General features: G+C 67.4%; 213 protein-coding genes, 2 tRNA genes and 2 pseudogenes. 89 read left to right on the top strand and 128 right to left on the bottom strand.

Translation table 11 applies throughout. From position 1 onward, the window contains the following. Positions 1-31 precede the first annotated feature (31 nt). The 4 genes from FEI13_RS02375 to FEI13_RS02360 form a co-directional block, all read right to left on the bottom strand. Positions 32-1,228, bottom strand: coding sequence for an acyl-CoA dehydrogenase family protein (locus FEI13_RS02375; protein ID WP_138179162.1), 1,197 nt, complete (start codon positions 1,226-1,228; stop codon positions 32-34). Then, positions 1,225-2,664, bottom strand: a complete 1,440-nt coding sequence (locus FEI13_RS02370; protein WP_138179161.1) for an enoyl-CoA hydratase/isomerase family protein — start codon at positions 2,662-2,664, stop codon at positions 1,225-1,227. Before FEI13_RS02370 ends, FEI13_RS02375 begins: the two co-directional genes overlap by 4 nt. A 170-nt stretch (positions 2,665-2,834) precedes the next feature. Continuing rightward, positions 2,835-4,847: a TRAP transporter permease gene (locus FEI13_RS02365; RefSeq protein ID WP_138179159.1), complete on the bottom strand. Its 2,013-nt coding sequence runs from the start codon at positions 4,845-4,847 to the stop codon at positions 2,835-2,837. A gap of 58 nt (positions 4,848-4,905) precedes the next feature. Further along, positions 4,906-6,069 carry a TAXI family TRAP transporter solute-binding subunit gene (locus tag FEI13_RS02360; protein ID WP_138179157.1) on the bottom strand — a complete coding sequence of 388 codons (1,164 nt, stop codon included), beginning with the start codon at positions 6,067-6,069 and terminating at the stop codon, positions 4,906-4,908. A 332-nt stretch (positions 6,070-6,401) separates the two neighbouring features. Here FEI13_RS02360 and FEI13_RS02355 point away from each other — a divergent pair. Next, a pseudogene (locus FEI13_RS02355) lies at positions 6,402-6,647 on the top strand (fasciclin domain-containing protein); the annotation flags it as partial. A 142-nt stretch (positions 6,648-6,789) separates the two neighbouring features. Here the strand turns inward: FEI13_RS02355 and FEI13_RS02350 are convergent. After that, positions 6,790-8,511 carry a SulP family inorganic anion transporter gene (locus FEI13_RS02350; protein WP_138179153.1) on the bottom strand — a complete coding sequence of 574 codons (1,722 nt, stop codon included), beginning with the start codon at positions 8,509-8,511 and terminating at the stop codon, positions 6,790-6,792. Between the two features lie 160 nt (positions 8,512-8,671). Here FEI13_RS02350 and FEI13_RS02345 point away from each other — a divergent pair, with 160 nt between their 5' ends. Further along, on the top strand, positions 8,672-9,946 hold the full coding sequence (locus FEI13_RS02345; protein ID WP_138179151.1) for an O-acetylhomoserine aminocarboxypropyltransferase/cysteine synthase family protein: 1,275 nt from the start codon (positions 8,672-8,674) through the stop codon (positions 9,944-9,946). Positions 9,947-10,029: 83 nt separating this feature from the next. On the opposite strand, the gene FEI13_RS02340 is transcribed toward FEI13_RS02345, so the two are convergent. From FEI13_RS02340 to rarD, 3 genes are all read right to left on the bottom strand, one after another. Further along, positions 10,030-10,281 (bottom strand): hypothetical protein, encoded by a 252-nt coding sequence (locus FEI13_RS02340; RefSeq protein WP_138179149.1) that lies wholly within the window; start codon positions 10,279-10,281, stop codon positions 10,030-10,032. 121 nt (positions 10,282-10,402) lie between these two features. Further along, entirely contained in the window at positions 10,403-11,551 is a 1,149-nt protein-coding gene (locus tag FEI13_RS02335) for an NAD(P)/FAD-dependent oxidoreductase (protein ID WP_138179147.1), read from the bottom strand. Between the two features lie 69 nt (positions 11,552-11,620). Continuing rightward, entirely contained in the window at positions 11,621-12,559 is a 939-nt protein-coding gene (gene rarD, locus FEI13_RS02330) for an EamA family transporter RarD (RefSeq protein WP_138179145.1), read from the bottom strand. 130 nt (positions 12,560-12,689) lie between these two features. Between rarD and FEI13_RS02325 the strand changes: the two genes are divergently transcribed. Next, on the top strand, positions 12,690-13,505 hold the full coding sequence (locus FEI13_RS02325; RefSeq protein ID WP_138179143.1) for an amidohydrolase: 816 nt from the start codon (positions 12,690-12,692) through the stop codon (positions 13,503-13,505). Next, positions 13,505-14,203, top strand: a complete 699-nt coding sequence (locus FEI13_RS02320; protein WP_138179141.1) for a pseudouridine synthase — start codon at positions 13,505-13,507, stop codon at positions 14,201-14,203. The genes FEI13_RS02325 and FEI13_RS02320 overlap by 1 nt, the downstream gene beginning before the upstream one ends. Before the next feature lie 81 nt (positions 14,204-14,284). Here FEI13_RS02320 and FEI13_RS02315 read toward each other — a convergent pair whose 3' ends face one another. The 7 genes from FEI13_RS02315 to gloB all read right to left on the bottom strand — a co-directional run bounded on the left by FEI13_RS02315 (position 14,285) and on the right by gloB (position 24,228). Continuing rightward, positions 14,285-16,018 (bottom strand): sensor domain-containing diguanylate cyclase, encoded by a 1,734-nt coding sequence (locus tag FEI13_RS02315; protein WP_138179139.1) that lies wholly within the window; start codon positions 16,016-16,018, stop codon positions 14,285-14,287. Positions 16,019-16,250: 232 nt separating this feature from the next. Then, complete coding sequence (locus FEI13_RS02310; protein ID WP_138179137.1) at positions 16,251-17,837, bottom strand: ABC transporter ATP-binding protein; 1,587 nt, start codon at positions 17,835-17,837, stop codon at positions 16,251-16,253. Further along, entirely contained in the window at positions 17,830-18,930 is a 1,101-nt protein-coding gene (locus FEI13_RS02305; RefSeq protein ID WP_138179135.1) for an ABC transporter permease, read from the bottom strand. The genes FEI13_RS02310 and FEI13_RS02305 overlap by 8 nt, the downstream gene beginning before the upstream one ends. A 3-nt stretch (positions 18,931-18,933) precedes the next feature. After that, entirely contained in the window at positions 18,934-20,007 is a 1,074-nt protein-coding gene (locus FEI13_RS02300; RefSeq protein WP_138179133.1) for a microcin C ABC transporter permease YejB, read from the bottom strand. 324 nt (positions 20,008-20,331) lie between these two features. Next, positions 20,332-22,161 (bottom strand): extracellular solute-binding protein, encoded by a 1,830-nt coding sequence (locus tag FEI13_RS02295; protein WP_138179131.1) that lies wholly within the window; start codon positions 22,159-22,161, stop codon positions 20,332-20,334. A gap of 43 nt (positions 22,162-22,204) precedes the next feature. After that, positions 22,205-23,386, bottom strand: coding sequence for a transglycosylase SLT domain-containing protein (locus tag FEI13_RS02290; protein WP_138179129.1), 1,182 nt, complete (start codon positions 23,384-23,386; stop codon positions 22,205-22,207). Between the two features lie 74 nt (positions 23,387-23,460). Further along, the gene (gene gloB, locus FEI13_RS02285; RefSeq protein ID WP_138179127.1) at positions 23,461-24,228 is read right to left on the bottom strand and encodes a hydroxyacylglutathione hydrolase; all 768 of its coding nucleotides are present in this window, start codon (positions 24,226-24,228) and stop codon (positions 23,461-23,463) included. A 95-nt stretch (positions 24,229-24,323) separates the two neighbouring features. Between gloB and FEI13_RS02280 the strand changes: the two genes are divergently transcribed. The 3 genes from FEI13_RS02280 to nudC all read left to right on the top strand — a co-directional run bounded on the left by FEI13_RS02280 (position 24,324) and on the right by nudC (position 26,740). Beyond that, positions 24,324-25,106, top strand: a complete 783-nt coding sequence (locus FEI13_RS02280) for a methyltransferase domain-containing protein (RefSeq protein WP_138179125.1) — start codon at positions 24,324-24,326, stop codon at positions 25,104-25,106. A gap of 99 nt (positions 25,107-25,205) precedes the next feature. Further along, positions 25,206-25,967 carry a DNA polymerase III subunit epsilon gene (dnaQ, locus tag FEI13_RS02275; RefSeq protein ID WP_138179123.1) on the top strand — a complete coding sequence of 254 codons (762 nt, stop codon included), beginning with the start codon at positions 25,206-25,208 and terminating at the stop codon, positions 25,965-25,967. After that, positions 25,967-26,740 (top strand): NAD(+) diphosphatase, encoded by a 774-nt coding sequence (gene nudC, locus FEI13_RS02270; protein WP_138179121.1) that lies wholly within the window; start codon positions 25,967-25,969, stop codon positions 26,738-26,740. Before dnaQ ends, nudC begins: the two co-directional genes overlap by 1 nt. A gap of 12 nt (positions 26,741-26,752) precedes the next feature. Here the strand turns inward: nudC and FEI13_RS02265 are convergent, their stop codons facing one another. Continuing rightward, positions 26,753-27,064, bottom strand: a complete 312-nt coding sequence (locus FEI13_RS02265; RefSeq protein WP_138179119.1) for an SCP2 sterol-binding domain-containing protein — start codon at positions 27,062-27,064, stop codon at positions 26,753-26,755. Positions 27,065-27,215: 151 nt separating this feature from the next. Here FEI13_RS02265 and sohB point away from each other — a divergent pair, with 151 nt between their 5' ends. After that, positions 27,216-28,250 carry a protease SohB gene (gene sohB, locus FEI13_RS02260; protein WP_138179117.1) on the top strand — a complete coding sequence of 345 codons (1,035 nt, stop codon included), beginning with the start codon at positions 27,216-27,218 and terminating at the stop codon, positions 28,248-28,250. Between the two features lie 4 nt (positions 28,251-28,254). Here sohB and FEI13_RS02255 read toward each other — a convergent pair whose 3' ends face one another. Next, positions 28,255-28,587: an ArsR/SmtB family transcription factor gene (locus tag FEI13_RS02255; protein ID WP_138179115.1), complete on the bottom strand. Its 333-nt coding sequence runs from the start codon at positions 28,585-28,587 to the stop codon at positions 28,255-28,257. Between the two features lie 328 nt (positions 28,588-28,915). Between FEI13_RS02255 and FEI13_RS02250 the strand changes: the two genes are divergently transcribed. The 3 genes from FEI13_RS02250 to FEI13_RS02240 all read left to right on the top strand — a co-directional run bounded on the left by FEI13_RS02250 (position 28,916) and on the right by FEI13_RS02240 (position 32,639). Further along, positions 28,916-30,835 carry a propionyl-CoA synthetase gene (locus tag FEI13_RS02250; protein ID WP_138179113.1) on the top strand — a complete coding sequence of 640 codons (1,920 nt, stop codon included), beginning with the start codon at positions 28,916-28,918 and terminating at the stop codon, positions 30,833-30,835. 287 nt (positions 30,836-31,122) lie between these two features. Then, positions 31,123-31,806 carry a 7-cyano-7-deazaguanine/7-aminomethyl-7-deazaguanine transporter gene (locus FEI13_RS02245; protein WP_138179112.1) on the top strand — a complete coding sequence of 228 codons (684 nt, stop codon included), beginning with the start codon at positions 31,123-31,125 and terminating at the stop codon, positions 31,804-31,806. A 53-nt stretch (positions 31,807-31,859) separates the two neighbouring features. Next, positions 31,860-32,639, top strand: a complete 780-nt coding sequence (locus FEI13_RS02240; protein ID WP_138179110.1) for an alpha/beta fold hydrolase — start codon at positions 31,860-31,862, stop codon at positions 32,637-32,639. A 20-nt stretch (positions 32,640-32,659) separates the two neighbouring features. Here the strand turns inward: FEI13_RS02240 and FEI13_RS02235 are convergent, their stop codons facing one another. Then, on the bottom strand, positions 32,660-33,859 hold the full coding sequence (locus FEI13_RS02235) for an ABC transporter substrate-binding protein (RefSeq protein WP_138179108.1): 1,200 nt from the start codon (positions 33,857-33,859) through the stop codon (positions 32,660-32,662). Positions 33,860-34,014: 155 nt separating this feature from the next. On the opposite strand from FEI13_RS02235, the gene FEI13_RS02230 reads away from it, so the two are divergent. Continuing rightward, complete coding sequence (locus FEI13_RS02230; RefSeq protein WP_138179106.1) at positions 34,015-35,721, top strand: potassium/proton antiporter; 1,707 nt, start codon at positions 34,015-34,017, stop codon at positions 35,719-35,721. Between the two features lie 103 nt (positions 35,722-35,824). Here FEI13_RS02230 and FEI13_RS02225 read toward each other — a convergent pair whose 3' ends face one another. Next, a complete protein-coding gene (locus FEI13_RS02225; protein WP_138179104.1) occupies positions 35,825-36,379 on the bottom strand; it encodes a YaeQ family protein in 555 nt (184 codons plus the stop codon). Positions 36,380-37,065: 686 nt separating this feature from the next. Here FEI13_RS02225 and FEI13_RS02220 point away from each other — a divergent pair. Together FEI13_RS02220 and FEI13_RS02215 are read left to right on the top strand one after the other, a co-directional pair. After that, positions 37,066-38,040 carry a hypothetical protein gene (locus FEI13_RS02220; protein ID WP_138179102.1) on the top strand — a complete coding sequence of 325 codons (975 nt, stop codon included), beginning with the start codon at positions 37,066-37,068 and terminating at the stop codon, positions 38,038-38,040. Between the two features lie 97 nt (positions 38,041-38,137). Beyond that, on the top strand, positions 38,138-38,521 hold the full coding sequence (locus FEI13_RS02215; protein WP_138179101.1) for a cupredoxin domain-containing protein: 384 nt from the start codon (positions 38,138-38,140) through the stop codon (positions 38,519-38,521). Positions 38,522-38,657: 136 nt separating this feature from the next. Here FEI13_RS02215 and FEI13_RS02210 read toward each other — a convergent pair whose 3' ends face one another. The 6 genes from FEI13_RS02210 to merF all read right to left on the bottom strand — a co-directional run bounded on the left by FEI13_RS02210 (position 38,658) and on the right by merF (position 45,408). Then, complete coding sequence (locus FEI13_RS02210; RefSeq protein ID WP_138179099.1) at positions 38,658-41,096, bottom strand: heavy metal translocating P-type ATPase; 2,439 nt, start codon at positions 41,094-41,096, stop codon at positions 38,658-38,660. Positions 41,097-41,227: 131 nt separating this feature from the next. Then, positions 41,228-41,866, bottom strand: a complete 639-nt coding sequence (locus FEI13_RS02205) for a cytochrome c biogenesis protein CcdA (protein WP_204758332.1) — start codon at positions 41,864-41,866, stop codon at positions 41,228-41,230. 22 nt (positions 41,867-41,888) lie between these two features. Further along, entirely contained in the window at positions 41,889-42,557 is a 669-nt protein-coding gene (locus FEI13_RS02200; RefSeq protein WP_138179096.1) for a MerR family transcriptional regulator, read from the bottom strand. A gap of 271 nt (positions 42,558-42,828) precedes the next feature. Beyond that, positions 42,829-43,659, bottom strand: a complete 831-nt coding sequence (locus tag FEI13_RS02195) for a CmcJ/NvfI family oxidoreductase (protein WP_204758331.1) — start codon at positions 43,657-43,659, stop codon at positions 42,829-42,831. Between the two features lie 92 nt (positions 43,660-43,751). Next, on the bottom strand, positions 43,752-45,158 hold the full coding sequence (gene merA / locus FEI13_RS02190) for a mercury(II) reductase (RefSeq protein WP_138179094.1): 1,407 nt from the start codon (positions 45,156-45,158) through the stop codon (positions 43,752-43,754). Beyond that, complete coding sequence (merF, locus tag FEI13_RS02185; RefSeq protein ID WP_138179092.1) at positions 45,151-45,408, bottom strand: mercury resistance system transport protein MerF; 258 nt, start codon at positions 45,406-45,408, stop codon at positions 45,151-45,153. The genes merA and merF overlap by 8 nt, the downstream gene beginning before the upstream one ends. A 131-nt stretch (positions 45,409-45,539) precedes the next feature. Between merF and merR the strand changes: the two genes are divergently transcribed. Together merR and FEI13_RS02175 are read left to right on the top strand one after the other, a co-directional pair. Further along, entirely contained in the window at positions 45,540-45,974 is a 435-nt protein-coding gene (gene merR / locus FEI13_RS02180; RefSeq protein WP_138179091.1) for an Hg(II)-responsive transcriptional regulator, read from the top strand. A 39-nt stretch (positions 45,975-46,013) separates the two neighbouring features. Further along, the gene (locus FEI13_RS02175; protein WP_138179090.1) at positions 46,014-46,679 is read left to right on the top strand and encodes a metallophosphoesterase; all 666 of its coding nucleotides are present in this window, start codon (positions 46,014-46,016) and stop codon (positions 46,677-46,679) included. Positions 46,680-46,839: 160 nt separating this feature from the next. Here the strand turns inward: FEI13_RS02175 and FEI13_RS02170 are convergent. After that, a tRNA-Ser gene (locus FEI13_RS02170) sits at positions 46,840-46,929 on the bottom strand. Positions 46,930-47,051: 122 nt separating this feature from the next. On the opposite strand from FEI13_RS02170, the gene FEI13_RS02165 reads away from it, so the two are divergent. The 7 genes from FEI13_RS02165 (at position 47,052) to FEI13_RS02135 (ending at position 50,383) form a co-directional block, all read left to right on the top strand. Then, positions 47,052-47,522 carry an NUDIX hydrolase gene (locus FEI13_RS02165; protein ID WP_138179089.1) on the top strand — a complete coding sequence of 157 codons (471 nt, stop codon included), beginning with the start codon at positions 47,052-47,054 and terminating at the stop codon, positions 47,520-47,522. 79 nt (positions 47,523-47,601) lie between these two features. Further along, complete coding sequence (locus FEI13_RS02160) at positions 47,602-48,276, top strand: Bax inhibitor-1/YccA family protein (RefSeq protein WP_138179088.1); 675 nt, start codon at positions 47,602-47,604, stop codon at positions 48,274-48,276. Positions 48,277-48,346: 70 nt separating this feature from the next. Beyond that, positions 48,347-48,739, top strand: coding sequence for a sulfurtransferase complex subunit TusD (gene tusD / locus FEI13_RS02155; RefSeq protein WP_138179086.1), 393 nt, complete (start codon positions 48,347-48,349; stop codon positions 48,737-48,739). 22 nt (positions 48,740-48,761) lie between these two features. After that, a complete protein-coding gene (gene tusC, locus FEI13_RS02150) occupies positions 48,762-49,142 on the top strand; it encodes a sulfurtransferase complex subunit TusC (RefSeq protein ID WP_420841555.1) in 381 nt (126 codons plus the stop codon). Positions 49,143-49,165: 23 nt separating this feature from the next. Next, positions 49,166-49,456, top strand: a complete 291-nt coding sequence (gene tusB, locus FEI13_RS02145) for a sulfurtransferase complex subunit TusB (protein ID WP_138179082.1) — start codon at positions 49,166-49,168, stop codon at positions 49,454-49,456. After that, positions 49,456-49,809 carry a TusE/DsrC/DsvC family sulfur relay protein gene (locus FEI13_RS02140; RefSeq protein ID WP_138179080.1) on the top strand — a complete coding sequence of 118 codons (354 nt, stop codon included), beginning with the start codon at positions 49,456-49,458 and terminating at the stop codon, positions 49,807-49,809. Before tusB ends, FEI13_RS02140 begins: the two co-directional genes overlap by 1 nt. A gap of 10 nt (positions 49,810-49,819) precedes the next feature. After that, positions 49,820-50,383 (top strand): acyl carrier protein phosphodiesterase, encoded by a 564-nt coding sequence (locus tag FEI13_RS02135; protein WP_138179079.1) that lies wholly within the window; start codon positions 49,820-49,822, stop codon positions 50,381-50,383. 61 nt (positions 50,384-50,444) lie between these two features. On the opposite strand, the gene FEI13_RS02130 is transcribed toward FEI13_RS02135, so the two are convergent. The 11 genes from FEI13_RS02130 to FEI13_RS02080 form a co-directional block, all read right to left on the bottom strand. Next, positions 50,445-51,653, bottom strand: coding sequence for a molybdopterin molybdotransferase MoeA (locus FEI13_RS02130; RefSeq protein WP_138179077.1), 1,209 nt, complete (start codon positions 51,651-51,653; stop codon positions 50,445-50,447). After that, the gene (gene moaB, locus FEI13_RS02125) at positions 51,646-52,167 is read right to left on the bottom strand and encodes a molybdenum cofactor biosynthesis protein B (RefSeq protein WP_138179075.1); all 522 of its coding nucleotides are present in this window, start codon (positions 52,165-52,167) and stop codon (positions 51,646-51,648) included. The genes FEI13_RS02130 and moaB overlap by 8 nt, the downstream gene beginning before the upstream one ends. Beyond that, on the bottom strand, positions 52,164-52,487 hold the full coding sequence (locus tag FEI13_RS02120) for a DUF1244 domain-containing protein (protein ID WP_138179073.1): 324 nt from the start codon (positions 52,485-52,487) through the stop codon (positions 52,164-52,166). Before FEI13_RS02120 ends, moaB begins: the two co-directional genes overlap by 4 nt. A 94-nt stretch (positions 52,488-52,581) precedes the next feature. Then, positions 52,582-53,643 carry a formate dehydrogenase subunit gamma gene (locus FEI13_RS02115; RefSeq protein WP_240036393.1) on the bottom strand — a complete coding sequence of 354 codons (1,062 nt, stop codon included), beginning with the start codon at positions 53,641-53,643 and terminating at the stop codon, positions 52,582-52,584. 10 nt (positions 53,644-53,653) lie between these two features. Beyond that, positions 53,654-54,304 carry a formate dehydrogenase FDH3 subunit beta gene (fdh3B, locus tag FEI13_RS02110; protein ID WP_138179070.1) on the bottom strand — a complete coding sequence of 217 codons (651 nt, stop codon included), beginning with the start codon at positions 54,302-54,304 and terminating at the stop codon, positions 53,654-53,656. Between the two features lie 10 nt (positions 54,305-54,314). Next, positions 54,315-57,170, bottom strand: coding sequence for a formate dehydrogenase subunit alpha (locus tag FEI13_RS02105; RefSeq protein ID WP_138179069.1), 2,856 nt, complete (start codon positions 57,168-57,170; stop codon positions 54,315-54,317). A 26-nt stretch (positions 57,171-57,196) separates the two neighbouring features. Further along, entirely contained in the window at positions 57,197-57,400 is a 204-nt protein-coding gene (locus FEI13_RS02100) for a twin-arginine translocation signal domain-containing protein (protein ID WP_138179068.1), read from the bottom strand. A gap of 78 nt (positions 57,401-57,478) precedes the next feature. Next, positions 57,479-58,081 (bottom strand): TorD/DmsD family molecular chaperone, encoded by a 603-nt coding sequence (locus FEI13_RS02095; RefSeq protein WP_138179066.1) that lies wholly within the window; start codon positions 58,079-58,081, stop codon positions 57,479-57,481. Positions 58,082-58,085: 4 nt separating this feature from the next. Next, the gene (locus FEI13_RS02090) at positions 58,086-59,813 is read right to left on the bottom strand and encodes a 4Fe-4S dicluster domain-containing protein (RefSeq protein ID WP_138179064.1); all 1,728 of its coding nucleotides are present in this window, start codon (positions 59,811-59,813) and stop codon (positions 58,086-58,088) included. Between the two features lie 248 nt (positions 59,814-60,061). After that, a complete protein-coding gene (locus FEI13_RS02085; RefSeq protein WP_240036392.1) occupies positions 60,062-60,634 on the bottom strand; it encodes a DUF3306 domain-containing protein in 573 nt (190 codons plus the stop codon). Further along, entirely contained in the window at positions 60,631-61,062 is a 432-nt protein-coding gene (locus FEI13_RS02080; RefSeq protein ID WP_138179062.1) for a DUF3305 domain-containing protein, read from the bottom strand. The genes FEI13_RS02085 and FEI13_RS02080 overlap by 4 nt, the downstream gene beginning before the upstream one ends. Positions 61,063-61,156: 94 nt before the next feature. Here FEI13_RS02080 and FEI13_RS02075 point away from each other — a divergent pair, with 94 nt between their 5' ends. Further along, positions 61,157-62,002: a formate dehydrogenase accessory sulfurtransferase FdhD gene (locus tag FEI13_RS02075; RefSeq protein WP_138179061.1), complete on the top strand. Its 846-nt coding sequence runs from the start codon at positions 61,157-61,159 to the stop codon at positions 62,000-62,002. Positions 62,003-62,139: 137 nt separating this feature from the next. On the opposite strand, the gene FEI13_RS02070 is transcribed toward FEI13_RS02075, so the two are convergent. Together FEI13_RS02070 and FEI13_RS02065 are read right to left on the bottom strand one after the other, a co-directional pair. Continuing rightward, positions 62,140-62,763 carry a helix-turn-helix domain-containing protein gene (locus tag FEI13_RS02070; RefSeq protein WP_138179059.1) on the bottom strand — a complete coding sequence of 208 codons (624 nt, stop codon included), beginning with the start codon at positions 62,761-62,763 and terminating at the stop codon, positions 62,140-62,142. Positions 62,764-62,913: 150 nt separating this feature from the next. Continuing rightward, entirely contained in the window at positions 62,914-63,849 is a 936-nt protein-coding gene (locus FEI13_RS02065; RefSeq protein ID WP_138179057.1) for a histone deacetylase family protein, read from the bottom strand. A 111-nt stretch (positions 63,850-63,960) separates the two neighbouring features. On the opposite strand from FEI13_RS02065, the gene FEI13_RS02060 reads away from it, so the two are divergent. Then, positions 63,961-66,708: a bifunctional acetate--CoA ligase family protein/GNAT family N-acetyltransferase gene (locus tag FEI13_RS02060; RefSeq protein ID WP_138179055.1), complete on the top strand. Its 2,748-nt coding sequence runs from the start codon at positions 63,961-63,963 to the stop codon at positions 66,706-66,708. Between the two features lie 111 nt (positions 66,709-66,819). Here the strand turns inward: FEI13_RS02060 and pdxH are convergent, their stop codons facing one another. From pdxH to FEI13_RS02020, 8 genes are all read right to left on the bottom strand, one after another. After that, positions 66,820-67,461 (bottom strand): pyridoxamine 5'-phosphate oxidase, encoded by a 642-nt coding sequence (gene pdxH / locus FEI13_RS02055; RefSeq protein WP_138179052.1) that lies wholly within the window; start codon positions 67,459-67,461, stop codon positions 66,820-66,822. A 93-nt stretch (positions 67,462-67,554) separates the two neighbouring features. Beyond that, the gene (locus FEI13_RS02050) at positions 67,555-67,902 is read right to left on the bottom strand and encodes a branched-chain amino acid transporter permease (RefSeq protein WP_138179050.1); all 348 of its coding nucleotides are present in this window, start codon (positions 67,900-67,902) and stop codon (positions 67,555-67,557) included. Further along, a complete protein-coding gene (locus FEI13_RS02045; RefSeq protein ID WP_240036391.1) occupies positions 67,899-68,600 on the bottom strand; it encodes an AzlC family ABC transporter permease in 702 nt (233 codons plus the stop codon). Before FEI13_RS02045 ends, FEI13_RS02050 begins: the two co-directional genes overlap by 4 nt. Positions 68,601-68,645: 45 nt before the next feature. Next, a complete protein-coding gene (locus FEI13_RS02040) occupies positions 68,646-69,038 on the bottom strand; it encodes a DUF2069 domain-containing protein (protein ID WP_138179048.1) in 393 nt (130 codons plus the stop codon). Beyond that, positions 69,035-69,658, bottom strand: a complete 624-nt coding sequence (gene wrbA / locus FEI13_RS02035; protein ID WP_138179046.1) for an NAD(P)H:quinone oxidoreductase — start codon at positions 69,656-69,658, stop codon at positions 69,035-69,037. The genes FEI13_RS02040 and wrbA overlap by 4 nt, the downstream gene beginning before the upstream one ends. Before the next feature lie 40 nt (positions 69,659-69,698). Continuing rightward, positions 69,699-70,040, bottom strand: a complete 342-nt coding sequence (locus FEI13_RS02030) for an arsenate reductase family protein (RefSeq protein WP_138179044.1) — start codon at positions 70,038-70,040, stop codon at positions 69,699-69,701. A 75-nt stretch (positions 70,041-70,115) separates the two neighbouring features. Further along, positions 70,116-70,577: an MgtC/SapB family protein gene (locus tag FEI13_RS02025; protein ID WP_138179042.1), complete on the bottom strand. Its 462-nt coding sequence runs from the start codon at positions 70,575-70,577 to the stop codon at positions 70,116-70,118. Between the two features lie 103 nt (positions 70,578-70,680). Next, entirely contained in the window at positions 70,681-71,097 is a 417-nt protein-coding gene (locus FEI13_RS02020) for a gamma-glutamylcyclotransferase family protein (protein ID WP_138179040.1), read from the bottom strand. A gap of 156 nt (positions 71,098-71,253) precedes the next feature. Between FEI13_RS02020 and smrA the strand changes: the two genes are divergently transcribed. After that, positions 71,254-71,847: a DNA endonuclease SmrA gene (gene smrA, locus FEI13_RS02015; protein ID WP_138179038.1), complete on the top strand. Its 594-nt coding sequence runs from the start codon at positions 71,254-71,256 to the stop codon at positions 71,845-71,847. A 93-nt stretch (positions 71,848-71,940) separates the two neighbouring features. On the opposite strand, the gene FEI13_RS02010 is transcribed toward smrA, so the two are convergent. From FEI13_RS02010 to metH, 4 genes are all read right to left on the bottom strand, one after another. After that, positions 71,941-72,471: a DUF934 domain-containing protein gene (locus tag FEI13_RS02010; protein ID WP_138179036.1), complete on the bottom strand. Its 531-nt coding sequence runs from the start codon at positions 72,469-72,471 to the stop codon at positions 71,941-71,943. Next, on the bottom strand, positions 72,464-74,116 hold the full coding sequence (locus tag FEI13_RS02005) for a nitrite/sulfite reductase (RefSeq protein ID WP_138179034.1): 1,653 nt from the start codon (positions 74,114-74,116) through the stop codon (positions 72,464-72,466). The genes FEI13_RS02010 and FEI13_RS02005 overlap by 8 nt, the downstream gene beginning before the upstream one ends. Before the next feature lie 120 nt (positions 74,117-74,236). Beyond that, positions 74,237-75,565, bottom strand: coding sequence for an MATE family efflux transporter (locus FEI13_RS02000; RefSeq protein WP_138179032.1), 1,329 nt, complete (start codon positions 75,563-75,565; stop codon positions 74,237-74,239). 63 nt (positions 75,566-75,628) lie between these two features. Continuing rightward, a complete protein-coding gene (metH, locus tag FEI13_RS01995; RefSeq protein ID WP_138179030.1) occupies positions 75,629-79,348 on the bottom strand; it encodes a methionine synthase in 3,720 nt (1,239 codons plus the stop codon). A gap of 306 nt (positions 79,349-79,654) precedes the next feature. Between metH and nfuA the strand changes: the two genes are divergently transcribed. Then, positions 79,655-80,245: a Fe-S biogenesis protein NfuA gene (gene nfuA / locus FEI13_RS01990; RefSeq protein WP_138179028.1), complete on the top strand. Its 591-nt coding sequence runs from the start codon at positions 79,655-79,657 to the stop codon at positions 80,243-80,245. Positions 80,246-80,299: 54 nt separating this feature from the next. Here nfuA and FEI13_RS01985 read toward each other — a convergent pair whose 3' ends face one another. Continuing rightward, the gene (locus FEI13_RS01985; protein ID WP_138179026.1) at positions 80,300-81,361 is read right to left on the bottom strand and encodes a DNA-binding protein; all 1,062 of its coding nucleotides are present in this window, start codon (positions 81,359-81,361) and stop codon (positions 80,300-80,302) included. A gap of 399 nt (positions 81,362-81,760) precedes the next feature. Here FEI13_RS01985 and FEI13_RS01980 point away from each other — a divergent pair, with 399 nt between their 5' ends. From FEI13_RS01980 to FEI13_RS01970, 3 genes are all read left to right on the top strand, one after another. Beyond that, positions 81,761-82,918, top strand: a complete 1,158-nt coding sequence (locus FEI13_RS01980) for a tyrosine-type recombinase/integrase (protein ID WP_138179024.1) — start codon at positions 81,761-81,763, stop codon at positions 82,916-82,918. 24 nt (positions 82,919-82,942) lie between these two features. After that, positions 82,943-83,368, top strand: coding sequence for a SufE family protein (locus tag FEI13_RS01975; RefSeq protein ID WP_138179022.1), 426 nt, complete (start codon positions 82,943-82,945; stop codon positions 83,366-83,368). A gap of 198 nt (positions 83,369-83,566) precedes the next feature. Beyond that, positions 83,567-84,457 (top strand): LysR substrate-binding domain-containing protein, encoded by an 891-nt coding sequence (locus tag FEI13_RS01970; protein ID WP_240036390.1) that lies wholly within the window; start codon positions 83,567-83,569, stop codon positions 84,455-84,457. 80 nt (positions 84,458-84,537) lie between these two features. On the opposite strand, the gene FEI13_RS01965 is transcribed toward FEI13_RS01970, so the two are convergent. Continuing rightward, positions 84,538-86,235, bottom strand: a complete 1,698-nt coding sequence (locus FEI13_RS01965) for a BCCT family transporter (RefSeq protein WP_240036389.1) — start codon at positions 86,233-86,235, stop codon at positions 84,538-84,540. Positions 86,236-86,592: 357 nt separating this feature from the next. Here FEI13_RS01965 and FEI13_RS01960 point away from each other — a divergent pair, with 357 nt between their 5' ends. The 6 genes and pseudogenes from FEI13_RS01960 (at position 86,593) to FEI13_RS01940 (ending at position 92,656) form a co-directional block, all read left to right on the top strand. Continuing rightward, positions 86,593-87,783, top strand: a complete 1,191-nt coding sequence (locus tag FEI13_RS01960) for an aromatic ring-hydroxylating oxygenase subunit alpha (protein WP_138179018.1) — start codon at positions 86,593-86,595, stop codon at positions 87,781-87,783. Positions 87,784-87,826: 43 nt separating this feature from the next. Next, a complete protein-coding gene (locus tag FEI13_RS01955; protein ID WP_138179016.1) occupies positions 87,827-89,269 on the top strand; it encodes an aldehyde dehydrogenase family protein in 1,443 nt (480 codons plus the stop codon). A gap of 11 nt (positions 89,270-89,280) precedes the next feature. Next, positions 89,281-89,442 (top strand): annotated as a pseudogene (locus FEI13_RS19350) (rubredoxin); the annotation flags it as partial. Further along, positions 89,431-90,696, top strand: a complete 1,266-nt coding sequence (locus FEI13_RS01950) for an NAD(P)/FAD-dependent oxidoreductase (RefSeq protein WP_338035068.1) — start codon at positions 89,431-89,433, stop codon at positions 90,694-90,696. The pseudogene FEI13_RS19350 and the gene FEI13_RS01950, both read left to right, overlap by 12 nt. A 129-nt stretch (positions 90,697-90,825) precedes the next feature. After that, entirely contained in the window at positions 90,826-92,145 is a 1,320-nt protein-coding gene (locus FEI13_RS01945; protein ID WP_138179012.1) for an NAD(P)/FAD-dependent oxidoreductase, read from the top strand. Positions 92,146-92,305: 160 nt separating this feature from the next. After that, the gene (locus FEI13_RS01940; RefSeq protein WP_204758330.1) at positions 92,306-92,656 is read left to right on the top strand and encodes a cupin domain-containing protein; all 351 of its coding nucleotides are present in this window, start codon (positions 92,306-92,308) and stop codon (positions 92,654-92,656) included. Between the two features lie 31 nt (positions 92,657-92,687). Here FEI13_RS01940 and yidD read toward each other — a convergent pair whose 3' ends face one another. The 6 genes from yidD to FEI13_RS01910 form a co-directional block, all read right to left on the bottom strand. Next, complete coding sequence (gene yidD / locus FEI13_RS01935; RefSeq protein ID WP_138179008.1) at positions 92,688-93,020, bottom strand: membrane protein insertion efficiency factor YidD; 333 nt, start codon at positions 93,018-93,020, stop codon at positions 92,688-92,690. 3 nt (positions 93,021-93,023) lie between these two features. Further along, on the bottom strand, positions 93,024-93,464 hold the full coding sequence (gene hisI / locus FEI13_RS01930) for a phosphoribosyl-AMP cyclohydrolase (RefSeq protein ID WP_138179006.1): 441 nt from the start codon (positions 93,462-93,464) through the stop codon (positions 93,024-93,026). Next, positions 93,461-93,931 (bottom strand): Fur family transcriptional regulator, encoded by a 471-nt coding sequence (locus FEI13_RS01925; RefSeq protein ID WP_138179004.1) that lies wholly within the window; start codon positions 93,929-93,931, stop codon positions 93,461-93,463. Before FEI13_RS01925 ends, hisI begins: the two co-directional genes overlap by 4 nt. Positions 93,932-94,001: 70 nt before the next feature. Further along, positions 94,002-94,964 carry an alpha-L-glutamate ligase-like protein gene (locus FEI13_RS01920; RefSeq protein WP_138179002.1) on the bottom strand — a complete coding sequence of 321 codons (963 nt, stop codon included), beginning with the start codon at positions 94,962-94,964 and terminating at the stop codon, positions 94,002-94,004. Positions 94,965-94,967: 3 nt separating this feature from the next. After that, positions 94,968-96,473 carry a UUP1 family membrane protein gene (locus tag FEI13_RS01915; protein ID WP_138179000.1) on the bottom strand — a complete coding sequence of 502 codons (1,506 nt, stop codon included), beginning with the start codon at positions 96,471-96,473 and terminating at the stop codon, positions 94,968-94,970. A gap of 52 nt (positions 96,474-96,525) precedes the next feature. Next, positions 96,526-97,377 (bottom strand): ATP-dependent zinc protease family protein, encoded by an 852-nt coding sequence (locus tag FEI13_RS01910; protein ID WP_138178998.1) that lies wholly within the window; start codon positions 97,375-97,377, stop codon positions 96,526-96,528. A gap of 172 nt (positions 97,378-97,549) precedes the next feature. Here FEI13_RS01910 and FEI13_RS01905 point away from each other — a divergent pair, with 172 nt between their 5' ends. Next, positions 97,550-97,654: a DUF3833 family protein gene (locus FEI13_RS01905; RefSeq protein ID WP_240036397.1), complete on the top strand. Its 105-nt coding sequence runs from the start codon at positions 97,550-97,552 to the stop codon at positions 97,652-97,654. Between the two features lie 101 nt (positions 97,655-97,755). Here FEI13_RS01905 and FEI13_RS01900 read toward each other — a convergent pair whose 3' ends face one another. From FEI13_RS01900 to gorA, 4 genes are all read right to left on the bottom strand, one after another. Next, positions 97,756-98,169 carry an ectoine synthase gene (locus FEI13_RS01900; protein ID WP_138178996.1) on the bottom strand — a complete coding sequence of 138 codons (414 nt, stop codon included), beginning with the start codon at positions 98,167-98,169 and terminating at the stop codon, positions 97,756-97,758. A 98-nt stretch (positions 98,170-98,267) separates the two neighbouring features. After that, entirely contained in the window at positions 98,268-99,533 is a 1,266-nt protein-coding gene (gene ectB, locus FEI13_RS01895) for a diaminobutyrate--2-oxoglutarate transaminase (protein ID WP_138178994.1), read from the bottom strand. A 126-nt stretch (positions 99,534-99,659) separates the two neighbouring features. Beyond that, positions 99,660-100,238, bottom strand: a complete 579-nt coding sequence (gene ectA, locus FEI13_RS01890) for a diaminobutyrate acetyltransferase (RefSeq protein WP_138178992.1) — start codon at positions 100,236-100,238, stop codon at positions 99,660-99,662. A 273-nt stretch (positions 100,239-100,511) separates the two neighbouring features. Beyond that, complete coding sequence (gorA, locus tag FEI13_RS01885) at positions 100,512-101,873, bottom strand: glutathione-disulfide reductase (protein WP_138178990.1); 1,362 nt, start codon at positions 101,871-101,873, stop codon at positions 100,512-100,514. A 149-nt stretch (positions 101,874-102,022) separates the two neighbouring features. On the opposite strand from gorA, the gene can reads away from it, so the two are divergent. The 10 genes from can to FEI13_RS01835 all read left to right on the top strand — a co-directional run bounded on the left by can (position 102,023) and on the right by FEI13_RS01835 (position 111,557). Next, entirely contained in the window at positions 102,023-102,676 is a 654-nt protein-coding gene (gene can, locus FEI13_RS01880; protein WP_138178989.1) for a carbonate dehydratase, read from the top strand. A gap of 147 nt (positions 102,677-102,823) precedes the next feature. Continuing rightward, positions 102,824-104,398: an ABC transporter substrate-binding protein gene (locus FEI13_RS01875; protein WP_138178987.1), complete on the top strand. Its 1,575-nt coding sequence runs from the start codon at positions 102,824-102,826 to the stop codon at positions 104,396-104,398. A 107-nt stretch (positions 104,399-104,505) separates the two neighbouring features. Beyond that, positions 104,506-105,552, top strand: coding sequence for an ABC transporter permease (locus tag FEI13_RS01870; RefSeq protein ID WP_138178985.1), 1,047 nt, complete (start codon positions 104,506-104,508; stop codon positions 105,550-105,552). Continuing rightward, on the top strand, positions 105,549-106,505 hold the full coding sequence (locus FEI13_RS01865) for an ABC transporter permease (protein WP_138178983.1): 957 nt from the start codon (positions 105,549-105,551) through the stop codon (positions 106,503-106,505). The genes FEI13_RS01870 and FEI13_RS01865 overlap by 4 nt, the downstream gene beginning before the upstream one ends. A gap of 5 nt (positions 106,506-106,510) precedes the next feature. Beyond that, complete coding sequence (locus tag FEI13_RS01860; protein WP_138178981.1) at positions 106,511-107,530, top strand: ABC transporter ATP-binding protein; 1,020 nt, start codon at positions 106,511-106,513, stop codon at positions 107,528-107,530. Continuing rightward, entirely contained in the window at positions 107,530-108,576 is a 1,047-nt protein-coding gene (locus FEI13_RS01855) for an ABC transporter ATP-binding protein (protein ID WP_138178979.1), read from the top strand. The genes FEI13_RS01860 and FEI13_RS01855 overlap by 1 nt, the downstream gene beginning before the upstream one ends. Before the next feature lie 62 nt (positions 108,577-108,638). After that, entirely contained in the window at positions 108,639-109,565 is a 927-nt protein-coding gene (locus FEI13_RS01850; RefSeq protein WP_138178977.1) for a LysR family transcriptional regulator, read from the top strand. Positions 109,566-109,635: 70 nt separating this feature from the next. Then, positions 109,636-109,887 (top strand): hypothetical protein, encoded by a 252-nt coding sequence (locus FEI13_RS01845; protein ID WP_138178975.1) that lies wholly within the window; start codon positions 109,636-109,638, stop codon positions 109,885-109,887. Between the two features lie 127 nt (positions 109,888-110,014). Next, the gene (locus FEI13_RS01840; RefSeq protein WP_138178973.1) at positions 110,015-110,605 is read left to right on the top strand and encodes a hypothetical protein; all 591 of its coding nucleotides are present in this window, start codon (positions 110,015-110,017) and stop codon (positions 110,603-110,605) included. A 208-nt stretch (positions 110,606-110,813) separates the two neighbouring features. After that, the gene (locus FEI13_RS01835; protein WP_138178972.1) at positions 110,814-111,557 is read left to right on the top strand and encodes a Crp/Fnr family transcriptional regulator; all 744 of its coding nucleotides are present in this window, start codon (positions 110,814-110,816) and stop codon (positions 111,555-111,557) included. Between the two features lie 54 nt (positions 111,558-111,611). Here the strand turns inward: FEI13_RS01835 and msrA are convergent, their stop codons facing one another. The 4 genes from msrA to FEI13_RS01815 form a co-directional block, all read right to left on the bottom strand. After that, positions 111,612-112,226, bottom strand: a complete 615-nt coding sequence (gene msrA, locus FEI13_RS01830; protein ID WP_138178970.1) for a peptide-methionine (S)-S-oxide reductase MsrA — start codon at positions 112,224-112,226, stop codon at positions 111,612-111,614. Between the two features lie 82 nt (positions 112,227-112,308). Beyond that, positions 112,309-116,352, bottom strand: a complete 4,044-nt coding sequence (gene tamB / locus FEI13_RS01825; RefSeq protein ID WP_138178968.1) for an autotransporter assembly complex protein TamB — start codon at positions 116,350-116,352, stop codon at positions 112,309-112,311. A gap of 11 nt (positions 116,353-116,363) precedes the next feature. After that, a complete protein-coding gene (tamA, locus tag FEI13_RS01820) occupies positions 116,364-118,247 on the bottom strand; it encodes an autotransporter assembly complex protein TamA (RefSeq protein ID WP_138178966.1) in 1,884 nt (627 codons plus the stop codon). Positions 118,248-118,273: 26 nt separating this feature from the next. Continuing rightward, positions 118,274-119,086, bottom strand: a complete 813-nt coding sequence (locus tag FEI13_RS01815; RefSeq protein ID WP_138178964.1) for a hypothetical protein — start codon at positions 119,084-119,086, stop codon at positions 118,274-118,276. A 246-nt stretch (positions 119,087-119,332) separates the two neighbouring features. Between FEI13_RS01815 and FEI13_RS01810 the strand changes: the two genes are divergently transcribed. Further along, a complete protein-coding gene (locus FEI13_RS01810; protein WP_138178962.1) occupies positions 119,333-119,911 on the top strand; it encodes a superoxide dismutase in 579 nt (192 codons plus the stop codon). Positions 119,912-120,046: 135 nt separating this feature from the next. On the opposite strand, the gene FEI13_RS01805 is transcribed toward FEI13_RS01810, so the two are convergent. Beyond that, positions 120,047-121,336 (bottom strand): nucleotide sugar dehydrogenase, encoded by a 1,290-nt coding sequence (locus tag FEI13_RS01805; protein ID WP_138178960.1) that lies wholly within the window; start codon positions 121,334-121,336, stop codon positions 120,047-120,049. A 4-nt stretch (positions 121,337-121,340) separates the two neighbouring features. Further along, positions 121,341-122,231 (bottom strand): UTP--glucose-1-phosphate uridylyltransferase GalU, encoded by an 891-nt coding sequence (gene galU / locus FEI13_RS01800; protein WP_138178958.1) that lies wholly within the window; start codon positions 122,229-122,231, stop codon positions 121,341-121,343. A 143-nt stretch (positions 122,232-122,374) separates the two neighbouring features. On the opposite strand from galU, the gene ubiG reads away from it, so the two are divergent. Beyond that, entirely contained in the window at positions 122,375-123,100 is a 726-nt protein-coding gene (gene ubiG / locus FEI13_RS01795) for a bifunctional 2-polyprenyl-6-hydroxyphenol methylase/3-demethylubiquinol 3-O-methyltransferase UbiG (protein WP_138178956.1), read from the top strand. Next, complete coding sequence (locus FEI13_RS01790) at positions 123,100-123,762, top strand: HAD-IA family hydrolase (RefSeq protein ID WP_138178954.1); 663 nt, start codon at positions 123,100-123,102, stop codon at positions 123,760-123,762. Before ubiG ends, FEI13_RS01790 begins: the two co-directional genes overlap by 1 nt. A 90-nt stretch (positions 123,763-123,852) precedes the next feature. Here the strand turns inward: FEI13_RS01790 and FEI13_RS01785 are convergent, their stop codons facing one another. From FEI13_RS01785 to FEI13_RS01725, 13 genes are all read right to left on the bottom strand, one after another. After that, entirely contained in the window at positions 123,853-124,620 is a 768-nt protein-coding gene (locus FEI13_RS01785) for a YciK family oxidoreductase (protein WP_138178953.1), read from the bottom strand. Positions 124,621-124,629: 9 nt separating this feature from the next. Beyond that, the gene (gene ybgF / locus FEI13_RS01780; RefSeq protein ID WP_138178952.1) at positions 124,630-125,397 is read right to left on the bottom strand and encodes a tol-pal system protein YbgF; all 768 of its coding nucleotides are present in this window, start codon (positions 125,395-125,397) and stop codon (positions 124,630-124,632) included. Between the two features lie 29 nt (positions 125,398-125,426). Then, positions 125,427-125,963, bottom strand: coding sequence for a peptidoglycan-associated lipoprotein Pal (gene pal, locus FEI13_RS01775; protein WP_138178951.1), 537 nt, complete (start codon positions 125,961-125,963; stop codon positions 125,427-125,429). A 22-nt stretch (positions 125,964-125,985) separates the two neighbouring features. Further along, positions 125,986-127,275, bottom strand: coding sequence for a Tol-Pal system beta propeller repeat protein TolB (gene tolB, locus FEI13_RS01770; protein ID WP_138178950.1), 1,290 nt, complete (start codon positions 127,273-127,275; stop codon positions 125,986-125,988). Next, positions 127,275-128,336, bottom strand: a complete 1,062-nt coding sequence (gene tolA, locus FEI13_RS01765; protein ID WP_138178949.1) for a cell envelope integrity protein TolA — start codon at positions 128,334-128,336, stop codon at positions 127,275-127,277. The genes tolB and tolA overlap by 1 nt, the downstream gene beginning before the upstream one ends. A gap of 9 nt (positions 128,337-128,345) precedes the next feature. Then, positions 128,346-128,786 (bottom strand): protein TolR, encoded by a 441-nt coding sequence (tolR, locus tag FEI13_RS01760; RefSeq protein ID WP_138178948.1) that lies wholly within the window; start codon positions 128,784-128,786, stop codon positions 128,346-128,348. A gap of 13 nt (positions 128,787-128,799) precedes the next feature. Then, complete coding sequence (gene tolQ, locus FEI13_RS01755; RefSeq protein ID WP_138178947.1) at positions 128,800-129,489, bottom strand: protein TolQ; 690 nt, start codon at positions 129,487-129,489, stop codon at positions 128,800-128,802. Between the two features lie 49 nt (positions 129,490-129,538). Continuing rightward, positions 129,539-130,561 carry a Holliday junction branch migration DNA helicase RuvB gene (gene ruvB / locus FEI13_RS01750; RefSeq protein ID WP_138178946.1) on the bottom strand — a complete coding sequence of 341 codons (1,023 nt, stop codon included), beginning with the start codon at positions 130,559-130,561 and terminating at the stop codon, positions 129,539-129,541. Between the two features lie 44 nt (positions 130,562-130,605). Beyond that, the gene (gene ruvA / locus FEI13_RS01745) at positions 130,606-131,220 is read right to left on the bottom strand and encodes a Holliday junction branch migration protein RuvA (RefSeq protein WP_138178945.1); all 615 of its coding nucleotides are present in this window, start codon (positions 131,218-131,220) and stop codon (positions 130,606-130,608) included. Positions 131,221-131,360: 140 nt separating this feature from the next. Beyond that, a complete protein-coding gene (gene ruvC / locus FEI13_RS01740; RefSeq protein WP_138178944.1) occupies positions 131,361-131,900 on the bottom strand; it encodes a crossover junction endodeoxyribonuclease RuvC in 540 nt (179 codons plus the stop codon). A gap of 59 nt (positions 131,901-131,959) precedes the next feature. Beyond that, positions 131,960-132,712, bottom strand: a complete 753-nt coding sequence (locus FEI13_RS01735) for a YebC/PmpR family DNA-binding transcriptional regulator (protein WP_138178943.1) — start codon at positions 132,710-132,712, stop codon at positions 131,960-131,962. A gap of 255 nt (positions 132,713-132,967) precedes the next feature. Further along, a complete protein-coding gene (aspS, locus tag FEI13_RS01730; protein WP_138178942.1) occupies positions 132,968-134,749 on the bottom strand; it encodes an aspartate--tRNA ligase in 1,782 nt (593 codons plus the stop codon). 50 nt (positions 134,750-134,799) lie between these two features. Further along, positions 134,800-135,060 carry an FmdB family zinc ribbon protein gene (locus tag FEI13_RS01725; protein WP_138178941.1) on the bottom strand — a complete coding sequence of 87 codons (261 nt, stop codon included), beginning with the start codon at positions 135,058-135,060 and terminating at the stop codon, positions 134,800-134,802. Between the two features lie 210 nt (positions 135,061-135,270). Between FEI13_RS01725 and FEI13_RS01720 the strand changes: the two genes are divergently transcribed. The 3 genes from FEI13_RS01720 to FEI13_RS01710 are packed head-to-tail and all read left to right on the top strand — an operon-like array spanning position 135,271 to position 138,104. Further along, entirely contained in the window at positions 135,271-136,206 is a 936-nt protein-coding gene (locus FEI13_RS01720) for a D-2-hydroxyacid dehydrogenase (protein WP_138178940.1), read from the top strand. 15 nt (positions 136,207-136,221) lie between these two features. Next, positions 136,222-137,130, top strand: coding sequence for a ribokinase (locus FEI13_RS01715; RefSeq protein WP_138178939.1), 909 nt, complete (start codon positions 136,222-136,224; stop codon positions 137,128-137,130). 32 nt (positions 137,131-137,162) lie between these two features. Beyond that, a complete protein-coding gene (locus FEI13_RS01710) occupies positions 137,163-138,104 on the top strand; it encodes a nucleoside hydrolase (RefSeq protein ID WP_138178938.1) in 942 nt (313 codons plus the stop codon). Positions 138,105-138,199: 95 nt separating this feature from the next. Here FEI13_RS01710 and FEI13_RS01705 read toward each other — a convergent pair whose 3' ends face one another. Next, positions 138,200-138,472 (bottom strand): acylphosphatase, encoded by a 273-nt coding sequence (locus FEI13_RS01705; RefSeq protein WP_138178937.1) that lies wholly within the window; start codon positions 138,470-138,472, stop codon positions 138,200-138,202. Positions 138,473-138,746: 274 nt separating this feature from the next. On the opposite strand from FEI13_RS01705, the gene FEI13_RS01700 reads away from it, so the two are divergent. Then, positions 138,747-139,793: a Glu/Leu/Phe/Val family dehydrogenase gene (locus tag FEI13_RS01700; protein WP_138178936.1), complete on the top strand. Its 1,047-nt coding sequence runs from the start codon at positions 138,747-138,749 to the stop codon at positions 139,791-139,793. A gap of 117 nt (positions 139,794-139,910) precedes the next feature. On the opposite strand, the gene FEI13_RS01695 is transcribed toward FEI13_RS01700, so the two are convergent. After that, positions 139,911-140,855 carry a YihY/virulence factor BrkB family protein gene (locus tag FEI13_RS01695; protein WP_240036388.1) on the bottom strand — a complete coding sequence of 315 codons (945 nt, stop codon included), beginning with the start codon at positions 140,853-140,855 and terminating at the stop codon, positions 139,911-139,913. Positions 140,856-140,998: 143 nt separating this feature from the next. Here FEI13_RS01695 and FEI13_RS01690 point away from each other — a divergent pair, with 143 nt between their 5' ends. Further along, positions 140,999-142,087, top strand: a complete 1,089-nt coding sequence (locus tag FEI13_RS01690; protein ID WP_138178935.1) for a bifunctional nicotinamide-nucleotide adenylyltransferase/Nudix hydroxylase — start codon at positions 140,999-141,001, stop codon at positions 142,085-142,087. A gap of 50 nt (positions 142,088-142,137) precedes the next feature. Here FEI13_RS01690 and FEI13_RS01685 read toward each other — a convergent pair whose 3' ends face one another. From FEI13_RS01685 to FEI13_RS01660, 6 genes are all read right to left on the bottom strand, one after another. Then, positions 142,138-143,055, bottom strand: coding sequence for a LysR substrate-binding domain-containing protein (locus tag FEI13_RS01685; RefSeq protein WP_138178934.1), 918 nt, complete (start codon positions 143,053-143,055; stop codon positions 142,138-142,140). 94 nt (positions 143,056-143,149) lie between these two features. Next, on the bottom strand, positions 143,150-144,592 hold the full coding sequence (gene cls, locus FEI13_RS01680) for a cardiolipin synthase (protein ID WP_138178933.1): 1,443 nt from the start codon (positions 144,590-144,592) through the stop codon (positions 143,150-143,152). A 134-nt stretch (positions 144,593-144,726) separates the two neighbouring features. Continuing rightward, positions 144,727-146,232, bottom strand: a complete 1,506-nt coding sequence (locus tag FEI13_RS01675) for a fumarate hydratase (RefSeq protein WP_138178932.1) — start codon at positions 146,230-146,232, stop codon at positions 144,727-144,729. Positions 146,233-146,539: 307 nt separating this feature from the next. After that, a complete protein-coding gene (uvrB, locus tag FEI13_RS01670; protein WP_138178931.1) occupies positions 146,540-148,567 on the bottom strand; it encodes an excinuclease ABC subunit UvrB in 2,028 nt (675 codons plus the stop codon). Positions 148,568-148,632: 65 nt separating this feature from the next. Continuing rightward, a complete protein-coding gene (locus tag FEI13_RS01665; protein ID WP_138178930.1) occupies positions 148,633-149,070 on the bottom strand; it encodes an OsmC family protein in 438 nt (145 codons plus the stop codon). A gap of 56 nt (positions 149,071-149,126) precedes the next feature. Then, complete coding sequence (locus FEI13_RS01660; RefSeq protein ID WP_138178929.1) at positions 149,127-149,324, bottom strand: hypothetical protein; 198 nt, start codon at positions 149,322-149,324, stop codon at positions 149,127-149,129. A gap of 156 nt (positions 149,325-149,480) precedes the next feature. Here FEI13_RS01660 and ygfZ point away from each other — a divergent pair, with 156 nt between their 5' ends. Further along, positions 149,481-150,515 (top strand): CAF17-like 4Fe-4S cluster assembly/insertion protein YgfZ, encoded by a 1,035-nt coding sequence (gene ygfZ / locus FEI13_RS01655; protein ID WP_138178928.1) that lies wholly within the window; start codon positions 149,481-149,483, stop codon positions 150,513-150,515. A gap of 38 nt (positions 150,516-150,553) precedes the next feature. Here ygfZ and FEI13_RS01650 read toward each other — a convergent pair whose 3' ends face one another. From FEI13_RS01650 to FEI13_RS19345, 3 genes are all read right to left on the bottom strand, one after another. After that, positions 150,554-151,318, bottom strand: coding sequence for a TatD family hydrolase (locus tag FEI13_RS01650; protein WP_138179173.1), 765 nt, complete (start codon positions 151,316-151,318; stop codon positions 150,554-150,556). 150 nt (positions 151,319-151,468) lie between these two features. Continuing rightward, on the bottom strand, positions 151,469-153,058 hold the full coding sequence (locus tag FEI13_RS01645; protein WP_138178927.1) for a peptide chain release factor 3: 1,590 nt from the start codon (positions 153,056-153,058) through the stop codon (positions 151,469-151,471). 262 nt (positions 153,059-153,320) lie between these two features. Continuing rightward, positions 153,321-153,710: a hypothetical protein gene (locus FEI13_RS19345; RefSeq protein WP_240036387.1), complete on the bottom strand. Its 390-nt coding sequence runs from the start codon at positions 153,708-153,710 to the stop codon at positions 153,321-153,323. Between the two features lie 37 nt (positions 153,711-153,747). Between FEI13_RS19345 and FEI13_RS01640 the strand changes: the two genes are divergently transcribed. Then, positions 153,748-154,632, top strand: a complete 885-nt coding sequence (locus tag FEI13_RS01640; RefSeq protein ID WP_240036386.1) for a type II toxin-antitoxin system HipA family toxin — start codon at positions 153,748-153,750, stop codon at positions 154,630-154,632. Further along, positions 154,629-154,964: a helix-turn-helix transcriptional regulator gene (locus FEI13_RS01635; RefSeq protein ID WP_138178926.1), complete on the top strand. Its 336-nt coding sequence runs from the start codon at positions 154,629-154,631 to the stop codon at positions 154,962-154,964. Before FEI13_RS01640 ends, FEI13_RS01635 begins: the two co-directional genes overlap by 4 nt. Here the strand turns inward: FEI13_RS01635 and FEI13_RS01630 are convergent. Then, positions 154,942-155,421, bottom strand: a complete 480-nt coding sequence (locus tag FEI13_RS01630) for a DUF6647 family protein (RefSeq protein ID WP_138178925.1) — start codon at positions 155,419-155,421, stop codon at positions 154,942-154,944. The two genes, FEI13_RS01635 and FEI13_RS01630, sit on opposite strands and share 23 nt — an antisense overlap. 358 nt (positions 155,422-155,779) lie before the next feature. Here FEI13_RS01630 and FEI13_RS01625 point away from each other — a divergent pair, with 358 nt between their 5' ends. Both FEI13_RS01625 and FEI13_RS01620 read left to right on the top strand, forming a co-directional pair. Further along, positions 155,780-156,283 carry a CIA30 family protein gene (locus FEI13_RS01625; RefSeq protein WP_138178924.1) on the top strand — a complete coding sequence of 168 codons (504 nt, stop codon included), beginning with the start codon at positions 155,780-155,782 and terminating at the stop codon, positions 156,281-156,283. Continuing rightward, complete coding sequence (locus tag FEI13_RS01620) at positions 156,280-156,687, top strand: DCC1-like thiol-disulfide oxidoreductase family protein (RefSeq protein WP_138178923.1); 408 nt, start codon at positions 156,280-156,282, stop codon at positions 156,685-156,687. The genes FEI13_RS01625 and FEI13_RS01620 overlap by 4 nt, the downstream gene beginning before the upstream one ends. Positions 156,688-156,712: 25 nt before the next feature. Here FEI13_RS01620 and FEI13_RS01615 read toward each other — a convergent pair whose 3' ends face one another. Continuing rightward, entirely contained in the window at positions 156,713-157,378 is a 666-nt protein-coding gene (locus tag FEI13_RS01615) for an SDR family oxidoreductase (protein WP_138178922.1), read from the bottom strand. Positions 157,379-157,596: 218 nt separating this feature from the next. Here FEI13_RS01615 and ftsH point away from each other — a divergent pair, with 218 nt between their 5' ends. The 3 genes from ftsH to FEI13_RS01600 all read left to right on the top strand — a co-directional run bounded on the left by ftsH (position 157,597) and on the right by FEI13_RS01600 (position 161,886). Continuing rightward, positions 157,597-159,429 (top strand): ATP-dependent zinc metalloprotease FtsH, encoded by a 1,833-nt coding sequence (gene ftsH, locus FEI13_RS01610; protein WP_138178921.1) that lies wholly within the window; start codon positions 157,597-157,599, stop codon positions 159,427-159,429. 298 nt (positions 159,430-159,727) lie between these two features. After that, on the top strand, positions 159,728-161,164 hold the full coding sequence (gene nhaD / locus FEI13_RS01605) for a sodium:proton antiporter NhaD (RefSeq protein WP_420841548.1): 1,437 nt from the start codon (positions 159,728-159,730) through the stop codon (positions 161,162-161,164). Between the two features lie 122 nt (positions 161,165-161,286). Then, positions 161,287-161,886, top strand: a complete 600-nt coding sequence (locus tag FEI13_RS01600; RefSeq protein ID WP_138178920.1) for a CBS domain-containing protein — start codon at positions 161,287-161,289, stop codon at positions 161,884-161,886. 13 nt (positions 161,887-161,899) lie between these two features. Here the strand turns inward: FEI13_RS01600 and FEI13_RS01595 are convergent, their stop codons facing one another. From FEI13_RS01595 to FEI13_RS01585, 3 genes are all read right to left on the bottom strand, one after another. After that, a complete protein-coding gene (locus tag FEI13_RS01595) occupies positions 161,900-163,222 on the bottom strand; it encodes an erythromycin esterase family protein (protein ID WP_138178919.1) in 1,323 nt (440 codons plus the stop codon). A gap of 72 nt (positions 163,223-163,294) precedes the next feature. Next, on the bottom strand, positions 163,295-166,426 hold the full coding sequence (locus FEI13_RS01590; RefSeq protein WP_138178918.1) for an efflux RND transporter permease subunit: 3,132 nt from the start codon (positions 166,424-166,426) through the stop codon (positions 163,295-163,297). Beyond that, positions 166,423-167,721 (bottom strand): efflux RND transporter periplasmic adaptor subunit, encoded by a 1,299-nt coding sequence (locus FEI13_RS01585; RefSeq protein WP_138178917.1) that lies wholly within the window; start codon positions 167,719-167,721, stop codon positions 166,423-166,425. Before FEI13_RS01585 ends, FEI13_RS01590 begins: the two co-directional genes overlap by 4 nt. 181 nt (positions 167,722-167,902) lie before the next feature. On the opposite strand from FEI13_RS01585, the gene FEI13_RS01580 reads away from it, so the two are divergent. Next, complete coding sequence (locus FEI13_RS01580; protein ID WP_138178916.1) at positions 167,903-169,174, top strand: ATP-binding protein; 1,272 nt, start codon at positions 167,903-167,905, stop codon at positions 169,172-169,174. 34 nt (positions 169,175-169,208) lie between these two features. Further along, the gene (locus FEI13_RS01575) at positions 169,209-169,748 is read left to right on the top strand and encodes a response regulator transcription factor (RefSeq protein ID WP_138178915.1); all 540 of its coding nucleotides are present in this window, start codon (positions 169,209-169,211) and stop codon (positions 169,746-169,748) included. Between the two features lie 125 nt (positions 169,749-169,873). Here FEI13_RS01575 and FEI13_RS01570 read toward each other — a convergent pair whose 3' ends face one another. Beyond that, positions 169,874-170,644, bottom strand: a complete 771-nt coding sequence (locus FEI13_RS01570) for a 3-hydroxybutyrate dehydrogenase (RefSeq protein WP_138178914.1) — start codon at positions 170,642-170,644, stop codon at positions 169,874-169,876. Between the two features lie 136 nt (positions 170,645-170,780). Next, a complete protein-coding gene (gene hybE / locus FEI13_RS01565; protein ID WP_138178913.1) occupies positions 170,781-171,269 on the bottom strand; it encodes a [NiFe]-hydrogenase assembly chaperone HybE in 489 nt (162 codons plus the stop codon). A 182-nt stretch (positions 171,270-171,451) separates the two neighbouring features. Between hybE and FEI13_RS01560 the strand changes: the two genes are divergently transcribed. From FEI13_RS01560 to FEI13_RS01550, 3 genes are all read left to right on the top strand, one after another. Continuing rightward, positions 171,452-172,270 carry an inositol monophosphatase family protein gene (locus FEI13_RS01560; protein ID WP_138178912.1) on the top strand — a complete coding sequence of 273 codons (819 nt, stop codon included), beginning with the start codon at positions 171,452-171,454 and terminating at the stop codon, positions 172,268-172,270. A 172-nt stretch (positions 172,271-172,442) separates the two neighbouring features. Continuing rightward, positions 172,443-172,712: a GrxA family glutaredoxin gene (locus FEI13_RS01555; protein WP_138178911.1), complete on the top strand. Its 270-nt coding sequence runs from the start codon at positions 172,443-172,445 to the stop codon at positions 172,710-172,712. A gap of 194 nt (positions 172,713-172,906) precedes the next feature. Then, positions 172,907-173,674, top strand: coding sequence for a VOC family protein (locus tag FEI13_RS01550; RefSeq protein ID WP_138178910.1), 768 nt, complete (start codon positions 172,907-172,909; stop codon positions 173,672-173,674). A 261-nt stretch (positions 173,675-173,935) separates the two neighbouring features. Here the strand turns inward: FEI13_RS01550 and FEI13_RS01545 are convergent, their stop codons facing one another. Together FEI13_RS01545 and FEI13_RS01540 are read right to left on the bottom strand one after the other, a co-directional pair. Then, positions 173,936-174,598 carry a CoA transferase subunit B gene (locus FEI13_RS01545; RefSeq protein WP_138178909.1) on the bottom strand — a complete coding sequence of 221 codons (663 nt, stop codon included), beginning with the start codon at positions 174,596-174,598 and terminating at the stop codon, positions 173,936-173,938. A gap of 75 nt (positions 174,599-174,673) precedes the next feature. Continuing rightward, positions 174,674-175,375 carry a CoA transferase subunit A gene (locus tag FEI13_RS01540; protein ID WP_138178908.1) on the bottom strand — a complete coding sequence of 234 codons (702 nt, stop codon included), beginning with the start codon at positions 175,373-175,375 and terminating at the stop codon, positions 174,674-174,676. Positions 175,376-175,536: 161 nt separating this feature from the next. Between FEI13_RS01540 and FEI13_RS01535 the strand changes: the two genes are divergently transcribed. From FEI13_RS01535 to FEI13_RS01510, 6 genes are all read left to right on the top strand, one after another. Next, positions 175,537-176,442, top strand: coding sequence for a LysR family transcriptional regulator (locus FEI13_RS01535; RefSeq protein ID WP_138178907.1), 906 nt, complete (start codon positions 175,537-175,539; stop codon positions 176,440-176,442). A gap of 72 nt (positions 176,443-176,514) precedes the next feature. Next, entirely contained in the window at positions 176,515-177,387 is an 873-nt protein-coding gene (locus tag FEI13_RS01530) for an acetyltransferase (protein WP_138178906.1), read from the top strand. Between the two features lie 5 nt (positions 177,388-177,392). Continuing rightward, positions 177,393-178,256, top strand: coding sequence for a M23 family metallopeptidase (locus tag FEI13_RS01525; protein ID WP_240036396.1), 864 nt, complete (start codon positions 177,393-177,395; stop codon positions 178,254-178,256). Positions 178,257-178,383: 127 nt separating this feature from the next. Next, on the top strand, positions 178,384-179,544 hold the full coding sequence (locus tag FEI13_RS01520; protein ID WP_138178904.1) for a glycosyltransferase family 4 protein: 1,161 nt from the start codon (positions 178,384-178,386) through the stop codon (positions 179,542-179,544). Next, entirely contained in the window at positions 179,516-180,058 is a 543-nt protein-coding gene (locus FEI13_RS01515) for a phosphatase PAP2 family protein (RefSeq protein ID WP_138178903.1), read from the top strand. Before FEI13_RS01520 ends, FEI13_RS01515 begins: the two co-directional genes overlap by 29 nt. 66 nt (positions 180,059-180,124) lie before the next feature. Further along, positions 180,125-180,763 (top strand): alpha-ketoglutarate-dependent dioxygenase AlkB family protein, encoded by a 639-nt coding sequence (locus FEI13_RS01510; protein WP_138178902.1) that lies wholly within the window; start codon positions 180,125-180,127, stop codon positions 180,761-180,763. Positions 180,764-180,863: 100 nt separating this feature from the next. On the opposite strand, the gene gcvT is transcribed toward FEI13_RS01510, so the two are convergent. Together gcvT and FEI13_RS01500 are read right to left on the bottom strand one after the other, a co-directional pair. Further along, on the bottom strand, positions 180,864-181,973 hold the full coding sequence (gene gcvT / locus FEI13_RS01505; protein ID WP_138178901.1) for a glycine cleavage system aminomethyltransferase GcvT: 1,110 nt from the start codon (positions 181,971-181,973) through the stop codon (positions 180,864-180,866). Positions 181,974-182,049: 76 nt separating this feature from the next. Continuing rightward, a complete protein-coding gene (locus FEI13_RS01500; protein ID WP_420841547.1) occupies positions 182,050-183,444 on the bottom strand; it encodes an alanine/glycine:cation symporter family protein in 1,395 nt (464 codons plus the stop codon). Positions 183,445-183,889: 445 nt separating this feature from the next. On the opposite strand from FEI13_RS01500, the gene gcvH reads away from it, so the two are divergent. Both gcvH and gcvP read left to right on the top strand, forming a co-directional pair. Further along, on the top strand, positions 183,890-184,279 hold the full coding sequence (gene gcvH, locus FEI13_RS01495) for a glycine cleavage system protein GcvH (protein WP_138178899.1): 390 nt from the start codon (positions 183,890-183,892) through the stop codon (positions 184,277-184,279). Between the two features lie 118 nt (positions 184,280-184,397). Further along, positions 184,398-187,292, top strand: coding sequence for an aminomethyl-transferring glycine dehydrogenase (gcvP, locus tag FEI13_RS01490; protein ID WP_138178898.1), 2,895 nt, complete (start codon positions 184,398-184,400; stop codon positions 187,290-187,292). A 164-nt stretch (positions 187,293-187,456) separates the two neighbouring features. Here the strand turns inward: gcvP and FEI13_RS01485 are convergent, their stop codons facing one another. After that, positions 187,457-188,365 (bottom strand): LysR family transcriptional regulator, encoded by a 909-nt coding sequence (locus FEI13_RS01485; protein ID WP_138178897.1) that lies wholly within the window; start codon positions 188,363-188,365, stop codon positions 187,457-187,459. Between the two features lie 141 nt (positions 188,366-188,506). On the opposite strand from FEI13_RS01485, the gene ppnN reads away from it, so the two are divergent. Further along, positions 188,507-189,868: a nucleotide 5'-monophosphate nucleosidase PpnN gene (gene ppnN / locus FEI13_RS01480; protein WP_138178896.1), complete on the top strand. Its 1,362-nt coding sequence runs from the start codon at positions 188,507-188,509 to the stop codon at positions 189,866-189,868. A 199-nt stretch (positions 189,869-190,067) separates the two neighbouring features. Here ppnN and FEI13_RS01475 read toward each other — a convergent pair whose 3' ends face one another. Both FEI13_RS01475 and FEI13_RS01470 read right to left on the bottom strand, forming a co-directional pair. Next, positions 190,068-190,436: a hypothetical protein gene (locus FEI13_RS01475; RefSeq protein WP_138178895.1), complete on the bottom strand. Its 369-nt coding sequence runs from the start codon at positions 190,434-190,436 to the stop codon at positions 190,068-190,070. A 1-nt stretch (position 190,437) separates the two neighbouring features. After that, positions 190,438-190,902 (bottom strand): flavodoxin, encoded by a 465-nt coding sequence (locus FEI13_RS01470; protein ID WP_138178894.1) that lies wholly within the window; start codon positions 190,900-190,902, stop codon positions 190,438-190,440. Positions 190,903-191,036: 134 nt separating this feature from the next. On the opposite strand from FEI13_RS01470, the gene FEI13_RS01465 reads away from it, so the two are divergent. Continuing rightward, the gene (locus FEI13_RS01465) at positions 191,037-191,246 is read left to right on the top strand and encodes a DUF2788 domain-containing protein (RefSeq protein ID WP_138178893.1); all 210 of its coding nucleotides are present in this window, start codon (positions 191,037-191,039) and stop codon (positions 191,244-191,246) included. Between the two features lie 103 nt (positions 191,247-191,349). Here the strand turns inward: FEI13_RS01465 and ihfA are convergent, their stop codons facing one another. From ihfA to FEI13_RS01420, 9 genes are all read right to left on the bottom strand, one after another. Further along, positions 191,350-191,652 (bottom strand): integration host factor subunit alpha, encoded by a 303-nt coding sequence (ihfA, locus tag FEI13_RS01460; RefSeq protein ID WP_108446744.1) that lies wholly within the window; start codon positions 191,650-191,652, stop codon positions 191,350-191,352. 80 nt (positions 191,653-191,732) lie between these two features. After that, positions 191,733-194,111: a phenylalanine--tRNA ligase subunit beta gene (gene pheT, locus FEI13_RS01455; protein ID WP_138178892.1), complete on the bottom strand. Its 2,379-nt coding sequence runs from the start codon at positions 194,109-194,111 to the stop codon at positions 191,733-191,735. A 34-nt stretch (positions 194,112-194,145) separates the two neighbouring features. Next, positions 194,146-195,165: a phenylalanine--tRNA ligase subunit alpha gene (gene pheS, locus FEI13_RS01450; protein ID WP_138178891.1), complete on the bottom strand. Its 1,020-nt coding sequence runs from the start codon at positions 195,163-195,165 to the stop codon at positions 194,146-194,148. A 126-nt stretch (positions 195,166-195,291) separates the two neighbouring features. Continuing rightward, the gene (gene rplT, locus FEI13_RS01445) at positions 195,292-195,645 is read right to left on the bottom strand and encodes a 50S ribosomal protein L20 (protein WP_021817421.1); all 354 of its coding nucleotides are present in this window, start codon (positions 195,643-195,645) and stop codon (positions 195,292-195,294) included. Between the two features lie 37 nt (positions 195,646-195,682). Continuing rightward, positions 195,683-195,877 carry a 50S ribosomal protein L35 gene (gene rpmI, locus FEI13_RS01440; RefSeq protein ID WP_089848836.1) on the bottom strand — a complete coding sequence of 65 codons (195 nt, stop codon included), beginning with the start codon at positions 195,875-195,877 and terminating at the stop codon, positions 195,683-195,685. 87 nt (positions 195,878-195,964) lie between these two features. Then, positions 195,965-196,504 (bottom strand): translation initiation factor IF-3, encoded by a 540-nt coding sequence (gene infC, locus FEI13_RS01435; protein WP_275668703.1) that lies wholly within the window; start codon positions 196,502-196,504, stop codon positions 195,965-195,967. 33 nt (positions 196,505-196,537) lie between these two features. Then, positions 196,538-198,436 (bottom strand): threonine--tRNA ligase, encoded by a 1,899-nt coding sequence (gene thrS / locus FEI13_RS01430; protein WP_138178889.1) that lies wholly within the window; start codon positions 198,434-198,436, stop codon positions 196,538-196,540. A gap of 216 nt (positions 198,437-198,652) precedes the next feature. Beyond that, positions 198,653-199,468: an OmpA family protein gene (locus FEI13_RS01425; protein ID WP_138178888.1), complete on the bottom strand. Its 816-nt coding sequence runs from the start codon at positions 199,466-199,468 to the stop codon at positions 198,653-198,655. A 280-nt stretch (positions 199,469-199,748) separates the two neighbouring features. After that, entirely contained in the window at positions 199,749-200,216 is a 468-nt protein-coding gene (locus FEI13_RS01420; protein ID WP_138178887.1) for a DUF2489 domain-containing protein, read from the bottom strand. A gap of 186 nt (positions 200,217-200,402) precedes the next feature. On the opposite strand from FEI13_RS01420, the gene FEI13_RS01415 reads away from it, so the two are divergent. Further along, the gene (locus FEI13_RS01415) at positions 200,403-201,860 is read left to right on the top strand and encodes an SLC13 family permease (RefSeq protein WP_138178886.1); all 1,458 of its coding nucleotides are present in this window, start codon (positions 200,403-200,405) and stop codon (positions 201,858-201,860) included. Between the two features lie 110 nt (positions 201,861-201,970). Here FEI13_RS01415 and cyoE read toward each other — a convergent pair whose 3' ends face one another. Genes cyoE through FEI13_RS01395 form a run of 4 tightly spaced genes read right to left on the bottom strand, consistent with a single transcriptional unit; the run spans position 201,971 to position 205,274 of the window. Next, positions 201,971-202,891, bottom strand: coding sequence for a heme o synthase (gene cyoE / locus FEI13_RS01410; RefSeq protein ID WP_240036384.1), 921 nt, complete (start codon positions 202,889-202,891; stop codon positions 201,971-201,973). Further along, entirely contained in the window at positions 202,884-203,966 is a 1,083-nt protein-coding gene (locus FEI13_RS01405; protein WP_138178885.1) for a COX15/CtaA family protein, read from the bottom strand. Before FEI13_RS01405 ends, cyoE begins: the two co-directional genes overlap by 8 nt. Then, positions 203,956-204,516 (bottom strand): hypothetical protein, encoded by a 561-nt coding sequence (locus FEI13_RS01400; RefSeq protein WP_138178884.1) that lies wholly within the window; start codon positions 204,514-204,516, stop codon positions 203,956-203,958. Before FEI13_RS01400 ends, FEI13_RS01405 begins: the two co-directional genes overlap by 11 nt. Beyond that, positions 204,513-205,274, bottom strand: coding sequence for an SURF1 family protein (locus FEI13_RS01395; RefSeq protein ID WP_240036383.1), 762 nt, complete (start codon positions 205,272-205,274; stop codon positions 204,513-204,515). The genes FEI13_RS01400 and FEI13_RS01395 overlap by 4 nt, the downstream gene beginning before the upstream one ends. Between FEI13_RS01395 and FEI13_RS01390 the strand changes: the two genes are divergently transcribed. Beyond that, complete coding sequence (locus tag FEI13_RS01390; protein WP_089848852.1) at positions 205,264-205,458, top strand: DUF2909 family protein; 195 nt, start codon at positions 205,264-205,266, stop codon at positions 205,456-205,458. The genes FEI13_RS01395 and FEI13_RS01390 overlap by 11 nt on opposite strands. A gap of 36 nt (positions 205,459-205,494) precedes the next feature. Here FEI13_RS01390 and FEI13_RS01385 read toward each other — a convergent pair whose 3' ends face one another. The 5 genes from FEI13_RS01385 to FEI13_RS01365 form a co-directional block, all read right to left on the bottom strand. Beyond that, positions 205,495-206,358 (bottom strand): cytochrome c oxidase subunit 3, encoded by an 864-nt coding sequence (locus FEI13_RS01385; RefSeq protein WP_138178883.1) that lies wholly within the window; start codon positions 206,356-206,358, stop codon positions 205,495-205,497. After that, complete coding sequence (locus FEI13_RS01380; RefSeq protein WP_138178882.1) at positions 206,355-206,951, bottom strand: cytochrome c oxidase assembly protein; 597 nt, start codon at positions 206,949-206,951, stop codon at positions 206,355-206,357. Before FEI13_RS01380 ends, FEI13_RS01385 begins: the two co-directional genes overlap by 4 nt. A gap of 29 nt (positions 206,952-206,980) precedes the next feature. Further along, the gene (ctaD, locus tag FEI13_RS01375; RefSeq protein WP_138178881.1) at positions 206,981-208,612 is read right to left on the bottom strand and encodes a cytochrome c oxidase subunit I; all 1,632 of its coding nucleotides are present in this window, start codon (positions 208,610-208,612) and stop codon (positions 206,981-206,983) included. Between the two features lie 47 nt (positions 208,613-208,659). Beyond that, positions 208,660-209,787: a cytochrome c oxidase subunit II gene (gene coxB / locus FEI13_RS01370; protein ID WP_138178880.1), complete on the bottom strand. Its 1,128-nt coding sequence runs from the start codon at positions 209,785-209,787 to the stop codon at positions 208,660-208,662. Between the two features lie 116 nt (positions 209,788-209,903). Then, positions 209,904-210,077, bottom strand: a complete 174-nt coding sequence (locus FEI13_RS01365) for a DUF2970 domain-containing protein (protein ID WP_138178879.1) — start codon at positions 210,075-210,077, stop codon at positions 209,904-209,906. Between the two features lie 207 nt (positions 210,078-210,284). Between FEI13_RS01365 and FEI13_RS01360 the strand changes: the two genes are divergently transcribed. After that, positions 210,285-210,641, top strand: a complete 357-nt coding sequence (locus FEI13_RS01360; protein WP_138178878.1) for a hypothetical protein — start codon at positions 210,285-210,287, stop codon at positions 210,639-210,641. 119 nt (positions 210,642-210,760) lie between these two features. Here the strand turns inward: FEI13_RS01360 and FEI13_RS01355 are convergent, their stop codons facing one another. The 3 genes from FEI13_RS01355 to FEI13_RS01345 form a co-directional block, all read right to left on the bottom strand. Beyond that, positions 210,761-211,189 carry a hypothetical protein gene (locus tag FEI13_RS01355; protein ID WP_138178877.1) on the bottom strand — a complete coding sequence of 143 codons (429 nt, stop codon included), beginning with the start codon at positions 211,187-211,189 and terminating at the stop codon, positions 210,761-210,763. Positions 211,190-211,320: 131 nt separating this feature from the next. Further along, on the bottom strand, positions 211,321-212,052 hold the full coding sequence (locus tag FEI13_RS01350; RefSeq protein ID WP_138178876.1) for an LrgB family protein: 732 nt from the start codon (positions 212,050-212,052) through the stop codon (positions 211,321-211,323). Next, entirely contained in the window at positions 212,049-212,426 is a 378-nt protein-coding gene (locus FEI13_RS01345; protein ID WP_138178875.1) for a CidA/LrgA family protein, read from the bottom strand. Before FEI13_RS01345 ends, FEI13_RS01350 begins: the two co-directional genes overlap by 4 nt. Positions 212,427-212,634: 208 nt before the next feature. Here FEI13_RS01345 and FEI13_RS01340 point away from each other — a divergent pair. From FEI13_RS01340 to FEI13_RS01305, 8 genes are all read left to right on the top strand, one after another. Further along, positions 212,635-212,711: transfer RNA gene (locus tag FEI13_RS01340), tRNA-Pro, on the top strand. 309 nt (positions 212,712-213,020) lie between these two features. Beyond that, positions 213,021-215,948, top strand: a complete 2,928-nt coding sequence (locus FEI13_RS01335; protein ID WP_204758329.1) for a DEAD/DEAH box helicase — start codon at positions 213,021-213,023, stop codon at positions 215,946-215,948. 205 nt (positions 215,949-216,153) lie between these two features. After that, the gene (locus tag FEI13_RS01330) at positions 216,154-217,179 is read left to right on the top strand and encodes an Abi family protein (protein ID WP_138178874.1); all 1,026 of its coding nucleotides are present in this window, start codon (positions 216,154-216,156) and stop codon (positions 217,177-217,179) included. Positions 217,180-217,192: 13 nt separating this feature from the next. Then, complete coding sequence (locus FEI13_RS01325) at positions 217,193-222,154, top strand: DNA methyltransferase family protein (protein WP_138178873.1); 4,962 nt, start codon at positions 217,193-217,195, stop codon at positions 222,152-222,154. Beyond that, complete coding sequence (locus FEI13_RS01320; RefSeq protein WP_138178872.1) at positions 222,151-222,762, top strand: hypothetical protein; 612 nt, start codon at positions 222,151-222,153, stop codon at positions 222,760-222,762. Before FEI13_RS01325 ends, FEI13_RS01320 begins: the two co-directional genes overlap by 4 nt. Before the next feature lie 20 nt (positions 222,763-222,782). Beyond that, complete coding sequence (locus FEI13_RS01315) at positions 222,783-223,271, top strand: hypothetical protein (RefSeq protein ID WP_138178871.1); 489 nt, start codon at positions 222,783-222,785, stop codon at positions 223,269-223,271. Positions 223,272-223,331: 60 nt separating this feature from the next. Continuing rightward, positions 223,332-223,694: a DUF2628 domain-containing protein gene (locus tag FEI13_RS01310; protein WP_138178870.1), complete on the top strand. Its 363-nt coding sequence runs from the start codon at positions 223,332-223,334 to the stop codon at positions 223,692-223,694. Then, the coding region (locus FEI13_RS01305; protein ID WP_476729734.1) for a DNA-directed RNA polymerase subunit beta' at positions 223,691-224,983 on the top strand (1,293 nt) is incomplete at its 3' end. The genes FEI13_RS01310 and FEI13_RS01305, both read left to right, overlap by 4 nt.

Genomic DNA, 224,983 nt, shown 5'->3' with positions numbered 1-224,983 from the left:
GGGCGGCTCCTTACATGCCGAGGATCGGCTATTACATGCCAAGAATTGTTTTGGCGACGATGCTCTTCTGGATCTCGTTGGCGCCGCCATAGATAGAGAGCTTGCGGCGGTTGAAGTACTGGGCGGCGCCCGCGGCGCTCTCGGCCCGGGCCGGGTCATCGAGCTCGGCGTCGCCGTGGAGGAAGTCAGGGAAGAAGGGCGGTGCGGCCGGGCCCAGGGCGCGGCGGGTCAAATCGCTGAGCTCCTGGCGAAGCTCCGAGCCGCGCACCTTGAGCAGCGAACTCTCCGCCCCCGGAACACCGCCGTCCCGGGCCGCCGCGATGACCCGCAGGTTGGTGACCTCCAGGGCCATCAGCTCGAGCTCGGCCTTCACCACCCGCTGACGGAAACTGGCCAGCTCGAGGAGTGGGCGGCCGCGGTGCTGCACCCGTGTGGCCAGTGACTTGAGATGGCGCAGCGCCTGCTTGGCGTGGCCGAGCCCGGCGATGCCGGTGCGTTCATGGGTGAGCAGGAACTTGGCACAGGTCCAGCCCTGGCCCTCCTCGCCGATGCGGTTGGCCACCGGCACGCGGACCTCGTCGAGGAAGACCTCGTTGACCTCGTGGGCGCCCTCCAGGGTAATGATCGGGCGTACCGTGATGCCGGGGCTCGTCATGTCGATCAGCAGGAAGCTGATGCCGGCCTGCTTCCTGGCGTCGGGGTCGGTACGCACCAGGCAGAACATCATGTTGGCGTGCTGCCCCAGGGTGGTCCAGGTCTTCTGCCCGGTGACGATGTAGTGGTCACCATCGCGTACCGCGCGGGTCTTGAGGCTGGCCAGGTCGGAACCGGCACCGGGCTCGGAGTAGCCCTGGCACCACCAATCGCGGTTGGCGAGGATGCGCGGCAGGTAGTGTCGCTTCTGGGCCTCGCTGCCGAAGCGCATGATCACCGGAGCCACCATGTTGATGCCGAAGGGCACGATGGTCGGGGCGTGGGCAGCGGCGCACGCCTCCTCGAAGATATGGCGTTGTACGGGGCCCCAGCCGGGGCCGCCGTGCTCCTCTGGCCAGTTGGGCGCCAGCCAGCCGCGCTGACTGAGAATATTCTGCCAGCGCAGCTGGTCGTCGGGTGAGAGTTGCCGTCCCAGCCGCACGCGCTCGCGGATGTCGTCGGGCAACTCGGTGTCCAGGAAGTCGTGTACCTGCTGGCGGAAGGCCTGCTCCTCGGCACTGTAGGTCAGGTTCATGGGGACGTCTCCGAACTGGCGGATGCGGTGAGGGTGGCCTGGCGATGGGGACCGCCGAGGTGACGTGGGTAGCCCAGGGCCTCGACGGCCAACAGGTCGATATCGCTGGTGCGGTAGCAGCGCCCCTGCTCGGCGAGGGCCAGGCTGGCCGCCTCCATGGCGGTGCACCGGTCGTCAGGCGAGGCGTCCGCCGCCCGGTACAACGCGGCGAGCAGGCTGTCGCGGCGGCTCACTACCACGGCTTGGCGCAGGGCCTTGAGGGCCGCGGCTGCGGCCTGCTGCTGCTCGGCGCTGGCGCGAATGGCGACCAGTTCCACCAGCGCGCCCTGCGGCGGCGTGACAAGGACCAGCTCCGCGTTCAGGTCATCCGGCTGGCCGTCAGCATCGGCCGGCTGCAGGGCGATACGCAGGCAAGTCGCCGGGCAAGCGGGGGCCGCGTCGTCGGAGGCGATCAGGCAGGCCTGTGTCGAGTCGTCCGGCCGGTCGGTCAGCTCGATGTCGGTGCGCCCGGCATTGTCCCTGAGGCGCTCGAAGAGCGGATGCTCGCCGAGCAGCGCGAGGCGCGACAGCGCCGGGGACTCACCGGCATCGGGCACCCGGTGGGGGGCGCGGGCGGCGAAGAAGGCGTGGATCAGCCCGGCCCGCTGGGGGGAGTCCATGCAGGCTAGGAACAGCTCGCGTTCGCGGCGCAGCCCCTCGGCCAGGCCGTCTTCGGAGCTGGCCGCGACGGCCTCGATGCAGCGGAATGGCGAGAAGAGTTCGGGTACCTCGGCCTCGAGCCGGGCCCGATGGCGGGCGATAGCCCCGGGGTCGGCGGCGGGCGCGCGCAGCTCGCCGGTCAGGCGGGCGGTGCGCTGGCCTTCCAAGATGGCGTGGGCGGCACCGAGACCGGCATCGAGCGGGGCATCGGTCGCGTCAATGGCATCGATGATGCCCAGCGAAAGTGCCTCATCGGCGGGTACGAAACGCCCGCTGGTGATCAGTTCCAGGGCGCTGTCCACACCGACCAGGCGGGGCAGCCGCTGGGTGCCGCCGGCACCGGGCAGCAGGCCGAGATTGACCTCGGGCAGGCCGACCCTGGTGCCCGGCAGGGCCACACGGTAGTGGCAGCCCAGTGCCACCTCGAGGCCGCCGCCCAGGGCGGTGCCGTGCAGGACCGCCACCAGGGGCTTGGTGCTGGCCTCGAGGCGTGCGACGACCTCCGGCAGGATTGGCTGCCGGGGAGGCTGGCCGAACTCGCGGATATCGGCGCCGGCAATGAAGGTGCGGCCGTTGGCCATCAGCACCAGGGCGCGTGCGCCGTCATCATTCAGGCCCTGGTCGAGTGCGTCGAGCAGGCCGCTGCGCACGGCATGGCCGAGGGCGTTGACGGGTGGGTTGTCGATGCGGATCACGCCGATGTCGTCATGGCGTTGATAATGGACACAGGCTGTCATGCTTATCCTCTCTCGTCCGCTATGCGATATATGTTGTTTGTATTTCGGAACATCTTCGCATGATGTCGCGATTCCCTGATGGGGTCAAGTTTTGCGAAATAAAGTTCCGCTTAGAGAAACCGTGCAAAAGAAGGCCGCCCCTGGGCGGCCGAAACACGCAACAGGCGGGGTTAGTGACCGGTGTGCACCGACCCCTTGGGGGCATGGTGCTGGCTCCATTTGGCCAGCAGCACGCCTGGCACCAGGGTGGCCAGCGAGATGCCGAGCAGTTCGAGCTGAGTCAGCGGGACCATGCCGCCTCCGGGCAGGGCCAGGGTTAGGCCCGAGAGCAGCACCAGGGCACGGATCACCGCCTCCTGGATAACACCATGACCCAATCGGCCCACGCCGATCAGGTAGCCCTGCATGGCCGAGGCGAACAGCACGATGCCCACCAGGGCCTGGACGAACACCAGCAGGATCTGCAGCGGCGCGCCCTGCATGATCAGCGCCGGATTGAGCACGAACAGGAAGGGAATGAAGTAGATCACGCTGCCTAGTCGCATGGCCTGCAGGCCGGTTGCCATCGGCCGAGCCCCGGCGACGGTGGCGGCGGCGAAGGCGCCCAGCGCCACCGGCGGGGTGATGAAGCTGAGCATCCCCCAGTAGAGAATGAACATGTGCACGGCCATGGGATCGAGGCCGCCGCCCTGGATCAGGGCCGGCGCCAGGGCCACGGCCAGGAAGATGTAGGCGGCGGTCACGGTCATGCCGATGCCCAGTACGAAGCTGGTCAGGGCGCCCATGATCAGCAGCAGCGGCACGCTGCCCCCCGCCAGATGGATGAAGTCGTTGGCGATGGTGCCGGACAGGCCGGTCATCGACAGCGAGCCCACCAGCATGCCGACCCCGGCGAGGATGGCGATCAGCTCGGCGAACAACCTGGCGGCTCCCGATAGCGTCTCGCCCACATCCGTCCACCGCCAGCGGTTGTGCTTGGAGAGCTGGTTGAGCACCAGCAGCAGGGCGGTGGCATAGAAGGGTGCGACGGCCTCGCGTTGCATGACCAGCAGCATCCACACCAGCAGGGCGAAGACGAAGATGAAGTACCAGCCCTCCTTGAGGGTGGCCTTCAGCGAGGGCAGTTCCGCGCTGGGTAGCCCCTTGATCTCGTTCCGGGCGGCATAGGCATCGATCTGGATGAACAGGCCCAGGAAGTAGAGGACCGAGGGGATCACCGCGGCCAGTGCCACGCTGGCATAGGGCACGTCGAGGAACATGGCCATGACGAAGGCGGTGGCGCCCATGACGGGGGGCATCAAGACGCCGCCGGTGGAGGCGCAGGCCTCGACGCCGCCGGCGAAGGAGCGCCCCATGCCGATGCGGCGCATGGCGGGAATCGAGAGTACCCCGGTGGTCAGCACGTTGCTGATCACGCTGCCGCTCATCGAGCCCATCAGGCCACTGGAGAAGATCGACACCTTGGCCGGACCACCCCGGACGTGACCCAGCAGGGCGAAGGCCAGGTTGATGAAGAACTTGCCGCCGCCACTCTTCTGCAGCACCACCCCGAACACCAGAAAGCCGATCACCAGGCCGGCGAAGGCCTGCAGCGGCACGCCCATGATGCTCTCGGTGCTCATGGTGTGGTACATGGCCGTCTCCTCGAGGGAAGAGGGGAAGGCCTGGATCGGCCCCGGCATGACGTCGGCGACCAGCGGATAGAGCGAGAAGGCGGTGACGATCACGGCGATGGGCCAGCCGCCGGCGCGCCTGGCGGCTTCGATGATCAGCAGCCAGTAGGCGTAGCTGGCCCAAATGGCGGTGTCCGGCGCGGCGAAGGCCCAACCGCGCTCGAGGATGGCGTCGGCGTTATAGACGAAATAGCCGCCGATGAGCAACGTTACGGCGCTGAGCAGGTAGTCGTACCAGGGAATGGTGGCCTGCCGGGCCGAGGCCCGGAACGACCAGAGCAGATAGACCAGCGGCAACAGCAGGGCCACTACCGCATAGTAGAATTGGGTTTCGAGGCCCGTGACGATGTTCAGCCAGCCGAGATTGAACAGGTAGTCCAGGGTCATCAGCAGCAGCACGACCGTGACGGCTCCTGGAATCCATGCCAGGCCGGGCGGCAGCCGTCGAGCCTGGCTGATCTGTTCCCTGGCCTGCTGCGCAGAGCTGTCTTGTGTGTTCGCTTTGGTCATATCGGGGTCCAGGGCGTTCAGGAAGGAGGGGGGCGGCCCGAGCCGCCCCGCTGGGGGATCACTCGAAGACGGGGTCGAAACCCGCGTCACGCAGGGCCTCGGCGCGTGCGGTCATCCAGGCCTCGCGGAAGGCATCCTCGTCGTCGGGGGCACCGTCGATGAAGGCGTTCCAGGTCTCGAGCAGCAAAGCCTGGCGCTCGACCAGGGATTCCTGGTGTGCCTGCATCTCCTCGGTCCAGACACCGACCTCCTCGTAGTACTCCACCACGGCGTCGTGGAAGGGAATCACCCACTCCAGGTCCTGGTACTCCAGCGCATAGCCCGCCGCGCCCGGTGCCGAGTCCTTGTAGTCGTCGTAGTTGTCCTGAAGGGCCTTGATCAACCCGTAGGCGACCTGGTCGTCGAGGTCCTGATTGGCGACCACGATGGGGTAGGGATAGCTGGCGCTCGGCAGCGGGTTGTCGGCACTGATGCCGCCGGCACCGGAGGTGACCTCATGGGGGCGGAAATAGGGCGCGATCGCCTTCATGCGCTCCCAGCCTTCGGTATTGTCCGGATCGAGTACCGGCCAGCTGATACCCCGCGGGCTGCTGGCGAGCTGCTGGGCAGGAGGGGTGACCGTGGTGGTGAAGGAGGCGTCGACGTTGCCGGCGATGATGCCGTCGAAGGAGCGGCCGTAGCCAGGGTAGTCGACCCGCTCCACGTCGTCCCAGGTCAGGCCACCGAAGGCCAGGTAGGCCTCGGTGCCCTTGTTCAGGGCGTCGTCGCCGCGAATGTAGGCAACGCGCTTGCCCTTGAGGTCGGCAGGGGTCTCGACATCCAGGTCGCCGGCCACCGCCAGGGACAGGCCGAAGGAGGCGGTGGAGGTAGTGATCACCCGCAGCGGCTGGGGGCCCCAGTCGGGGTGGGCGAACATCATCACGCCTTCGGCGCCATAGTAGCTGGAGATGCCGCAGGCACAGAGGTTGACGCGTCCCTGCTTGAGCGGGGTCATGCGCGAGACATCGTTGTCGCCGGGCAGGATGCGCACCGAGGTGTCGTAGTGTTCCTGCAGCATGCCACCGATGGCCACGGCCTGGGCATAACCGCTGGAATTGGTGCCGTAGGCGGTCCACGCCATGGTGCTGGGTAGTGCCACGTCGCCGCTCGCCTGGCTGGCGGCGACCGCGAGCATCGAGAGCGGGAGAGAGGCAATGGCGAGATGGCGGGCGAGCTGGCGCATGAAGGACTCCTGAATCATGGTGATGCTGGTTGTTTTGCTATGCGGTATTAAGTTCCGCTTTCATCTCGATACTAGGGAAGCCGGCACAAGGGTGTCAACGCCTGTTCGTTGGTGCGGCTTTACCACCCTGTCCGCTTGGCGGAATAGTTGTCGCAATGACATGAATTAAAAGTCAATTTCAACACTTCCATGCCCGCAAGCAGGGCCCTTAGAGGCTCGATGTGCGACCAATGTCTAGTGCCTGAGCCGACGATAAGACGGTGTCCTGATCAGCGGACAAGTGCGCTGCACGGGCAACTGGTCCGTATGACAGGGGGGCGCAGGAGCGTTACCAGGAGGTGCTGACCTATCACGTGGTGCCCGGCAGCATGAGTCGAGAGGCGCTGCAGGACGCGGTCATGGAGCGCGAGGGGGCGGCCAGTTTCGAGACGGTGCAGGGCGAGCGCTTGAGCGTGATGCGAAACGGCAACAACCTCAGCGTCATGGATGCCAACGGCAATTCGGCCAACATCATCCTGGTGGATGTGGCCCGGTCCAACGGGGTCATTCACGTCATCGATGGCGTGTTGATGCCCTGACACGCGATAAACAATGTTTGGCCCCGCTCCCGGCCAGGGAGCGGGGCCTTTTCGTGTGCTTGCTGCTGTCATGGCCGATGCATCGCGACCGTCAAGCCATCGACACTCGCGTCACCGGGTGATCTGTTGATACGCGCACCCTTCAGCGAGCCTCGTCCGACTGGCGCTTGAGCTCGACCCAGGCCGCATAGGTGCTGAGGAACACCCGGCCGGTCAGGTCGTCGAGGAAGTCGCTGTGCTTGAGCCGGTCCATCACCGGCCCCTTGACCTCGGCGAGGTGCAGGGTGACCGAGGAGTCCTGGAGCCGGGCGTTGATCGCCTCGAGGCTCTCCAGGGCCGAGGCGTCGATCAGGTTGACCGCCGAGCAGATCAGCACCACGTGGTCGAGCTCGGGGCGGCTCGCCACCAGGGCGTAGAGGGTGTCCTCGAGGTAGCGGGCGTTGGCGAAGTAGAGGCTCTCGTCGATGCGCAGCATGGCCAGGTGGCTGACGGTCTCGGTCTGGTGGCGATGCACGCTGCGAAAGTGCTCGGTGCCCTCGATACGCCCCACCAGCGCGCTGTGTGGGCGGCTGGTGCGGTAGAGGAAGAGCCCGATGGAGAGCGCCACCCCCGAGATGATGCCGGCCTCCACGCCCTCCACCAGGGTCAGTGCGATGGTCACCGCCATGGCCGAGAAGTCGCTGCGCGAGTAGCGCCAGGTCTGGCGCACCAGGGGGATGTCCACCAGGGTCAGGATGGAGACGGTGATGGTCGCGGCCAGCGTGGCGATGGGCAGGTGGTGGAGCAGCGGGGTCAGGGCCAGGGTGACCGCCGCGATGCCCAGCGCCGCGAAGAGCCCCGCCATGGGGGTGCGCGCCCCGGACTCGAAGTTGATCACCGTGCGTGACAGCCCCCCGGTGACCGGCATGCCGCCGGTGAAGGCGGCCGCGACGTTGGCGCCGCCCAGGCCCACCAGCTCCTGATTGGGCGAGATCCGCTCGCGGCGCTTGGCGGCGAGCATCTGGGCCATGGAGATCGACTCGACGAAGCCGACCACGCTGATCAGCAGCGCCGGGACCAGCAGGCGCTGCCACAGGGGCACCTCCAGTGGTGGCAGGGTCAACGGTGGCAGCCCGCCCGGCACGGCCCCGATCACCGCCACACCCCGCTCGGCCAGCTCCAGCTGCCAGCTGAGCAGCGTGGTCACGATCACCGCGATCACCGGGCCCGTGCGGGTCAGCAGCGCGGCGAATCCCGCCGGCAGGCCCATCGCCATGAAGGCCCGCTTGCCGAACTGGCGGATGCCCACCAGGAAGGCCAGGCAGCCAAGGCCCATCAGCAGGGTCGGCCCGTGAGTCTGGCCGAGCTCGCCGGCGAGACTCGCCACCAGGGCCAGGGCGGTGAAGCCGCTGGCCTCGATGCCGAGCAGGTGGGCCGCCTGGCTGGCGGCGATCAGCACCGCCGAGGCCGAGAGAAACCCGGCGATGACCGGGTGGCTCAGGAAGTTGGCGAAGAAGCCCAGGCGCAGCAGTCCCATGGCGGTCAGCATCAGCCCCGAGAGCAGCGACAGCACCAGCGCCGCCTGGAGATACTCGGGCGTGCCTGGCGTGGCCACGCCCGAGAGGGCCGCCCCGGTCATCAGGGCGATGATCGCCACCGGCCCCACGGCCAGGGTGCGGCTGGTGCCGAGCAGCGTATAGGCCAACAGGGGCAGGATGCTGGCATACAGGCCGACCACCGCGGGCAGCCCCGCGAGCAGGGCATAGGCCAGCGACTGGGGAATCACCATGATGCTGACGATCACGCCGGCGAGCAGATCGGCGCCGGCCAGGCGGCGGGTGTAGTGGGGTAGCCAGGTGAGGATCGGGAGGTAGCGCTTGAGCATCCTGTCACGCCGTGTCGGTGGCTTTGGCGGCGGGCGGTGGCCCGCGAGCATGCCGACCAGACTAAACGATATTGGTCTCGAGGTTCAGGCTTGGTTAGCATCGGGTAAATCAGCGATACGCAGTAACACCCCCATCGATGACAACGCCCAAGGACACGCCATGAAGCCCGAGACCCTCGCCCTGCACCACGGCTACGCCCCAGACGACCAGCACGCCGTGGCCGTGCCCATCCACCAGACCACCTCGTTCTCCTTCGACAGCGCGCAGCACGCCGCGGACCTGTTCGATCTCAAGGTCGATGGCAACATCTACTCGCGGATCATGAATCCCACCTGCGCGGTGCTCGAGCAGCGCCTGGCGGCGCTGGAGGGCGGCATCGGGGGCCTGGCCTTGGCCTCTGGCATGGCCGCCATCACCGCCTCGATCCAGACGATCGCCGAATCCGGCGATAACATCGTCTCGATCAGCGAGCTCTATGGCGGCACCTACAACCTCTTCGCGCATACCCTGCCGCGCCAGGGGATCGAGGTGCGCTTCGCCGACAAGGACGATATCGAGGGTCTCGAGGGGCTGATCGATGCGCGCACCAAGGCGGTCTTCTGCGAGAGCGTCGGCAATCCCTCGGGCAGCGTGGTGGACATGGCGGCCCTGGCCGAGGCGGCGCATCGCCACGGGGTGCCGGTGATCGTCGACAACACCGTGCCCACCCCCTTCCTGTGGCGTCCCATCGAGCACGGCGCCGACATCGTCATCCACTCGGCCACCAAGTACATCGGCGGTCATGGCACCACCGTGGGCGGGGTGATCGTCGACTCCGGCAAGTTCCCCTGGGCCGAGCATGCCGAGCGCTTCCCGTTGCTCAACGAGCCGGACGTCTCCTATCACGGTGTCTGCTACACCCGGGACCTGGGCGAGGCGGCCTTCATCGGTCGCGCTCGGGTGGTGCCGCTGCGCAACATGGGCGCCGCGCTCTCCGCCCAGGCCGCCTGGCAGCTGCTGCAGGGCCTCGAGACCCTGTCGCTGCGCATCGAGCGCATCTGCGACAACACCCAGCGCATCGCCGAGTACCTGCAGGGTCACGACGCCGTGACCTGGGTGCAGTACGCCGGCCTTGAGTCCCACAAGGATCACGCCCTGGCCCAGCAGTACATGGACGGTCGCGCCTCGGGCATCCTCAGCTTCGGCATCAACGGCGGCCTCGAGGCCGGCGCTCGCTTCTATGATGCCCTGGGCATGATCCTGCGCCTGGTCAACATCGGTGATGCCAAGACCTGCTCGTCGATCCCCGCGGCCACCACCCATCGCCAGCTCAATGAGCAGGAGCTCAAGGCGGCCGGGGTCACCCCGGACATGGTGCGCCTCTCCATCGGCATCGAGCATGTCGACGATATCATCGCCGACCTGGATCAGGCCCTGGCCGCCAGCCAGGCCTGAGGCGGCGCCGGTTCCCTGGCTTCGGCTGTCGTGTCCGGTCACGGCAGTCGGGTCAGGGGGCCGGCCGGGTCCGCAGCCGAGGCTCAGCCGCCGAGTAGCTCCTTGACGGGCGTCGACGGGCCATGGCGGTCGATCAGCTCGTCCACCTCATTGATCAGCCACTTCCTGTCCTGCTGATACATCATCTCGCCGCCATCCGAGACCATGAGGTCATCCCCCATCAACAGCTCTCGTACCTCGCGGAGGGTGGCGCGCTCGGGGTCCATGAAGTCGTGTACCAACGCTGCAAGCTCCGGCGTTGCCGTGGGTCGATCCTGTCGTGACTGTTCGCTCATCGGGCTGACTCCTGGTGACGGGGACGGTCGGTGTGGTGGCGGCTGGGCCTCTTGTCGCCACGGTCTCCTTTCACGATAGTTCAGGTCCCGTCAGAAGCGGTAGGGCGCGTGCGGTGGATGATCAGGTGGGCAACCGGTGAAGGATCTGCCGATCGAGCCGGCGCTTCCAGGCCAGCGCCAGGCGTCCGCCCCACCAGCGCCGGCCGTGGATGGCGAGGCCCTGACCACCCAGGTCGAGGATCGTGACGGCCACTCGCCTGGGCACGTAGGGCGTCAGCGATCCGCCGGTCAGGCGGGCGCTGAGGTTGTCGGCCAGCACGGCGGCCTGGTGCCGGTCATGCAGGATCAGCTTCGGCAGCACCCGCTGGATGAGGGCCGCGCAGTCGCCGACCGCGAAGACGTCGGGGGAACCCGGGCTCTGCAGGGTCTCCTCGACGGCCAGGCCGCGCTCTGGAATCAGCGGCAGGCCCAGTCGCTCGAGCCCTTCGAGCGGGGCGAGTCCCGCGGCGTGTACCACGTGGTCGGCCGCGAGCCACTGCAGGCTGTCCTCTCCCCAGGCGTGATCGGCGGCGGTGAAGGTCACGCCCCCCGGAGCATGACCGGTGACGTTCACGTCGCACCGTACCGTGACGTCCTGGCGCGCGAGGTGGCGCATCAGCCAGCGCACGGCGCCCGCCGGGGCGCCCTCCAGCAGCCGTTTGTCCCGTGTCACCAGCAGGATCGCGGCACGGGCACCGGAGCGCCTGGCCAGCTCGCGAAGCTGACAGGCGACCTCTACGCCGCTGGCGCCGCCCCCCACCACGACGATCCGCGGCGCGGACCCGTAGGCGAACTCCCGCTCCAGGCAGTGGCGCAGCGCCAGCAGGCGAGGAATCGGCTTGATCGCCCAGACTCGAGGCCCCGGCGATGAGGGGGGCGGGCAGGGGCTGGAAGAGCCGAGATTCAGGGAGAGCAGCGAGAAATCCAGCGTCCGTCCATCCTCGAGCCGCGCCTGCTTCGTCTCGGGATCCAGGCTCGCCAGGCGTCCGCGGATCGGCGTCACGTCATGGTGCGTCGCCAGCCGGGCCGGATCCAGTCGACCCTCGCTGGCATCGTGCTGCCCGCCCAGCATGCCAGCGGCGATTCCCGCGTGCCAGAAGCCGCCGGGGTCGACCAGCATCACCTCGGCTTTCCCGAAACGTCGTCGATGGCGGAGTAGCTGCAGATGGACATGGCCGGCGCCGATCAGCAGCAGGCGGGGACGGTCGACGCTTGGGGATGGGGGATTCATGCCGCGATGGTAGCCCAAAGGCGAGGCCCGGGCGATACGGGCCCGCGCAGGCGGGGCGGCTGGGCCCGATCAACGCGACGCCGTCTGGGGGGCGGCGCGTCGACTGTGGGCGTGCCAGGCCGACCAGGAATAGAGGGCCAGGCCGAGCCAGATCAGCACGAAGGTCGCCAGCTGCGTGGCCGGCAGCGGCTCATGGAAGACCAGTAGGGCGATCACGAACTGGATGGTCGGGTTGAGATACATCAGAAACCCCAGCGTGGCCAGGCGCAGGCGCCGTGCGGCGCCGGCGAAGGCCAGCAGGGGCAGGGCAGTGATCACCCCGCTGGCGATCAGCAGCAGGGTGGTGCGGCCCTCGTGGAGGAAGTGGGAGAGCTCGGCCTGGGCGAGCCAGCCCAGCGTCATCAGCGCCAGGGGCAAGAGCAGCAGGGTCTCGACGAACAGCCCCGAGAGGCCGTCGAGCCTCACCTGCTTGCGCAGCAGCCCATAGGTGCCGAAGGAGAAGGCGAGGGTGAGGCTGATCCAGGGCAGCTCGCCGAGCATCACCAGCTGGATCGCGATGGCCGCGACGGCCAGTGCCACCGCAACGCCCTGCAGGCGGGCCATGCGCTCGCGCAGCACCAGCATGCCCAGCGCCACGTTGACCAGCGGCGTCATGAAATACCCAAGGCTCGCCTGCAGCACGTGGTGGGTCTCCACCGAATAGATGTAGAGCCCCCAGTTCAAGGCGATCAGCAGCGCGCAGCCCAGCACGCGACCCAGCCGCCTCGGCTCGGCCAGGGCCAGGCGAACGGGTGACCAGCGGCCGAGCAGGGTGATCAGGCCGGCCAGGAAGGCGCAGGACCAGATCACCCGGTGGATCAGCACCTCGAAGGCGGGTACGCCCTGGAAGAGGGCGAAGAACAGCGGAAAACAGCCCCACATCATGTAGGCGGCCAGGCCGAAGGCCACGCCCTGACCGGTTTCCCGGGAGAAGCCAGCGCCTGTAGCGGAATCGAGGGAGCGCGTCATGGAGATCTCGTGTCGCAAAAACCCTCGAGATTAGCAGGCTATCGGCGCCGCCGCCATGCGGGGACGGCTGACGCGACGCCGGTGCTGCGGTAGTCTGTGGGCCAGATACATCCCCGGACGGAGTCCCCCGATGAGCGAGTTGCGAACCACCCTGGTGCAGTGCGACCTGCGCTGGGAAGATCCCGATGCCAACTGTCGGATGCTCGAGGAGACGCTGGGCGATCTCGGCGCCGACGACACGGACCTGATCGTGCTGCCGGAGATGTTCGCCACCGGCTTCACCATGAACTCCCGCGAGATGGCCGAGTCCATGGCCGAGAGCCGCACCGTGGCCTGGCTGCAGGCCCAGGCGGCCCGCCGCGGCTGCGTGGTCACCGGCAGCGTGGCCGTGGTGGAGGACGGCGACTACTTCAATCGCCTGATCTGGGCGCGGCCGGACGGCAGCCTGGTGCACTACGACAAGCGCCACCTGTTTCGCATGGCCGGCGAGCACGAGCGCTACGCCATGGGCCACGAGCGAGTGATCGTCGAGCTCAAGGGATTTCGCCTGCTGCTCAGCGTCTGCTATGACCTGCGCTTCCCCGTCTGGCTGCGCCAGCAGCCGGGGCCCGATGAGCACTTCGAATACGACGCCCTGCTCTGCGTGGCCAACTGGCCGGCTCCGCGTCGCCATCCATGGCGGGTGCTGCTGCAGGCGCGCGCCATCGAGAACCTGTGTCCGGTGATCGGCGTCAACCGGGTCGGCGAGGATGCCAAGGGACTCGCCTACGCCGGCGACTCCATGCTGATCGATGCCAAGGGCGAGGCGCTTCTCGACGAGCCCCGCGACACGCCTTTCCTGAAGACCGGCGTGCTCTCGCTGGCGGAGCTTACGGCGTTTCGCGAGAAGTTTCCGGCCTGGCGCGATGCCGACCACTTCGGCCTCGCCGACGGGGTGGGGTTCTGATGCGCCTGGACCGTTTTCTCTGCGAGACCACCGACCTGACCCGCAGCCTGGCCAAGAAGGCGCTGCACCGCGAGGAGGTGCAGGTGGATGGCGAGGTGATCAAGAACCCCGCCACCCAGGTCGACGCGAGCCGTCGGGTCACCTGGAACGGCGAGCCCCTGGCGCTGGTCGGCCTGCGCTACGTGATGCTCAACAAGCCCGCGGGAGTCGAATGCAGCGCCCGGCGGGGCCTCTATCCGCTGGTCCGCGAGCTGGTCGACCTGCCGCATGTGGAGCGTCTGCAGACGGTCGGTCGACTCGACGTCGACACCACCGGCCTGGTGCTGCTCACCGATGATGGCCAGTGGTCCCACCGGGTGACCTCGCCGAAGCGACGCTGTGGCAAGGTCTATCGCGTCACCCTGGCCGAGCCGTTGGAGGGAGAGGCCCTGGTCGCCGCCATGAGCCAGTTCGCCGAGGGACTCTGGCTGGAGGGCGAGGAGAAGTCGACGCGCCCCGCTGACCTGGCGATGCGCGAGCCGCGGGTGGCCGAGTTGACTCTCTTCGAGGGCAAGTACCACCAGGTCAAGCGCATGTTCGCGGCGATCGGCCACCATGTGGAGGCGCTGCATCGTGAATCCATCGGTCCGCTGGTGCTCGGCGGGCTGGCGCCCGGCGAATGGCGAGAGCTCACCGAGGATGAACGCGCCCAGTTCTGACACGGATGGGCCATCTCCTTGATCCCGCCCCGACTTCGCCTCCTTGCCCAGGCACGCGTCTCGCCTGAGCAGCGCGCGCGCTCACGCGTAGGTCTCGACCCGGGCTCGTCCGCGGTGCTTGGCCGAATAGAGCGCCTTGTCGGCGAGCCCGATCAGCGTCAGTGGCTCGCTGGCATGCTCGGGATAGGAGGCGATGCCGCAGGAGATCGACAGGGTGTCGAGCACGCGGTCGCGATAACGAAAGCGCGTGCGGCCGAGAATCTCCATTAGTTCGGCCAGGCGCGCCTCGACCATGGCCGCGGTCGCGCCCGGCATGACGACGACGAACTCTTCTCCGCCCATGCGGCAGACCTCGTCGCTGTCGCGGAAATGATGGGTCAGCAGACGCCCCAGGCCGATCAGTACCGTATCCCCCGCCTCATGGCCCTCGCGGTCGTTGAACTGCTTGAAATGGTCGATATCGATCATCGCCAGGGTCAAGGGTGTGCCGTTGCGCCGGGCCAGGGCGGCCTCGTGCTCGACCAGCTCATCAAAGTAGCGCCGGTTGTGCACCCCGGTCAGGGCATCCTCGTAGGAGAAGGCCTGCAGCTTCATGACTATCTGCTCGAGGGCCTGGGTGCGCTCGGTGACCTGCTGCTCCAGGGAGTGGTTCAGGCGCTGCAGTTCCCGCTGGGTCTGGCGATAGTGCCAGAGCGAGATCATCACGATGGCCAGCGCGAAGCCCAGCGCGCCGCCGTTGACCGGGACACGACGCCAGCCGAGCAGCCCATGGGCCACGGCCATGTCGATCAGCAGCACCAGGGCGAAGAGCCCGTAGCTCAGCACGATCAGCCGCTGTTCGCCGTTGAGTACCCCCAGATGCACGACGATGGTCGTGAACATCCCGATGAGGCTCACCACCAGCAGCGCATCGAAGGGAGGGAAGGTGCTGGAGAGGTCGATGATCCCGGCGACGGCCAGCCCGATGGCCCCCGCGACGTAGCCCAGGTGCAGCTGCCAGATGCGGCGCAGCAGCCGTGGGCGCTGCTCGGCGAACCAGTGTTCCAGCATCAGCCCCATGGCCACGGGCAGGGTGTAGTAGCCCGCAGCGACCAGGTAGTCCCACAGCAGGGGCATGTCGAGCAGCAGTTGGCTGGCCTGGGTCTCGGCGAGCAGCATGATGCTGGAGGCCAGCGCGAAGAGCCCGATGCCGACGAAGCTGCGTCGGTTGGCCTGGATCAGGGCGAAGACGAAGGCAAGCAGGGCCAGCAGCATCAGGAAGGCACTGACCACTAGGTCGCCTGCCGAGCGCTTCAGGATATAGGTCAGCAGGTCGGGGCGGTCCATCAGCTTGACTTCGCCCCACAGGCCGATGTCGGTGTAGTCCGAGAAGACGCGGAAATAGAGAGTTCTGCCCGCGAAGGTCTCGGGCAGGCTGATCATGTGCCAGGGCCAGCCCTCGAAGCGTCCCTCGCCTAGCGCATCGAAGCGACCGTACTGGTAGATTCGCTCGTCACCGAGCCAGACCTGGGTGATCAGGTCGACGCTGTAGATGTACAGCACCGGGTCCCGCCACTCCGCCTCCGGGAGGGTGATGCGAAACCAGGCGTGCTTGTGGCCGTCGCGACCGGGTGGGTTGGAGGGGAAGGCGATGGAATGCCAGGCGTCCTCGCTGGCGGGCTCTTCGACCCAGGCGGGGGTGCCATCGGCGCGGAAGGGGGAGTCTCCCCAGCGGTATTCCCAGCCCTCGTCGAGATCCAGCGCCGCGGCGCTGGCACTCGCCATGAGCAGCGCGGCCAGCAGGGGGGCGAGCAGCGAGGAGAAGAGGCTACGCATGGCGTCTCATCGGCATGTTGATAGAGACGTAGTGTAACTCAGCGTAACTGGCGCGTACTCACCGCCTGTCAACGCCCCGATGACGCAGGCGCCCGATGATCGTATCCCGATGCGATGACCCCTCGGGCTCGACACGGATGACGGCGCGATGCCCTGCTCGATCATTCTTATACCGTTATCTAGTATCTCGGAAGCCGATCGGCGCCTCGTCGTCGTCCTGGCGTTTTCCGACTCAGTCGACCTCGCTGAGGCCGGCGGCCGCCACCAGGGCCCGGGTATAGTCGCTGGCGGGCTGCTCGAGCACCTGTCGGCAGTCACCCTGCTCCATCACTTCGCCGTCCTTGAGCACCAGGATGCGGTGCGCCATGGCACGCACCACCGCCAGGTCGTGGCTGATGAACAGGTAGCTCAGCCGACGCCGGGCCTGCAGGTCGCGCAGCAGTTCGACGAGTTGCTTCTGCACGCTGCGGTCCAGCGCCGAGGTGGGCTCGTCGAGCACCACCAGACGCGGCTCGAGGATGATGGCGCGCGCCACCGCGATGCGTTGGCGCTGGCCGCCGGAGAACTCGTGGGGGTAGCGGGAGGCACACGCCTCGGGCAGGCCGACCTCGCGCAGGGTGTCGCGGACCCGCCGCTCGACCTCGACCAGGGAGAGCTCCGGGTGGTGGAAGCGCAGCCCCTCGCTGACGATATCGAAGACCGGCAGGCGCGGGGAGAGCGAGCCGTAGGGATCCTGGAAGACCACCTGCAGGCTACGGCGCTGGCGGCGCAGGTCGTTGCCGCTTAGCTGATCGAGGCGTGCCCCGTCGAAGTCGATCTCGCCGCGCCCCTGGCCCAGGCGCAGCAGGGCCAGGGCCAGGGTGGTCTTGCCCGAGCCGGATTCGCCGACGATGCCCAGGGTCTCGCCGGGCGCCACTGAAAGGTCCAGCGGCTTGACGGCCTCGAAGGGCGGCGGGCGACGCGAAAACAGCCGCTTCGGGCGCTGGAAACTGACCCCGATGCCGCGCGCCGCGAGTAGCGGCGCGCGTATCTCGATGGGCACCGGCCGTCCGCTCGGCTCGGCATCGAGCAGCAGGCGGGTATGGGGGCTCGTCGGACGGGTGAAGACCTCGTCCACCGCGCCGCTCTCCTGCGACTGGCCGTGGTGCATCACGCAGACCCGGTCGGCGTGGCGGCGCACCAGGTTGAGGTCGTGGGTGATGAAGAGCATGCCCATGCCGTGGCGGTCACGCAGTTCGGCCAGCAGGGCGAGGATCTCCTGCTGCACGGTGACGTCCAGCGCCGTGGTCGGCTCGTCGGCGATCAGCAGCTCCGGCTCGTTGGCAATGGCCATGGCGATCATCACCCGCTGGCGCTGGCCGCCGGAGATCTGATGCGGCCAGGCGTCCAGCAGCTCCTCGGCCCGCGGCAGCTTGACCTGCTCGAGCAGCGCCCGGGTGCGGTGTCGCGCCGCCTTCCCGGTAAGCCCCTGGTGCAGGCGCAGTGCCTCGCCGATCTGCTTGCCGATGGGGTGCAGCGGGTTCAGCGAGGTCATGGGCTCCTGGAAGACGAAGCCTACCCGGCTGCCGCGCAGTCCCCGCCAGCCTCGCGGCGAGAGGCCGGCGAGGTCGGTGTCGCCGAGGCGGCGACCGCCCTCGATTCGCGCGTTGGGGGGCAGCAGGCTCATGGCGCCGAGCGCCGAGACCGATTTCCCGGAGCCGGACTCGCCCACCAGGGCCAGGGTCTCGCCGCGTCGCACCGTGAGCGACAGCCGGTCGACCACGGTCACGTCGTCGAAGGCGATGGTCAGGTCGTCGAGTCGCAGCAGGGGCTCAGGCATCGTGGGGCGTCCTCGGGGTGGCGGCATGCTGGATATGGCGCGGGTCGAAGGCGTCGCGCAGCCCCTCGCCGATGAACACCAGCAGCGAGAGCATCACCGACAGGGTCACGAAGGCGGTGATGCCGAGCCACGGCGCCTGCAGGTTGTTCTTGCCCTGCGCGACCAGCTCGCCGAGCGAGGGCGAGCCCGGGGGGAGGCCGAAGCCGAGGAAGTCCAGGGCGGTGAGGGTGGTGATCGCCCCCGTGAACAGGAAGGGGATGAAGGTCAGGGTCGCGACCATGGCGTTGGGCAGCACGTGGCGCCACATGATCAGGTGCGAGGGCAGACCCATGGCGCGGGCGGCGCGCACGTACTCCAGGTTGCGCGCGCGCAGGAACTCGGCGCGCACCACGTCGACCAGGCCCAGCCAGGAGAACAGCAGCATGATGCCGAGCAGCCACCAGAGGTTGGGCTCCACCAGGCTCGCCAGGATGATCAGCAGAAAGAGCATCGGCAGCCCCGACCAGATCTCGGTGAAGCGCTGGCCGATCAGGTCGACCTTGCCGCCGAAGTAGCCCTGGATGCCGCCGGCCAGCACCCCGAGCACCAGCGAGCCGGCCGTGAGCACCAGTGCGAAGATCACCGAGAGCCGAAAGCCGTAGATGACCCTGGCCAGCACGTCGCGACCCTGGTCGTCGGTGCCCAGCCAGTGGCGGGTGGTGGGCGGCGAGGGAGCGGGGTGGTCGAGCGCCCGGTCCAGGGTCTCGTAGGAGAAGGGAATCGGCGGCCAGAGCATCCAGCCGTTGGCGGTGATCTCGTCCCGGGTGAAGGGGTCGCGATAGTCGGCGGGACTCGGCAGGAAACCGCCGAACGCGGTATCGGGATAGTCCACCAGCACCGGCGCATACCACTGCCCCTGGTACTGCATGACGATCGGCCGGTCGTTGGCGATCAGCTCGGCGACCAGGCTGAGCAGGAACAGCGCCGCGAAGATCCACAGCGAGAGCCTGGCGCGGCGATTGTCGCGAAACACCGCCAGGCGGCGCCGAGTGATCGGCGAGAGGCGTGACGGGCGGCGAGTGGCGATGCCGGGGGCGGTGCTGGGGGCGTTCATGACTCAGGACTCCCGTGTCTCGAAGTCGATGCGCGGGTCGACCCACACATAGGTCAGGTCCGAGACCAGCTTCAGGATCAGGCCGATCAAGGTGTAGAGATAGAGGGTGCCGAAGATCACCGGGTAGTCGCGCTGCATCACCGCTTCGAAGCCCAGCAGGCCGAGCCCATTGAGGGAGAAGATCACCTCGATGAGCAGCGAGCCGGTGAAGAAGATGCCCACCAGCGCGGCGGGCAGGCCTGCGATGATGATCAGCATGGCGTTGCGGAACACATGGCCGTACAGCACCCGCCGGTCGCTGGCGCCCTTGGCGCGGGCGGTCAGCACGTACTGCTTGTGCACCTCGTCGAGGAAGCTGTTCTTGGTCAGCATGGTGAGGGTCGCGAAGCTGCCGATCGCCGAGGCGGCCACCGGCAGGGTGATGTGCCAGAGGTAGTCCTTCACCTTGCCCCAGGGGGAGAGTTCGTCGAAGTCCGCCGAGGTGAGGCCGCGCAGCGGGAACAGGTCCCAGTAACTGCCGCCGGCGAACAGCACGATCAACAGGATCGCGAACAGGAAGCCGGGGATGGCGTAGCCGACGATCACCAGCCCCGAGCTCCAGACGTCGAAGGTGGAACCGTGGTGCAGGGCCTTGCGGATGCCCAGCGGGATCGAGACCAGGTAGACCACCAGGGTGGTCCACAGGCCCAGCGAGATCGACACCGGCAGGCGTTCGAGCATCAGGGTGGTGACCTGTTCGTCGCGAAAGAAGCTCTCGCCGAAATCGAAGGTCGCGTAGTCGGCGATCATGCCGAGGAAGCGCTCGTGGGCCGGCTCATCGAAACCGAACTGCGCCTCGAGCTTCTCGATGAAGGCGGGGGGAATGCCCCGGGCGCCGCGCGATTCGCCGCTCGCCGAGACGTCGCCGCCGCCCCCTTCCATGCGCGTGCTGGCCTGGCTGGAGAGCCCCTGGAAGCGGGCCAGTACCTGGTCGATGGGGCCGCCCGGGGCGGCCTGGACGATGATGAAGTTGAGCAGCATGATTCCCAGCAGAGTGGGGATCATTAGCAGCAGGCGGCGCAGTACGTAGGCGGCCACGGCGTATCCTTAGAGCTTCTATGAAATCTCAACGAGAGATGAGCTTTCCCGGCGCCAAGCCCCGGAGTGCCGGACCACCGCGAGGGCGCTGTGAACCCTTCCCTGGGCGCTACCGACGCCCTGCGGCGCTCTTGCATCCTGCTCCGCTTGCAGGGCCGGTGCTGGCCATCCATGGCCAGCCCGTTCGGAGCAGTGCTCCTCACCCCTGGCGTAGGACCCTCGCTGCGCCTTGTCCCCGGCGCTCATCTGCCAGCAGCATTGGTGTCACACCTCACACCTCACACCTCACACCTCACACCTCACACCTCACACCTCGCCCCTCGTTCAGCGATTGCGCTGGCGGGCCTCGATCTCGCGGCCGCGCTCGGGGTCCACCCACCAGGCGTGGAGATCCAGGCCGTACTCGGGGAAGGGCTCCTGCCAGCCGAATTTGTCCCACAGCGCGATGCGCGTCTGGCCCAGGTGCCACTGGGGTATGACGTAGAACCCCCAGCGCAGCACCCGGTCCAGCGCCCTGGCGGCGGTGTCGAGCGCCTCCCGGGAGTCGGCGGCGATCAGCGCGTCGACCAGGTCGTCGATCACCGGGTCGCTCAGCCCGATCAGGTTGCGGCTCTGGGGGACATCGGCGAACTCGCTGGTCCAGAAGTCGCGCTGCTCGTTGCCGGGGTTGGCCGACTGGGGGAAGCTGCCGACGATGATATCGAAGTCGAAGCCGCGCAGCCGATTGAGGTACTGGTTGACGTCGACGATGCGGATGTCGCCCTGGATGCCGAGCCGCTCGAGGTTCTGCAGCAGCGGCTGCACGACCCGCTCGAACTGGGTGTCGAAGAGCAGTACCTCCAGGCGCAGCGGTGCGCCGGTATCGAGGTGGGTCATGACGCCATCCTGAACCGCGTAGCCCGCCTCATTGAGCAGTTTCAGCGCCTTGGCAAGCCGTGGGCGCAGCCCCTCGGGGTGATCGATCGGTAGTGGCGACTCGAAGACCTCGTCGGGCAGCGCCTCGCGATGGGGCTCGAGCAGCGCGAGCTCGGCCTCGCTCGGCAGCCCCTCGGCGGCCATCTCGGAGTTGGCGAAGTAGCTCTCGGTGCGTTCGTAGGCGCCGTAGAAGAGGTTACGATTGAGCCACTCGAAGTCGAAGGCGAGGTTCAGCGCCTCGCGCACGCGCACGTCCTGGAAGGTCTCGCGGCGCAGGTTCATCACGTAAGCCTGCATGCCGGCGGGCTGGCCATCCGGCACCTCGAGGCGCTCGACGAAGCCCGCGTCGAGGGCCGGAAAATCGTAGGCGGTGGCCCAGTTGCGGGCGCTGGTCTCGATGCGCAGGTCGAGGTTACCGGCCTTGAAGGCCTCCAGGGCCACGGTCTGGTCGCGGTAGTAGTCGTAGATCAGCCGTTCGATGTTGTGACGGCCGCGGTTCACGGGAAGATCCTGCCCCCAGTAGTCCGCCACGCGCTCGTAGACGATGCGCCGGCCCGGCTCCACGGTGGCGATGCGGTAGGGGCCCGAGCCGAGCAGGGCGTCCCGGGTGGTCGCCTCGAAGTCCCGGCCCGCCCAGTAGTGGGCCGGGAGGATCGGCAGCTGGCCGAGTATCAGCGGCAACTCGCGGGATTCGCTGTCGGCCAGGTCGATGTGCACGGTGTCCGCATCGACGGCCCGGACCTCCACCACGTCGGCGTAGTAGGCGGCATAGAACGGCTGGCCCTGCTCGGTCAGCGTCTCGAAGCTGAAGATCACGTCCTCGGCGGTGACCGGGTGGCCGTCGTGGAAGCGTGCCTGGGGGTGGAGGTCGAACTCGATCCACTGGCGATCGGGATCCAGGCGTACGCCCTCGGCGAGCAGTCCGTACATCGAGAACGGCTCGTCGGGGTTCTGGGCCAGCAGGGTGTCGTAGATCTCGGTCAGCCCGGTGGCCGGGGTGCCGCGGATGATGAAGGGGTTGGTCGAGTCGAAGCTGCCGATGGCCGAGCGCACCAGGCTGCCCCCAATCGGGGCCTCGGGGTCGGCATGGGGCAGGTGGGCGAAGTCGGCGGGCAGGGCCGGGTCGCCGTAGAGGGCCAGACCGTGCACGGTCGGCACGTCGGCGGGCTCGGCCGCCAGGGCCGGCCCGCCGAGCATCGCACCCAGCAGCAGGCCCAGGCCAGGGGCAGCGTGTCGCATCGATCAGCATCCTTGTAGCAGGGCGGGGCCTTGGCCCCGGTCATCAACTACCGGAAAGTGTCAGCTGTTGCCCCGGTTGTAAAGTATCGGGCCGCTCGATGCCGTTCCAGCGGGCCAGCTCGGCCAGGGTCACGGAGTGGCGCGAGGCGATCGCCGAGAGGCTGTCGCCTCGGCGCACCACGTAGGTCGCGGCGCTGGGGGTGGTCGCGCGATCGGGGGTGTCGCGGCGCAGCCGGGCGACCATGCGGGTGGCGCTTTCGGCGGGCACCAGCAGGCGCGTCACGCGCCGAGGGTCGGCGCGGTTGCCGAGCAGGCCGGGATTGAGATCCTCGAGTTCGGTGCGCGAGACGCCGGCAAGCCTGGCCGCCTCGCCAAGCGCCAGCGACCGGGTCACCGGCACCTCGGCCACGGCGGGCTCGGCCTCGATCTCGGGCAGCGCGACGCCATAGCGCTCGGGGTCGGCGATGATCGTCGAGATGGCGATCAGCTTGGGCACATAGTCCATGGTCTCCCGCGGCAGGTCGAGATCCCAGTAACTGCCGGCCTTGCCCTGGGCGAGCGCGGCACTGCGGGCACGGTTCACGTTGCCGGCGCCGGCATTGTAGGCGGCCAGGGAGAGTTCGATATCGCCCTCGTACCACTGGTCGGCCTGCATCTCGATGTAGTCCAGTGCGGCGTGGGTGGAGCGCGCCACGTCGAGGCGTCCGTCGTAGCCACCGCCGCGGTGCAGGCCCAGGGCGTTGCCGGTACCGGGCATGAACTGCCAGAGGCCGCTGGCGCCACGATGGCTAAGGGCGGTGGGATCGAATGAGCTTTCGATGAACGGGATCAGGGCGATCTCGCCGGGCAGCTGGCGCTCCTCGACGCGCTCGGTGATCCAGGCGAGCCATGGACGAGCCCGTTCGGTGATCTCGGCGATATTGTGTGGGCTCTGGCGATAGTGCTCGATCCAGTGCTGGACGCGCGGATGGTCGGCGTCTGCCTGCCACTGGAAGGCCTCGCTGAGGCGCGACCAGGCGTCCTGGGGTTCCAGGGCCAGGGCGTCCCAGAAATGCAGGCTGCTGGGCAGAGGGGCGGGGCGGGCCGTCTGGCTGGCCGAATCATCCTTGAAGGCGCTCCCGGGCGTCGTTGAGGCCTGGCTGTTGCCGGCGGCCATCAGTGATCCCATGAGAGCGAGACAGCTGGTGAAGCCCAGGATCCGTCGACGTGAGGTGTAGTAGGTCATCGAGAGGTGATCTCCAGGTCATACGAAGACCCGCCCCGCGGGGGCAGGCCCGAAAACGTCTGTCATCAGAGCGTTCAGAAGTCGTCTTTCCAGGTGCGCAGCGTGGTGAAGGTCGCCAGGTCGGTGTCGGTGTCGCCATGGGCGGCGGCAGCCTGGCGCACGCCGGCCGAGTCGCAGCGCAGGAACGGGTTGATTCGGCGTTCACGGCCGAGGGTGCTCGGCAGCGTGGGGCGGTCGAGCTCGCGGGCGCGGCGGCACTCTTCCTGGGCCGTCTCGACGTCGGTGTTGTCCGGGTCGGCGGCGCGGGCGAAGGCCAGGTTGGCCTGGGTGTACTCATGAGCGGCGAAGACCAGGGTCTCCTCCGGCAGGGTCGCCAGGCGCGACAGCGACTCGTGCATCTGCGCCGGCGTGCCCTCGAAGAGCCGCCCGCAGCCGCCGCTGAAGAGCACGTCGCCACAGAACAGCAGCGGCGGGATGCCCGCCGTAAAGAAGCCGATGTGATCCAGGGTATGGCCGGGCAGGGCGAATACCTCGAACAGCCGCCCCATCACCCGCACCTCGTCACCGTCGCCGACCCGCTCGTCGATGCCGTCGATGGCGGGGTTGTCCGGCCCGATCACGCGCGGCGAATAGCGCGTGATCAGCTCGCGCAGGCCACCGGTATGATCCGGGTGGTGATGGGTGATGAGCACGGCGCCGAGCTCGAGGCCCTCGCGCTCCAGCCACTCGATCACCGGCGTTGCATCGCCCGGGTCCACCACGCAGACTGCCCGGCTCGTATCCTGGCGCAGCAGCCAGATATAGTTGTCGCTAAAGGCGGGGATCGGTGTCACGCTCAACATGGCTCAGGATCCTTGACGGAGGCGTTCCCAGACGCTGCCGCGATTCGTTGCGATATGGCTTGCAAAACCCGGCACTTTGGAGGGATAAGGGCGTTATGTCAAATTCGCGGGATCTCCATGGACTGGCGCAGCTGGTACGGGATGGCCGGCGCTACTGGGCGTCTCCGGCGGGGCAGACCCTGTGGCGGGCCGAGCGCGCCTGCCTGGGGCCGGTCTGCGAGCGTCTCTTTGGCCGGCACAGCCTGGAGCTCGGCATGGCGCCGGTGCTGAGTGACATCTGCCCGATCCGCCATGCCCTGAGCTGGGCGCCGACCCGCGAGATGGCCGCCCATGACGCGACCCTGGTCTGCCCACCCGATGGCCTGCCGCTGGCCGATGACAGCGTCAGCCTGGTGGTGATCCACCACCTGCTGGAGGTGGTGCCCGACCCTCACCACATGCTGCAGGAGGCGGCTCGCGTCACCGCAGACGACGGTCGGCTGATCATCTTCGGTTGGTATCCGCTGAGTGCCGGTGGCCTGTCACGCGCCTGGCCCGGGCGGCGCGAGCGCATGCCCGGGCGGGGGCGCTGGCGCACGCCTGGGCGCCTGGGAGACTGGCTTACGTTTGTCGACTTCGAGATCGACCGGGTAGACTACTGCGGCTTCCATCTGCCCGGCGGCCAGCCGCGCAACGCCATGCTGGAGACCCTCGGACGGCGGCACAACCTGCCGCTTGGCGACAGCTACATGATCCTCGCCCGGCGCCGGACCCAGCTGGTCCAACCGCAGCGCCCGGGGTTCGAGCTGGCCAGTCCCCTGATGGGGCCGACGCTCGGCAGCGCCACCCGGATCGGCACCCCGCGCGCGGCTCGGTGCGAGAAGGCATCGCTGGGTTGAGACACGACGTCCGCTCCGGGCAGTGACGTTCCACCGTGTGACGGCCGTGTCGCCCCTGGCTTCCCACCCCCCTGTTACCCGCGAGTCGACGAGGACCCCATGCGTCAGATCATCCTGGATACCGAGACCACCGGCATCGACCCCCGCGACGGCCATCGCCTGATCGAGATCGGGGCGGTCGAGATGGTCAACCGCCGCCTCACCGGCAATTCCTACCACCAGTTCATCAATCCCGAGCGCGACATCGAGGCCGAGGCCATCGGCATCCACGGCATCACCAACGAGCGCGTGGCCGACGAGCCGGTGTTCGCCGCGGTCGCCGACGCCTTCTGGTCCTTCATCGAGGGGGCGGAACTGGTGATCCACAACGCGCCCTTCGACGTGGGCTTCATCGATCATGAGCTTGGCCTGCTCAACGCGCGCCGCGGCGAGCCGCGCCTCGGCCCGGTCGCCGAGCACTGCCGGATCCTCGATACGCTGAAGATGGCGCGCGATCGCCATCCCGGTCAGCGCAACAACCTCGACGCGCTGTGCAAGCGCTACGACATCGAGAACGGACACCGGGTGCTGCACGGCGCCCTGCTCGACGCCGAGATCCTCGCCGACGTCTACCTGGCGATGACCGGCGGCCAGACCGCGCTGTCGCTGGACGCCTCGGCGGCCGCGGAGGGAGCCTCCAGCGAACAGCAGGGCCTCTCCATCCGCCGGCTATCGCTGACGCCGGGACAGCTACGCGTGGTGCGCCCCGACGAGGGTGAGCTGGCCGCCCATCAGGCCAAGCTGGAGCGCATTCGCGAGGCCGCCGGAGCGTGCCGCTGGGACGCCCATGCCGGGCTCATCGGAGGGGAGGTGAATCGCTGATGCTGCATCGGGAGCTGCCCAGCGAGGCGACGGCCGGGCGGGTGATTCGCCTGGCCCGCGGGCGCATCGCCCCGGGGACCGACGACGGCCCCCTCCAGGCCTTCCAGCCCTGGCATGCCCGGCTGCAGCCACTGTGCTGGTGGCAGGAGGAGCCGGTGGCGCTGTCGCTGGAGGAGCGGCCCGGCGAGGACTGGCCGCCAGCCCGCGAGTGGCTCGCTCGGCTTCCGGAGCCCTGGTACGCGCTGATCGCCACGGCGCTGCAGGTGGCGGCCTGGCTCGAGAACCATCGGTTCTGTGGGCGCTGCGGGACCCCGGCGGCGCGGCTGGACGCCGAGTTCGCCATGCACTGCGAAGCGTGTGGCCATCGCAACTATCCGCGCAACTCGCCCTGCATCATCACCCTGGTGACCCACGGCGAGTCGCTGCTGCTGGCGCGCAGCCCGCGCTTTCCCCCGGGGCGCTACTCGACCCTGGCCGGCTTCATCGAGCCCGGCGAGGCCGCCGAGGAGGCGGTGCGTCGCGAAGTCTTCGAGGAGGTGGGGCTCAGTGTGGGGCGGGTCAGCTACTACAAGAGTCAGCCCTGGCCCTTCCCCCACTCGCTGATGCTGGGGTTCTTCGCCGAGGCCGCCAGCCGGCGCATTCGCATCGACGGGGTCGAGATCGCCGATGCCGACTGGTTCAGTCCGCGGCGCCTGCCCCAGCTGCCCCCGCTCTACTCCATCTCGCGGGCGCTGATCGAGACGCACCTCAAGGAGGTCGGGGGCCGCGGCTAGGAAGAGGGCGATTCAGCGACTCGGGAAGAGGCTCGAGAGCCTGGTGGCCAGCATGATGTTGCCGGTCGCCTTGAGCTTGCCGGTCATGAAGGCGCTCATGCCATTGATCTCGCCGTTCATTACGCCCTTGAGGGTGTCGCTGCTCATGCTCAGGCTGACCGAGGGATCGTCGTGTTCGCCCTCATGCACCTCCAGCTGGCCGTCGTTCACCACCAGGTAGTGGTCGCCGACGTCGCTGAAGTGGAACTGGAAGACTTCGTGCATGCCGCTGGCGGCATCGGCATCGAAACGGCGCTGGAGCTTGTCGAGAGTAGCATCGGACATCGGGGATCCTTGTGGGGGCAGTGGAGGGTGTCTTGAGCAGGGATGGGGCGCTGCCCAGCGTATTTGAAACACTTGTTTGAATCAAGCGCCCTCGCGCCGCGGGGAAACCTCGGCCAGGCTGACGGCAGGGCGCGTCGACGCGGAGAGCATGATGAACGAGTGGCTGACGGATTTCGGCATGTTCGTGGCGCAGCTGTTGACCCTGGCCTTGGTGGTCGGCCTGGGGGCGGCGCTTTACATGAAGGCGCGAGGCGAGACGGGGGAGCGCTCTCGGCTGCGACTCGAGGAACTCAATCAGACCCGCCGCCAACGTCTGCGCCGAATGCAACTGGTGGCCAGTCAGCCCGGCGCCCGCAAGGGCCTGCTCAAGGCCTTTCATCGCGATGACAAGGCGCAGGCCCGCGGCAAGGGCGAGCAGCTGGCGCGTCCCACGGTCTGGGTGCTCGACTTCCACGGCGATCTCAAGGCGAGCGCCGCCGGCCGTCTGGCCGAGGAGGTCTCGGCGGTGCTCGAGGTGGCCGGCGCGAACGACGAGGCGGTGCTGCGCCTCGAGTCGGCCGGCGGGCTGGTCCACAGCTACGGACTCGCCGCCGCCGAGCTCGATCGGCTGCGTCAGGCGGGACTCACCACCACGATCTGCGTCGACAAGGTGGCAGCCAGCGGCGGCTACCTGATGGCGTGTGGCGCGGATCGCCTGCGTGCCGCACCCTTCGCGGTGATCGGCTCCATCGGGGTGGTCGCCCAGCTGCCCAACCTCCATCGCCTGCTCAAGCGTCACGACATCGACGTCGAGCTGCTCACGGCGGGGCGCTACAAGCGCACCCTCACGGTGTTCGGCGAGAACACCGAGGAGGGGCGCGACAAGTTCGTCGAGGATCTCGAGACCACCCACCAGCTGTTCAAGCGCCATGTGGCCGAGCGCCGCCCGGGCCTGGACATCGAAGCGGTGGCCACCGGTGAGATCTGGTTCGGCAGCGATGCCCTCGAGCGGGGCCTGGTGGACGACCTGGGCACCAGCGAGGCCTATCTGGTCGAGCGCATGCGCGAGGCCCGGGTGATCAGCGTGAAGCTGGAGCAGAAGCCGACGCTCTCCCATCGCCTGGGGCTGGGAGTCTCGAGAGGCGTGGAGCGAGGCGTCGAGCGGGGGCTGGAGATGCTTGACGCCGGTCGCTGGCAGAAGCGCTGAGGCCTTACGACCTGCCGTCGAGGTCCAGGCTACCGAGCGCCTCGATGAGCCTCCTGGCGCGCTCGCCCTGCAGCGAGTAGTAGATGGTCTGCGACTCGCGGCGAGTCGTGACGAGGCTCTCGCGACGCAGGATCGCCAGGTGCTGCGACAGCGCCGACTGACTGAGCACCAGCCGCTGATTCAGCTCGGTCACCGACAGCTCGGTGCCGTCCAGCAGGCAGAGAATCCGCAACCGGTTGTCGTTGGCCATCGCCTTGAGTAGGGAGCTGGCCTCGTTGATGACCGCCTCTCCGCCTTCGAGGAGGCGTGCTGACGCACCTCTGGTGGTAGTGCCCATGATCTGTGCCCTGCGTTGCAGGCGTCGCCCATGGTCGGCGCCTGCGCGGTGAAAAGGATCCCCTGAGTCCACGCCTGGGGGGGTGTGATCGGTCATTCGTCGACCTTCTGATTCAGCTTATTCGCAATAATAGCGCAGCCTGGACGCCAACGCCGGATCAACGCTGCCGACGCGAGGGCGCATCCGGCGGTAAGGGCGCGAGCTTTGTTGACAATGGAGGGCAGGGTTCTCGTCCTTTTGTCGAATGTTAGCCGATGGTATGAGGTTTATCGGCGAAGCATGCTCTAGAGTGTCAACAATCAAAGCCCTTTTCTCGATTGCTGACAGGATGCTGACGCGCATGTATCACGACGAGTTTCGCCGCTCCATCGATCAACCTGAGGCCTTCTGGGCCGAACAGGCCAAGCGTATCCCCTGGTTCACCCCGCCCACCACGATCCTCGAGTACGACGAGGCGAACCACGCCCGCTGGTTCGTGGACGGTGAGCTCAACATCTGCCACGCGGCCCTGGATCATCACGTCGAGCAGGGGCGGGGCGATCAGCCGGCCATCTACTGGGATTCACCGGTCACCGACAGCAAGCGCACCATCACCTTCGCCGAGATGCGCGACCAGGTGGCGCGCTTCGCCGGAGCCTTGCGGGACCTGGGAGTGGAGAAGGGCGACCGGGTGGTGATCTACATGCCCATGGTGCCCGAGGCCCTGGTTGCCATGTATGCCTGTGCCCGCCTCGGGGCCATTCATTCGGTGGTGTTCGGCGGCTTTGCGCCCCACGAACTGGCGGTACGCATCGAGGATGCCGAGCCGAAAGTCGTGATCGCCGCCTCCTGCGGCGTCGAGGGCGACCGGGTGCTGCCCTACAAGCCGATCATCGATGCCGCCATCGAACAGAGCCGCTACAAGCCCGAGGCCTGTGTGATCCTGCAGCGCGAGCAGCACGCCGCCGAGCTGGGCATGGCGATCGACCATGACTGGTCGGCGCTGGTCGAGCGGGCCGCCCCGGCGGAGTGCGTGCCGGTCAAGGGTAGCGATCCGCTCTACATCCTTTACACCTCCGGCACCACCGGCAAGCCCAAAGGCGTGGTGCGCGATACCGGCGGCTATGCCGTGGCGCTGGCCTACTCCATGGAGACCATCTATGACGTGGCGCCGGGCGAGGTCTTCTTCTCGGCTTCCGACGTGGGTTGGGTGGTCGGCCACTCCTATATTGTCTATGCGCCGCTGCTGCGCGGCGCCACCACCCTGGTCTACGAGGGCAAGCCGGTGAAGACCCCGGATGCCGGCGCCTTCTGGCGGCTGATCAGCGAGTATCGGGTCACGAGTTTCTTCACCGCGCCCACCGCCTTTCGCGCCATCAAGAAGGAGGATCCGGACGCCAAGCTGATGGCCCAGTACGACATCAGCTGTCTCAAGGCGCTGTTCCTGGCCGGCGAGCGTTTGGACCCGCCGACCTTCCACTGGCTGGACGACCTGCTGACGGTGCCGGTGATCGATCACTGGTGGCAGACCGAGACCGGCTGGCCCATCGCCGCCAACCTGCACGGCCTCGAACCGATGCCCACCAAGGCCGGCAGTGCCACGGTGCCGGTTCCCGGTTTCGACGTGCAGATCCTCGATCGGGAGGGTGAGCCGTCTGGTGCCATGGAGCAGGGCAGCGTGGTGATCAAGCAGCCGCTGCCGCCCGGCTGCCTGGCCGGGGTGTGGCGCGATCCGCAGCGCTTTCACAGCGCCTACATGGCCGCGTTCCCCGGCTACTACCTCACCGGCGACGGCGGCTACTTCGACGAGGACGGCTATCTCTTTATCATGGGGCGCACCGACGACGTCATCAATATCGCCGGCCATCGCCTCTCCACCGGTGAGATGGAGGAGGTCGTCGGCGCCCACCCCGCGGTGGCCGAGTGCGCGGTGATCGGCATCCACGATGCCCTCAAGGGGCAGCTGCCGGTGGGGCTGGTGATCCCCAAGGATGGCTTCGAGGGGGACGAGCTGACGCTGGAGAACGAGCTGATCGGCCTGGTGCGCGAGAAGATCGGCCCGATCGCCTGCTTCAAGCAGGTGCTGGTGGTCGACCGCCTGCCCAAGACTCGCTCCGGGAAGATCCTGCGCAAGTTGCTGCGCAATATCGCCGACGGCCAGGAGTTCGGCGTGCCCTCGACCATCGACGACCCGGCGAGTCTCCAGGACGTTCATGAGGCGATGAAGGAGCGCTCGGTCGGTGCCGCCGAGGAGGCCCGCCAGGTCTGACCCCCGCGCGACTCTGCCGTGAGGCCACGACGCCGCCCCGCGAGGGCGGCGTCGTCGTATGGGGCTGGCAGGGCTATCGCCGTTGGCAACATCGCGCAAGGCCTGTCCCCGGCGCCTTTCGCTTTCTCGAGGCCGAGCTAACTGCGATAGCCCTGGTGGGGCTGGCCCGTCCATGGCCAGGCACCAGGCCAGGCCGTATAATGCCGGCCCGTTCTCGCCGCGCGAGTGGTCGCGCGAGTGCCGATCCACGAGGGTTCCCTCACCCCTCCGCAAAAAAGGATGCCGTGATGTTCGTGCTGTCCGAGGCCCAGACCCGGCGTTGCCTGGCGCTGCTGGTCGCCTTCCATATCCTGGTCATCGCCGCCAGCAACTATTTGGTGCAGCTGCCGTTCACCCTGCTGGGCTTTCATACCACCTGGGGCGCGTTCAGCTTCCCCTTCATCTTCCTGGCCACCGATCTTACCGTGCGCCTGTTCGGCAAGGAGCCGGCTCGGGCGATCATCCTGCGCGTGATGCTGCCGGCGCTGGTCATCTCCTACGTCGTCTCCGTGGTCTTTCCCCGCGGCGGTTTCGCGGGCCTCGAGGCGCTGGGCGAGGGGAACCTGTTCGTTGCCCGCATCGCCCTGGCGAGCTTCATGGCCTACGTGCTGGGACAGCTGCTGGACGTGCAGGTCTTCGACCGACTGCGCGCCCTCAAGGCCTGGTGGGTGGCGCCGGCCGTTTCCACGGTGCTTGGCAACCTCGCCGATACCTTCGCGTTCTTCTCCATCGCCTTCCACCGCAGCCCCGACCCCTTCATGGCCGCCAACTGGCCCGAGATCGCCTGGGTTGACTACGTGATCAAGCTTTCCATCAGCCTGGCGTTCTTCCTGCCGCTCTATGGCGTGCTGTTGGCCTGGTTGAGCCGTCGACTGGTGGCGGTGACGGGGCGCGATGACGCGATGCCGGATGAGGCGCGCGCGCCTTCCTGATACGCCACTTATGATGCCCAGTACCCGAATCCCCTGTAGCCAAGGAGGCTTGCATGCCCACCGATCTTCACTTCCTCGATACCGGCGGCGACGAGACGCCGCTGGTGGTCATTCACGGCCTGCTGGGCAGTGCCGACAACTGGCGCTCCCACGCCAAGCAGTGGCAGCGGCGCCGTCGGGTGATCACCGTGGATCTGCGCAACCACGGGCGATCGCCGCACGTGGCGGGGATGGGTTACGACGCCATGGCCGAGGACCTGCTGGCTCTGCTCGATCGCCTCGATGTCCAGCGCGCCCATCTGCTGGGGCACTCCATGGGCGGCAAGGTGGTAATCAGCCTGGCGCGGCTGGCGCCTTCGCGAGTGGCGTCGCTGATCGTCGCCGATATCGCCCCGGTGGCCTACGGGCACGACCACGATAGCGTCTTCGCCGCCCTGCGCCGTGTCGAGGCGGGCTCACCGACCAACCGGCGCGAGGCGGATGCGCTGCTCGCCGAGCACGTCGACGAGCCCGCGGTGCGGCTGTTTCTCGCCACCAACCTCGAGCGCGATGAGGCGGGCATCCTGCGGCCGCGCATCGGCCTCGACGAGATCCAGGGCGACTACGAGACGATCATGGGCGTGCCGGCGGGCGAGGGGGCCTATCAGGGGCCGACGCTGGTGCTGCGCGGCGCGCAGTCGCGCTATGTGACCGATGAGATGCTGCCGGCGCTTCACGAGGTGCTGCCGAGGGCGGAGATCCAGACCCTGGAGGCCGGCCACTGGCTGCATGCCGAGCAGCCGGCGGCCTTCCAGGCGGCGGTCAACGGCTTCCTGGACGCGCTGGAAGCCTAGCGAGGCCGTGAGCGGGCCGTTTAGCGGGAAGGTGCCCCGGGATCGACGGCCAGTCGGGAGACCGGATGGCGTTCGTCCAGGATGCCGGCCTCGAGCAGGAACTCCTCGAAGCGACGATAGCGGCCCTGGTCTAGGGCCGCGGGGCTCAGGCTCAGCCGCGGCCGAATCTGCTGCCAGGCCTCACGGTTGACCGGGGTGTCGATGCCCGGCTCGGCGGTGGCGATCAGCGTCCACGCCGCCTCGGGATGGTTGGCGATCCAGGCCGAGGCTTCCTCCAGCGCCTCGACCAGGCGGCGGATGGCCTCGCGTTGCGCGCCCAGGTGATCGCGGTTGGCCAGTATCACCAGGCCGTCGTGCAGCGGGATGCCCAGAGCCTCGCTGGTCAGTACGCGGGTCGCGAGTCCCTCGTCGGCCAGCCGGCGCGGCAGCAGGTGGCGCATGGCGCCGATCACCCCTTCCACGCGCCCCTCGCGTAGCGCATCGCCGAGCCGGAAATGCAGTTCCTCGGTCTCGACCTCGTCATCGCGCACGCTGGCCTTGCGCAGCAGGGCCGTCAGCAGCGCGTCCCGGCTATCGGCATCGGCATGGCCGATCCGCGAGCCCGCCAGGTCGACCGCCGCGGTGATATCGCTGTCTTCGCGCACCACCAGGGCACTCAGCGGCATGGCGATCAGGGTGGCGACCCGTACCACCGGCAGCCCGCGATCCACCCCGAGATGCAGCAGCGGCTGGCGCGCCAGGGCGAGATCGATGCGCGAGGCCGCCAGCAGCTTGATGGGCACGTCTGGATCGGCGGGGGTCGAAAGGGTGACGTCCAGTCCGCGGCTGGCAAACAGGCCGCGCTCACGGGCGACGATCAGCGCGGCATGCCGCGGGCTCGGGGTCCAGTCCAACATCACGCTGAGCGGGGTGACGGGGGGCGGCTCGATGGGCTCCGCCGGGCGCAGGGCGATGGCCGGCACGCTGGGGCGAGAGGGCGTATCGACCGCCGGCCCCCGTGACGCCTCCCGGTAGCGTCGGTGGATCGCCTGCTGCTCGGCGATGCGCCGTGCCGCCTCGTCGGCCAGGGCCTCGAGATCCAGCACTATCACCTCGGTGCCCAGCGGCGGATAGCCCGCCCGCGGCTCGGCGTCGGCCGCTGCTGGTCCGGCCGGCAGCAGGCCGGCGATCGCCAGCAGGGCGATCGGCCAGCGCGGCCGACGAATAACGGGGGGGATCATAGAAAGGACTCCTGCCATGCGCGGTACCCGGTCAACGATGCCGCGCAAGCTTAACCGCTGGTGGTCCGCCACGGCCAGTCGTGGGCACCAACGAACATCGTCGCGCTCGTCGCGGCATGCGATACTTTGCGTTTTCGCAGCCAAGGCAGGCGGCCATGGATTCGATCAACAGTCTGTTTCTGCTCAGCGGCTTTCTGCTGGCCCTGAGCATCCTCGCCAGCCGGCTCTCCTCGATGGCCGGCGTGCCGCTGCTGTTGATCTTCTTGGGCCTGGGAATGCTGGCCGGCGAGGAGGGGCTGCTTGGCATCCAGTTCGACGACTACTCCCTGGCCTTCTCCATCGGCCACCTGGCGCTGGCCATGATCCTGCTCGACGGGGGGCTGCGTACCCGTCTCAAGACCTTCCGCGTCGGCTTCCGCCCGGCGCTCTCCCTGGCGACCTTCGGGGTGTTCATCACCGGCGGCGTGGTCGGGCTGTTCGCCATGTGGGTCTTCGAGCTGAGTCTGGTGCAGGGCCTGCTGGTGGGCGCCATCGTGGGCTCCACCGACGCCGCCGCGGTGTTCTCGATGCTCAGCGGGCGAGGCGTCAACCTCAACGAGCGCGTCGGCGCCACCCTGGAGATCGAGTCGGGCACCAACGATCCCATGGCGATCTTCTTGACCCTCATGCTGGTAGAGGTGCTGGTCGGCGACATCGGGGGGGTGGGCGAGACGCTGCTCTTCCTGATGCAGCAGTTCGGCCTGGGGATCCTGATCGGGCTCGGCATCGGCTGGCTGAGTGCGCGGCTGCTGAGCTGGCTGGACCTGGCGCCGGGCCTCTATTCGCTGTTGGCCCTGGGGCTCGGTTTCTGTGTCTTCGGCCTGACCGGCGCCCTGGGCGGCAGCGGGTTCCTGGCCATCTACCTGGCTGGCCTGATGATCGGCAACCGCCCCGGTCGCCACCTCGCCTTCATCCTGCCGGTGCACGACGGCCTGGCCTGGCTCTCCCAGATCGGCCTGTTCCTGGTGCTGGGCATGCTGGTCACGCCCAGCGAGATGATGGACTATGCGCTGCCGGCGTTGCTGGTGGCCCTGGCGCTGATCTTCGTCGCCAGGCCCCTGGCGGTGCTGATTGTCGTCAAGCCCTTCTTCAAGTTCCGCTGGCGGGAGATCGGCTTCATCGCCTGGGTGGGCCTGCGCGGGGCCGTGCCCATCGTGCTGGCGATCTTCCCGGTGATCGGCGGGGTGGAGAATGCCTCGCTCTACTTCAACGTCGCCTTCGCGGTGGTGCTGCTGTCGCTGCTGATCCAGGGTGGCTCGCTGCCGTGGATGGCGCGTCGCATGAAGGTCGAGCTGCCGCCCACCGTCACCCCCAATCGCCGCGGCTCGTTGGGTATCCTGCCGGAGAACGACTACGAGATGTTCGTCTATGAGGTGGAGAACGCCGACCTCGAGGACGTGCCGATCCGACTCTTGCGCTTCCCCTCGGGGGCCCTGATCTCGGCGCTTTTCCGCGAGCATGCCATGCTGCACCCCAAGGGCAGCACGCGGCTGCGGCTGGGCGACGTGATCTGCGTGATCGGCCGCACCGATGACCTGCCGGCGCTGAACCGCCTGTTCAACGGGGACGCCAAGCTCAAGCGTGAGCGGGCCTTCTTCGGCACCTTCACCTTCGACGGCACTGCCTTCATGCGCGATATCGCCGACGCCTACGGCCTCACCCTTAGCCCCGGCGAGCAGGATATGACCCTGGCCGAGTTCGTCTCGCTGCGGGTGGGTGGGCATCCGGTGGTAGGCGATGACGTGGACTGGCACGGCATCCATTGGGTCGTCAGTGCGATGGAGGGCAATCGCGTGACGCGGGTGGGGCTGCGTCTCTATTGAGAGTAGAGCCGCTTGAGAGGAGGGCCGCGCCTCACTTGAGCGCAGCCTGCTGCATGGTGGCGACGCGGTCAGGCGGGCAGGGGCGAGGAGAGGGCTTGGCCGTTCACGCCTGCCGGGTCGCCGCCTTGAGCACCTCGAGGGTGACCTCGACGGCCTGCTCGCCGTCGGCGAGCCACACCGTGTCATCCTGGAGGGTGGCGCTCAGATTCATGCCCTTCGCCGCCATGCCGGCCAGCGACTGCACCGTCTCCGGCGCGATGGCGATCACCGTGAGGTTGTCGAGGGTCCCAAGCTTGCCGGCCAGCGAATCCCACCAGAGCGCGGCGCCATGGCCGCTGTAGGTGTAGAGAACGACCTCGCCGGCGCGGCCGCAGGCGCGACGGATGCTCTTCTCGTCGGGTTGGCCGAGCTGGATCCACTGCTCGATCTCCCCGGTGAGGTCCCGGCGCCACAGATCGGGCTCGTCCTCGGTGCTTACGCCGCGCCCGAAGGCCAGGGCCTCGTCGGCGTTCAGCGCGAAGGCGAGCAGCCTGACCATCATGCGCTCGTCGGTTTCCGAGGGGTGTTGCGCCACGGTCAGGGCGTGATCGGCGTAGTAGTGCCGGTCCATGTCGGCGACCTGCAGCTGTACTCGATGAATCGTTGCCTTCAGTGCCATGGCGGGATCGGCCTTTGTTGGGTGGCGGCCTCGCGGTGCAAGGGCGCGGGTGATGCCGTCGGGCGCTGCCCGGTGGCGTCTCGGGAGTGGACAGCGGGGAAGGGGCCCATGTTTCGCGCCCGGACACGGCGGTCTCGCCGCGTGGGGAGCCTGTGCGCCGCCATGAGTGTGGTCCATGCGCTGAAACAAGAAAACCAGCCGCGCTGGGCTGGTTTTCTTTAAAAGGTGGCGGAAGGATAGGGAACGCGCTTGCCTCACCGGTAACCCTTTGTAAATCAGCGCCTTGTATATTTTTATCTTCCTATAATTTAGCGCCTTCCGGTAACAGAATCAAGCCATGCCCCGAACTCCGCGCGACAATGCTAGCGGCGATAGCCCTGCCGAACTGGCGGGCCATCTAGCCCCAGAGGGAGCGCCGAGGCAGACTCGGCCATGGCAGCCAGCGTCAGCAGCGTGCCGCTGCCATTGATGGTAGCTCCTCACTCGCGCCGACCACGTCTCCTCCTCCCAGACCCTCCTGCATCCTTCCTGTAAGCAATGCATCCACTCCACGACCCAAGGAGTGAATGCCCTGCCGACGGGCGTCATCACCGGTGTCGCCCTGGCGGGAGTGGCATGATGAGTCAGACACTTCACCATAGGCAGCAGGCAGGGCGGGAGCCAGGCCTGCCGCCGGGAGGATGACGATGCAGTTCCGGATCCCCAAGCTGACGGTACTGGCCGCCGCCCTGTTGTACGCCAGTGGCGCGGTAGCGGCCGGCGCCGACAAGAGCGGCCCCCTGATCAACAAGGCGGTGATCGAGCAGGAGGCCGGCAAGACCGTCTACTGGGTGCTGCCCGGCCCTCGCCGCCTGAGCGAAGCGGTATTCGGCACCCCGGATGATCCCAAGCGGACCCTGGCCCAGGTCTTGGAAGAGGTCGATAAGCCACCGATCCGCGCCCTGCTCGAGACACTGCCGATCCTGGTCGCGGCGCCTGAGGCGGCGCGCGGCACCAACGCGGCGGGCACCGCCTACACGGCCTTCCAGCAGCCCACGCCCTTCAGCGACAAGGCCAGGCCCCTGCCCCCGGACCAGAGCGGCTACTTCCGCACCACCCTGCTCGACCGCGTGGCCGAGGACCAGCCCGGAAAACCGGGCAACACGCCCGACGAGGTCGAGCTGGAGACCTGGTTCCACGACCCGGCGGGCAACCGTTACCGGCTGGAATTCGACCATGTGGTCCAGCCGCCGTTCCCGGGCTACGACACCCAGGGCGGGGTGTTCACCGACGGATGGCTGCACGGCACCACCGGTACCGGCTCTCCGCTGATGCCCAAGGAGTACACCCGTGGTGCCTGGTGGGGCATCGTGCATCTCTACATCAACGGTGAGCAGGTGGACACCAAGGTGGCCCACCTGATGACCACCGAGGTCGTGCGCAAGCGGGACTACTCGCTGGCCCTGGATGAAGAGATGCCTCTGTCACGCGGCGAACGCCACATCCCCGGCCAGGATCACCATACGCACCTGATCGTGCTGCCGATCAAACCCACGCCGCAGGGACCGGTCTTCGAGCCGGTGAAGACCGCCTTCGAACTCCCCAACGGCCAGACTCAACCCTTCATTCACATGATGTTCGAAGAGGACCGCATCGTGGAATGGGAGCTGGGCGGCCACTGACCCTGCCCCCCGCGTCCCCGGATGCCCTCGTGACACTCGGGGACGCGGGGTGGCCGGCTGCTCCTCTCACCCTTAGCCAACGCAGGAGAATCTTGGTATGACGATCCCACCTTTGCCTCCTCGGGGGCGCCCTCTGGACCTGATGCTGCTCATGGCGGTCACGCTCGGCGGGCTCGCCCTCCCTGCTGCCGCCCAGCAGGATCCCGTTGAAGTGCGTGTGACGGCCCAACCGGGGTTCCGGTTTGAGCCCAGCCAGATCGAGGTGCCGGCCGGCACCGAGGTGAAGCTGACCCTGGAGAATGCCGCCGTCATGGGCCATAACCTGAGCATCCCGGCGCTGGGAGTGAAGACACGGATCATCACCGGAGATGAGACCGCCACGGTGCGTTTCACGGTCGACGAGGCCGGCGTCGCCCCCTTCCGCTGCGAGGTACCGGGTCATGCCGAGGCAGGGATGGTCGGCAAGCTCGAGGCTCACTGACGCTGCTTTCGGGAAGTGGCCGCCCTTACCAAAGTGCGTGAATCGTGCGTGGCATGAAGGTATGCCCTCGTTGATGGGGGGCGTTGTTCTGCCCAACCCGCGTGAAGGGTGCTTGGGCGGGTAGGGGCACATGGCGTCACGGCGTATGAGAGCGCACGCTGGCCACAGCATCGAACAGCAATGATGGTCGCTGCCACAGGGAGTTGATGAAGATGGTGGTCACGCTGGCGGCCATGGCCACCATGGCCCAGACGGGATAGATCAGTCCGGTGGACGCCAGCGGGATGCCGATGCCGTTGAACAGGAACGCCAGCGAGACGTTCTGCAGCATCTTGCGATATCCCCAGCGGCTGATTCGCCAGGCGGTTACCACGCTGCTCACCTGGGCGTTGAGGATGATGATGTCGGCGGCGTCGATGGCGATGTCAGTACCGCTGCCCATGGCGATGCCGACGTCCGCCTGCATCAGCGCCGGGGCATCATTGATACCGTCGCCGACCATGGCCACCCGCCCTTCTTGCTGCATCTCCCGCAACACGTCGGCCTTCTGCTCCGGCAGTACGCCGGCATAGACGGTATCGATGCCCACCAGGCCGGCGATATGCTGCGCGGACCGTTCGTTGTCGCCGGTCATCAGGGCGGTACGGATGCCCAGCCCTCGCAACTGCTGCGCGGTCTCCGCCGCATCGGCCCGCAGGCCGTCGCCCAGGGCGATGGCCCCCAGCAGCCGGTCGCCACGGGCGAGGACGATAACCGTCTGGCCCTGGTGCTCGGCGCGCGCGATGCCATCGCTCACCGGTGCCAAGTCCATGCCCTGGCCGGCGAGAAAGGCCGGACTGCCGACCCGTACCGGCTCGTCGTCCACCCGGGCGGTGACGCCTCGGCCGGCATGCGCCTGGAACTCGGCCACGTCGGGAATCGCCAGGTCCCGAGACAGAGCCGCTTCGACCACGGCACGCCCCAGGGGATGTTCCGAGGCGGACTCGACGGCGGCCGCCAGCGACAACAGGGTGTCGTCGTCGCCCTCGACACTGATGACCTCGCGTACCGCGGGACGGCCCTCAGTCAGGGTGCCGGTCTTGTCGAACACCACCGTGGTGACCCGCCGTAGCGCCTGAAAGGACTCGCCGGTGCGCATCAGCACTCCCTGGTCGGCCGCTTCGCCGGCGCCCCGCACGATGGAGAGCGGCGCGGAGATGCCCACGGCGCAGGGATAGCCCATCACCAACACGGTCAGGGCGGCGAACACGGCCCGTTCCAGGTCGGACGCGGCGTCCCAGAGCAGCGGCGCACTCATCCAGAACACGAAGGCCAGCGCGGAGACGATCAGCACCGTGGGGGTATAGACCCGCAGCACCCGGTCCACCAGGTGCAGCAGGCCCGGCTTGAGTGCCCGCGCATCCTCCAGGCTGCGAACCACCTGCTGCAGGAAGCTCGATTCGCCGGTGGCGGTCACCCGCACCACCAGGGTGCCGTTGCCATTGATGGCGCCGCCGACCACCGAGTCGCCCGCTGCTTTCTCGATCGGCAGGGGCTCGCCGGTGACCAGGGACTGATCCACGGCCGAGTCGCCATCGATGACCTCGCCGTCCACCGGGATGCGCTCGCCGGGGCGGATACGCACCCACATGCCGGTTTGCACCTGTTCCACGGGCAGATCCCGCTCGCCGCCTTCGTCAAGGACATGGGCGGTCTCAGGCTGCAGATCCAGCAGGCGACGGACCGACTGGGAACTGCGGGTCTTGACGATCAGCGAGAGCCACTCGGAGAAGAGATGATAGGTCAGCACCATGACCGAGACGGCGAAGAAGGCGGCGGTGGGATAGCCATCGGGCCGCAGCACCAGGCCGATGCCACCGCCGACCACCCCCGCGGAGGCGCCGATTTCCACCAGCACATGCTGGTTAAGGATGCCGCGGCGCAGGGCCTGATAGGCCATGACCAGCATCTGCCGGGCGATACCGAACACCATTGCCACCGCCAGCACCGCCACCAGGATCGCCTCCTGGCCCGCCAGCATGCTCCCGGCGCGCAGTCCGAACAGGACTAGGCCGCCCAGGGCCAACAGCGCGCTACCGCCCAGGGCGACTCGGGTGCCCTGGCCACGCAGGACGGCATAGCCGAAGATCACCAGGCTGACATAGACCAGGGCGGAGAGCCCCAGGGTCCAGGGCGAGGTGGGATCGACGATCAGGCCCACCGCCGCCAGGCTGGTGGCCAGTGCCACCAGGAAGCGGTTACGCTCGCCGGCGAGTTCGCGCTCCTGCTTCGCGTAGGGTTCGATCTTGCGAGGGTCGCTGAGGGTGTAGCCGATGGCCTGCAGGGTGCCCATCAGCGTCTCGGCGCTATTCTCGCGCGTGTCGTATTCGACCAGGGCCTGTTCGTGGGTGAGGCTGACCGCCACGCGGCGTACGCCCGGTTTCTGCCCCAGGGCCCGCTCGATGGTGCCGGTGCACAGTGAGCAGTGCAGTCCGCCGATATGCGCCCTCACCCGCTGGATCTCCGGCTCCCCGGTGGCTTCCAGGCTCCAGGGTGTCAGGCCTTCCGCCGTTGTGGCGGTCGTTGTCGTATTCATGGCCTGTCCCCTTGAGGAAAATGAGGTCATGCATCAAGGGTAGGGGCCGTACTTTGCTACGGGGTCAAACGCCGAAGGGGAGCAAGGTGGGCAGGTACAGCGGCACAGCAGCGGTGGCGCCGGTCGAGCCCTCACGTCGAGGAGAAGGCCAACCACCAGGTCCAGGCCCCCAGCCCCACCAGTGCGGCACCCGTCCAGCGCGGCATGCGCCCGGCGAGTCGCGCGAGGGCCTCGAGCCAACGCCGGCCACGGGCAGTATAGACGGCCAGCACCAGGGGGCTGGAGAACGCCAGGCCGAACACCAGCAGCGTGGCGGCGCCGAAGATGATGCCCCCACCAGTCGCGGCCCGCGCGGCCGTATCACCGAGCAGCACCGCCAGCAGAGGGGCGGCACAGGCCGGCACATTCAAGCCGAACAGCACGCCCAGTCCCAGGCTGCCCGGTGTCCCGGAGAGGCGTGGCAGGAGGCGGTTCACGCGAGCCAGGAGCCAGGGCGCGCCGCCACCGAGGTACAGCAGTCCCACGCCCACATAGAGGCTCCCCAGCAGGGCCCAGAGACCGTGCTGAAGCCCCGTGAACGCACTGCCGATCAGTGCCGCGAGCACCCCGAGCCCGGCCATCAACGCGGCCCGAGCCAAGGCGAACAGCAGCGTCTGGACGGCCTGCCTCCGGCGAGGCAGCCGTTCGAGATGGCGGATGAACAGCAGGTGGCTGCCGACCGAACAGGGCTCGACGAAGCCCAGTAACCCGAGCCCGGCGGCCATCGGCAAGGCAGTCGCAAACTCCAAGACGCTAGTCTGCCTCTGTCACGAGGCTTGTCGAATACCCGGCGCCGCGCACCGCCTCGGCGAGCCGCTCACCGGAGGTCTGACGGGTGTCGACCGCCACCTTGGCCTCGCCGTTCTCATGGGAAACCGAGCACCCCTTGACCCCCGCCTGCTGTTCGAGAACATGGCGGACGATCTCCGCACAACCATCGCAGTGCATGCCCTCGATCGTGAGTCTTACGGTTTGCATGTCAGGCTCCTTTCGCTGGGTCGTCTCGCCGTTCGGCACCCTGTCATGCTCCAGGGCGTCGATAATGGAGCAGCACCGCAATGGGCCTTCTCCGGGACAACGGTCGAGCAGCGTCATCAGCCCTCGGCGAATATGCTGCAGCCGCTCGATCCTACGCTCCACATCCTGGAGCTTGGCGGTGGCTCGCTGCCGAACCTCTCTGGCATCGCTGTCGTGCTCGGTACGCAGCGAGAGCAGCTCGGCGATCTCGCGCAGGGAGAAGCCGAGTTCCTGGGCGCGGCGAATGAACTGCACCCGCCGCATCGTCTCATCCGAATAGATGCGATAGCCTCCCGCTGGCGGACGAGGCGGCTGTTCGATGAGCCCGCGTCGCTCATAGAAGCGAATCGTCTCGACCCCGACGCCCACGGCTTCGGCCACTTTGCCGATGGTCATGTCACTCATGGCGCCCCCGCTCGGTTTCTGGGAATAGCTTAATGGCCGTACCGTGGTACGGGGGCAAGGTGCTTACGGCGCAGGCCAGAGAGATCCGGGGGCTCTTGAAAGGTGGCGTGGCGAAGTAGCGGGCCAATCGCCAGGCCGGCGAGGCCCCGGCCCACCATGGGAAAGAGCATCAGCAGAACCGCGACCCATAGCACGGCAACTAGGGCGAGCGCAGTCTGGACAGTTTTCTTCGCCCTTCTATCGTAGGATCAGTATCGCGGAATTCTCGCGATTACGACTCAAAAAACGCCAGCGTGCGCACTTCTATGCTCTCCCGTGGCGGCTCATCGGCGTGGGTGCCCGGATCGTGGAAGGCGGTATGGGGCACGAAGCGGGCGCGCCCGTCGGTTCGCGAGTCATAGCCCTTGATCAACAGGACCTCATCGCGCTCCATGGCCGGAAAGTAGAGCCATCGCTGGGCCGGATTGAACGCCAGGTGGTATATCTCGCCGGTGCGACCAGGATAGACCATGTCGGTGGAGATCAAGTCCCCGTGATCAAGGATGGCGGCATCCAGCACCGCCAGCGGCGAGCGCCTGACCGGCCCCCGAATGGGTCGCCAGGCGTTGATCTGCACGAACGGCACGTTGCGCAGACGCTGTGCCTCTTCCTCGCCGACCAGGTCCCGCACCCGCTGGGGTGCTGACCATTCGGTATAATCGTTGTGGGCACGATCGGCAGGCGTCTTGGTGCCACTGCTGCCACCGTCGTCTCGGCGCCGGGTATGGTCAAAGATCATCACTCGGGAAGCGCCCGTGGCTTCCTTCACCAGAGCTTCGATCTCCGGATAGTAGTCCTGCTCAACGTGTGCGTCATTGTAGAGGGCTTTGACGGAGCTTGGTCGCTGATGCAGCTCTATTCCATGGCGGTCCAGCGACAGCTCCTCCATCAAGGGGCGCGCGTCGTGTATGGCCACCGCACGTCGCTGGAGCTCGGCGTGATAGCGCGGCTCGGGCTCGCCAGTAAGCGCCTCCGTGTGCACATAGGGACGCTGCCCGGTCGGGACCATGAAGGTGATTTCTCCGTTTACCGTACCAGCTGGCATTCGCATACTTTCACTCATGATGGTCATCCCGTTCTTCACTTTCGAGTGTATATAAAAGGTATGTGTATACTTCCCGATTTCAAGCTTCGCAACGGCGAGCCCGTGATTGTTTAGGCCGCGCAACAGGACAACTGTGTCACGTCCTTGGTGAAGGTCTGGGCACAGAGCTTGAGGCCTTCCACCATGGTCAGGTAGGGAAACATCTCGTCGCCGATGGCCTGCACCGTCATGCGTGCCCGTTGCGCCATCACCGCTGCCTGAATCAGCTCACCGGCTTCCCCGGCGACCACTTGCACGCCTAGGAACCGCCCCGAGTCACGTTCGGCGACCATCTTGATGAAACCATTGGTATCGAAATTCACCAGCGCACGTGGCACGTTCTCCAGATCGAGCACGCGGGTCTCCACGCTGAAGCCCTGTTTGAAGGCCTCGGCTTCGCTCAGGCCGACGGTGGCCACCTGAGGGTCGGTAAACATCACGCCCGGCATGGCACTAAGGTCCAGCCTGGCATCGCCTCCCGTCATGTTGACGGCGGCCCGACTGCCCCCGGCGGCGGCGACATAGACAAATTCCGGTTGATCGGTACAGTCACCGGCGGCATAGAGGCTCGGTACCGTGGTTTGCAGGTGCTCATCCACCAGAATCGCCCCACGCGTGGTTTCCACGCCGATGCTCGCCAGGTTCAGGGCCTCGGTATTGGGTGTCCGTCCGGCGGCCACCAGCAGTTGGTCCGCACGAAGGGTCCCGGCGTTGGTGTCCAGCACGAACTCGCCATTGGTATAGTCCACGCGGCTGGCCTGGGTCTGATTGAGCACCTCGATGCCCTCGCGGTAGAAGGCTGCCTCCACGGCCTCACCCACCGCCGGGTCTTCCTGGGAGAGCAGACGGCTGCGGGCCAGCACCGTGACCCGGCTGCCCAGCCGAGCGAAGCCTTGGGCCAGTTCCAGGGCGACAAACCCCGCGCCGATCACGATCAGCCGCTCGGGGATGCTGTCCAGTGCCAGCGCGCTGGTGGAGGTCAGGTACGGCGTCTCGGCCAGCCCCGGCAGCGGCGGCTCTGCTGGTCGAGCGCCGCTGCCGATGAAGGCGCGGTCGAAGTGGACGACCTGCTCGCCGCCTTCGTTCAGCTTGACCATCAGCCTATGGGCATCGATAAACCGGGCCTCGCCATGCAGGACCGTGATGGCCGGGTGGTCGCGGAGTATGCCTTCATACTTGGCATCGCGCAGTTCCTCGACACGTGACTGCTGTTGTTGAAGCAGCCTGGCCCGATCTACCACCGGCGCCTGGGCGCTGATACCGCCGTCGAAGGGGCTCTCCCGGCGCAGATGGGTGACATGCGCGGCGCGGATCAGGATCTTCGAGGGCACGCAGCCAGTGTTGACGCAGGTGCCGCCGAGGGTACCGCGTTCGATCAGGGTGATGCGGGCGCCGCGCTCGGCCGCCTTCAGCGCGGCTGCCATGGCCGCGCCGCCGCTGCCGATCACGACGATGTGCAGGTTCATGTCATCACTCATGAGGGGAATTCCTTGAATCTTTAGAGGTGTTGTCACCACAGGCGTCGTATTGCTTCTTGCGCCATAGCGCATAGAGGGTCAGGCCGATGAAGAAGGCCAGAGCAGGAAGCAGTACCACGTCCAGGTAGCCGGTCAGTGCCGCCAGGCCAACGGTGCCAAGCAGGATCACCAGGATGGGTGTAAAGCAGCACAGCGCCACCAGGACGGTGCCAATCACGCTTGCGCGCAGCAGGGTCTTGGGGTTCTTCATGGTCACTCCCGATCCGCTTCCGAGGGTGCCGGGGATGAGGGGTACCCGGCGTTGGCGGTATGGGTTCTCCTTCCGAATCGTTGCTCGATGCAATAACGTTACTTCCGTAGTCGACTACGGAGTCAAGCGTCATGAACGAACCACGGGAAAGCCTGACCATCGGCACCTTTGCCCAGGCGGCTGGGGTCAACGTGGAGACGATCCGCTTCTATCAGCACAAGGGATTGTTGCCGACGCCGGAGCGACCGCCTGGCGGCATCCGGCGCTATGGCCACGCCGACGTAGCGCGGGTGAAATTCGTGAAGGCGGCACAGCGGCTGGGGTTCAGCCTGGACGAAGTCGGGCAGCTACTGACGCTGGAAGATGGCGCTCATTGCAGCGAGGCGGCGGAACTGGCGTCGCACCGGTTGGACGACGTGCGCGCTAGGCTAGCTGATCTGACCCGCATCGAGGCGGCCTTGTCCCGGCTGGTCGATGAATGCCATGCGCATCAAGGCAAGGTGTCGTGTCCGCTGATCGCCGCCCTGCAACGCCACGAGTGTCGAGCTGGGCGTGCAGTGGAGTGAGTCAGCGCTGAAGGCCTACGACGAGCATAGGGAGGCCGCATGAGTCTGATCACGAAACACGAGGCGAACACGAAAGGCCGCGACTTCTTTGTCGGCGACATCCATGGGCAATATGCCTTGCTGATGGAGGCCATGGCCCGCGTCGAGTTCGACAAAACCCGCGACCGACTCTTCTCAGTGGGCGATCTGATCGATCGAGGGTCTGAATCCTTCGAGTGCCTGTCGCTTGCCTTCGAGCCGTGGTTCTACGGGGTGCGGGGTAACCACGAGATGCTGGCCTATGACGCCCTGAACGAGGGAGCCGGCCAGGCCTGGGATCTCTGGCAGATCAATGGCGGCAGCTGGGTGTATCTCCACGGCGTCCATGAGGTGCGCACCATCCTCAATGCGGCCTTGGAACACCAGCCCTATGCCCGGGAGGTCGAGGTGGAGGGCAAGCATATCGGCATGGTGCACGCGGAACCGCCACACGACTGGCACCTGCTCCAGTTGGAGGACCACTCGGCTGGACTCGAGTCCCTGGTCTGGGGCCGCAAGCGCATTAGGCAGATGGACACGACACTGGTGGCCAATATCGACGCGGTGGTGGTCGGTCATACCATCCTCGAGCAACCGGAGACCCTCGGAAACGTTCACTACATCGACACCGGGGCCTTCTGTACCGGCCGCCTGACGATGATCGACGCCAGGGAGGTGCTGTCATGAAGCGCACTGGTCCTCTGAAGCGCAGGACTCCGCTCGCCCAGGGCGAACCGCTCAAGGCGGTGCAAGGGTAATCGTTGCAGCCGTTGCACTTTTTGGGGTATTTGCGCGGCCCAGAACGAGAGGAGGGGATCAGCTAAGTTGCTGATCCCCTTGAAAAAGGTGGCGGAGGGACAGGGATTCGAACCCTGGGAAGGCTCTCACCTTCGCCGGTTTTCAAGACCGGTGCATTCAACCGCTCTGCCATCCCTCCGGCTTACGGATGCGTACTCTACCAGCTTTCATCCGCAGGTCAAGAGCCCCTTGGGATCAGGATGTTAGCCCTGGGTTCAGGGGTGGGGCACAATGGGGGAACGATGATCGCAGGAGACCCCTATGCCCGAGCGCTCGACAGTGACCCCAGTGCACCCCGTTCCCGCGGTGTCGGCCGCGGTGGTCAGGGGAGATCGTATCCTGATGGTCAGGCGGCGCAATCCCCCCAACGCGGGCAAGCTGGCCTTGCCCGGTGGCAAGGTCGAAGCGGGGGAGAGCCTCCAGCAGGCCGCGGCCCGCGAGCTGCGAGAAGAGACCGGCCTGCTGGCCGACCCGCGGCGCATCCTGACCGCCCTCGACGTCTTCGACCACGATGCGGAGGGTGCGTTGAGCATGCACTTCGTCATCGTGGTGGTCCAGCTGGAGTGGCGGGGTGGCATCGAGGCGGCCGCGGACGATGCCACGGCGCTCTGCTGGATGAACATGGCGGAGCTCGAGCACGCTGGCGCGGAGGTCTGTGACACCGCGGCGCGGGTGGCACGGCGGGTCCTGGAGGAGGCTGGTGCCGCGGAAAACGCGTTGAACCCTGACTAGCCGGGCGCTTGCGTCGGGACCATTCTGGCTGCATCCTAAGACTAGTGCCTAGACCAACCATACAGGGAGCTTCGGATCCATGGCTTATCAAGAGACGCAGACGACACGTCAGCAGACGCAGTCGCAGTCGGTCGGTACCAGCAAGGTTCTGCGCAATACCTACGGCCTGCTGGCGATGACCCTGCTGTTCTCCGCCATCACGGCGGGCGCCGCCATGAGCATGGGCGTAGAGCGCATGAACATCTTCGTGTTCTTCATCGGCGCCTACGGTCTCATGTTCCTGGTGCACAAGACCGCTAATTCCGCGATGGGGCTGCTTGCCACCTTCGCCTTCACCGGGTTCATGGGCTTCACGCTCGGGCCGGTCCTGAGCGCCTATCTCACCCTGCCCAATGGCGCTCAGCTGATCATGACCGCGCTGGGCATGACCGGCATGACCTTCGTGGGACTCTCGGCGGTAGCGCTGATCACCCGCAAGGATTTCAGCTTCCTGGCCAACTTCCTGGTGGCCGGTGCCATCGTGTTGATCCTGGCCATGCTGGCGGGCATCTTCCTGCAGATCCCGGCCCTGTCGCTGATGGTCTCCGCCGGCTTCGTGCTGTTCTCCTCGGCGGCCATCCTCTACCAGACCAGTGAGATCGTGCATCGCAGCGGCGAGACCAACTACATCCTCGCCACCATCACCCTCTACGTGTCGATCTACAACCTGTTCATCAGCCTGCTGTCGATCCTGGGCATCATGAGCCAGGACTGACCCCCAACGCTGTATCAGGATCACCTGGCCCCGCCAACCGGCGGGGCCAGGTTGTTTCAGGAGGACCTTCATGCGCTACGCCATCCTGCTGATGGGCGCCCCTTACAGTCACCAGGCCAGCCACTCGGCCCTGCGCTTTGCCCGTGCCCTGGTGGCGCGGGGCCACTGCCTCGAGGCAGTATTCTTCTATCACGACGGCGTGCACAATGCCTCCCGGCTGGCCGCCCCCCCGCAAGACGAACCGCACCTGGTGGATGCCTGGGCGGACCTGTCCCGCGAACACGGCGTCTCGCTGCAGGTCTGTATCGCCGCGGCGCTGCGCCGTGGCCTGCTCGACGAGCGCGAGGCCGCCAGGCATGGCAAGGAGGGAAACAGCGTGGCAGCACCCTTCGAGCTGACGGGGTTAGGGCAGCTGATCGATCTGGGCACGCGCTGTGACCGTCTGGTGACCTTCGGCCCCTGAATCCCTGGCCTGCGATGGAGCGATGATGCACGAACATGAGGACCCACTCCGTGACCTGCTGGTCATCCTGCGCCATGCGCCCCACGGCAGCAGCTGGCTGAAGGAAGGCCTGGACGCCGCCCTGGTCGCCGCCGCCTTCGGGCAGCGCGTTTCCCTGCTGTTCATGGGGGAGGGCGTCACGGCGCTGATGCCGGGACAAGGACCCGGAGCGCTCGAGCAGAAGGGCACGGCCGCGACGCTGGAGATGCTGGAGATGTATGATATCGAGACCCTGCTGGTGGACGCGCAAGCGCTCTCGGCGCTCGGCCTCTCGGCCGACGAGCTGATGCTCGACGTTGACCCCGTGTCGGCCGAGGCCCTCGCCGAGGCCCTCGCCGCCCACCGCCTGGTGTTGACCTTCTAGCCCGAGTCGCGAGGAGAACCTGGATGCTGTTGCATGTGGTGAACCGTTCCCCGGCGAACAGTCGGGTCTTTGAGCAGGCCCTGACCGCCATGGGGCCGGACGATGTCCTGCTGCTGATCGAGGACGGCGTTCAAGGGGCGTTGCCCCAGCTGGTGCGCTATTACGCCCAGATCGAGGGGCGACTGTTCGCCCTCAGGGAAGACCTGGGGGCCCGCGGGTTGCTGGGACGCTGCGCGGAGAGTGTGCAGGTGGTCGATGTGGATGGCTTCGTGACCCTGACCGAGGAAGCCGAACGGACAGTGAGCTGGTATTGATGGCCTCTACAGAAATATACCGTTATCTATCGGTCAACAATCATCACTATGCCCTGGATCCGGAAGACTATCTCGTCGACATGACGCAGTGGTCACCCCAGATCGCCGAGGCCCTGGCGCGCGAGGAGGGCATCGAGCTGACCGAGGAGCACTGGGAGGTACTCAGGGTACTGCGAGACTTCTATGCGCGCTATGAGATGGCTCCCGCCATGCGCCCCCTGGTCAAGGCGGTGGGGAAGGCCCTGGGGCCCAACAAGGGGCGTTCGATCCATCTGATGCGGCTCTTCCCCGGCAGTCCCGCCAAGGTGGCGGCTCGACTCGCCGGGCTGCCCAAGCCCACCCACTGTCTATGATCGGCCCGCCGTGAACTTCCTCGCCCATGGCTGGCTCGCCCGCGGCGGCGGTGACGACTTCCTGTATGGCAACCTGATCGCCGACGGGGTCAAGGGCATCGACCTCTCGGCGTGGCCGCCGGACACCGCGGCCGGCATCCGCCACCACCGTCGGGTGGACGCCTTCGTCGATGGCCACCCGGTGGTCGCCGACATCCTCGCGCGCACGCCGTGGCCGCAGCGCCGCTTCGCCGGCATCGCCCTGGATCTGCTCTGGGATCATTTCGCGGCCCGTACGCTCGAGGAAGGCACGCGACGTCGGCTGACCGCACGCTGCTATCAGCTGCTGGCGACCGCTCCCGCCCCGGGGCGGCTGGCGGGGATGGTGCCCGTGCTGGTGGAGCAGGACTGGCTCAACCGCTACGCCGACTTCACCTTCACCTGTCGTGCCATCGAAGGCATCGGGAGACGCCTTTCCGGCCCGAATCGCCTGGCCGAGCTGGTGCCCTGGCTGGCGGCGGACTATGTCCGCCTCGCTCGGGACTTCGAGCGGCTATGGCCGGCCGTCAATGCGGAGCTCGGCGTGCCGGCCTGAGGTACTCGCCTCTTCAGCAAGCTTCGATCGATCCTCGATCGGACCTCAATCCAGCCGACCCTCAATCGACCCTGAGCCACAGGCAGTCGAGGCGATCACCCGGTTCGATGCGTGTCTCGGCAGGGATCTCCGCCAGGGCATCGGCGCCGATGCACGACGACAGTACCCCCGAATTCTGGTCGCGAAACGCTCGGGCCACGATGCCGTCCTCCCCGAAGGCAAGGGTCACCCGCATGTAGTGGCGGCGCGGACCGGTGGAGGTGGAGAAGTCGGCTTGCGCCGGCAGCCGGGGCAGCTCGGCCAGGGCAGGACAGCCCTGCAGGGCGCCCATCAACGGGCGCAGGAAGAGCCAGGCGCCGACGAAGCAGGAGACCGGGTTGCCGGGCAGGCCGACGAAGCGCACGTCCTGGCCCGCCGGTCCTGGCAGGCGCCCCAGCGCCAGGGGCTTCCCCGGGCGGATCGCCAGGCGCCACAGGTCGAGCTGTCCCAGCGACTCGAGCGCCGCCTTGACGTGATCCTCCTCGCCGACGCTCACCCCTCCGGTGCTGATCACCAGATCGGCCTCCCGCGCCGCCGCGGCGAGGGTGTCGCGGGTGCCCGCGGCATCGTCCGGCACCGAGGCGAGGCGCACCAGCTCGGCGCCGAAGCGCTCCAGCAGGCGTTTGAGCATCGGCCGATTGGAGTTGTAGATCTGCCCGTCGCACAGCGGTGCGCCCGGATCGACGATCTCGTCGCCGGTGGAGAGCAACGCCACCCGTGGGCGGCGGCGCACCACCACCTCGGTGATGCCCTGGCCGGCCAGGTGGCCCAGCGCCGCGGCCTCCAGCCGCTCACCGGCGGGCAGCAGCCGCGCCCCCGACGCCACGTCGCGCCCGCGGCGGCGAACGTTGTCGCCCGCCGGGAGATCCGCCGGGAGATGGGCGACGTCGCCCTCGCGCGTCACACGCTCCTGCATCACCACGCAGTCGGCCCCCGGGGGCAGCGCACCGCCCGTGAAGATGCGCGCGCAGGTGCCCCGCGCCAGCGGCGTCGCCGGCGCGCCGGCGACGATGCGCTGGACGACGGGTAGCCGCTGGCCAGCGTCGAGGTGGTGCAGGGCGTAGCCGTCCATGGCGCTGTTATCGAAGGCGGGCACGTCGAGACGCGCCTCGATCGCCTCGGCGAGCACGCGCCCGGCCGCCGCGTCGCAGGGCACGGTCTCTGCGGGCGTGGGGGTGACGTCCTCGAGCAGTGCGGAGAGGGCCGCCTCGACGGGTTTTAGTTCATCCATGCTGGCCTCGCTCGGGGATGACGAGATTGGCGAAGTTGCACGGCTTGTGACGGCTATCGAGCTGCTCGGCGAGGATGCCGTCCCAGGCGGTGCGACAGGCACCGGTGGAGCCGGGCAGGCAGAACACCACGGTGGCGTTGGCCAGCCCGCCGAGACAGCGGCTCTGCACGGTGGAGCTGCCGATCTCCTGCCAGGAGAGGTGGCGAAAGAGTTCGCCGAAGCCCTCGATCTGCTTGTCGAGCAGCACCGAGACCGCCTCGGGCGTGGAGTCGCGGCCGGTGAAGCCGGTACCGCCGGTGGTCAGGATCACCTGCACCGCGCCGTCGGCGATCCAGCCCGCCACCACGGCGCGGATGCGATAGACGTCATCGGGCACGATGCGCTTCTCATGCAGGCGGTGGCCGGCAGTCGTCAGACGCTCGATCAGGGCCTGGCCGCTGCGATCGGTCTCTTCATTTCGCGTATCGGAGATGGTCAGCACTGCCACGGAGAGGGGGATCATCGCGTCGCTCATTCGCCTTGCGTCTCCTGCCTGGCCGCCTGGCGCGCCGCGAAGGCCGCCTGCTGCTCGGGGGTGGCCTCCTGCTGGTACTTCGCCTTCCACTCGCCGTAGGGCATGCCGTAGACGTGCTCGCGGGCGCTGTCGTAGTCCAGCTCGACTCCCCGCTCGTCCGCGGCGGCCACTAGCCACTTGGAGAGGCAGTTGCGGCAGAAGTCGGCGAGGATCATCAGGTCGATGTTCTGGACCTCCTTGTGCTCGTCCAGATGGCGCAGTAGGCGGCGAAACGCGGCCGCCTCGAGTTCGGTGCGGGTGGTGTCGTCGAGATGTGACATCGTCTCTCTCCGGTGGTCGGGGTGTCTGTCGGTCCAGCTTAACAAAAAAGACACCGCCCGCAGGCGGTGTCGGAAGATGCGGCGAGGGTGTGCCTCAGCCGGAGCGCGGTGCCGGTTCGTCGCCCTCGGATGTCGGGCGGCTCTCGGCCAGCTGCTCCTCGGGGATCGCCTGATCCTTGACCTCGTCGTACCAGAGGTTGTGATGCTCCTTGGCCCAGGTCTCGTCCACGTAGCCGGTGGTCATGCCCTCCAGCGACCCCTCGGTGCCGAGGGTGCCGATGTAGATATGGCCCAGGGCCACGGCGGTCAGCCCCAGGGCGCCCACGGCGTGGATGATATTGGCCCACTGCATGGTGTCGCGGGCCTGCCCGTAGTTAGGGAAGTCCAGCACGAACCCGCTGACGATCACGGCCAGGCCGGCGGTGGCGAGCAGCCAGTACCAGACCTTCTCGCCGCCATTGGCGAAGCCGGCGTCGGGGTGCCCCTTGCCGACCAGGCCGCCGCCCTTGGCGAACCACTGCAGGTCATGGGCCTTCGGGATGTTGTGGCTGAGCAGGCGCAGCAGCAGGATCACCAGCAGGATGCCGAACAAGGGCCCCAGGTAGTTGTGGATCAGCTTGGTGCCGGACATCATCGCCGCCCAGAAACCGTCGCCGAAGATCGGACGGAAGACGGCCTTGCCATAGGCCAGGTTGAGCCCGGTGAGGGCCAGCAGGATGAACAGCGTCGCTACCGTCCAGTGCAGCGACCGGACCACCAGCGACCAGCGCAGCAGCTTGCGACCCGTTCGCGGTTCGTCGAGCTTCTTGCTCCCCACCATCAGATAGAAGAGGGCGATCACGGCAATCATGCCCAGCACAACGATCACACCGAAGGGAGACACCCAGCGCTCGCGGATCTGTCGCCAGGTCTCGCCGCTCGCATTGACCAGGTTATAGGTGCTGTCGGCCCGGGAGTCCCGGTAGTTGGGCCCGGTCTCCCCCGCCTTGACCTGTCGCCACAGCTCGGCATCCACGGCAGGGACGGCGAAGGCCGCCTCTCGGCCGGGATCGGCCTGCTGCGCCAGCGCCAGCTGGGACAATACCAGGCCGGCCAGCAGCACCAGCAGCGTCAGGAGCCGTCGTGCGGCCCCCACGTGCAATATCGACATGCTCATGGTCGCCTCCTTACCCCTGCTGGGTGGCATCGTAGGCCAGGGAGTCGGCCGCGGAGAGGTCGTTACCCTGGCCGGCGCGTTTCTGTTCGCGACGCGGGTTTCCGGACCAGCCGCCGTCCTTGTGGCCGCGCTGGACGACGCGCTGGCGGAAGATGTCGGCGACCTCCTGGGCATCCCCGGCCAGCAGCGCCTTGGTCGAGCACATCTCGGCACACAGCGGCAGCTTGCCCTCGGCGATGCGGTTGGCGCCGTATTTCTGGTACTCCTCTTCCTTCGTCTCCGCCGGCCCGCCGGCGCAGAAGGTGCACTTGTCCATCTTGCCGCGCTCGCCGAAGGCGTTCTGCTTCGGGAACTGCGGCGCGCCGAAGGGGCAGGCATAGAGGCAGTAGCCGCAGCCGATGCACAGGTCCTTGTCGTGCAGCACGATGCCGTCATCGCGCTGGTAGAGGGTCTCGGTGGGGCAGACGGCGATGCAGGGCGCATCGTCGCAGTGCATGCAGGCCACCGAGATCGAGACCTCGCTGGGCTCGCCGTCGTTGAGGGTCACCACGCGGCGGCGCTGCACGCCCCATTCGACCTCGTTGGCGTTCTTGCAGGCGGTGACGCAGCCGTTGCACTCGATGCAGCGCTCGGCGTCGCACATGAATTTCATTGTGGCCATGGGGATCTCCTCAGCTTGCCTTCTCGATGCGACACAGGGTGCACTTGGTTTCCTGCATCTGGGTCACCGAGTCATAGCCGTAGGTGGTGGCGGTGTTGGCCGCCTCGCCGAGCACATAGGGGGCCGAGCCTTCTGGATAGCGATCGTGCAGGCTCTCGCCCTGGAACATGCCGCCGAAGTGGAAGGGCATGAAGACCACCTCGGGAGCCACCCGTGGGGTGACCAGGGCCTTGACCCTGACGCGTCCGCCCTCGGCGCCCTCGACCCACACCATGTCGCCCTCGGCGATGGCCAGGTCGTTGGCCAGTGCCGGGTTGATCTCGACGAACATCTCCTGCTGCAGCTCGGCCAGCCAGGACATGGAACGCGTCTCCTCGCCGCCGCCTTCGTACTCCACCAGACGCCCGGAGGTGAGGATGATCGGGTACTCCCCGGTGACGTCCCGATCCTGGATGGTCTTGTAGAGGGTGGGCAGACGGTAGTGGGAGGCCACGTCCGGCCAGGTCGGATAGTCAGCCACTAGGTCACGGCGGCTGGTATAGAGCGGTTCGCGGTGCTTGGGGATCGGGTCGGGGAAGGTCCAGACGTTGCAGCGCGCCTTGGCGTTGCCGAAGGGGGCGCACTCGTGGGCGATGGCCACGCGCTGGATGCCGCCGGAGAGGTCGGTCTTCCAGTTCTTGCCCTCCGCCTCGGCCTTCTCCGCGTCGGTCAGGTCGTCCCACCAGCCCAGATCCTTGAGCATGGCATCGGTGAACTCGGGGTAGCCGTCCTCGAGCTCGGAGCCTTCGCTGAACGAACCGTCGGCCAGCAGGTTCTCGCCATCGCGTTCGATGCCGAAGCGCGCGCGGAAGGTCAGGCCGCCCTCGGAGACCTTCTTGCTGGTGTCGTAGAGGATCGGCGTGCCGGGGTGCCCCATCTCGGCGGTTCCCCAGCATGGCCAGGGCAGGCCGTAGTAGTCGCCGTCGGCGGGCCCGCCCTCGGCCTTGAGGTCGCGGAAGCTGAAGGTGTGCCAGTTCTGCTGGTGAGCCTTGAGGCGCTCGGGACTCTGACCGGTGTAGCCGACGGTCCACATCCCGGCGTTGAATTCCCGGGTGATATCCTCGATTAGCGGTTCATCGCCGTTCATCTGGAAGTTCTTGACCAGTTCCTCGCCGAAGCCCAGCTTCCTGGCCAGCAGGTACATGATCTCGTGGTCGGGCTTGGACTCGAACAGCGGCTCGATCACCTTGTCGCGCCACTGTATGGAGCGGTTGGTGGCGGTGACGCTGCCGGTGGTCTCGAACTGGGTGCAGGCGGGCAGCAGGAAGACGCCGTCCTGGCGGTCGTGCATGACCCCCGCCACGGTGGGGTAGGGATCGACGATGACCATCATCTCGAGCTGCTTCATGGCCTGCTGCATCTCGGGACCGCGCGTCTGGGAGTTGACCGCGTGCCCCCAGTAGAACATCGCCTTGAGGCGCGTCCGCTGGGAGATGTCCTCCTCCTGCTCGAGCACACCGTCGATCCAGCGCGAGACGGTGATCCCGCTCGAGTACATCGGCTTGCCATCGGTGTACTCGGCCTGGTCGAAGCGACCCTTGAGCCATTCGTAGTCGAGGTCCCAGACGCGGGACCAGTGCTTCCAGGCGCCCTCGGACAGCCCATAGTAGCCGGGCAGCGAGTGGGACATCAGGCCCAGGTCGGTAGCACCCTGGACGTTGTCGTGGCCGCGGAAGATGTTCGCTCCGCCGCCGGACTTGCCGATGTTGCCCAGCGCCAACTCGAGAATGCAGTAGGCGCGGGTGTTGTTGTTGCCGGTGGTGTGCTGGGTGCCACCCATGCACCAGACGATGCAGCCTGGGCGGTTCTCGGCCAGACGCCGAGCGGTGTCGCGCATGGTCGCTTCCGGCACCCCGGTGATGTTTTCCACCACCTCGGGCGAGAAGGTCGCGACCTCGGCGCGCACCTCATCCATGGCGTAGACGCGCTGGTCGATGTACTCCCGATCTTCCCAGCCGTTTTCGAAGATGTGCCACAAAAGGCCCCAGATGAAGGCCACGTCGGACCCGGGACGAATCCGCACGTAGCTGTCGGCCTTGGCCGCCGTGCGGGTGAAGCGAGGATCGACGACGATGATTTCTGCCTGGCTCTTCTCCTTGGCCAGCAGGATGTGCTGCATGGCCACCGGGTGCGCCTCGGAGGGATTGGAGCCGATGAACATGATCGACTTGCTGTGCTGGATGTCGTTGAGCGAGTTGGTCATCGCTCCGTAACCCCAGGTGTTGGCGACCCCGGCCACGGTGGTGGAGTGACAGATGCGCGCCTGGTGATCGGTGTTGTTGGTACCGGCCAGGGCGGCGAACTTGCGCATCAGGTAGGCCTGCTCGTTGTTGAACTTGGCCGAGCCCAGCCAGTAGATGCTGTCGGGTCCGTGCTGCTCCGTCAGCGCCAGCACCTTGTTGCCGATCTCCTCGATGGCGTCCTCCCAGCTCAGGCGCTGCCACTCCCCGCCGACCAGCTTCATGGGGTACTTGAGGCGGCGGCTGGAGTGGCCGTGCTGGCGCAGCGAGGCGCCCTTGGCGCAGTGGGCGCCGCGATTGATGGGGTGGTCGAAGGCCGGTTCCTGCTTGGTCCAGACGCCTTCCTGAACCTCGGCATAGACGCCGCAGCCCACCGAGCAGTGGGAGCAGACGGTGCGCTTCGTTTCCACCGGGGCATCGGACCAGGCGGTCTTCTCGGCCGCCTCGGCGCGTTGCATCATCGGCGCGCCCATGAAGCCGGCGGCGGCCAGTCCGCCGGTGGTGGCCCCGCTGCGCTGGAGGAACTGGCGACGGGAAATGCCCAGCCCGCCGGCCCTCGGCGTATCGGTTTTAGGTGTCAAGCGCATGGCATCACTCTCCTGGCTCGGGGCCGTCAATCACGCAGGGTGGCGTAGAAGGCTCGAATATGGGGCGTTTCTCGATACTCGCGGGAAGGCTCGGCCTGCGGGGTCTCGGGCTTGGCATCGGCCTGGGCCAGGGTGACGTGGCCGACCGCGGCCGCCGCGCCGGCGGCCGCGGTGCCGGCGCCGAGGGTCTTGAGAAAACGCCGCCGCTGCGGGTTGCGTGTGCTGGGCATGGGGATCTCTCCTGTGTCTCGCTGTCTCGGGCCCTGTGACGGGCATTGTTATGGTGTTGTCACGGGTATCGGGCGGCGTCAGGGTTCGACGATCCGCACCGGATGCTGCTGTGCCTCGGCCTCGAGGCGCCGGCCCTCCTGCTCGATGAAGGCCTGGCCGAGTTGGCCCAGGCGTGCCTGGAAGGGAGTCTCGACCCGGCCGAGGTCGGCCAGGCAGTCCGCGGCCCAGGGGGCGAGATGGGCCATGAAGAAGCGCGCCTCGTCCGGCGAGCGCGCCTCGATCAGCATCGCCATCACCTCCGCCAGCGCGGCGAGGTGGTCCTCGGGGTCGCGGCTGTGCTCGGCGCGCTGGAACCCCAGCGCCTTGAGGTCGCGGCGCAGGTCCACCAGCGCCGCGTCCATCAGCTCACCATTGCGGTACCAGGAGGCATAGGGCGTGACGTCGCCCTGGACCACCCCGACCAGGTGGCGGAAGTGGGCGCGAGCCTGGGCCTCGGCGGTGGTCTCGCGCGCCGCGGCGATCAATGCCGCCCAGCGCTCGGCGAGCAGGGTGCCATCGGCTTCGACCTCGAGCCCGGCCAGCCAGTCGAGCAGGCCGGCATCGGGGGCCTCGCGCAGCAGACGGGCCAGCAGCCGGTAGACATCGGCCCGCAGCGCATCGCTCTCGTTCAGCTCGTTCATGCGGTCACACCTTCAGCTGCGATTCGGGGTTGCGGGCCATGTCCTGCCAGACATCCTTGACGCGACAGTCCTCGCACATCTCCAGGCGGGCTAGGGCGTCGCCGGCGAAGTAGGGATGGTCGGCGAGCTTGGCCTTGAGGGTCTCGACGGTGCTGACGGTGGCGAACGGCTTGCCGCAGCGAATGCACGCGAAGGCGTCCTCTTCGTGGCGCACCTGGCGCTCGTGGCGCTGGGCATCGGCCAGGAAGCCGGGGCGCAGGGTGATCGCCTGCTCCGGACAGGCTTCGGCGCAGAGCCCGCACTGCACGCAGTCGGCCTCGCGAAAGCTCAGCAGCGGGCGGTCGCCACCGGCGCCCAACGCCGGGGTCGGGCAGTTCGAGACACAGGCCATGCACAGGGTGCAGGCGTCAGGATCGACCGCGATATCGCCATAGGCGGCGCCGGACGGCAGGCGGTGGCGCTGGCCGTCCGGGGCGCCCAGTCCCGCTAGGTGCCCGAGTACGGCGTTGAGGCGGTCGCGCTTGCCATCGCCCTCGAATACCGGCGGCGTCTGCGTCAGCGGCGGCTCGAGCGGCAGGGCGTCGCGGGCCGCTGCGCCACCGGACGCGAGGCGGCCGATCCGTGCCGGCGAGTGACCGAGGGCCGTGAGCAGGGCGCGCGCCTGGGTGAGCTGATCGTCGATGAAGGCCGACAGGCGTTCGGGCATGCGTGCATGACATTGGATGCGTACCTCGGCGGCGCCGGCGGCCAGGGCCGTCAGCCACTGATCGTGACCGGCGGCACCGAGCTCCTCGAGGGGCACGTCGAGCACATGGCCCGCCGCTTCGCCCTCGGCCGCGAGGTCGCTTGCCTCGGCGAAGCGCACCACCGGCGCCGTGCCGCCGGCCTCGCGATAGGCGGCGAGCCAGCCGATCAGGGTGTCCTGTTGGCGGGCGGTCTCCGGCAGGCGGAACTGAATGGCGCCCGTGGGACAGGCGCTGCTGCAGCTGCCCACGCCGTGACAGCGGAAGGGGTCGATCTCGATCCACGCCTCGATGCGGCCCTGATGGCTTTTGACGGCATCGGCGGGGCAGACGTCCAGGCAGCGGGTGCAGCCCGTGTTGCCACTGCTGGCGTGCGCGCAGAGGTCGTTGTCGATCTGGAAGTAGCGCGGCTTGTCGAACTCGCCGACCAGTCCGGCGAGGGCCTCGAGTCGCTCGTCGCGATCCGTGTCCCGCCAGTTCAGGGCGACGTAGCCTGGCGGGGGAAGCTCGAGGGCGAGAGCCGGCGTGGCGCCGAGATCGAGGATCAGGTCGAAATGCGCGCGCCCGGCGAGCGCCCGGGCGATATCCAGTGAGCCGTCGCCGTCGGGTACGCTGACGCTGAAGTGCCCCAGGTAGCCGTCGATGGTCAGTGATCGTGCCTGGGCGCGCGACAGCATCTGGCAGGCGAGATCCGCGGACGCGGCGAGCAGCGCCTCGTGCTTTTCATCACTGGCGGCGTCGCTGCCGGCATCGTCCTGCAGGGGGTCGGTGACGACCAGGGTGGGAGGCGCGAGACCTCGCGCCACAAGGGCGAGGGCTCCGCGCCGACCATCCCGCTCGTTACCGAGTATCAGGGCATGGCCGTCACTCTGGTAGCTGACGCGGGCGGGGCTGAGATTGACGGGCCAGGAGACGCGACGTCGCGCGGCCTCCCTGGCGTGCCGGTTGCGGTCATCGTCGACCGGCATCAGTTCGATGTGCTGTTTCATGCAGTCTCACGGTTGCGTACGTGCTGTGGGCGAGTTGTTATTTTTTTGTGCTTATGTCCAAGTCTTGGTCGGATTCGTGGGGCGCGCAAACGCTGCCTTGGTCGAATGCATAGGACTGATCCATGATCCCGATAGACCGACTCATAGACCGACTCATAGACCGACTCATAGACCGACTCATAGACCGACTCATAGACCGACTCAATGGAGAGCTCGGTGACATCGAGCGGCCGTGTTGCCGCGGCACGTTATCCCGGGCGTTCATGGGAACGCGCCCCGGCTTCTTCGGCGATGTCGGTGTCCGAGGCGGTGTCGGACGCGTCCGGCGGTACCTCTCGGGCGTCGTGTTCGTCGCTGCCCATGCCCTGTGACGACGACACCTCTTCAGGCGCCTCGTCATCGCCCTCGACCCGACGACGGGTCCACTGGCGCAGCCGTTCGGCCACGTCGTCGGCCAGCGGCTTCAGCTTCTCTCGGAAATCATCGTCGTAGTCGTCGAGGCCGTCACGAACGCCATAATGGCCGGCGGCAAAGAGACGACGCAGGGCGCGCTTGCGAAGCCCCGCGCTGACGCCCGAGACCAGATAGGCCTTGATGTCGCTGCCCGGGGGCAGGGTGTCGGGATCGGGCAGGGTATGATCAAGGCTGCCCGGCTCGCGCGTCTGGGCTGAGTCGTCCTCGCCGCTGTTTTGCTGCCGGCTGTCGGCCTCGAGGTTCGAGGGCGACCGATCGTCCTCGACGGGGGTGAGCGCCGCCGGGGAGGTCGGGGAGTCCTGCGCCTCGCCCCGCTTGAGGCGCGACCAGCGTTCCAACCGGCTCACGACTCGGCCTCCCGGGCGCGCCCGGCGCCCTTGTGCTGCTTCTTGCGACTCTCCGCGGGAGCCTCGCCGTGATGGGCGAGATAGGCCTCGAGCCAGGCCTGAATGGCCAGCGGCATGTCGACCTCGAGCACCCGGTGCTCGCCGTCGAGCCACCCGGCGGCGACCTCCTGGCTCGCCGTGATGGCCTCGGGACTCGGCGCTTCGCCCGCCTCGCCGGCCCGCACGAAAAGCCGCGGCGTGTGGCTCGTCAGGTTGAAGCGGTAGGCCGCGCGCTCGGTCATGTAGAGCTGCAGGTTCAGCCGGCAGGGGCCGACGTCGCCGGGCGCGAGGTCCGCGACGCGCCAGCGAGTCGTGGCAAAGCCCTTGATGGTGAGCGGCTCGCCGACGATCTCGAAGCTCAGGGGGCGAGTGCTGCTGATCGACGCCATGGGTCAGTCTCTCCGGATTTGTCTCTCTGCAGTAAAGACACTGCCGATGGACAATGCCATTATCGACAGTCAACGATCTGTCCAGGAGCCGTGGATGCATGACATCAGCCTGAGTCGGGCGCGCCTGCCCGCCACCCTAGAGATCGAGGTGCTCGACGAGTTCGGTGAGGCGAAGCGCCAGGCGATCGCCGCGGAACGTGCCCTGACCGTCTACCTGAACAAGCGCGAGATCGTCACCCTGATGACCCTCGGGGCCGATCCGGAGGCGCTGGTGGTGGGCTACCTGCGCAACCAGGGGCTGCTGGGCGAGGCCCGGGACCTTCAGGCGGTACAGGTGGACTGGGAGGTCGAGGCGGCCGCGGTGGTGACCCGTCGCCTGCCGGAGGACCTGGAGGAGCGTCTGGGCCAGCGCACCGTGACCACCGGCTGCGGCCAGGGTACGGTCTTCGGCCGGCTGCTCGACTCGACCGCCCTGAACCCGCTGCCGGCCACGATGATGCGCCAGTCGGTGCTCTACCGGTTGCTGGACAACCTGGGCGCCTACAACGAGACCTATCGCAGCGCCGGCGCCGTGCATGGCTGTGCGCTGTGCCGCCAGGAGGCGGTGCTGGACTTCGTCGAGGACGTGGGGCGCCACAACGCCGTGGACACCCTGGCGGGGCGCCAGTGGCTCGCCGAGGCGGACAGCTATGATGCCGACATCTTCTATACCACCGGGCGGCTCACCTCGGAGATGGTGCTCAAGGTGGCGCAGATGGGCATCGGTGTGCTGGTGTCACGCTCGGGCGTCACCCAGAAAGGGGTCGAGCTGGCCGAGCGCTTCGGCGTGTTGCTGATCGCCCGGGCCAAGGGGCGACACTTCCAGGCCATTCACGGCGCAGGACGGCTCGAGCTCGACGCCGTGCCGACGCGCCGTCCGGGCGACCGGGCTCGGGCGTGAGGCTCTGGTGATCAAGGGTCGTCGAGTTCGGGGCCGACACGTCTGGGCACGCACCTTGCGACATCAGCGTCAGGGCGTGAGCGCAGGATCAGGAAGAGTGGGGAACGTGAGGTAACGACCGAGTCTCAGGGCGTGTCTTAGCCGCGGGTACAGACCGATAGCACGACGGCATCGGTGTCGCTCGTCGACACCAGGGCGTGCCCCATGGCGCTGTCGAAGTAGATGCTGTCGCCGTCGGTCAGGCTCAGCGGCTCGTAGTACTCGGTATAGAGTTGGATCTCGCCCTCGAGCACCATCAAGAACTCCTCGCCATCGTGGCGCACCCACTCGGTGAACTCGTCGAAGGCGCGGGCTCGCACGATGGTCTTGAAGGGGATCATGCGCTTCTGGGCAAGCTCGCAGCTGAGCAGCTCATGCTCATAGGTGGGGGTAGGGTGACGCTCGCCGTGACCGCGGCGCGTCAGGTCACGACGCCCCATGGTGCGGGCCTGGACCTTGGGCGGCGAGAGCAGCTGGGGCAGGTCGATGCCCAGGCCGTCGATCAGCTTCTGGACCGCGGAGAAGGTCGGCGAGATCTGATCGTTCTCGATCTTGGAGAGCGTCGAGCGGGCGAGCCCGGTGCGCTGGCTGACGTCCTCCAGGGTCCACTGGTTGGCCAGGCGAATCTCCTTCACGCGCTCGCCCAGGCGCAGCGGCTCGACGAAGGGCTTGCGGCCGGCGGCGATACGCAGGGCGGCGTCCTGATCGGTGGTGGCGGTCATGCGCTGTTCACTATTGGAAACGAGGTTTCCCCCAGCCTACCACAGTCGCTACTCGCGGCCCCACGCCCGCGACGCCGTCATGCCGAGGAGCGACGGGCGAAATGCCTGTCCGGCGGAGGCTCGTTTGTTTCCCGGCGACGAGAAACAGCCTCAATCGCCGAAGGGCAGTCCGAGCAGGGCGGTGAGGTGGGCCTCGGCGCTGCGCCCCAGGGAGTCCAGGTCGTAGCCACCCTCCAGTACCGAGACCAGGCGGCCGTCGGCGTACAGGGCGGCGATCTCCAGCGCCAGGTGGGTGACCCAGTAGAAATCCTCGTCCTCCAGGCAGAGCTCCGCCATGGGGTCCTCGCGGTGGGCGTCGAAGCCCGCCGAGACCAGCACGATATCAGGCTTGAAGGCGTGCAGGGCGGGTAGCCAGTCGTCCTCGATGGCGCGGCGGAAGGCGGCGCTGTCGGTGCCGCCCGATAGCGGCGTGTTGACCACGTTCTGCCACTCGCTGCGCAGGTAGCGCCAGGGATAGAAAGGGTACTGGAAGCTGGTGCAGACCAGTACCTCGGGGTCATCCTTGAAGATGTCGATGGTACCGTTGCACTGGTGTACGTCGAAGTCGAGGATCGCGATCCGGCGCGCCCCGTACTTCGCCCGGGCATGGGCGGCGCCCACCGCCACGTTATTGTAGAAGCAGAAGCCCATGGCGTCGGTGGCCTCGGCGTGATGCCCGGGCGGGCGCACCGCGCAGAAGACGTTGTCGGCCTGGCGGCGAAACACTTGATCGACGCCGCGCACTACCGCCCCGGCGGCCACCCTCGCCGCCGCGAGGCTGTCGGGGTTCATCATGGTGTCGCTGTCCAGGGTGACGATGCCGTGGTCCGGCACGCACTTGTCCAGGGCGCGCAGGTGGCGCAGGGGATGCACCCGAGCCAGCTGCTCCTCGGTCGCCTCCTTGGCATCCGACTGCATGGTCTGCTGCAGGATGCCCGAGCGCATCAGACGCGCGCGGATGGCATCCAGTCGCAGGGGGCTCTCGGGATGTTCGGGCCCCATGTGGTGCAACTGACAGTCTGGGTGGGTAATGTAGGCGGTGATCATGCGCTGGCTCCGGGAAGGCTAAGGCCACCTTAATCGTGACGCCCGCTTGCCGGACAGTGTCCATAAGTCGTAAACGCGAGGGGGCGAGCCCCCGCGCAGGGAGGTCCTGGCTTGAGCACGCGCTTTCTTCGCCACTTCTTCGAGCCCGGCACCATCGCGGTGATCGGGGCGTCCGAGAAGTCCCACTCCATGGGTGGCCTGGTGATCCGCAACCTTCGCGAGGGCGGCTTTCCCGGCAGCGTCTGGGCGGTCAACCCCAAGGGCTACGATGCGGTCTTCGAGGCGCCCTGCGTCACCCGGGTGTCGCACCTTCCCGAGGTGCCGGATCTCGCGGTGATCTGCTCGCCGGTCCAGACGGTGCCCCAGTTGATCGACACCCTGGGCCGCTTCGGGGTCAAGGCCGCGCTGGTGCTATCCGGCGGGGCTCACCTCGACCGCGATCATGGCGACAAGGGCTCGATTCGCGGCCGGATGCTCGGTGCGGCGCGCGCCTCGGGCATCCGCGTGCTCGGCCCCGAATGCATGGGATTGATCGTCCCCGGGCGCAAGCTCAACGCCTCCTACGCCAGCCAGCCGGTGAAGGCCGGCCGCGTGGCCTATCTCGGCCAGTCGGGCATGCTCGGCAACGCCATGATCGACTGGGCCGCGGGCCGCGGCATCGGCTTCTCCCACCTGATCACGGTGGGCGACAGCGTCGACGTGCTGCTGCCCGACCTGATGGACTACATCAACCAGTTCTCGCCGGCCCAGGCGATCCTGCTCCATCTCGAACGCATCATGGACGCCCAGCACTTCATGACCGCGCTGCGCGATGCATCGCGCAACCGCCTGGTGCTGGCCATCAAGAGCGGGCGCACCGCCGAGTCCGACATCTCCGGCCTGCCGCCGACGCCCGGCGTGGCCAATCGCGATCAGATCTTCGACGCGGCCTTCGCCCGCGCGGGGGTGGTGCGGGTCAACGACTCCGACGAGCTGTTCGATGCCCTGGAGACGCTGTCGCGCATGAAGCCGCTGAAGGGCGATCGCCTGGCCATCGTCTCCAACGGCCTGGGACCGGCGATGCTCGCCATCGACAAGCTGATCAACGCCGGAGGCCGGCTGGCGAGCTTCAGCGAGGCGACCCGCGACGCGCTGCGACGCGACGATTTCGACATGAGCAAGCCCGGCGAGAATCCGGTGGATCTGGGCGGCAATGCCACCCCGGAACGGCTCGTGGAGGCCCTGGAGATCGTGGCCGCCGACCCTGGGGCGGATGCCGTGCTGGTCGTCCATGCCCCGACCCGCCAGGCGCCGTCGAAGGCCACCGCCCAGGCGATCATCGCCGCGCGCAAGCGCTTTCGGCGCAACCTGCTGACCAGTTGGATGGGCCTCGAGGAGGCCCTCTCGGCGCGCCACGAGTGCAACCTGGCGGGCATTCCCACCTACCTCTGCCCGGAGAAGGCGGTCAAGGCCTTCATGCACATGGTGGACTATCAGCGTGTGCAGGCCCTGCTCCAGGAGATTCCGCCGAGCCTGCCCTTCGCCACGACGCCGCAGATTCGCCGGCGCTGCCGGCAACTGATCGAGGAGGCTCGCGAGGCGGGGCGCGAGACTCTCGCCCATTCCGAGACGGCGCAGGTGCTCGCGGCCTACGGGCTGCCGGTGGCGCCGAGCCGCTATCCGCAGACTCCCGATGAGGCCGCCGAGGCGGCGGCCGCCTTCGAGGGGCCCATGGCCCTCAAGGTGGTCCACGAGGGCAACTGCCGTCCCTTCCGCTACCGCCAGCACCCGCACAAGATCTCCGCCGGCCTGGTCCAGGACCTGGCGAGTCCGGCGCAGGTCGCCGAGGCCGTGGGTCGTCTGCACGACAAGGTGAAGGAGAAGTTTCCGGACTTCGCGATCCGTGAGTACTGCCTGCAGGCCATGCAGCGCGGCAAGCACTCCATGCAGCTGTGCGCCGGCATCACCCGGGATCCGATCTTCGGTCCGGTGATCGTCTTCGGCATCGGCGGCTACAAGGTCAATATCCTGGCCGACCGCCAGGTGGCGTTGCCCCCGCTCAACATGAGCCTGGCCGCGGACGTCGTGGGACGCACCCATGCCGCCCGACTGATCCGCGAACACTCCAGCCATCCCGAGCGTGACCTGGAGCGACTCGGCGAACTGCTGGTCAAGCTGTCGCAGATGGCCAGTGACCTGCCTCAGCTGCGCGGCCTGGAGCTCAACCCGCTGCTGCTCAACCGCGATGGCGTGGTGGCGGTGGACTTCGCCATGGACCTCGGCCCCCCCGCGCGCTTCGCGATCATGCCCTATCCCGAGGAACTGCGGGAGTGGGTGACGCTGAAGAACGGGTGGCAGGTCGAGGTTCGCCCGATCCGGGCCGAGGATGCGCCGCTGATCACCCGTTTCCACGAGCAACTCTCCGAGGAGAGCATCCGCTTCCGTTACTTCCACAACAAGGCCGACCTGACCCAGCGAGACCTGTCGAATCTCTCGCACATCAACTACGACCGGCAGATGGCCTTCATCGCCGAGCACCTGCGAGACGACGGCAGCAAGGAGATGCTCGGGGTGGTGCGCGTATGGAACGACCCGGACAACATCCGCACCGAGTTCTCGGTGATCATCCGCGACGACCTGCAGGGGCTCGGCATCGGCAGCCTGCTGATGAAGAAGATGATCAGCTACTGTCAGAGCGTCGGCACCCTGGAGATGATCGGCAAGGTCATGGTCGACAACCATCCGATGCGCTCGCTGATGAAGCACCTGGGCTTTCGCCTGCGCTACAACATGGAGGAGCAGGTGGTGGACGCCGTGCTGCGGCTCAACGAGCCGGAGAGCGAGTGGCAGCGCCATCGCCTGGAGAGCCAACCGGACTGATGCCGGGACTCGCGGCCCCGGGCACTGCTCCATGAACAGGACGCGGCCCCCGCCATGGCGGGGGCCGCGTCGTCGTCTTCCCTGAGTGGCGGCTCGGGCGTCGCCTCGGGATCAGGGCGCCAGGCGGAAGCGGTGCCAGCTGCCGTCGCGGCGCTCATAGCGCAGGCGGTCGTGGAGCCGGCTCGGCTGCCCCTGCCAGAACTCGATCATGTCGGGGATCACGCGGTAGCCGCCCCAGTGGATCGGGCGGGGAATCTCCTGTCCCTCGTAGGCATGCTCGAAGCGCTGCTCACGCTCCGCGAGCCAGGTGCGATCGGGGATCACCACGCTCTGGGTGGCGACCCAGGCGCCCAGCTGGCTGCCGCGGGGGCGGCTGGCGAAGTAGCTATCCGACTCCTCCGGGCTGACCTGCTCGACCCGGCCCTCGACGCGCACCTGGCGGGAGAGGCTGGGCCACCAGAACACCAGCGAAGCGTGGGGAACGTTGGCGAGCTCGCTACCCTTGTGGCTGTGGTAGTTGGTAAAGAACACCATGCCCTTTTCGTCGGTGCCCTTGAGCAGCACGATCCGGGCGTGGGGGCGTCCCTGGCTGTCGGCCGTGGCCAGGGTCATGGCGTTGCCGTCGCTGCCCTCGGTGTCGAGTGCCAGGGTCAGCCACTCGTCGAACAGCGTCATGGGCTCGTCGGGCGCGTCCGCCTCGTCCAGCTGACCGCCCTCATAGTCGCGCCGAATGTCGGCAATGTTGCGTGTCATGACCGTCTCCTTGAAGTTTGTGTCATGGTCGCCGGTCGTCGGGCCGAGCTCAATGCCCTGGATCAACGCGCCATGGGAAATTCTCTCCCAAGCTTACGGCGTCCCGCCCAGCTGCACCATGGCCATGTAGGCGCCGGTCCCCCCGGCGATCGACAGCAGGGCATGGCGCCGCCACAGATGCAGTACGACCACCGTCAGCGAGGCGAGGATCAGCGGCCAGCCGTCGGGGGCGACGTTGAGGCGGCCGTCGGTCAGGGGGCGGAAGTCGCGCAGCGCGTAGATCACCAGGATCATCATCACCGCCGGCGGCAGGTAGCGCCCCAGGTGGAGGATCAGCGGGTGTTCCGCCTGGCGTGCCAGGGCCACGAACGGCAGCACGCGGGTGGCGAAGGTCGCTGTGGCGCAGACGGCGATGAAGACCAGCAGGTCGGCGGTACTCATGGGGACAGAGCCTCGCGTTGTGTCTGACGGCGGCGGTGATCGGCCAGCAGGATCAGGGTGGTCGCGCCGATGGCGCCCAGCAGCAGGTGGCGGTCGGGCAGCAGCGCCACGGCGCCGAGGCCGGTGGCCAGCGCGATTGCGAAGGGCAGCCATTGACGCAGCCGCCGGGCCTGCTCCAGCGTCAGCACGATGAACAGCGCCGTCAGGGCGAACTCGATGCCGCGGCTGTCGAAGGTCAGGGTGGTGCCGATCAGCACGCCCGCCGCGCTGCCCAGCACCCACCAGAGCTGGTTGAGCAGGCTGAGACGAAAGGCCTGGGCGTGGTCCAGATCGCGCTCCCCGCCGTGCGTGGTCAACAGTGAGTAGGTCTCGTCGGTCAGCGCGAAGATGAGATAGGGCTTGCGCCAGCCGGCGCCCTGGAAGCGCTTGAGCAGCGAGAGGCCGTAGAAGAGATGGCGAGAGTTGAGCATCAGGGTGGCCACGGCCACTTCCATCAGGCCGGCCCCGGCGGCGAGCAGCGCCACGGCGAGAAACTGGCCGGCCCCGGCGTAGATCACCAGCGACATCAGTAGCGCCCCCCAGGCCGGGATGCCGACTTCGATGGCGAGGATGCCGAAGGCCGCCCCCAGCGGCAGGTAGCCGAACATCACCGGCAGGGTCGTGACGCTGGCCTCATGCCAGGCGTGGCGCTTGGGCAACGCGGATCTCCTTATCCTGGTGGCGAGACGATGCGCGTCTCTCGGCTAGTCGGCGCGCAGCTGGCGGCTGCGGAATCGCGCGTAGCCCATGCAACCGGTGAACAGCGCCAGGGAGACCAGCGCCTCGGCCGTGCCGCGCAGCCCCTGGCCGGGCAGGGTGGCGACCATCACGCCCTGGGTGAAGTAGAGCAGGCTGACGAAGGAGAGCCAGGCGTGGCCGCGCGGGCGACGGGTGATGATCGACGGCAGGAAGAGCACCAGCGGCAGCACGAAGGCCACCAGTGGCACCAGGGGATTGCCGTCGGTGCTGACGATCGCCCCGCGATAGACCATCAGCGCCAGCAGGATGGCGTAACTGCCGAGCACCAGCCGGCGCGAGGCGTCGGTCAGGTGGTCGAGTCCCTTGCGGGCCTCCAGGCCCTCCAGCCACTGTCTCATTTGGCCTCCTGGCGTGCCGCCGCAAGGGCCAGGGCGAGGCGCGCGACGCGCTTGCCCTGGGCGAAGGCCAGCGTGCGCTCATGCTCGTCCAGCGGCCGGTCGCTGCGCGTGCCGGCCAGGTGACTGGCGCCGTAGGGCGTGCCGCCGGCGGAGGTCTCCATCAGCTCGATCTCGCTGTAGGGCAGGCCGGCGTACACCATGCCGTGGTGCAGCAGCGGCAGCAGCATCGAGATCAGCGTGGTCTCCTGGCCGCCATGCAGGCTGGAGGTGGAGGTGAAGGCGGTGGCCGGCTTGTCGATCAGGGCGCCGCCCAGCCACAGCTCGATGGTACCGTCGATGAAGTACTTGAGCGGGGCGGCCATGTTGCCGAAGCGGGTCGGGCTGCCGATGGCCAGGCCCGCGCAGTGGCGCAGGTCGTCGAGGGTCGCATAGACGGGGCCTGCCTCGGGGATCTCGGGTTCCACCGCCTCGCAGCTGGCCGAGACGGCGGGCACCGTGCGCAGGCGCGCGTCGATGCCCGGGCACGCCTCGACGCCGGCGGCGAGGCGCTCGGCCATGGCGCGGGTGGCGCCGTGGCGAGAGTAGAAGAGGATCAGCACATACGGACGCTTTGCGGTCATGGGGATTCCTGGGTGACCTGGAAGATCGGGCGGGCGGGGCTCAGTCGAGCAGGGCGCGGATAGCCTCGGGCGGGCGACCGATGATGGCGCGGCGCCCGTCATCGGCGATGGGGCGCTGCAGGATCCGCGGGTGGGCGAGCAGGGCCTCGACAACCTGGCGCGGGTCGTCGGCATCGGCCCCTCGCGCCTTCCACTCGGGCTCGTTGCGGCGCACCAGGCTTGAGGGCTCGCCCTCCAGGCGCTGGATCAGGGCCTCGAGCTCATCGGCATCCAGCGGCTCGTCCAGATAGCGGCGGACAGTCACCTCGGTGCCGGCTTCCTCGAGCAGGGCCAGGGCCTGGCGCGACTTGGAGCAGCGCGGGTTGTGGAGGAGGGTGATCATGAACGTATCCTTTTGCCACTCAAGGTGAAAGCGGCATTGTAGGCCGTGGCTCAATCCCGCCACAACCGGACGGGGTCACTCCTCGTCTCGATGGCTGGGCAGGGTTCGCTCGATAGCACCCAGGACGGTCATGATCACCAACGCCATGAGGGTGACCATGGCGGCCAAGGCGAAGTTGTGGACCCCGGCCGCAATGCCGATGGCACCGGCCAGCCAGATCGAGGCGCCGGTGGTGATGCCGTGGACGCTGGTGCCGCTGCGAATGATGCTGCCGGCCCCCAGGAAGCCGATGCCCCCGATCACCCCTTCGACGATGCGTGTGGGGTCGATGCGCGCGGAGGGGTCCCCCTCGGCGGTGGCGAACAGGATCTCCAGCCCCACGATCAGGAAGGCCGCAGCCCCCAGCGCCACCAGCATGTGCGAGCGCAACCCCGCGGGCTTGCCGCGCAGCTCACGCTCCAGGCCCAGCACCAGCGCCAGGCCGGCGGCCACGCCCAGCCGGGAGAACATGTCAAACAGCGAGATCTCGCTTTCCATAGAACCTCCTTGAGCCGATGAGACCTCCGCGGGTCGTGGTGTGAGGCACGGCTTCGTCGACACGATATCGCCTTTCCCCACCCCCGGATAACCGAGAAATCGCCTAATCGCGTCGTCGATAGGCCCAGATGCGGCGGCCATCCGCCAGCGTCACCCGAACGCGATCGTAGCGGATACCCAGCCTCTCGTAGCGATCCAGACGGGCCAGCTCCCGGGCATCGACAGTCAGTACCAGGCCTTCCACGCGCCCTCCGGGGGCCTTCTGAAGATCGAGGCCGTCGCGTTGGTAGCCCTCCAGCAAGGCAGGCTCGGGGTTGCCGACTCGGCCGTAGACCAGCCAGCGGATCGGGGCGTGGGTGAGGGTGCCGTAGACGAAGACCCGGTGGGGGCCCTCGGCGACCGGGGCCAAGTGCTCCGGGCGCTCGTAGGTGAAGGGGCTGAGCATGGTCAGCCACAGCCAGCCGGCCAGGGCGAGGGGCGAGGCGATGGCCAGGGCGGCGAGCCCGTGTCGCATGCGCATGGCGCTTCCTTTCGCTTGTGTGGGGGGACAGGAGTGGCAGTCAGGGGGCGTTGCCCCGCGTGCAGCACCATCCTGCCACGATCGGGGCGAGCGCTTAAGCGACCCGCGAGGCTCTGCTAGGATGAACGCTCCCCCTTGACGTCCTGGAGGTGCCCCGTGAGCCAGACCCATCGTAACGACGAGGATTTCCAGGCGCTGGTGGGGGACGTCCGCCCCCTGCCGAAGCGCGCCCATCGAGCCGATCCCGGCCGTCGCCGCGGGGCCCCCAGCGAGGCCCAGCTGGCCCGGCGAGAGAGTGCGGCGGCCGAGTCGCCGGGCCGTGACCTGCTCTCGACCGATTTCATCGACCTGCTCCCGCCCTTCGACCCGCTGCTCTTCTACCGGGACGGCATCCAGGTCGGTGTGGTGGATCGCCTGCGCCACGGCGGCTATCCGGTCCAGGCCAGCCTGCATTTGCTGCGTCGGCCGCTGGAGGAGTGCCGCCAATGTCTGGCCCCCTTCATTCGCGAGGCCTACGCCCACGACCTGCGCTCGGTCATGATCATCCACGGCCGCGGCCGTGAGATCGACAGTCCGGCGAACGTGCTGCGCTCCTGCCTGGCGAAGTGGCTCGAGAGCCTCGACGAGGTCCAGGCCTTCGCCTCGGCGAGCCAGGCGGACGGCGGCCTGGGAGCCACCTGGGTGATGCTGCGCAAGAGCGAGCGGGCGAAAGCCAACAACCGGGAGCGCCAGCAGAAGCGCCGCGGCTGAGCCACGCCTGCTCTTCATCGATGACCACAGACGACGCCGCCGGCCCGAGGGCCGGCGGCGCGCGTTGAGGCAGGTGTGGTGGCGTCGTCGCCCTCAGGCCAGGGCGGGTTCCCGGAGGCGGCTGGCGAGCTCACGCAGGCGATGACGGAACAGCGGCTGTGGGTCGTCGGTGCCCGGTTGGTAGCCGCGGCTGAAGGTGGTCAGGGCGTTCAGCGCATCGGCGACGATCTGATCCTCGCGCAGCGAGAAGGCGTTGACGCCGCAGCGCGACAGGTAGAAGAGCTGGTCGACCAGCACATCGCCGACGGCGCGAATCTGGCCCGCGTAGCCGTGCCGCTCGCGCAGCAGGCGCGCGATGCTGTAGCCGCGGCCGTCGGTGAACTTCGGGAAGTCGATGCCGATCAGCGGCGCCTGGGCGAGCTCGGCGGCGAGTTCCGGCGTGAGCTCGGTGTCGCTGGGCAGCCAGGGCGCCAGGTCGGCGCGACGCCCGGCGGCCTGCCAGACCTCCAGGCGCACCAGGGCCGGGCCCTCGGCCGGGGCGGTGTCGCCGTCGTGGCGGATCCAGTCGGCCTCGACGGGACGGCCGTCGACGATCAGCGGGCGAGTGACGGTTTGCTCAGGCATAGACACGCTCCTTGAAGGGTTTGAGGCCGATGCGGCGATAGGTGTCGAGGAAGGTTTCGTCGGGCTGGCGGCTGCCGACATAGACCTGCAGCAGGGTGTCGATCACGCTCGGCACGTCCTCGCGGAAGAAGGAGGGGCCGAGGATCTTGCCGAGCGAGGCGCCGTTGCCCTGGCTGCCGCCCAGCGAGATCTGGTAGTACTCCTCGCCCTTCTTGTCGACGCCGAGGATGCCGATGTGGCCGACGTGGTGATGGCCGCAGGCGTTCATGCAGCCGGAGATATTGAGCTCCAGGGGGCCCAGGTCGTAGAGGAAGTCGAGGTCCTCGAAGCGCTCCTGGATGGCGTGGGCGACCGGGATCGACTTGGCGTTGGCCAGGCCGCAGTAGTCGCCGCCGGGGCAGCAGATCAGGTCGGCCAGGGTGCCCACGGTGGGGTTGGCCATGCCGAGGGCTTCGAGGCGCTGCCAGAGCTCCTCGAGGCGATCCACCGGCACGTCGGTGAGCACCAGGTTCTGCTCGTGGGTGACCCGCAGCTCGCCGTAGCCGAATTCGTCGGCCAGGTCCGCCACCGCGGCCATCTGCTCGGAGGTGACGTCCCCCGGGGAGTGCTCGCGGCGCTTCAGCGACAGGGTCACTGCCTTGTAGCCGGCCACCTTGTGGTCGGTGACGTTGTTGGTGACGAAGCGGGCGAAGGCGCGGTTCTCGCCGCGCAGCCGCTCATAGGCCTCGATCGCCTCGGCGGGTACGGCGCGGCGCTCCGGCTCGATGAAGTGCTCGGCCACGGCTTCCAGCGCCTCGGCGGTAAGGGTCTGAGGGCCGTCCTTGAGGTGGGCCCACTCCTCCTCGACGCGGCGACGGAACTCGTCGACGCCCAGCGCCTTGACCAGGATCTTGATGCGCGCCTTGAACTTGTTGTCGCGGCGGCCGAACTGGTTATAGACGCGAACCAGGGCCTCCAGGTAGGTGAGCAGGTGCTGCCAGGGCAGGTCCTCGCGCACCACTTCGGCGATCATCGGCGTGCGACCGAGGCCCCCGCCGGCCAGTACCTTGATCCGCACCTCGCCCTGGCGGTCGCGCCACAGGCGCAGCCCGACGTCGTGGACCTGGATGGCGGCGCGGTCCTCGGCGGCCCCGGTCACGGCAATCTTGAACTTGCGTGGCAGGAAGGCGAACTCCGGATGGAAGGTCGACCACTGGCGGATCAGCTCGCACCAGGCACGCGGATCGACCTCCTCGTCGGCGGCGATTCCCGAGAACTGGTCGGTGGTGGTGTTACGGATATCGTTGCCACTGGTCTGGATGGCGTGCATCTGCACGCTGGCGAGCTCGGCGAGGATGTCCGGCACGTCCTCGAGCTTCGGCCAGTTCAGCTGCAGGTTGGTACGGGTGGTGAAGTGGCCATAGCCGCGATCGTAGCGAGCGGCGATCTCGCCCAGCTTGCGCAGCTGGTTGGCGGCCAGCATGCCGTAGGGAATGGCGATACGCAGCATGGGGGCGTAGCGCTGGATATAGAGGCCGTTCTGCAGGCGCAGCGGCAGAAACTCCTCTTCGCCGAGCTGGCCGGCGAGATAGCGGCGCATCTGGTCGCGGAACTGGGCGACGCGTTCATCGACCAGGGTCTGGTCGTGGGAGTCGTAGCGGTACATGCAGCGCGATCCTGAATCGAGAAAAGGGGACGTTGGCGCTACCTTACCCCCTCGCATTTATTCTATAAAAGAATAAATCTTCATAGTTTATATGCGAAATGGAATGAGGCGGCGTCCCGGCTAGAGTGCCAGGGACTGCCAGCGTCGCCGCTGCCAGATCAGCATGAACCAGGCCGAGTTGAGGCAGCGGTAGCCCAGCTGCACCCACCAGATGCCGAGCAGCCCCTGCTCGAGCGCCACCCCCACCCACCAGGCCAGCGGCAGGAATACCAGCCACTGCAGGGAGAGGGTCGCGGTCATTACGGTGCGGTTCGCCCCGGCGCCCAGCAGGGCCTGGGCGAACACCAGGGCGGCGGCATCCAGCACGATCATGACCGCGGTCAGCTGCAACGGCAGCCGCCCCAGAGCGACCAGCGTCGGGTCGTGGAGGAAGAGGCGCAGCACCGTCTCGGGGAAGAGCAGCATCGGCAGGGCCAGCACCGCCAGGCCGCACCAGGCCAGGCGCACCACGTCCCATCCCCAGCGGTGGGCCTCGCCGTGAGCCTGGCGGCCCAGCGCCTGGCCGACCAGGCTCATCGCCGCCATGCCGAGGCCCACGCCGGGCAGGATCAGCAGCAGTGACAGGTTCACCAACACGTGGCCTACCGCAACGCTGGCCGTATCGATGCGGCCGAGTATCCAGAACAGCACGGCATAGCCGGCCGCGAACCATAGCTGCTGGAAGGAGTGGGGCGTGGCCAGGCGCAGGGTGGTGGCCAGCACGGCGCCGCGGGGGCGCTCGGCCAGAAAGCCGCTGCCGGTGGCGTGACGCAGGCTGAGTCCGGCCCAGGTGGCGAGCCCGACGAAGAGCGAGAGGCTGGTGCCGGCGCCGGCACCGGCCGCGCCCATGGCCGGCAGCCCGGCCAGCCCGAAGATCAGCCCCAGGCTCGCGACCACGTTGATGGCGTGCATCACCAGGATGATGCGCAGGTAGAGGCCGGTCTGCTGGATGCCGTTCCAGTAGCCACGAAAGCAGAAGATCATCGCCACCGGGATCAGCGACACCACCCGCCAGCGGAAGTACTCCACCGCCACGGCGTTGACCGCGGGATCCTGATTGATCAGCGCCAGCAGGCGCGGCGCCTGCCACAGGCAGAGAAGGGTGAGCGGGCCCGCCACGGCCAGCGCGATGGCGAGGCCAGCATTGAGCGCCAGGGCGCGTCGCCCCCAGTCCTCCTCGCCGTGGCGTCGCGCCGTCTGGGCCTGCACCCCCGAGGAGAGCCCGAAGACCATGGCGGTGATCAGGAACATGGCGTAGCCGCCGATGCCGACCCCGGCCAGGGGCACCGAGCCGAGCGAGCCGACCAGGGCGGCATCGATCAGGTTGAGCAGACTCTGGGTGAGCATGCCCGCGATGATCGGCAGGGAGAGGCGCAGGATCGTCTGGCGGCGGGTGGACTCGGGCAGCATCCGTCTTCCGGCAAGGTGGGGCAAGGTGTGCGACAAGCGGCCCGCCGCGGCGGGCCGGTGGGGTCAGGCGGGGTCGTAGGAGAGCACCGGCGCGAGCCAGCGTTCGAGCTCCTCGAGGCGCATGGCCTTGCGAGTAGCCAGCGCCTCGACCTGGTCGCGGGTGATCTTGCCGGTGGAGAAGTACTTCGAGCGGGGGTGCGAGAAGTACCAGCCGGCGACGGCGGCCGCGGGCCACATGGCGAAGTTCTCGGTGAGCTCGAGGCCGGCGTTCTCGGTGGCGTCGAGCAGGCGGAACAGGGTCGCCTTCTCGGTGTGGTCGGGGCAGGCCGGGTAACCCGGTGCCGGGCGAATGCCCTGATACTTCTCGGCGATCAGCGCATCGTTACCCAGGGTCTCGTCGGGCACATAGCCCCAGAACTCCTTGCGCACCCGCTCGTGGAGCCGCTCGGCAAAGGCCTCGGCCAGGCGGTCGGTGAGCGACTGCACCAGGATGGCATTGTAGTCATCACCGGCAGCCTTGTACTGCTCGGCGAGCGCCTCGACGCCGTGCCCGGTGGTCACCGCGAAACCGCCGATCCAGTCCGGCTGGCCGCTCTCCTCGCCGTTGGCGTCATAGCGGGGCGCCACGAAGTCGGCCAGGCTGTGGCAGACGCCATCGCGGTTCTTGGTGGTCTGCTGGCGGATGTGGTGCAGCCGCTCGATCACCTCGCGGCGCGACTCGTCGGCGTATACCTCGATGACGTCGTCGTCGACGCTGTTGGCCGGCCACAGGCCGATCACCCCGCGGGCGTGGACCAGCTTCTCGTCGATCAGCTTGCGCAGCATCGCCTGGGCGTCGGCGAAGAGATGGCGCGCGGCCTCGCCGACCACCTTGTCCTCGAGGATCTTCGGGTACTTGCCGGCCAGCTGCCAGCTCATGAAGAAGGGCGTCCAGTCGATGCGTTCGACCAGCTCCTGGATATCGTAGTCGTCGAACACCTGGAGGCCGGTGATGGCCGGGCGGGGCGGCGTGTACGCCTCCCACGCCATGTCGGGCTTGCGGCGTCGCGCCTCGTCATAGCTGAGGTTGGCGGCCTTGGGGCGGCGCTTGGCATTGCGCTCGCGCACCGTCTCGTATTCGTCGCGTATCTGTGCGACGTAGTCCGGTTTCAGGGCCGGCGAGAGCAGCTTGCCGGCCACGCCCACGGCGCGGGAGGCATCCGAGACGTAGATCACCGGCTGATCGTAGCCCGGCTCGATCTTGACCGCGGTATGAGCCTTGGAGGTGGTGGCGCCGCCGATCAGCAGCGGCAGGCTGAAGCCCTGGCGCTGCATCTCCTTGGCGACGTGGACCATCTCGTCGAGCGACGGCGTGATCAGCCCGGAGAGGCCGATGATGTCGGCGTTCTCCTTCCGGGCCGTCTGCAGGATCTTCTCCGCAGACACCATCACGCCCAGATCGATCACCTCGTAGTTATTGCACTGCAGGACGACGCCGACGATGTTCTTGCCGATGTCGTGGACGTCGCCCTTGACCGTGGCCATCACGATCTTGCCCTTGGCCTGCGTCTCGGCGCTCTTCTCGGCCTCGATGTAGGGGATCAGGTACGCCACCGCCTGCTTCATGACCCGCGCCGACTTGACCACCTGGGGCAGGAACATCTTGCCGGCGCCGAACAGGTCGCCGACGACGTTCATGCCGTCCATCAGCGGCCCCTCGATCACCTCGATGGGGCGCTCGGCACGCTGGCGGGCGAGCTCGGTGTCCTCCTCGATGTAGGCGGTGATGCCCTTGACCAGGGCGTGGGAGATGCGCTTCTCGACCTCCCAGGTGCGCCACTCGAGGTCCTCTTTCTTGGCCGGGCCGCTGCCATCGCCCTTGTACTTGTCGGCGAGCTCGAGCAGGCGCTCGGTGGAGTCGCTGCGACGGTTGAGGACCACGTCCTCCACGGCCTCGCGAAGCTCCGTCGGCAGGTCGTCGTAGACCGCCAGCTGGCCGGCATTGACGATGCCCATGGTCAGGCCGGCGCGCACGGCGTGGTAGAGGAACACCGAGTGGATCGCCTCGCGCACCGGGTTGTTGCCGCGAAACGAGAAGGAGACGTTGGAGACGCCGCCGGAGACCAGGGCGTGGGGCAGGTGCTCGCGGATCCACTGGGTCGCCTCGATGAAGTCCACGGCGTAGTTGTCGTGCTCCTCGATGCCGGTGGCGATGGCGAAGATGTTGGGGTCGAAGATGATGTCTTCCGCCGGGAAGTCCAGCTCGTCGACCAGGATCCGATAGGCGCGCTCGCAGATCTCGCTCTTGCGGGCGAAGGTGTCCGCCTGGCCCGACTCGTCGAAGGCCATCACCACCACGGCGGCGCCGAAGCGCCGGCAGGCGGTGGCCTGCTCGCGGAAGGCGTCCTCGCCCTCCTTCATGGAGATGGAGTTGACCACCGCCTTGCCCTGCACGCACTGGAGGCCCGCTTCGATGATCGTCCACTTGGAGGAGTCGATCATGATCGGCACCCGGGCGATGTCGGGCTCGCCGGCGATCAGGTTGAGGAAGCGTACCATCGCCTCCTCGGACTCGAGCATCCCCTCGTCCATGTTGATGTCGATGACCTGGGCGCCGTTCTCCACCTGCTCCAGGGCCACCTCCAGCGCCGTGGTGTAGTCCTCCTCGACGATCAGCCGCTTGAAGCGCGCCGAGCCGGTGACGTTGGTGCGCTCGCCGACGTTGACGAACAGCGAGTCGGCCTCGATGTTGAAGGGTTCGAGTCCGGAGAGGCGGCAGGCCCGGGAGCGCTCGGGCACCCGGCGCGGGGGGAGGTCCTCGATGGCGGCATGGATCGCCGCGATGTGCGCCGGCGTGGAGCCGCAGCAGCCGCCGATGACGTTGACCAGGCCGCTCTGGGCGAACTCAGCGACGATCGCCGCCATCTCCTCGGGGGTCTGGTCGTACTCGCCGAACTCGTTGGGCAGGCCGGCGTTGGGGTGGGCCGAGACGAAGGTGTCGGCCTTGGTCGAGAGTTCCTCGACGTAGGGGCGCAGCTCCTCGGCGCCCAGGGCGCAGTTGAGCCCGATGGTGAGCGGTCGGGCGTGGCGCACCGAGTTCCAGAAGGCCTCGGTGGTCTGCCCCGAGAGCGTGCGCCCGGAGGCGTCGGTGATGGTGCCGGAGATCATCACCGGCAGCCGCTCGCCGCGGGCCTCGAACAGCTCCTCAAGGGCGAAGATCGCCGCCTTGGCGTTGAGGGTGTCGAAGACCGTCTCGATCATGATCAGGTCGGCACCGCCCTCGATCAGCGACTCGGCGGCCTCACGGTAGTTCTCGCGCAGGGCGTCGAAGGTGACGTTGCGCTTGGCAGGGTCGTTGACGTCCGGCGACAACGAGGCGGTGCGTGAGGTCGGCCCCAGCACTCCCGCCACGTAGCGCGGCACGCCGCTCTCCTCGGCCACGGCGTCACACACCGCGCGGGCCAGACGCGCCGACTCGCGATTGAGCTCCGGCACCAGGTCTTCCATGCCGTAGTCCGACTGGGAGAGCCGCGTGCTGTTGAAGGTGTTGGTCTCGATGATATCGGCGCCGGCCTCGAGGTAGTCGCGATGGATGCGCGTCACCAGGTCGGGGCAGGTCAGGGCCAGCAGGTCGTTGTTACCCTTCAGATCGCTCGGCCAGTCGGCGAAGCGCTCGCCGCGGAACTCCTGTTCAGACAGCTCGGCGTTCTGCAACATGGTCCCCATGCCGCCATCGAGCATCAGGATGCGACGTGAAAGGCTGTCATGAAGCGAGGCGGTCTGGGCAGTGGGAACGGCGGCCATGGGCGGGTCAATCTCCAGCGAAGAGGCGTCAAGGTTCTGGCCGGCAGCGGTGCGCCTGTGGCGTCTTGTCTCGCTGATGCACTGCGGGCCGGGGGGCGACCTGCCGAGATGCGGCGCATCGGCGGATCGCCTGGGAAGCTAATTATCCTAGCAAAAGCCGGCGCGCCGCGGCAGGGGGCCGGCTAAAACCCAGCAAATCAGTCGGGATTGTGTCGGCCGCGCGTGTCGCTTACCATTGACGCCATCACCCTTTCTGCCTCCGTCGCGACGGTCTTCGCTGCGACGGGTCACGATAGCGAGAGCACCATGAGCGATAGCATCCAGATCACCGATAGCGCCCAGGCTTACCTCGCCGAGCTGCTCGAGAAGCAGAACGTCGAGGGCATCGCGGTGCGCATCTTCATCACCCAGCCCGGCACACCCTACGCCGAGACCTGCCTGGCCTACTGCCGTCCCGGCGAGGAGGAGCCCAGCGACGAGCTGCTGGAGCTTCCGAAACTTCGCGCCTACCTGGACAAGAACAGCCTGGCCTTCCTCGAGGAGGCCGTGGTCGACTTCAACGCCGATCGCATGGGCGGCCAGCTGACCATCAAGGCGCCCAACGCCAAGATGCCCAAGGTCAACGCCGACAGCCCCCTCGAGGATCGCGTCAACTATATCCTCTATAGCGAGATCAACCCGGGCCTGGCCTCCCACGGCGGGGAGATCAAGCTGGTCGAGCTGACCGAGGACCAGGTGGCGATCCTGGCCTTCGGCGGCGGCTGCCAGGGCTGCGCGGCGGTCGACCTGACCCTCAAGGATGGCGTCGAGAAGACCCTGCTCGAGCGCATCCCGGAGCTCGCCGGCATCCGCGATGTGACCGATCACACAGACACCACCAACGCCTACTACCGCTAGGCGCGGCAATGGGCGCGAGCGCCCCGGGAGGCCATCGGCCTCCCGGGGCCGCGCTTACTCCTCCCTGGAAGGCTCCGCATTCGCGGGGCCTTCGTCGTTTCGGGCGCCGTGTTCGGCCTCACTCTCTTCTTTCTCATGCTCGTCGCGTTGCTTCGCCACCGGCGCCTGCCATAGGCAGCGATGCAGCTGGGTCTCCAGGTCGCGCAGGCGGCGCGCCTGCTCGGCCAGTAGCTGCTGCTGCTCGTCGATGCGCCCCTGCAGCAGGACCTGCTCGTGCTGCTGGGTGCGCGTGCGTTCCTCGGCCTGCCGGCGGGCCCACTCCGTCTCCCGGTGGCGCTTCTCCTCCTCGGCCAGCGCACTTCGCGCCTCCTGCACCAGTCGTTCCGTGCGCTCGAGACGCGTCTCGAGCTGCTGGTGGCGCTGGACGTGGGCCTTGTCGGCGGTCTGGCGCTCCTGGCGCGCCTCGTCGAGCAGGGCCATCAGCCGCGACTCGCTGCTCTCGTGACGCTGCTCCTCCTGGGCCAGTCGCTCCTGGTGGCGTGACGCCTGCTCGGCCAGGGCCTGCTGATGCTCCTGGGCCCGACGCTCCTGCGTCTGCTGGAGGTCGGCGAGCTGTTGCTCTAGCCGCGCCTGGTAGCGGGACAGTTTCGCCTCACGCTCGGCCAGGGCGTCGCGTTCGGCCTCCCGGCGGGCGAGCTCCCCGCTCTGTTCTCCCAAGCGCTGCTCAATGCTCGCCAGATGGGCGGAGAGTGCCGACTCCCGTTGCTCGGCGTCCTCGGCGCGTCGTGACGCCTCGCCGGCCTCTTCGCGGGCCGTCTCCACCCGGCCGTCGGCCTCCTGGCGATAGTGGGCGAGCGCCTCGTTGGCGGCGGCCTGGGCCTTCTCCCACAGCGCCTCGGCGAGCTCCTGCAGGGCCGCGGGCATGCCGCGGGGCGGCGGCTGGTCGCGATTCTCCTTCCGCTGGATGCGCCACTCCCGCAGGTGCTCGCTGATGGTGGTGAAGCTGCCGGTACCGAGCACCTCGCGCACCTTGTGCACGCTCGGGGCTTCGCCTTTCGCGAGCAGGGCATCGATGGCCCGCTGTACATCCTCGTACCGCACACCGCTGCGCGCCATGGCCGTCTTCTCCTCGTGGTCGTCTGCCGGCCGTCTGTTGGGCCGTGTCCGGGGTCTGGGCGCCAGTCTACCCGGGGATGAGCGATTATTGAAGCTAATTACGTAATACGTAAAACGTAAATATATTTACAATAGCCAGGATAAAATCAAGATTACGCGCCTTATCTTGATTTTATGACGGCATAGGGGCGACACTGGGCCATCAGGCAGGAGGAGTGGCCCCGCGAAGTGGCGCGGAGGCCGGCCTTGGCCGTGAAGCGCCGCGACACGGCGAGAGCGACAGGAGGGCATCGATAGGCGATGAAAGGCGAGGAAAATCAGCGGCTTGGGAAGGATGGCGAGAGCCTCGATCCGGCATTGCTCCCGGATATAGCGGCTGCGTCGAAACGAGCGCCCGTCATGGATGCGCGCCGGCCGCCGGCGACGAGCGCCCATATCGAGGCCGAGAGCGACGCCGAGGCCGTGACGAGGTGGCTCGGCGAGTACCGGGCGAGCCGGCAGACCCAGCGTGCCTATCGGCGCGAGGCGGAGCGGCTGCTGCTGTGGCTGGCCGAGCAGGGCAGGGGGCTTGGCGAGCTGCGCCGCCATGATCTCGACGCCTTCGAGACCTTTCTTGCCGATCCGCGACCGACCGAGCGCTGGATCGGTCCGGTGCGTCCGCGCGAGGATCCGCGCTGGCGCCCCTTCCGCGGGCCGTTGTCGCCGGCGAGCCGCCGGCAGAGCCTGGTCATCCTGCAGGGCATGTACGCCTGGCTCGTGGAGGCGGGCTGGGTCGGCCATAACCCCTTTCGGCTGATGCGCGACAAGCGCCGCCGCCTGGATAATCGTCAGGGCGGCATCGAGCGCTATCTCGAGCGGCCCCTGTGGGACTGGTTCTGGGCCTGGCTCAACCGGCCGCTGGTGGCGGACGCCATGCCACGTCAGCGCTTCGAGCGGTCACGCCGCCGGCTGGTCTTCGGCTTCGCCTACCTGCTGGCCCCGCGCATCGGCGAGATGAGCGCGGCGCGCATGAACGACTTCGTGCGCCGCGAGGGGCGCTGGTGGTGGCGGGTGGTCGGGAAGGGCGACAAGGCGGCGCAGGTGCCGGTGCCGCCGGACATGCTGGCCCTGTTGGTGGCCTGGCGGGAGGCCCTGGGTCTGCCGCCCCATCCCGCGTCGGACGACGACGGCCCGCTGCTCAGGGCGCTGGACGGCGCGCGAGGATTGGGCGACAACCGGCTCTATCGGCTGATTCGCGACGCCTTCGGCGAGGCGGCGGACGCCCTCGAGGCCGAGCAGGGCGACGAGGCCCGCGACGCCACGGCGCGCCTGCGCCAGGCAACGCCTCATTGGCTGCGCCACACGGCGCTGACCCACCAGGCCCAGGCCGGCGTGGAGCTTCGCTACCTGGCGGGCACCGCACGCCATTCGCGACTCGATACCACGGCGCGCTACCTGCATGCCGAGGACGAGGAGTGGCATCGCCAGCAGGCGCGCCATGGCCTCGGCGTCGGATCCGACGAGGGAAGGCGGACCGCGGCGGAGGATCGAGATGGGGCGCCTGAGTCGTTATACTGAAGTTAACCGCTTTGAGGAGAGATCATGAGCACCGAGACCACCGCCGAACAGGCCCAGCAGGAGCTTCTCGACGATTTCGAGATGTTCGACAATTGGATGGATCGCTACCAGTACATCATCGACATGGGCAAGCAGCTGCCGGCCTTTCCCGAGGAGTGGAAAGTCGAGGAGCTGAAGATCCAGGGCTGCCAGTCCAACGTCTGGATGCGCCACCGCCGCGAGGGCGACACCCTGCACTTCGATGCGGTCTCCGACGCTGCCATCGTCTCCGGGCTGATCGCCGTGCTGATGCGCATCTACAACGACCGCCGGCCGGCGGACATCCACGCCACCAGCCCTCACTTCCTCAAGGACCTGGGGCTCGACAAGCACCTGTCGCCGACCCGCAGCAACGGCCTCAACGCCATGCTGGAGCGGATCTATCGGGTGGCCGAGCAGGAAGCCGCGTGACAGGCACGTCCGAGACCTGATCGACACGAAAGGGCGAGACGGGGCGGTTTAGGCCGCGCCGCCTTCATCCGGCGCCCGGTCGGAGGCGGCCTCCAGGTCGTGGCGCCGACTCATCGCGACGCGTAGACTCATCGCCCCCTACATGGTCAATGTTGCGCTGCTATGAAGATCAGCCCCTTGCCTCCCCTGAATAGCCTCGTGGCTTTTGAGTCGGCGGCCCGGCATCTTAGCTTCACCCTGGCCGCCGAGGAGCTCCATGTGACTCAGGGAGCGATCAGTCGCCAGGTTCGCAGTCTCGAGGACTATCTGGGCAAGCCGCTTTTCGAGCGGGCCAACCGCGCCGTCAAGCTGACGGCCATGGGGCATCGTTACGCCCAGGCGGTCCGCCAGTCGCTCAACGATATCGCCTCGATCACCGAGGAGGTGCGTGGCTGGCAGGGCATACATCAGATCACCGTGGCCACCACCAGCGCCATGGCCTCATTGTGGCTGCTGCCCAAGATCGCTGCCTTCCAACGCGAGCATGACGATATCGAGCTGCGGATCGTCGCCATCGAGCAGCTGCGTGACCTGGCTCGTGTGGAGTGTGATATCGCGCTGTTCTACTGCCGCACGCCGCCCCCCGCGATGCTGGCCAGGACGCTCTTCCACGAGGAAGTCTTCCCGGTATGCAGTCCGGGCTACCTGGAGCAACACGGTCCCTTCCCGGGCCCCGAGGCGCTGCTCGACTGCACTCTGCTGTCCCTGGAAGACGCCGACCAGGACTGGATGAGCTGGAAGCAGTGGTTCACCGAGGTGGGCGTTGTCTCGCGCCTGCCGAGGCGGCGTCTCAATATCAACAGCTACTCGATGCTGATCCAGGCGGCGATGATGGACCAGGGCGTGGCGCTGGGCTGGAGTCAGCTGGTCGACGACTACCTGGAGCGCGGCCAGCTGGTGCGCCCCGTGGAGACGGTGCTGCGCACCCAAGCGCGCTTCTGTCTGCTGGAACGCGGTGAGACGCCTTCCAATCGCCGCGGCGTCTGTGCCTTCCGCGAGTGGCTGATGGACACCGTGCCCAAGGAAGTGGGCGAGCTCGGGCTGATTTGAGCCCCCAACCCACGATGCACGACAAGGGGCCCGGCAATTGCCGGGCCCCTTGTCGTTGTGAGCGTTTCTGGTGCCGGGCCTCAGGCCTCGAGGATCGGCTCGGCGCGTGCCGCGGCGCCGTGCCGGGTGACTTCCTCGGCTTCGGCCTTGCCGCTGTGGTGATCGATGTCCTCGTGGGCGGGCCGCACCTGGGGCGGCAGCATGGCGGCGGCGATGGGCTCCCGGCGCAGGGTGCGGTAGAGACTCAGGGTCATCACCAGGATGAATACCGCGATGGGTAGCCCGGCGATGATCGAGGCGGTCTGGATCGTCTTCAGGCCCCCGGCGTAGAGCAGGGCGCCGGCGATGCAGCCGATCACCAGGCCCCAGATCACCCGGATCGGCTGGGGCGGTTCGGGACTGCCCACGCTGTCCAGAGTGCACAGCACCAGGGTGCCGGAGTCCGCCGAGGTGATGAAGTAGGTCGCCAGCAGCAGCACCGCCATGATCGACAGCACGCTGCCCAGCACGCCCGGATCCAGGGCCTCGAACAGGGTGAACAGCGCCAGGGTGGTGTCCTCCTGGGTGGCCTGGAGCACCGCGCCGCCGGTGAACTCGGTGTCCGCGGCGACATCGCCGCTGGCCACCGCCTGCTCATGGGCCTGTCGCGCCTGCTGCTCCTCGAACAGGGCGCTGCCGCCGAACACCGACATCCACACGAAGGTCACCAGGGTCGGCACCAGCAGGGCACCGCCGATCAGCTCGCGGATGGTGCGGCCCCGCGAGATACGGGCGATGAACATGCCGACGAAGGGCGCCCAGGTCATCCACCAGGGCCAGTAGAAGGCGGTCCACCAGTTCTGCCAGCCGCTGTCGGCGTTGGCGTCGCTCCACAGGCTCATGCCGATCAGGTTGTCGGCGTAGTCGCCGGTGCCCTGCAGCAGGGTGTTGAGGATATAGCGGGTCGGGCCGATGGCCAGCACGATGGCGACGATCGCCACCGAGAGCAGCATGTTCCACTCCGAGAGCCGGCGGATGCCGCGTCCTACACCGGACATCACCGAGGCGATGGCGAACAGGGTGATCACCGCGATCATGCCGAGCTGGACGCCGATACCGATCTCCACGCCAAAGACGTGGTTCAGTCCGCTGTTCATCTGAATCACGCCCAGGCCCAGCGACTGGGAGACACCGAAGGCGGTGATCGCCACGGTCAGGATGTCCACGGTATGGCCGATGGGGCCATAGATGCGATCGCCGATGAAGGGGTAGAGGATCGAGCGCAGGGTCAGCGGCAGCCCCTTGCGGTAGGCAAAGTACGCCAGCGCCAGGGCCACGATGATAAAGGTCGCCCAGGGGTGCAGGCCCCAGTGGAAGAAGGTCAGGCGCATGGCCATGCCGGCGGCGGCGTCGCTCATGCCTTCGCTGAAGGGGTTGTCGGCGTAGTGCCACATCGGTTCGGCCACCGACCAGAAGATCAGGCCGATGCCCATGCCCCCCGAGAACAGCATGCTCACCCAGGAGATGAAGCTGAATTCGGGGCGCTCGTCATCCTTGCCTAGGCGGATATGCCCGAAGCGGCTGACCATCAGATAGAGCAGGAAGGCCAGTACGCCGCTGACCACGGCGAGATAGAACCACTTGGCGTTGTTGAGGACGGTGGTCGAGATGTTCTGGAAGATGGCGCCGGCCTGCTCGGCCAGCACGGCGCAGAAGATCACGAAGCCGATGACCAACACCTTGGAGGCGATGGTCACCGTCGGGTTGAGGCCCTTGAAGAGCCCACTTTCTGAGCGCATGGCGTCACTCTCGGTTGTTATTGAATCAGGGGACGACGGGGAGGGGGCCCACGGTGGCCCGCTGCGAAGAGTGGGGGCTTCACGGGATGGGAGCAACGCATATTTTGTCATCTTTTTATGAGTTTTTATCACTCTTGCGGATGATGATAACGCGACAAGGGGCGCGGGAGGCAACGATGATAACTAGAGCTTCTGGGTTTCACCATTCGTCTAATAAATGACTTTATCTCATGGGTTGATGCCGATTCATCGATTGTCCGCACCTCACACCGCCCCCCAGACTCGCCTCCACCAGCCGGAACCCCGGTAGGGCTACAACAGACCAGAACCGCCCGTGACCCCGTTGAGGAGGCCAAGATGACCGACCTGACCCAATCCCTGATTCCCGCCCAGCAACTCGATGACGTCCTCGCCCCGATCGAGGAGGCCACCGGCATGCCCAACGCGGCCTACGTCAGCGAGGCCTTCTACTCCCAGGAGCGCGACCAGCTGATGGCCAGCACCTGGGCCTGCGTGGGCTTCGCCAGCGACCTGGTGAAGAACGGCTACGTCAAGCCGGTCAACTTCATGGGGCTGCCGCTTTTGATGATGCGCAACAAGGACGGCGAGACCCAGGTCTTCCACAACGTCTGCAGCCACCGCGGCATGCAGCTGGTCGCCGAGGAAGGTGAAGTGCAGGGTGTGATCCGCTGCCCCTACCACTCCTGGACCTACGACCTGAACGGCAATCTGCGCGGCACGCCACACATCGGCGGCGTCGGCCAGCACAAGGTCGACAGTTTCAAGTGCGAGAAGCACGGCCTCAAGGCCATTCGCAGCGCCGTGTGGATGGACATGGTGTTCATCAATCTCGACGGCCAGGCCCCCGACTTCGCCGAGCACGTGGCGCCCCTGGAGAACCGCTGGCGTGACTTCATCGGCGCCGACGGCTTCGACCTGCTGCGTCGCGTCAACATGGGCGGCAACCTCGAGATCACCGTCAACTGCAACTGGAAGCTGGCGGTGGAAAACTACTGCGAGAGCTACCATCTACCCTGGGTGCATCCGAGCCTGAACACCTACTCGCGCCTCGAGGACCACTACAACATCCAGTTCGGTGAGCATTTCTCCGGGCAGGGTAGCCTGGCCTATCGTCTCTCCGACGTGGCCGGTACCAGCCTGCCCAAGTTCCCGTCCTGGCCGAAGGACAAGATGGAGCACGCCGAGTACGTCTCCTTCTTCCCCAACGTGCTGCTCGGTATCCAGGCCGACCATGGCTTCGCCATGATGCTCGAGCCGGTGTCCGCCGGACAGACCGTGGAGCACCTGCGCGTCTACTACGTCGGTGACGAGGCAACCCAGGACGCCTTTGCGGCCTGCCGGACCTCCACCCTGGAGTCCTGGCGGGTGGTCTTCGGCGAGGACATCGCGGCCGTCGAGGGCATGCAGCGTGGCCGGCAGTCGCCGGGCTTCCAGGGCGGCGTCTTCTCGCCGGTGCTGGATCACCCGACCCACTTCTTCCACCAGTGGGTGGCACGTCGCGTGCGCGGCGATGCCGAGGCCGCCTGATCCCCGGGTCTTGCCCGAAACATCGCTTCTGGAGTTCTCCCTGATGAGCACGCTTGACCGCTACTATAACTACATCGACGGCGCCTGGACGGGCGCCGACACCTGGCTGGTGGTCGCCGATCCGGCCACCGACGAGGCCTATGCCGAGATCGCCGAGGCGGGCCTCGAGGATGCCGACGCAGCCATGGCCGCGGCGCGGCGCTGCGTGGACTCGGGTGCACTGAGTTCGGTACGCCCGGCCCAGCGAGTCACCTGGCTACTGGCCATCGCCGAGGAGCTCAAGGCGCTGACCGACGAGGCGGCCCTAGTGTTGTGCCGCGAGAACGGCAAGTCCCTGGAGGTGGCCCGCGGCGAGTTCGAGGAGGCCGCCCGCTACTTCGAGTACTACGCCGGCATGGCCGACAAGATCGAGGGCACCTCGATCCCGCTGGGCGACGACTACGTCGACTTCACCAGCTATGAGCCCATGGGCGTGTCGGTGCAGATCGTACCCTGGAACTTTCCGCCGTCGATCTGCGCTCGTTCCCTGGCCCCGGCCCTGGCCGCCGGCAACGCCGTGGTGATCAAGTCGCCGGAGATCTCGCCGTTGGCGATGACCTTCCTGATGACCGCCTGCGAGCGTGCCGGCCTGCCCCAGGGCGCGGTCAACCTGCTGTGCGGCAAGGGCTCGGTGGTCGGCGCCCACCTGGTCAAGCACCGCGACGCCAACCAGATCGTCTTCACCGGCTCGGTGCCCACCGGCCAGCGCATCCTGCGCGACGCCGCCGAGCGCGCCACCCCCAGCGTCATGGAACTGGGTGGCAAGTCCGCGGCCATCGTGCACGCCGATGCCGACATCGAGCAGGTCGTCGACAGCGTCAAGGCGGGCATCTTCTTCAATGCCGGCCAGGTCTGCTCCGCCATGTCCCGCCTGCTGGTGCACCGCTCGCGTTACGACGAGGTGGTCGAGCGAGTCCGTGAGCTGGCCCAGGGCCTATCCATCGGTCCCGGCGTGGACAACCCCGACCTGACGCCGCTGGTCTCGCGGGATCAGCTCGAGCAGATCGAGGCCATGTGCCGTCGCGCCATCGAGGCCGGGGCGACCTGCGTGACCGGCGGCGAGCGGGTCTCGGGCACCAGCGGCTACTTCATGCAGCCGACCCTGTTCACCGGCGTGGCCGTGGACAGCGAGATCTTCCAGGAGGAGGTCTTCGGCCCGGTACTGGTCATACATCCCTTCGATAGCGAGGACGAGGCCGTCGAGCTCGCCAACGGCACCGAGTTCGGCCTGGTGGCCGGCGTCTTCGACGGCCAGCTCGATCGGGCCCTGCGCACCGCGCGGCGTCTGCGCGGCGGCCAGGTGTTCATCAACGAGTGGTTCGCCGGCGGCGTGGAGACGCCCTTCGGTGGAGTCGGTCTCTCCGGTTTCGGTCGCGAGAAGGGCCAGGAGGCGCTCTACAGCTACGTCCAGACCCGCAATATCGCCGTACGAATCAAGGGCGCGTGAAGGAGGTCCCGATGAAGAAGTGGCTCTGCATCATCTGCGGACTGATCTACGACGAGGCCGAGGGCTGGCCGAGCGATGGCATCGCCCCCGGGACCCCTTGGGAGGACGTGCCAGAGGATTGGCTGTGCCCCGACTGCGGGGTGGGCAAGGCCGATTTCGAGATGCTCGAGATCAGCGATGACGCGCCCGTGGCGGCACCGGCGCCCCTGGCCGTCGCCGCGGCCTCCTCGGCCATGCCTCGGATCGGTACGCCGGCCGCCGGTACGCCGGCCGGCCCACTGGTGATCATCGGCAGCGGCCACGCCGGCTACGGGTTGGCCGAGGCGGTGCGTGCCCGGGATCCCCAGCGGGAGATCCACGTGGTCACCGCCGACGATGGCGGCCTCTACTCGAAGCCGGCACTGTCCAACGCCTTCGCGCTGGGCAAGGACGCCGAGGCCCTGCTCGACGAGCCGGCGCTGTCCCTCGAGAAACGCCTGAACATCCGCGTGCACGCCTTCTGCCCGGTGGAGCGCATCGAGGCCGAGGCCAAACGTCTCACGACCCGCCTCGGAGAGCTCGACTACGGCCAGCTGGTGCTGGCCACCGGCGCGAACCCGATCCGCATCCCCGTAGAGGGCGAGGCGGGCGCGCTGCTCTCGGTCAACGACCGCGGCGACTATGGCGAGATGCGCCGGCGCCTCGATGCCCTGGGTCGCCCGGCGCGGGTCGTCATCGTCGGCGATGGCCTGATCGGCTGCGAGTTCGCCAACGACCTGGCTCAGGCCGGGCACAAGGTCGAGGTAGTGGGCCTGGCCGAGCGGCCGCTGCCGAGGCTGCTGCCCGAGGCGGGCAGCGAGGTCCTGCGCGAGGCGCTATCGGCGCTGGGCGTGGGTTGGCACCTGGGTCGCTCGGTGGCCAGGGTCGCCGCCGAAGGGGAGGGCTACCGGCTGACCCTGACCGACGACAGCGAGATCGAGGCGGACCTGGTGATCAGCGCCGTAGGGCTCACGCCCAACGTCGCGCTGGCCCGCACGGCCGGCATCGACTGCGGCCGTGGCATCCGGGTCGACGAACACCTGGCCACCTCGCTGCCGGACGTCTATGCCCTGGGCGATGCCGTGGAGGTCGACGGCCAGCTGCTGCCCTACCTGGCGCCGATCAATGCCGGGCTGCGCGCCCTGGCGGCGACCCTCACGGGCACCCCGACGCCGGTCAGTTACCCGGTGATGCCGGTGATGGTCAAGACGCCGGCCGCCCCGGTCTGCGTGGCGGTGCCCCCGGCCGAGGCCGAGGTAAGCTGGCGCGCGACCGCCACCGCCGACGGCATCGAGGCCGGCTGCTATGACGCCATCGGTCGGCTGCTCGGCTTCGCCCTGGTGGGCGAGGCGGCCATGGCCCGGCGCAGCGACTGGGTGAAGGCCTGTAGCCAGGCTCAAGCGGCCTAGCGTTCCCTAGCGCGTGGCGCCTTCGGGCGTCACCCCTTTTCTCCGAAGGCGCCGGGCCGACCCCCGGCGCCACCCCCTGATAACACCGGACACACGGTGAAGACGTCGCGCCCGGCGCGGGAGTCCACGATGACACGATCCATCATTCCCCAGGATGACAAGTGCAACGGCTGGTATCAGTTATTGCCCGATCCAGCCCCGGCGAATCGCCTCAACACTACCACCACCGCCGATTGGCTGGTGATCGGCGCCGGTTTCACCGGCCTGGCCGCGGCCCGGCGTGTCGCCGAGCTGCGCCCCTTTGATCGCGTCGTGCTGGTCGAGGCCCTGCGGGTCGGCCAGGGCGCCTCTGGGCGCAACACCGGTTTCGTCATCGATCTGCCCCACAAGCGTGATCTCGAAGGCGACGACCTGGCGCACAAGAACAGGCTGCTGTCGCTCAACCGCGCGGCGATCGAAGACCTCGAGACCCTGGTCCGGCGCCACGGCATCGACTGCGGCTGGTCCCTGGCCGGCAAGTATCAGGGCGCCGTGGGGGAGCGTGGGCTCAAGTACCTCGATCACTACGAGTCCCTGCTCAAGGAGTTCGATTATCCCTACCGGCGCCTGGAGCGCGACGCCCTGGCGCCGATCCTCGGGACCCGCCACTACGCTGCGGCCATCTACACGGCCAATACCGCCCTGATGCAGCCCGCTGCCCTGGTACGCGGCCTGGGCGAGACGCTGCCGGAGAATGTCGAGCTCTACGAGCATACCCCGGTCGTGAACCTGACCCGCTCGGACGGGCAGTGGTGCGCCACCACGCCGGAGGGCGAGGTGCGGGCCACCAACCTGCTGCTGGGATCCAATATCTATGCCCAGGAGTTCGGCTTCCTCAAGCACCGGGTGTTGCCGGTGATGACCTTCGCCAGCATGACTCGGGCGCTGACCGACGAGGAGATGGCGCTGTTCTCCTCGGCGCCTCATCACTTCGGCCTGACCCCCGCCGATCATGCCGGCACCACGGTGCGCCTGACCCCGGAGCGGCAGTTGATCGTCCGCAACCAGTACCGCTTCGTGCCGCGCTACCACGATGACCTGGCCGAGCGGACTCGCATCCGGCAGGGGCATCGGGACTCCTTCGAGGCCCGCTATCCGGAACTGGCCCATGTGCCCTTCGCGGCGACCTGGGGCGGGGCCTGCGGCCTCTCTCGCAACTATACGGCCTTCTTCGGCAAGGTCGGCGACAACGCCTGGATGTCTGGCGTGCATCAGAGCGTCGGGGCGGCCCGGGGCACCATCTCCGGCAAGCTACTGGCGGAGCTGGCTACCGGCCAGGACTCCCGTCAGCTGGCCGACATGCTGGCGGTCTCCGGCATGCCGGCGCTCAACCCGCCGGAGCCCTTCCTGAGCCTCGGCGTGAAGGCGCGCATGAAGCAGGCGGCCTGGGCCAGTCGCAGCGAGCTCTAGGAGGAAACGCTGATTTATTGCTGCGCTCGATGACCCACAGGGAGGTGGGAAATGCGCAGGTTCGTTCCCGACGACCCTAGCCATCCTGGCCCCGGCGGTACTCGCGACATAAATCAGCGCATCCTCACCCTTTTGGTTGGTTATCTGATAAGGAATGACTGTGACCGATACTCCCATCCGTGCCATCAAGTTCGACCATCGCGACACCGCGTTCCGCCATCGTGGTGGACCGCCCGGCCATGCCGAGATCGGCCGCACCGTGGACACCACGCTGAGCACCACCATGGGCGCCGGGTTTGCCCGCTGGGAAGGGGCCGAGGTGGCCTGGACGGTCCTCTATGACGAGGTGATCTTCGTGATCGAGGGCGAGCTCCAGGTGACCGCCGCCGGCGAGACCCATCGCGTCACCCCCGGCCAGATGCTGTGGATTCCGGAGGGCACCGAGCTGGTCTACGCCGGCCAGGCGCTGTTCGGCTACGCCCTCTACCCGGGCAACTGGAAAGATCGCTAGCAGGGCAGGCGACAAGGCCCGGCGTCGCGCGTCAGCGGGGGGCGTGCGGCTTCTGGGGATGGCGGCAGCGAAAATGCTCGTCGAGTTCCGGATCCTCGCGGCACAGCCGCTCGCTCGGGCCGCCAGGCACCGGATCGATGCCGCCGCGGGCGCCGGGATGGCAGCGCGCGATGCGCTTCGCGCCCAGCCAGGCGCCGCGTAGCGGGCCATGCACCCGCAGGGCCTCCGCCGTATAGGCCGAGCAGCTCGGCCAGTAGCGGCAGCGCGGCCCGAGCAGCGGGCTCAGCGTCACCTGATAGAGCTTCACCAGGGCGATCAAGAGGCCGCCCAGGGCGCGTGACAGCAGGGCGGAGAGGCGCCTCACGGCTCAACCCTTGGCGTAGAGGGTATCGGGATCGATCAGCGGGTCGCTGCTGATGCGCGCCTCGTCGCCCTCTAGCGCCACATAGAAGCAGCTGCGCCGCCCGCTGTGGCAGGCCGGCCCGGTCTGGTCCACCTGCAGCAGCAGGGTGTCGCCATCGCAATCGAGGGCGGCAGCCTTGAGATGCTGCTGCTGGCCCGAGGATTCCCCCTTGCGCCACAGCTTGCCGCGGGAGCGCGACCAGTAGCAGACCCGGCCGGTGCGCAGGGTCGCGTCCAGGGCTTCGCGATTCATCCACGCCATCATCAGCACCTCACCGCTATCGTGTTGCTGGGCGATGGCGGGGATCAGGCCGTCGGCATTGAAATTGACGGCGGCGAGGACCTCCGCCAGGGGGCGGCGGCTGTCGCGGGGGGCCCGCTCGAGGGCCTTGAAGGATGTGCTCATGGGGACTCCGCGGAATCGGTGGGGGAGAGGCTCTGCCGGCAGGCGTCGCACTGGCCCAGCAGCTCGATGGTCTGGCGCTGGACCTCGAAGCCCAACTCCCTGGCGCGTCGTGTCAGGTGATCGTTGACCTCGTCCAGGTGCAACTCCTCGACGCGGCCGCAGTGGCGGCAGATCAACAGCTGGAAGCCGTGGGTGTGCTCCGGGCAGGGGCAGGCCACGTAGGCATTGAGCGACTCGATGCGGTGCACCAGCCCCTGGTCGATCAGGAACTCGAGGGCCCGGTAGACGGTGGGCGGACGCGCCGCGGCGTGCTCGGCCGCCAGGCGGTCGAGCAGCTCGTAGGCCTTCAGGCCGCCGCGGGTCGTGGCGATCAGCTCCAGCACGCGGCGGCGGATCGGCGTGAAGCGCGCGCCGCGCTGCTGGCACTGTTGCTCGGCCTGGCGAATCATGTCACGAGGGTCGGTCATGGCACCCGAAGCGGTGGCTGGAGGAAGCGCACATTCTACGCGGCCGCCCGGTGAGGAGCCAGCCGGCGCCTCAGGCCGTCTCGCGCAGCTCGCTGGAGCGGGCGAAGTGGTGCTGCGAGAAGACGACGCGCTCCTCGGCGGACACGCCGTCGGGCTGGCGTTCGATCAGGTCGAGCCGCGAGCGCAGTCCTTCGCCGTTGGCCATCTGGATCGCCAGGCCCGGGCGGGCATTGAGTTCGAGCAACATGGGGCCATGAGCGCGATCGAGCACCATGTCGGTGCCGAGATACCCCAGGCCCGTCATCTCGTAGCAGCCGGCGGCGAGCATCAGCAGGGTCTCCCAGCCGGGAATGTGCAGGCTGGCGAGCTCGTGGCCGGTATCCGGATGGTCGTGGCGGGTGCGGTCGAACTGCACGCCGCGAATCGCCGTGCCGCTGGCGATATCGATGCCCACGCCCACGGCGCCCTGGTGCAGGTTGGCCTTGCCGTCCGAAGCCGCCGTGGAGAGGCGCATCATCGCCATCACCGGGTAGCCCTTGAAGACGATGACCCGGATGTCGGGGACGCCCTCGTAGGTGTACTCGGCGAAGGAGTCGTCGAAATTGATCAGCGCCTCGACCAGTGCTACGTCCGGCGAGCCGCCCAGCGAATAGAGCCCGGAAAGGATGTTGGAGACGTGACGTTCTACGTCCTCGAGGCTCAGCCGGGCGCCGCTCGGCTTGATGTAGCGGTCGCCCTCGACCCGCTCGATGACCAGGATGCCCTTGCCGCCGCTGCCCTTGGCCGGCTTGATCACGAAGCCCGCGTGGCCGACGAGCATCTCGCGGATGTGCTTGACGCCGAACTGGGTGGTCACGGTGCCGATCAGGGCCGGGGTGGTGATACCGTATTCCTGGGCCAGCAGCTTGGTCTTGAGCTTGTCATCCACCAGCGGATAGAGCCGACGGTTGTTGTAGCGACCGATGTAGCGGATGTTGCGCCGGTTCATGCCGATGATGTTCTTGGCGCGCAGGCGCGCGGGAGTCGTCCACATGCCTCAGTCCTCCGTGACCGGCTTGAAGCGGCGCAGTTCGAGCAGCCGGTAGCCCGTGTAGTTGCCGAGCAGCAGGATCAGGCCCATCAGCATCAGCTGCACGCCGAGAAAGTTGAAGGTGATGTGGCGGATCCAGGGGTTGTTCATGGCCAGATAGGCGAGCACCGCCGTCATCAGGCTGCCGCCCCCCTGGATCAGCACCTGCTTGGGCCCTTCCTCCTCCCACAGGATCGACATCCGTTCGATGGTCCAGGAGAGGATGATCATCGGGAAGAAGGTGATGGTCAGGCCGGCATTGAGCCCGAACCGGTAGGAGAGCACCGAGAACACCGAGATGATGGCGATGACCGTGATGATCACCGCCGTCACTCGCGCCACCAGCAACAGGTTCAGATACGACAGGTAGTTGCGGATCACCAGTCCCACGGCGACCACCATCAGGAAACCGACCAGGCCGGTGATCAGCGTGGTCTGGATGAAGGCCAGCGCGATCAGCACGGGCATGAAGGTCCCCGAGGTCTTGATGCCCACCAGAACGCGCAGCAGCACCACCACCAGGGCGCCGATGGGAATCAGCAGGATGGTCTGGAACAGCGCCTGATCCTCGAGGGGCAGGCTGTGGATCGAGAAGTTGAGCAGGGTGTCGTCGGCCAGCTGGCTGCGCACGGCCGCCGCGGCCGGCTGATTGCGCGAGAGCATCGAGAAGTTGATGCGCGAGTTGGTGCCGCCCTGGACCTCGAGCACCGCCTGGCCGGCGGACTCCCAGAGCAGCAGGTCATCCGGCCGTCCCTGCTCGCCGGTGCGCGGATCGAAGAGCGCCCACTGCTGATCCTCGAAGACCTGGATCCATGACATCAGGTTCTGGCGACGCCGACCATGATCCAGCATCAGGCCGCTGACCTCATGCGCCGGCACCCCGGCCTGGTTGAGCAGGCGCACCAGTAGCGGCGTGCGGTCGAACTGGGTCAGCAGCAGCCGCGCGTTCTCGCCCTGGCGCTCGTCGGTGAAGTCGTGGATCAGCTCCCGGGCGAAGGTGAAGTGGTCGGCGCTGCGCGCCCAGGCGCGATCGATCACCTGGCTGGCCGCGGTGTCGTAGGGCGACTCCCAGAGGATGTCGCGGCGCAGGGGAGGGGGCTCGATCTGCGTGTTGCGCGCCTCGGGCGCCACCAGGGCCTGGACGCTGTAGTAGAGCTGCTGATCGCCGATGGCCTCGCGGGTGGACCACTCGGCGCGACGCCCGCCTTCTTCCTCGAGGAAGGCCAGGCCGTAGCCAGGCGAGGCGGTATGCTCGGTGAGGATACGATAGCCCTGCTGGCTCGAGGGCAACGCCATGTTGACCTTGGCCGGCCCGCCGTTGGCGGTAAAGTTGACCTGGGCCTCGATCTCCCAGACCTGGCGCAGTTCACCCGGCGTCCACGGCACCTCGAACTGCACGTGGCGATGGATGCTCATGGCGGCGCCGGACACCAGCAGGAGGGCGACGATCAGGTAGAAGGGCAGTCGTGACATGGATCTTCCTTGGGGGTAGACGGGCGGTCCGGGTCAGGCCCGGACGAAGGCGTCAGCCCTCGGGTTGTGCATCGGCATCGGAGGCTTCGTCGGCGCCGGCGTCCGCTGCCGGACGCCCACCCGGAAATTCGGGGCGCTCGTGGAGGTACTGTTCAGCCACGTCGATGATGGCGATGTCCATCAGGAAACGACGACCGAGCAGGACAGGATGGTCGAGGTGGGTGCGGTCATTGAGAGTGAACTGCACCGTCTCGCGCAGCGGCCCGAGGCTCATCAGCAGGCTGATCACCGGGCGAGAATCCTCTCCGGAGGCCTGGATGATGCGCACGCGCCGGTCGACCGGCGCCTCGATCCACTCGCCGCGCACACTCTCGACCACGCTGTCGTCATCGTTGAGTCCCAGCTTGAAACGCACCCAGTCCTCGCCGTCGCGTTCGAAGCGAGTGATCTCGGTGGCCGATAGCGATGAGGTCGTGGCGCCCGAGTCGATGCGCGCCTTGAGATAGGTGCCCACGTCGGGCAAGCCGATCCATTCGCTGCGGCCCAGGACCTCCTTGTTGTTGAGGCTGGTTCGCTCGGCGTCGGTGCACTGGCTGGCCGAGGCTTGCGGCGCGTCCGCCGGGTCGAGTCGTGCGACATCACCGCGCAGTTGTCGTAGCAGGCTGCCGACCTCGCGCACGTCGGCGGTGAGCGCCTGCTGATGACGGAACTGGCGATCCAGCCGTGCCTCCTGGCGCGCATCACAACGGGCGATCAGCGAATGCTCCAGCTGTGCGACGCGGGCCTCGAATTCTGCGCTGGTCACCGGAGGCGGTGTAGGCGTGCGTTCGGGTAGATAGGTACAGCCGCCGAACAGCAGGGAAACGAGGGCGAGGGTGCCGGCAAGCGGCAGGCGTAGGCGCATGGACAGGGCTCGAACAGCAGAGTGATGCATGATGATAAGGAGTTGCTGCCAACCTTGTCCAACGTGGACGCGCGGCGACAGTATGGTTGAACTCATCTCCGTGAGTGACATCATTTAACATAATATACATTATGCGACGTCTGATAGGTTGCCACCGGATGGCGCCGCCGTGATGTACCTGCAGCCCGACGGCCGGTTGATCAACCGCACGGCCATGAGCAAGTTCGGCGTGACGCTGGCCGAGATCACCATCGTCTTCGACCGCTCGGCGCCTTGAGGTGCCGCCAGGAGGCGCGCTCCCTGAACGACGTGGCCCCGAACTCGATGGTTCGGGGCCACGTGGCATACCTGTGTCGTCGCGCCAGGGGTGACGAACGGTCAGAGCGGGGTCTTGTCGTCCGGTTCGTTGGCTGGCGCGTAGGAGCCATCCTCGCGGTGGACTTCCTTGCCGGTCAGGCCCGGGGTGAAGACGCAAGCCAGGTGCATGGTCTTGCTGGCCCGCAGCAGGTGCTCGTCGTGCTGGTCGAGGATGTAGATGTCGCCCGGCTTGATCGGCCAGATCTTGCCGTCGGCCAGGGTCTCCACCTCGCCTTCGCCCTCGATACAGTACACCGCCTCGAAGTGATGCTTGTAGTGGATATGGGTCTCGGTGCCCTCATAGATCCGGGTGATGTGGAAGGAGCAGTTGCCACCATCGTCGGCCAGCGACAGGCGGGTGCTGTCCCAGTTGCCATTCTCGGCAGCGACCATGCGGTCGGACTTACGCGCTTCCTCGAGATTGCGAACGATCATGAATACTCTCCAGTAATGTCGATGGCGAACCGGCCGAGCCCTCGGCCGATCAAGGACCTGGCCGCCCTTCCTCGCTGGCGGGCGACCCTGTCAGCGTATCAGCTCAGCGCTTCGCGTGCGCTGGTCTCGAGGATATCGAGGCCGCGGGCCAGCTCTTCATCGGTGATGGTCAGCGGGCAGAGGCACTTGACCACCTCGCCGTCCTGGCCACTAGTCTCGATGACCAGGCCGTTCTCGAAGGCCTTGTGGGTGATCTTGTCGGCGATATCCCCGCTGCCCACATCGATGCCGCGCATCAGCCCGCGGCCGCGTTCGGTGGCCTCGAAGCCCAGCTCATTGAGCATGCCGGCGATCTTCTGGAAGCGCTTGGCGACTACCTCGCCCTTGCGCGCCACTTCCTGCTCGAAGGCGTCGTCGGCCCAGTACGTGCGCAGCGCGGCGGCGGCGGTGGTGAAGGCCAGTGCGAAGCCGCGGAAGGTGCCGTTGTACTGACCCGGCTTCCAGACGTCGAGTTCCGGGCGCATCAGCACCTGGGCGAACGGCAGGCCGAGGCCCGAGAGCGACTTGGAGTTGGCGACGATGTCCGGGGTGATGCCGGCATGCTCGAAGCTGAAGAACTTGCCGGTACGCCCGCAGCCCGCCTGGATGTCGTCGGCGATCAGCAGGATGTCGTGGTCGCGGCAGATCCGCTCGAGACGCTTGAGCCAGTCGAGGCCGGCGACGTTGATGCCGCCCTCGCCCTGCACGGTCTCGACGATCACCGCGGCCGGCACGTCCAGGCCCCCGGACTTGTCGCCGAGCAGCTTCTCGAAGTAGTCCAGGGTGTCGGTGCCCTCGCCCATGTAGCCGTCGAACGGCAGGAAGCTGCCCCCGACCGTCGGCACGCCGCCGGTGGCCTCGCGGAACTTGCGGTTACCGGTGGTGGCCAGTGCCCCCATGGTCACGCCGTGGAAGCCGTTGGTGAAGGTGACGATGTTGTGGCGACCCTTGGCATTGCGGGCCAGGCGGATGGCCGCCTCGACGGCGTTGGTGCCGGTCGGCCCGGGGAACTGAACCTTGTAGTCGAGCCCGCGGGGCTTGAGGACGATCTCCTCGAGGGCCTCGAGGTAGTCACGCTTGGCGGCGGTCCAGAAGTCCAGGCCGTGGATGATGTTGTCCTCGGCCAGGTACTCGAGCAGTGCCTGCTTGATGTGGGGGTTGTTGTGGCCGTAGTTCAGCGTGCCGGCTCCGGCCAGGAAGTCGATGTATTCGCGGCCGTCTTCATCGGTCAGGCGCGCATTCTGGGCCTTGGTGAAGACCACCGGAAAGGAGCGTGAATAGGTCCGAACGTCGGACTCCATGCGTTCGAGAATCTGGGTCTGCATGTGCGACCTCCTGTGGGTCTTGGGAAGCGTGGGGTTGAAGAAAGGATCTGGCCGCAAGGCGGCCGGTAGAGACGCAAGGGGCCCGGGCTGCGCGTCGGGCAGCCCGGGCCCTCGAGAAGCGGGTGATCAGATGCGATCGGTCTGGAAGGGGCCGATGCGCACGAGGTTTTCCGGGTCGTGCTCGCCGCCGAGCTGATCGGTGGAAAAGTATTCGCGGCTGTTGAGCGGTGCCTGCCAGCGATCGGCCAGTCGCCGGAACAGGCCCCAGGAGGCCTGGTTGTCGGGGGTGATGGTGGTCTCGAGGTGATGCACCTCGGCCATCTCCGGGCGTGACATCACGGCTTCCACCAGGCGGCGCGCCAGGCCGGTGCCGCGTGCCTTCTCGCCCACTGCGACCTGCCAGAGGAAGTAGGTGTCGAGGGCATTGCTCTTCACGTAGCCGGAGACGAAGCCGACCACCTCCCCTTCCTCGTTGGTGGCCAGCGCGCAGCTGTCGCGGAACTGGGTCGCCAGCAGCAGGTAGGCATAGGCGGAATTGACGTCCAGCGGCGGGCAGGACTTGACCAGCTCGTAGATGCCCCAGCCATCGTCGGGATTGGGCTTGCGGATGAACAACGGCGAGGCCTCGTGGCCGACCACGGCATCGGCCACAGTGGGTCTGGCCAGGTCGGCGGAGGGCGTGAAGGGTTCGGTGGTTGCGGTCATGTCGGTAGTTCGCTGTAGCGAATTTGAGCGGGATTATAACAGCGCCTTATTTGTAATTCAAAGCCATGATTATCCTGGCGCCCGTTAACCATAATAGAAAATTATGTTGAGCGGTCGAGTCTCTCCCGACGGCCCCTTCGTAGCGCCGTCGCCTCGCGCCCGCTCCTTTCAACATAGACCACAACGGCAGACCGATGCGGCGAGTTCGAGCCCGCGGCGAGGCCCCAACGCAAACGGGCCACCCTGAGGATGGCCCGTGATGACGCATCGACGTCAGCGGCGTGTCGGCGTGCGCATGGTAACGAACTCCTCGGCGCCGGTGGGATGGATGCCCACGGTGGCGTCGAAATCCGCCTTGGTGAGTCCCGCGCGCACGGCCACGGCGATCCCCTGAATCACCTCGCCGGCCTCCTCGCCCACCATGTGGGCACCGACCACCACGTCGCTCGCCTCGTCGACGATCAGCTTCATCAGGCAGCGCTCGCTGCTGCCGGAGAGGGTGTGCTTCATGGGGCGGAAGTCCGCCGTGTAGACCCGGATCTCGCCGCAGGCCTCGCGGGCCTGCGCCTCGGAGAGCCCCACGGTGCCGATATTGGGGTGGCAGAAGACCGCCGTGGCGATGTTGCGATAGTCCAGCGGGGCCGGCTCGCCTGGCTCGAAGTGGTGGCGGACCAGCTGCATGGCCTCGGCGAGCGCCACCGGCGTCAGTTCGGGGCCGCCGGTCACGTCGCCCAGCGCCAGGATCGACGGCACCGAGGTCTCGAAGCGCTCGTTGACGGCAAGGTGGCCGCTCTCGGTCCGGGCCACGTCCAGCGCCTCGAGCCCGAGCCCCGCCAGGTGCGGGCGACGGCCGGTCGCCGCCAGCACCGCGTCCACCTCGAGCTGCTCGCCGCTGGTCAGGGTGACCTTCACGCCGCCCTCGACCTTCTCGATCGCCTCGATGTTGGTCTCGAAGTGCAGGTTGACGCCCTTCTTGGCCATCTCGTCCCGGGTGAACTCGCGCACCTCCTGGTCGAAGCCGCGCAGGAAGAGCTCGCCGCGATAGACCAGGTGCGCCTCGCTGCCCAGCCCGTTGAAGATACTGGCGAATTCCACCGCGATGTAGCCGCCGCCAAGCACCAGGAAGCGCTCAGGGAAGGTCTCGAGATCGAAGACCTGGTTGGAGTTGACCGTGAGTTCCTTGCCGGGGAAGTCCGGCGTCCAGGGCCAGCCGCCGACGGCCACCAGGATCTTCTCGGCGCTGACGGCCTCGCCGCCGACCTCCACGTGATGGGCGTCCAGCACGCGGGCCCGGGCGTTGATCAGCCGCACGTCGGCGGCGTCGAGCAGCCGCCCGTAGATGCCGTTGAGCCGCTTGATCTCGCCGATCTTGTTGTCGCGCAGCGTCGACCAGTCGAAGCGCGGTGCCTCGGCCAGCTGCCAGCCGAAGCCGCCGGCGTCCTCGAAGGCCTCGTGGAAGTGGGCCGCGTAGGAGTAGAGCTTCTTGGGCACGCAGCCGACGTTGACGCAGGTGCCCCCCAGATAGCGATCCTCGGCCACGGCGACCCGGGCGCCAGTCGCCGCCGCGGTGCGGGCGGCGCGCACGCCGCCGGAACCGGCGCCGATCACGAAGAGGTCGTAGTCGTACTCGGACACAGTAGTCTCCTGATGGTCGTGTCATTCTGATCGGGCGCGATCATACCAGCCACGGCCATAACCAGGGAGGCCCGCTCCATTGACCCTGGCTATGCCGGTGATCAGAATGCGTCGCGTCCCATGGTCCGTTCTTCAGAGAATCCCGCCCCATGAAAACCGAAATGCAACAGCTGCTCGAGCGCAACCGCGACTGGGCCGAGAGCGTCCGTCGCCAGGATCCCGACTTCTTCGCTCGGCTGTCACAGCAGCAGAACCCCGACTACCTGTGGATCGGCTGCTCCGATTCCCGAGTCCCGGCCAACCAGATCATCGACCTGCCGCCCGGTGAGGTCTTCGTCCATCGCAACGTCGCCAACCTGTTGCACCACAACGACATGAACGCCCTCTCGGTGGTCCAGTTCGCCGTCGATGTGCTCAAGGTGAAACACATCATGATCGTCGGCCACTATGGCTGCGGCGGCGTCAAGGCGGCCGTGACCGGCGACGAGTGCGGCATGGTCGACTACTGGCTGCACTCGGTCCGCGAGCTCTACAGCCGCCATCGCGGCGACCTGGAGTCGCTGCCGCTCGACGCGCAGGTCGATCGTATGTGCGAGCTCAACGTCCAGGCCCAGGTCAACAACCTGTGTCGTACCAAGATCATCCAGCGGGCCTGGCAGCGCGGCCAGCCGCTCGCCGTGCACGGCTGGGTCTACGGCCTGAGCGACGGTCGCGTCACCGATCTGGAGTGCAGCGTCTCGGGGCTCGACCAGGTCGCGACCCTCTATCGCATCGGCCGTTTGACGCCCGCCAGCGAGGACTGAAGCGTCGCTCGCCCGGCGGCCCCATTCGCCGGGTGCATGGCGGCTGTCAAAATTTCGATTGGGCAGGGGCCGCCGGGCTCTCTATGTTGTTGGCTGGACCGTAGCGGTCATGACACCAATAACAAGTCACCCGGCATGGAACGACACATGACTCTCAAGAAGACCCTGCTGGCGAGCGTGATCGGCGCCGCCATGACCACCGCCGTGCTGCCCTCCGTGGCCAGCGCCGAGACCAGCCTGCGCATGGCCTACGACGCCGACCCGGTCTCGCTGGACATCCACGAGCAGCTCTCCGGCGGCATCATCCAGCTCTCCCACATGACCTTCGACCCGCTGGTGCGCTGGAACAAGGACCTCTCCTTCGAGCCGCGCCTGGCCACCGGCTGGGAGCAGGTCGACGACACCACCATGCGCATGACGCTGCGCGATGACGTCGAATTCCACAGCGGCAACACCTTCAGCGCCGAGGACGTGGTCTGGACCATCGAGCGCCTGAAGCGAAGCCCCGACTTCAAGGCGATCTTCGAGCCCATCGAGAGCGTCACCGCCATCGACGACACCACGGTGGAGATCACCACCACCAAGCCCTACCCGCTGCTGCTGAACCTGGCGACCTATGTCTTCCCGATGGACAGCGCCTTCTACAGCGGCACCGATGCGGATGGCGACCCCAAGGACGAGATCGTCAAGAACGGCAACTCCTTCGCCTCGACCCACGTCTCCGGCACAGGCCCCTACGTGGTCACCGAACGCCAGCAGGGCGTGCGCATCACCTTCGATCGCTTCGATGACTACTGGGACGAGGAATCGCCCGGCAACGTCGACGAGATCGTCATGACCCCGATCAGCGAGAACGCCACCCGCGTGGCCGCGCTGCTCTCCGGCGACGTCGACTTCATCGCCCCGGTGCCACCCAATGACCTGGACCGGGTCCGCGAGGACGAGGACGTGCAGCTGGTGACCATGTCGGGCACCCGGATCATCCTCTTCCACATGAACCAGGAGCGCGTCGAGGCCTTCCAGGACCCGAAGGTGCGCCAGGCCTTCGCCTACGCCATCAACCAGGAAGGCATCGCCGATCGCCTGATGAAGGGCTTCGCCACCCCGGCCGCCCAGTTCTCGCCGGAAGGCTATGCCGGCCACGTCGAGAGCCTCGAGCCGCGCTATGACCTGGAGAAGGCCAAGCAGCTGATGGTTGATGCCGGCTACGAGGACGGCTTCGAGATCACCATGATGGCGCCCAACAACCGCTACGTGAACGACGCCAAGATCGCCCAGGCGGTCGCCGCCATGCTGGCGCGCATCAACGTCACCGTGGACCTCAAGACGCTGCCCAAGGCCCAGTACTGGGGCGAGTTCGACGAGCGCGTCGCCGACATGATGATGATCGGCTGGCACGCCGATACCGAGGACTCGGCCAACTTCCACGAGTACCTGACCGCCTGCCCGGACGCCGACACCGGGGCCGGCCAGTACAACGCCAGCAACTACTGCAACCCGGAACTCGACAAGCTGGTCGCCGAGGCCAATCTCGAGATCGACCTCGAGAAGCGTGCCGAGATGCTCCAGCAGGTCGAGCAGACGCTCTACGACGATGCCGCCTTCGTGCCGCTGCACTGGCAGGACCTGGCCTGGGCCTCGGCCTCCAACGTCAACATCGAGCCGGTGCTCAACGTGATGAACTTCCCCTACCTCGGGGACCTGGTCATCACCGACGAGTAAGTCCGCCGCGCGCCGGCCCCTCGCGGGCCGGCCCTTCGAAACCATGACCCCTGTGACGCGCTCGATGATCGAGTGCGGCACCGCGTGTTGCACACGGGACGCCAGCCATGATCGCCTTCCTGATCAAGCGCCTCTACCATGCCCTGCTGGTGATGTTCGTCATCAGCATCATCGCCTTCGCCATCCAGGACAACCTGGGCGACCCCATCCAGCAGATGGTCGGCCAGTCGGTGCCCGAGAGCGAGCGCGAGGCCCTGCGCGAGGAGCTGGGGCTCAACGACCCCTTCCTGGTCCAGTACCTGCGTTTCGCCGGTAACGCCGTCCAGTTCGACTTCGGCTACTCCTATACTTTCAACCAGCCGACCACCGAGGTCATCATGCGCCACCTGCCGGCGACCCTCGAGCTGGTGGCGGCCAGTACCTTCCTGATCATCGCGCTGTCGGTACCGATCGGCGTGTACAGCGCCATCCGGCCCCGCGCCTGGCTGTCGCGATTCTTCATGGGGGTGTCGATCGTCGGCATCTCGATCCCGGTGTTTCTCACCGCCATCGTGCTGATCCAGATCTTCGCCATCGGGGTGAGCGTCGCGCCCTTCCCCGCCGATACCGGCTGGGGCGCCTGGCTCAATGAGGCGCTCTCCACCGACGGCGGCATGCCGGCCTACGGGCGTGGCGACCCCGTCAACGTCTTCGGCACCTGGGACAGCAATTTCGCCTCGCTCGAGGGGCTGACCTACCTGGTGCTGCCGGCGGTCTCGCTGGCCTCGATCATGCTGCCGCTGTTCATCCGGCTGATCCGCGCCGAGATGCTAGAGGTGCTGCAGTCCGAGTACGTGAAGTTCGCCCGCGCCAAGGGCATCTCGCTGCGCCGGATCTACTTCATCCATGCGCTGAAGAACACCATGCTGCCGGTGATCACCGTGGGCGGCGTGCAGATCGGCACCCTGGTGGCCTACACCATCCTCACCGAGACGGTCTTCCAGTGGCCGGGCATGGGGCTGATGTTCCTCAACGCCATCCAGCGCTCCGACGTGCCGCTGATCGTGACCTACCTGATGATCGTGGGGCTGATCTTCGTGATCACCAACACCCTGGTCGACCTCATCTACGGCCTGGTCAATCCCACCGTCAAGCTGACAGGGAAACCCGCATGACAACCACGAACTCTTCCATGGCAGCCGCGCCGGTGGCGAGCCGCTGGTCGCGTTTCCGCGGCTCCTACCTGCTCTACAGCTTCAAGCGCGATCCGGTCGCCCAGCTCAGCCTGCTGGTGTTCATCGTGCTGGTCGGCGTCGCAGTGCTGGCCCCGTGGCTGGCGCCGATGGACCCCTACGACCTGGCGCAGATCGACATCCTCGCCTCGGAGCTGCCGCCCTTCTGGATCGACGGCAGCGATCCGGCCTACGTGATGGGCACCGACGCCCAGGGCCGCGACCTGCTCTCGACCATCCTCTACGGCGCCAGGGTGTCGCTGATCATCGGCTTCGGCGCCGTGGCGCTGCAGGCCCTGCTCGGCGTCAGCTTCGGGCTGCTCGCCGGCTACCTCGGCGGGCGCGTCGACGCCTTTTTGATGCGCCTGGCCGACATCCAGCTGTCGTTCTCTACCCTGATGGTCGCCATCGTGGTCGGCGCCCTGGTCAAGGCGGCCTTCGGCGGCGCCACCTACAGTGACTACGCGGTGCCGCTGCTGGTGCTGATCATCGGCCTGGCGGAGTGGCCCCAGTACGCGCGCACGGTGCGCGCCTCGGTACTCGCCGAGCGCAGCAAGGAGTACGTCGACGCCGCCCGGGTCATGGGCTTCTCCAGCCGACGCATCATGTTCCGCCACATCCTGCCCAACACCCTGTCGCCGATCTTCGTGATCTCCACGGTGCAGGTGGCCAACGCCATCATCTCCGAGGCGGCGCTGTCGTTCCTGGGGCTCGGCATGCCGGAAACGCACCCGTCGCTGGGCTCGCTGATCAAGTCGGGCTTCGACTACATCCAGTCGGGCTCCTGGTGGATCACCCTGATCCCCGGGGCAATGCTGGTCATTCTCGTGCTGGTGATCAACCTGCTCGGCGACTGGCTGCGCGACGTCCTCAACCCGCGACTCTACAAGGGCTGATTCCCATGGCACTCCTCGACGTAACCAACCTCGACGTGCGCTTCGCCCTGCGCCGCGGTGACGTGCAGGCCCTGCGTGACGTCTGCTTCAGCCTGGAGCGCGGCGAACGCCTAGGCATCGTGGGCGAGTCCGGCGCCGGCAAGTCGGTGGCGGCCTTCAGCCTGCTCAACCTGATCGCCAAGCCCGGCTACATCGCCGGCGGCAGCATCCACTTCGACGGCCAGGAACTCACCGCCATGAGTGACCGCGGCCTGCGTCACGTGCGCGGGCACCGCATGTCGATGATCTTCCAGGATCCGATGATGACCCTGAACCCGGTGCTGACCATCGGCGAGCAGATGGTCGAGTGCCTCAAGGCGCACCGGCGCATCTCCACCAAGGAGGCCCGGGCGATCTCGCTGCGCAAGCTCGAGCAGGTGCAGATTCCCTCCCCCTCGGCGCGCCTGGATCAGTATCCCCACGAGCTCTCCGGCGGCATGCGCCAACGGGTGATCATCGCCATCGCGCTGCTGCTCGACCCCGACATCATCATCGCCGACGAGCCGACCACGGCGCTGGACGTGACCATCCAGGCCGAGATCATGGCGCTGCTGCTCGAGCTCTGCGAGAAGCACAATGTCGGCCTGATCCTGATCACCCACGACCTGGGCGTAGTCAGCCAGGTCACCCAGCGCATGCTGGTGATGTATGCCGGCCGGGTGATCGAGCAGGGCCCGACCCGGGAGATCATCAACGACCCGCAGCATCCCTATACCCAAGGGCTGATCAACGCCCTGCCGCAGATGGCCACGCCCGGCGCACGCCTCAACCAGATCCCCGGCAGCATGCCGTCGCTGGATAACCTGCCGAGCGGCTGCGCCTTCCATCCGCGCTGCGGCTTCGTGGCGCGCGCCGACGGCTCGACCCGCCACGCCTGCACCGACGAGGTGCCCGACTTCGTGACCTCCGGCAACTGCCGGGTCGCCTGCCACATGGTCGCCGAGATGCTCGATCGTGAGCGCATTCCGGCCGAGGAGATCCGCTGATGAGTTCGACTGCCCACGCCACCGCCGCCGAGCCCGCCTCTCCGCTGCTGGAGATTCGCGGCGTGGAGAAGCGCTTCTCGCTCTCCGGCGACTTCCTCGAGCAGCTCAAGTTCAAGGGAGGAAAGCTGGTCCGCGAGCAGAAGCATGTTCACGCCATCAACGGGGTCGACCTGGACATCCAGCGCGGCGAGGCGCTCTGCGTGGTCGGTGAGTCCGGCTGTGGCAAGTCCACCGTGGCGCGCACCGTGATGGGGCTGCTGCACCCGAGTGCCGGCGAGATCCGCTATGACGGCGAACGCATCGACGACCTATCCCATAAGGCGCTGATGCCCTATCGCCGCCGCATGCAAATGATCTTCCAGAACCCCTATGCGTCGCTGAACCCGCGCATGACCATCCAGCAGACCCTGGAGGAGCCGATCCGCCTGCACCATCCGGACTGGTCGACGCAACGGGTCAGGGACCAGGTCGCCGAGGTGATGGCCTCGGTGGGCATCGCCGCCGACTGGGGGGCTCGCTATGGCCACGAGTTCTCCGGTGGCCAGCGACAGCGCATCGCCATTGCCCGCGCGCTCGCCGTCGACCCGGAGTTCATCGTCGCCGACGAGCCGATCTCGGCGCTGGACGTGTCGATTCAGGCCCAGGTGCTCAACCTGCTGATGGAGGCGCAGCAGCAGCGCAACCTGACCTACCTGTTCATTACCCACGACCTGGCGGTGGTCGAGCATTTCGGCACCCGGGTGGCGGTGATGTACCTGGGCCGGGTTTGCGAGGTGGCGCCGACGGCGACGCTCTTCGCCCGGCCGCGACACCCCTATACCCAGGCGCTGATGTCGGCGATTCCGCGCCTCGAGGATGACCGGCCACAGCACATCCGCCTGCAGGGTGAGGTGCCCACGCCGGTCAACCTACCCTCGGGCTGCGTCTTCCACGGGCGCTGCCCTCACGCCAATGCACGCTGCCGCAGCGAGATTCCGCAGCTGATCGCCGCCGATGACGGCAGCCAGGTGGCCTGCCACGCCGTGGAGGAAGGGCGGATCGACTGAGGCCCCGACACAGGTGTGGCACAATGCCGGGGGTGAGCCCCGGCCCCGTCTCGAGGATCGACATGGAATTGCGATGGCTGGAAGACTTCATCGTCCTGGCGAGGACCCAGCACTTCTCGCGCGCGGCGGAGGAGCAGAACGTCACCCAGCCGACCTTCTCCCGACGCATCAAGCTGCTCGAGGAGGGCATGGGCACGACCCTGATCAACCGCCAGACCCTGCCGCTGTCGCTGACCCCGGCCGGCGAGGAGTTCCTGGCGCTGAGCCTGGAGGTCACGCGCCGGGTCGCGGCGACCCGGCAGCGGCTGGCCCACCTGGCCGAGGAGCAGGCCAGCCAGCTGCGGCTGGCGGCGCCGCAGAGCCTGCTGGCGCACTTCCTGCCGGCCTGGCTCGCCAGCTGGAGTACCCCGCCGCCGCTGACGCCCTATCTGCGGGCCACCGGCTGGCTGGCCAACGACTTCTTCGAGGCGCTCTCCCGCGACGAGTGTGACCTGGTGCTCACCTACTGGCCGCGGGACGAAGGGCCGCAGATGCCCGAGACCGAGGACCTCGAGCATCGCTGCCTCGACAGCGAACGACTGGTACCGGTGTCGCTGCCCGAGCCCGACGGGCGGCCCCGCTTCGCCCTGGAGACGGGCCTGCGTGCCAGCCTGCCGCTGATCGCCTACCACCCGCGGGGAGTGACGGACATGGCCCTGCGCCGCCATCTGGCGGGGATCCCCGGCGCGCCGGACTTCCGGGTGCTCCACGAGAGCATCCAGAGCGGCAACATCCGCGAATTGGTCGGCCTGGGCTACGGGCTGGGCTGGCTGCCCGAGCGCGTGGTGCAGGAGACCCTGGCCGCTGGCACCCTGGTGCGCGCCGGCGATGCCCGCTGGGACGTGCCGCTGGAGGTCCGCCTCTACCGCCGCCGGGGCCTGGACCAGCCCGCCATCGAGGCCCTCTGGCAGGCGCTGGCGACGGACAGCGAGTCGCGTCGTGCGCTCTGAGCCGTGGTTATCCTGATACCCTGACTCCGACGCGGCACGCCGTCGACACGGGGTCTCCCTGGGCGGCAACATGCTGCCCATGCTGATGCTGCACGCCGACGATGATCCCTTCATGCCGCCGGCGCTCTTCACGCGATTCCCCAGGCCATCGCCTGCGGTGCGGGTGGAACTCGCCCGGCACGGCGGGCATGTCGGGTTCGTGGAGTGGCACCAGGGTCGGCTCACCAGTTGGCTGGCGCGGCGATTCAGCCAACAACTGCGGGAGTGGCAATCGACGAAGTCGGCACCTCACTCTGCGCTGGGTTCGGTGCGCCACAAATAAAGCGAGGGACCTTAACCCAGGTTGGCAGACGCAGACGGCAACCTTTCCTAATCTGCTTTCCAAACAGGGAAGGTCGGCTGTCATTCGGGACAATCACAACCTCCCGCTCATCAACATGCCGCCAGAGGTGAAACCCATCGTGAACACGCCAAGCGTCACCTATCAAAACAACCACTTTCTCAGGCAGGCAGAGCGCCCGACCAGCGTCGTCACCATGGTCGAGGACCTGCTGGGGCGGGCCAGTGGGCATGAGTACAACGAATATCATCGCTATCACTGGCTATCGTTGCGCTTCCTGACCTATCACATCGGCATCAGCACGCTATTGCAGGCCCTGGCCGAAGAGAGTCGGCAGCGCGTCCGTGCCCTGAACGAGGTCGCCGCCACGCTTCCGATCGAACCGCCTCGGCTTGGCGAGCCGGCCGCGGGCCCCTGGCCCGACCTGCATGGACAGGGCCATTTCTTCATCTATGAAGATGAGATGGCCGCTCAGGAACTGAGTCGCGCCGAGCTCGAGGAGTGGCGTTCGCGCCGCTTCTACGAGCGTCTGCAGGCCTACAACGCCATCCCTGACTTGAATGCCTGGTTGAATGAGTGCATTGGCCAGGCACGGGCGCAGTTTCAGATTCTCAAGGAAGCCGAGGAACTGCTGTCGGCCCCCTGCCAGCCCCGCGAGATGACCGTCGGCCATGTCCTACCCAGCGCGGCCCGCGGATAACGCGGGCCTCGACCAAAGCACCTCGGAGCCGCCACCTCCCAGGCAGCCACCTGATGGCCTGTCCTCGACGGGACACGTCATGGCACCCGCCGGCGGGTGCTACTACACTAAACTTAAAACGCAAACTAATAGCCATATTGTCTATTAGACAAGTGGGAGCCTGCATATCCCCAGACCACCCGACCAGCCCGCTGCCAAGAGGCAAGGCATGAGCCTCTTCCAAAGCAACATGGCGCGATATGTCAACTTGAGCGAATCGGAACAAGGGCTGCTCGCCGAGTTTGAGCAACATAGTCAGCCCGCCGTGAAGAATCAGCTGCTCTGGCGACCCCGCACCAAGATCGGCGAGTTGTTCATCCTGCAGAGTGGCTGGGCCTGTAGCCATCGCAGTACCAGTGATGGCGACCAACAGGTGATCGAGTTGCTGCTGCCCGGGGATATCATCGGGATCAGGGAATTCACTTTCATGAGGCACGTGAGCGAAGCCAGCATGATCACCCGGGGCACGATTCAGCCGTTCCACCATGAAAGTATCGTCGACCTCATCGCGGCTTCCACGCCCCTGACGATCGCCCTGTTTGCCAATATCAGCCGTCAGGAAGCCCTGCTCACCGAGCGCATGCTGATCAGTCTCCATCGCGACGCGCGCTCGCGACTCCTGCATTTCGTGATCGAGACCTACCTGCGTCTCGACAAGATACAGGAGATCGACCTGGCCTCCTTCGTATTTCCCGTATCCCAACGGCTGCTGGGCAACATCCTGGGTCTGTCGCCGGTGCATATCAACCGCGTTCTCAAGTCATTGGAGCAGGATGGGGTGTTGAAGAAGTTTCACAGTCATATCGAGGTCTACAACGCGAAGCAGATGTTCGACGAGGCCGAATTTGAAAGCGATTATATGAGTGATGACATGAACGGGTTGACGGAAGGACTGGCGCGGCTTCAGCAGTAACGTCGCTGACGTGCCTTCACGACGCTGCCATCACACCAGCGAAACGCGCGAGACTCAACCGATCGGGCAGCTGACGCCGGTGCCCTTCAGGCCGCAGTAGCCATTGGGGTGCTTCGCCAGGTACTGCTGGTGGTACTCCTCGGCGTAGTAGAAGGCCTCGAGCGGCTCGATTTCGGTGGTGATGAGTCCCTGGCCACTGCGCGACAGCGCCTCGCCGTAGGCCTCGCGGCTCTGCTCGGCGAGCCGGCGTTGTTCCTCGCTGGTGGTGAGGATGATCGAGCGATACTGGCTGCCGATGTCGTTGCCCTGGCGGTTGCCCTGGGTGGGATCATGCGCCTCCCAGAACACGCGCAGCAGCGCGGCGAGGTCGACCACCTGGGGGTCGAAGACCACCCGCACCACTTCGGCATGACCGGTACGGCCACTACAGGTCTCCTCGTAGGTGGGATTCGCGGTCACGCCGCCGGCATAGCCCACGGCGGTGACGTGGATCCCGGGCAGCTCCCAGAACAGTCGCTCCGCGCCCCAGAAGCAGCCCAGGCCCAGCACGATCTCCTGCATGCCCTCGGGCCAGGGGGGGCGCATGGCATACCCGTTGACCAGATGGTGGCCGCTGATCGGCAGCGGTGTCTCGCGCCCGGGGGGCGCATGAACGGGGTGGAGTGGCATGGGATTCGCTCCTTGTCGGTGGTCGCCCGCTCCCTCGAGGCGTCGTGGGGCGGGCGCAATGGCATATGGGGCGGGTGGCCGGTCAGGGCGCCGGCGGATCACCCGGCAGGCTGAAGGTATAGATCATGTCCACCGCCTGCGCGGCGCCGGACACCGCCTCGAGGTAGAGGTTGCGCCACAGCTTGTAGCGCAGCGAGATCTCGGCGATGGGCGAGAACACCCCCACGCCGTAGCCGACGCTCAGCCGGTCGGTGAGATTGCCGGTGACCACCACCTGGCTCTGCTCGCCGGTGCCGGCGGTATCGAGGCTGAGATCCTGGATGCCGAAGGCCTCGCCGACCGCCCCCACGGCGTTTCCGGTCTTGCCGATCGTCAGGCCGATCAGCGCCGAGGTCAAGGCGCCGTCGGCCCCGCCGCTGCTGTCCGGGGCACGGCCGCGCAGCAGGTAAGAGAGTGCGCGGCTCTCATTCATGGCCGGCTCCGAGAAGATCTCCAGGCTCGGGGCCGATGCCTCGCCGGCCACCCGGAGTCCGGCGATCACGTCGTCCTCGGTGGCGTCAGGATTGCGAATCGCCTCGAAGTCGAGCCGGGGCTGCCCCGGCGGACCGCTGAAGAAGATGATTCCCTCGCGGATGATCAGGTCCTGGCCGTAGGCCCGGAAGCGGCCGTCGACCAGGCTGACATCCCCGAACAGCTGGACCGGGCCGCTCTGCTGGCGCACCTCGAGGTTGCCCTGGAGCTCCGACTCCAGGCCGTAGGCCTCCAATTGCATGTCCGGGCCCAGCGTCAGGTTAATCCGGATGTCGGTGGCCATCCCGGCCTTGGCCATGGCCTCGGCGGTGGATTCGCCGGGCTGGCGCTGCGCCCTGGCCTCCGCCTCGGCTTCGGCAGCACGGCGATCGTCTTCTTCGGTGATGATCACCTCGTCTGGGCTTGGCGCCTGCGCCGACTTGGGTACCTCGCCCACCTGGAGCCTGGCCCAGGGGATCTCGACCGTGCCGCGCACCTGGAGTCGCTCGGGGTCGGCACGCACGCGCAGGTCGGGGGCGAGGCGCAGGCGACCGAAGCTCGGCAGGACCGCCAGCAGGGGATCGTCGACGGCACTCAGGTCGATGGCCGCCTGCCATCCGCCGCCGGTCGGCCACTGGGCGTTGCCGTCGATCATGAGGCGGCCTTCCTCGGCGGCCAGGAAGCCGTCGAGGTCGGCCCGGTCGCCGGCCAGGTTGACGGTGAGCTCGCCGTCCTGCACCTCCAGGGGCAGGTCCAGCCCACCGGCCCTCAGCCCGGTCAGGGCGAGCCGGCCGTCCAGCCGCGGGGCCTCCTGGCTGCCGGCGATGCGAATATCGCCGTCCAGGCCGCCCTCGAGGGTCTCCAGGCCGGCGACCAGGGGACGGTAAGGCGCCAGGCGCAGGTCATCGACGCGCAGCTGCCCGTCCAGCGTGCTGTCGCCCAGCGGATCGATGATGCCGAGTGCCAGGCGCACTTCGCCGGTGTCCGCCAGGCCCACGATCAGCTCGAGATCCGCGCGGGCCTCGCTGGCCTCCACCGCCACGTTCAGGCTGGTGCCGGGCACCGCCCAGGGCTGGCCATAGGCGTCCTCGCCGGTCACCTCGGCGCGACTGTCGAGGTCGGCGTCGAGCTGCCAGCGCTCGCCCCCGCCCGACCAGCTGGCGGCGAGAGCGCCGGCGCTCTCGCCGCCGATGCGCCATCCGGGGGGCATCACGCTGTCGACCATGGCCATCGGCAGGCCGCGGATCTCGAGGGCGGCGCGCCCGGCCTCGGCCGAGGCCTCGAGCGGCTCGACGAGGCAGACGTCTCCGCCCTGACGGCGGCTCAGGCAGAAGGGGGCCACCCGGGCCGAGCCCTCGGGGAGATTGGCCGCGAAGGTCAGCGCCTCGGCGAGGCGGATGTCGCCGAACGCGCTGTCGATCTCCAGCGGCGCCAGGGTGCCCCGATACTGCTCGCGGGCCGTGTCCAGGCCCCCCTCGAGGGTCAGGGCCAGCCGCGAGACCGGCAGGCCCTCACCGCCGTCCATGGCCAGGCGCAGCCGATGCGCCGTCTGCTGCCCCTCGAGGTCCAGCGTCAGCGCGGTGATCTGCTGTCCGCCGGCGGCGATATCACGGGCGTCCAGCGTCACGGCGAGCTCGGGATCCGTCAGGCCGGCGACGCTCGCCTCGAGATCCAGGCGCGACAGCCGGTTGTCGTTGAAGGCAAGCTCGCGCCCGGCCAGGTCGAGATCGAGCCGAGGCGCCTCGAGGCTGCCCTGGGCGATGAACTCGCCGTCGAGGACGCCGTCGAGGCCGGGATAGAGGCTATTGAGGGACGGCAGGTCCAGCTCGCCGCGCAGGTCCAGCGATGACTGGCTGACCGTGCCCGCGGCGCTGAGCCGATTGCTGCCCTGGCGGAAATCGAGGGTCTCAAGCGACCAGCGCATCTCGCTGTTGCCGCTAAGCACCGCCTCGAGGGAGAGCGGCCGATCGTCCAGCACCCCCTGGATGTCCAGGGACGGGACCTCGACTCGCCAGCCGTCGGCGTCCTGAGCGAAGCTCACCTCGGCACCGCCGCCCAGGCGACCCTCGAGCCCCTCGACGAAATGGCCGGGATGGATGCCGTCCAGGGAGAGCACGGCCGTGGCGTCAAGGCCCTGCTCCCAGTCGATCTGGCCGCGGCTGACGATCACCCCGCCCTGCTGGTTCACGGTCAGCGGCGACCAGGCGAAATGGCTCAGGCTGCCGGTGCCGATCAGCGAGAGATCGGTGCGCGGTAGCGTCGGGCCCACGGCGGACAGGGAGAGCTCGGCCCGATAGTCGACCAGGCTGCCGGCCAAACGCAGCGAGAGCGCCTCGGCCCGCCACGGCTCCGTCGGCGGCTCACCTGGCGCGTTGCCTTCTTGCGCCTGGTCCTGCGTCTGGACCTCGGCGGACTCGTCGGTTCTCCTGGCCTGGGTGGGCAGCGGCCACTGCAGGGCCTCGCTTTCCAGCGACGCCTCGAAGGGCAGCGTCGGGTCCAGGGCGTCGAGGCGGGCCGTCAGCCGAGCCGCGACCGGCCCCGCGAGGGCCAGGTCGACCTCGAGCTTGGCGAGGCTGCCGGCGACGTCAAGCGCGATGCGCTCGCCGTCGAGGGCCGGCATGCGCTCCGGCAGATAGAGATCCGCGGCCAGGTGCGCCCGAAGGGGGTAGTCGTCACGCAGTGTCAGTCGCGCCTCGAATTCGGCGTCGGCATCGGGGCTCGCGAGCGTCAGGGTGTCGATCGCGATCTCATGGTCTCGGGCACTCATGCGCAGTCGCAGGCGCTCCACGCCAGCCTCGACGGCGCCGCCCACGCGAAAGTCCTCGACGAGCAGCTCCGGCACCTCCACCGCCAGGGGCAGGGCCACTTCGGGCAGCTCGCGGCGCGGCTGCTCCGCCAGGGGCAGGTCGGCCACGCCCTCCCGCTCGGCGGCGGCCTGGGCGGGCAGCGGTGAGTGGACGGCGGTAGCGGCGTCGATGGCCTGGGCGGTGAGCCTCGGCCCCTCGTGTTCGGCCTCATTCAGGGCGAGTCGCGTGCCCGCCGAGAGCGGCAGGGTCAGCCGCGTGCCGGCGAGGCGGGTGGGCAGCAGGGTCAGGGTGCCCTGCTCGGCGCGTAGTGCACTGGTGAACGAGGCCCAGGCGAGCCGCGTGCCGTCGGCGAGCTGCAGGTTCACATCGACCAGCGACAGCTCGCGCAGCTCGAACGGAAAAGGCAGCTGGATCTGGTCGAGCGGCTCGCCGTTCGGGGCGGGCGGTGGCGCCGCTGCCGCGGGCGCCATCTCGGCCAGGCGGATATCGGCGCCATCCAGGGCAAGGCGCTCGATGCACAGGCGCCCCCTGAGCAGGCAATCCTCGGACCAGGCGAGCTCCAGGCGCGACAGGGCGATTCGCGCCGGCCCTGCGTTCAGGCGCAGGTCCTCGAGCACCAGGCGATCGAGTGGCGCGCCCTCGACCCCGCCCAGCTCATAGAAGCCGCGCTTGGCGCCCTGCTCGAGCAGCACGCCGGTGCCCCAGGGTGACAGGGCCAAGCCCAGCAGCAGCAGCACGAGGCCTATCAGCCATACGGGCAGGAGGATCATCAGGCGGGCCAGGGCCCAGGTCACGGCGCGCTTTCTCAAGACGTTGGCTCTCAGAATTCCGGTCCGATGGAGAAGTGGATGCGAAAGGTATCCTCGATATCGAAGGGGTGCGCGACGTCGAAACGGATGGGGCCGACCGACGAGATCCAGCGCACCCCCAGGCCCGCCCCGGTCTTCAGGTCGCTCGGCCACCAGTCGTTGAACGCATCGCCGGTGTCGACGAAGGCCGCCAACCACCACTTACCGGCAACGCGCCGCTGGGCCTCGAGGCCGAGGGTCAGCAGCTGCTCGCCGCCGATCAGGTCCCCCTCCTCGTCCTCGGGGGCGATGCTCTCGTAGGCGTAGCCGCGCAGGCTGCGGTCACCGCCGGTGAAGAAGCGCAGTGACGGGGGGATGTCCGCGAAGTCATCGGTGGTGATGCTGCCGAACCCGACCCGGCCGATGAAGCGATTGTCATCGCCCAGCATGCGGATCCATTCGCTGTCACCGGTGATACGCAGGAACTCGGCCGCCGAGCCCCAGGCCTCGCTGGAGTACTCGAACGCCAGGAGCTGGCGATCCCCCCAGGTGGGGAAGGCGGGGTTGCGGGTGCGGGTGCGGGTCCAGCTGATGCCGGGATAGAGCAGCAGGACCTCGTTGGAGACGCCGGCCTGGGTGAAGTCCTCGTAGGTGCTCCGCAGGTAGAGCGACTGCTCCCAGTCTCTGGCGAAGGTCCAGTTGTTACCGGCCGTCCAGTCGCTGTCGAATTTCCAGTGGCGGGCGATCTCCACGGTGCTCTCGAAGGCGCGAGTGTCCTCGCTGTCCTTGTTGCGCAGGCCGTACTGGAGGCGATAGCTGTCGCGCAGCGGATGGGCCAGGGGCATCGTATAGAGGCCGGAAAACCGCTGCTCCGGCCCCGACAGATAGAGGTCATGGTCGAGGCCGTGACCGTAGCGATTGACCCAGGGCTGATCCCAGGAGAGGCGGATGCGGGGCCCCACGTCGGTGGCATAGCCCAGGCCGACCTCGAACTGGTGGCGGTCCGCCGGCGTCACCGTGACATCGATCGGGACCTCGGCCGAACGCTGGAGGGCGTTGGCCGCCAGCAGCGCCTCGGCCTCGATGCGTGCCGCCGGTGGTGCCGGCTCCCGGCCCTCCAGGTCGAGCGCCTGCCACCAGCCGGATGCTTCGCCCGGCAGCGCCAGTCGCTCCAGGTCGCGCTCGAGGCGCGGGCGCACGCTCATTGAGGCGAACCACTCGGTCTGGCCCAGGCGCTCGTTGAGCCTGGCCACCTGGCTTGCCAGGTAGGGATCCCCGCGTTCGAAGGTCGCAAGGTTTGCCAGCCGCTCGGTCTCGATGTGATGGCCCTGAAACGTCACCTCGCCGAAGCGGTAACGCGGGCCGCTGTCGAGTGCCAGATAGAGCCGGGCGCTCTGGGCATAGGGTCTCACTTCCATGCGCCGGTCGGTGAAAGACCAGTCGAAGTAGCCGCGCTGCAGGGCCTGGTTGGCCAGCGTGCTGCGCAGGCTGTCGAAGGGCGCGTGGCGAAGCCGGTCCCCCTGCGCCAGGGGAAAGTCATCGATGGCTTCCACGAAGAGGGGGTCATCGGCGGCGTCTCCGGTCACGGAGAGCTCGAGAACCTCGATGCGCACCGGCGCCCCGGGATCGATGACGAGTGTCACCTCCTCGGGGGCCTCGGGGTCGTCGAAACGCGTGCGGATGCTGGGCGAATAGTAGCCGAAGACCCGCAGGGCCTCGCTGCTGCGCCGCAACACCTCGCTCTTCAGGCGCTCGGGGCTGTACTGCCCGGCCTCGAGTTCGTCGAGATAGAGGCGCACGTTCTCGGCCAGCTCGTCCTCGACGCCCTCGACCGTCGCCTCGAGGGCCTGGACGCCAGGCGCCAGGCCGAGACACAGCGTGGCCGCCGTGAGGCGAGTCAACACGCGATTATCCATGGGCATCGATCCCTGACGGGGAGATGTCACTGGCGCAGGGCCTCGAGCTGGGCGCTCAGGACGAGCTGGGACTGACGCAGCTCGCGCAGCCCGGAGGCCATCTCTTGAAGCCCGCTGTCCAGCGCTTCCATTCGTTGATGGACATCATCGCGTGATCCCGCCGCGGCTTCAACTCGGCCGTCGAGTTGCGTCAGCTGTGCTTCCAGGGTCTCCATGCGCTCCTGGAGCGTCTCCACGCCGTCGGCCTGCGTCTCGCGGGCCTGCTCGAGGGTCGCCAGTCGCTCGCCCAGCGCGGCGCGGCCCTCCTCGCCGGCACGCTCCAGGGCATCCAGAGAGGTGCGGGTCGCGGCCAGGGTGGCGTCGCGGGTCGCGGCCTGCTCCACGAGCGAGGCGAGCCGGGCCTGCTGGCGCGCCAGGCGCTCTTCGAGGGGGGCCATCTGCGCTGCCCGCGCGGTCTCGAGCTCGGTCGTGAGCTCATTCTCGAGTTCAGCCAGGCGACGGTCGAGGACCGCATCGACCTCGGCTTCCAGGTTGGAAAGCTCGTCCAGGCGCGACTGCAACGCATTGAGCGCCTCTCCCCTGCCCTGCTCGGCATCGAAACGCGCATGCATGTTGGAGAGCTCGCCGCTGACCCGGGCAAGCTCGGCCTGCAGGCGAGCACGCTCCTGCCAACCGGCCCAGGCGAGCGCCGCACCGGCGGCGATCAGCAGCAGGATCAGCAGCCACAGTGGCCAGACCCGCGGGGGAGTGGGATGGTGTACTCGCGGCGCCGACAGGCTGGCATCCGGGTCCGGCACGATCGGTCGGGGGTGCCGGCGGTCATCCGGGTGCTCTGCCATGACGAACTCCTTCTCTCGGGGTGGTTGGCCGGGGTCGCCGCTCCCGGCGGGCCGCGCAATTGGCGCCCTCCTGGCCGGGTGCTATGATGCTGCGACAGCACCGACACATCGTCCTGATAGTGTAAGGTTTTTTGTCATCGGAACGCACGGTTCCCGGTCAACATCGACGAGGAGTCTTGAATCCCGGCGTCCCGATGCCCACCATGGGGTGCTGTTACGACACCGCTGACGACAAGGAGAGACTCGATGGCATTTGAACTGCCCGCACTGCCGTATGACAAGAACGCTCTGGAACCGCACATCTCGGCCGAGACCCTCGAGTATCACTACGGCAAGCATCATCAGACCTACGTGAACAAGCTCAACGAGCTGACCGACGGGACCGCCGATGCCGACAAGTCCCTGGAAGAGATCATCCAGGCCTCCTCCGGCGGCCTGTTCAACCAGGCGGCGCAGGTCTGGAACCACACCTTCTACTGGCACTGCCTCTCTCCCAACGGCGGCGGCGAGCCGACCGGTGCACTGGCCGAGGCCATCAACGCCAAGTTCGGCTCCTTCGAGAAGTTCAAGGAGACCTTCAACGCCCAGGCGGCCGGCAACTTCGGCTCCGGCTGGACGTGGCTGATCAAGACCGATGACGGCGGCGTCGACATCGTCAACACCAGCAATGCCGACACCCCCATCGCCCATGGCCAGACGCCGCTGCTGACCATCGACGTGTGGGAGCACGCCTACTACATCGACTATCGCAACGCCCGCCCGAAGTACCTCGAGAACGTCTGGAGCGTGCTCAACTGGGACTTCGTGGCTCAGAACTTCGCCTGAGGTTCTCCCGGTATGGCGTGTCAGCCAGGGCATCGGCGCCTCGGCGCTGCCCGCTGACGGACGACGGCCCCGCCAATTGGCGGGGCCGTTTCCTTGGGTATCGAGACCTCAGGTGGGACACGACGCCCGGCTCCCTCACGGGTCGGCGCGGCGGCCGATGCCCCGATAATGCAGGCCGCAGGCCGCGACATGGGTCGGATCATAGATATTGCGGCCGTCGAGCAGCAGCTTCTCACTGAGCAGGTCGGTCAGCCGCGGCCAGTCGGGGTTCCAGTAGGCCTTCCACTCGGTGACCAGCATCAGCGCATCGGCGCCCTCGCAGGCCGTCAGCGGGTCGGCGTCGAACACCTCGAGCAGCGGGTGCTCGCCGACCTCGGCGAGCACCGCGGGGATCGCGGCGGGATCGTGGAGGCGCACTGTCACCCCCTGGGCCCAGAGGGCGCGCAGCAGCGTCAGCACCGGCGCCTGATCGATGCGCGCCGTGCCCGGCTTGAAGGCTGCCCCCCAGATGGCCACGCTGCGTCCGCCCAGGCGGCCATGGAAGTGGGACCACAGCTTGCGAAACAGCGTCTCCTTCTTGTGCTCGTTGATGTCGAGCACCTGGTCGAGCAGCGCCGAGTGGCGCCCGCTCGCCGACTGGACATGGGCCAGGCGCATCAGGTCGCGGGAGAAGTTGGGGCCGCCGAAGCCGCAACCGGGATAGAGATACTCGTAGCCGATGCGCGAATCGGCGCCCATGCCCTGACGCACGTGCTCTACGTCCACGCCCAGGCTGTCGGCGAGTCCGGCGATCTCGTTCATGTAGCTGATGCGCGTCGCGAGCATGCCGTTGATGGCCAGCTTGGTGAGCTCCGCGGCGCGGCGCGGCATACGCTGGATCACCTCGCGCCGACGGTTGAAGGCGCGCAGCAGTTCGCGCACTTGCCGCGCCGCCCGGTCGTCGTCGCAGCCGAGCAGCCAGCGCGAGGGGCGAGTGAAGGTCTCCCACGCCCGCCCCTCCTCGAGCAAGTCGGCCAGCGCCACCGCCCGGCAGCCGGCCAGGCGTGCTTCCAGCTGCTCGGTCTCGCCGACCGGGAAGGTGGAGTTGTTGATCAGCACGGCCCCGGGGCAGAGGCTCGCCATCCGCTTTTCGACGCACGCGGCGGCGTCCGGACGCTGGTCGGGCGAGACGGCGAGCCACATCACATCGAAGGGCTCGTCGTCGACGTCGTGCTCGTCCTGGGGCAGTATCCGCAGGCTGCCCTGGGCCAGCCCCTCCTCGAGCCGGCCCATCAGTTCCGGCTCGCTCAAGAGCCAGCGGCTTTGCGCCAGGGTTGGCCAGTCGGCCGAGGCGTGAGGCAGCCAGGCCACGCGGTGGCCCACCCAGGAGAGCGCAGCCGCCGCGGTGGCCGCGGCCAGCTCGCTGCCGTGGATCAATACCCGCATCGCTTCACTCCCCGTCCGCGTAGCGCGTGAGCAGCTCGCGAAAGCCCTGCCCGTAGCGTGGATGGCGCCGACCGTAGGCGAGAATCGCCTCCAGATACCCCAGCTGATGGCCGCAGTCGTAGGTCTTGCCCTGCATGCGGAAGGCGTCGACCCCCTCCTCGCGGCGCAGGGTCTCGATGGCATCGGTCAGCTGGATCTCGTTGCCGGCGCCCGGCGGCGTGTCGGCGAGCAGCGGGAAGATCCGTCCGGGCAGGACGTAGCGCCCGATCACCGCGAGATCGGAGGGCGCCTCGTCCACCGGCGGCTTCTCGACCACGCCGGCGATCGGCCGCGACTCGCCGGGTCCCGGCAGCTCGCCGCCGATATCGACGATGCCGTACTTGTGGACCAGCGCATGGGGCACCTCCTCGACCATCAGCTGGCTGTGCCCGGTCGTCTCGAAGGAGCCGATCATGCCCGCCAGATCATTGCGCGCGAGGCCCTCGTCGTCGACCAGCACGTCGGGCAACAGCACCGCGAAGGGTTCGTCGTCGCCCACCACCGGGCGGGCACAGAGCACCGCGTGACCGAGGCCCAGCGGCTCGGGCTGGCGCACGCTGATGATGTTGACGTCGGCCGGCACGATGGAGCGCAGCTCCTCAAGCAGCTCGGTCTTACCCTTGGCCTCGAGGCTCGCCTCGAGCTCGAAGTGCTTGTCGAAGTGGTTCTCGATGGCGCTCTTGGTGCCGTGGGTCACCAGCACGATGTCGCGGATCCCCGCGGCCACGGCCTCCTGGACGACATACTGGATCACCGGTCGATCGACGATGGTGATCATCTCCTTGGGAATGGCCTTGGAGGCCGGGAGACAGCGCGTGCCGAACCCGGCAACGGGAAGAACGGCCTTGTTGATCATGGTGCGGTCCCTGTCACGGTGGGGGGTTGGCCCGCCGGAAAGCATGGGAATGCCCTCCGGGGAGCGGGTACAATAATCGCCATGATACCGGACCGAGCCTGGCCTGACAGCGTGTCGGGTCGGCGATACCAGGGAGAGAGCAGATGAGTGCAAGCCACCCGCAAGCGGACAACGTCGATCAGGCGGAGATCGCCAAGTTCGAGGCCCTGGCCGACCGCTGGTGGGATCCGCAGGGCGAGTTCAAGCCGCTCCACGACATCAACCCGCTGCGCCTGGATTTCATCGACGCCCGTTCGGGCCTGGCCGGACGGCGTGTGCTCGACGTCGGCTGCGGCGGCGGCATCCTCGCCGAGGCCATGGCGCATCGTGGCGCCGAGGTCACCGGCATCGACCTGGGCGAGGCGCCACTGGCCGTGGCCCGCCTGCATGCCCGGGATCAAGGCGTCGGCGTCGACTATCGCCACATCAGCGTCGAGGCGATGGCCGACGCGCATCCCGGCGAGTTCGACGTCGTCACCTGCCTGGAGATGCTCGAGCACGTGCCCGACCCGGCCTCGGTGGTGCGCGCCTGCGCGGCCCTGGTGAAGCCCGGTGGCCAGGTGTTCTTCTCGACCCTGAACCGCACGCCCAAGGCCTATGCCCTGGCGGTGTTCGGCGCCGAGTACGTGATGCGCATGCTACCCCGTGGCACCCACGACTACAGCCGCTTCATCCGCCCGTCGGAGCTGGCGAGCTGGTGCCGCGAGGCGAGCCTCGCGGTGCGCGAGCAGAACGGCCTGGTCTATCACCCGGTCACGCGCCAATTCTCGCTCTCGACCCGCGATGTCTCGGTCAATTACCTGATGCACTGCCGGCGGGAGACGACCTGATGCCGGCGTCGCGGCCCGAGGCCCTGCTCTTCGACCTAGACGGCACCCTGGTGGACACCGCGCCGGACCTGGCTCGGGCGACCAATGCCCTGCGCGACCATCATGGCCTGCCCGCGCTGCCCTATGCGCTGATCCGCGCCCAGGTCTCCAACGGTGGTAGCGCCCTGGTGACCCTGGCACTGGGCCTCGAGAAGCAGGCCCCGGGCCATGACGCGGCGCGCACCTTCCTGCTCGAGGCCTATGGCCAGTCGGTGGCCGAGGAGAGCCGCGTCTTCCCCCCGCTGGATCGGCTGCTGAACGCCTGGGCCGCGCGCGAGGGCCGCTGGGGCATCGTCACCAACAAGCCCCGCGCCTATGCCGCTCCCCTGGTCGAGGCCCTCGGTCTCGCGCCCGGGGTATTGCTCTGCGCCGACGATCTGCCGGTCAAGAAGCCCGACCCCGCCCCGCTGCATGAGGCGGCGCGCCGCCTGGCGGCCTCGCCCGCACAATGCTGGTACATCGGCGATCACCTTCGCGATATGCAGGCGGCCCGAGCGGCCGGCATGGCTGCCGTGGCGGTGGGCTATGGCTATATCGAGGAAGAGGACGACTACCGGCGCTGGCCGGCCGACCTCTGGTTCGAGACCGCCGAGGCGCTGGTCACGGCGGTGCTGGAAGGTTAGAACGCCACTCGAGTCCCAGAGGCCATGAAGCCCCCACGCCTGAACGGCGTGAAGGCTTCTTTTTTGGGCCTTGCCGTTCGGCTCGGCCCCTCAGGCTGACCCTTTGGGCGGCTGGGCATCGAACTGCTCGCCGTTGTGGCCGCGGCTCTCCGGGCCCATCAGCCACAGGTAGGTGGGCATGATGTCCTCGGGGGTGCGCAGGGACTGGGCATCCTCGCCCGGGTAGGCGGCCTTGCGCATGGCAGTGCGCGTGGCGCCGGGATTGAGGCTATTGACGCGCAGCGTACCCAGGTGCTCGACCTCGTCGGCCAGCACCTGCACGAAGCCTTCGGTGGCAAACTTAGAGACCGAGTAGGCCCCCCAGTAGGCGCGTCCGCGGCGCCCCACACTCGACGAGGTGAACACCACCGAGGCGTCCGGGGAACTCTTGAGCAGCGGCAGCAGCGCCTGCGTCATCCAGATCGGCCCGTTGATGTTGACCTGCATCACCTGCTCCCAGAGCTCAGGATTGTACTGCTCGAAGGGGGTGATACGGCCGAGCAGGCCGGCGTTGTGCAGGATGCCATCGAGGCGGCCGAACTCCTTGTCCAGGGTCTCGGCCATGTCGTGGTAGTCCTTGAGCGCGGCGCCCTCGAGGTTGAGGGGGAAGATCGCCGGCTGGGGGCCGCCGGCGGCCTCGATCTCGTCGTAGACCTTCTCCAGCTTGGCGATGGTACGCCCGAGCAGGATCACGGTGGCACCATGGCCGGCGAAGGCCAGCGCCGCGGCGCGACCGATGCCATCGCCGGCGCCGGTGACCAGGATGATGCGGCCGTCGAGCAGGTCGGTCGCGGGCTGATAGTCGATCTTGCAGGTCATCTCGGCTCCTCAGTTGCCCGTCTGGCGCAGGAAGTCGTCGGCCAGTCCGGCGGCGCTGCTGTCGGGATGCTCCTCACGCACCCGCTCGAGCAGGGCCCGGCTCTCTTCCGGCCGCCCGCGGCGCGCCTCGAGCAGGCCCAGCTTGTACAGCGCGTCCGGTACCTTGCTGCTCTGGGGGAAGTCCTCGAGCACCCGCCGGAAGGCGGTCTCGCCCTCCTCCAGGTTGGATTCGGCCGAGTGCAGCTCGCCCAGCCAGTAGTAGGCGTTGGCGGTTAGCCGGCTGTCGGGATATTGGCCGACGAAGGCCTCGAAGGCGGCAATCGCCTCGCCAAACTCGCGGGCCTGGACGTGGCCGAAGGCGGCCTGATAGGCCTGCTGGGTGTCGGCATCGTCGCCGCTCGGCGAGGGAGCCTCAGCCACCTCGCGGGCGCTCTGCTCGTCCACGGGGGGCGCGGCCTGGTCGACGCCGCTGCCCGCCGCCATCAGGCGATCCTCGATGTCCAGGTACTGCTGGCGGGTCTGGCGACGCAGCTGCTCGAGCTGATGGCGAAGCTCCTCCACCTGCCCGCGCAGCTGGCGGATCTCCTCCTGGTGCTTCTGCACCTGGTTGAAGATCACCAGACTGCCGCCGGCCTCCTCGCGGGTCGCCGTCTGGCTGTAGAAGCCCCCTCCCCGGTTGCCCTCGGTGAGGTCCTCGATCACCGGCTGCTGCGCTGCAACGGTCAGCGGGAGCACCAGGGCTCCCGCACCGCACAGTCTTTTCAGACCGTGTCTCATGGCTATCTCCCTCGTCGTGTGGGCCCGGCTCAGTAAGCGAAGACCACCCGACGGTTCTGGGCGTAGGCCTGCTCGTTCGCGCCGCGCGCGGCGGGCCGTTCCTCGCCGTAGCTGACCACCTCGACCTGGGAGGGGGAGACGCCCTGCACGTTGAGGTAGCGCTCGACAGAGCCGGCACGACGCTCGCCCAGTGCCAGGTTGTACTCGCGAGTACCGCGCTCGTCGGTGTGGCCCTGGAGGATCACGGTGGCGCTGGGGTTGGCGCGCAGGAAACGGGCGTGGGCGGTCAGCACCGGCTCGAACTCGTTGCGGATGGCGTCGCTGTCGTACTCGAAATAGATGGTGCGGGTCGCCGGGATGCGGCCGTCGGCGTCGGTCATCTGGCCGGCCCGGTCACCGCTGACGCCGCGACCATCGGCGGTGCCGGTGGAGACGCCGTCGCGGTCGCTGCCGGCGAGGCCGCCGTCCATGTCGCCGTCTTGGCTGCCACCCGTGCTGGAACAACCGGCCACGACGGCCAGGGAAAGGGCGATGGCCAGGGTTCTGGCGTGGGACTTGAGCTGCATCGTGAAACTCCTTTTGGGGACATCAGTTCAGAAACGGGGACCACGCGGGTTCGCGGACATCACCCTGTGCCGCCGGCAGCCGGAAGGAGGCGCGCCCGTCGGCGGATACCCCCCCGAGCACGCCGTTGCCGCCCTGCTGGGTGGCGAAGATTACCATGGTGCCGTTGGGTGCGACACTGGGCGATTCGGCCTGCCCCGTATCGCTCAGGGCCACCAGGCGTCCGCTCTCCAGGTCCTGGCGAGCAACCTGATAGCCGTTGCTGCCACGGTGGATCAGGAAGATCGCCTCGCCGTCGGGGGCGAAGCGCGCCCGGGCGTTGTAGTCGCCGGTGAAGGTGATGCGCTCGGCCTGGCCGCTGTCGAGCTCGAGGCGATAGATCTGCGGGCCACCGCTGCGGTCCGAGGTGAACAGCAGGCTGCGACCATCCGGCGACCAGGCGGGCTCGGTGTCGATGCTGGAGTCGTTGGTGACGCGTCGCACGTCCCGTGAACCGATCTCCATCACGTAGATCTCGGGCTGGCCATCCTTGGAGAGCGCCATCGCCAGGCGGCGGCCATCCGGTGACCAGGTCGGGGCGCTATTCAGCCCCTCGAAGGAGGTGGCACGCACGCGCCGACCAGAGGCGATGTCCTGGATATAGATCGCCGGGCGCTCGGTCTCGAAGGAGACGTAGGCCAGCTTGCCGGCATCCGGCGACCAGGCCGGCGACATGATCGGCTCGTCGGAGGCCAGGATCTGCTGGCTGTTGCGCCCGTCGGCGTCCGCGACGTGCAGGGCGTACTGGGTATCGTCCCCGACGCCGCTGGAGGTCACATAGGCGATGCGGGTCGAGAAGACGCCGCGAATGTCGGTGATCTCCTCGAAGATCTGGTCGCTGATGTAGTGCGCGGCATCGCGTAGCCCCTGGCGGCCGGCGGTCACGGTCTCGGCGATCATGCGGCTCTCGCCGCTGACGTCCATCAGCTCGTACTGGATGCGATACTGATCTCCCTCGCGGCTGATCCGCCCCGCCACCAGGTAGCGGACGTCCAGGGCGCGCCACTCGCCGTAGCTGACCTCCTCGCTTCCGGCGGGGCGCGCGAACATGGCACCCCGCTCCAGCGGCTCGAAGTAGCCGCTGCGCTCCAGGTCATCGGAGACGATCTGCGCGATGTCCTGGGGCATGTCGTCACCGTCGGCGAAAGGCACGATCGCGATGGGCGTGGCACGGTCGCTGCCACGCGTGATCTCGATGGTCAGGTCGGCGGCCTGGGCCAGGCTGGTGAACAGCATCAGCATGGCGGCCAGCCAGGTGGTCTTCAGGATGTTCATCAGCGGATATCCCCCGGTCGGAATCGCAGGTTGAATTGACGGTAGTCGCGCTGGGCCGATGCCGGCAACTGACGCAGCTCGGCGAAGGGCGCGGCGGCCTCCACGGCCTGGACCGCGGAGCGGTCGAAGGCGCTGTTGCCACTGCTCTGACCAATGGTAGCCGCGAACAGCTCCCCCGAGGGGCCCAGCCTCACCGACACCTCAGCGCTGGACCCGTCGGGCACGTTGGGCGGAATCACCCAGGCCTGCTCCACCGCCCGGCGCACCAGGTTGATGAAGCTGTTGGCCGCCTCGGTCGCCTGGCGGGCATTGGCCACGTTGTCACTCTCGCCTTCGATGGCGCGATCGAGGCCCTGGCTGGCCGCCTCGGCGGCGCGCCGGGCGGCCTCCTCGGCCTGGCGCTTTCGTTCGGCTTCCGCCTCAGCCTGACGCTTCCGTTCGGCTTCCGCCTCGGCCTGACGCTTCCGTTCGGCTTCCGCCTCGGCCTGACGCTTCCGTTCGGCTTCCGCCTCGGCCTGGCGCTTCCGTTCGGCTTCCGCCTCGGCCTGGCGCTTCCGTTCGGCTTCCGCCTCGGCCTGACGCTGTCGCTCGGCCTCCGCCTCGCGGCGACGCTCGGCCCGGGCCTCGCGTTCGCGGGCCTGCTCCTCCGCCTTGGCGGCGCGGCGTGCGGCTTCCTCCTCCGCCTCGCGACGGGCGGCCTCGCGGGCCTCTGCGTCAGCCTGGCGCTGTGCCTCGGCCTTTGCCTCGGCCTTTGCCTCGGCCTCTGCCTGACGGGCGGCCTCCTCTTCCTCGGCCTGGCGAGCCGCCTCCTGTTCGGCGCGTGTGGCTTCTTCCTGCTCGGCCTGGCGCGCCTCCGCCTGGGCCCGGGCCTCCTCGGCGCGCTGGGCCTGATCGGTGGTGGTCTCGGTGCTCACCAGGGTCGCCTGGACGATTGTGGTGCTCGGCGGCGCGACCTCCTCGTCGGGAAAGCGCAGTACGCTGGCCACCAGTATCGCCAGGTGCAGCCCGATGGCGAGCAGCAGCGGCAGGCCATAGCCCACGGGTCGGTCTTGTCTGGCCATGGGCGCTCCTCAACGGTCCCCGGGGGGCGGTTCCGAGATCAGCCCGACGTTGCTCACTCCAGCGGTCTGCAGGGTGCTCATCAGGGTGACTACCTGGCCGTAGGGCACGTTGCGATCGCCGCGCACCATCACCGGGGTGCCCGGCTGGCGGTCGAGCAGGATGATCAGCCGCTCGCTGACCTCGTCCAGGCTGACTGGCGACTCGTCGCCGCCGAGGGTGATGTAGTACTGGCCGTCCTTGTCCACCGAGACGACGATGGGGTCGCGATCCTCGGTCTCCTCGATGGGTTCGGAGGTGACCTGGGGCAGATCGACCTGCACGCCCTGGGTGAGCATCGGGGCGGTGATCATGAAGATCACCAGCAGTACCAGCATGACGTCGATGAATGGCACGACGTTGATCTCGCCCATGGGGCGGCGGCGTCCAGCACGATTGAAGGGTCCCAGCATGATGGCCTCTCCCTCAGTCGGCGCCGGCGTCGGTCCGGCCCTGCAGGTTGCGGTGCAGGATGGAGTGGAACTCCTCGGCGAAGTCCTCGTACTTGCCCAGCAGCCGGCCGGACTCGGCCGAGAGCCGGTTGTAGAAGATCACCGCGGGAATGGCGGCGAACAGGCCCATGGCGGTGGCGATCAGCGCCTCGGCGATCCAGGGCGCCACGGTGGCAAGCGTCGCCTGCTGGGCCATGGAGAGCGACTGGAAGGAGCCCATGATGCCCCAGACGGTGCCGAACAGCCCGATGTAGGGGCTCGCCGAGGCGACCGTGGCCAGGAACACCAGGTGCAGGTTCAGGCGATCCTCCTCCCGAGACCAGGCCACGCGCATGCTGCGCTGGACACCCTCGAGGATCGCCTGGGGACTGCGGGTCTTGGCCAGCAGGCGGTTGAATTCGCGAAAGCCCGAGCGGAAGACATGCTCGGCGCCCAGGGTCTCCTGCTCGGCCGGCGTCTCCCGGTAGAGCTCGTTGAGGTCGACACCGGACCAGAAGCGGTCCTCGAAGCGGCGATGCGCCTTGCGGGCACGACGCATCACGAAGGTGCGCTGGAAGATCACCACCCAGGAGAGTAGCGAGCCGATCATCAGGATCAGCATCACCGCCTGCACCACGCCGCTGGCGTTCATGATCAGGTGGGGTATGGACAGGGAGTCGTTCACGGGCATCCTCGTCGGTCTTGGTCGGTCAGGAAAGGGAAGGAAACGTGCGCTACTCAGGCGCCCGTTCATGCGGCGCCAGGTCGAAATGGGCCCAGGCCTGGCGGGTCACCACCCGCCCCCGGGCGGTGCGCATCATCAGACCCTGCTGGATCAGGTAGGGTTCGATCACGTCCTCGATGGTGTCGCGCTCCTCGCCGATGGCCGCGGCCAAGGAGTCGATGCCCACCGGGCCGCCGTCGAACTTCTCGATCATCGCCAGCAGCAGGCGGCGGTCCATGTGATCGAGCCCGTGGTGGTCGACGTGCAGCATGTTCAGCGCCCGGTCGGCGATTTCGGCATCGACCCGCCCCTCGGCGCGCACCTGGGCAAAGTCGCGCACCCGACGCAGCAGCCGGTTGGCGATGCGCGGGGTACCGCGGGAACGGCGCGCAACCTCCTGGGCGCCCTCACGATCGCTCTCGACGCCCAGCAGGTGCGAGGAGCGGGCGACGATCTCGGTCAGCTCGTCGATGCTGTAGAACTCCAGGCGCTGCACGATGCCGAAGCGGTCGCGCAGCGGCGAGGTCAGAAGGCCCGCCCGGGTGGTCGCCCCGACCAGGGTGAAGGGCGGCAGGTCGAGTTTGATCGAGCGCGCCGCCGGCCCCTCGCCGATCACGATGTCGAGCTGGAAATCCTCCATGGCGGGATAGAGGATCTCCTCGACCACCGGCGAGAGGCGGTGAATCTCGTCGATGAACAACACGTCGCCGGGCTGCAGGTTGGTGAGCATGGCGGCGAGATCCCCCGCCCGCTCGAGCACCGGCCCGGAGGTCGACTTGAGGCCGACCCCCATCTCGGCGGCGATGATGTTGGCCAGCGTCGTCTTGCCGAGCCCCGGCGGACCGAACACCAGGGTATGATCGAGGCTCTCCTCGCGGCCGCGAGCGGCGCTGATGAAGATGTCGAGCTGCTCGCGCACCCGGGGCTGGCCGATGTAGTCGGCCAGGCGCTTGGGGCGGATGGTATGGTCGACACTGCCCTCGCCTTCACCCTCCCGGGCGTCGGCGGCGATCAGGCGGTCACTCTCGAGCATGGCGGCCATCCGGTGTCAGGTGGAGAAACGGCGACGGCATCGGCTCACCCCGCCAGGCGGCGACTCAGCGCCGCCTTGATCATGGCCTCGGTGGACTCGGCCTCCTCGAGGCCGACCAGCATGCGGGTGGCCTCGGCGGGCTTGTAGCCCAGGCTGACCAGCGCCGCCTCGGCGTCGGCGACGGGGTCGGCCGCGGCGACCGGCGCGCTGCCGGGCGAGCCCTCCAGACCCACGGCCAGCTCGCCGGGCTGCTGCCAGTGGGGGAAGCGGTCGCGCATCTCGATGATCAGCCGCTCGGCGGTCTTCTTGCCGACCCCCGGCAGGCGCGTCAGCGCCTTGGCGTCGTCGTCCATCACGCAGCGGATGAACGCCTCCTCGTCCATGCCGGAGAGGATGCCGAGGGCGAGCTTGGGGCCAATGCCATTGACCTTGATCAGGGCGCGGAACAGCGCACGTTCCTGCTCGCGGGCGAAGCCGTAGAGCAGGTGGGCGTCGTCGCGGATGGTCAGGTGGGTATAGAGCGATACCGACTCGCCGGTGCCGGGCATGGCCACCAGGGTGGTCATGGAGGCTTCCAGTTCGTAGCCGACGCCGGCCACGTCCACCACCATCCAGGGTGGCTGTTTCTCGAGCAGGGTGCCTCGCAGGCGTCCGATCATGGAAATGTGCTATCCCTTGGGGTTGGAGTCCTGGGCGGCCCGGAGGCCGTCACCGGCCACTATACTGTTCGCCCGGGTGGCTTGCCAGCCCGCGAGAACAGCGTTCGACGCGGCCCGGACGTCGCTGCCTGACGACTCGCTCAGGGGCGAAAATCCCGCCAGGTGTTGGCCTTGCGGCGGCTGCGATGACCGCCGAAGCTGCCCTTGTTGAGCAGCCCCAGCCGCGCATGGGCATGGGTCAGGGCGATGGCCAGGGCATCGGCGGCGTCGGCCTGGGGGGTGGCCGAGAGCCCGAGGATGGCCGTCACCATGTGCTGCACCTGGGCCTTGTCGGCGGCGCCGCCGCCGGTGACCGCCTGCTTGATCTGCCGCGGGCCATACTCGCTGACCGGCAGGCCGTGGTTGGCGGCGCAGACGATCGCCGAACCGCGCGCCTGGCCGAGCTTCAGGGCGGAGTCGGCGTTCTTCGACATGAACACCTGCTCGATGGCGAACTCGCCCGGGGCATGCACGGCGATCAGCTCGCTGACGCCGGCGTAGACCTGGGCCAGCCGCTGCGCCAGGTCGTCGGCCTGGATGCGGATGCAGCCGCTGGCCACGTAGCGCGGCGTCGGGGTGGTGACGTCCAGCACCCCGTAGCCGGTGATCCGCGAGCCGGGGTCGATGCCCAGGATCAGCATCGACCGCCATCCGCGGCGCTCCGGCTAGCCTTCATGCAGCTCCTCCCTGGTGCCCGCTTTCAACTGTGTAATTCGTCCATGATGGCATCGTCGAAGTCCGCATTGGTGTAAACATTCTGCACATCGTCCAGGTCCTCGAGTCGATCGACCAGCTGGAGGACGCGTCGTCCGAGATCGACATCGTCGATGCGGGTGTAGGTGTCCGGGAAGAGCCCGACGTCGCTGGCCTCGGGAGCAATGCCCGCCTCGACCAGGGCGTCCTTGACCGCGCCGAAGCGCTCTGGGGTGGTCACCACCTCGAGCCGGCCGTCCTCGAGGGTCTCGATCTCCTCAGGCTCGGCGGCGAGCGTGGCCTCCATAGCGGCCTCTTCCTCGACGCCTGCCGGCAGCGTCAGGCGCCCCTGCTTGTGGAACAGGAAGGCCACCGAGCCGGAGGTGCCGAGGTTGCCACCCTGCTTGTTGAAGGCGTGTCGCACCTCGGAGACAGTCCGGTTGCGATTATCGGTCATCGCCTCGACCAGTACCGCGACCCCCTCGGGGCCGTAGCCCTCGTAGACGATTTCCTCCATCTCGTCGCCGTCGGTGTGGCCGGCGCCGCGATCCACCGCCCGCTGGACGGTGTCCTTGGGCATGTTGCTGGCCAGCGCCTTGTCGATGGCGGCGCGCAGGCGCGGGTTGTCCTCGGGCTCGCCTCCTCCCTGCCGGGCGGCGACCGTGAGCTCGCGGATCAGCTTGTTGAAGATCTTGCCCCGCTTGGCGTCCTGGGCCGCCTTGCGGTGCTTGATGTTGGCCCATTTGCTATGGCCGGCCATGGCAACCTCCCAGTCGAATAAAACAACGTTGGTGTCGCCACGTGCAGCGAGGGGAGCCGGGGGCAAGCCGAAGAGGAGGTCCTACGCCAGGGATGGCGTCGGTAGCGCCCAGGGAGGGGTTTACAGCGCCTCCTCGAAGGCTTGCCGCCGGATGAGCCCCGAGCATTGCCGCAGCAACAATCCGGTTGAAAGAGCATGATACGCCACCGGCGCCCTGGGGCGCCGGTGGGGTGGTGCTGGGCCGGGCGGCGAGGCCTACTCGCCGGCGCCCTCGGCCTTGGCCTTCTGGCGCAGGCGAATGTTGAGCTCCTTGAGCTGCTCGGCGCTCACCTCGCCCGGCGCCTCGGTCAGCAGGCAGGACGCGCTCTGGGTCTTCGGGAAGGCGATCACCTCGCGGATGGTCTTCGCCCCGCTCATCAGCATCACCAGGCGGTCGAGGCCGAAGGCCAGGCCGCCGTGGGGCGGTGCGCCGTACTGCAGGGCGTCGAGCAGGAAGCCAAATTTCTCGCGGGCCTCCTCCTGGTCGATGCCCAGCACCTCGAGGACGGTATGCTGCATCGCCTGGTCGTGGATACGGATCGAGCCGCCGCCGAGTTCGGTGCCGTTGAGCACCATGTCATAGGCGCGCGAGAGCGCCCCGACCGGGTGGGACTTGAGCGTCTCGACGTCGCAGGACGGCGCGGTGAATGGGTGGTGCAGCGCCTGCAGGCGCGCGTTGCCGTCCTCCTCGAACATCGGGAAGTCGACCACCCACAGCGGCGACCACTCGGCGGTGTAGAGGTCCAGGTCCTCGCCGAGACGGACGCGAAGCGCACCCAGGGCCTCGTTGACGATGCGTGCCTTGTCCGCGCCGAAGAAGATGATGTCGCCATCCTCGGCACCGACGCGGTCGAGCAGCGACTCGACGACGCCTTCCATGAACTTGACGATCGGCGACTGCAGGCCCTCGAGGCCCTTCGCCCGCTCGTTGACCTTGATCCAGGCCAGGCCGCGGGCACCGTAGATGCCTACGAACTTGGTGTACTCGTCGATCTCCTTGCGCGACAGCTTGGCACCGCCGGTCACCTTGAGGGCGGCCACGCGGCCGTCATCGGCGTTGGCCGGGCCGGAGAAGACCTTGAAGTCGACGTCCTTCATCAGGTCGTCGACGTCGGTGAGCTCCAGCGGGATGCGCAGGTCCGGCTTGTCGGAACCGAAGCGGCTCATGGCCTCGGCGTAGGGCATGCGCGGGAAATCGGGCAGCTCGACGTCCAGCACCTCCTTGAAGAGCTGGCGGATCATCGACTCGGTGATCCCCATGATGTCCTCCTCTTCGACGAAGGAGGCCTCGATGTCGATCTGGGTGAACTCAGGCTGGCGGTCGGCGCGCAGGTCCTCGTCGCGAAAGCACTTGGCGATCTGGTAGTAGCGATCGAAACCGGACACCATCAGCAGCTGCTTGAATAGCTGCGGCGACTGCGGCAGGGCGAAGAAGCTGCCCGGATGGGTGCGGCTCGGCACCAAGTAGTCGCGGGCGCCCTCGGGGGTGGCGCGAGTCAGGATTGGGGTCTCGATGTCGAGAAAGCCCTGCCCCTCGAGGAAGGCGCGCACGCTGTGGGAGATCCTCGAGCGCAGACGCAGCTTGTCGATCATCTCCGGGCGGCGCAGGTCGATGTAGCGGTGCTTGAGGCGTACCTCCTCGCCCACCTTGCCGTGCTCGTCGAGCTGGAACGGCGGCGTGGCGGCGGTGTTGAGGACCTCGACCTCCTTGGCCAGCACCTCGATCAGGCCGGTGGGCATGTTCGGGTTCTGGGTGCCTTCCGGGCGCAGCCGGATCCGGCCCTGGATGCGCAGCACGTACTCGCTGCGAGCGCGGTCGGCATTGGCGAAGGCCTCGGCGGTGTCGGGGTCCACCACGACCTGGGCGATGCCGTCACGATCGCGCATGTCGAGGAAGATGACGCCCCCGTGGTCACGGCGGCGATGGACCCAGCCGCACAGGGTGACCGTCTGGTCCACCAGGGTCTCGTTGAGCTGGCCGCAATAATGGCTGCGCATGTCGTATCCTGTTCCGTTGCGTGAAGTGGTGAAAAGGCAGCGCGGGCGGCTCAGGCGACCGCTCCGTCCTTGCCGGGTGCCGCGGCGGTCTGGCCGCCCTCGCTGCCGCCGGCCAGATTCTTCTTGCTGCCGGTCTTGAAATCGGTCTCGTACCAGCCGCCGCCGGCCAGGCGGAAGCCCGCCGCGGAGATCAGGCGGCTGAGCTCGGCCGCTTCGCAGGCCGGGCAGTCCGTCAGCGGCGCGGCGCTGATCTTCTGCAGCTTCTCCAGGCGGTGGCCGCAGGCCTTGCACTCGTATTCGTAGATGGGCATGGTTTGCTCACTCCCGATATCTGTCATGTCCCATGGGGCAAGCGCTGGCCGGGCATTCGCCGGGCGCGCTGGCGCGGTACGATATAGGGCCGGCCCGCGGATAATCCAAGCCTGCCTCGAAAGCCGGGTATTATAGCCTGCCGCGCCCTGCCAGGCCCAGCCCCGGCAGGACCCGACATCCGACGCGGCCGCCTCGACAAGGAACCTGCCATGAAAGCCGTCATTCTCGACGCCGCCAGCCTCGGGCCAGGCATCGACCTGACCCCGATTCGCCAGCATCTCGACGCCCTGGACGTGCATGAGTCCAGTGCCTGCGAGCAGATCGCCTCGCGCCTCGCCGGTGCCGAGGTCGCCATCGTCAACAAGGTGGTACTCGACGGTGACACTCTTGCGGCGCTGCCCGGGCTGAAGCTGATCTGCGTGTTGGCCACCGGCACCAACAACATCGACATGGCCGCCGCCGAGCGCCTGGGCATCGCCGTGCGCAACGTCACCGCCTACGGCACCGCCAGCGTGGCCCAGCACACCCTGATGCTGATGCTCGCCCTGGCGACCCGCCTGCCCCGCTATCAGCGCGACGTGGCCGAGGGCCGCTGGGGCGAGAGTCCCTTCTTCTGCCTGATGGATCACACCACCCTGCAGCTGGAGGGCAAGCGCCTGGTGATCGTCGGTCAGGGGGAGCTGGGCTCCAAGGTGGCTCGCCTCGCCCAGGCCTTCGGCATGCACGTCGACTTCGCGGCCCGTCCCGGCAACGAGGCTCACGACCGCCGTCCGGGCCTGCGTGAGCTCGCCCCCGCGGCGGACGTGATCAGCCTGCACTGCCCGCTCACCGAGGCCACCCGGCACCTGGTCGACGCCGGTCTGCTGGCGACGCTGAAGCCCGGCACCCTGCTGATCAATTGCGCGCGGGGCGGCATCATCGACGAGCAGGCCGCCCTGGCGGCCCTGCGCGAGGCGCGCCTCGGCGGGCTCGCGGTCGATGTGCTGCCAACGGAGCCGCCTCGCGACGGCCATCCGCTGCTCGATGCCCTGAACGAGCCGCTCAACCTGATCGTCACCCCCCACAATGCCTGGATCACCCCCGAGGCTCGCCAGCGCATCGTGTCCCTGACCGCCGACAACCTGCGCCACTGGCAGGCCGACTGATTGCAAGAGGACGACATGCTTCACAATTTCGGGTCCATCAACCTCGATCACTTCTATCGCGTATCCCATCTGGTGAGACCCGGCGAGACCCTGGCCAGCCGTGACTACCGTGTCGGCCTCGGCGGCAAGGGCGCCAACCAATCGCTGGCCATGGCCCGCGCCGGCGGCCGGGTCAGCCACTGGGGCCGCCTGAACCATCGGGATGCCTGGGCCAGGTCGTTGCTCGGCGAGGCCGGCGTGGAGGTCGCCGGCATCGCGCTGGTGGATGCGCCCAGTGGCCATGCCGTCATCCAGGTCGATGATCAGGGCGAGAACGCCATCATCCTGTTTCCCGGGGCCAACCATGGCTTCGACGCGGACGATCTCGCCTCGCGCCTCGACGCCACGCACGCCGGCGACTGGCTGCTGGCCCAGAACGAGACCAACGCCCTGCCCCAGGTGCTGGAGCAGGCCGCCGAGCGCGGGCTGCGGGTCGCCTTCAACCCCGCGCCCATGGGCGCCGAGGTGCTGTCGCTGCCCCTCTCGGGCTGCGGGCTGCTGTTCGTCAACCGCGGCGAGGCGGCCTGGCTGGCCGGTGTCGACGAGGACGCGGCTCCCGAGGCGCTGCTGGAGGGCCTGGCGCGTCGGCTGCCGGACACCGATACCGTGCTGACCCTGGGCGGCGACGGCGCCTGGTTCCAGGGCGGCGGGGAGCGCCACTTCCAGCCGGCGCTGCCGGTGGCGCCGCGGGACACCACCGCGGCCGGCGATACCTTCATCGGCTACTACATGACGGCCCTGCAGGAGGGCCAGGGCGTGACCGACTGCCTGAGGCTCGCCGCCACGGCCGCCGCCCTGGGTGTGCAGGTCGAGGGCGCCGCCGAGAGCATCCCCGCCCGCGACGCGGTCGAGCGCGCCCTGCGCGACGGCCCCGTGGCACGCTGATCCGTCCGTCCAAAAAGGAAAGGAGCCCCACCGTGACGCATCCGATCATCTTCGATACCGACCCGGGCGTCGACGACGCCCAGGCCATCGCCATCGCCCTGCGCCATCCCGAGATCGAGCTGCTGGGCATGACCACCACCTACGGCAACGTCGACGTGGAGACGGCCACCCACAACGCCCTGCTGCTGGCCCAGCTGGCCGGGCGGGAGATCCCCGTCGCCCAGGGGGCGGCGGGGCCGATGGTCAAGGAGCGCCATCCGCCGCCGGCCCACATCCACGGCACCAACGGCCTGGGCGACATCGCCCTGCCGCCGGTCACGGGCCGGGCCGAGGGCGTGAGCGCCGCGCAGTTCATCGTCGACACCGTGAAGGCCCGGCCCGACGAGGTCACGCTGGTCGCCGTCGGCCCGGTGGGCAACCTGGCCGCCGCCCTGCAGCTCGACCCGGGCATCATCGTCCGGGTGAAGCGCGTGGTGATCATGGGTGGCTCGATCCGCGAGGGCGGCAACGTCAGCCCGGTGGCGGAGGCCAACATGTTCAACGACCCGGACGCCGCGGCTCGGGTGCTGACCGCCGGCTGGCCGCTGACGCTGGTCGGCCTGGACGTCACCCATCGCTGCGTGCTGACCGATGCCCACATGGCGCGCATCGAGGCGGGCCAGGGGGAGCTTGGCAAGGTGCTGGCGGGAAGCTTCGCTTTCTACCGGGACTTCTACCGCGAGGCGCTGGGCATCGACGGCTGCTGCCCCCACGACAGCTGTGCCCTGGCCTGGCTGCTGTGCCCGGAGCTCTTCACCACGGCGCGTGGCCACCTGACCGTGGCGACCGACGGCGACGCCGAGGGGCAGACCATCTTCGCCCCCGAGGGGCGCGGCTTCATCGAGGCGCGCTGGTCGCGCACGCCGCGGGTGGAGGTCTGCCTGGGCGTCGACGGCGCGGCCGTCAGCGACTGGATCGCCGATACCCTGGCCTGAGCCCCGCGCCCCGGCGGCCGCCGGGGTGCGGCGTCCTGCACCACCGGGCTCGCTTTCCCCGCGAGCCCGCGTTCGTCGCCGAGGGGATGGCCGGCCTAGCCGGTGTGGAAGTCGTCCGGGGCATGCGTCTCGATCACCTCGAACTCCACGTGGGTGACCCGGGCCCCGTCGGGCCCCTTCCATAGCCACTCGGCGAGTCGCTTGACTGCCTCGCGCTCACCGCACATCAACACCTCCACCCGGCCATCCGGCAGGTTGATCGCATGGCCGGTGATCCCGGCCTTGAGGGCCTGCTCCTGGGCCGCCCCGCGGTACCAGACCCCCTGCACCTTGCCGGTCACCAGCGCCTTTGCGCAGCACGTGTCCATGGTCGTCTCCTGATGGTCGCGATGGGAATTCCCTCCTTTCTACCAGCCCGGCTGTCGTCGCGGCCAGCCCTCTGCGCGCCCCCCGCGCTCTCCTCCACCGTATCCGTCTCGCTCCCGCCTCTCTCCCGCGCCTGGCCACTTCCCGTCCCGAGGCCGATGCCCTAGGCTTAGGGGTATCCCCGGACGCCTTTCGGCCACAAGCCGACCGCGGCCGAGGATCGCCCTACCCGGGCAGCCATCACCACAACAATCATCCTCACGAGGGAGTACCGTCATGCCGGTCTTCGACCACCCCGAGTTCGATCACCACCAGCGGATCGTCTTCGGCAGCGACGAGGCGAGCGGCCTGCGCGCCATCATCGCCATCCACGACACCACCCGCGGCCCCGCCCTGGGCGGCCTGCGCATCTTCCCCTATGCAAGCGACGCCGAGGCCCTCACCGACGTGCTGCGCCTCTCCCGCGGCATGAGCTACAAGTCGGCGCTGGCCGACCTGCCGCTGGGCGGCGGCAAGGCGGTGATCATCGCCGATCCTCGCCGACACAAGACCCCCGAACTGCTGCGCGCCATGGGCCGCCTGGTGGACTCCCTGGGCGGCGCCTACATCACCGCCGAGGACTCGGGCTCCGGCGAGGACGACATGCGCCTGATCGCCGAGGCCACCGAGCACGTGGGCGGCCTGCCCCGCCACGGTCAGGCCTCCGGCGACCCCTCGCCCTTCACGGCCTGGGGCGTTTACTGCGCGCTGAGAAGCGCCGTGCGTCATCGCCTGGGGCGTGACGACCTCACCGGCCTGCGCGTCGCCGTGCAGGGCGTCGGTCACGTCGGCGCCCACCTGGCCCGCCACCTGCACGCGGCGGGGGCCCGGCTGGTGCTGACCGACGTCGATACCGCCGCTCTCGCCCATCTCGCCGAGGAGCTCGGCGCCGAGACCGTGGCGCCGGGGGCGATCGTCGATGCCGAGGTCGACGTCTTCGCCCCCTGTGCCCTGGGCGCCGCCCTCTCCGCCGAGGTGGTCGAGCGCTTGCAGGCGACGGTGGTCTGCGGCGCGGCCAACAACCAGCTGGCCACCCCCGAGATGGCCCAGCGCCTGCAGGCCCGCGGCATCCTCTACACCCCGGACTACGTGGCCAACGCCGGCGGCGTGATCGAGATCGCCTGGCAGCGGCGCGACGACTACTCGCGTGAGGCCGTGATGGCGCATATCGAGGGCATCGGCGCCACCCTCGGCGAGATCTTCGCGCGGGCCGAGCGCGAGGGGCAGAGTCCGGCCATCGTCGCCGACGACCTGGCCCGGGAGCGCTTCCGCCCCGCCGGCTGAGTCTCGAGGAGCGCATCAGGACGGGGTCAGCACGTGGCCCGACGCAGAAGGCCGGCGATTGCCGGCCTTCGTCGTTCGACTTCCTTTCGTCTGTCTCGGTGCTCTGTATCTGCGCCGTCAGGGCTCGATGAGCTCGTGTCGCTCGAGCAGCTCATGGCGCACCAGCACCGCGGAATTGCGCGGCACCACGGTCTGCCCCCGGGCCAGCAGGTGGCACTTGGTGAAGGCGGCCCCGAACAGCAGGATCAGCGAGCTGTAATAGACCCACAGCAGGATCATCACCACCGAGCCCGCCGCGCCGTAGGTGGAGGCCGTGGCCGTATAGGCCAGGTAGATGGCGATGCCCCAGCGGCCGATGGCGAACAGCACCGCGGTGACCACGGCGCCGACCAGCACGTCCTGCCAGCGCAGCACCACGTCCGGCAGCACCTTGAAGATGGTGGCGAAGAGCGCGGCGATCACCGCCAGCGACACCAGGAACTCGGCGGCGCTGGTCAGCATCCCCACATAGGGCAAGAGGTCGTCCCCCGCCTGGAGCACGGCGCGCACCACCACGCCGAGTACCAGCGAGACCAGCAGGATGAAGCCGATGGCCAGCACCACGGCCAGCGACAGCAGGCGATTCTGGATAAACTTGAGCGCGCTGTTGCTGCTGGGCCGCGCCGTGACGCCCCAGAGGGTGTTGAGCGAGAACTGCATCTGGGCGAAGACGGTGGTCGCACCGACCAGCAGCGCCCCGACCCCGAGCAGCGTCGGCAAGAGGCCGGACTCCTGAATCCTCGACTGGGCGACCGCCTGCTCGATGGCGGCGGCGGTGTCATGGCCCATGGTGCTCTGCAGCTGGGCGACGATCTGGCCTTGGGCGGCCTCCTCGCCGAGCACCACGCCGATCACCGTGACCGCGATGATCATCGTGGGGGCCAGCGAGAAGAGGGTGTAGAAGGCCAGCGACCCGGCGTAGCTGAAGGCATTGCGTTCCAGCCAGAGCCTGACGGCGTCCTGCACCACGTTCCACCAGAAGAGTATCGCTTGCCGGATCCTCGTCACGTTTGGCTTGATCACTGGGTTCCCCGCGCTTGTGTCGTTTGTTTCAGCATAACCGAATGGACACCGCCTCGCCGAGGAGCGGGGCGATTGCAGCGATACGCGGGGCTGACCATAATGGCCCCGCCGCACCCCATCCGCCCCGCCCGCCTGGAGCCTTCATGACCGCACGACCGGACGACAGCGCTGCCGACTTCGACTGTCTGGTGTTCATCGGCCGCTTCCAGCCGCCCCACCTGGGGCACCTGGCGGTGATTCGCGAGGCGCTGCGCCAGGCTCGCCAGGTCATCGTGCTGGTGGGCTCCGCCTGGCAGGCGCGCTCGCTGCGCAACCCCTGGCGCTACGAGGAGCGGCTGCGCATGCTGCGCAGCGCCTTCGAGGAGGAGGAGAATGCTCGCCTGAAGGTCGTGCCGCTGCTCGACGCCCTCTACAACAACGATGTCTGGGTGCGCGACGTGCAGCGCAAGGTGCGCGACATCGCCAGCCCCGAGCACGCGCGACTCCCGCGCATCGGCCTGATCGGCGCCAGTCGTGGCCAGTCCAGCTACTACCTGGCGCTGTTTCCGCAGTGGGAATCGGTGAGCGTGCCGCTGGTGGAGGGCATCTCGGCCAGTCGGATCCGCGACCGGCTGTTCCGCTCGGCCGCGTCGGCGGAGGACTACCTGAGTACCCACGCGGCCCACGACCTGCCCCCCGGCGTGGCGGCGCGGATCCGCACCTTCCTCGACGAGGCGACCTACGGCCAGCTGGTCGAGGAGCAACACCTGCTCGATCAGTATCGCCAGGCCTGGGCCCAGGCCCCCTACCCGCCCATCTTCGTCACCGTCAATGCCGTGGTCGTGCAGTCCGGCCATGTGCTACTGGTGCGACGCACCGCTGCGCCGGGCAAGGGCCTCTATGCGCTGCCCGGCGGCTTCATCAGCCCCCATGAGCGGCTGATGGACGCCTGCCTGAGAGAGCTTCGCGAACGCGTGCGCCTCAAGGTGCCGGAGGCGGTACTGAAGGGCTCACTGCGCGGCCAGCGCCTGTTCGACGAACCGCACCGCAGCTGGCGTGGCCGGACCCTGGCCGAGGCCTTCTATTTCGCCCTGCGCCCCGAGCAGCAGCTGCCCCAGCTCAAGCCGGTCAAGGGCGGCGACCACGCCCGCTGGGTACCGCTTGCCGACCTCGACCCGGAGAGCCTGTTCGAGGATCACTTCTTCATCATCCAGGACTTCCTGGGGCTGCCCGCCGACTTCGGAGGGCGCTGAGAGTCGTCGGCGAGCCGAGTAGCCATCTAAAAAGGTCGGGGGGTGGGCTTTCAGGCCTGAAGGAAGTCCCGCGGCAACTTCATCATCTGCCGCCACAGCTTCTCGACGCCGGGTTTGTGCACCAGCGAGCAGCGGTAGAGACGGATCTCCAGCGGCACGTCCCACTGCTCGCCACCGGCGCGCACCAGGCGGCTATCCTTGAGCTCCTGGCGAATGCAGAAGTCGGGGATCCAGGCCATGCCCATGCCCTGCATCACCATGCCCTTGAGGCCTTCGGCCATGGCGGTCTCGTAGACGGTGCGCAGGCGCATGCGTACCGGGTCGTTCTTGAGCAGCATGCGCACGCTGCGCCCCAGGAAGGCGCCCTGGGTATAGGCCAGGAAGGGAATCGATTCCTGGCCCTCGAGGGTGAAGCGCGGCTTGCCCTGTTCGTCGGGCAGGCAGACGGGCAGCATCTTCACCTGGCCGATGGAGAAGGAGGGAAAGACCTCGGCATCCAGCTGCATGCTGGCATAGGGGTCATAATAGGCCAGCATCAGGTCACAATTGCCCTCGCGCAGTACGTGGATCGCATCGCCCACGTTCATGGCGACCAGCCGCGTCGGTAGCTCACCGAGACCCTGCTGCAGGCGGGAGATCCACTGAGGGTAGAAGCTCAAGGCCAGGGAGTGAGCGGCGACGATGTCCAGCGCCTCGTTGGCCATGGCCAGGCCACGCAGGTGGCCGAGGCTCTCGTTGAGCTGCTCGACGATGTTGCGTGCGGTGACCAGGAACAGTTGGCCTTCCGGGGTCAGGTCCACCGGCGTGGTGGAGCGGTCGACCAGGGTCACGCCCACCGCCTGCTCCAGGGAGCGGATGCGTCGACTGAAGGCCGGCTGGGTGACGTGCCGCTGACGGGCCGAGCCCGAGAAGCTGCGCGTGCTGGCCAGGGCGACGAAGTCTTCCAGCCATTTGGTCTCGAGGTTCACCAGGACTCCCCAGGATATCGGAATGCCTGCCCCCCGGCGGGGAGCTTTCGAAGCACGCTAATGTACCCCAGCCGGGAGCGCGACCCAAGCCGCCTCACTGGATCGGCGAGAGCAGGTAGGCCGCCCGGGAGAGCAGCTTGCGCCACAGCGGCCGACGGGTCAGCTCCTCCAGGGAGACGCACCGGCAGTCGCTGAAGTCGCGCTCGAGCATCTGGCATACCTCGGCGGCGAAGCGCCGATCGGGCACCACGGCGGTGATCTCGAAGTTGAGGCGAAACGAGCGGTTGTCGAGGTTCACCGTGCCGACGCTGGCGGCGACGTCGTCGATCAGCATCACCTTCTGGTGCAGGAATCCTGGCTGGTAACGGTAGACCTTGACGCCGGCGCGCAGCATGTCGGGCAGGAAGGAGAACGCCGAGAGGAAGACCAGCAGGTGGTCGGGACGCTCGGGCATCATGATCCTCACGTCCACCCCGCGCATCGCCGCCAGGCGCAGGGCGTCCTGCACGCCCTGGTCGGGCACGAAGTAGGGGCTGGTCACCCAGAGCCGCTCATGAGCGCTGTGGATCGCGTGCTGCACCAGCAGGCTCGCCGTTTCCAGGTGATCCGCCGGCCCCGAGGGCACGATCACCACGCTCTGGCTCTCGGCCTCGCCGCCATCCTGGGAATCGCCCGCATAGGGCACGGGGGTCCAGGTGAGCGAGATCATCTCGCCGGTGGCCCAATGCCAGTCCTCCCAGAAGGCCTCCTGCAGGCCCAGCACGCTGGGCCCGCTGAGCTTCAGATGGGTGTCGCGCCAGTAGCCGAGGCGCGGGTGCTCGCCCAGGTATTCCGTGCCGACGTTGAAGCCGCCGATCCAGCCCTCGCGTCCGTCCACCACCAGCACCTTGCGGTGATTGCGGAAGTTGAGCTGGAAACGATGCTTCAGCCCCCGGGAGGAGCGAAAGGCGCTCACCTCGACGCCGGCCTGGCGAAGATCGCGCAGGTAGCGCTCGGGGAGGCTGTGGGAGCCGATCTCATCGAAGAGAAAGCAGACCCGCACTCCCCGCTCGGCAGCGCGCTGCAGGCGCTGCTTGAGATCCACGCCCAGGGCGTCATCGCGCACGATGAAGAACTGGATGAGAATGTACTCCTCGGCGGCCTCGAGGCCGGCAAACAGGCTCTCGAAGGTGGCCTCGCCGTCGACCAGCAGTTCTGCCCGGTTGCCCCGGGTAAGCGGCATCAGGGCGAGCTGCTCCACGGCGCGGATGTCGGCATTGCTGGCGGATGACAGGTAGGGTTCGAAGCGATCCCGATAGCGGTGCAGCTGGCGGCGCAGCACGCTGTCACGCTCGCCCCGGGCCAGCACGTAGCCATAGAAGCGTGGTCGGCCGAAGATCCAGTAGGCCGGCACCGCCAGGTAGGGCATGGTCAAAAGCGAGATGATCCAGGCGATGGCGCCTTGGGAGGTGCGTGCCGACATCAGGGCTAGCACGGCCGAAAGGATGCCCAGCACGTACACAAGGAAAATGGCCAGGCCGATCAGCCAGGAGGTCATGGTCGGATCCCCGTTCCGTGGGACGACGGCGTGGCCGTCCGAAAACACAATGTCCTGTTACCTATGCTCCCAGCATACCCCCAACGACGACGGCCCCACCAGTTGGCGGGGCCGTCGAGAGCACGCGGGGGGAATCAGGCGCGTTCGGCGATGATCTCCTTCCACTTGGCGGGGCCTGTCTGGTGCACCGAGGTGCCCTGGCTATCGACCGCCACGGTCACCGGCATGTCCTCGACCTCAAACTCGTAGATCGCCTCCATGCCGAGGTCCTCGAAGCCCACCACGCGGGCCTGCTTGATCGCCTGAGCGACCAGGTAGGCGGAGCCGCCCACGGCCATCAGGTAGACCGCCTGGTTGTCACGGATCGCCTCGATGGCCGCCTCGCCCCGCTCGGCCTTGCCGACCATGCCCAGCAGCCCGGTCTCCTCGAGCATCGTGCGGGTGAACTTGTCCATGCGCGTGGCGGTGGTCGGGCCGGCCGGTCCCACCACCTCGTCGCGCACCGGATCCACCGGGCCCACGTAGTAGATGAAGCGACCCTGCATGTCCACGGGCAGCGGCTCGCCCTTGCCGATCATGTCGACCATGCGCTTGTGGGCGGCGTCGCGGCCGGTGAGCAGCTTGCCGTTGAGCAGCAGGGTGTCGCCGGGCTGCCAGGTCTTGACCTCCTCCGGCGTCACGCGGTCCAGATCGACCCGCTTGACGTTGTCGCCCGCCTCGCGGGTGATCTCCGGCCAGTCTTCGAGCGTCGGCGCGGGCAGCGCCGCGGCGCCGGAGCCGTCGAGGGTGAAGTGCGCGTGGCGGGTGGCGGCGCAGTTGGGGATGATCGCCACCGGCTTGTTGGCGGCGTGGGTTGGGTAGTCCTTGACCTTGATGTCGAGCACCGTGGTCAGCCCACCCAGCCCCTGGGCGCCGATGCCGCTCTGGTTGACCTTGTCGAACAGCTCCAGGCGCAGCTCCTCGGCCCGATTGGCGGGGCCGCGGGCCTGCAGGTCCTGGATGTCGATGGGATCGAGCAGCGCTTCCTTGGCGATCTGCATGGCCTTCTCGGCGGTACCGCCGATGCCGATGCCCAGCATGCCCGGCGGGCACCAGCCGGCGCCCATCTTGGGCAGCTGCTCCATCACCCAGTCGACCACGTTATCGGAGGGATTGAGCATGGCGAACTTGGACTTGGCCTCGCTGCCGCCGCCCTTGGCCGCCACGTGCACCTCGACGGTGTCGCCGGGCACCAGCTTGTGGTGGATCACCGCGGGGGTGTTGTCGCGGGTGTTGGCGCGCTTGCCGTCCGGATCGGCCAGCACCGAGGCACGCAGCACGTTATCCGGTAGCTGATAGGCGCGACGCACGCCCTCGTTGATCATGTCGTCGAGGCTCATGTCGGCCTCGAAGCGTACGTTCATGCCGACATGCACGAAGACCGTGACGATGCCGGTGTCCTGACAGATCGGGCGCTTGCCGAAGGCACACATCCGTGAGTTGATCAGGATCTGGGCGATCGCGTCCTTGGCCGCCGGGTTCTCCTCCCGCTCGTAGGCCGCGGCCATGGCGTCGATGAAGTCCTTCGGATGGTAGTAGGAGATGTACTGCAGGGCATCGGCGACGCTCTGGATCAGATCGTCCTGGCGAATCACGGTCATGGGCAAGGAGCTCCTTGGCGTTGTCGGCATGCCCGCCTGCGCTCTGACAGGTGGCGCTTGGGTGGGCCTGAACGGCTTGCATTATACCCTACCCTCGGCGCTGTCGACATTCTCGCTAATAGTCGGAGGCATGGTGACTCGTTATCGAAGATAACGGTATAAAAATGAGTGCCTGTCATGGCCCTGCCAGCCAAGGTTTGCCCACCAGAACTGGCGGAAGCCACCGGGGTTCGGACGATCGCGGTGCCGCAGGTGTGAACCCGGCGAAGTCGCCCGCGACGCCAGGGGGCGATCGGTGACTGCCTTGTCAGGCGGAACCCAGCATCAGCTGACGCTCCTTGAGCGCATGAAGGCGGTCGCGCAGACGGGCGGCCTCCTCGAACTCCAGGTTCTGCGCCGCCTCGTGCATGCCGTCCTCGACCCGGGACACCTCCTTGAGCAGCTCCGAGGGCGACAGCTCGGCGGGATCGTAGAGCGCCTCGCGCTCGGCGACCTTGCGCTCGCCGCGGCGTCCCTTGCCCTTCTTGCCGGGGGCCTGGGCGGCCTCCATGATGTCGGCCACCGAGCGGGTCACGCTGGTCGGCGTGATGCCGTGGGCCTCATTGTAGGTGATCTGCTTGGCGCGACGCCGCTCCGTCTCCTCCATGGCCCGGCGCATGGAGTCGGTGACCCGGTCACCGTAGAGGATCGCCTTGCCGTGGGCGTTGCGCGCGGCACGGCCCATGGTCTGGATCAGCGAACGCTCGTTGCGCAGGAAACCCTCCTTGTCGGCATCGAGGATGGCCACCAGCGAGACCTCGGGAATATCGAGCCCCTCGCGCAACAAGTTGATCCCCACCAGGACGTCGAACTTGCCGAGACGCAGGTCGCGGATGATCTCGACCCGCTCCACGGTGTCGATGTCGGAATGCAGGTAGCGCACCCGCACGTCGTGCTCGTCTAGGTACTCGGTGAGGTCCTCGGCCATGCGCTTGGTCAGGGTGGTGACCAGCACCCGCTCCTCCACCTCGCTGCGCAAGCGGATCTCCGACAGCAGGTCGTCGACCTGGGTGGTGGCCGGGCGCACCTCGATCTCCGGATCGAGCAGCCCGGTCGGCCGCACCACCTGCTCGACCACGCGGCCGGCGTGCTCGGCTTCGTAGGGCCCGGGGGTGGCGGAGACGAAGATCGTCTGTGGACAGATGCGTTCCCACTCCTCGAACTTCATCGGGCGGTTATCGAGCGCCGAGGGCAGGCGGAAGCCGTATTCCACCAGGGTCTCCTTGCGCGAGCGGTCGCCCTTGTACATGCCCCCCACCTGGGGAACGCTGACGTGGGACTCGTCGATGAACAGCAGCGCGTCGGCCGGCAGGTAGTCGAAGAAGGTCGGCGGCGGCGCGCCGGGGTCGCGCCCGGAGAGATAGCGCGAGTAGTTCTCGATGCCGTTGCAGTACCCGAGCTCCAGCATCATCTCGATGTCGTAGAGGGTGCGCTGCTCCAGGCGCTGGGCCTCGACCAGCTTGTCCTGCTGGCGCAGCTGATCGAGGCGCGTGACCAGCTCGGCCTTGATCTCGTCGATGGCGCCGAGGATGGTCTCCCGCGGCGTCACGTAGTGCGACTTGGGGTAGATGGTCATGCGCGGCACCTTGCCCCGCACCTCGCCGGTGAGCGGGTCGAACAGGCTGATGGTGTCGATCTCGTCGTCGAAGAGCTCGACGCGCACCGCCTCATCCTCGGCATCGGCCGGGAAGATGTCGATCACGTCGCCGCGCACCCGGTAGGTGCCACGCTTGAAGTCCATGTCGTTGCGGGTGTATTGCAGCTCCGCCAGGCGGCGCAGCAGGGCGCGCTGATCGATCTGCTCGCCGCGGGTGACATGGAGGCGCATCTTCAGGTACTGGTCGGGATCACCCAGGCCGTAGATCGCCGAGACCGAGACCACGATGATCGCGTCGCGACGCTCCAGCAGCGCCTTGGTGGCGGAGAGGCGCATCTGCTCGATATGGTCGTTGATCGAGGCATCCTTCTCGATGAAGGTGTCCGACGACGGCACGTAGGCCTCGGGCTGGTAGTAGTCGTAGTACGAGACGAAGTACTCGACGGCATTGTCGGGAAAGAACGCCTTGAACTCGCCGTAGAGCTGCGCCGCCAGGGTCTTGTTGGGCGCCATCACGATGGTCGGACGCTGCAGGTGCTCGACCACGTTGGCCATGGTGAAGGTCTTGCCCGAGCCGGTCACGCCCAGCAGCGTCTGGTGGGCCAGCCCCGCGTCGAGCCCGCCGATCAGGCCCTGAATGGCCGTGGGCTGATCGCCGGCCGGCTGGAACTTGGACTGCAGGCGAAAGGGCTTGCTCATGGCGGCTCCGATGGCGAACCGAGCGCCAGCATGGCGCCCGGGAAGAAAACGACGCCGGGCGCGGGTCAGGCGTCGGCGCGGCTAGCGGTGCTCGGGTCGGCGAGGCGGGTGGAAACCTCCACGGTGGAGGTGGTCATCAGCCGGTGGATCGGGCACTTGTGGCTGATCTCCTCGAGGCGCGCCTGTTGCTCGGCGTCCTCGATGCCGTGGAAGGCCATCGCCACGTCGAGGCGATAGGTTCCATGGCGCTCCTGGCTGTCGTCGCGGTTGACCGTGACGCTCACTCCCTCGAGGGGCCACTGCTTGCGCCGGGCGTACATCATGGCGGTGATGGCCGTGCAGGCGCCCAGGGAGAGATCGAAGTAGTCGTGGGGATCCGGGCCACTGTTCTCGCCACCGTAGGCCTCGGGCACGTCGACGAAGAGATCCTCGAAACCGTCCAGCTCGACCCGCTGACGGTAGATATGGTTGCGCTCGCTGACGACTTCAATGGTCTTCTTCATGTCACCTCCGGATCATATCACCGCGAACATCGACTCAACCTCGGGCCGTCGCCCGGTCACTTTACCTCGATGCCGAGCTTGAGCGCCTTGACCGCCTTGATCAGCGCCTCGCGGCGGGCCTTGCCCTCGACTTCCGCCCCGTGACGACCGACCTCGACACTGTCGACGCCGTCGAGCATCATCAGGGCGGTGGTGATGCGGTTGACCTGGTCGGCGTTCTCGACACCCTGAAAGCTCAGTGACTGTTGGGCCATGATCGGCTCCTGAGAGGAATGAAAGGGGACTGGGAGCAGGCCACGAGTCTAGCACGCCACCCGGGCACCGAGCAGCGCTTGCAATGCCGCCCCATCGCCCGCATCTAGCTCTAGCGCATCATCATGCACGACACCGAATCACGAGGAGCCCCGCAGATGAAGGATTGGATCGCTGCCACCGGCGGCCGGCAGGAGGCCGGCGACCGAGTGACGTTCGAGACGCCCGCGGCGCCCCGGCTCGCCCTGGAGACCACGGTGATGACGCCCCTTGCCCACCTCGGGGCCCTCGACGTCGAGGGCCCCGATGCCGAGCGTTTCCTGCAGGGCCAGACCAGTGCCCAGGTGTCACTGGCCGACGGCGCCTTCGCCCCGCTGACCTGCTTCTGCACCCCCAAGGGACGCGTGCTGGCCAACGCCCAGCTGATGCGCATCGCCCCGGCGCATTTCCGCCTGGTGATGCACGCGAGCCTGGTGGCGTCGCTGGCCGAGCACCTCGGGAAGTTCGCCGCCTTCTACAAGGCCGAGCTGCGGGTTCGCGATGACCAGGCCCTGCTCGGCCTGATCGGCCGTGAGGCCCCGGCGCTTGCCGAGGTGCGCTTCGATGCCGCAGCACCCCGTGCCTGGCATCAGGCCGGCGACGAGACGGTCCAACTGCTGGCCCACCCCGGGCCACGCCCTCGCCTGCTGGTCTGCCTGCCGGCCGAGCGCGTCGAGACGGAGTGGCAGTGGCTCGAGGAGCACGCCACGCCGGTCGACAACGCCGTCTGGCGGCTGCACGACATCCAGGCCGGGCTCGCCTGGCTCGACGCCGAGCAGCGCGATACCTACCTGCCGCAGATGATCAACTGGGAGGCGCTGGGCGGCATCAGCTTCAAGAAGGGCTGCTATACCGGCCAGGAGGTGGTCGCCCGCGCCCACTTCCGCGGCCAGGTCAAGAAGCGCTTGATGCGAGCCCAGCTCGACGGCGGCCTGCTGCCGGAGCCCGGCAGCGCCATCGAGGACGCCAACGACAAGCGGCTCGGTGAGGTGTTGTGTGCCGAGCTCGACGCCTACGGCGAGGCCGAGGTGCTGGCGGTGATGAGCACCAAGGAGCCCGCGCTACCTCTGCGCTGCGCCGGCCAGAAGCTGAAGCTGCTGAAGCTGCCCTACGCGGTAGAGCGGCTGGACCCGGAGGAGCTGGCGGCGCGATAGGCCCCCGTCCCAAGGCCACACGCCGAGCGCAGGGGCGATTAGGGGGAGAGGTTGAACAGGCGTCGGGCGGTGGCGGTGCTCGCTGCCGCCACCCGCTCTTCCGACTGGTCGCGCAGCTCGGCCACCCGGCGGCACACCTCGGCGACTCGCGCCGGCTCGTTGCGCTCGCCCTGGTGACCGGCCAGCGGCATGTCGGGGCTGTCGGTCTCCAGCACATAGCCGTCGTCCGGCAGCGAGGCCACCGCCCGCTGCAGGCGCCTGGCGCGCTCGAAGGTCGTCGCCCCGCCGAGGCCCAGGGTGAAACCGAGATCGAGAAACTTATGCGCCTGTTCAGGCGAGCCGGTGAAGGCGTGAATCAGCCCGCCCGCGGGAAGCGCCAGCTGTCGAAGTCGCTTGGCGACCCGGTCGTTGGCCCGCACGCAGTGGATTACCACCGGCAGTGCCCGCGCCTTGGCCAGGCGCAGCTGGGCGTCGAAGAACGTCCACTGGGCGTCGAGGGTCTCGTCGAAACGCGCATCGATGCCGCACTCCCCGACCGCCACGACCTCCGAGTGGGCGTCGACCCACTGCGCCAGCGCCTCGATATCGTCCGGTGCGTGCTCGTCCATGAAGTAGGGATGCAGCCCCAGGCAGACGCCGACGTCCTCGCGCTTCCCCAGCGCCAGCACCCGCCCCCAGCGCGGCCGGGTCGTCCCCGGCACCACGAAACGCGTGACGCCCACGGCCCTGGCCCGCTCGAACACCGCCTCGCGGTCGGCATCGAAGTCGGGGAAATCCAGGTGGCAGTGGGCGTCGATCAACATAAGCTGGAAGCTGGAAGCTGGAAGCTGGAAGCTGGAAGCTGGAAGCTGGTCATTTAGCATGTCGCTTCCAGCGTTCGGGTCAAGGGTTTTCTTCCAGCTTCCAGCCGCGAAGCGGCGCTCTTATGGCTTCAAGCTCCCGGCGAAGCCGGGTCAGTGTTCCCGCGTCGGCTGGAAGCGGATCTCCGGCCAGCGCTCCTGGGTCATCTGCAGGTTCACGCGCGTGGGGGCGATGTAGGTCAGGTAGCCGCCCCCGTCGATAGCCAGGTTGGTGCTGGCCTTGCGCTTGAACTCCTCGAGCTTCTTGGCATCGTCGGCGTAGATCCAGCGCGCGGTGTTGACGTTTACGCCCTCGTAGACGGCCTCGACCTTGTACTCCTCCTTGAGGCGGTGGGCGACCACGTCGAACTGCAGGGTACCCACGGCGCCGAGGATCAGCTCGTTGTTGTCCATCGGCATGAAGACCTGGGTCGCGCCCTCCTCGGAGAGCTGCTGGAGCCCCTTCTGCAGCGCCTTCATCTTCAGCGGATCCTTGAGGCGCACGCGCTTGAAGAGCTCCGGAGCGAAGTGCGGAATGCCGGTGAAGCGCATGTCCTCGCCCTGGGTGAAGGTGTCGCCGATCTGGATGGTGCCGTGGTTGTGCAGGCCGATGATGTCGCCGGGCCACGCCTCTTCCACCTGGGAGCGATCCGAGGCCATGAAGGTCAGGGCGTCGGCGATCTTGACGTCCTTGCCGATGCGCACGTGACGCATCTTCATGTTCTTCTCGTACTTGCCCGAGCAGACCCGCAGGAAGGCGATACGATCGCGGTGGTTCGGGTCCATGTTCGCCTGGATCTTGAAGACGAAGCCGGTGAAGCGCCCGTCATCGGCTTCCACCACCCGGGTGTCGGTCTCCCGTGGCTGGGGCGGCGGCGCATACTCCACGAAGCCGTCGAGCATCTCACGGACCCCAAAGTTGCCCATGGCGGTACCGAAGTAGACCGGCGTCAGCTCGCCGCGCCGATACGCCTCGAGATCGAAGGCGTGGGAGGCCCCGCGCACCAGCTCGACCTCCATGCGCAGCTCTTCGGCCTGGTCCTCGCCGAGGACCTCGTCCACCTCGGGGTTGTCGAGCCCCTCGATGCGGCGATCTTCCGGGATGCGGTTGCCCTGCCCCTGCTTATAAAGGTGAATGGTGTCGTTGTAGAGGTGGTAGACGCCCCGGAAGTGGCGCCCCATGCCGATCGGCCAGGTCATGGGCGCGCACTGGATGTTGAGCACTTCCTCGACCTCATCCATCACCTCGACGGGATCGCGGATGTCCCGGTCCATCTTGTTGACGAAGGTGAGGATCGGCGTGGTCCGCAGGCGACACACCTCCATCAGCTTGATGGTGCGCGCCTCGACGCCCTTGGCGCCGTCGATCACCATCAGCGCCGAGTCCACCGCGGTCAGGGTTCGGTAGGTGTCCTCGGAGAAGTCCTCGTGGCCCGGCGTGTCGAGCAGGTTGACGATGCGCCCGCCATAGGGGAACTGCATCACCGAAGTGGTCACCGAGATGCCACGCTCCTGCTCCATCTTCATCCAGTCGGAGGTGGCGTGGCGGTCGTCGCGCTTGCTCTTGACGGAACCGGCCAGCTGGATGGCGTTGCCGAACAGCAGCATCTTCTCGGTGATGGTGGTCTTGCCGGCGTCGGGGTGCGAGATGATCGCGAAGGTGCGGCGCAGCCCGGTTTCATGGGCGAGGGTCGAGTTGGACATTGCGTCTCGTCGCTGATTGATGCACATCCGGCCGGGGTTCGGGTCCGGCCGGCGCGTGTCGGTGTCTATCGGTGTCGTGAGTGCACCGATTGTACCGTCAGGCACGGAGTCTGTCGCCGGTCGTCGACCCGGCGACCAGAGGTCCCGTCGCGGAACAGGCCATCGGGTTCGGCGCGCACCGCGGTGGCATGATTCCGACAGGCCGCCCCGAGGGCCACCTGTGCATAGTGAGTGCTATATTGCTCAATAATGACGTATCAACTCAAATATGGGTAATATACTGCGCAACAAACACCGTCTGCGCTAAACTATGCGCAATACATTGCGCAAACGCGTCACCATGCAAGGGCCCACCATGCAGTTGACCCTCCAGATCCATCACCAGGGGCAGTGGCACGATGCGGCCGCGCTGGAACTCCCGCATCCGGAACGCGGCACGGCCGGCCCCGCCCGGCTGGGCTATCTCCAGGCGCATGCCCTGGCCTGGATGTCCCGCGATGACGAGCACGCCTGCAGCCTGACCCTGCCGGTCGAGCTGATGATGCGCCACCACGGCCAGCGCTGGTTCGGCTTCCTCGAGGACATCATGCCGGCCGCCGCGTCCGCCGGGCGGCACGCTGGAGGCGCTGCGCTTCCCGCTGAGCGATGTCATCGAGCGGCATATCGACTTCCTGGAGTACGCCCAGCAGATGGGCGCCGCCAGCGGCGGGGCCACCGGCGCCGGCGGTGAGGCGCCCAAGCTGCTGGTGCGTCGCACGGCGGGCGACGAGGTCTGGATCGACACCTGGCAGGACGACCCGACGACCCTCGACCCGCACTTCCTGGTCAAGTTTCCCCGCGGCCAGCGCGGGACCGACGACTGCGACATCCTGCGCGCCGAATGCCATTACTACCGGGAACTGGCCGAGCTGGGCATCGATACCGTCTCGCTCCAGGGCCTGCAGCTGAGCGAAGGCGAGCGCTATCCCTCGCTGTGGTTGCCCCGCTTCGATGTGGAGGCGCGCGACGGCCGGCTGTGTCGCTATGGCCTGGAGTCCGTCTATGCCCTGCTCGGCGTGGCGCCTGGCACCCACCTGCGCCACCCGGCGGTCCTCGAGCGCCTGGTCGCCCTGCTCGAGCGCCAGCACCGGGTCCGGGAGCTGGGCGAGGCCTTCGACCGAGAGGCGTTCGTGATCGAATGGGTCAAGCGCGACCTGCTCAACGTGGCCTTCGGCAATTCCGACAACCACGGGCGCAACGCGGCCCTGCTCAAGCGTCCGGAGGGCATCTGGCACGCCCCGGTCTACGACTTCGCGCCCATGAAGGCCGATCCCGAGGGCGTGACGCGCACCACCCAGTGGGGCGCTCCGCTGGAACAGGGCGGCGAGTTCGACTGGCCTGCCATCGCCCGGGCGCTCGGCGCCCTGGCCGACCCGGAGCGCCTGATGGCCGAGCTGGAGGCCCTCGCCGGCCGCCTGCAGGGCCTGGACGAGCGGCTCGCGGCGCGCGGCGTGCCCGAGCGGATCCTCACCCGGCCGGCCGTGGGCCTTGGCCATCTCGATCAACGGCTGAAACGTTGGGGACTGATACCATGAAAACCGAGACCCTGACCCCGGAGGCCCGAGAAGCCGCCCTGCTGGAGCAACTGCGCCGGTTACTGCGCGGCGAGCTCAGCGAGGGCCAGGTGCTGCGCCACCTGCGCCGCGAGATACTGGGCATGTCCCAGGGCGACTACGCCCGGCTCGTCGGCATCAGCCGACGCACCCTGTCCGACATCGAACGTGACGCCGGCAACGCCTCCATGGCCAGCATGGACCGCGTCTTTCGCCCTCTGGGCCTGAGGGTCGGCCTGCTGCCTCGTCAACCCGCCCTGCTGTCGCGGCTCGTCGCGGATGACGACGCGGCTAGCGCAGCCCACGCTCGATGATGCGCAGGGTCTTGGCGTCTATGCCCAGCGCCGCCAGGGGGTCCGCCACCCCCGCCTCCTCGAGCCAGCGCAGCTGCAGGCGATAGGCCTCGCCCTCCAGGCGCCCCCGGGGCCGTGTCGCGACGTCGTCCCGATCGTGGCGCTGGGCATGATGAACCTGGAAATGATGGACCAGTTCGTGGAGCAGGTAGCTCTGGTTGACGAGGTCGTCGAGGTCGAGATCGACGTCCAGGTAGATGATGCCGTCCACGGGGTCGTAGGCCCCCTTGACCAGGATGCCCAACGGTTCGGGAAAGTCGGGGAAGCAGCGTTGCTGCAGGCTCGCCTGGCTCTCGAATTGCACCCCCGGCAGTTCGGGTTCGCGGTAGTCGGTGCGCAGCGCCAGCCAGGCGCTCTGCTCCCGGACGATCCGTGCCGGCGCCGAGGTCGTGGGGTCACCGGGCGACGTGGACGACACGGCGGGTACCGCAGGCAGCGCCAGCAGCAGTACCCACAGCCAGAGCGCGAGTAGCGCGTGCCAGCAAGACGACCGAGACCGTGAAGGCCCGCTCCTCGACGGGGCACTGGGCGTGAGCAAAGGCGACATGCCGACCTCGCAATGGTTGGGGCAAGCAAGCGCCGGTGACCGGGCGCACGGTGTTCCCGAGCCCCGACGGCCGACGCGGCGGCGACACCTCACCAGTCTAGCCGCCGGGCGTGCGCACCACCCGGGTTGCCCCGTGACGGACATGGGCAACTGGTCAGCGCCCCCGATGGGCGTCATCCTGTCGAGTGCTGAAGGATACTCAGGCTCACCGCTACCGCGAGGAGGCTCCATGCCACCACGGGTCGATTTCCGCATCGATTTTCAGGACACCGACGAGGCAGGCCGCTGGCATGCCATCAACGACGGCGTGATGGGCGGCGTCTCCCAGGGCAGAATGCAGATCGCCGCGGGCATCGGCGTCTTCACCGGGCGGCTGTCGCTCGTACACGGCGGCGGCTTCGCCTCGGTGCGCCGCGAACCCGGCGACCCGGCCTTGGGCGGCGCTCGCGGGATTCGCCTGCGTGTACGCGGCGACGGCCGCACCTACCAGCTACTGCTGCGCACCGACCGCCTCTTCGAGGGCGCGGCCTATCGCACCAAGTTCACCACCTCGGGCGAGTGGCAGAGCCTCGGCCTTGACTGGGACGACTTCGAGGCGGTCTTCCGCGGCCGGCGGCTGGAGGATGCCCCACCGCTCGCGCCACAGGACATTCGCCAGTTCGGCTTCCTGATCGCCGACCATCGCGAGGGGGCGTTTCGCCTGGAGATCGCTGCCCTCGAGGCGCTGGCATGAGTTCACAACGCACGCCTCGGCCCACCATGACAATGGTCTACGACGGCCAGTGCCCGATGTGTCGCCGGTTCGTGCGCCTGCAGCGACTGCGCCGCGATGTCGGTGAGCTGGAGCTGGTCGATGCCCGCCAGGAGAGCGCCGCCCGAAGGGAGCTCTCCGAGCGCGGCATCGACCTGGACGAGGGCTTCGCCCTGCGCATCGGCGAGCAGTGGGTCCACGGCGGCGAGGCCCTGCACCGCCTGGCGCTGATGAGCACCGGCAGCGGCCTCTTCAACCGCACGATGGCGAGGCTCTTCGCCTCGCCGCGCCGCACCGCCCGCCTCTACCCCTGGCTCTGCCGCGGCCGGTCCATCCTGCTGCGCCTGCTGGGACGCGGGCCCATCGACAACCTGCGACGCCGGTGAGCCGACGGCATGACCTAATTGGGCGTTACCAGGGCAGCGTCTCGCCGTTGCTGTGCCAGAAGCCGCCGCTGGTCGCAAGCGTCAGCGCCTCGAGGCGAGCGGCGATACCGTCGGCGGCCTCCTCCGGGCTGATCAGGCCGCCGAAGTTGACCATGCGGGTCTGCACATAGCCGGGGTGAAGCTGAGCCACGGCGATGCCGCGGGGCGCCAGGTCCACCGCCAGCGACTTGCCGAAGGCGTTCAGTGCGGCCTTGGAGGCCCGATAGCCGTAGCGCCCGCCGGAGTCGTTGTCGGCGATCGAACCCATGCGGCTGGTGATGTTGGCGATCTTGGCGCCCTCGCCCAGCCGCGGCAGCAGGGCCTCGGTGACCCGCAACGGGGCATAGGCGTTGATCTCCATCTGCGCGCGAATGGCGTCGAAATCGAGCTCGCCCAGCGACTCGTCGTGGAGCATCCCGGCGTTGTTGATCAAGAGATCCAGTGGCTGATCGGCGAGCGACTCGGCGAGGCGCGCGACGTCCGCCTCGCGAGTCACGTCGATGCCGTCGATGACCCGGCTGGCCACCTCGGCGAGTTCATCGGAGCCGGCGCGGCACGCGCCGATGACCTGCCAGCCCGCCCGGTGGTAGTGGCGCGCCAGCGCCAGGCCGACGCCACGATTGGCGCCCGTGATCAGTACGGTGGAAGCCATGGACTCTCCTTCGATGAGCCGTTCGTCCGGTTCGAGTATGTCCCCGTGGGGGACGACATCGGAAGCGACGTTCCATTCGCCGCGATCCTGGGCGACCAGTGTATCGTGCCGCTCCTGTCTAGGTGCGGGACGCCGCCGCGATTTCAAGGGGCGCGGTCTGGCCTACACTGGAGGCCATCGGCCCCGGCGGCGGCGAGGCCGCGTTGCGAGGAACCGGCATGGAACCCAATCATCGCTTCAACGTGATCTACGTGCTGATCGCCGTGATGCTCTTCCTGACCTTCCAGAACGTCTACCGCAATTGGCAGACCACCGACCCCATTCCCTACTCGGAATTCACCCGACTGCTGGAGGAGGGCCGCATCGCCGAGGTGCGGGTCGGCGACGATCGTCTCACCGGCACCTTCACCTCCCCCCAGCCCGACGGCCAGACCGCCTTCACCACCAACCGCGTCGATCCCGGCCTGGCCGAGCGGCTGGCGCAATACGACATCACCTTCGACGGCCGCCCCCAGAACCCCTTCCTGACCGTGCTGCTGTCATGGGTCATCCCGCTGATCCTGCTGTTCGTCATCTGGTCCTTCCTGATCCGCCGCATGACCGGCGGGGGCGGCCTCGGCGGGATGATGTCCATCGGCAAGTCCAAGGCCAAGGTCTACGTGGAAACGTCGACCAAGGTGACCTTCGAGGATGTCGCCGGGGTGGACGAGGCCAAGAACGAGCTCCAGGAAGTGGTGGCCTTCCTGCGCGATCCCGAGCGCTATGGACGGCTCGGCGCACATATTCCCAAGGGCATCCTGCTGGTCGGCCCGCCCGGCACCGGCAAGACCCTGCTGGCCCGGGCCGTGGCGGGCGAGGCCGGCGTGCCCTTCTTCTCGATCTCCGGCTCGGAGTTCGTCGAGATGTTCGTCGGGGTCGGCGCGGCTCGGGTGCGCGACCTCTTCGAACAGGCCGCCAAGGCCAAGCCCTGCATCATCTTCATCGACGAGCTGGATGCCCTGGGTCGCGCTCGTGGGCCGGGCGCCATGGGCGGCCAGGACGAAAAAGAGCAGACGCTCAACCAGCTGCTCTCGGAGCTGGATGGCTTCGATCCCTCTACCGGCATCGTGCTGCTCGCCGCGACCAACCGGCCGGAGATCCTCGATCCGGCCCTGCTGCGCGCGGGCCGCTTCGACCGCCAGGTGCTGGTGGATCGCCCCGAACGCAAAGGCCGGCTACAGATCCTGCGCGTGCACATCGGCAAGATCCACGCCCTGGCCCCCGACGTCGACCTCGACCACCTCGCCTCGCTGACCCCGGGCTTCACCGGCGCCGACCTCGCCAACCTGGTCAACGAGGCGGCGCTGCTGGCCACCCGCCGCGACAGCGAGACGGTGGCCATGGCGGACTTCACCAACGCCATCGAGCGCATCGTCGCCGGCCTCGAGAAGAAGAGCCGGTTGCTCAATGCCCACGAGCGCGCGGTGGTCGCCCACCATGAGATGGGCCATGCCCTGGTGGCCGCCTCCCTGCCGGGCATGGATCCGGTGCACAAGGTCTCGATCATCCCCCGCGGCGTCGGCGCGCTGGGCTATACCATCCAGCGCCCCACCGAGGACCGCTTCCTGCAGTCCGTCAGCGACCTGAAGTACCGCATGGCGGTGCTGATGGGCGGCCGCGCCGCCGAGCAGCTGATCTTCGAAGAGGTCTCCACCGGCGCCGCCGACGACCTGGCCAAGGCCAGCGAGATCGCCCGGGACATGGCGACCCGCTTCGGCATGGCCGACGAGACCGGCCAGGTGGTCTACGAGAAGGATCGTCAGGCCTTCCTCGGGGAGCAGTACGCCCTCAGCCAGCCCCGCGACTACGCCGAGGCCACCGCCCGGGAGATCGACCTCTCGGTGCGCCAGCTGGTCGACGAGGCCTACGCCCTGGCCCGGCAGACGCTGACAGAGCGGCGCGGCGACCTCGAGGCCGGCGCCGCCCTGCTGCTCGAGCGCGAGACGCTCACCGCCGCGGAATTCCCGCCGATGGCGCCGTCACCCCCTGATGCACCTTCGAGCCCGTCTTGAGCCTCCACTAGGGTGCTCTTGGCAAGCGCTTGATCGGGTTGTGAGGCGCACTTGAGAACGCCTTAAGAAATCCTTAAGACAGCGCCGCGATACTCCGCCTCCGCGCGCCAGGGCCTGGCCCGCTATCGGCCGGCATCGCGACCGCCGCGGCCCGGTCGCCGACGGTGCTCGCGCTACGCGAATCCGATTGCGAGCGTACTATTTGCACCCTATTATTCGCACCCCAGTCTCCCCGGGAACCACCACTCCGATGTCGATGCTACCCCGCCCCCACCCCAGGCCCAGGCACAGCGCCCGGATGCCTGCTCTTTTCGTGCTTGGCCTGATGACCCTACTGAGCGCCCCGCTGGCCCAGGCCGCCGCCGGGCCGCTGATGCTCACCCACTCGCTCTCCGGCTTCAGCGCCGTGACGCTGTTCCTGCTCGCCTACGCGCTGGTGATGGCCGAGGAGCAGCTGCACATGCGCAAGTCCAAGCCGGTGCTGATTGCCGCCGGCCTGATCTGGACGCTGATCGGCTGGGTCTACGTGCAGGCGGGCCTGCCCGACGCGGCCGAGGAGGCCTTCCGGGAGACGCTGCTGGAATACAGCGAACTGCTGCTCTTCCTGCTGGTGGCGATGACCTACATCAACGCCATGGAGGAGCGTCGCGTCTTCGATGCGCTGCGTTCCTGGATGGTGCGACGAGGCTTCAGCTACCGCTCACTGTTCTGGATCACCGGCGTGCTGGCCTTCGGCATCTCGGCCATCGCCAACAACCTGACCACGGCGATGCTGATGTGCGCCGTGGTGCTCAAGGTCGCCGAGGGCGACAAGCGCTTCATCGGCCTGTGCTGCGTGAATATCGTCATCGCCTCCAATGCCGGCGGCACCTTCAGCCCCTTCGGCGACATCACCACCCTGATGGTCTGGCAGGCCGGCATGGTGGAGTTCGACCAGTTCTTCGCCCTGCTGGTGCCGGCGCTGGTCAACTACCTGCTCCCGGCCGTGATCATGAGCCTGTTCATCAAGAACCGGAAGCCCGACGCCCTGGAAGAGAACGTCTGGCTCAAGCGCGGCGCACGACGCATCATCGCCCTGTTTCTATTCACCGTAGCCAACGCCGTGGCCTGTCATACGCTGCTGAACCTGCCGCCGGTGCTCGGCATGATGACCGGCCTCGGGCTGCTGCAGTTCTTCGGCTACTACCTACGGCGCAGCCTGCCGATGTCGCTGGAGCGCAAGCGCACCCGCTATACCCAGCGCGGCGACTGGAAGAAGCTCGAACAGCTCGGCAGCGTGGTGCCCTTCGACGTCTTCACCCGTATCGCCCGCTCCGAGTGGGACACCCTGCTGTTCTTCTACGGCGTGGTGATGTGCGTCGGCGGCCTCGGCTTCATGGGCTACCTGGCCCTGCTCTCCGAGACGCTCTACACCGGCTGGGACCCGATCTCGGCCAATATCGTGCTGGGCGTGGTCTCGGCGGTGGTCGACAACATCCCGGTGATGTTCGCCGTGCTCTCGATGGAGCCGGACATGTCGCTCGGCAACTGGCTGCTGATCACCCTGACCGCCGGTGTCGGCGGCAGCCTGCTCTCGGTCGGCTCCGCCGCCGGGGTGGCACTGATGGGCCAGGCGCGGGGCAACTACACCTTCGCCACCCACCTGCGCTGGGCGCCGGTCATCGGCCTGGGCTACGCGGCCAGCATCGTCGTGCACCTCTGGATGAATGCTCCGGGCTTCCGGCTCCTCGGCTGAGCCACCCGCAACAGAGGCGCAGCCTGGTGACTTAAGAAAGCCATAAGGAACTCATGAAACGGTGAGCTCAGCAGGGGCCGCACAAGGCGGCCTCTCCTGACCACCACGATACGGAGTTCCCCATGACGCCCCTCTCCCCCTCCCCGATCCAGCCGGTCGCACTCAACGTCCGCCCGACCATCGCCACGCCCGAGTCGCTGATTCTGGACGCCCAGAGTCCGGCCATGATGGTGCTCACCGACTTCGCACGCACCGCCCCCCAGACCATCCATGCCGACCGGCCCGTCGACGAGGCCCATCAGAAGATGATCAGCGGCGGCGTCCGCCTGCTGCTGGTGATCGACGACCAGGGACGCTGCAGTGGCGTGCTGCCCGCCCGGGAAGTGATCGGCGGGCGGCTGATCACGCTGGCCATGCAGCAGCACGGCATCGACCGTGGCGACGTCACCGTCGGCATGGTCCAGACCCCGCTGCACAAGACCCCGACGCTCACCCTGGAGACGCTGGCCGCGCTGACCCTCGATGATCTGGTGCAGTCGCTGAAGAGCTTCGGTGACCAGCACCTGCTGGTCACCGAAGCGACCCCGCGTCACCGGGAGCGCATCCGCGGGGTGATCTCGGCGGCCGACATCGCCCGCGTGCTTGGCTATCGCCCGGGCGGACTGGCCGAGGCGAGAAGCTTCGCCGACATCTGCAAGGTGGTGCTCGGCCGCGAGCTGTGACGCCGGGCGTAGCTCACACCCCGAACGGGTAGGTGTCAGGGATGGCCTCACGCTGCCAGTGCGGCCCCAGGGCCAGCGGCTCGACGGCCGTGGTCTCGTCCAGGTGGTAGAGAGCATCGAACTGCTCGGCCAGGCAGGCCTGGAAGTAGTGGCTGCCCCGTTCCGTCTCCGGGCGGTAGATCACTCCGATCGCCCGCTCCAGCCGGTGAGCCTTCAGGGGCGCGGCACGGTCCGGCGAAAGCGGCAGGTAGAAGCGCTCGAGCCCGCTCTGGTGGAAGAGCCGTTCGACGCTGCCCTCGAGTGACGGGCGCACCCAGCGGTGCTCGGCCGGTCCGTCCCAGTCCCGGGCGGCGGTGACATGGCCGGTGTGGGTGGTGAAGCCCACCAGCAGCACCCGCTCGGCTCCGAAGCGCCGGCGCGCCAGCTGACCGACGTTGTGCTGCGCCTGGCGCCAGCCCATCTCCGTGGCCCGGGCGTCGCCCAGGTGGGAGTTGTGGGCCCACACCACCACCTTGCCCGCGCCTCCCTGGCGACGCAGGTGGTCGTGCAGCTCGGCGAGGGTCTCGGTCATGTGGTCGTCGCGCAGGTTCCAGGTATCCACCCGGCCGGCGAACATGGCCCGATAGTAGGCCTCGGCATTCACCACCACCCGCGCATTCTGCTCGGCGAAGAACTGCGCATCGACGGCCCGACGCCCGTCCGCCGCCAGGTAGGCCGCGGCCCGCTCCATGAGCCGCACCTGCAATCCCACGGCCGCCCGCTCGCAGGAGGGGCTCAGGCCGAAGGCCACGTTGCGCCCATAATGGAAGGGGTCGCCGCGATGATCGAGGCAGGCATAGCCCCGGCGGGCGACCTCGGCCTGCTCGGGGTCGACCCCCTCCAGGTACGCGATCACCGCCTCGGCCGAGCGGTGCAGGCTATAGAGATCCATGCCGTAGAAGCCCGCCTTCTTCGCCAGCGGCTGGCGGGCGTTGTACTGGCGCAGCCAGGCGATGAAGTCGCGCACCTCGTGGTTGCACCACATCCAGTGGGGAAAGCGCTCGAACTCCTCGAAGGCCTCGGCGAGGGAGTCCTCGCCGCCACCCCGCACGTAGCGGTCCAGGCGCAGGGCATCGGGCCAGTCGGCCTCGACCAGCACCGCCTCGAAGCCCTTCTCCTCGATCAACCGCCGGGTGATCTCGGCGCGCAGGCGGTAGAACTCGGCGGTACCGTGGGAGGCCTCGCCGAGCAGCACGAAAGGCCGATCGCCGACCCGGTCGAGCAGCGCATCATGGTCGCTGGCACGGCCTTCCAGCCGCGTGGCCAGGTCACGCACACAGGCAAGCTCGGTCGTCATGACAGGCACCTCCAGGTGAACGCAGCGAAGTCCACGCTGACAGTCTAGCCCCGGTGGCGCCGAACGGCAGGCTCATGCCCGCTGCTGCCCGGTGGGCACGTCCTCGCTGCGCCCGAGTCGCTCGCGCAGCCGCTCGAGATAGCTCAGCAGCACCGGGATCACGGCCAGCACCAGCAGGGTCGAGAACGCCAGGCCGAAGGCGATGGAGACGGCCATGGGGATCAGGAACTGCGCCTGCAGCGAGGTCTCGAAGAGCAGCGGCGTGAGCCCGCCGATGGTGGTCAGCGAGGTGAGCAGCACGGCTCGCACCCGCTGCACCACCGCCTCGTTGAGCGCGGCGTCGATGGCCAGCCCCTTGTGGCGCTGGTGGCGATAGAAGGCCACCAGGATGATGGCGTTGTTGACCACGATGCCGGAGAGGCCGAAGAGCCCGAACAGCGAGAGCATGGTCAGGTTGAGTCCCAGCGCCCAGTGCCCTAGCAGGGCTCCGACCAGCGCCAGCGGGATGATCGCCATGACGATCAGCGGCAGACTCCAGGAGGCGAAGACCCAGGCCAGCACCACGTACATCAGCCCCAGGCCGATGATCAGCCCGGTACGCATGTCGGCGAAGGTCTCGCGCTGGTCGGCGGCGCGTCCCTCGAAGCTGTAGCGCAGCCGGTGGGTGCTGACGAGCGTCGGCAGCACCTCCTCGGAGACGGCATCGAGTACCTGCTCGGCGTTGGTGATCTCGCTGTCGAGCTCGGCGGTCACCTCCACCGCCAGGCGGCCATCGGCATGGCGCAGCGCCTCGAAGCCCTGACGATGGTCGAGCGCCATGACCTGGTCCAGCGGCACGAAGCGCCCCTCCGGGGTGCGCACCGTCAGCCGCGACAGGGTCGAGAGCCGCTCGCGCTGCGCGCGGGGCAGCAGCACCCGCACCTCGATCTCGTCGGCGCCGTCCTGGTAGATCTGCACCAGGCGGCCGTCGAAGGCCGCCCTGAGCTGTCGACCCAGGTCCAGGGTAGTCAGCCCCAGGGCCTCGCCATGGGCATTCACCCGATAGATGAGCTGCTCGCGCCCCCAGGGCATGTCGTCCTCGGTATCCAGCACTCCGGGCAGCTCGCGCAGCGAACGGGAGAGCGATTCCGCGGCGGCCTTGAGGTCGTCGGCCGACTCGCCGGTCAGGCGGATGTTGACGTCCTTGCCGGGCGGCCCCGCCGCGCGCTCGTTGATGGTCAGGTTCTCCAGGCCCGCCGGCTCGGCCATCCGCGCGCGCCAGGCGCGGATGAACTCGGCGTTGCGCACGTCGCGGTCGTCCGAGGGGGTGAGCTCGATCATCATCGAGCCGACGTTGTCGCCGCTGCGTCCTGGCTGGCCACTGGCGAGCGTGGCCCCGTGACGGGTCACCGCATGCTGCACAAGATCGCCACCCAAGGCCTCCTCGGTCTCGTCCAGGGCGGCCTGCATCTGGGTCAGCAGCGCGTCGACGCGGCCGCGATCGGTGCCGGCCACGAAGCTGGCGTTGGCATAGAGAATGTTGGGTTCCGGCGTGGGGAAGAAGGTGAACTCCAGGCGCCCCCCGGCCAGCAGGCCGACGGTGAAGAGCACCACCGCCAGCGCCGAGGCGAGCGTCGCGGCGCAGTGGCGCAGGGTCAGCGCCGAGAAGCGCCGGAACGGCCCCTCGCGGAAGCGCTCGAAGACCGTCTCGAAGCGCTCGCGGGGCCGCGACAGCGGGTGGCGCCGCGGCGTCTTGCCCGGCACGAAGGCGTTGCGCAGATGGGCGGGCAGCACCACGAAGCACTCCAGCAGGGAGGCAATGAGCACGCAGATCATCACCACCGGGATATCGCCGAGGATGTTGCCGATCACCCCGCCCACCAGCAGCAGCGGCATGAAGGCGGCCACCGTGGTCAGCGACGAGGCGATGACCGGCCACAGCATGCGTCTGGCGGCCCCCTCGGAGGCGTGGCGGGCGGGCTCACCGCCGCGGAAGTGGGCATCGGCGTCCTCGCCGACCACGATGGCGTCGTCGACGATCACCCCAAGCGCCATGATCAGCGCGAACAGCGAGATCATGTTGATCGACCCACCGATCACCCAGAACACCGCCATGGCGGCCAGGAAGGCGGTGGGGATGCCGATGGCGACCCACAGCGCCACCCGGGCGGGCAGGAAGAAGTAAAGCAGCAGCAGCACCAGGGCCAGGCCGCCCAGGCCATTGCTGATCAACAGCCAGATGCGCTCGGCGATCAGCTGCCAGGTCTCGTCATGCACCTCGAGCTCCACCGAGGGCGGCAGCTGGGGGCGTGTCTCGTCGAGCCAGCGATTGAGTACGTCGGCGGCGGCCAGTGAGTTGCCGTTCTCGCTTCGCTGCAGCATCAGCTCTACCGCCGGGTGACCATCGCTGCTCAGGGTCACCGAGGGCTCGCGCGCCTCCTGACGGATGACGGCGATGTCGCCCAGGCGCAGCTGGACCCGCTCGCCGCTGAGCACCGGCAGGTCGGCGAAGGCCAGGGCGTCACGGCGCTGCTCCACGGCGCGCAGCTCGCGGGTGCTGTCCTGCTGGCCGAGCAGCCCCGCCGGCAGGTCGCGAGACATCGCCTCGATGCGCTCGGCGATCTCGCCGAGGCTCAGCTGCAGCCCCTGCAGGCGCTCGGCCGGGATCTCGATGCTGATCTGCTGGTCGGGCAGGCCACTGATCTCTACCCGGTCGATGCCCGCCTGCAGCAGCTGGTCCTCGAAGCGGTTGGCCAGGTGGCGAAGCTCCTGCGGGGTGACCTCGCCGTGCACCAGCAGCCGGGCCACCGGCTCGTAGCGTGCCGTCCGGGCGACCTGGGGCTCCTCGGCCTCCGAGGGCAGGTTGGTGAACTCGTCGACCTGCTGGCGAACGTCATCCAGCGCCAGGATGGGGTCGGTGCCCTCGTTGAACTCCAGGGTGATGCTCGAGACGCCCTGGGCCGAGGTGGAGGTCATCCGCTTCAGGCCGTCGATGCTGCGCAGGCGCTGCTCGAAGGGGATGGTGATGCCCTGCTCGATGTCCTCCGCCGAGGCGCCACTCCACACCGTGCGCACGCTGACCACGTCCAGGGCGAAGGAAGGGAAGAACTGGATGTTCATGCGCGAGATACCCAGCGCCCCGCCGAGCAGCATCACCAGCATCACCAGGTTGGCGGCGACCCGGTGGTGGACGAAGAAACCGATCACCCCGCGCCGGCGACTCACGAGGCGACCTCGTCGTGGCCATCGTCTTCCTCGACGCTGCCAGCGCTGTCGTCTCCCTCGTCGCCAATGGCTGGCTCGTCGCTGGTGCTCTGTACCAGCAGCCCCTGCATGGCGTTGGGCAGGTGGGTGACGATCACCCGGTCGCCGTCGGCCAGCGCCTTGCCGCTGACCAGCGCCCAGCGCTCGCCGTCGTCGCGCACCACGTCGCCATGGTGGGTCACCGCCAGGCGCTGCATGCGGTTCGCCTCGTCCATCAGGTAGAGGGCCTCGTTGCCATAGAGCGCGCTGTAGGGCACCGCGAGGCTGCCCGGCACCTTCGGGCGCTGAAGCGACACGGCCACGAGACTGCCAGGGCGCAGCCGCTCGCCACCCTCCTCGAGGCGGAAGATCGCTTCGGTGCCGGCCGGGTCGCCCTCGCCGGCGAGCCCGGTCAGCACAAGGCGCGCGCCCTGCCCGTCCGTGGCCACCAGGCGCTCCCCCCGCGACAGGGCATCCAGCAGCTCGCCCTGGTGGCGCTGGGGGATGCGTGCGCGAAGTTCCAGGCCGCGCTCGGGATAGACGCTGAGCAGCTCGCTGCGCGCCGCGACCTGATCGCCCGGGGCGACCCTGATACGCGTGACGATGCCGTCGAAGGGTGCATCGACGCGGCTGCGCTCGGCATCTCGGCGCGCCGCAGCAAGAGAGGCCTGGGCACGGTTCAGGCCGGCTTCTAGTGCGCGCAGGCGCGCCGGGTGCTCGGCAATCGCCCGCTCTCGGGCCGCCACCGTCACCCGGGCGCGGGCCAGCTCGTTGCGCGCCGTGTCAAGATCGGACTGGGAGGCCAGGTTACGGGCCCTGAGTGACCGGGTGCGCTCCAGCTGGCGGCGGGCGTTGTCGACCAGCTCGCGTTCGCGCTCCACGGCGTCGAGGTCACTCTCGTGACGCACCCGCTCGTTCTCGACCTGGGCCTCGCGATCCGCCACCTCGGCCTCGGCCTGCTGCAGGGGGGGCATCACGTCGGCCTCGTCCAGGGCCACCAGCCGCTCGCCGCGCGCCACCCGCTGCCCCTCGCGAACCGGGCGTTCGGCGATCCGCCCGGCCAGGGGCGCGGTGACGGTGAGCATGTCGGGGGCGATGATCTCACCGTACAACGGCAGGATGGGTGCCCGGGGCTCGAGCGTCGCCGCGAGGGTCTCGACGCGCCAGCTCCGCTCCTCGGGCGTCACGCTGGGGCTCTCGGGCCGGGTCGCGCGCAGCCACAGGAAGGCCGCCACGCCGAGGGCCAGGATCAACAGGGGGAGCAGGCGTCTGAGCATCGGGCTGGGTTCCACCGGGCATATCAACAGCCCACAATATACAGCCATCGACCGGTGATTGTCGGCACAGTCATCTACCGGGACGAGGCGACACTCGACCGCAGCCGGGCACGGCGGCGGCTCGCCCCGTCCGGCCACCGGATCGGGTATCATCGGCCCCCACTCGCCTCGCGGAGTCGCCATGCAAGCCGCCCTTCCCCTGCCGCTCTCCACCCCCAACCGCAACCTGGTGCGGCTGACCATCGTGCGCGGCATCACCTGGACCGGCTTTCTCGCCGCCATCATCATCGGCATCGAGCTGCTGGGCTTCTCGCTGCAGGTGCCCGCGGTGATCGCGGTGATCGTCTCCATGGGCGTGATCAATATCGCCACCTGGTGGCGACTGGGGCGCCCCCGGGCGGTCACGCACCAGGAGTACCTCGGCCACCTGATGATCGACGTGACGGGGCTGACGCTGCTCTTCTACTTCACCGGTGGCGCCCACAACCCCTTCATCAACTACTACCTGGTCCCGGTGACCATCGCCGCGGCCACTCTCCCCTGGCGCCATGCCTGGCTGATCGCCGCGGCCTCCATGGCCGCCTACACCTTCCTGATGGTGGTCTACCAGCCGCTGCCGCAGCTTGCCCAGGGGGATGGCACGACCACCTTCGGCCTGCACACCCTGGGCATGTGGCTGAATTTCGGGCTCTCGGCGGGGCTGGTGACCTTCTTCATCTTCAAGATGGCGCATGCCCTGCGCCGCCGGGACCAGGCGCTGTCGCGCACCCGCGAGGCGGCGCTGCGCAGCGAGCAGGTGCTGGCGGTGGCCACCCAGGCCGCAGGCACCGCCCACGAGCTCGGCACCCCGCTCTCGACCATGGCGGTACTGCTCGCCGAAATGCGCGAGGATGCCAGGGACCACCCGGCGCTGACGCGGGACATCGAGCTGCTGCGCCAGCAGGTCGATACCTGCAAGTCGCGGCTGCGCCACCTGGTGCAGAGCGCCGATCGCCGGCGCATGGCCGAACCCGAGGTGTGCGATGCCCAGGCGTGGCTTGCTGGGGTGGTGCAGCGCTGGCTGGTCCTGCGTCCCGACGTCAGCCACCGTCTGGAGGTCGCCGAGCGGCGCGATCCTCCGCGGCTGGCGGTGGATGCCACCCTCGACCAGGCGCTGACCAACCTGCTCAACAACGCCGCCGATGCCAACCCGGACGACATCGTCATCCGCCTAGAGTGGAACGGCGAGGAGGTGATCATCGACATCCGCGACCACGGCCCGGGCGTGGCGATGTCCATCGCCGACCAGCTGGGCGAGACCTTCGTCTCCACCAAGAGCAAGGGGCTGGGGATCGGCCTGTTCCTGACCCACGCCACCATCAACCGCTTCGGCGGCGGCGTGAGCCTGTACAATCACCCCGACGGCGGCACCCTCACCGAAGTGACTCTGCCGCGCAGCCAGACGACGACCTGACGGCTCCGGGATTCCCCGACCCTGCGAGGACGACATGCAAGAGACCGCCGAACGCCTGCTGATCATCGACGACGACGAGATGTTCTGCCACGTGCTCGACCGGGCGCTGACGCGCCGCGGCTTCGAGGTGATGGTGGCCCACGACGCCGCCCAGGCGCTCTCCCTGGCGCGTCGTCACCAGCCCCAGCTGGCCACCCTGGACCTCAAGCTGGAGAACGAGTCAGGCCTCAAGCTGCTGCCCGAGCTGCTCGAGCTGGTGCCGGCGTGCCGGGTGATCGTGCTGACGGGCTATTCGAGCATCGCCACCGCGGTGGAGGCGATCAAGCTGGGCGCGGTGAACTACCTGTGCAAGCCGGCCGATGCCGACGAGGTGCTCGCCGCCCTGTCACGGGAGGAAGGCGATCCGGAAATGGAGCTGGCCGACAACCCGCCGTCGGTCAATCGCATCACCTGGGAGCACATCCAGAAGGTGCTCCAGGAGCACGACGGCAACATCTCCGCCACGGCGCGGGCGCTGGGCATGCACCGCCGCACCCTGCAGCGCAAGCTGCAGAAACGCCCGGTCAGGCGCTGAACTGAAGTCGTAAGCCGTAAGCCGTAAGCCGTAAGTCGTAAGCCGCAAAATGCCACCAGCGTTACTGGTGGCAAGGGTTTCTTACAGCTTCAAGCTTATGGCTTACAGCTCCCGGCGAAGCCGGGTCATTGCGCCGTCCAGCCCAGGTCGATGTTCCAGCTTGCCCCGGTGACGGCGCCGGCCTGATCGGAGGTCAGGTAGGCGACCAGCGACGCCACCTCGCTCGGCTCGATCAGCCGCTTCACGGCGGCATTCTTGAGCATGATGTTCTCGATCACCTCCTGCTCCTCCATGCCATGCATCCTCGCCTGATCGGCGATCTGGTTGTCGACCAGCGGGGTCTTCACGTAGGCCGGACAAATGGCGTTAGCGGTGATGCCCTGACCGCCGCCCTCCAGCGCCGCGGTCTTGGTCAGGCCGATCATGCCGTGCTTGGCACTGATGTAGGCGGCCTTGCCCGGCGAGGCCACCTGGGCGTGCACCGAGGCGATGTTGACGACGCGGCCCCAGCCGCTCTCGCGCATGCTCGGCCACACCGCCTGGGTGAGCAGGAAGGGCGCGGTCAGCATCAGGTCGATGATCTGGCGCCACTTCTCCTCCGGGAAGGTCTCGATGGGCGAGACGTGCTGGATCCCCGCATTGTTGACCAGGATGTCCACGCGACCGAAGCGCTTGATCGCCTCCGCCGCCGCCGCCTTGCAGGCTTCGCCATCGGTCAAGTCGGCCTGAAAGAAGGCCGCGCCGGCCTGCTCGGCGACCTCCTTGCCAGCCGGATTGAAGTCCACGGCCAGCACCTGATGACCCTGCTCGCAGAAGTGGCGGACCACGGCCTCGCCGATGCCGCTGCTGGTGCCGGTGACCAGGGCGACGCGGGGGATGGAAGGGGTGGCGGTCATGCGTGACTCCTCTTGATCGGATCGCTCCGGGGCGACGGGGCGCGCCCCGAGGGCCCGGTGATGGTGATGTTGTAGTGGTCGTCGCGCTCATGGCGTTGGCGCTGCACCACCAGCATAAGGCGAATGACGCGGTGCGTCATCCATCAGGAGGCGGGCTCGGTGGGGTCATGACGCGCTCCATCAGCTGCTGAGCCAGGCGGCTGGCCGCCTGACGAGAGTCGAGATCGGAGAGATCCTCCAGCAGCACGCAGCGCCAGCAGCCCTCGAGCTCAAGCTGGCCGTCACCGTCATCCTCACCATGACGCCCATCGCGAGTGTCGCCCAAGGGCTCCCAGGCTAAGGGGTAGCGACCCGAGGGCAGCGCCAGGGTCAGGCGCGGCTCATCGGGCGGCGGCGCGGCCTGGTCGTCGACCACCAGCGTCAGCGACAGCGAGACGGGCGTGACCAGCGCCCCGAGTAGGCCGTGGCGACCGTCGGGCAGCGGCTGGGGCTGAAAGCACAGCGCATCCACGGCGAGCCGAGGGTTGAAGTGGGGCTCGGTCTTGGCGTCCCTCAGGTAGCGGCGTGTCCAGGCCTCGGCCAGGTGCCCCAGCCGCGCGTACTGCGCGGCACTCAATGCCTGCATGGTGTCCTCCGGTTCGGCGAGGCCGCCAGTATAGTCGCCGGGCTTAGATTCACACACCGGGTTCGCGCACAGGGGGCTCGCACTCGGCCGGGGCACCCTGCCCTTCTCACCGGGCGTTCGGCAGCGACACGGCGAGCTGCTAGCATGAAGAGCGTTTGCCCCTGCCAAGGAAAGGAGCCGCCATGACACCCGCTCAGCGCCTGGAAATCGCCGTCGATATCGCCCGCGAAGCCGGTCAGATGATCATCGAGGCCCGCGAGGGTCAGACCTTCGGCCATCGCTACAAGCACGGCCATGAACTGGTCACCGATACCGACGTCGAGGTGGACACGCGGATCAGCGAGCGCCTTCAGGAGCAGTTTGCCGACGAGGCCCGCCTCAGCGAGGAGCTGGCCCCTGACCGCGAGGCGCTCTCGACCCCTCAGGCGCTGTGGGTGGTGGATCCCATCGACGGCACGGTCAACTTCGCCCACGGCCTGCATCACGTGGCGGTCTCCATCGGCTGGGCCAGCAAAGGCAGGACGCGCCTGGGGGTCGTGCATGCGCCCTTCCTGGGCGAGACCTTCACCGCCCTCGACGGCCAGGGCGCCTGGTGCAACGGCGAGCCGATCCACGCCAGTCGCACCAGCAGCCTGAGCCACTGCCTGGTGGGCACCGGCTTTCCCTACCGCCGTGACAGCCGCCCGCCGCTGATGCGCCGTCTCACCGCCGTCCTCGGCCACTGCCAGGACGTCCGGCGCAACGGCTCGGCCGCCCTGGACTTGTGCGACGTGGCCTGCGGTCGGCTCGACGCCTACTACGAGAGCGTCTCGCCCTGGGATTGCGCCGCGGGCTGGCTGATCGCCCGCGAGGCCGGCGCTCGCACCGGGCATCTCTATCCCGCCCCGGCGGCGATTCCGGAGGACCTCTACGGCGAGAACCTGCTGGTCACCGCCCCCGAGGTTCATGTGGCGCTCGGCGACCTGCTGCGCCGCGCCGATGCCGGCGAGGTCGATCTGTAGGACGATCACCGGCCGCCGCCCCCCCCCCGCGAGCGCCGATAGCACCGATAGCGCGCCGCCATCGCCGCCCAAGGCGGCGGCTATTGGCGAAAGGTCGCGCGCTCCTTCACAATACCGATCCTCTTTCCCCATCATCCATTGCCACGCACCTCGCCGTGCCAGGAGCCGCTTCATGTTCGTCGTCATCTTCGGCCGCCCCGCCTGCCCCTTCTGCGTCCGCGCCAAGTCGCTGGCCGAGAGTCTCGAGAACGCCGGCGCTATCGAGGGTCACCGCTACGTCGACATCCAGGCCGAGGGCATCACCAAGGCCGACCTGGAGAAGACCATCGGCCAGCCGGTTCACACCGTGCCGCAAATCTTCGTCGACCAGACCCACGTCGGCGGCTTCACCGAGTTCGATCAGTACGTGCGCGCCAACGCCCTGATGGGCGCCAGCGTCTAACCCCCTCGCGCCGTCCTCGACGCCGTCACCCTTCGGGTGGCGGCGTTTTCGTTGTGGGTCCCGCCCGCGCGTGACTGCGTCTTTGCCGCGTTGAATGGGCTGGCGGCCTCGCTGCCTATACTGGCGCTGCGGGCGCACATGATACGCAGAACGGGCCACACGCACGGGGCATCACGGACGGGGGAAACGGCACGATGCAACGGGAAGAGTTCGTCCAGCAGCTGTGGCTGGACTACGTCCATCACCATCCTGACGTCGGCGGCCTGCGGCTGTGGCCGGTGGAGACGCCGGCGGAATACCTGGCGATCCTGACCCTCAATCACGGCCCCTGGGCCATGGAATCGCTGATCCCGACGCTGGTGCGGTTCGGCTATCGCCCCCAGCAGCGCTACGGCATGGCCGATCGCGGTCTGCTCGCCACCCTGCTCAGCGCCCCGGCCCATGGCGGCTGGGTACTGCTTGCCGAGCTGCAACTGGGCACCCTGTCGCGCCAGCCCCGGGAGCGCCTGAAGGCGTTGGTCGCCGACGCCGACCCGAAGGAGGCGCGCAGCCAGGCACTGCTCTGCCACGGCCGTGCCTGGCCGATGCCCGACTGGGACACCTACCAGACCCTGCTGCGTGCCCACCCGCTGGCCGGGTGGCTCTCGGTGATGGGGCCGCGCATCCACCACGTCGGCTTCGACTGCCAACGGCTGGGCCACGACATCCAGACCCTCGACGGGCAGCTGCAGCAGGCCGGCCTCACCGGCAGCGACGATCGCCATCACGGCCTCTTCCCCATCTCGCCGCTGCTCGATTATCGCTTCTATGCCACCCGTTCGCAGCGCCTGGCCTTCGCCGAGGGCGATGAACACCGCATCGGCCTCGGCGGCCTGGCACTCGTACAGAAGCAGGTCAGCGCCAACCAGGAGCGCGCCGCCGAGCTGCTGCTGCCGCACCACACCCGCTGCGAACTCACCTGATTCGGATCATCCACAGAATCTGTGGATAACGCTGTGCATCACCCCGGGGAAAGCCTCGGCGGCCCGGATAACGGGGGCCCAGGCCCTAAGTGATCAGATTTTCGGCAGCGAGCGGAATGCCTCACGACACTCCCCGGCGTCGGCTTTCCTCTCTCGACACCCCTCACGATGCCCGCTTTCGATGCCCGCAACGACAACGGCCTGGACGCAGGGCCCGGGCCGTCGATTGGCATGTGCCTCACTCGAGGGCGACGTGCTGGATCACGCCTCGAAGGTCATCTCCGGCACGTGGTCGGGCACCACCAGCTTGCCCGCGGTCAGCGCCTTGATCTCCTCGACGGAGACGCCCGGCGCGCGCTCCTTGAGGTGGAAGGCGCCGTCCTTGATCTCGAGATAGGCCAGGTCGGTCAGCACGCGGTTGATGCAGCCGGCGCCGGTCAGCGGCAGGTTGCACGACTCCAGCAGCTTGGACTCGCCGTGCTTGGAGGCGTGGGTCATGGTGCAGATGATGTTCTCGGCGCCGGCGACCAGGTCCATGGCGCCGCCCATGCCCTTGATCAGCTTGCCCGGGATCATCCAGGAGGCGATGTTGCCGTTCTGGTCGATCTCGAAGGCGCCGAGCACGGTCAGGTCGACGTGGCCGCCGCGGATCATCGCGAAGGACTCGGCGGAGGAGAAGATCGCTGCGCCCGGCCGCGCGGTGACGGTCTGCTTGCCGGCATTGATCATGTCCGGGTCAACCTCCTCCTCGGTGGGGAAGCGCCCCATGCCGAGCAGGCCGTTCTCCGACTGCAGCATCACGTCGATGCCGTCGGGGATGTAGTTGGCCACCAGGGTCGGGATGCCGATGCCCAAGTTGACGTAGAAACCGTCTTCGAGTTCGCGTGCCACGCGCTGTGCCATCTGTTCGCGGGTGAGTGCCATCGTGTTGCCTCTTGTTGGTCGGTGGAGAAGCAGGAAGAGCGCCGGCGGGTCGCCGGAGGTCACAGGCGGGGCTCGTTAGCCCTCGCGCACGGTGCGCTTCTCGATGCGCTTCTCGAAGGAGCCCTGGATGATGCGGTCGACGTAGATGCCCGGGGTGTGGATCTGATCCGGCTTGAGTTCGCCCGGCTCGACGATCTCCTCGACCTCGACCACGGTGATCTTGCCCGCGGTGGCGGCCATCGGGTTGAAGTTCTGGGCGGTATCACGGTAGACGACGTTGCCATAGCGGTCGGCCTTCCAGCCCTTGATGATGGCGAAGTCGCCGACCACCGACTCCTCGAGGATGTAGTGGCGGCCGTTGAATTCGCGCACCTCCTTGCCCTCGCCGATCGGCGTGCCGTAGCCGGTGGCGGTGAAGAAGGCAGGGATGCCGGCGCCGCCGGCGCGCATCTTCTCGGCCAGGGTGCCCTGAGGCGTCAGCACCACCTCGATCTCCTCGTTGAGCATCTGCTGCTCGAACAGGGCGTTCTCGCCGACGTAGGAGGCATGGATCTTGCGAATCTGCTTGTCTTCCAGCAGCAGGCCCAGGCCGAAGCCGTCCACGCCGCAGTTGTTGGACCACACCGTCAGGTCCTTGACACCGCGGCGCTTGATCTCGCCGATCAGGTTCTCGGGGATGCCGCAGAGACCGAAACCGCCGGCGATCACGGTCATGCCGCTCTCGATGCCGTCCATTGCCTCTTCGTAGGAGTACACACGCTTGTCGAATCCGGCCATCGTGGCGCCTCGCATTGTTGTGGGATGAGTGGTGGAAGTGAACTGTGGGAGTGCATGGGCAGAGTGTCAGGCCAGTGTTACTTCTGCCAATATATTTGTTAAGTTTGTTTTATTTATTGATTAATAAAATAACCTCATAAATTCGACCTTGGTAGCACGCCATGACCGTCAAGCAGCTGCGCGCCTTCCTCGCCGTGGCGCGAACGTTGAGCTTCACCCAGGCCTGCGAGCACCTCCACCTCTCTCAGCCGGCGCTGAGCCTGGCGATCAAGGGACTGGAGGAGAGCCTGGGCGGGCGTCTGCTGATCCGCAACACCCGCAGTGTACGCCTCACCCCGGAGGGCGAATCGCTGGTGCCGCTGGCCAAGCGCCTGATCGCCGAGTGGGACAACACCGAGGAGCTGCTTCGCCAGCGCTTCACCCTGCAGCTCGGGCGCCTGGCGGTGGCCACCATGCCCTCCTTTGCCAGCACCCTGCTGCCGCCGGCGCTGCGCGCCTTCCGACAGCGACACCCCAAGGTCAATGTGACGGTCCACGATGTGATCAACGAACAGGTGATCGAGATGGTACGCGCCCGACAGGTCGAGCTGGGGCTGGCGTTCGAGCCCGAGGCCACCGGCAGCCTCTCCTTCGCGCCGCTGTTTCGCGACCGCTTCGTCGCCGTGGTGCCGGCCGAGTCGCGCCTGACCGATCGGCCGAGCCTCGACTGGGCGACGCTGATGACTCGTGATTTCATCGCGCTGCAGCGCCCCTCCATGGTACGCCGGCTGCTCGAGCAGGCGCTGGAGGGACGCGGACTCGTGCTGCCGGTGACCTTCGAGTGCCATCAGTTGGCCACCGTGGGAAGGATGGTCGCCAGTGGCCTGGGGGTCAGCGCCGTGCCGTCGCTGTGCATCGAGCAGATGCAGGAACTCGGCGCGGTCTGCGTGCCGCTCAAGGATCCGATCATCGAGCGCGACGTCGGCGTGCTGACCTGGAACCGTCACGAGCTCTCGGTCGCCGCCCTGGCCCTGCAGCGGGTGTTGGCCGAGACCATCCGCACCCCGGGGCTCCCGCCGCGTCGGTGAGCCCTTCAGCTGGGCAGCTCGCGGCCGATCCATTAGCATGAACGCCTCGTAAAACCCGTCAAGGAGACAGGCATGTCGACCCTAAAGGGGTTCGTGAGCCTCCTGCTGCTGAGCCTGACCACCCTGACCTGGGGGATTCCACTGATCCTGCTGACCCTGATCAAGCTGGGGACACCAGGGCGCCGCTGGCGTCGCCGGGTGCTGACGGGCCTCAACTGGGTCGCGCTCAACTGGATGGGCAGCAATCTGTGGTGGATGCGCCGCTGGTTGCGCCCGCCCCTGGAGCTGCAGCTGCCCGAGGGCCTGTCCCGGGACCGCTGGTGGCTGGTGCTCTCCAACCACCGCAGCTGGACGGACATCTTCCTGCTGTTCTTCGCCTTCCATCGGCGCATCCCCATGCCGCACTTCTTCGTCAAGCGCCAGCTGATCTGGATCCCCATCGTCGGACTGGCCTTCTGGGCCATGGAGTTTCCCATGCTGCGCCGCCTGAGCCGCGAGCAGCGCGAGCGCCATCCTCAACTGGCGCGTCGCGACCGCGAGGCCACCGAGCGCATGTGTCGACACGCCCGGGAGCGGCCCATCGCGATCTACAACTTCATCGAGGGCACCCGCTTCACCCCCGACAAGCAGGCGGCCCAGGGCGCCCCCTATCGACACCTGCTGAGCCCCCGTGCCGGCGGCATCGCCCAGGTGGTGGGCCTGCTCGGCGACCGGCTCGGCGGCATCCTCGATGTCACCCTGCACTACGACAATCCCGCGCCGAGCTTCTGGGACTTTCTCTGCGGCCGCGAGGGCCGCATGGTGTTGGAGGCGCGGCGTCTGGAGGTGCCCACCTGGATGATCGAGGGGGACTATCACGACAACACGGACTACAAGGAACGCTTCCAGTCATGGCTCAACGCCCTGTGGCAGGACAAGGATCGCCGACTCGACGCTCACCGTTGACCTGGCTGCTGATCGCCCTGACGGTACTGCTGGCCGGCTGTGCCGGACACAGCCGGGAGGGTGATTCCGCCCACGACATCGCCGGCGCGTGGGTCACCATCCAGCGTGGCGACACCCTGGGACAGATCGCCCGGCGAGCCGAGGTGCCCTTGGTGCGCCTGGAGCGCTTCAACCCCGGCGTCGACGCCCGGCACCTGGTGGTGGGTCAGCGCCTGATGGTGCCCGCCCGCGATGAGCGGGCGCCCTCCGGCGGCCCGTATCGCTACCGGGTGCGGCCCGGCGACACCTACAGCGCCATCGCTCGGCGCTTCGGCGCCAACGCCCAGCGCATCCGGGCGGCCAACCCCGGTATCGTGCCGACCGAGCTCAGGGTCGGCCAGCTGATTCAGGTACCGCTGGGCGCGCGCCAGGCGAGTGCCTCCGCCTCCGGCACCACCAACAAGCGACAGAGCGCCCGGCCGGGGCGCAAGCAGCTGCCGGACCCCGGCAACCTGCCCGCCTCGGCACGACGCTGGCCCTGGCCGCTGGACGACTATCGGGTGGCCCGCCCGTTCGGTACCGACCAGCGCGGTGCCCTGCAGCCAATGCTGCTGGCCACCGCGTCGGGCAGCCGCGCCAAGGCGGTGGCCGATGGCGAGGTACGCTTCGCCGACAGCATGCGCCAGCTCGGCCAGGTGGTGATCGTGCACCACGTCGATAACCTGCAGAGCGTCTATGCCCTGTGCAAGCGGCCACTGGTGGAAAGCGGCGAGCGGGTCAGCCGAGGCACCCCGGTCTGCGAGGTCGGCCGCCACGACGGCGGGCCGCGCCTGCTCTTCGACATGCGCCACGGCGGCAAGCCCGTTGACCCCGCGCAGATACTGCGGTGAACCAAGGCGCGCGGCGATTGCCGCGGCGTCACGCCATCGTCACCGTGGCGTCGTGGGCCTGTCATGAGCGATGCCCATCCTCGGCGGTGTCAGGCCCGGTCGGGCCCGCCACCGCACGAGGAGCGCCATGCGCATCTGCCTGGTCAGCGACACCTGGTCCCCTGATATCAACGGCGTCGCCCACACCCTCGGCCGGCTGAGCGCCGAGATGGAACGACGCGGGGTGGCACTGCAGCTGGTCCGCCCGCGCCCCGCCGGGCCTGTCACGCCACGCGCCGAGGGCATCGAAGCGGAACTTCGCGTTCGCGGCCTGGCCCTGCCGGGCTATCGCGAGGTGCGCATCGGCCTGCCGGCCGGGCGGGCCATCCAGCGCCTGTGGCGCCAACAGCGCCCGGCGGCGATCTACCTCGCCACCCAGGGCCCGCTGGGCTGGTCGGCGCTGCGCATCGCTCGCCGGCTGGGCATCCCGGTGATCAGTGGCTGGCACACCAACTTCGATCACTACTGTCGTGACTACGGCCTGCCCTGGCTGGCGCCGCTGGTGCTGCGCCGCCTGCGGCACTTCCATAATCGCACCGCGGCGACCCTGGTACCGACTCATGCCCAGGCCCGCGAGCTCTTCGAGCAGGGCTTCGCCAACGTGCGCGTGATGGCGCGAGGCATCGACGGCGAACGCTTCTCTCCGGCGCACCGTGACCCGGCGCTGCGCGCCGCCTGGGGCAGCGATGCCCACCGTCCGGTGGCCCTCTACGTCGGGCGCCTGGCGCCGGAGAAGAACCTGGCCCTGTTGCGCGACACCTTCTCCGCGATGCTCGCGGCGCGCCCCGACCTCAGCCTGGTGGTGGTCGGCGACGGTCCGGGACGCGCAGCCCTGGAGCGCGCCCTGCCCCAGGCCCACTTCACCGGCTTCGTCGATCGCGAGAGCCTGATCCGCCACTACGCCAGCGCCGACCTCTTCGTCTTCCCCTCGGTCTCCGAGACCTGGGGCAATGTCGTACTCGAGGCCATGGCCAGCGGCCTGGCGGTGGTGGCCTTTCGCCACGCCGCCGGCGCCGAGCTGATCGATCACGACCACAACGGCCTCAGCCTGGCGCCGGACGACCCGGCCGGCTTTCAGGCGGCGGCGGTCGCCCTGTGCCAGCAACCAGCCCGCTATGCCCGGCTGGGGCGTGCGGCACGCGAGCGCGCCTTGGCGTATCGCTGGCCGGCGATCGCCGACACCTTCCTCTCCACCCTCACCCAGCCGCTGGAGGTCGACGATGAAGCCGCTCCCCCCTGCCGTGTTTGATCGCCTGGACCTCATCGAGTGGCAGCTCTGCCGCCGCCTGGTCGGCTGCAATGTCCACCGACCCTGGCTGATGCTGCTGCGCCTGGCCAGCCGGCTGGGCGACTGGCCGCTGTGGGTCGGGCTGATCCTGGCTCAGCCGCTGCTCGACTCGGTGAACGGCGGGCGGCGGCTAGTCGAATACACCGCCACCGCCCTGGTGGCCATCGCCTGCTATCGGGTGCTGAAGACGCGCCTGTGCCGCGAGCGTCCCTTCATCACCTTCACCGGAATCATCCGCTGCGGGGAACCCGCTCGCGACCGTTACAGCTTCCCCAGCGGGCACACCATGCATGCGGTGCTCTTCTGCCTGCTGACCGCCGTGCACGCCGCCTGGCTGCTGCCGTGGCTGGTCCCCATCGCGCTGCTGATCGCCGTCTCCCGCGTGGGCCTGGGGCTGCACTACATCAGCGACGTGCTGGCCGGTGCTCTGCTCGGGACGGCCTTCGCGATGCTCAGCCTCGCGCTCTTCGGCTGAGCCTGTCGTCGGACCAGCATGCCAGCCCCGCTGGCCCAGGGCATGATGGGATGGCATCCTGAGCCGATGTCCCGATTATCGTCCTCTTCCTGTGAGACTCTGCTCGAGGCGCCGCCCCTGACGCGGTTCTCCGGTCTGCTGGGCGAACCTGCCGCCACCGGGGTGCTGACGCGGCTCGATCGTGAACTGGCCTGGCAGCGTCCGACCCTGCGCCTCTACGGTCGCGAGCATCCGATCCCACGCCACCAGGTCTGGATGGGTAGTCCCGAGGCTCGCTATCGTTACTCGGGGTGCGACTTCTGCCCGGAGGCCTGGCACCCCGCCGTCGCGGCGATCCGCGATGCCGTGGTCGAGCGCCTGGCCGCCGCGGGCCAGGCGGCACACTTCAACAGCGTGCTGCTCAACCGCTACGCCGACGGCGAGGAGCGTATGGGCTGGCACAGCGACGACGAGCCCGAGCTCGGCGCCGACCCGCTGATCGTGGCGGTCAGCCTCGGCGCCGAGCGGCCGCTGCGCTTTCGCTGGAAGCAGCGCGAAGCCGCGGCCTTCAACGCCTGGCTGCCCCATGACAGCCTGCTGCTGATGGGTCCCGGGGTGCAGCGCCGCCTGCAGCATGCGCTGCTGCCGCGTCGCATCGAGGGCCTGCGCATCAGCCTGACCTTTCGTTGGGTGCAGCCGCCGCCTGCGGACGGCCGTGCCAGCTGATCCCTGTTCCTCGACGCCCTTGCAAAACGGCCACCCCGTTCGAGATGGCCGCTATGTGTTGCTGATAACAGATAACGGTATAAAACCGCCGACGAGCGGTTCAACCGCGATGGTAACCGGGGGTGACGAAGGGCATCTTGCTGACCGTCATCGGCAGGCGCTTGCCACGCACCTCGGCATAGACGGTCGTACCGACCTCGGCCGCCTCGATGGCCACGTAGCCCATGGCCACCGGCCGACCGACGCTGGGGCCAAAGCCGCCGGAGGTCACGTGACCCAGATGGCCGCCCTCGGCATCGAAGAGTTCGGCGCCCTCGCGCACCGGCGCGCGGCCCTCGCCGAGCAGCCCCACGCGCTTGCGGCGGTGATCCTTCTTGGCCACTTGGTGCAGGATCAGGTCGGCGCCGGGGAAGCCGCCGGCCCGCTCGCCGCCGCGCCGGCGCGGCTTGCCGATGGCCCAGATCAGGCCGCCCTCGACCGGCGTGGTGCCGGTGTCGATGTCGTGGCCGTAGAGGCAGAGCCCGGCCTCGAGGCGCAGCGAGTCCCGCGCGCCCAGGCCGATCGCCTCGACCTCCTCCTCGGCCAGCAGGCGACGCGCCAGGGCCTCGGTGTCCTCGGCCGCCACCGAGATCTCGAAGCCATCCTCGCCGGTGTAGCCGCTCCGGCTGGCCCAGACGTCGATGCCATCGATGGTGAAGTGACCGTGCTGCATGAAGACCATCTCGCAGGCCTCGGGGCACAGGCGCTGCATCACGCTGACGGCCTGGGGGCCCTGCAGCGCCAGCAGGCCGCGGTCGACCACCTCCACCTGGTGATCTGGCAGGCCCCGGCGCAGATGAGCGATGTCCTGCTCGCGGCAGGCGGCGTTGACCACCAGGTAGAGGTGATCGCCGGCATTGACCACCATCAGGTCGTCGAGAATGCCCCCCTCCTCCGAGGTGAACAACGCATAGCGCTGCGTGCCCTCGGCGAGGCCGACGATATCGGCCGGCACCAGGGTCTCCAGGGCCTCGGCGGGTCGCGGGCCGCGCAGCAGGACCTGGCCCATGTGGGAGACATCGAAGAGCCCGGCGGCCTGGCGGGTATGCTCATGCTCGCGTTTTACCCCCAGCGGGTACTGCACCGGCATGTCGTAGCCGGCGAAGGGCACCATCTTGGCACCCAGTTCCCCGTGCAGGGCGTGAAGGGGGGTATGCTTGAGTTCACTCATGTCGTCGTCTCTCGTGACGAGGGGGCCAACGCAAGAGAGGTGCCCCTCGGGGCACCTCTCTTGCCTGACTCACCCCTCAGGATTTGTCGTGGTCCAGCTCCTCGCCCGGCAGGATCTCCTTACCGTCGAAGTAGTCACGGGCCAGCTTGAAGACCACCGGCGACAGCAGCGCCAGGGCAATCAGGTTGGGGATGGCCATCATGGCGTTGAAGACACTCGCCAGTACCCAGACAAGATTCAGGTTGGCCATGGCCCCGAGCGGGATCGCCAGGATGAACAGCACCCGGTAGAGCGTGATCGAGCGAGTACCGAACAGGAACTGGAAACACTTCTCGCCGTAGAAGGACCACCCCAGGATGGTGGTAAAGGCAAAAACCGCCAGGGCGAAGGTCACCACGTACTCGCCTACGCCCGGCAGCGCCAGGTCGAAGGAAACCGCAGTCAAGCGCGCACCGGTCTCACCTCCACTCCACTCGACGCTGGTAAGAATGACCAGCGCAGTGATCGAGCAGACGATGACGGTGTCGATGAAGGTGCCCAGCATGGCGATCAAGCCCTGACGGATCGGGTTCTTGGTCTGCGCCGCGGCGTGGGCGATGGGCGCACTGCCCAGCCCGGCCTCATTGGAAAAGATGCCGCGCGCTACGCCGAACTGAATCGCCATGGCCACCCCCGCGCCGGCGAAGCCGCCTGCGGCAGCAATGGGATTGAAGGCGTGATAGAAGATCATGCCGAACGCTTCACCGATCTGGTCGGCGTTGAGAATCAGCACCAATATCCCCGCCAGCACGTAGGCGATCCCCATGATCGGCACCAGCTTGCCCGCGACCTTGGCGATACGCTTGATGCCGCCGAGGATCACGGCGCCGGCCAGCACCATCAGGATCAGGCCCGTCAGCCAGTGAGGCATGCCCAGTGACTCACTCAAGCCTTCAGCTACCGAGTTGGACTGCACGGTGTTGCCGATACCGAAGGCCGCCACCGCGCCGAAGAAGGCGAAGGCGCCGCCGAGCCACAGCCACTTCTTGCCGAGACCGTTCTTGATGTAGAACATCGGACCACCGACGTGGTAGCCGGTGCTGTCCGTTTCCCGGTAGCGTACCGCCAGCACCGCCTCGGCAAACTTCGTCGCCATGCCCACCAGCGCCGTGATCCACATCCAGAACACCGCCCCCGGGCCACCCAGGAAGATGGCGGTCGCCACACCGGCGATGTTGCCGGTGCCGATGGTGGCCGACAGCGCCGTCATCAGGGCATTGAAGGGTGAGATCTCCCCCTCTTCCTCCTCGGTCTTCTTCTCCCCAGGCGCCCGCTTGCGATCACGCCCCTGCCACATCAGCTTGAAGCCTAGGCCGAGCTTGCGAATCGGCATCAGCTTCAGGCCGGCCTGCAAATAGATACCGACACCCAGCAGAAGGACCAGCATGGGAACACCCCATACGATGCCTTCCACCGAGCTCAAGAATGTCATTAGTGCTTCCACGAGAATCTCCCCAATTAACGCTTGTTGTTGTGACCCGCATGCATTCCGGCGCTCTCCCGACCTTCAGGAAGAGGAAATGACAGGGTTGGGCCAGGCTTCGACGAAAAATCGACAGGACGAACGCCTTCACAATAGCGGATCATGCCGATGCTGCACCAGCCCGGCGGCCCGAGGACTTCCCCTTTGCCCGTCGTCGGCCAGCGCCCGGTCGCCACGCACCAGGTTTCCGATCGGAAACGCGAAGAGCCTACTGTCGACTCTGCCGCGAGGCAAGGGTGCGTCGATCACTGGACGAACCCGACTCGGCCGACCACCCTGTGAGCGGGTCGAGGCGCGGATGTCCGCACGCTTCATCCCCAGGGGGACTCGCCAAATGCCGCCAATGGCGTTAGCATTCGCGGATCCGAAAACCTTTTTCGTATAGGAAATCATGATGAGCTCTATCCCCGCCAACCTGCGCTATGCCGAAAGCCATGAATGGGTCCTGGACAACGGCGATGGCAGCGTGACCATCGGCATCACCGACCATGCCCAGGAGGCGCTGGGCGACGTGGTCTTCGTCGAGCTGCCCGAGGTCGGCACGACCCTCGCCGTCGGCGACGAGTTCGGCGTCATCGAGTCGGTCAAGGCCGCCTCCGACCTCTACGCGCCGATCGCCGGCGAGATCATCGCCGTCAACGAGGCCCTGGAAGATGCCCCGGAGACCGTCAACGAGGCGCCCTACGCCGACGGCTGGATCATGAAGGTCCGCCTCGACGACGCCGCCGCGCTCGACGCGCTGATGGATGCCGACGCCTACCAGGCCGTGGCCGCCGAGGACTGAGCCTCGCCCCGGCGCCCTTTGCCTGCGGGCAGAGCGTGCCACCCCCGGTCCCGTGCGAGCGGGGCCGGCCTCTCACCGATTCCCGGGGCGCCGCCCCACCACGCCAACAGGGTGTTCCATGGCTTTCGACAACCGCCGTCTGGCCGATCTGGCCGCTCACGATGCCTTCCTCCAGCGCCATAACGGCCCCACCGCCGACGACGTGTCGGGCATGCTCGACGCCCTGGGGAGGGCGAGCCTTCCCGCGCTGATGGAAGCCACCGTGCCCGCCGACATTCGCCTGGGCCGTGAGCTGGACCTGGACCCGCCGAAGGGCGAGGCCGAGGCCCTGGACTACCTGCAGCGTCTGGCGCGCCAGAATCGCGTGGCCAAGAGCTATATCGGCCAGGGCTACTACGACACCCACCTGCCGACGGTGATCCAGCGCAACGTGCTGGAGAACCCGGGCTGGTACACCGCCTATACGCCCTACCAGCCGGAGATCTCCCAGGGGCGCCTCGAGGGCCTGCTCAACTTCCAGCAGATGGTGATGGACCTCACCGGCATGGGGCTCGCCAACGCCTCGCTGCTCGACGAGGCGACCGCCGCCGCCGAGGCCATGGCGCTGTGCAAGCGGGCCAACAAGAAGGCCAAGAGCGACACCTTCTTCGTCGCCGATGACGTCTTCCCGCAGACCCTGGACGTGGTGCGCACCCGCGCGGCCTGGTTCGGCTTCGAGCTGGTGGTCGCGCCGGCCGAGGCGCTGGCCGAGCACCACGTCTTCGGCGCCCTGCTGCAGTACCCCGGCGACGGCGGCCGGGTCCGCGACCTGGCGCCGCTGATCGAGACCGCCCGCGAGCGCGGCGTGATGACCTGCGTGGTCGCCGACATCATGGGCCTGGTGCTGCTCAAGGAGCCGGGCGCCCTGGGCGCCGACATGGTGGTGGGCAGCTCCCAGCGCTTCGGCGTGCCGATGGGCTTCGGCGGCCCCCACGCCGCCTTCTTCGCCACCACCGACAAGCTCAAGCGCGCGATCCCGGGGCGCATCATCGGCGTCTCCCAGGACAGCCGCGGTAACACGGCGCTGCGCATGGCTATGCAGACCCGCGAGCAGCACATCCGCCGCGAGAAGGCGACCTCCAACATCTGCACCGCCCAGGCGCTGCTGGCCAACCTCGCCGGCTTCTACGCCGTCTACCACGGCGCCGAGGGCCTGCGCACCATCGCCTCGCGCATCCACCGCCTGACCACCATCCTGGCGACGGGCCTGGCGGAAAAGGGCGTGACCCTGGCCCACGACAGCTGGTTCGACACCCTGCGCCTGAGCGGCGTGGATGCCGGCCGCATCCACGGCCGCGCCATGGCCCACGACGTCAACCTGCGCTACTTCGCCAATGGCGACGTCGGCCTGAGCCTCGACGAGACCACCACCGCCCACGACCTGGACGTGCTGTTCGACGTGCTGCTCGACGAGGAGCATGGGCTGGGCGTGCGTGAGCTCGACGACCGGGTGCTGGCCGAGGGGCTCACGGGCATCCCGGCCGGCTGCGCGCGCGAGTCCGACTTCCTGAGCCACCCGACCTTCCAGCGCTACCGCAGCGAGACCGAGATGCTGCGCTACCTCAAGCGCCTGGAGAACAAGGACCTGTCGCTGGCGCACGCCATGATCCCGCTGGGCTCGTGCACCATGAAGCTCAACGCCACCAGCGAGATGATCCCCATCACCTGGCCGGAGTTCGCCCGCATCCACCCCTTCGCGCCCCGCGACCAGGTGGCCGGCTACCGCCAGATGATCGATGAGCTGGCCGCCTTCCTGGTGGAGGTGACCGGCTACGACCACATCTCCATGCAGCCCAACTCCGGCGCCCAGGGCGAGTACGCCGGCCTGATCGCCATCCGCCGCTACCAGGCAGCCCAGGGCGAGGGACACCGCGACGTCTGCCTGATCCCGAGCTCCGCCCACGGCACCAACCCCGCCTCCGCCGCCATGGCGAGCATGAAGGTGGTGGTCGTGGAGTGCGACGCGGACGGCAACATCGACATCGCCGACCTGCGCGCCAAGGCCGAGCAGCACCGCGACGCCCTCTCGGCGATCATGATCACCTACCCCTCGACCCACGGGGTGTTCGAGACCAACGTCCGCGAGGTGTGCGAGGTCGTGCATGGTCACGGCGGCCAGGTGTACATCGACGGCGCCAACATGAACGCCCAGGTGGGCCTGACCCGCCCCGGCGACTTCGGCGGCGACGTCAGCCACCTCAACCTGCACAAGACGTTCTGCATCCCCCACGGCGGCGGCGGCCCAGGCATGGGCCCAATCGGCGTCAAGGCGCACCTGGCGCCCTACGTCGCCAACCACGCGGTGACCCCGATCGCGGGCGTCGAGGCGGGCTGCGGCGCGGTCTCGGCAGCGCCCTTCGGCTCGGCCTCGATCCTGCCGATCTCCTGGGCCTACATCAAGATGATGGGCGCGCGCGGCCTGCGCGAGGCCACCGAACTCGCCATCCTCAACGCCAACTACATCGCCACGCGCCTCGGCGAGCACTACCCAGTGCTCTACAAGGGCGAGAACGGCAGCGTGGCCCACGAGTGCATCATCGACATCCGCCCGCTCAAGGCCGACTCCGGCATCAGCGAGGAGGACATCGCCAAGCGCCTGATGGACTACGGCTTCCACGCGCCGACCATGTCCTTCCCGGTGCCCGGCACGCTGATGATCGAGCCCACCGAGTCGGAGTCGCGCTACGAGATCGACCGCTTCTGCGACGCCATGATCGCGATCCGCGAGGAGATCGGCGCGGTGCAGCGCGGCGACTGGCCGGCGGAGAACAACCCGCTGGTCAATGCCCCGCACACCCAGGCCGACCTGATGGACGCGCACTGGGAGCGCCCCTACTCGCGCGAACTCGGCGCCTTCCCCTCGGAGGCCGTCAAGGCGGCCAAGTACTGGCCGGCGGTCAACCGGGTCGACAACGTCTTCGGCGACCGGCAGCTGATCTGCTCCTGCCCGAGCATCGACGAATACCGTGATTGAAAGACGTGATTGAAGGACGCGGCTGGACCGTCGCGGTGGCGCCTCACCGGCGCCGCCTGATCGTCAACGCCTGATCTCCAATACAAAGGGCCCCGCTTCGGCGGGGCCCTGTTGCGTCATGGCCTCGATCATCTCATCTCTGGTCAAAGCACTCTGGCGTCGTGTCAGCTCTCGATCACCTCGCCATAGCCGAGGCGCTCGTGGCGGCGCTGCTCGCGGTAGCCCTCTAGCAGGCGCACGTAGCGCCGCGGCATGTGCGCACCGGCGCGACTCACCACGTAGAGGAACTCGTGGGACGCCTGCGCCAGGGAGAGCGCCTTGACCTGGCGCTGCCAGGGCGAGGTCTCCAGCACCACCCGCGAGACCACGGCGAAGCCGAGCCCCCGAGCCACCGCATCCAGCACCATCCCCACCTCGTTGGTGAAGCCCTGGCGCGGGAAGTGACTCATCGAGCGGAAATCGGGGAAATTGGCGCGCAACAGCGCCCCGGCATGGTCGTCGCCGCCCGGATAGCCGATCACCCCGAGCGCCATCAGATCGCCCAGCCCGCTGCCGGCGAAATCCGCCGGCACCACCAGGCAGAGCGGCTCCTGGTGCCAGGGCTCGCAGTCGAGCTCCGGATGGCGCACCGGCTCGGTGACGATGCCGAGGTCGTGGCGGCCGGAGAGCACGCCGGCGACGATCTCGTCGTTGAAGGCGAAGCTATAGCTGACCGTGAGACCCGGCTGCATCTGCTGCTGGCCGAGGATGAACGGATAGAGCATCAGCCCGACGCTGCCCGGCGAGGCGAGGCGGCACTCGCCGCTGTCCAGGCTGTCGTTGTCCAGGGAGTGGCGGAACTGCTCATGCTCGGCGAACAGCTTGAGCGCGTAGTCGTAGGCGCGCCGACCAGCCTCGGTGAGCACGAAGCGACGCCCCTGGCGATCGAGCAGCGACTTGCCGAGATACTGCTCGAGCTTGCGGACGTGCTGGCTGACGCCGGGTTGCGTCATCTCGAGACGCCGGGCGGTACGCGTGAAGCTGCCGGTCTCGACCAGCGTGATGAAGGTGCGAAAATAGCGGGCATTGAACATGGGATGTCACGTCGAGGACGGTGGCCGGGCAGCGGTGATTCTACCAGCTCGCCGCCGGGACCGCAGCGCTGCCCGCCCGATGGCCGCCGTGGTAGCATCGAGGGACGACCAATCCGGCCATGACGACAGGGAACGCCACGGATGCCCGACACCATTTCCACCACCATCTCACCGGAAGGCAGCCTCGAGATCCTCTCCCAGCAGGAGGTCGAACGGCTGCACGATACGTCCCGCAGCGGGCTGCACGACCTGCTGCGCAACTGTTCGCTGGCGGTGCTCAACTGCGGCAACCTCACCGATGACGGCCTGGCCCTGCTCGAGACCTACCGAGACTTCGATATCGAGGTGCTGCAGCAGGACCGTGGCGTACGCCTGAAGATCACCAACGCCCCCGCCGAGGCCTTTGTCGACGGTAAGATGATCCGCGGCATCCGCGAGCACCTCTCGGCGGTGCTGCGCGACATCGTCTACGTCTACAATGAGATCCAGACCCGCCATCGCTTCGACCTGCAGACCGCCGAGGGCACCACCAATGCGGTGTTCCACATCCTGAGAAAGGCCGGCACCCTCAAGCCGGGCCGGGATCCGAGCCTGGTGGTCTGCTGGGGCGGCCACTCGATCTCCCGCGAGGAGTACGACTACACCAAGTCGGTAGGCTACCACCTGGGGCTTCGCGAGCTGGACATCTGCACCGGCTGCGGGCCGGGCGCCATGAAGGGGCCCATGAAGGGCGCCAACGTGGCCCACGCCAAGCAGCGGCGCAGTCAGGGCCGCTACCTGGGGGTCTCGGAGCCGGGCATCATCGCCGCCGAGGCGCCCAATCCCATTGTCAACGAGTTGGTGGTGATGCCCGACATCGAGAAGCGCCTGGAGGCCTTCGTGCGTCTGGGCCACGGCATCCTGGTCTTCCCCGGCGGCGTGGGCACCGCCGAGGAGATCCTCTACCTGCTGGGAATCCTGCTCCACCCGGACAACACCGACATGGAGCTGCCGGTCATCCTCACCGGCCCGGCGAGCGCCGCCGACTACTTCAAGCGCATCGACGAGTTCCTGGTCTACACCCTGGGCGAGGAGGTGCGCCGGCACTACCGCATCATCGTCGACGACCCCGTCGAGGTGGCCCGGGCCATGCGCGTCGACATCGACCGGGTCGCCGAGTATCGCCGCAGCCGCCAGGACGCCTTCTACTACAACTGGCGCCTGACCGTGGCGCGCAACTTCCAGGAAACCTTCGAACCCACCCACGAGGCCATGGCGAGCCTGGCGCTCCACCGGGAGCAGCCGGTGCACGAGCTCGCCGCCAACCTGCGCCGCGCCTTCTCGGGCATCGTCGCCGGCAACGTCAAGGAGCTGGGTCTGCGCGCCATCGAGGCCCACGGCCCCTTCCGGCTGCACGCCGAGCCGGAGCTGATGGCGCGCCTGGACGAACTGCTCTCCTCCTTCGTCGATCAGGGACGCATGAAGCTCGCCGGCGACTACGTGCCCTGCTATACGCTGGGGTAGCGCCGAGCGCCGAGCGCCGAGCGCCGAGCGCCGAGCGCCGAGCGCCGAGCGCCGAGCGCCGAGCGCCGAGCGCCGAGCAGGATGATGTCACTGCCAAGGGTGACGTCAACATCGAGCCCCCTCCGGATTGACGCCGGCGGGGGCTCTCGTTATCGGCTCGGGAAGCGCTGCACGTGACCTGCTGGCTGGGCGCTGTTCGCTAGGGGCTCACCGGCCGCCACCACAGCCAGACCGCATGCAGCAGCAGGCCCAGCGTGGCGCCGTGGGAGGCGATGAGCTCCCAGCCGAAGAAGTCGCTGGTCAGGGCGTGCCAGGCCATCATGCCGACCGCCCCCGCCCCCAGGCAGAGTACCAGCCGCCGCACCAGCCCCGGCAGGCGCTGGCGTGCCTCATCTCCGAGCATCCGCCACTGCACGAGGGTCGCGAGGGCGACCACGGCGAGCGCCATCAGCATCAGCGACTGGCGCGTCTCGAGACCGGCGGCCAGATAACGCGGTAGGGTCGCCAGCATGAGCACGCCAAGCCCCAGCAGCAGGCTGACGCGCTCCGCGCTGGGTGCGGCGCCCATCTCAGGCCACCTTCAGCTGCTGGGCGTCGATCCACTCCTCGACCCAGGGCAGCGCGGCGTCGTCGGCCATGAAGGTCTCCATGGCATCGACTTCGAGGCGCTCACCGAGCCGCTGGGCGCCCTGCCCCTCGAGCAGTTCGTCGAGATAGCGCCCGGCGCCACAGAAGGTCTCGCCGTAGGAGCTGTCGCCCAGGGCGATCAGGCCGTAGCGCAGGGTGCCAAGGCCGGGACTCTGCTCCTCGAGGGCACGGGCGAACGGCACGATATTGCCGGGCAGATCGCCGCTGCCGGTAGTGGAGACGCAGAACAGCGCCAGGTCGGTGGGTGACCCGATGAGGTCGTCCAGGGTCGGCTGGTCGAAGATGGCCACCTCGTAACCGGCCTCCTCGAAGAGCGGCTTGACCTGTTCGGCGACGTCCAAGGCGCCGCCATACATGGTGCCTACGATGATCTTGAGCATGGGCATGTCATGGATTTACCTGAGAATTTCACTCGGATATTAACATGGGGGTGCGGCATGGGGCCACGCCGGGATGACTGCCCTGGATGGGGAGTCCGAGTATAATGGTCGGGCATTCACCATTCCTGCAGGGAGACATCATGCGGCACGCCTTCGAGACCTGGATCACGCCGATCATGATCGGCGGCCTGATCCTCTTCATGTGCTTCATCATCTGGGACCTGGCCAAGAAGTCCCAGGCCGGACGCTTCGGCACCCTGATGCTGTTCGTGGTGCTGGGCGCCGGGATGCTGGGCTATGTGCTGAAGGTGGTGATCACCTGGGTGCTGGAAAACGGCGGCGGCGTGTAGCCCCCCCCCCTTCGAAGCGCCAAGCGGGCTCAATGCAAAGACGCCACTCCGCGGAGTGGCGTCTTGCATGGCGACCGACCATTATCGCGGAGATCCGGGGCGCTCAGTGCACCTCGCCCTCATACCCTTCGACCTGGCTCTTGAGCTTCTGACCGGGCCGGAAGGTCACCACGCGCCGGGCGGAGATGGGAATCTCCTCGCCGGTCTTCGGATTGCGACCGGGACGCTCGCGCTTGTCGCGCAGGTCGAAATTGCCGAACCCCGACAGCTTGACCTGCTCGTTTTCGCGCAGACAGCCACGAATCTCCTCGAAGAAGGCCTCCACCATGGACTTGGCCTCGCGCTTGGACAGGCCAAGCTCGGCGTGCAGATGTTCGGCCAGTTCCGCCTTGGTCAACGCACCCATGTTGTCGTCCTCGTGGCGCTGGTCCTGCCGATCGCCGACGCACGCCTCGCTCGAGTGCGTCGCCTTGTCACGCGACGCGATCATGAACGCAGCTCGGCGCCCAGGTGCTGGTGCGATTCCGCGACGATGGCATCAACCAACTGATTGATTTCCTCGTCATTAAGCGTGCGCGATGGATGCTGCCAGGTCAAGCCCAGGGCCACGCTCTTGCGCCCCTCCGGCACGCCCTTGCCCTGATAGACATCGAACAGGTGTGAGTCCACCAGCCATTCGCCCGCCTGGCCGCGAATGGTATCCAGCAGCGACTGCACCGGCAGCTCGGCGTCGACCAGGAAGGCCAGGTCGCGACGCACCTCGGGATGGCGCGACAGCGGTGTGAAGGCCGGTACCCGGCCCTGGGTGAGCGCATCGAGGCGCACCTCGAAGAGCAGCGCATCGACCTTGAGGCCCAGCTTGGCGCGTACCGCCGGGTGCAAGGTCCCGATCCAGCCGGCCTCCTCGCCGCGGTGCAGGATGCGCGCGCACTGCCCCGGATGCAGGGCCGGATGCTCGCCCGGCTCGAAGCGCCAGGCCTCAGGTTCACCCAGAGCCAGCAGGCTTTCCAGGTCGCCCTTGAGATCGAAGAAGTCGACCGCCGCCTTGTCGCCGGACCAACCCTCGGGCTCGCGGGGCCCGCAGACCAGTGCGCCGAGCATCGGCAGCTGGTGCAGGTGGTCGAGCTCGCCGCGGAACACCAGGCCGGTCTCGAACAGCCGCACCCGGCTCTGCTGACGGTTCAGGTTATGTTGCAGGGCGCGCACCAGGCCCGGGAAGAGGCTCGCGCGCATCACCGACAGGTCGCTGGAGATGGGGTTGGCGAGCGCCGGCGAGACGGCCTCGGGATGCAGCACCTGCTGCAGCTCCGGAGCGACGAAGCTGTAGGTGACCGCCTCCTGGTAACCACGGGCGACCATCTGGCGACGCAGCAGGCCCAGCGGCGTGTGGGCCTCGTTGGCCGGGCGCAGCGCCAGGCGCAGCTGGGGACGACGCACCGGCAGGCGGTTGTAGCCGTGGATGCGCGCCACCTCCTCGATGAGGTCCTCCTCGATGGCGATGTCGAACCGCCAGCTTGGCACGGTGACCGCCCAGCCCTCGCCGGTGGTCGTGACGCCGAGCCCCAGGCGCTCGAGGATCTCGGCGACCTCGTCGCCCGGCAGTGACTTGCCGAGCGCCTGCGCAAGGCGGGCCTCGCGCAGGTTCGTCTGGCAAGCGCCGGGCAGATGCGCCTCGCTTGCCACCTCGACCAGCGGCCCTGGCTCGCCGCCGGTGATCTCAAGCAGCAGCGCGGTGGCCCGCTCGGCAGCCTCGCGGGCGAGTGCCGGGTCGACGCCACGCTCGAAGCGATGGGAGGCATCGGTGTGCAAACCATAACGACGGCCCTGGCCGGCCACGGCCAGCGGCGAGAAGAAGGCCGACTCGAGGAAGATATCGCGAGTCTCGGCCGTCACGCCGGAGTGCTCGCCGCCCATGATGCCGGCGATGGCCAGCGGACCGCGCTCATCGGCGATCACAAGAGTCTCGCCCTCCAGGGTGATCTCCTGGCCGTCGAGCAGCACTAGGCGCTCGCCCTCGCGGGCCTGGCGCACGATCACGCTGCCGTGCAGGTTGGCGCGGTCGAAGGCGTGCAGCGGCTGGCCGAGCTCGAGCATCACGTAGTTGGTGACGTCCACCACCGGATCGATGGCACGGATGCCGCTGCGGCGCAGCCGCTCGACCATCCACAGTGGGGTCTCGGCATTGACGTCGACGCCCTTGATCAAGCGACCGAGGTAGCGTGGGCAGCGCTCGGCGTCCTCGACGCGCACCGGGAAGGTCTCATCGATGGTGGGTGCCACCGCGGCAAGCTCGGGCCCCTCGACCGCCAGGCGATTGAGCACCCCGACCTCGCGGGCCAGGCCCTTGACGCTCAGGCAGTCGCCGCGATTGGGGGTGAGGTCGACCTCGATGGTGTGGTCGTCCAGCCCCATGAAGCCACGGAAGTCCTCGCCCACCGGCGCATCCGCCGGCAGCTCGAGGATGCCCTCGGAGGTCTCCTCCGCGAGGCCGAGCTCGGAGGCGGAGCAGATCATGCCGCGAGACTCGACGCCGCGCAGTTTGGCCTTCTTGATCTTGAAATCGCCGGGCAGCATGGCACCGACCCGGGCGAAGGGCACGCGTTGCCCTTCGGCCACGTTGGGGGCGCCGCAGACCACCGGTACCCGCTCGCCGCTGCCGTCATCGACCTGGCAGACGTTGAGCTTGTCGGCGTCCGGGTGCGGTGCCTTGGCCACCACCTGAGCGACCACCACGTCGCTGAACATGGCGGCCACGGGCTCCACGGCATCGACCTCGAGGCCGGCCATGGTGATCTGATCGGCGAGCGCCTGGGTAGAAAGAGCCGGCGAGACCCAGTCGCGCAGCCACTGTTCGGAAAATTTCATGACAACTCCTGTGTTCTGCGTATCCGGTGGTTGATCAGGCGAACTGGCGCAGGAAGCGCAGGTCGTTGTCGAAGAACAGCCGCAGATCGTTGACGCCGTAGCGCAGCATGGCCAGACGCTCGGCGCCCATGCCGAAGGCGAAGCCGGTATAGCGCTCGGTATCGATGCCGGAGTGGCGGAACACTTCGGGGTGCACCATGCCGCAGCCCATCACCTCCAGCCAGCCGCTGTGCGAGCAGACCCGGCAGCCCTCGCCGCCGCACATCACGCACTCGATATCGACCTCGGCCGAGGGCTCCGTGAAGGGGAAATAGGAGGGACGGAAGCGCACCGAGAGATCGTCACGCTCGAAGAAGGCGTGCAGGAAATCCTGGATGGTGCCCTTGAGGTCGGCGAAGCTGACGTCCTCGTCGACCAGCAGGCCCTCGACCTGGTGGAACATCGGGGTGTGAGTCAGATCGGAGTCGCTGCGATAGACGCGGCCCGGGCAGACGATGCGGATCGGCGGCTCGGCCTCCTTCATGGTTCGCACCTGCACCGGCGAGGTGTGGGTGCGCAGCAGCCGGGTGGCATCGAAGTAGAAGGTATCGGCCATGCCACGCGCCGGATGATGGGCGGGAATATTGAGGGCCTCGAAGTTGTGGTAGTCGTCCTCGATCTCCGGACCGACCGCCACGTCGTAGCCGATACGCGTGAACATCGCCTCGATGCGCTCCAGGGTCAGAGTCACCGGGTGCAGGCCGCCGCTGGGCTGGCCCCGTCCCGGCAGGGTCACGTCCAGACGCTCGGCGGCCAGGCGAACCTCCAGCGCCGCCTTCTCCAGCACCTGGCGGCGCTCGTCGAGTTCCTGGCCCAGCGCCTGTTTGGCCTGGTTGATCCGCTCCCCGGCGGCCGGGCGCTCCTCTGCGGGCAGCTTGCCGAGCCCCTTGAGCAGGGCGGTGATCTCGCCCTTCTTGCCGAGATAGCGTACGCGCAGCTCGTCCAGCGCGGCCAGGCTCTCGGCGGCGTGGATGGCATCGCGGGCCTCGGCAACCAGAGTGGGAAGGTGGTCCATCCGTTGAGCTCCGAAGTCTTTCAAAGAAGTCTTTCAAAAAAACAGGGGAAGAGCGGCTGCTCTTCCCCTGCGACGATCACGGACCGGCGGCGCGACACGAGCCGCTCACCGGCCAGGCTCGACCCCTTACTGGGCAGCCTTGGCCTTCTCGACGATAGCGGCAAAGGCAGCCTTCTCGTGAACGGCCAGATCGGCCAGCACCTTGCGGTCGATCTCGATACCGGCCTTCTTCAGGCCGCCGACGAAGCGGCTGTAGGACAGGCCGTGCTGGCGGGCACCGGCGTTGATACGCTGAATCCACAGGGCACGAAACTGACGCTTGCGCTGGCGACGGTCGCGGTAGGCATACTGGCCGGCCTTGATGACGGCCTGCTTGGCGACACGGAAGACGCGCGAACGGGCACCGTAGTAGCCCTTGGCCTGCTTGAGAATCTTCTTGTGACGACGACGTGCGACGACACCACGCTTGACGCGAGTCATGGCTTTCTCCTGACGTTAGAGGGGTTCACCCGGGAAGTTACAGAGTCGGCAGCATCCGCTGGATGAGCGGCTTGTCGGCGGCGTGGATCTGCTTCATCCCACGCAGCTGGCGCTTCCGCTTGGTGGACTTCTTGGTCAGGATGTGGCTACGGAATGACTGCTTGTGCTTGAAGCCGTTAGCCGTCTTCTTGAAGCGCTTGGCAGCGCCGCTGTTGCTCTTGATCTTCGGCATGAGAAAAACTCCGCTCGAGGTTTTTTCAGAAAATTCGGGGCCACCGCAAGGCAAGGATGCCTTCCGGCCGTTGGACGGGCCGTCGAATCACTTCTTCTTGGGGGCAATGATCATGATCATCTGGCGCCCTTCCATCTTCGGGAAGGACTCCACGGTACCCAGATCCTCGAGGTCGTTGGCGATCCGCTCCATCAGCTTGCGGCCGATGTCCTGGTGCGCCATTTCACGACCGCGAAAACGCAGGGTGACCTTGCCCTTGTCGCCACCTTCGAGGAATCGAATCAGGTTCTTCATCTTGACCTGATAGTCACCCTCGTCGGTGCCAGGCCGGAATTTCACTTCCTTGACCTGGATCTGCTTCGTCTTCTTCTTCTGAGCAGACTTCTGCTTCTTCTGCTCGAAGACGAACTTGCCGTAATCCATGATCTTGCAGACGATGGGATCGGCGTTGGAAATCTGTACGAGATCCATTCCGGCCGCTTCGGCTCGCTCCAGCGCCTCGCTGGTGGGCACGACGCCCAGCTGTTCGCCGTCGCTGTCGATCAGGCGAACCTGATCCTCGGTAATGCGCTCGTTCATCGGGGGGCGTTTATCCTGAACGCGCCCTCTTGGGTTGCTTCTCTTGATGGTTCCGTCTCCACTATCGCTTGGAAGATGTCGCTATTGCCGTTCGGTCTGAATCCGCTCGATGAAGGCGTCTACCGTCATCGTCCCGAGATTCTCGCCGCTGCGGGTGCGCAGGGCCACCGAGTCGGACTCGACTTCCTTATCTCCCACCACCAGGAGATAGGGGACCTTCTGCAACGTATGCTCTCGGATTTTAAAGCCGATCTTCTCGTTCCTCAAGTCCGACTTGACGCGCAGACCGACTTTCTGCAGCCGTTCGGCCAGTTCGGCGGCGTAATCACGCTGAGCATCGGTGATGGTCATGACCACCGCCTGCTGCGGCGCCAGCCATAGCGGCATGGCGCCGGCGTAGTGCTCGATCAGGATACCCAGGAAGCGTTCGAAGGAGCCGAGAATCGCGCGATGCAGCATCACCGGCGTCTTGCGCGCGCCATCTTCGTCGACGAACTGCGCCCCCAGGCGACCCGGCAGGTTGAAGTCGAGCTGCAGGGTACCACACTGCCAGACGCGGTTGAGGCAGTCGCGCAGGGAGAACTCGATCTTGGGCCCGTAGAAGGCGCCCTCCCCCGGCTGCAGCTCCCACTCGAGGCCGGTGGCGTTCAGCGCCGCCTCGAGGCCCGCCTCGGCGCGATCCCACAGGGCGGGCTCGCCCATGAACCCCTCGGGGCGCGTGGAGAGCTTGAGCTCCACGTCGTCGAAGCCGAGTTCCTTGTAGACCTGCAGGGTCAAGGCGATGAAGGCCTCGGCCTCGGCCTGGATCTGCCCCTCGGTGCAGAAGATGTGCGCGTCGTCCTGGGTGAAGCCACGCACCCGCATCAGGCCGTGCAGCGAGCCTGAGGGCTCGTTGCGATGGCAGCTACCGAACTCGGCGAGGCGCAGCGGCAGGTCGCGGTAGCTCTTCAGGCCCTGGTTGAACACCTGCACGTGACAGGGGCAGTTCATCGGCTTGACCGCGTACTCGCGCTTCTCCGACTCGGTGGTGAACATCAGCTCACTGTAGTGGCCCCAGTGACCGGAGGCCTTCCACAGTGAGAGATCGACCACCTGGGGCGTCTTGATCTCCTGATAGCCGTGCTCGATCTGCACGCGGCGCATGTACTGCTCGAGCGCCTGGTAGATCGTCCAGCCATTGGGGTGCCAGAAGACCATGCCCGGGGCCTCTTCCTGGAGGTGGAAGAGATCCATCTTCTTGGCTAGCTTGCGGTGGTCGCGCTTCTCGGCTTCCTCGAGGCGCTTGAGGTAGGCCTTGAGCTGTTTCTTGTCACCCCAGGCGGTGCCGTAGATGCGGGTCAGCATGGGGTTCTCGGCGTTGCCACGCCAGTAAGCACCGGCCAGCTTGGTCAGCTTGAACGCCTTGAGGTGCCGCGTATTGGGCACGTGAGGGCCCCGGCACATGTCGAGGTAGTCCTCATGATGGTAGAGACGAATGGTCTCCCCCTCGGGAATGCCGCGCACGAGCTCCTGCTTGTAGGGCTCGTCGCGATGCAGGAACTGCAGCATGGCGTGATCGCGGTCGACATACTCGCGCACCACGTCGTACTCGTGATCGATCAGCGCCTTCATGCGCGCTTCGATGGTCTCGAGATCCTCGGGAGTGACCGAGCGTCCGAAGTCGACGTCATAATAGAAGCCGTCCTCGATTACCGGACCGATGGCCATCTTGGCATCGGGATAGAGCTGCTTGACGGCATGGCCGATCAGGTGGGCGCAGGAGTGGCGAATGACCTCGAGGCCCTCCTCGTCACGAGCGGTGAGGATCGCCACCTCCGCATCGTGGTCGATGATATCGGCGGCATCCACCTGAACACCGTCGATCTTGCCGGCCACGCAGGCCTTGGCGAGACCGGGGCCGATGCTCTCGGCCAGCTGCATCACGCTGAGGGGTTCGTCGAAGGTTCTCTGACTGCCGTCGGGCAGGGTCACGATGGGCATGAAGGCTTCCTTGTGCGCAGTGGTGATCCATACCAGGGATCACGTGTCGCCAGACGAATGGTCGTGGTCTGAAAGCCGCCTAGCCTAGCAGAAGCGCCCCCTGTGGCGCCACGGGGGGAATGCTACCCCGACACGAGAGAAGGCGCCCGCAGGCGCCTTCTCTCGGACTTCCGTCACGCCCCGATGGCCGGGGCGGTGGCTCGGGTCAGGGCAAGATCACTCCCACTCACCCAGCTCCACGCGACGGTTCTCGGCGCGGCCAGCGTCGGTATCGTTGCTGGCCACCGGCTGGGACTCGCCATAGCCGATGGTGCGCATGCGATCCATCGAGACGCCCTGGCTCGCCAGGTAGTCGGCGACGGAGTCCGCACGACGCTGGGAGAGGTCCTGGTTGTAGCTGTCGCTACCCACGGCATCGGTGTGACCCTCGATGCGCACGCGGACGTTCTCGTTGGCGCGCAGCTTCTCGGCGACATCGTCGAGGATACCCTCGGCGCCCATGGTCAGGACGGCAGAGTCGAACTCGAAGTTGACGTCGCGCAGCACCAGGTCTTCTTCACAGCCCAGGGCATTGACCTCGGCACCGGCCGGGGTCCCCGGGCACTGGTCCTGATAGTCCGGCACGCCGTCGCCGTCGGAGTCCAGCGGGCAGCCCACGGCATCCACGGCCACGCCGGCCGGCGTGCCCGGGCACTGATCGTCGGCATCGAAGACACCGTCGCCGTCGGTATCGCGCGGCGCGGGCTCGGGCGTACGATTGGGCTCGGCACACAGCATGGCACCGATGGTCGCGCCGGCGGTAGAACCGATGGCCGCACCGGTGTCCTCATCGGACTCACCGCTGGTCGCGTAGCCAAGGCCGCCACCGATCACGCCGCCGGCGAGGCCGCAGACGAAGGGCGATTGATACCAGGCACGGTCAGAGGAAACGCCGCTGTCCATGCCGGAGGATGGTGACCCCGAGCTAGCACAGCCGGAGAGCCCGACCACCAGCGCGGAACCAAGCAACAAACCAGTCGTTGATTTTTTCATGCAAGACTCCTTCTTCTTAACTACATCCCGACACGGCAATCAGTGCCATCGCCAGGGGGTTCCGAGGAATGAACCGAGGGAAACGGCCCCCGAACCGCTTCCTGCACTCTCCAAGAAAGCACGTAAACCCTTTCTCGGCCAGTTCCAGGCGCGGCGGCTAGCGCATCCACTGCATATTAGCCGCCAATGACCAGGCGCCAGCTTGCCGCAGAGCCTGGAAGGTTGCAATCGCTGGATGATCGCGCCTCGGGGCGTCTTGCCCGTGCGACGCGACAGACAATCAGTGCAGGCTGCCCGGCCAGCCGCGACGAAATTCGATCACCGCCGCCGCGGCCTTGAGCACCGGTTCGCGCATCTCATCCTCGACCGCCAGACGTTCACGGTCCTCCTGGAACCGCGCCTTCGGCGTCAAGGCCTTGCGGGCGGTATGGGTATGCAGGTGCTGGGTACGGCGATGAACCTCGTCGAAGGCCTGGAAGTCGGGACGCTGGGTCAGGTCCTGATCGAGGATCTCCAGCAACACTTTGCAGCGCCAGGAACCCTCGGTGATATCGACCTGCTCCTGGGCCAGCGCCGAGGCCACCATCCCCAGATTCTCCAGGCAGTTCTCATGGGCACGCCGCAGCTCCTCGTCGCGGAAGGTCCGACGCCGCCGCACTTCCTTCCAGAGCGTGAAGGCATAGGCTCCGAGACCGGCGATGATCGCCAGCCCCAGGCCAAGGAGAATGAGGACCAGAGTCGAGTTCATGGGCATGTCCCGTGTCGGTTCGTGTCAGGGAGCTTCATTCTACACGCCGCCCGCCAGGGCTCGAAATCGTCCCGTTCCGACGTGGCGAGGTGGCTGGATCAACATGCCGCCAGAGACTCGGCAGGCGGCGGGCGCCTTGCGTAGAATCTCTCCCTCACCCACCGCGCATGCCACGATGGAACGACGATGCCCACACCCGACGATTCTCACGCCACGCCCTCGGGGCCAGCTCTCTCAGCGCGCATCGGCCTGTGGCTGGGCCCGCTCTGGCTACTCCTGACCCTGTTGCTGCCGGCACCCACCGGCATGTCCGACCCGGCCTGGGCCTGTGTCGGCCTGGCGCTGCTGATGGCCACCTGGTGGTCTACCGAGGCCATTCCGATCCCCGCCACCTCGCTGCTGCCGCTGGCTCTGGTGCCGGCGCTGGGCATCGGCGACATGAAGGAGACCGCGGCCAGCTACGCCAACCCGATCATCTATCTCTTCCTCGGCGGCTTCCTGCTCGGCATCGCCATGCAGCGCTGGGCCCTGCATCGGCGCATCGCCCTGCACGTCCTGCGCGTGGTCGGCCACCAGCCGCGTCGCCAGATCGGCGGCTTCATGCTGGCCACCGGCTTTCTCAGCATGTGGGTCTCCAATACCGCCACCGCCATCATGATGCTGCCCATCGGCATGTCGGTGATCAGCCTGCTGGACGACGCCGACCCGGCAGAGCTCAACCGCTACGCCACGGCCCTGCTGCTGGCGATCGCCTACTCCGCCAGCATCGGCGGCGTGGCGACCCTGATCGGCACCCCGCCCAATGCCCTGCTGGCCGGCTACCTGGCCGAGGACCGTGGCATCGATTTGGGCTTCGCCCAGTGGATGATGATCGGCCTGCCGATCAGTGCGGTGATGATGGTCAGCACCTGGTGGTGGCTGACTCGCCGCGACTTCAACCTTAAGGCCGGTGACGACAGCGCCGGCATGGTGAGAGACGAACTGGCGGAGCTCGGCCGGGTCGGGGCACCCGAGCGCCGCGTGGGCATCATCTTCCTGCTGGCGGCGGCGACCTGGATGCTGCGGCCGCTGCTCAACGATGCCGGGCTCGACTGGCTCTCCGACACGGGCATCGCCATCTTCGCCGGCATCGCCCTGTTCCTGGTTCCCGCCGGCCGCGGCGCTGGCACGCGCCTGATGGACTGGGACGCCGCCAAGGAGCTGCCCTGGGGCATCCTGCTGCTGTTCGGTGGCGGCCTGGCGCTGGCCGGCGCCATCAGCCGCTCGGGGCTGGCGGAGTGGATCGCCCAGCAACTCAGCATCTTCGGGACCTTCCCGCTGCTGGCGATGGTCGGCGTGGTGGTGCTGGTGATCATCTTCCTCACCGAGGTGACCTCCAACACCGCCACCGCAGCCGCCTTCCTGCCGCTGCTCGGCGCCCTGGCGCTGTCGCTGGACATCTCCCCGCTGCTGATCACGGTGCCCGCGGCCATCGCCGCCAGCTGCGCCTTCATGATGCCGGTGGCCACGCCGCCCAATGCCATCGTCTTCGCCACCGGCCGCATGAAGATCCAGTCGATGATCCACGCCGGCTTCATGCTCAACCTGATCAGCACGGTGGTCGTGACCCTGATGGCCTACTTCCTGATCCTCGCCCTCTGGTGAGAGCTCACCCGCTCGATCACGAGGAGAGCCCGGCCGCCAGGCCGGGCTCTTTTCATCTCGGCTCCAGCCATCCGCGCTGCTGCCGTTAAGGCAGCGGCCGGCCTCCCGACTCAGCCGGCGAGCATCCAGGCCGCGGCATAGTGATCCAGCAGCAGCACGCCGAACACGCCGAGGATATAGCGAATGGAGAACCAGAAGGCCGCCAGCGGCGCCTGCGGATCCCGGCCGCGCCAGACCCGCCAGTTCCAGACCATGAAGCGAGCATTGAGGGCCATCACCCCGACGAGATAGAGCGCCCCGCTCATGCCGATGGCGAACGGCAGCAGGGTGACCGCCACCGTGAGCCAGCCATAGAGCCAGACCTGCAGGCGCGTGAAGGCCTCGCCGTGGGTCACCGGCAGCATCGGCACGCCGGCCCGAGCGTACTCGTCGCGCTTGTGGATCGCCAGCGCCCAGAAATGCGGCGGCGTCCAGGCGAAGATGATCAGCATCAGCAGCAGCGGCTCGGGGCCGAGCTGCCCGGTGACCGCCGTCCAGCCGAGCAGCGGAGGCGCCGCTCCCGCGACCCCGCCGATGACGATATTCTGCGGCGTGGCATGCTTGAGAAAGGCAGTATAGATCAGCGCATAGCCGATCAGCGAGCCGAGGGTCAGCCAGGCCGTGAGCGGGTTGACCTGCCAGGCCAGCAGCCCGATGCCGCAGACCGAGAGCAGCGTCGCCCAGCAGAGCGCCAGCCCCGTGGGCAAGCGCTGGGTCGCCAGGGGCCGGCCCGCGGTGCGCAGCATCATGGCATCCAGACGGCGATCGACCACGTGGTTGAAGGCCGCCGCTCCCCCGGCGGCCATGCCGATCCCCGCCAGGCCGAAGACCACCGCCGCCGCCCCCGGCAGCGGCGCCGCCAGCAGCATGCCGACCAGGGTGCATACCAGCATCACCGCCACCACCCGGGGCTTGCACAGCGTGTAGAGATCTCGCCAACTCCAGCCGGCGAGGTGGCCGACCGCGGCACGTTCCATCACGACCTCAGACATGAGCCCACTCCTCCTTCGTTTCCGAACCCTTCGCCTCCGGTGAGGCGATGCTTTGCGCCACGCTCGGCCAGCGCCAGTGCCACAGGGCGAGCGTCATGGCCGCCACCAGCGCCACCGCGCCGGCTGTGTGCAGCAGGGCCAGCCATAGCGGCAGCCAGGCCAGCACGTTGGCGATGCCCAGCGCGAGCTGCGCACCGAAGGTGCCGACCATCAGCGCCAGCCACGGGCGCATGCCGGCCGCATCGCGATGGCGGATGGCCAGCAGCAGCAGGCCGAGACCGAGCGCCAGGGCGCCGAGCCGATGCCCGACCTGGATGGCGCTGCGAGCCTCGGCATGCAGCTGCCCGTGCAGGTAGTTGGGCCCCACGGTCTGGGTCAGGTGGAAGCCCTCACTCCAGTCCATGCTCGGCCACCACTCACCATTGCAGGTGGGAAACCCCTGACAGGCGATCCCGGCATAGTTGCTCGAGGTCCAGCCGCCCAGCGCCAGCTGGACGACCAGCAGCACCAGCGCCAGCCGCCACAACCGGGTCAACGGCCGCGGACGGCCCACCCGATGCTGGCCGGGCTGGAAGCGTCGCAGGCGCAGATGCAGCCACAGGAAGAGCACCATCACGCTGAGCCCGCCCAGCAGGTGCAGGGTGACTACCTGGGGCCACAGCTTTAGCGTCACGGTGAAGGCGCCGAAGGCGCCCTGCATCAGGATCACGCCGAGCAGCGCCAGGCTGGTGCGCCAGGGGTACCCGGCCTCGCGGCGCCAGCGGGCGCCCAGCACGATCAGCGTGATCACCAGCAGTCCGAGCAGGGAGGCGAGGTAGCGGTGCACCATCTCCACCCAGGCCTTGGCGGACTCCAGCGGCGCCGCCGGCGAGTGGGCCAGGGCGCGGTCGGCATCCGGCACCACCAGGGCACCGTAGCAGCCCGGCCAGTCGGGGCAGCCGAGGCCCGCATCCACCAGCCGCGTCCAGGCTCCCACCAGCACTACCAGGGCGGTGAAGACCACCCCGGCGAGGCTCAGCCTCACCAGCCAGCACTGGCGGCCATTCTGCCCTGCCGTGATCACACTACTGACCATCGCCGTCGCCTCCCACCACGCTCGAGGCCTGGTCGTACCGCGCCAGGGGGGGCTCGGGGTTCATGCGCAGCAGACGTCGCAGGTCAGCCAGGACATCCGACGCCGCGACCTCCGGGCCGTAGCCCAGCACCGGGCGCCCCTCGGGATCCAGGATCCACAGGCGATGGTCGGCGCGCCACTCGGGGGAGGCCGTCCACTGTGCGAGGGCAGCACCGGGCATCGGCTCGCCGCCCCCGCCGATCCTCAGGCGGCTGACCCGATCGGCCTCGCGCCCCAGCGCGCGATGCAGGCGCCACCAGCGATCGGCTCGCTCGGCACAGACCTCGGGGCAGTCGAACGCCAGCAGCCAGTCGCCCTCCCCGTCCTTCTCCACGGCCGTCAGCGGCCACTGCGCCAGCAGGGGCAGCGAGGGCTGCAGCTCGCCATGGGCCGTGCGACCGTCGGGAATGCCGATGCGCCACTCCACCATGCCCCAGGCCACGGCGACGGGCAGGGTGAAGATCGCGAAGAAAGCCAGTAGTTTCAGGCGTTGGCGTCCGGCGTGGGTCATCGAGGACTCTCCTTGCTCGGGATAGACATCGGGTCGGGGCCACGCGCCTGACGACGCGCGCCCACCAGCATGATCACCAGGGCAGCCAGGGCCAGCCCCCACCACTGCACGGCATAGCCCAGGTGGCGTTCCGGTGGCACCACGCTGGGCTGCCACCAGGATTCGAGATGGCCCGGCCCTTGCTCGAGGTGCAGCCAGCCGGCATGGGCGAAGCCCTTGCTCTTGCTCGGCCCCCAGGCAGAGAGGTCGATGCGTTGCAGGCGATTGCCCTCGTGGTTGGGACCGAACAGCGGGGCCGAGTCCCCCGACACCTGCCAGCGCCCTTCCAGCCGAACCACGCCAGCGGGCGTCTCGACCCTCGGGTCATCTCGCGTCGGGCCCGTCGCCAGGAAGCCCCGCTGGATCAGCCAGAGCTGGCCCTGCCGATCGCGAAAGGGCGTGAGGGGCGCCACGCCGAGACGCCCTTCGTGGGTACGGTTATCGAGAAACAGCGTCTCACCGGCCAGATACTCTCCGCGCAGCACGACGCGGGCGCCGGGCGGCGGGGTCTCGGTCGGCGATTCCAGCCGCGGCGCCGCCTCCAGGCGGCCCAGGTAGTCGCGCTTGTCGGCGGCCCGCTCCCACTGCCATAGTCCCAGGGCGAGCCCCAGCATCACCAGGCAGGACCAGAACCCCCACCAACCGAGCCGACGCGCCGAGAGTCGGCGACGATGTCGCTTCGCTGCCGACGCTTTCATGGAGCCGTGAATGTTACTCAAGATAATGATTGCTCTCGTCTTTCTCGCCATGGTGATCAGTCTCGCCGCCGGCGCCGGCTTCCTGATCCGAGACGGGGGACGCTCTCGTCGCGTCCTGGTCTCGCTCAAGCTGCGCGTGGGCCTGGCGGCGCTGCTACTGGCCCTGCTGTTCTTCGGCTTCTATCTCGGCGATCTCGGTGCCTAAATCGTTTCACCCGGCATCGGCTCAAAAGACACGGCATCAGAAGACATAGACAAAGGTGAACAGGCCGATCCACACCACGTCGACGAAGTGCCAGTACCAGGCCCCCGCCTCGAAGGCGAAGTGATCATCGGCGGTGAAGTGCCCCCGATACACGCGCCACAGCATCACCGCCAGGATGATGGTGCCGATGATCACGTGCAGCCCATGGAAGCCGGTGAGCAGGAAGAAGGTCGCGCCGTAGATCCCGGCCTGCAGGGTGATCCCGTAATGGGCATAGGCCTCGTAGTACTCGATCCCCTGAACGGTGATGAAGGTCAGGCCCAGCAGCACCGTGACGGTGAGCCAGAAGCGGACGCTGTCGCGAAAGCCCTCCTTGAGGCCTTCGTGGGCGATGGTCAGGGTGATGCTGGAGGTCACCAGAATCAGGGTGTTGACCAGCGGCAGATGCCAGGGACTGAAGGTCTCGCGAGGGCCCTCGATGCTCGCATCCGGCGGATTGAGCAGCGGCCAGGACGCAGTGAAATCGGGCCACAGCAGGGACGTTACGCCCTTGGCGCCCTCCCCGCCCAGCCACGGCAGCGCGAAGGTGCGCACGTAGAAGAGCGCGCCGAAGAAGGCCGCGAAGAACATCACCTCCGAGAAGATGAACCACCCCATGCCCCAGCGGAAGGAGCGATCCATCTGGGCGTCATAGAGCCCGCCCCGCGACTCGCGGATGACGTCGCGAAACCACAGCGTCATCACCGCGAGGATGGCGAGCAGGCCGACCACCATCACCGGCATCCCCGCCAGGCCGTGCACCAGCAGGGTGCCGGTGCCGATCATCATCGCCCCCAGCGACAGCGATCCCAGGATCGGCCACTTGCTGGACTCGGGTACGTAGTAGCTGCCACCACTCATGCGCTGTCTCCTTCTGTGATCGGCCCACGGAGCGCGACCTCGGCTGGCGTCGAGGTAACGGGATAGAGGGTGTAGACCAGGGTCACCGTCTTGATCTCGGGCGGCAGGTCGCGGGTCAGCTGGAAGACCAGGGGCGCCTTCAACCTCTCGCCGGCCGTCAGCTGCTGCTCTTGGAAGCAGAAGCAGCTCAGCTTGCGCAGATGCAGCGATGCCGCCGACGGCGAGACGCTGGGCACCGCACGAGCACGGGTCGTCTCGTCACCATTGTTGCGGAAGGTGAAGAACACCTCCTCGCGCTGTCCGGGGTGCAGGCGAATCTGGCGGGTGTCCACCTCGAGATGCCAGGGCAGGCCCTGGCTGCCCCGGGTGATGAACTGCACCGTCACGGTTCGCGAGGCGTCGACCTCCTGCTCCACCAGCGGCTGGGCTCGCGCGCTGGTCTTGCCGTTGAGGCCGGTCAGATCGCAGAAGACATCGTAGAGCGGCACCAGGGCGAAGGCGAAGGCGAACATGCCGGCGAGCACCACCAGGGTGCGCGTCACGGTGCGCCTGACCCCTTCCCGGCCTGCGGCCTGGTCATCACGGCTGCTCATGCCTGCCTCCTGAGCCCACACGGGCTCGCTCAATGCTCGCGGGGGTGAAACGTCGGGGGCGTCTCGAAGGTGTGCAGCGGCGCCGGGCTCGGCACGCTCCACTCCAGATCCTCGGCCCCCTCCCAGGCCTTGGCCGGCGCCTTCTCACCGCCGCGCACGCACTTGATGATCACCAGCACGAAGAGCAGCTGAGAGGCACCGAACAGGAAGCCACCGAGGCTCGAGGCCAGGTTGAAGTCGGCGAACTGCAGCGCGTAGTCGGGAATGCGCCGCGGCATGCCGGCCAGGCCCGAGAAGTGCATCGGGAAGAAGGTCAGGTTCACGCCGATCACCGACAGCCAGAAGTGCCACTGCGACAGGCGCAGCGGTGGATAGTGGCCGGTCCACTTGGGCAGCCAGTAGTAGGCCCCGGCGAGGATCGCGAAGAGCGCCCCGGGCACCAGCACATAGTGGAAGTGCGCCACCACGAAGTAGGTGTCATGGTACTGGAAGTCGGCGGGCGCGATGGCCAGCATCAGCCCCGAGAAGCCGCCGACCGTGAACTGCACCACGAAGGCCAGAGCGAACAGCATGGGCGGTTCGAAGCTGATCGAGCCGCGAAACATCGTCGCCACCCAGTTGAATACCTTCACGCCGGTCGGCACCGCAATCAGCATGGTGGTGTACATGAAGAACAGCTCGGCCACCAGCGGCAGGCCGACGATGAACATGTGGTGCGCCCAGACCATGAAGGAAAGAATCGCGATGGCCGCCGTGGCGTAGACCATGGAGGCATAGCCGAACAGGCGCTTGCGGGAGAAGGTCGGAATGATCGCCGAGACGATGCCGAAGGCCGGCAGGATCATGATGTAGACCTCGGGGTGCCCGAAGAACCAGAACAGGTGCTGGAACAGCACCGGATCACCGCCGCCGGCGGCATTGAAGAAGCTGGTCCCGAAGTTGATGTCCATCAGCATCATGGTGATCACCCCGGCGAGCACCGGCATCACGGCGATCAGCAGGAAGGCGGTAATCAGCCAGGTCCAGACGAACAGCGGCATGTCCATCATGCGCATCCCCGGCGCACGCAGGTTGAGGATGGTCGCGATGATGTTGATGGCGCCCAGGATCGAGCTGATGCCGGCGAGGTGCAGCGACAGGATGAAGAAGCTGGTGGAGGGTGGCGCATAGGTTGTCGAGAGCGGCGCGTAGAAGGTCCAGCCAAAGTTGGGCCCGCCCCCCGGCATCAGCAGGGTCGAGAGCAGCAGCAGGAAGGCCACCGGCAGCAGCCAGAAGCTGAAGTTGTTGAGCCGCGGCAGGGCCATGTCGGGGGCGCCGATCTGCAGCGGCACCATCCAGTTGGCCAGGCCGACGAAGGCCGGCATGATCGCACCGAACACCATGATCAGGCCGTGCATGGTGGTCATCTGGTTGAAGAACTCGGGCTGCACCAGCTGCAGGCCGGGCTGGAACAACTCGGCACGCACCACCAAGGCGAAGATCCCGCCGATGAAGAACATGGTCAGCGAGAAGAGCAGATAGAGCGTGCCGATCTCCTTGTGATTGGTGGTCAAGAGCCAGCGCATCAGCCCGCGTGGCCGGTAGTGACCGGACTCGGCCATGCCGCCGGCGGTGGCCGTGCTGTGCTGCGGGGTCGGCTTGGGTGGCAGCTGGGAAGCCATCGGACATCTCCTGTGGGCCATTCACGAAAGAGGAGCGGAAGGACCGGTCATTCGCCCTGGGCGGCGAGGCGCTCGGCGATCTCCGACGGTTGCACGCTGTCACCGGCGTCATTGCCCCAGGCGTTGCGCTCGTAGGTGACCACCGCGGCGATCTCTACCGGGCTGAGCGTGTTGCGGAACGCCGGCATGGCAGAACCCGCCACGCCATCGATCACGGTGCTGATGTGGCGATCCGGCTCCTCCAGCAGGGCCTGGTTGCCCGCCAGCGCCGGGAAGGCCGGCGGACTGCCGCTGCCATCCGGCTGGTGGCAGGCGGCGCACACCGCGCCGTAGGTCTGCTCACCGCGGGCCATCAGCTCATCCAGGCCCCACTCGCGGTCGGCGCTCATCGCCTCCTGCTGGGCCGCTTCCTTGCGCTGGGCCATCCACTCTTCGAATCGCTCCGGCTCCACGGCCTCGACCACCACCGGCATGAAGCCGTGATCCCGGCCACAGAGCTCGGCGCACTGGCCGCGATAGATGCCGGGCTCGTCGATGCGCACCCAGTTCTCGTTGACGAAGCCGGGCACGGCATCCTGCTTGACGGCGAGGTCTGGCACCCACCAGGAGTGGATGACGTCGTCCGAGGTCAGCAGCAGGCGTACCTTCTGGCCCACCGGCAGCACCAGGGGCTCGTCCACCTCGAGCAGGTAGTTCTCGCCCTTCTCGCTGGTGCCGCTGATCTGCTCACGCGGGGTGCCCAGGTTAGAGGTGAAGGCCACGTCCTCGCCCAGGTAGTCGTAGCGCCAACGCCACTGCTGCCCGGTGACCATCACATCGAGGTCGGCTTCCGAGGCGTCGTACATGGTCTTCAGCGTTGCGGTGGCGGGCACCGCCATGGCCACCAGGATCAACAGCGGTATCGCCGTCCAGATGACCTCCACGCTGGTGTGTTCGTGGAAGGTAGCGGCCTTGGCGCCGCGCGAGTGGCGGTAACGGAAGAGGGAATAGAACATCGCCCCGAAGACAATCACCCCGATGACCACGCAGATCCAGAAGATGATCATGTGCAGGGAGTAGATATCGCGACTCAACGCGGTGACGCCTTCCGGCATGTTCCAGCCGTTGGCGAGCGCCATCGGGTTCAGGGCTGCCAAGGTCAACCCTCCTGCCATCCACACAAGCAGCCTGCGCATCGGCGCCTCCTCGAATCATTGTTGTATTAGTCAGCGCTTGAAGGAGTATAGAAGAGCGCAACCGTTCTTCACGCATATCGTCACGGCGTGATAAACGCGGACGTCAACGCTCGCACTCAGCGAGCGGCCATCACCGCCACGAAGGCCACCAGCAGCACGAACAGTAGCCCCACGATCACCCCTGCGACGATGAAGGTCCCGGGGCGCTCGGAGCGAAAATCTTCACGGCGGCGCTCGTCCTTCTGCACGCCCAAAAAGGCGGCCAACACCGACTTGATCGCCTGCCACATCAGCGTCCTCCACTGCCTTGTCGAATACTGCCTCTGACCCTAGCTCAGGTGTGGGCGAAATCGCGTGAAGGCATTTCACGCAGGCGGCGAAAAAAGCTGCAGAAGGACTTCGCTGCAGCGCACCATCGTCGGATTGTCTTCTATACTCTAAGAAGTGCCTGCAGAGACGAAGTGACCTATCAACCACCCGCTTTGAGGAGACCGACCATGACCGAGCATGAAGACACCGCGACCAACCCGGCCCTGGCCGCCGCCGAACCGATGATGGAGTGGTGGCAGAAACAGTGGAGTCAGGGCGTAACGCCCATGGCGCGCATGCAGCTGGCCTGGATGGAGAGCATGGCCGAGGCCATGGAGTTCGAGGCGCAGTTTCTCAAGACGCTCGCCGACAGCGGTCAGAAGATCGCCCAGTCCTTCGACGGCGATACCCCGCAGACACAGGCCGAGATGCAGCAGCGCTACCAGGCGTTGATCTCGGAGCTCACCGATGCGCAGATGGATCGCATGAAGAAGGCCGCCGAGCTGTCACACGAGTTCCGTCGACGGGTCTGGGAAGAAATCTGAGCCTTCACCAAGGCATACGAGCACACGCCAGAACGCTCAAGCCGCTAGAAACACGGCAGGACGCACCTGCCGTGCAGTGATCAGGATAGCGACGGAGCCGCTTGGCCTGAAAGGAGGAATCAGCAGATCTCTTCCCAGAGGCGCTGTCGGAACTCCTTGGGCAATTGTGACACCCTCCCCAACCGCTCGCCATGGGCGTCTGCCACCTTTTTGGCGGCGTCCTGATAATATTGGCCCAGGACGGCCGGATTCTGGAGCGCGCGGGGATCGGAGAGGCATCTCACGACATCGCTACTCGCCTTGAAACAGACGGACAGAAACTCCGCCTCCAGTTGGGCCGCTTCCATCAGCGAGGCCGACCAGGCCTGATGCAGCCTGATCGACGGATGAGTTGCATCCAGCCAGTGGTGACACCACCAAACATAGACCGGCATCGACACCTCGACAACCGACATTGGCGGCGAGCCGGAGCTGGCGGAGGATACCGTCACAGGTGCAACCGGGGCGGGCTCGGCTTGTTCGATCGCGACGTTGCTAGCAGTTGACATCTTCAGGTCCCTCGAGCAAAGGGATGTGGTGCACCAAAGAAGTGTAGTGCCTGTGCGCCTGGCTGGATCAATCGATTTGTTACGTGGTTATCCTGTAGCGCCATGGTCTCAAGAGCTGACAAGAGATCGGTTCAGCCGAAGCCGAAGAGCCGGATGATCAGCGGCAGCAGGAAGGCCGTCAGCAGGCCCGAGAGCCCCATGGCCAGGCCCGAGAAGGCGCCGGCGACGACGCCCATGCGCGCGAAGGCGTGGGCGGTACCGAAACCGTGAGCTGCCAGCCCCATGGTGAAGCCCTGAACGGCCGGGTCCGTGATGCGCAGCAGCCGCAGGATCGAGGGCCCCAGGGCGCAGCCGATGGAGCCGGTCAGCAGGACCAGGCCGGCCGACAGCGAGGGGATGCCACCGATCTGCTCGGCGATGCCCATGGCGATCGGCGACGTTACCGAGCGGGGGGCCAGCGACAGCAGCGTCTTGGGATCGGCGCCGAGCAGCATGGCGAGCCCGAGAGTCGTCGATACCGCCGTGAGCACCCCTGCCCCACAGGCCAGCAGCAGCGGCCCCAGCAGGCGATAGACGCGCTGGCGATGGTCATAAAGGGGAATGGCCAGGGCCACCGTGGCCGGCCCCAGCAGGAAATGAATGAACTGAGCCCCCTCGAAGTAGGTGGCATAGTCCATGTCCACCAGCAGCAGCAGCGTGATCAGTATCGCGATGGCCAGCGTGACCGGATGCAGCAGGGGCGTGCCGCCCACGGCGCGGTTGATCCGGACCGCCAGGGCGAAAACCATAAGCGTCGCCAGTAGAGAGAGCAGCGGATTGCCGGAAAGATAGACCCACAGCTGATCGAAGGAGGCGAGGTTCATGCGTCCTCCTCCGCTCGACCACCGTGCGCGGCGTTGCGGCGCTGCAGGCGTTCAAGCACCCAGGCCGTCACGGCGAGCGTCACCGCCGTGGACACCAGCAGGGTCACCGCGATCGGCCAGAGATCCGCGCCGATCAGCTCGAAGTGCACCATCAGCCCGACCCCGGCAGGCACGAACAGTAGCGTCAGATAGCGCAGCAGCCCCTCCCCCGCCAGACGCAGACACGACGGCACCTTGCCGCGCACCAGCAGCGCCACCAGCAGGATCACCATGCCGATCACCGGCCCCGGTATCGGCAACAGCAAGCCCTTCGCCAACAGCTCCCCCGCGAACTGGCACGCCAACAGCATGCTCATCCCCATGATCAACGGCATCGTGTCTTCCTTTTTTCGGCTCCCGGGGAGCCCATCTTCGTTGCCGATAGTGTGACAGAACCTGCGTGATCCGGGGACCTCACGCACCTGCCGGCCAACCGATTGAAAAGAAAGCGCAAAAAGGACTTTTCATTTCCTTCGAGCCGCGCTAGTATACGCCTCGTTCTCGGGGGTCAGACAGCACGGCCAACAGACCCGAAAACACCGTCGGAGCGTGGCGCAGCTTGGTAGCGCGTTGCAATGGGGTTGCAAAGGTCGCAGGTTCGAATCCTGTCGCTCCGACCAGAATCATCAAGAGAAACCGCCACTTACGGATCATGCCGGGTGGCGGTTTTTCGTTGGGTGCTATTTTTGGTAGCACATTGGTAGCAGTCCTCGGCAACATCCATAGCCGGTTAGCAACAAGCCTGAAGTGGTCCAGCGGATGCAAGCGGCATCCAGCAGCTCACCCAAACTGCGAACAGACAGCCCCTGCACACTTTGTTACGCTAAGGTTCATTAGAGCACTTAGTAGGAAAGTGCCAAGAAGCCGCAGGGACGCGCGCCAAACGGATGCCAGGAACCGCGTCCCCGATGCAGGAAGCCGGGGGAAAAATGGGACAGCACCAGCAGTTCGCACCAGGGATGCGCCTGGAAATCCGCGACGCCGAGTGGCGCCTTACGCGTCTGGATCATTCGAGCGACGGCGGCTACCTGCTCGGCTGTACCGGCCTTTCCGAACTGGTACGCGGCCGTGAGGCCCAATTCCTCAGCCGTCTGGAAGACGAGATCCGCATTCTCGACCCGGCCACAACTGAGCTGGTCGACGATCTCTCTCAGGGCTATCGCGCCGGGCTGCTCAACCTGGCGACCCAGCTGCGTGACACTGCTCCCACCGACGAGCGCATCCATCTCGGCCATCACGCCGCCATGGACGCCCTGCCCTTTCAGCTCGAGCCCACTCGCCAGGCGCTAGGCCAGCCGCGGGCGCGCATCCTCGTTGCCGATGCCGTCGGCCTGGGCAAGACCCTGGAAGCCGGGATCCTGACCAGCGAGCTGATCCACCGCGGCCGCGGCAAACGCATTCTGGTACTTGCAGTGAAATCCATGCTCGGCCAGTTCCAGCAGGAGTTCTGGAACCGCTTCACCATCCCGCTCACGCGGCTCGACTCCCAGGGGCTGGCCAGGGTACGTGGCCGCATCCCGGCCAATCACAACCCTTTCCATTACTTTGACCGGGCGATCATCTCCATCGATACCCTCAAGCAGGACATCGAGTATCGCCACTACCTTGAGCAGGCCCACTGGGACATCATCATCATCGATGAGGCCCACAACGTGGCGGAGCGCGCCGGCGCTCACGGCACCTCCCAGCGCGCCCGCCTGGCCAGGCTGTTGGCCACCCGCTCCGATACCCTGATCATGCTCTCGGCCACGCCTCACGACGGCAAGGCCGAAAGCTTCGCCAGCCTGATGAACATGCTGGACCCCACTGCCATCGCCAACCCCAGTGACTATGCCCACGAGGACTTCCGCGACAAGGGCCTGGTGATCCGGCGCTTCAAGAAGGATGTCCGCGACCAGCTCGGCGACTTCCCGGACCGCGAGATCGCCCGCCACCATGCCCCGGCCAGCCGCGAGGAAGAGCACGCTTTCGGCGAGCTGATGAACGTCACGTTCCACACCCTGGATGGCAAGCGCACCGCCGGCAGTGGCCTTTTCCGCACCCGTCTGGAAAAGACGCTCTTTTCCAGCCCGGCCGCCTGCTTGAGCACCATCAACAACCGTCTTAAGCGCCTCGAGAAACAGGAAGCGAGCCCCGAACGCGACGCCGATATCTCGAGCCTCGAGGGCCTGGCTCTGGCAATCCGGGCGGTGACGCCAGAACGCTTCGGCAAGTACCAGGCAATGCTCGAACTTCTGGGCAACAAGACCGGCCGTGGCGAACTGGGCTGGAGCCGAGAGAGCGACGACCGCCTGGTGATCTTTACCGAGAGCCTGGTCACACTGGCCTTCCTCGAGGAGCACCTGCCCGCCGATGCGGGCCTCAAGGCCAACCAGGTGGCGGTGCTGCGTGGTACCGACCGCGACCGGGATCTCATGGCCACGGTGGAGACCTTCAACCGTGGCGACAGCCCTCTGCGCCTGCTGCTCTGCTCCGACGTGGCCGCCGAGGGCATCAACCTGCACCACCGCGCCCACCGCCTGGTGCACTTCGATATTCCCTGGTCGCTGATGATCTTCCAGCAGCGCAACGGCCGCATCGACCGCTACGGTCAGACTCGGGCCCCGCAGATCCGCTATCTGCTCACCGAATCGCAGCATCCCAAGGTGCGTGGCGACCAGCGCGTACTCGAGGTGCTGATCGACAAGGACGACCAGGCCAGCCGCAACATCGGCGACCCCTCCGAGTTCAGCGCCGGCCGCACCCAGGAGGAGCAGGAAGCCCAGGTGGCCGAGGTGCTCGAGCGCGACGACGACCCTAACGACCTCTCCGATATCTTCGCCGGCCTGCTCGACAACCAGCTCGAACAGAGTGAGTCGCCACTCGATGCCTTCATCCCCGAGGGGCCACCGGCCCGGGGCCTGGCCGAGCTGACCGCCCAGCCACCGCGACTCTACCCCAGCACCCTGGCCTGGAGCCGCGCCGCCATCGACTGGCTACGCCAGGCCATGCGCAACCAGGGCCAGGAACTGCAGGCCAGTGTGGACGAGAGCGCCCAGCGCCTAGAAATCGTTGCCCCAGCGGACCTGCGCCAGCGGCTCGCCTACCTACCGCGCGAGATCCGCCCCGAACACGATCGCTTCATCCTGACGGCAGATGTTGAGCGCATGCAGCAGGCCCTCGACCAGGCTCGCCAGGAGGATGACCCCTGGCCCACCGTGCAGTATCTCTGGCCGCAACACCCGGTGCTGGAATGGCTGCGCGACCGCATCCTCAACGCCTTCGGCCGCCACACTGCCCCGGTGATCCGCGTGCCCGGCCACCTTCCCGCTGGCCAAGCCCGTTTCCTGCTCCAGGGGGGCTACCCGAACCGGCGAGGCCAGTCGCTGATCCAGGCCTGGTGCGCCGTGCCGGTGAATACCGACAACGGCCAGGTGGGAGAGCCCATGGCTCTGGAGGACGCCCTGGCCGAGCTGGCACTCGACCCCATGGCGCTGCCCAACCCTGGCATCCCTGGCGACACCAGCACTCTGCAGGCCGCCCTGCCCGGCGCCGTGTCCGCCGCCGAGCGCTACCTCGAGGCCACCCGCCAGGTTCGCGAAGCCGAGCTTAACGAACGCCTCAACGCCCAGATGCAGGCCATGGATGCCCTCAAGGCCCGCCACCGGCAACAAATCGAACTCGACCTTGCCAGCAGTCGCGAGCAGGAAGCCCGCAAGCAGCGCCGCCGCGAAGAACGCACCGCCCAGCTCCAACGCGTCTTCGACGACTACCTGGACTGGCTGGAAGCCACCCAGCAGATCGAACGCCAGCCCTGGCTCCAGGTCGCCGCCGTCTTCACCGGCGACCCGGCCACGACCAAGGAGAGGCAGGCATGATGGGCACCAGGGCCTTTCAAAGCCCACCGGTAAGCCGCGGCTCAATGGCAGTGGCAGATGCCTTGCATCCCGATATCGGCGTGCCTATAATCCGTGGCAACACACCCGCCAAGCCTATGACTGCTCCGGCAGTTACGCTCAAATCGAGCGGGTTTTTTATCGCCCCTACGCCAGGCCTGCGCCACCTCGTTCCGAAGGTGGCCATATGACCCGCTTCAACAAGCCCGCCCTCACGGCTCGCGAACAGCTCGATCTGCTGGTCGCACGGGGTCTGCAGGTTCGGGACACCGAACGAGCCCTCCGCCTGCTCGAGGTCACCACGCTGTTCAGGCTCAGCCCCTACATGCGGCCCTTCCAACATCCAGATGACAGTGACCACACGTTCAGGCCAGGCAGTCAGCTCGCCGATATCGTGCAGGTTTATCGCTTCGACAGCGACTTGAGGCAATTGATGATGACGGCACTCGAGCGAGTCGAGGTCGCCATTCGCGCCTGTATCAGCAACCATATGGCGCCAACCTACGGACCACACTGGTACCTGGACCGCGACCGGTTCGGCTATCGCTACCGCTTCGGCCGCATGATCGGCGATCTCGAGAACACCCTGTCCTCGGAGCGCACGAAGTTCCAACGCGAGCAGCGACAGATCCTCAAGAGTCACGTTCCCGACGACGTGAAGGCTCAGCGCATCGAGAGCCGCAAGAGAGACAATTACCCCCGCTTCTACGCCGAAACCTACTCCGACCCTTGCTTACCCCCTTCCTGGGCCGCCCTCGAAGAGATGAGCCTTGGAGCCATTTCACACCTCTATCAGGGACTGGCAAAGGACCGGGACAGGAAAGCGATCGCGATACGCTTCGGCCTACCGCAGAAGGTGCTCCGCAGCTGGCTTCATACCCTAACCTTCGTACGCAACATCTGCGCCCACCACGCCAGGCTATGGAATAGAGAGCTCGGCATTCCTCCCCAGTGGCCGGAGAAGCTGCCATTACCTGATGGTGAAACAAGCCGGGATGCGCCTCGCCGCCTCTTCACCGTTCTGGCCATGTTGACCTATCTCACCACCCAGATAAGCCCGGACACCCGCTGGCCAGGTCGCCTCCAGGCCCTGCTCGAGGAATATCCCGATATCCCGCGCCAGCCCATGGGCTTCCCGGACGACTGGCCGCAACGACTCGCATCGCTACACCCGCAATCGTCGGCCCCGGCCGGCGGCGCGCAGACGCATTAAGGCAAGGCAAGCTATGGCATACGCAGGCATCGTCAACGACAACGAGTTCTACAGCGAGCACTACCTCGCCGATATCTTCGAGGGCGATATCCGCGGCGTGCTCGAGGCCTGGCAGCAACGCGCCACCGAGCATGGCGAGGAGACGCCCTGGACCCTGCTGCGCCGCGGCGCCTTCGAACGGTTGCGCGAGATCGAGGCCGTACAGACCTTGTGCCGACGTGGCCATGCACACGAAGCGGTGGCCGGTGCCCGCGCCCTGGCCCGCCCGCTGCTCGAGGCATTGGGGTATACCGCCAGGCCCGAGCGTCGCCTGCTCAGCGACGACTGCGAGATACCGCTGATGGCGGAGCTTTCCGGCCAGGATGGCGCGCCCCTGCTATGGGTGATCGAGGCGTTGCCCCTCGAGGAACCCGAGGGCGACCCGCTGGCCGCCAGCCCGCTGAAGGAACAGTACCTGTCGCTCGATGAGACCCCGCTGCCCAACGCCCTCCAGCGTGAACTCGCCTCAAACAATCCGCCCAGCTGGCAGAGCCTGCTCTCCCGCGAGGTCTTCGCCCGCGAGCGCCCGCCGCGCTGGGTGCTGCTGGTGGCGCCGCACCAATGGGTGCTGGTCGACCGCACCCGCTTCGCCCGCGGCCAGCTATTGCGCTTCGACTGGATGGAGCTGCTCGCCCGCCGAGAGACGGAGGCGCTGAAGGCGGCAAGCGTCTTGCTGGCGCGCGAGTCGCTGCTCGAGGCCAACGGCCAGAGCCTGCTCGACAGCCTCGACGAGAACGCCCACAAGCACGCCTACGCGGTCAGCGAGGATCTCAAGTACGCCCTGCGCGAATGCATCGAGCTGCTCGGCAACGAGGCCGCCCGCCAGCTGATCGAGCGCGCCCGCGCCCGCAAGGAGGGCATCTACTCCGGCCAGCTCGACCCGGACCGCCTCTCCCGGGAATGCCTGCGCACCATGTACCGGCTGCTGTTCCTGTTCTACATCGAGGCCCGCCCGGAGCTCGGCTACGCCCCGGTGGACAGCCCCGTCTACCTCAGCGGCTACTCTCTGGAGGGCCTGCGCCAGCTGGAGATGACGCCCCTGACCAGTGAACGCGAGCGCCAGGGCAGCTTCCTCCACCACTCCATCACCCGGCTGTTCCGCCTGGTGCACGAGGGCGTGGAGGCGCCACACACCGACAGCCTCGATTTCGACGGCCTGAACGCCGAGGGAGCCGCCGCTCGCCAGGCCGGACGCAGCGCCTTCACCCTACCGGCGCTCAAGAGCCATCTCTTCGATCCCGAGCGCACCCGCCTGCTCAACGACGTGGTCTTCCCCAACGCCGTCTGGCAGCAGGTGATTCACAAGATGTCGCTGTCGCGGCCCAATGGAGGCCGGGGCAACCGCCGCCGCGGGCGTATCAGCTATGCGCGCCTGGGCATTAACCAGCTCGGCGCCGTCTACGAGGCGCTGCTCAGCTACCGCGGCTTCTTCGCCGAGCAGGAGCTCTTCGAGGTCAAGAAGGCCGGCGAGGCCAACCCCGACCCGCTCGATACCGGCTACTTCGTCACCGCCGAGCAGCTGGAACACTTCCGTGAAGACGAGAAGGTCTTCGACCGCAACGAGGCCGGCCACCGGGTGCTGCGCCGCCACCCCCGCGGCAGTTTCCTCTACCGCCTGGCCGGGCGAGATCGCGAAAAGAGCGCCTCCTACTACACCCCGGAGGTGCTCACCAAGTCGCTCGTCAAGTACGCCCTGAAGGAGCTCTACGCAGAGCAGCTCGACCCACTAACCGACGACGCCGCCCGCGCCGAGCGCCTGCTCAGTTTGACGATCTGCGAGCCGGCCATGGGCAGCGCCGCCTTCTTGAACGAGGCCATCGACCAGCTCGCCGACAAGTACCTGGCCCTGGCCCAGAGCGCGCGCCAGGCCGAGAACCCCGCCGCCGAGCGCATCCCCCAGGCCGACTACGCCGCCGAGAAGCAGCGGGTGAAGATGTACCTGGCCGACCACAACGTCTTCGGCGTCGACTTGAATCCCGTGGCGGTGGAGCTGGCCGAGGTCTCGCTGTGGCTCGGCGCGCTCTCCGCCGACCGCTTCGTGCCCTGGTTCGGCTTCCAGCTGCGCACCGGCAACTCGCTGATCGGCGCCCGCCATGAGGCCTACCCGGCAAGCACCTTGACGCTCAAGCCCAAGGACCCGGCGGCCTGGCTCAACCGCGCCGGTGATGCGGTGCCCCTTGCCACCGACGACGAGAACGAAGACACACTGCTGGGCGAGCGAATCTGGCACTTCCTCTTGCCCTACCCAGGAATGGCGGACTATTCCGACAAGGTCGCCAAGCAGCTCTTCAAGGACGAGCTGGCCGCCATCAAGGCCTGGAAGAAGCCCTTCACCAAGCCCTTCGACGCAACCGAGGTCAAGCGCCTGCAGAAGCTCAGCGCACAGGTCGAGGCACTGTGGACCGAGCACGCCCGGGAGCTCTCGCGCATCCGCGAGCGCACCAGCGACCCCTACCCCATCTACGGCCATGAGGGCCGCGGCGAGGCCACCAGCCTGGCCTTCAAGGATGCCCTGGAAGCCTCGCTCACCGAGCGCTACCAGCAGAGCGCCCCGGCCTACCGCCGCCTCAAGCTCGCGATGGACTACTGGTGCGCGCTGTGGTTTTGGCCCATCGACCGGGCCGAGGAGCTGCCCAGCCGCGAGGAGTGGCTCTGGGACCTGGAGACCCTGCTGCTCGGCGACACCATCGGCGCCGGCCCCAGCCACGACACCCCGGACCTCTTCCAGCTGGAACCGGACCGGGTGGAGGAAGGCCAGCGTTTCGTCGACCGCTTCGGCGTGGTCAAGCTCGAGACCCTGTTCCGCGCCTGCCCGCGCCTGAAGCTAGCCGATGAGCTAGCCGAGCAGCGCCGTTTCTTCCACTGGGAGCTGGAGTTCGCCGATATCTTCGCCGGCGCCGTCAGCGGCCGCCGCGGCTTCGACCTGGTACTGGGTAACCCTCCCTGGCTCAAGGTGGAGTGGCAGGAAGGCGGCATCATGGGCGATCACCAGCCGCTCTTCGCTCTGCGCAAGGTCTCGGCCAGCAAGCTCGCCGAGCTACGCGAGCAAGCCTTCCACGACCATCCCGCCCTGCTCAGCGCCTGGCGGGAAGAGTACGAGGAGAGCGAAGGCACCCAGGCATTTCTCAATGCTGCCAGCAATTATCCGCTGCTCAAGGGCGTACAGACCAACCTCTACAAGTGCTTCCTGCCAACTGCCTGGCGGCTGGGCAGCGAACAGGGCGTGGCGGGTTACCTGCATCCGGAGGGGATCTACGACGATCCCAAGGGCGGCGCCTTCCGCGAGGCGGTCTATCCACGGCTAAGGGCGCACTTCCAGTTTATCAACGAGACCAAGCTGTTTGCCGAAGTCGATAATCACACGCGATATAGCGCCAATATCTACGGGCCGGCCAAGATGTCACCTCGCTTCTGGCAACTAGGCAACCTCTTCGTGCCCAATACCATCGATGCCTGCTTAACCCATAACGGCGAGGGTGAGGTACCCGGTAGCAAGGAGGAGTACGAGGGAGAGGATGGTCGCCCTCGGGTGAAGTGGGACTTCACCGGACACCGCGATCGCCTGATCCAGGTCGATACGGATACGCTGGGGCTCTTCGCTTCGCTCTATGACGAAGCCGGTACGCCACCGCTGCAGGCACGCCTACCCGCCCTGCATGCTCGGCAGTTGCTCAGCGTACTGGAACGCTTTGCCGCTCAGCCAACCCGCCTTGGCGACCTGGATGGCGACTATATCTCGCTGGAAATGTGGCACGAGACCAATGCCCAGAAGGAAGGCACCATTCAGAGGGAAACGCGCTTTCCCCAGAGGGCGGGCGAATGGATCCTCAGCGGCCCTCACTTCTTCGTCGGCAACCCACTCTTCAAATCGCCACGCCCAGGCTGCAAGAGCAACAAGGACTATGACAATCTCGACCTGGAAGCCCTGCCCGACGACTACCTACCGCGCACCAACTATGTGCCAGCTTGCGATGCCGACACCTACGCCGCCCGCACGCCACGAGTTAGCTGGACCGAGGAAGGGGAAAACCAACCCAGAAAGGTGACAGAGTATTATCGATTCGTTAACCGTCGCATGTTCGGTGCTTCTTCCGAGCGCTCATTCACGGGAGCAGTAGTTCCAAAACAGGTTGCCAACATCAACACAGCCGTGACAACAGCATTTCGCAGCACACAGCAACTGATCGAGTTTGCCGGGCCGACAATTTCTATCGTGTATGATTTTTTCCTGAAATCTACTGGAAAATCAGATCTTTACGGCTCACATTTGGAAACGTTCCCGCTTATAAGTGCCCCAGCAGTCAGCTTGCGAGCTTTGGCGCTTAACTGCCTGACCACCCACTACGCCGATCTCTGGCACTCCTGCTGGAAGGATAATTTCAAGCAGGCCCGCTGGGCCAGCGATAGCCCACTGCTTGATCACGACTTCTTCGCCAAGCTGACACCGGAATGGCAACACCACTCCGCCTTGCGCAACGACTACGCCCGCCGCCAGGCCTTGGTCGAGATCGATGTGCTGGTCGCCCAGGCGCTGGGCATGACCCTGGAAGAACTCAAGACCATCTACCGCGTGCAGTTCTCGGTGATGCGCCAGTACGAGGCCGACACCTGGTACGACGCCAGTGGCCGCATCGTATTCACCCCCAGCAAGGGCCTCGTCGGCGTCGGCCTGCCACGCAAGGCCAACAGGAAGGACCTGGACAACGATATCCACTACTCCATCGAATCGCCGGAGCGGACCGAGTACGGATTAGCCCTCGGCTGGGAAGACGTAAAAGACATGACGGAAGGCGTCGTCCGCAAGACCTACCTCGACGACACCCTACCCGACGGCCCCTGGGAGAAAACCGTGGAATACCACGCCCCCTTCACCCGCCCGGATCGGGAGAAAGACTACGAGGAAGCGTGGGTGTTTTTTGAGGAGGAACAGTCATGAAAAAGACCGTGTTTATGATTGCCGCACTGTGCCTGACTGGAGTACTCATCGCCCAGCAAGCAATGGCCGCTACCTATAACATGCGCAATCAGAGATCACACGGTGAATGGGCCTCAATGGAGTTACACCTCGGGCAAGAGGGATTCTTTCGCGCTATAAACCCTGTCGCTTACAGCGATGGCTATCTGGCCGTAGACTTTTATCCTACTAATTGCCGTGAGCCAGTAGTCAGCACTCGGATCGAAACCGATGAGATCCAAGCCCAGTCTCAGTCTGAAATGTACTATCAATCTGACATCAGGGTTGACCGCCGAGATATTCAGAACGGATTGGTAGAAGCGGTGCTGGAACGAGGCGATTCTGGCCTTTATCTTCACTATCTGGTACCCGATATCACACAACTCCTTAGGGATACGCGTAACGGCACTATGGTACGCTTTCGAATATCTGGAGAAGACATCGACACCTTGTATCTTGAGTTTGGCCTACGGGGGTCCATGTCAGCCATTAATCGTGCAGCCTCCATGTGCCATGAAATAGCAGAATCGCCTGAAGACTTTTTCAGGGACAACAGCGAACCCAAAGGATCGGCGCAGGACTTTTTTTAATCAACAGTGGAGTAACCTACATGAAAAAAACGCTAACCAGCCTAATTGTCACTGGATTACTTGCCGGCTGCACACCTGCGGGCGTCAAGAATATCCCACAGGAAGATTTCGACAAGAACTTTGTCTTCACCCAAAGTTACGACGAAGTATGGGGAAGCACTGTTGAATGGTTTGCCATGAACAACATCCCAATTAACAGCATGGAGAAGGACTCCGGACTCATATCGTCCAACCATGGACTCTCGCCTGGCAGTAGCGTCATTAACTGCGGCGAACCCACTGGCAATGTTGGCCTCTATCAAGCTCGTTTCGAATCAGCTGATAGCAATATCAATGTTTTGGTTCGTGAAATAGGCCCTGAGCAAACGAGAGCAACAGTCAACATTTTCGGGAATGCCGGCATCGTGGTTCGAAACGGGTATGGAAACATCGTGAGCAGCAACGAAGTTAGGTGCGTTTCCACAGGAAAGCTTGAAAATAGCTATGAAAACTTCATTCTCTCAAACTAAGACACTGTAGATGTGGCGGAGATATATCTTCGCCATTTACAAAAAACATAGAGAAAATCAATGAAGGAATTCAAAATATTTCAGCACCCAGCTGGAAAACAAGAAGAAGTAAAGCAAGGCTGGTCATGGCCAGGGTTCTTCTTCGGTCCCATCTGGGCACTGGTCAAGAAACTGTGGGGGTTGGGTGCTGTTCTGCTTGTGATCGTCCTCTTGCTTAGCGCCGTTCCCGTGGAGACAGAGCTGGGTATTTTGACCACCCTCATCATGCTGGTGATCTACATCGTTTGTGGAATCAATGGCAACAGCTGGCGCGAAAAAAACCTTAGGTCGAGGGGCTATGATCATCTCGATACGGTGTCGGCCGCAAACCCTGATGGGGCGATAGCAGAATATATTAAAAAGTTCAGAAACCCCGCCGAATGAAAGATTTAGTGAAAATCCTCAAATCACAGTCGCAGTCCGACGAGTTCGACACGATCAAGATCACGCTGGCGTCGACGGACATGATTCGCTCTTGGTCCTTCGGCGAGGTCAAGAAACCCGAAACGTTCGATCATCGCACATTTAAACCGGTACGTGATGGTGTCTTCTGCGCCAAGATTTTCGGCCCTTTGAGGGATTACTCATGCCTGTGTGGTAAATACCAGCGCATGAAGCACCGTGGCATCATCTGCGAGAAGTGTGGCGTCGAGGTCACCAAGGCGGCGGTGCGCCGTGAGCGCATGGGCCACATCGAGCTGGCAAGCCCGGTCGCGCACATCTGGTTCCTCAAGTCGCTGCCGTCGCGCATCGGCATGTTCCTCGACATGACCCTGCGCGACATCGAGCGCGTGCTCTACTTCGAGAGCTTCATGGTCATCGATCCGGGCATGACCACCCTCGAGCGCGGCCAGCTGCTCAACGACGAGCAGTACTTCGAGGCCCTCGAGGAGTTCGGTGACGACTTCGACGCCCGCATGGGTGCCGAGGCCGTCCAGGCGCTGCTCAAGGATATCGACCTCGACGAGGAGATCGGTCGCCTGCGCGAGGAGATCCCGCAGACCAACTCCGAGACCAAGATCAAGAAACTCTCCAAGCGCCTCAAGCTGCTGGAGGCCTTCCAGGGCTCCGGCAACGATCCGGCGTGGATGGTGATGGAGGTGCTGCCGGTACTGCCGCCGGACCTGCGCCCGCTGGTGCCGCTGGACGGTGGCCGCTTCGCGACCTCCGACCTCAACGATCTGTACCGTCGCGTGATCAACCGCAACAACCGCCTCAAGCGGCTGCTCGACCTCAATGCGCCCGACATCATCGTGCGCAACGAGAAGCGCATGCTGCAGGAGTCGGTGGACGCGCTGCTCGACAATGGACGTCGCGGTCGGGCCATCACCGGTTCCAACAAGCGCCCGCTGAAGTCGCTCGCCGACATGATCAAGGGCAAGCAGGGGCGCTTCCGCCAGAACCTGCTGGGCAAGCGCGTCGACTACTCCGGCCGCTCGGTGATTACCGTGGGCCCGACCCTGCGCCTGCACCAGTGCGGCCTGCCCAAGAAGATGGCGCTGGAGCTGTTCAAGCCGTTCATCTACTCCAAGCTGCAGTCGCTGGGCCACGCCTCCACCATCAAGGCCGCCAAGAAGATGGTCGAGCGCGAGACGGCGGAGGTGTGGGACATCCTCGCCGACGTCATCCGCGAGCACCCCGTGCTGCTCAACCGCGCCCCGACCCTGCACCGC

This window comes from Halomonas urmiana (assembly GCF_005780185.1).
GTDB lineage: Bacteria > Pseudomonadota > Gammaproteobacteria > Pseudomonadales > Halomonadaceae > Halomonas > Halomonas urmiana.
Note: the sequence above shows the minus strand (reverse complement) of the source record. Positions and strands in the feature narration are given on the sequence as shown.

Bases quoted from the DNA above. Each gene is read 5' to 3' on its own strand.
- FEI13_RS02075 (WP_138179061.1), top strand. From the start codon at position 61,157: ATGCATGACATCAGCCTGAGTCGGGCGCGCCTGCCCGCCACCCTAGAG.
- FEI13_RS01620 (WP_138178923.1), top strand. From the start codon at position 156,280: ATGAGTTCACAACGCACGCCTCGGCCCACCATGACAATGGTCTACGAC.
- FEI13_RS02165 (WP_138179089.1), top strand. From the start codon at position 47,052: ATGCCCGAGCGCTCGACAGTGACCCCAGTGCACCCCGTTCCCGCGGTG.
- uvrB (WP_138178931.1), bottom strand. From the start codon at position 148,567: ATGAGCAAGCCCTTTCGCCTGCAGTCCAAGTTCCAGCCGGCCGGCGAT.
- moaB (WP_138179075.1), bottom strand. From the start codon at position 52,167: ATGAGCGACGCGATGATCCCCCTCTCCGTGGCAGTGCTGACCATCTCC.
- FEI13_RS02325 (WP_138179143.1), top strand. From the start codon at position 12,690: ATGAGCGAGTTGCGAACCACCCTGGTGCAGTGCGACCTGCGCTGGGAA.
- FEI13_RS02115 (WP_240036393.1), bottom strand. From the start codon at position 53,643: ATGAGCATGTCGATATTGCACGTGGGGGCCGCACGACGGCTCCTGACG.
- ygfZ (WP_138178928.1), top strand. From the start codon at position 149,481: ATGAAGGATTGGATCGCTGCCACCGGCGGCCGGCAGGAGGCCGGCGAC.
- FEI13_RS02335 (WP_138179147.1), bottom strand. From the start codon at position 11,551: ATGAATCCCCCATCCCCAAGCGTCGACCGTCCCCGCCTGCTGCTGATC.
- FEI13_RS02350 (WP_138179153.1), bottom strand. From the start codon at position 8,511: ATGCTCAAGCGCTACCTCCCGATCCTCACCTGGCTACCCCACTACACC.
- rplT (WP_021817421.1), bottom strand. From the start codon at position 195,645: ATGACTCGCGTCAAGCGTGGTGTCGTCGCACGTCGTCGTCACAAGAAG.
- FEI13_RS02095 (WP_138179066.1), bottom strand. From the start codon at position 58,081: ATGAACGAGCTGAACGAGAGCGATGCGCTGCGGGCCGATGTCTACCGG.
- FEI13_RS01870 (WP_138178985.1), top strand. From the start codon at position 104,506: ATGATCGCCTTCCTGATCAAGCGCCTCTACCATGCCCTGCTGGTGATG.
- gcvP (WP_138178898.1), top strand. From the start codon at position 184,398: ATGGCTTTCGACAACCGCCGTCTGGCCGATCTGGCCGCTCACGATGCC.
- FEI13_RS01355 (WP_138178877.1), bottom strand. From the start codon at position 211,189: ATGTCAACTGCTAGCAACGTCGCGATCGAACAAGCCGAGCCCGCCCCG.
- nudC (WP_138179121.1), top strand. From the start codon at position 25,967: ATGCTGCATCGGGAGCTGCCCAGCGAGGCGACGGCCGGGCGGGTGATT.
- FEI13_RS02030 (WP_138179044.1), bottom strand. From the start codon at position 70,040: ATGATCACCCTCCTCCACAACCCGCGCTGCTCCAAGTCGCGCCAGGCC.
- FEI13_RS01700 (WP_138178936.1), top strand. From the start codon at position 138,747: ATGCCGGTCTTCGACCACCCCGAGTTCGATCACCACCAGCGGATCGTC.
- wrbA (WP_138179046.1), bottom strand. From the start codon at position 69,658: ATGACCGCAAAGCGTCCGTATGTGCTGATCCTCTTCTACTCTCGCCAC.
- FEI13_RS01550 (WP_138178910.1), top strand. From the start codon at position 172,907: ATGCAACGGGAAGAGTTCGTCCAGCAGCTGTGGCTGGACTACGTCCAT.
- fdh3B (WP_138179070.1), bottom strand. From the start codon at position 54,304: ATGGCCACAATGAAATTCATGTGCGACGCCGAGCGCTGCATCGAGTGC.
- FEI13_RS01850 (WP_138178977.1), top strand. From the start codon at position 108,639: ATGGAATTGCGATGGCTGGAAGACTTCATCGTCCTGGCGAGGACCCAG.
- FEI13_RS01615 (WP_138178922.1), bottom strand. From the start codon at position 157,378: ATGGCTTCCACCGTACTGATCACGGGCGCCAATCGTGGCGTCGGCCTG.
- FEI13_RS01315 (WP_138178871.1), top strand. From the start codon at position 222,783: ATGAAAAAAACGCTAACCAGCCTAATTGTCACTGGATTACTTGCCGGC.
- FEI13_RS01415 (WP_138178886.1), top strand. From the start codon at position 200,403: ATGCCCACACCCGACGATTCTCACGCCACGCCCTCGGGGCCAGCTCTC.
- FEI13_RS01325 (WP_138178873.1), top strand. From the start codon at position 217,193: ATGGCATACGCAGGCATCGTCAACGACAACGAGTTCTACAGCGAGCAC.
- msrA (WP_138178970.1), bottom strand. From the start codon at position 112,226: ATGCCACTCCACCCCGTTCATGCGCCCCCCGGGCGCGAGACACCGCTG.
- FEI13_RS01515 (WP_138178903.1), top strand. From the start codon at position 179,516: ATGAAGCCGCTCCCCCCTGCCGTGTTTGATCGCCTGGACCTCATCGAG.
- can (WP_138178989.1), top strand. From the start codon at position 102,023: ATGAAAACCGAAATGCAACAGCTGCTCGAGCGCAACCGCGACTGGGCC.
- FEI13_RS02070 (WP_138179059.1), bottom strand. From the start codon at position 62,763: ATGACCGCCACCACCGATCAGGACGCCGCCCTGCGTATCGCCGCCGGC.
- ubiG (WP_138178956.1), top strand. From the start codon at position 122,375: ATGAGTGCAAGCCACCCGCAAGCGGACAACGTCGATCAGGCGGAGATC.
- ybgF (WP_138178952.1), bottom strand. From the start codon at position 125,397: ATGAGACACGGTCTGAAAAGACTGTGCGGTGCGGGAGCCCTGGTGCTC.
- pdxH (WP_138179052.1), bottom strand. From the start codon at position 67,461: ATGACACGCAACATTGCCGACATTCGGCGCGACTATGAGGGCGGTCAG.
- FEI13_RS01545 (WP_138178909.1), bottom strand. From the start codon at position 174,598: ATGGCACTCACCCGCGAACAGATGGCACAGCGCGTGGCACGCGAACTC.
- FEI13_RS01855 (WP_138178979.1), top strand. From the start codon at position 107,530: ATGAGTTCGACTGCCCACGCCACCGCCGCCGAGCCCGCCTCTCCGCTG.
- FEI13_RS02295 (WP_138179131.1), bottom strand. From the start codon at position 22,161: ATGCGACACGCTGCCCCTGGCCTGGGCCTGCTGCTGGGTGCGATGCTC.
- FEI13_RS01510 (WP_138178902.1), top strand. From the start codon at position 180,125: ATGTCCCGATTATCGTCCTCTTCCTGTGAGACTCTGCTCGAGGCGCCG.
- nhaD (WP_420841548.1), top strand. From the start codon at position 159,728: ATGCCTGCTCTTTTCGTGCTTGGCCTGATGACCCTACTGAGCGCCCCG.
- pheS (WP_138178891.1), bottom strand. From the start codon at position 195,165: ATGGACCACCTTCCCACTCTGGTTGCCGAGGCCCGCGATGCCATCCAC.
- gloB (WP_138179127.1), bottom strand. From the start codon at position 24,228: ATGTTGAGCGTGACACCGATCCCCGCCTTTAGCGACAACTATATCTGG.
- FEI13_RS01810 (WP_138178962.1), top strand. From the start codon at position 119,333: ATGGCATTTGAACTGCCCGCACTGCCGTATGACAAGAACGCTCTGGAA.
- FEI13_RS02100 (WP_138179068.1), bottom strand. From the start codon at position 57,400: ATGCCCAGCACACGCAACCCGCAGCGGCGGCGTTTTCTCAAGACCCTC.
- FEI13_RS02020 (WP_138179040.1), bottom strand. From the start codon at position 71,097: ATGCGCATGCGACACGGGCTCGCCGCCCTGGCCATCGCCTCGCCCCTC.
- tusC (WP_420841555.1), top strand. From the start codon at position 48,762: ATGATGCACGAACATGAGGACCCACTCCGTGACCTGCTGGTCATCCTG.
- FEI13_RS01555 (WP_138178911.1), top strand. From the start codon at position 172,443: ATGTTCGTCGTCATCTTCGGCCGCCCCGCCTGCCCCTTCTGCGTCCGC.
- FEI13_RS02320 (WP_138179141.1), top strand. From the start codon at position 13,505: ATGCGCCTGGACCGTTTTCTCTGCGAGACCACCGACCTGACCCGCAGC.
- FEI13_RS01530 (WP_138178906.1), top strand. From the start codon at position 176,515: ATGTCGACCCTAAAGGGGTTCGTGAGCCTCCTGCTGCTGAGCCTGACC.
- FEI13_RS02340 (WP_138179149.1), bottom strand. From the start codon at position 10,281: ATGAGCGAACAGTCACGACAGGATCGACCCACGGCAACGCCGGAGCTT.
- FEI13_RS01500 (WP_420841547.1), bottom strand. From the start codon at position 183,444: ATGACATTCTTGAGCTCGGTGGAAGGCATCGTATGGGGTGTTCCCATG.
- FEI13_RS01665 (WP_138178930.1), bottom strand. From the start codon at position 149,070: ATGAAGAAGACCATTGAAGTCGTCAGCGAGCGCAACCATATCTACCGT.
- FEI13_RS02365 (WP_138179159.1), bottom strand. From the start codon at position 4,847: ATGACCAAAGCGAACACACAAGACAGCTCTGCGCAGCAGGCCAGGGAA.
- FEI13_RS02310 (WP_138179137.1), bottom strand. From the start codon at position 17,837: ATGCCTGAGCCCCTGCTGCGACTCGACGACCTGACCATCGCCTTCGAC.
- FEI13_RS01365 (WP_138178879.1), bottom strand. From the start codon at position 210,077: ATGTGGCAGGCGATCAAGTCGGTGTTGGCCGCCTTTTTGGGCGTGCAG.
- ectB (WP_138178994.1), bottom strand. From the start codon at position 99,533: ATGCAGACCCAGATTCTCGAACGCATGGAGTCCGACGTTCGGACCTAT.
- FEI13_RS01900 (WP_138178996.1), bottom strand. From the start codon at position 98,169: ATGATCGTTCGCAATCTCGAGGAAGCGCGTAAGTCCGACCGCATGGTC.
- FEI13_RS01960 (WP_138179018.1), top strand. From the start codon at position 86,593: ATGACCGACCTGACCCAATCCCTGATTCCCGCCCAGCAACTCGATGAC.
- FEI13_RS01705 (WP_138178937.1), bottom strand. From the start codon at position 138,472: ATGGACACGTGCTGCGCAAAGGCGCTGGTGACCGGCAAGGTGCAGGGG.
- FEI13_RS01720 (WP_138178940.1), top strand. From the start codon at position 135,271: ATGAAAGCCGTCATTCTCGACGCCGCCAGCCTCGGGCCAGGCATCGAC.
- FEI13_RS02230 (WP_138179106.1), top strand. From the start codon at position 34,015: ATGGATTCGATCAACAGTCTGTTTCTGCTCAGCGGCTTTCTGCTGGCC.
- FEI13_RS01535 (WP_138178907.1), top strand. From the start codon at position 175,537: ATGACCGTCAAGCAGCTGCGCGCCTTCCTCGCCGTGGCGCGAACGTTG.
- tusD (WP_138179086.1), top strand. From the start codon at position 48,347: ATGCGCTACGCCATCCTGCTGATGGGCGCCCCTTACAGTCACCAGGCC.
- FEI13_RS01385 (WP_138178883.1), bottom strand. From the start codon at position 206,358: ATGAGTGGTGGCAGCTACTACGTACCCGAGTCCAGCAAGTGGCCGATC.
- nfuA (WP_138179028.1), top strand. From the start codon at position 79,655: ATGAGCGATAGCATCCAGATCACCGATAGCGCCCAGGCTTACCTCGCC.
- FEI13_RS02290 (WP_138179129.1), bottom strand. From the start codon at position 23,386: ATGACCTACTACACCTCACGTCGACGGATCCTGGGCTTCACCAGCTGT.
- FEI13_RS01920 (WP_138179002.1), bottom strand. From the start codon at position 94,964: ATGTGGACGACTCCCGCGCGCCTGCGCGCCAAGAACATCATCGGCATG.
- FEI13_RS19345 (WP_240036387.1), bottom strand. From the start codon at position 153,710: ATGACATCGCTCAGCGGGAAGCGCAGCGCCTCCAGCGTGCCGCCCGGC.
- FEI13_RS02235 (WP_138179108.1), bottom strand. From the start codon at position 33,859: ATGATCCCCCCCGTTATTCGTCGGCCGCGCTGGCCGATCGCCCTGCTG.
- FEI13_RS01785 (WP_138178953.1), bottom strand. From the start codon at position 124,620: ATGACCTGCAAGATCGACTATCAGCCCGCGACCGACCTGCTCGACGGC.
- FEI13_RS02000 (WP_138179032.1), bottom strand. From the start codon at position 75,565: ATGCTGCCCGAGTCCACCCGCCGCCAGACGATCCTGCGCCTCTCCCTG.
- FEI13_RS02195 (WP_204758331.1), bottom strand. From the start codon at position 43,659: ATGAGTGAAAGTATGCGAATGCCAGCTGGTACGGTAAACGGAGAAATC.
- rarD (WP_138179145.1), bottom strand. From the start codon at position 12,559: ATGACGCGCTCCCTCGATTCCGCTACAGGCGCTGGCTTCTCCCGGGAA.
- tolB (WP_138178950.1), bottom strand. From the start codon at position 127,275: ATGAACATCCTGAAGACCACCTGGCTGGCCGCCATGCTGATGCTGTTC.
- pheT (WP_138178892.1), bottom strand. From the start codon at position 194,111: ATGAAATTTTCCGAACAGTGGCTGCGCGACTGGGTCTCGCCGGCTCTT.
- FEI13_RS01345 (WP_138178875.1), bottom strand. From the start codon at position 212,426: ATGCCGTTGATCATGGGGATGAGCATGCTGTTGGCGTGCCAGTTCGCG.
- FEI13_RS01485 (WP_138178897.1), bottom strand. From the start codon at position 188,365: ATGTTCAATGCCCGCTATTTTCGCACCTTCATCACGCTGGTCGAGACC.
- ihfA (WP_108446744.1), bottom strand. From the start codon at position 191,652: ATGGGTGCGTTGACCAAGGCGGAACTGGCCGAACATCTGCACGCCGAG.
- FEI13_RS01835 (WP_138178972.1), top strand. From the start codon at position 110,814: ATGAGCCTCTTCCAAAGCAACATGGCGCGATATGTCAACTTGAGCGAA.
- FEI13_RS01425 (WP_138178888.1), bottom strand. From the start codon at position 199,468: ATGAAAAAATCAACGACTGGTTTGTTGCTTGGTTCCGCGCTGGTGGTC.
- FEI13_RS01310 (WP_138178870.1), top strand. From the start codon at position 223,332: ATGAAGGAATTCAAAATATTTCAGCACCCAGCTGGAAAACAAGAAGAA.
- tolA (WP_138178949.1), bottom strand. From the start codon at position 128,336: ATGGCCAGACAAGACCGACCCGTGGGCTATGGCCTGCCGCTGCTGCTC.
- FEI13_RS02215 (WP_138179101.1), top strand. From the start codon at position 38,138: ATGACGATCCCACCTTTGCCTCCTCGGGGGCGCCCTCTGGACCTGATG.
- galU (WP_138178958.1), bottom strand. From the start codon at position 122,231: ATGATCAACAAGGCCGTTCTTCCCGTTGCCGGGTTCGGCACGCGCTGT.
- coxB (WP_138178880.1), bottom strand. From the start codon at position 209,787: ATGCGCAGGCTGCTTGTGTGGATGGCAGGAGGGTTGACCTTGGCAGCC.
- FEI13_RS01400 (WP_138178884.1), bottom strand. From the start codon at position 204,516: ATGACCCACGCCGGACGCCAACGCCTGAAACTACTGGCTTTCTTCGCG.
- FEI13_RS02175 (WP_138179090.1), top strand. From the start codon at position 46,014: ATGAGTCTGATCACGAAACACGAGGCGAACACGAAAGGCCGCGACTTC.
- FEI13_RS01580 (WP_138178916.1), top strand. From the start codon at position 167,903: ATGCAAGCCGCCCTTCCCCTGCCGCTCTCCACCCCCAACCGCAACCTG.
- merR (WP_138179091.1), top strand. From the start codon at position 45,540: ATGAACGAACCACGGGAAAGCCTGACCATCGGCACCTTTGCCCAGGCG.
- FEI13_RS01725 (WP_138178941.1), bottom strand. From the start codon at position 135,060: ATGCCCATCTACGAATACGAGTGCAAGGCCTGCGGCCACCGCCTGGAG.
- ectA (WP_138178992.1), bottom strand. From the start codon at position 100,238: ATGACCGCAACCACCGAACCCTTCACGCCCTCCGCCGACCTGGCCAGA.
- FEI13_RS01845 (WP_138178975.1), top strand. From the start codon at position 109,636: ATGCTGCCCATGCTGATGCTGCACGCCGACGATGATCCCTTCATGCCG.
- FEI13_RS02200 (WP_138179096.1), bottom strand. From the start codon at position 42,557: ATGAGTGACATGACCATCGGCAAAGTGGCCGAAGCCGTGGGCGTCGGG.
- FEI13_RS01815 (WP_138178964.1), bottom strand. From the start codon at position 119,086: ATGGCAGAGCACCCGGATGACCGCCGGCACCCCCGACCGATCGTGCCG.
- FEI13_RS01635 (WP_138178926.1), top strand. From the start codon at position 154,629: ATGAAAACCGAGACCCTGACCCCGGAGGCCCGAGAAGCCGCCCTGCTG.
- FEI13_RS01420 (WP_138178887.1), bottom strand. From the start codon at position 200,216: ATGAACTCGACTCTGGTCCTCATTCTCCTTGGCCTGGGGCTGGCGATC.
- aspS (WP_138178942.1), bottom strand. From the start codon at position 134,749: ATGCGCAGCCATTATTGCGGCCAGCTCAACGAGACCCTGGTGGACCAG.
- FEI13_RS01570 (WP_138178914.1), bottom strand. From the start codon at position 170,644: ATGACCGCCACCCCTTCCATCCCCCGCGTCGCCCTGGTCACCGGCACC.
- FEI13_RS02040 (WP_138179048.1), bottom strand. From the start codon at position 69,038: ATGAGACAGTGGCTGGAGGGCCTGGAGGCCCGCAAGGGACTCGACCAC.
- FEI13_RS01380 (WP_138178882.1), bottom strand. From the start codon at position 206,951: ATGAGCAGCCGTGATGACCAGGCCGCAGGCCGGGAAGGGGTCAGGCGC.
- FEI13_RS02105 (WP_138179069.1), bottom strand. From the start codon at position 57,170: ATGCGCTTGACACCTAAAACCGATACGCCGAGGGCCGGCGGGCTGGGC.
- FEI13_RS01560 (WP_138178912.1), top strand. From the start codon at position 171,452: ATGACACCCGCTCAGCGCCTGGAAATCGCCGTCGATATCGCCCGCGAA.
- FEI13_RS01735 (WP_138178943.1), bottom strand. From the start codon at position 132,712: ATGGCCGGCCATAGCAAATGGGCCAACATCAAGCACCGCAAGGCGGCC.
- FEI13_RS02375 (WP_138179162.1), bottom strand. From the start codon at position 1,228: ATGAACCTGACCTACAGTGCCGAGGAGCAGGCCTTCCGCCAGCAGGTA.
- FEI13_RS01360 (WP_138178878.1), top strand. From the start codon at position 210,285: ATGACCGAGCATGAAGACACCGCGACCAACCCGGCCCTGGCCGCCGCC.
- hisI (WP_138179006.1), bottom strand. From the start codon at position 93,464: ATGAGCACATCCTTCAAGGCCCTCGAGCGGGCCCCCCGCGACAGCCGC.
- FEI13_RS01470 (WP_138178894.1), bottom strand. From the start codon at position 190,902: ATGCCCATGCTCAAGATCATCGTAGGCACCATGTATGGCGGCGCCTTG.
- FEI13_RS01540 (WP_138178908.1), bottom strand. From the start codon at position 175,375: ATGGCCGGATTCGACAAGCGTGTGTACTCCTACGAAGAGGCAATGGAC.
- FEI13_RS02050 (WP_138179050.1), bottom strand. From the start codon at position 67,902: ATGAGTACCGCCGACCTGCTGGTCTTCATCGCCGTCTGCGCCACAGCG.
- FEI13_RS01335 (WP_204758329.1), top strand. From the start codon at position 213,021: ATGGGACAGCACCAGCAGTTCGCACCAGGGATGCGCCTGGAAATCCGC.
- FEI13_RS02065 (WP_138179057.1), bottom strand. From the start codon at position 63,849: ATGATCACCGCCTACATTACCCACCCAGACTGTCAGTTGCACCACATG.
- sohB (WP_138179117.1), top strand. From the start codon at position 27,216: ATGAACGAGTGGCTGACGGATTTCGGCATGTTCGTGGCGCAGCTGTTG.
- FEI13_RS01910 (WP_138178998.1), bottom strand. From the start codon at position 97,377: ATGCGCCTACGCCTGCCGCTTGCCGGCACCCTCGCCCTCGTTTCCCTG.
- ppnN (WP_138178896.1), top strand. From the start codon at position 188,507: ATGCCCGACACCATTTCCACCACCATCTCACCGGAAGGCAGCCTCGAG.
- ftsH (WP_138178921.1), top strand. From the start codon at position 157,597: ATGGAACCCAATCATCGCTTCAACGTGATCTACGTGCTGATCGCCGTG.
- FEI13_RS01475 (WP_138178895.1), bottom strand. From the start codon at position 190,436: ATGGGCGCCGCACCCAGCGCGGAGCGCGTCAGCCTGCTGCTGGGGCTT.
- FEI13_RS01975 (WP_138179022.1), top strand. From the start codon at position 82,943: ATGAGCACCGAGACCACCGCCGAACAGGCCCAGCAGGAGCTTCTCGAC.
- FEI13_RS01915 (WP_138179000.1), bottom strand. From the start codon at position 96,473: ATGTCACGACTGCCCTTCTACCTGATCGTCGCCCTCCTGCTGGTGTCC.
- FEI13_RS01925 (WP_138179004.1), bottom strand. From the start codon at position 93,931: ATGACCGACCCTCGTGACATGATTCGCCAGGCCGAGCAACAGTGCCAG.
- FEI13_RS01330 (WP_138178874.1), top strand. From the start codon at position 216,154: ATGACCCGCTTCAACAAGCCCGCCCTCACGGCTCGCGAACAGCTCGAT.
- FEI13_RS02305 (WP_138179135.1), bottom strand. From the start codon at position 18,930: ATGAACGCCCCCAGCACCGCCCCCGGCATCGCCACTCGCCGCCCGTCA.
- cyoE (WP_240036384.1), bottom strand. From the start codon at position 202,891: ATGTCTGAGGTCGTGATGGAACGTGCCGCGGTCGGCCACCTCGCCGGC.
- FEI13_RS02370 (WP_138179161.1), bottom strand. From the start codon at position 2,664: ATGACAGCCTGTGTCCATTATCAACGCCATGACGACATCGGCGTGATC.
- pal (WP_138178951.1), bottom strand. From the start codon at position 125,963: ATGCAGCTCAAGTCCCACGCCAGAACCCTGGCCATCGCCCTTTCCCTG.
- FEI13_RS02345 (WP_138179151.1), top strand. From the start codon at position 8,672: ATGAAGCCCGAGACCCTCGCCCTGCACCACGGCTACGCCCCAGACGAC.
- merF (WP_138179092.1), bottom strand. From the start codon at position 45,408: ATGAAGAACCCCAAGACCCTGCTGCGCGCAAGCGTGATTGGCACCGTC.
- FEI13_RS02210 (WP_138179099.1), bottom strand. From the start codon at position 41,096: ATGAATACGACAACGACCGCCACAACGGCGGAAGGCCTGACACCCTGG.
- thrS (WP_138178889.1), bottom strand. From the start codon at position 198,436: ATGCCCATCGTGACCCTGCCCGACGGCAGTCAGAGAACCTTCGACGAA.
- FEI13_RS02315 (WP_138179139.1), bottom strand. From the start codon at position 16,018: ATGCGTAGCCTCTTCTCCTCGCTGCTCGCCCCCCTGCTGGCCGCGCTG.
- FEI13_RS02225 (WP_138179104.1), bottom strand. From the start codon at position 36,379: ATGGCACTGAAGGCAACGATTCATCGAGTACAGCTGCAGGTCGCCGAC.
- FEI13_RS02130 (WP_138179077.1), bottom strand. From the start codon at position 51,653: ATGGATGAACTAAAACCCGTCGAGGCGGCCCTCTCCGCACTGCTCGAG.
- rpmI (WP_089848836.1), bottom strand. From the start codon at position 195,877: ATGCCGAAGATCAAGAGCAACAGCGGCGCTGCCAAGCGCTTCAAGAAG.
- FEI13_RS01965 (WP_240036389.1), bottom strand. From the start codon at position 86,235: ATGCGCTCAGAAAGTGGGCTCTTCAAGGGCCTCAACCCGACGGTGACC.
- ruvA (WP_138178945.1), bottom strand. From the start codon at position 131,220: ATGATCGGACGCCTGCGAGGCACCCTGCTCGAGAAACAGCCACCCTGG.
- FEI13_RS01905 (WP_240036397.1), top strand. From the start codon at position 97,550: ATGTACCTGCAGCCCGACGGCCGGTTGATCAACCGCACGGCCATGAGC.
- hybE (WP_138178913.1), bottom strand. From the start codon at position 171,269: ATGCAGGCATTGAGTGCCGCGCAGTACGCGCGGCTGGGGCACCTGGCC.
- FEI13_RS01600 (WP_138178920.1), top strand. From the start codon at position 161,287: ATGACGCCCCTCTCCCCCTCCCCGATCCAGCCGGTCGCACTCAACGTC.
- FEI13_RS02250 (WP_138179113.1), top strand. From the start codon at position 28,916: ATGCTGACGCGCATGTATCACGACGAGTTTCGCCGCTCCATCGATCAA.
- FEI13_RS02010 (WP_138179036.1), bottom strand. From the start codon at position 72,471: ATGCCTGAGCAAACCGTCACTCGCCCGCTGATCGTCGACGGCCGTCCC.
- FEI13_RS01390 (WP_089848852.1), top strand. From the start codon at position 205,264: ATGTTACTCAAGATAATGATTGCTCTCGTCTTTCTCGCCATGGTGATC.
- tolR (WP_138178948.1), bottom strand. From the start codon at position 128,786: ATGCTGGGACCCTTCAATCGTGCTGGACGCCGCCGCCCCATGGGCGAG.
- FEI13_RS01955 (WP_138179016.1), top strand. From the start codon at position 87,827: ATGAGCACGCTTGACCGCTACTATAACTACATCGACGGCGCCTGGACG.
- gcvH (WP_138178899.1), top strand. From the start codon at position 183,890: ATGAGCTCTATCCCCGCCAACCTGCGCTATGCCGAAAGCCATGAATGG.
- tamA (WP_138178966.1), bottom strand. From the start codon at position 118,247: ATGGATAATCGCGTGTTGACTCGCCTCACGGCGGCCACGCTGTGTCTC.
- FEI13_RS02220 (WP_138179102.1), top strand. From the start codon at position 37,066: ATGCAGTTCCGGATCCCCAAGCTGACGGTACTGGCCGCCGCCCTGTTG.
- FEI13_RS01875 (WP_138178987.1), top strand. From the start codon at position 102,824: ATGACTCTCAAGAAGACCCTGCTGGCGAGCGTGATCGGCGCCGCCATG.
- FEI13_RS01520 (WP_138178904.1), top strand. From the start codon at position 178,384: ATGCGCATCTGCCTGGTCAGCGACACCTGGTCCCCTGATATCAACGGC.
- FEI13_RS01625 (WP_138178924.1), top strand. From the start codon at position 155,780: ATGCCACCACGGGTCGATTTCCGCATCGATTTTCAGGACACCGACGAG.
- FEI13_RS02360 (WP_138179157.1), bottom strand. From the start codon at position 6,069: ATGCGCCAGCTCGCCCGCCATCTCGCCATTGCCTCTCTCCCGCTCTCG.
- FEI13_RS02280 (WP_138179125.1), top strand. From the start codon at position 24,324: ATGTCAAATTCGCGGGATCTCCATGGACTGGCGCAGCTGGTACGGGAT.
- FEI13_RS01675 (WP_138178932.1), bottom strand. From the start codon at position 146,232: ATGACCGTGATTCGCCAGGACGATCTGATCCAGAGCGTCGCCGATGCC.
- FEI13_RS01350 (WP_138178876.1), bottom strand. From the start codon at position 212,052: ATGAACCTCGCCTCCTTCGATCAGCTGTGGGTCTATCTTTCCGGCAAT.
- FEI13_RS01405 (WP_138178885.1), bottom strand. From the start codon at position 203,966: ATGGTCAGTAGTGTGATCACGGCAGGGCAGAATGGCCGCCAGTGCTGG.
- FEI13_RS01575 (WP_138178915.1), top strand. From the start codon at position 169,209: ATGCAAGAGACCGCCGAACGCCTGCTGATCATCGACGACGACGAGATG.
- ruvB (WP_138178946.1), bottom strand. From the start codon at position 130,561: ATGCTCGAGAGTGACCGCCTGATCGCCGCCGACGCCCGGGAGGGTGAA.
- FEI13_RS01790 (WP_138178954.1), top strand. From the start codon at position 123,100: ATGCCGGCGTCGCGGCCCGAGGCCCTGCTCTTCGACCTAGACGGCACC.
- FEI13_RS02090 (WP_138179064.1), bottom strand. From the start codon at position 59,813: ATGAAACAGCACATCGAACTGATGCCGGTCGACGATGACCGCAACCGG.
- FEI13_RS01865 (WP_138178983.1), top strand. From the start codon at position 105,549: ATGACAACCACGAACTCTTCCATGGCAGCCGCGCCGGTGGCGAGCCGC.
- FEI13_RS02265 (WP_138179119.1), bottom strand. From the start codon at position 27,064: ATGTCCGATGCTACTCTCGACAAGCTCCAGCGCCGTTTCGATGCCGAT.
- tusB (WP_138179082.1), top strand. From the start codon at position 49,166: ATGCTGTTGCATGTGGTGAACCGTTCCCCGGCGAACAGTCGGGTCTTT.
- cls (WP_138178933.1), bottom strand. From the start codon at position 144,592: ATGACCTCCTGGCTGATCGGCCTGGCCATTTTCCTTGTGTACGTGCTG.
- gcvT (WP_138178901.1), bottom strand. From the start codon at position 181,973: ATGAGTGAACTCAAGCATACCCCCCTTCACGCCCTGCACGGGGAACTG.
- FEI13_RS01945 (WP_138179012.1), top strand. From the start codon at position 90,826: ATGACACGATCCATCATTCCCCAGGATGACAAGTGCAACGGCTGGTAT.
- FEI13_RS01690 (WP_138178935.1), top strand. From the start codon at position 140,999: ATGACCGCACGACCGGACGACAGCGCTGCCGACTTCGACTGTCTGGTG.
- FEI13_RS01595 (WP_138178919.1), bottom strand. From the start codon at position 163,222: ATGACGACCGAGCTTGCCTGTGTGCGTGACCTGGCCACGCGGCTGGAA.
- FEI13_RS02245 (WP_138179112.1), top strand. From the start codon at position 31,123: ATGTTCGTGCTGTCCGAGGCCCAGACCCGGCGTTGCCTGGCGCTGCTG.
- FEI13_RS02080 (WP_138179062.1), bottom strand. From the start codon at position 61,062: ATGGCGTCGATCAGCAGCACTCGCCCCCTGAGCTTCGAGATCGTCGGC.
- FEI13_RS01715 (WP_138178939.1), top strand. From the start codon at position 136,222: ATGCTTCACAATTTCGGGTCCATCAACCTCGATCACTTCTATCGCGTA.
- ctaD (WP_138178881.1), bottom strand. From the start codon at position 208,612: ATGGCTTCCCAGCTGCCACCCAAGCCGACCCCGCAGCACAGCACGGCC.
- FEI13_RS01860 (WP_138178981.1), top strand. From the start codon at position 106,511: ATGGCACTCCTCGACGTAACCAACCTCGACGTGCGCTTCGCCCTGCGC.
- FEI13_RS01585 (WP_138178917.1), bottom strand. From the start codon at position 167,721: ATGCTCAGACGCCTGCTCCCCCTGTTGATCCTGGCCCTCGGCGTGGCG.
- FEI13_RS02120 (WP_138179073.1), bottom strand. From the start codon at position 52,487: ATGTCACATCTCGACGACACCACCCGCACCGAACTCGAGGCGGCCGCG.
- metH (WP_138179030.1), bottom strand. From the start codon at position 79,348: ATGGCCGCCGTTCCCACTGCCCAGACCGCCTCGCTTCATGACAGCCTT.
- FEI13_RS01645 (WP_138178927.1), bottom strand. From the start codon at position 153,058: ATGTCCAACTCGACCCTCGCCCATGAAACCGGGCTGCGCCGCACCTTC.
- ruvC (WP_138178944.1), bottom strand. From the start codon at position 131,900: ATGCTGATCCTGGGCATCGACCCCGGCTCGCGGATCACCGGCTACGGG.
- FEI13_RS01950 (WP_338035068.1), top strand. From the start codon at position 89,431: ATGCTCGAGATCAGCGATGACGCGCCCGTGGCGGCACCGGCGCCCCTG.
- FEI13_RS01640 (WP_240036386.1), top strand. From the start codon at position 153,748: ATGGGCGCCGCCAGCGGCGGGGCCACCGGCGCCGGCGGTGAGGCGCCC.
- FEI13_RS01650 (WP_138179173.1), bottom strand. From the start codon at position 151,318: ATGTTGATCGACGCCCACTGCCACCTGGATTTCCCCGACTTCGATGCC.
- FEI13_RS01980 (WP_138179024.1), top strand. From the start codon at position 81,761: ATGGATGCGCGCCGGCCGCCGGCGACGAGCGCCCATATCGAGGCCGAG.
- FEI13_RS01320 (WP_138178872.1), top strand. From the start codon at position 222,151: ATGAAAAAGACCGTGTTTATGATTGCCGCACTGTGCCTGACTGGAGTA.
- FEI13_RS02025 (WP_138179042.1), bottom strand. From the start codon at position 70,577: ATGGAAAGCGAGATCTCGCTGTTTGACATGTTCTCCCGGCTGGGCGTG.
- FEI13_RS02140 (WP_138179080.1), top strand. From the start codon at position 49,456: ATGGCCTCTACAGAAATATACCGTTATCTATCGGTCAACAATCATCAC.
- dnaQ (WP_138179123.1), top strand. From the start codon at position 25,206: ATGCGTCAGATCATCCTGGATACCGAGACCACCGGCATCGACCCCCGC.
- FEI13_RS02240 (WP_138179110.1), top strand. From the start codon at position 31,860: ATGCCCACCGATCTTCACTTCCTCGATACCGGCGGCGACGAGACGCCG.
- FEI13_RS01985 (WP_138179026.1), bottom strand. From the start codon at position 81,361: ATGGCGCGCAGCGGTGTGCGGTACGAGGATGTACAGCGGGCCATCGAT.
- FEI13_RS02005 (WP_138179034.1), bottom strand. From the start codon at position 74,116: ATGTACCGCTACGACTCCCACGACCAGACCCTGGTCGATGAACGCGTC.
- FEI13_RS02160 (WP_138179088.1), top strand. From the start codon at position 47,602: ATGGCTTATCAAGAGACGCAGACGACACGTCAGCAGACGCAGTCGCAG.
- FEI13_RS01465 (WP_138178893.1), top strand. From the start codon at position 191,037: ATGCGGCACGCCTTCGAGACCTGGATCACGCCGATCATGATCGGCGGC.
- FEI13_RS01805 (WP_138178960.1), bottom strand. From the start codon at position 121,336: ATGCGGGTATTGATCCACGGCAGCGAGCTGGCCGCGGCCACCGCGGCG.
- FEI13_RS01660 (WP_138178929.1), bottom strand. From the start codon at position 149,324: ATGGCCCAACAGTCACTGAGCTTTCAGGGTGTCGAGAACGCCGACCAG.
- FEI13_RS02255 (WP_138179115.1), bottom strand. From the start codon at position 28,587: ATGGGCACTACCACCAGAGGTGCGTCAGCACGCCTCCTCGAAGGCGGA.
- merA (WP_138179094.1), bottom strand. From the start codon at position 45,158: ATGAGTGATGACATGAACCTGCACATCGTCGTGATCGGCAGCGGCGGC.